The following is a 230,686-nucleotide window of genomic DNA, read 5'->3' as shown; positions in this document are numbered from 1 at the left end:
AGATAGAACTGACAGTTGCGGAATATGAATACTGTGCCGTTTCAGAAAAAGGGCGCTCCAAGCGCCAGCCGATACGACCACTCTCTCACATTTCACATAACCGCGCTCGGTGGCGACACCTTGAATGTGATTACCTGTAATGTCCAATGTACGAATGGCGCAGTTTTCGCGAATGATGATACCGTCTTCTGCGGCTGCCCGAGCCAGTGTAGGCACGGCGACAAACGGTTCAGCCATAGCATCGGACGGTGTGGTCATACCGCCAATCCAGCCCCTACCTTGGGACATCATCGCTCCAATTTCGCGTTGGGATAACATGCGCGTATCGACGCCGTATTGGCGCGCGCCATCGAGCCATTGCTCGAATTTCTCCTGCTTGGCTTTGCTGCGTGCAAGATAAGTAATACCTTTCTGGCGAAAGCCGATCCGCTCAAGGATCTTTTCGTTTAGGCTTTTCCAGAGAGGAATCGCTTCCATCATGATGGGCAGTTCTGCGTAATCGCGGCCTTGTTGACGGATCCAGCCCCAATTCCGGCTGGATTGTTCACCGGCAATGCGACCTTTCTCGCAGAGAAGGACCTTCAATCCTCGTTTCTGCAGCTCCCAAGCGGTCATAACCCCGATGATGCCGCCGCCGATGATCGTTACGTCAACAACATCCGGAAGGGGACCATCGAATTGTGGAGTGTAATCAAGATTGATAGGAAATGCAGACATCGGATTTCAGAATCTCGTGGGGCTGTAAGGTGTAGTATCGATAGTGGGCGTGCGTTCGCCGACCAGATCAGCAACAAGCTGGGCGGTTACAGCGGAGAGAGTCACCCCCAGATGCCCGTGTCCGAACGCATAGATCACATCGTGGCATTTATGGGCTCGACCGATCACCGGTAATGTGTCTGGCGTTGAGGGTCTATGTCCCATCCATTCAGTCGTGGGATTCCAGTCCTTGAGGGCTGGTACGACCATCATAGCCTCTGGTAGTAGAGCGCGAATGCGCTTGTAGTTTGGTGGTGCTTTCAGCCCCGCCAGTTCATCGCCGCTTATCAGGCGCAAACCGTCATGCATGGGAGACAAAACAAAGCCCTTACCGGGAATGACGACAGGGCCACGCAACAATGATTGAGACCCTTCACCGAAGCTGATGTGGTATCCGCGTTCGCTCTCAAGCGAAACCTTGTCTCCAAGCTGCTTTGTCAAAATGGAGGACCATGCACCCGCTGCAATGACCACACGATCAAAGTGCCGCTCTCCGGAGAAAACCCGGAGCACGACGCCGCCCCGTTCTGATGGGCGAACTGAACTGACATGCTCGCGAACGAAGGCCGCACCAAAAGTTTGTGCTGTTTCCAGATAGACGAGGGCCAGTTTCTTCGGAAAGCGGACATTTCCAGCTTTCGGCTGATAGAGGCCCTTAAAACACGAAGAGGGATTGAGTGCAGGTTCAAGATCCAGAAGCGATGACTGGCTGAGGATTTCGTGGCATACGCCGTGACGCTCCATAAGCTGACGTTCAAGTACAGAGCTTTGGAAATCCTTGGCGCTGCCATAGACCTTCAGCCAACCTTCTTGCGTGATCATATCCTCGACTGAGGCAATCGCCGCCAGCTCTTGATGCGCGATCAAAGCTTGGGAAACGAGAGGGCGCATCGCTGCCGCAATGCGATCAACTGCTCTTGTTGTGCCTGCCGCGATAAAACGCTTCATCCAAGGTAGCGCTTTTGCGGCATGATGGAGGCGCAAGACTGCCGGAGAGTTGCGGTTGAACATATAGGTTGGCAGAGACCGGACCACCGCGGGTGTCGCGGTGGGCGTAATAGAACCCGTGACAATAGCGCCCGCGTTTCCATAGGACGTTCCGGCTCCCGGTTCCTCATCACCAAAAACCGTGACGCTGTGACCTTCTTTGGCAAGAGTGAGTGCGGCGCTACATCCGACAATTCCCGCGCCGATGATGGCAACAGAAAGTCGTTCACCGTTTTGCTGACGATGCTGCATGAGGATCGATCTATCTCAATTATGCGACCAGGTCGCGTCAGTGGTGAAGGACTTTGCTCAGAAAATCACGTGTGCGCTCATTTTGAGGGTTCTTGAAGAAGCTTTCCGGTTCGCCGCTTTCAATAATCGAACCACGATCCATGAATATAACACGATCAGCAACGCTTCGAGCGAAACCCATTTCATGAGTGACAACCATCATTGTCATGCCTTCTTTGGCGAGGCTGACCATGACATCGAGCACTTCGTTGATCATTTCTGGATCAAGCGCCGACGTAGGCTCGTCGAACAACATTATCCGGGGCTGCATGCAAAGTGAGCGTGCAATGGCGACCCGCTGCTGTTGACCGCCCGACAGCTGGTTTGGATAGTTATTCATGCGATCGGCGAGGCCGACTTTGGCAAGCAGTTCCTTGCCGCGTTTCTCTGCTTCGGCTTTTGATAGTCCGCGCACATGAATGGGAGCGAGGGTCACATTCTCGAGCGCCGTCTTGTGCGGATACAAATTGAATTGCTGGAAGACAAACCCGACTTCCATTCGCAACTCACGCAAGGCAGCAGCCTTCGAACTCAGATCAATGCTATCAACAACAAGCTTTCCAGACTGAAAAGCCTCCAGTCCATTGACACATCGGATCAGAGTGCTCTTGCCGGAGCCGGAAGGCCCGCAAACCACGACGACTTCGCCCTTGCTGACTTTCAGATCGATATTGTTGAGCACATGAAGCGCGCTGCCGAACCATTTGTTCAGACCTTGAAATTCAATCATTAGACCTGTCCAATTACAAAATAGGAGATTGCGTGCCGCGTTCGATACGACGTGAAAGATAGATCATCGGATAGCAGACGATAAAGTAACCGATGCCAACGACGCCAAAGACCAACAGACCATTAGGAATATTTTGTACGATCATCCAGCCGGAGCGTGTGAGGTCCATGATGCCGATAGCGGAAACGACAGAGGAATCTTTAACCAGCAGGATGAATTGCCCAACCAGAGAAGGACGAACAATACGCAATGCCTGCGGCATCACGATCAACCGAAGCTGTTGCGCATAGGTGAAGCCCGACGCAATTGCCGCTTCGGTCTGTCCCCGCGGAACCGCCTGGATACCGGAGGCAACAATTTCACCGATAAAGCACGCTGACAGATTGGAAAGCGCTATCACGCCTGCATTGAATGCAGATAGTTCAATCCCGATCGCGGGCAGAATGAAGAAGCAAATGAAAACCTGCACCAGAAAGGGCGTGCCGCGAAACAGATCGATATAGAACCCGGTTATCGCTGACAGCCATCGGTTTCCGCTGGCGCGGAGCACTCCAAAGATCAGTCCAATCACCATCCCTATGATGAGGGAAAGGAGTGACAGCGCAACGGTCATTCCAAGGCCCTTCAGCAGAACGGGCCAGAAATTCAATAAGCGTTCGACTTGAAACCAAAACATACGCGCCTCCCGTTAGCGTTCCGGCATGCGATTGAAACGCGACCAGGTGCCTGCCATAGCCTTGAGCAGATAGTAGATCAGCAGGAAGCCCGCAGCTGTTGCTGCAAGCCCTTCAACGGGCATGAAGCGGTCAAGCGCGATCTGTTGCCCGACGCGTGTAAGCTCAACGACGGAAATCAGAGAAAGGAGGGACGAATCCTTCACAAGCACGATTGCTTGTCCGATCATCGGCGAAATTGTCGGTCGCACCGCCTGCGGCAGAACAATAAGGCGCATGCGCTGCATATAGGTGAAGCCAGAGCTTAAGGCCGCTTCGAACTGGCCGCGCGGAATGGAGAGAATGCCCGAACGGATAATCTCAGCAACATAAGCACTGGAATTGATTGACAGTGCTATGACGCCGATGACCATTTCCGGCAGGATGACGCCAAGACGCGGCAAGCCGAAATAGAGAAAATAGAGTTGCGCAAGCAGCGGAGTTGCCCGGATAAGATCGATATAGGCTATGCCGATTGTACGCAGCCAGCGGGTGGGCTGGATGCTGAGCGCACAAGCAACAATACCTATGATCATTGCGCCGGTGAAACCGGCTGCCGACAACATCAATGTATTCAGAAAGCCCTGCCAGAGATCTGGCAGGTATTCCGAAATGACCCGTATGTTCAGATTGCCAAACATGTCTCACCGATTGGATTCAATTTCTGATCAAAGGTGCGGAACGGAATGGCTCCGCACCTTTGTCGGCATCAGTGGTCAGCCTGCCACTTGTTTGAATTGACCCAATAATCCATATTTTCCTTCAGTCGACCGTCAAGCGTCACATTATCCAGAAAGAGGTTCGTCCAGATCATCAGGTCCTGAGAGTCGTAGCGAACCGCATAGGCAAGCGGTTCTGCACTAAGCATCTCCGGGAAGACTTCGAATGTGCCTTCAGGGTAGTTCTGAACTTGGGCCGCGACCGCAGTGTTGTCGTTTACACCGCATTGGGCTTGACCGGATGCAACTGCGTCAAGAACAACCGTACCACCACCCTTGAATGCCTTTACGGTCGCTTCAGGGAAGTATTTCGGCATGTTCTTTTCTGCAGTCGATCCGAGAATGACAGCGACTGTCGTTCCAGGCTTTTTGCAGTCTTCCACGCTCTTGAAATCGCCACCTGCAGCGGTGAAAGCGACAGTGCCGACGTGGATCCATGGCTTGGTGAAGGCAACCTTGGTCGCACGGCTCATGGTTGCGGTCATGTCTGCTGCCAATATGTCAGCCTTACCGGAAAGAAGCGCCGGGATCAGGCCATCCCAGTCGAAATCGAGGTATGTTACCTTGACGCCCATTTCCTTGGCCATCAGTTCAGTCAATTCAATGGCGCTACCTGTGCGCTTGCCGTTCCGGTCCATGAAGGAATAGGGTGGACCTTGCGTTTGGACCGCCACGCGCAGTTCGCCTCGGGCGAGGATATCGTCAAGTGTTCCTGCGCGCGCTGTCGTGGTCTGCGCAGCAGTTCCCATGAGCGCAAGAAACATTGCAGATGCCATGAGTGCATTGATTTTCTTCAACATTTTGTTTGAGTTCTCCCTCGTTAGGCAATAGTCGGCCGTGTCCGCGCAAGGCGGCCAAATAGAACGGTCATTTTGTTGGTGGATTATTGAGCCTGCTTGTCGCTCTCTTCGTCTTCCCATACACCGCGTGGCAGGCTCAGCCACTTATTATGGGATTTCATGACAACGAAGGTCTCGCTGCCTTGAATTGTTCCTGGCTCTGCCAGTCCGGGCAGCAACTCACTCGTCACCCGGTATAATTCTTCCATATCTCCTTCAAACATCACTTCGCAAAGAATGTCGTATCTGCCGGTGACGATACTGACGGAAGTGACGAAAGGCAGCTCGGACATCTTTCTCGCGATTTCGTCAAGGCGACCCTGTCCGTTAGCGTGAATGCCCATCATCGCGACGACAAGCTCGGGGCGCTCCGAAACGTTCACCACGCCAGAAATCTTGAAAAGCTTATTCTCGATAAGGTTTTTCAATCGCGCCCGGATTGTTGGTGGGCTGAGTTCAAGCCGTTCGGCGATCTGATTGGCACCATCGCGTGCGTCGTCTGACAGAAGCTTAACAAGCTTCCGGTCGATTTTGTCTAACAGTGCACGCATTTATCTGATGCCCCTCTTATCTTTCTTGAGGCATAGATATTTCAATACGAGGCGGAACGTCAACAGAAATTTTCTAATTGGAAAAAATATAGGTCAATAGTTTTGTTTTGAGAAATCTGGGTTCTGTCTGCTCGACGCTTCAACCCTCACCCGCTTCATGCTCTAAGGTTCAGTGGGAGTGAGAGTCTGCGCATTCCGACCGGCAATCAGACGATTGTGTTGGCGGCCAATAATGTCCGCTTTTCTACATTTTTCGGTTGGGCTGGACTGTCTGCTTCCGGCCCCATCGCGGCCATTCAAAATGATCAGTCATTGCATTTTCAGATAATAGAATCTGCTTCACTTCTGACTAGTGTTTTCTCTCTTTTGAAAATCAATAAAAGCTAATAGATCGCCATATTTATAACGAATAGCTTTGCCCACTTTTCGATAAGGCAAGTTCTCAATGCCCAGGAGCCGCCAGTTAGCAAGGGTCTTTGGACTTAAACCTAAAACACCAGCGGCTTGCTCAGACGTCAGCAGATGGTCAAGCTCATAGTTTGTTGAGGGCAGGGGATGTTCTCGAGCACTGTCAGTCTGCGTCGTGAGAAAGCTTAATGACATATTATATTTTCGAACGAGGTGCTCGGTGAGGCTGAGATAAAGCTGCACAAGTCTAGGCTGCTCATTTTTGTTATCAGGCTTTTTCGCCATTTATAAAAGCTCACCTGACATGGATGGCGTCCGATCACGAAACGCGACGAAAGTTGTTGTTAACATAACAACAAGAATAGTCGAGTTCGACAATGCAGAAATTGAGAAACATTAAATGTAACGACGTGCGGCTCAGGCGGATTCAGTATGTCCCCGAACGTTTTTCCATAGGAACTTTATGCTGCTTCATAAGGCAGTTTTGTAGAGCAAATTGCGAGTAGCTAAGGTGATTGCTAGCATCAATATGGTGAAAACGAAAACTAGCTAAGTCATTGATTTTATGGTGCCGCTTACGTGACTCGAACACGTGACCCCATCATTACGAATGATGTGCTCTACCAACTGAGCTAAAGCGGCCCGGGAACCTTCGTTCCAGCTCCCAAAGGAGATTCCATTCGTTTCCGTCCGGACGGTGCGCTGATAACCAAAAGCAGAACGGAAAGCAAGGCCGAAATCGAACAAAGCGTCAGATTGTTTTGAACCTTGTGAAAACAGGGCCTTCCATCGGAGAGGCCCTGTTCGAAATTCGCTGGCAATGCGTCTTAAGCGCCTGCGCAGATCCGGCTACGCGCTTCCTTATATTCACGTTCAAGACGGTCGATCAGTACTCCCGCCGGTGCTACCTCATGAATTGCGCCGATACCCTGTCCGCAGCCCCAGATATCTTTCCAGGCCTTTGCACCTTCCTTCTGAGCCTGATCAAAATCCATTTTAGACGGATCGGCCTCAGGCAGATTGTCCGGGTCCAGGCCAGACTGGGTGATGGAAGGCTTGAGGTAATTGCCTGCAATGCCGGTAAAATAGTTCGAATATACGATATCGGCCGCAGTCGAATCGACGATCATCTGCTTGTAGGCGTCGACCGCGCGCGCTTCTGTCGTCGCGATGAACGGCGAACCTATATAGGCGAGGTCAGCGCCCATGGCCTGTGCCGCGAGAATGGAACGGCCATTGGCGATGGCGCCAGAAAGAAGCAGCGGCCCGTCAAACCATGCCCGGATTTCCTGCACCAGCGCGAAGGGCGATAGTGGTCCCGCGTGGCCGCCTGCACCGGCAGCTACGGCGATCAGGCCGTCCGCGCCTTTGCGAATGGCGGAATTGGCGTGGCGATTGTTGATGACATCATGCAGCACAATGCCACCATAGGAATGGATCGCGGCATTCACCTCTGGCACCGCACCAAGCGAGGAAATGACAATCGGCACTTTGTATTTCACGCAAAGGCCGAGATCATGTTCCAACCGCTTGTTGGAACGGTGGACAATCTGATTGACTGCGAAAGGTGCTGCCGGGCGGTCCGGGCTGGCCTTGTCGTGGGCGGCGAGACCCTCAGTGATTTCAGCCAGCCACTCATCCAGCTGCGCCTCCGGGCGCGCATTGAGGGCAGGGAAGGAACCAACGATGCCAGCTTTACACTGGGCCATCACAAGTGCCGGATGTGAAATGATGAATAGGGGCGCGCCGACAACAGGAATGCGCAATCTGTTCTTCAAACTATCCGGCAAGGCCATATCATTCTCCTCAAAAATTGACGTTTCCGTAAACGTAATATCTGTATCACGCCTGCATGGAACGGCAATACGAAAGATTAAGAGAGATTCGCCTGAAGAGCCAAGCGAAAGCGTCTCCGGTATCAATGCGAAACCGTCCGGGCAGAGAAGTCAGTCTACGGCGGTGATGCAAACATCATTGATGCGTTTGCGGATGATTCTTTCGCTGCAAATCCAGTTTTCGGTCTGATTCCATTTTGCAGGGTCTGATGCGGACGGCGAAACAGTCGTATGATGTGTTCAAGAAACTGCCGTTGAGACGATGAAATAGTCCGATTTGCCGTGCTTTGGGCCAGTCTTGTTTTGGGCAAAAGAAGGAATTCCAGCATGAGATTCAATTGACTAGAGTGCGGCCAGCGAACAAAAGGTTCGGGGAAAATAACGTTGAAAGCAGATATTTGACGGCAGGGTGGGTCTTATCCGGTAGCCAAATCGGGTATTGAACGGCTAAATGCCTTGATTCAGACGTTAAATTCGCTGAGGCTTGTGAAAAGCCGCTTTCTGAAAGTTGGTTTGGATCTTTTGGAATGCGCATAAGGCGGGAAACGCGAACACGGGGACGAGCGGCCTTTGGATAGTATAGAACGCGCCATCAGAAACGCATTTGCCAAAGCAGATGCCTATAATCCAGCGACCCGTCAGCGTATCTACGAATCTGCATGGGGTGCCCATGAGCGCGCGCTCGCGGCCAACACCGCGCTGAACGATACCCAAAAAGAACAGCGCCGTCAGAAGCTGAAAGACGCCATCTCCGACATCGAGCAGGAGTTCTCTGCACCGCGCCAGAGCGAAGACAAGGCAGAACCGTCGCTTGATGCGCCCCATCGCAATGATCCTGTCCTTGGCGGGACCGAAGCTGCAGGCAGCGCTCCGGCTCTTGATACGGGCGATATCCGGTCACGCTCCGCGAAGAAAAAGAGCGGCAGCGCTGACCTCGGCTATGAAGGCGGCGTATCGCGGAAGGATAAGCGCGGCAAGAAGAAGCGTCATTCGCCATTCTACAGCTATGGTATTCCGGCGCTGGTGCTGTTTGTCGCCGTCATGATTGGCTATTCGCTCTATAGCAGCTTCACGGATCTGAGCCGTGGCCCATCCAACAGCCCCTTGCTTGGTGAGGGAGGCGGAGCGCCACTGAAGGATGGTGAAGAACCGGGCGGAGCCAAGTGGATCACCATCTTCCAGCCGTCTGAGGCGACGCGCATGTCGGTGCAGGGCCGCGCCACGGCAGAAATCGTGCGCGATGGCCCAACCAGCTTTGCGCGCGTGAAATCCTCAGGTGAAGGCGATACGGTTACCTTTGATGTCGGCGAGGGTATTCTGGACCAGCTTGCTGGCAAGACGGCCACGTTCAACATCATTGCCAAAGCCGATGGCGGCAAGATAACCCAGATGTCGGTCAGCTGCGATTTCGCAGGTTTTGGCGATTGTGGACGCCGACGCTATGATGTGGGTGAATCCCGCAACGACTTTCTGTTCGATTTGAATTTCGCAGGCGGCAAGAAGGCGGGTCGCGCAGGCGTGATCACAATTAATTCCGATCTGACGGGATCGGGCAAGCCGGTTGATATTTACGAGATTCGCGTTTCGGCAAACGCACAATAATCGCGGTAAAACAAAAGGCTGCTGGCTTTTCTTGTTCTCTCTACGAGTTGAGTTAGCTCAGCAGCTTTTCCAGCGTTTCGAGCCGGTCCGCTTCACGGGGCGGCTTATCCCAGCGCAGGCGCGAGAAGCGCGGAAAACGCATGGCGACACCGGATTTATGACGGGTTGACCGGTTCAATCCTTCGAAAGCCACTTCCACGACCAGCCCGTGATCGGGTTCTGCGCGGACCGAACGCACCGGACCGAAACGCTCGATGGTGTTTTCCCGGACAAATTTATCCAGCAGTTTCAGCTCTTCGTCGGTGAAGCCGAAATAGGCCTTGCCGACTGGTACCAGAACGGGCTCATCCTCCGGTCCTGTCCAGACCGCGAAGGTAAAGTCTGAATAGTAGCTAGAACGTTTGCCATGGCCACGCTGCGCATAGACGACCACCGCATCGACGGTGAAAGGATCGCGCTTCCACTTGAACCATGGTCCCTTGGGGCGTCCGGGAAGATAGGCACTGTCATGCCGTTTCAGCATCACGCCTTCGATGACCGGGTGCGGAGGGTTGACGCGTAAGGCGGCCAGTTCGCTGAAATCGGCAAATGGCAGCACTGGCGACAGATCAAAACGACGCGGGTTGAGTTGGCTGACGAAGGCCTCAAGCCGCCTGCGGCGCTCGGCAAAGGGCAGGGCGCGCAAATCCTCGCCGGATTGCTGGTTGCCCTCTTGCAGAAGATCATAGGCGCGGATGAAGGCCGGATAGTCGCGCAATTGTTTGGCGCTGACGGTCTTGCGGTTCAATCGCTGTTGCAGGTCCGAGAAAGTGGCGGTCTCGATGCCTGTTTCACCGTGATGACCGACGAGAAGTTCGCCGTCGATGGCGCCTTCAAAGTCCATTGCCTCCAGCACATCTGGAAAAGTGCCGGAAATGTCATCGCCGGTACGTGAGTAGAGCTTACGGGTTCCGTTTTCCGAAACGGCTTGCACACGGATGCCGTCCCATTTCCATTCCGCGCTGAATGCGGTGGGGTCGAGCGAAGGTAGCTCCGCTTCATCCAGTGCAGTGGCCAGCATTACGGGGCGGAAAGGCGCATCGGCTGTCGCTGCGGGTTTAGGGGCAAGCCCTTCAAGCCAGGCAAACAGCGCCGTATAGGGCGGTGACTGGCCATGCCAAAGTTCTTCGATCTCCGTCACGTCCACGCCGCCGAAATCGGCGAGTGCCTGTTTTGCAAGGCGTGCTGAAACCCCGATGCGCAGGCCACCGGTTACAAGTTTCAGCAGGGCATAACGTTCCGATATGCCGAGAAGATCAAGCCAGCCTGATACCAGCATCGGACCTTCCCGGCGCGAGGCATGTTGCAATTCATGCACTACCACGCCGAGCGACAGATTGGTGCCCGGCGAGGTCTCGCTGGGGCCGGGCCAGATCAGCGAAATGGTTTCAGCCAGATCGCCGACATAATCATAGGAATAGGCGAAAAGCGTCGGGTCCGTCCGCTCGGCGATCAGGGCGCGCAGCATGGCGGGTTTCACACTTTGCAGTTCCAGATCGCGTGTGATGGCGGCCAGCGCCAATCCACGGTCGGGATCGGGCGTGATGCGGAAATAATCGGCAAGCAGGCGCAGCTTGCCGTTACGCTGCGGTGTCAGAACCAGACGGTCGAGAAGTTCGGCGAAAGCACGCATCAATCGCCCTCATCTTCATAGCCGATAAGATGCAGCGGCTTTGCCGGGATGTTCTGCAATTCGCACCAGCGAACCAGAGCCTCCTCCCGCCCATGCGTGACCCAGACCTCCGCCGGTGCGATCTCTGCAATCGTCTCCGTCAGTTCGTCCCAATCACAATGGTCGGAGATGATCAGCGGCAGTTCGATACCCTGTTGCTTGGCGCGTTGGCGGATGCGCATCCAGCCGGAGGCAAAAGCCGGAACCGGATCGGGAAACCGCCGCGCCCAGCGATCGGAAAAGGCGGTTGGCGGGCCGACGATAATCTTGCCAGCAAAATCAGGCTGTTTCTCGCCTCGCTCCAATGTTGCGGGTTCAAGAGGGCCGAGATCGATACCGCGCATCTGGTAATAGTCGCACAATGTTTCCAAAGCGCCGTGAATATAGATCGGCTCGCTATAGCCTGCATTGCGAATGAGCTTGATCACGCGTTGCGCTTTGCCGAGCGAGTAAGCGCCGACAAGATGCGCGCGCTCGGGAAAGAGGGTGAGTGATTTCAGAAGCTTTGCGATTTCATGCGATGCGTCGGGGTGGCGGAACACCGGCAGCGCGAATGTCGCTTCAGTGATGAAGACATCGCATTTAACGGGCTCGAATGGCACGCAGGTCGGATCGGCAGCGCGCTTGTAGTCGCCGGATGCTACGATCCGCGTTGCATCTTTTTCAACGGCGATCTGTGCCGAACCGAGCACATGGCCAGCGCCGTGAAAACTGACGCGAACGCCATTGATCGTCAGCGGCTCACCCAACGCCATTGCCTGCATGGTCTCGGCAAAGCCCTCGCCATAGCGAAGCCGCATGATGTCGAGCGTTTCCTGCGTGGCCAGAACATGGGTGTGTCCTGCGCGGGCATGGTCTGAGTGGCCGTGGGTGATCAGCGCGCGCTCCACCGGACGCACCGGATCGATATAAAAATCGCCGGGCGGGCAATAAAGACCTTTCGGAGAAGAACATAAGAGCTGGTTGAAGCGCATAAAGCCAAGATAGGTCAGCAGCTTCGTGCTGAAAAGAGAAGCGCGGCGTCATTGCTGACAAAATGAGAACAAAAGTGAACAAACATCTTGGCGTGGTGCTGCGCGGCTATTAGATTGGGGGCGTGACACTGAATTTGAAGCCCGCCGCCGCATCTGCCGCTTTTGCCCTGCCGGACCGTTTTGTCGAATGGTTCGGTTCCAAGGGCTGGTCGCCGCGCGCGCATCAGCTTGAATTGCTGGCGCGTGCCGAAGAGGGGCAATCAACCTTGCTGATCGCGCCAACTGGTGCGGGCAAGACGCTTGCCGGATTTTTGCCCGCGCTGGTGGATCTTGATCGAAATGGCCGTAAAAAACCGGGCATGGCGAAGCGCGGCGTTCATACGCTTTATATCTCGCCGCTGAAGGCGCTCGCTGTCGATATCCATCGCAACCTGACAGTGCCGGTCGAGGAAATGGGGCTTGATATCACCATCGAGACCCGCACTGGCGATACGCCTGCGCATAAGCGCCAGCGGCAGAAACTGGCGCCGCCCGATATTCTGCTGACGACACCGGAACAGCTTGCGTTGCTGATTGCTTCCAAGGGGGCGGAGCAGTTCTTCAGAGGGTTGCGCTATGTGGTGCTGGACGAGTTGCATTCGCTGGTGATTTCCAAGCGCGGCCATTTGCTGGCTTTGGGGCTGGCGCGACTGCGCCGTCTGCAACCGCAAGTGCAGACCATTGGCCTGTCCGCGACGGTGGCTGAGCCGGACCAATTGCGCCGCTGGCTTGTGGCACAGGACGGCACTGGTCCCAAAGCCGGTCTCGTGACGGTGGATGGTGGTGCGAAGCCGGAAATATCCATTCTCGATTCCGAGGAGCGGGTGCCCTGGGCCGGACATTCCGCACGCTATGCCATTGCCGATGTCTATCAGGCGATCCGGGCGCATCGGACCACGCTGCTTTTCGTCAATACGCGCAGTCAGGCGGAAATGCTGTTTCAGGAGCTGTGGCGCATCAATGAAGATACGCTGCCGATTGCCTTGCATCACGGCTCGCTTGATGCCAGCCAGCGCCGCAAGGTCGAGCAGGCCATGGCCGCCAATACGTTGCGGGCTGTTGTCGCGACGTCCACGCTTGATCTGGGTATCGACTGGGGCGATGTCGATCTGGTTATCCATGTCGGTGCGCCCAAGGGGGCGAGCCGTTTGGCACAGCGTATCGGTCGTGCCAATCACCGTATGGACGAACCGAGCCGCGCCATTCTTGTACCCGCCAACCGTTTCGAGGTGATGGAGTGCCGCGCCGCACTCGACGCCAATTATCTGGGCGCGCAGGATACGCCGCCACTGATCGACGGTGCGCTTGATGTGCTGGCACAGCACGTACTGGGCATGGCTTGCGCTGAGCCGTTCAATGCCGATCAGCTTTTTGCCGAAGTGCGCAGTGCTGCACCCTACATGAACCTTTCGCGCCAAAGCTTTGATCGTATTCTGGATTTTGTCGCAACGGGTGGTTATGCGCTGAAAACCTATGAGCGCTTTGCCAAAATCCGCAAGACGGTGGATGGGACGTGGCGGGTGTCCAATCCGCGGATCGCGCAGCAATATCGCCTGAACATCGGCACGATTGTCGAAGCGCCGGAACTGAATGTTCGGCTCACACGTGGTGGCAAAAGGGCCAGCGCCTATGGTGGCCGGGTTCTGGGCAGGATCGAAGAGTATTTTCTGGAAACGATGACACCTGGCGATACTTTCCTTTTCGCCGGAAAGGTGCTGCGCTTCGAAGGCATTCGCGAAAACGAATGCATCACGACCAACGCCGCCGGACAGGATGCGAAGATACCTGTCTATGCAGGCGGTAAGTTTCCGCTTTCGACCTATCTCGCCTCTCAGGTGCGCGCCATGCTGGCTGACCGTGCGCGCTGGCAGTTTTTGCCCGAGCAGGTGCGCGAGTGGCTGGAGGTGCAGGAATTCAAATCCGTGCTGCCGCGTACCGATGAATTGCTGATCGAGACTTTTCCGCGTGGTGGACGGTTCTACATGGTGGCTTATCCGTTTGAGGGCAGGCTTGCTCATCAGACGCTTGGCATGTTGCTGACGCGCCGTCTGGAGCGTATGGGCGCACATCCGCTGGGCTTTGTCGCCACCGATTATTCGCTGGGCCTGTGGGGGCTGAAGGATATGGGCGCGATGATCCGCTCCGGATCGCTCAATCTCACGCGCCTGTTCGATGAAGACATGCTGGGCGACGATCTCGAAGCATGGCTCGACGAAAGCTATCTTTTAAAGCGTACTTTCCGTAATTGCGCCGTCATTTCCGGCTTGATCGAGCGGCGTCATCCGGGACTGGAAAAGACGGGGCGGCAGGTGACTGTTTCCACCGATCTGATCTATGACGTTCTGCGTGGCCACGAGCCTGACCATATATTGTTGCAGGCAACGCGAGCGGATGCCGCGACAGGACTACTCGATATCAAGCGCCTCGGCGACATGCTGGCGCGCGTGAAAGGACATCTCTTGCACAAGCCGCTTGAGCGTATTTCGCCACTCGCCCTGCCGGTGATGCTGGAAATCGGGCGCGAGCGTGTGGCAGGCGAGGGCGATGAAATGCTGCTAGAAGAAACGGCTGACGATCTCATCCGCGAGGCAATGGAATGAGAAGAACGGCTGTCTGGAGCAATGGCGAGGCCTATAGTCTCGCGCATATGGACGTGCGCGGCATTGCTGCCGTTTGCGATCCTTCAGGCGCGCTTTTCCTGCCGGATATGAATATGCTGGTCGTGTCCGATCTGCATCTGGAAAAGGGTTCATCCTTTGCGCGGCGCGGGCAACTCATTCCGCCTTACGACACGGCAGCAACGCTCGATATGCTGGCTGCGGCAATCGCCCGTTACCAGCCAAAAACGATCATCAGCCTCGGCGACAGTTTTCATGATCCGAAAGCCAGCGAACGCCTGCCGTCGCTCTACGCCATCCGACTAAAATCGCTGATGGAACATCGCGACTGGTTCTGGATCACTGGAAATCACGATCCCGAACGCCCGGTTGATCTTCCGGGCGATTGTGTGGAGGAACTGGCGGTCGGACCGCTGGTGTTTCGGCACGAGCCTTCGCGCAAGCTTGGGCAGGGCGAGATTGCGGGCCATCTGCATCCGGCGGCTCGCATCGTACGGCGCGGGCGCTCGGTGCGCCGCCCCTGTTTCGTCAGCGATGGCGAGAGGCTGATCATGCCCGCCTTTGGCGCCTATACCGGCGCGCTCAATGTGCTGGATCGGGCCTTTCGCGGCCTTTTCGTGGATGAAACGCTACGCGCCTATATGCTGGGGCAAGGCAAGGTCTATCCGATTGCCCGCGGTGCGCTGCATGGCGGTTGATTAATCTTTACGGAACAGGATACGTCCGAACCAGCCGGTGAAGACCGCGAGGAAAACCGCGAACAGACCATAGAGCAGGCTATATTGGTGGGCGGCGTTATAAACGCTCTGCTCCAGACCGGCCTTGACGATTTCGAGACCGGCATTGGCTTCGCGCAGAAACACACCGTTGCGAAACAGGAGCGCGCGCGCCTTGTGTCGCCCAACCGGAACATTGGCGGGCAGGTTGAGCGTTGCGCGAAACAAGGTGCGAGACACGAATTCCACACCGCCAATACGCTGACTGTAAAGTCCCTGCCGGATCTTCATCTCGCGAAGCTCTGTGCCGAATTTCGGAATGTTGCCTGAAAGGCTCGAAGGGTCTTCCGGGTTCAGATAGAAATTGCGGACGCCGACCGAAAGCTGGCGGTAAATCTTCTCATCCGCAATATCTTGCAGATTGCGCGTCGAGGCGAGCGAATAGGATAGCGGAACGCCGAGAAAAGTCTCTGAATCAGCATTGATCCAGACGCCCAGATAACGCTCCTTCTTGCGCACCACCAGATTGCGCTCCGGCCCCTGCAGAACCACGATAATATCGTAGCGTCCCTGCCGCTGGATCATCGGATCGGCATTGTCCAGCGCGCCGAAAATCGTCAGATCCGTGCCGCCGAAATTGGAGGTAATGGCAATGGTTTCGGTCGAAAGGCCGATATCGATGGTTTCTTCCGCAGGGGTCTGCAATTGAGGGACCGTATTGCCGTCGCCGCTTGCGTTGACCTGCGCAAAAGCCGCACCCGCCATCAGCGATAACGCCATTGCCGAAGTGAGAGCAGCGGCCCGCATCTCAAAAATCCGCTATCGTTATTGAGAACAGATTGTCTGGTCGCACGAACAGGCCAAAGGCGAGGCGCAGTGCAACGGCCAGCACCAGCAGGGCAAGCAAGAGCCGCAACTGCTCGCCGCGCAACTTTTGTCCGGCGCGCGCACCATATTGCGCGCCGATAACGCCGCCCACCATCAGCAGGAAGGCCAGCACAATATCGATGGACTGGTTTGTCGTCGCCTGCATGACCGTTGTGAAGGCCGTCACGAATGTAATCTGAAAGAGCGACGTGCCGACGACCACATTGGTGGGCACATGCAAAAGATAGATCAGCGCGGGCACCATGATGAAGCCGCCGCCAACGCCCATGATCGATGACAAAAGGCCGATGAAGAAGCCGATACCGAGAACCGGGATGATGCTGACATAGATGGTCGAGGCGCGGAACCGCATCTTGAACGGCAGTTTGTGTATCCATGTGTGCTGGCCGGGTCGGCGCACCGCGCCGCCTTTCTTGACCCGCCGCAAAGCACGCAGGCTTTCCACCAGCATCAGTCCGCCGACGCTGCCGAGGAAAAACACATAGAGGATCGAAACAATCAGATCGAGCTGACCGAGTTCACGCAGCCACGAGAAGACGAAAATACCAAGCAACGAGCCGACGATACCGCCAGCCACGAGAAACAGGCCGAGCTTGATGTCCAGCGTTCGCCGTTTGAAATGAACGAGCGCACCGGAAACGGATGAAGCGATAACCTGATTGGCGCCAGTCGCAACGGCGATGGCCGGTGGAATATTATAGAAGATCAGGAGTGGCGTGATCAGAAATCCGCCACCAACACCGAACAATCCGGAAAGAAAGCCAACCGCAGCGCCCATGCTGAGCAGAACCAGCATGTTGACCGATAATTCTGCAATGGGAAGATAAATACCCAATTCCGAACCCGGCTTTGACGGACGCATACGCTCTACGGCCCGCTGCGGTCGCGCAATTCCGCGAGGCCTGTTCACCTACCGTCTTGCGCTGCCGGGACCGTGAAGTCAAACGCCGATTGTCATTACGGTTACCTTGCGCCGGACGTGTTACTTTCCTGCAATGGTATGCCGCCTTTAGCGGCATTTTCTGGACTCTCTGCGACGGATATTACGTGTTCTTCTGCAACAGCAGCTGAACCAGCTTCTGATCGACATTACCGGTCGGCTGCAGACCATTGGCTTTCTGGAAGGAGGCAATGGCCGTGCGGGTCTTGCCGCCCATCACGCCGTCAGCTGTGCCGACATCATAGCCGTTCTTCTGAAGGATGAGCTGGATGTTGCGAACTGCCTTCTTCATGTCGACCGAGCCGGTGGTGGTTGGCTTGGCTTCCGTCCATGCATCCGGCACGTCAATGGAATTGGTGGCTTCGTTCAGCGTCTTTGGCTTCCACGACTGGACGGTGGCCTTGGCCTGTTCCAGCTGTTCGGGCTTCAGTGCTTCGGCAATCTGGTCGCGCTTCTGGGCTGCGTCCTTGTCGCCAGCATTGGCGGCAAGCGCGAACCACTTGTAGCTCTCTTCCAGATTAACCGGAATGCCAAGACCCTTGGCTGCTAGAATGCCGAGATTGAACTGGCTGTCCTTCACGCCGAGATCGGCAGCTTCAGTAAACCAGCGTGCAGCCGACGTATTGTCCGGCGCGCCATTTGCGCCGGTTGCAAACAGAACGGCAAGATTGTGCATCGCGCTTGCATTGCCCTGCTGCGCCGAGAGCTGATACCAGGTCTTGGCCTTGTCCAGATCGCGGGGCATGCCAAGGCCTTTTTCATTGAAATTGCCAAGACGATATTGTGCCGGGGCAAAACCCTGACCGGCGGAAATATCATACCATTGCGCGGCTTTGTTGAAGTCGGCGGTAACACCGCGACCTTCCATGTAGCGATTGCCGATTTCGAACAGGGCGCGTGCATCGCCCTTGGCGGCTGCTTCGCGCAAAGCTGCCGGACCTGCTTCTTCCGGAATGGCCGGGATAGCGACCTGAGCCGGTGCCGAAGGCGAAGCAGCCTGTTCAGGGGCAGAGACTTCGACCGGCGTGGTCGGTGCGCTGGCTATTACCGTTTCAATGCTGGGCGGCTGGTCCGATGCAGCAGGCGCTTCGGCCTTTTCCTGACGCGGCTCGGTAACTTGTGGTGTCTCGGTCTGGACCGGTGCTTCAGCCTGTACCGGAGCCTGCGGTGCTGCTGGCGTTTCGACGGCAGGCGTCTCCGGCTGAGGAGCCAGATCGACAGTCGCGTCGGTCGGCTCATCGCGGGTGAGGAAAGCACTGCCGACTTGCAGACCTGCCATGGCGATCATGACAGCGCCAATTGCCATCAGGATCGGCTTGCGCTGACGCTGCATAATGTCGCCGACGGACTTTTTCTTCTTGCCTGCGCCCTTTGCGGAACCCTTCTGGAGATGTTCGGATTCAGCGGCGGCAAGCTGTGCGGCGCGGCGAGCGGCGGTGATGAAATCAACCTTGCCATTGGCTGCAAGAGCGGCGTCGGCCGCATCTTCGCGCTGGCGGCGTTCTTCACGCACGCGCTTCATGATGGAGTTGAGGTCGGGCATGTGATCGCCGCCGAACCGGGCATCCGGTTCGTTTTCGACGATTGGCTCAACCGCGGCCATTTCGCTTTCGAAAGCCGGGGCGTCAGTTTTGTCGAAGCTCTCGGCCTTGAGGTCGTTGTCGGTATTGACGTCGTTCTTCTCGGCGCGGCGCCCGCGCATGGCCTTGGCAAGGCCACCGAACAGCGACGACTTGGCCGAAGCTTCGCCGGTCGGCGCGGTCACGACAGCAGTTTCGCCCTGAATGGTTGCGAAGGCGGCCTCAGCAGCCGCCGCCGCTGGCGAGCGTGGAGTGTTGAGGCGCGGAGCGCTTGCTTCCGGCGCGGTAAAACGGGGTGCTGGTTCTTCGGCCAAAGCCATTGCCGGGCGTGCATCGTCTTCACGCTTATCCACGCCGCGATTGGCGAAGCTATCAGCATTTACGCTCTGGCTGCCCATGTCCTGTTCGAGCCGGGACAGGCGATCCACGATTTTGACCAGCGTGTCGTGCACGGCTTCAAAGGTCTTGCTGTTGCGCTCGTCCGTGTTGCGGGCCAGCATTTCCAGCGACTTCATATCGTCGGCCAGCTGACGGGCAATAGCGGTGTCGCCCTGATTGCCGTGCTGGAGAACCCGCGCTACAGCGCTTTCTGCAGCTTCGCGAGCCGCATCCAGAACCGTTTCGCGGTTCGTCGTAATAGAGCGCTCGATGGAGTCGAGGCGCGGCTTGATCTGGGCGAGTTCGGCAACCGGCTGGGCGAGGTGGTGGGCGATATTGGCAATCTGGTCTTCCAGATTGCGGATCGCTTCACTGTCAGCCAGATTCGGCATTTCATATTGCGGCGCTTGCAGTAATCCGAGCGAAATCTGCTGCGAAATATCGTCAAGACGACCTTCGAGCGTATGGATGGCGTCGCTGTCGATGGAGCGGCTGCCATATTGAGAGTCCAGACGTTCCGTCAGTTCTGCGAAGCGACGGTCAATGGTGTCGAGAACAGCAGGGTCCGGCTCGTGGCTGCGGCGATCGGCATTTTCCAGCTTCTGGCCAATGGCTTCGAGGCGTGCTTCAACGCTGCGATAATCGGACTGGCTCAGATTTTCCGTAACCTTGGCAACCTGATTGGCCAGAAGGCTGATCTGATGCGCGAGCTGCTCGGCAATCCGGTCTGGCAGCGCCTGTCCGCCAGAGAGCACGTCTATGCGCTGCGAAAGCTCGCTGAGCTTCTGGAACAAAACATCGGAGTTCTGGCGGGAAGCGGAACCGTCGATCTGGTCTGCAAGCTCGGCGAGACGTTTCTCGATGCGTTCCAGACGGCGCGCATCTTCCTGATCAGGGCGCTGTGCGCGGCTGGTTGCAATGATTGCACGGCTGATCTCATCCAGTCGGGTGTCGATCTGGTTCAGCATATCCTGTTCGAAAGGCGCAGCGTTCTGCGGGTTCAGCGCATCTTCGATGGAATGCGTCAGCCGACCGATCCGCTCTTCAATAGCGCTGAAAGCGTGGGACTGCGGCAGAGTACCGATGGCTTCGCGCATTTGCTCCAGACGCGAGCCGATGGCGTTCAAAGCCGGATTGACGGCATCGTGACGCTTTTCGAAAGCCTGCATCTGTTCGTCGAAGCGGTCCCAGCGGTTGTCGAGACGGCGCAGGGTTTCTTCGCGGGCAAGTGTATGAACAGTGCGGTTCAGTTCATCGAACTGACGGCGCAGAGCCTGCGCATTGGCCTCGCTGCTGCGCTCGGCCAGCAGGTGGACGCTTTCGCTGAGACGATCGAAATCGTCGCTCATGCGCTGCGAAAACCCTTCTTCGCTGGCGGCGCGCTGCATACGCGACATTTCGCGGCTGGCATCGCTGATTTCGGTGCTCGATGCAAAACGCGGCTGCGCCTGTTCCTGCTGCTGGCTGTCACGGCGACGGCGCAGATTATCGGCGATCTCTGCGAGACCGGCTGCGGTCTCGTCCGTATAACGCGCGGCGGCAGGCTGATGAGCGGCAAAGGAAGGGGCGTTGGGATGCGGCGCTACGGGTGCGTCCTGTTCCAGCTCCATCAGGCGGCGCTCAAGACCGGCAAGGGTGCGGTCGAGCTCCTGCATGGCTGCGGACGCGGGACGGCGCTCGCGATGCGCGTTCAAATCATCAATTCTGGAACGCGAACCGGAAGCTAGCTCTGGATTTGCCATGAGAAATTCACTTTTCCAAATGATAAGGGTCGCCGGACGCAAATTCAGGAACGCAGAACCGCAGAAACTTGCTGCACCTACATTTGTACAAACGTAGTAAACAAGTCGTTAATATGCGGGTTTTCAGCTTGTTTTTGAACGCAATTTGTCCGGTCTGATGGCCTGAGCAGGTGTGGTAGGCACCAAATTGCCCGGGTTCGGAAGTGACCGGGTCTGTCATGACAGTATGGACAACCAGAATCGACGGGCTGGCCCGGTCATTTTGTGACCGAAGCTTTGTCCTGAGTCGGTTCTCAACGAGGTTCCATCGCGCTCCGGTGCGGTGGACGGGCGTTTCCGGGGGCGGAAACAGGGATGAATATGAGTGAAACGGCCATTGAGCCTGTAACGATAGCGGAGCTCCTGACCGGGAGCAGCTTGAAGGTCAGAGAAGAAAACCAGCAACGCAGCCAATTGTTCAGAATTGGCGATCTTGCGCACGAATTCGGGCTTTCGTTGCGCGCGTTACGTTTCTACGAGGATAAGGGACTGTTGAGCCCAAGGCGGGCCGGGGTCACGCGTCTGTATGACCGTGAGGACCACACACGCCTGCGTCTCATTTTGTTCGGTCGTCAGATCGGCTTTACGCTCGCAGAGACGAAACAGCTTATCGATCTCTGGAAAGAAGGCGCAAGCGATCTGAGCCAGCTCGACGACTTGCGTGCGACGCTTTCTGGAAAGCTCGGCGAACTTGAGAAAAAGAAACTCGAAATCGACCGTTCGATAGAAGAGCTGAAAGCGCTTTTGAGACGGCTGTTGGCGTCATCAACGTAAGTAATAAATGACAAGCCGCCCTTTCGCGGGGGCGAAAAGGCGGCCTTTGTCTTTTATGCGACGTCTTCGACCTGGTCGAGATAATCGCCATAGCCTGCGGCTTCCATCTCAGCTTTTGGAACGAAGCGCAGCGAGGCGGAATTGATGCAATAGCGCAGACCGCCACGGTCCACCGGGCCGTCCGGGAAGACATGACCGAGATGGCTGTCGCCATGGGCTGAACGCACTTCGGTGCGAACCATGCCGTGCGACACATCATTCAATTCGCTGACATTCGCGGGTTCAATCGGCTTGGTGAAGCTTGGCCAGCCGCAATGGGATTCGTATTTGTCGCTGGAAGCAAATAACGGCTCGCCGGAAACGATATCGACGTAAATGCCGGCTTCCTTATTATAGAGATATTCGCCCGTTCCCGGGCGTTCCGTTCCGCTTTCCTGCGTAACGCGATACTGTTCCGGTGACAGCTTGGCGATGGCCTCCGGATTCTTGCTGTAGCTCATGGGTATACTCCCTGTCATTCGGCTTGAATCTAGGCCGTCCGGCACAACTATTCCAGAGGGCGGCACAGGAATTTGATCTGTTTCAGTTGTCCTGCGGGACCAGCGCGGTTTCAGCCGTGCGCGTGACTTCCTGCAGCACGAAAAGCGCATTTTCCAGCGACTGACGGTCGATCTTTTCGAGCAGCTCGGCGCGAATATGATGGGTCACATCCTGAAGTTCGCGAACCTGCTCCTGCCCTTCAGCGGTCAGCTCGATGCGCTTGGCGCGACGGTCGCCTTCGACGGGAACACGGCGGATAAGCTCTTGCTTTTCAAGCCCATCCAGCAGACGGACAACGGATGGATGTTCAATTTCCAATGCATCGGCCAATTCGCGCTGGTTCCAGTCGCGATCCTGCGCAAGCAACAGCATCACTCGCGCGCGTGACAGCGTTAGTCCAAGCGCGCGGACGCGGGAATCAAAAAGGTTGCGCATTTTTCGGGCCGCAGTGGATAGGCCCATGGTGAACGCAGCGTGCAGTTCCTGTTTTGGGTCGTACATTACTTAGCAATCTAAAATATGGGTGTGCTATACATATAGCGATCGCTCGCGTGATCGCAAGGGCGCGGCTGGTTCATTGCAGGTTTCGGTAAATCTGAAATGACAACGTTTGTACAATTTTGCTTTACGTACCTCAAAACGAAAGTTAAGCTCCCAATTGTGAGGCTTTGGGAGGAGTTCACGTGCGATCTGATTATCAGGATCAATGGCTGGGAGGCTTTGGCTGCAAGCGTGGCGTATCGAACGGTGTGCGCTTATGATTTCGGCTGCAAAAACCGATAAAGCGGCGCTTCTGGAAGCCCGGTCCTTGTCGAAATCTTTCGGCCCTGTGCAGGTGCTGAAGAATATCAATTTGCAGATTTACGGCGGTGAAGTTTACGCGATCATCGGCGAAAATGGCGCCGGAAAATCGACGCTGATGAAGCTTCTTGCGGGCAATGAACGCCCGACGGCGGGTGAAATCCACATTGATGGCAAACCAATTGCGTTTGCCAATCCTGTTGAGGCGGAAGCACAGGGCATCGTTCTTGTGCATCAGGAAATATTGCTCGCGCCCGATCTGACAGTTGCGCAGAACATTTATCTCGGCCGCGAGCTGACGAACGGCATTACCGTCAACGACCGCGCTATGCGTGAGGGTGCGCGCAAGGCAATCCGGGATCTCGGTGCGGATATCGATCCTGATGCGGTGGTCGGCAGCCTGTCGATAGCACAGCGTCAGCTGGTGCAGATTGCGCGTGTTCTGCTGGTGCCGCACCGCGTGGTGATCTTCGACGAGCCGACAGCATCGCTGACGCCGGTTGAAACGGAAGCCTTGTTGAAGGTTATTCACGATATACGCGCCAAGGGCGTTGCCATCCTCTACATTTCGCATCGTTTGCCGGAAGTGAAGGAAATTTCCGACCGGGTAACGGTGTTGCGTGACGGTACGCTTGTTGCTGCGCATCTGGCGTCGGAGCTTCAACCCGCCGATATGGCGCGGCTGATGGTCGGGCGCGATGTGGCGAAGCTTTATCCCGACCGCGCAACGCAGCATGGCGGTGAGGCCGTTCTGGAAGTCAGCGGCTTTTCCGTGCCCGGCCATGTGAAGGAAGCGAGCTTCCGCCTTAACAGAGGCGAGATACTCGGTTTTGCAGGGCTGGTCGGTGCAGGGCGTACTGAGTTGATGGAAGGTGTCGTGGGGCTGCGTCCCGGTAAGGGCGATGTGCGCCACAACGGTAGCCCCGCGCATTTCCGCGATGCCCATGACAGTCTGACGGCAGGCATCGCTTATCTGAGCGAAGACCGTAAGGGTAAGGGTCTGTTGCTGACCAAGGATCTCGGCATCAACCTGACGTTGGCCTCGCTGAAAAAGTTTGTTAGCCGCTTCCAGATCGACCGCAACAAGGAGCGGGTGGCGCTGGACGATGCGATCCGCGAGTTCGACATTCGCACCGGGAGCAAGGATATTCTGGCCGGGCAATTGTCTGGCGGTAACCAGCAGAAGCTGCTTCTGGCCAAGATGATGATGCTCGACCCCTCCATCGTTATCATTGACGAGCCGACCCGCGGCATCGATGTCGGGACCAAGGAACAGATTTATCAGTTCATCGCCAATCTGGCGGATGAGGGCCGTTCGATCATTGTTGTGTCATCGGAAATGCCGGAACTGATCGGTATCTGCGACCGTATCGTCGTGATGCGTGAAGGACGTATCGCCGGGGAGGTCACAGGCGAGCGGATGACAGAACACAATATCGTCGTTCTGGCGACCGGTGTTGATGCGGCAGAAGCGGCCTGAACGGCAATAAACAGAAAAAGACATGAGTGGGAATTCAATGACACAGGTTGCGACTGACAAAAGCCGGGCACCGAAAACGTCCAAGGACTGGGACCTGAGAGCCATTGCGCCGTTCATCGCGCTCGCTCTTCTGCTCGTTCTGGGAACAGTCGCCAATCCCAATTTCATTAGCATCGACAATCTGCTGAATGTCGCCACGCGCAGCGCTTTCATTGCCATCATCGCGCTTGGCGCGACCTATGTGATCTCGTCCGGCGGGCTTGATCTTTCCGTCGGCGCGATGGTCGCCTTTGTGGCCAGCATCATGATCCTGTTCATGAATAGCGGCGTCATTGCCGATCCGGTGCTGATGCTGATCGCCGCCGTCATGCTAGCGGTCGTTGTCGGCGCGGCTTGCGGCCTTCTGAACGGGCTCATCACGACGGTTGGCGGGATTGAACCCTTTATCGCGACGCTTGGCACGATGGGCATCTATCGTGGTCTCACGACGTGGTTGTCGCAAGGCGGCGCAATTACGCTCCGAAACCCGGAGATACAGTCGCTCTATCGCCCGGCCTATTTCGGCACGGTTCTGGGCGTTCCAGTGCCGGTGATCGCCATTTTCGTCACGGCGGCGATTGCTGCCTTCGTCCTCTATCGCACGCGTTATGGACGTCATGTGATTGCGGTCGGCTCCAGCGAGGATGTTGCCCGTTATTCCGGCATTTCGGTCAAGCGCGTGCGCACGATAGCTTATGTTGTTCAGGGCCTTTGCGTGGCGGTTGCCGTGCTGCTTTACGTGCCACGTCTGGGATCTACATCGGCCACGACCGGTATCCTTTGGGAATTGCAGGCCATCACGGCTGTTGTGGTTGGCGGAACGGCGTTGCGCGGCGGTGTTGCCCGGGTATGGGGGACGATCTGCGGCGCGTTCATTCTGGAGATCGTTGGCAACATCATGCTGTTGTCGAACTTCGTCAGCGAATATCTGATCGGGGCTATTCAAGGCGCGATCATCATCATCGCCATGCTGGTGCAGCGGTCACTGTCACGACGATGACATGCAGGAATTGGCGGGATTGCAGGGGCGATTCCGGCAAAAGGGGTATGTCTCCCGAAACCGGATACGGTGCTGGGAACAAGGCATGCGTCCATTGAAAGAGACAAGCCCCGCTTTTTGGGAGGAAAACATGCGAAGGAAATTTTTGGGCGTTGCTTTCGCCGCTTTGGCTGCAAGCGCCATGGCATTTACCAGTGTCGCAAGTGCACAAGATAAGAAAGTCACCATCGGCGTTTCGATTCCGGCTGCCGACCATGGCTGGACAGCGGGTGTCGTCTATCACGCCGAGCGCGTTGCCAAGCTTTTGATGCAGGAGCATCCGGGCCTGAACGTTATCGTCAAGACCTCGCCGGATGCGGCCAATCAGGCCAATGCGCTGCAGGATCTGGCGGTACAGGGCCTTGATGCGCTGGTTGTGCTGCCGTCTGATCCGGATCCTCTGGTCAACGCGATCAAGGAAATCAAGGACAAGGGCACATTCGTTGCGCTGGTCGACCGTGCACCAAGCAGCAATGACAACTCGATCCGCGATCTTTATGTCGCCGGTAACAATCCGGCGCTTGGTCAGGTCGCAGGCGAATATATCAAGAAGACCACGCCGGATGCGCAGGTCGTCGTTATTCGCGGCATGCCGATCCCGATTGATCAGCAGCGTCAGGACGGTTTCGACAAGGGCATTGAAGGCTCCAACGTCAAGATTCTCGACCGCCAGTATGGCAACTGGAACCGCGACGACGCTTTTCGCGTGATGCAGGACTTCCTGACCAAGTATCCGAAGATCGATGTGGTCTGGTGTCAGGATGACGACATGGCTGTCGGCGTACTCGAAGCCATCAAGCAGGCCAACCGCAGCGACATTCAGTACATCGTTGCCGGTGCCGGTTCCAAGGACATGATCAAGAAGGTCATGGACGGCGACAAGCTTGTGCCGGTTGACGTGCTCTATCCGCCAGCAATGGTGGGCACCGCCATGCAGCTCACGGCTGGTCATTTCTATGACCTGACCCCGGTCAGCGGCACTTACATCCTCGATGCTACGCTCGTCACGAAAGACAATGCCGAGCAATTCTACTTCCCGGATTCGCCGTTCTGATCCGTTGCGTGCGCCCGTCTTTTTGACGGGCGCATTTTCATTTTATTCTGGAGGAGTTTCGATGAAGACGATCAAGGGGCCGGGGATTTTCCTCGGACAGTTCGCGGGCAATGCAGCGCCGTTTAACACATGGGACGGCATCACCAAATGGGCCGCCGAAAAAGGTTATCTCGGCGTACAGGTGCCCACCTGGGCCAGCCAGCTGATCGATCTTAAGAAGGCTTCCGAATCGAAGGACTATTGCGACGAATTCGCTGGTGTGGCGAAGGAAAACGGCGTGGTTGTCACCGAGCTTTCCACCCATCTGCAGGGTCAGCTTGTTGCTGTTCATCCGGCCTATGATGAAGCCTTTGACGGCTTTGCCGTGCCGGAAGTGCGCGGCAATCCCAAGGCTCGACAGGCCTGGGCCGTCGAGCAAGTCAAGATGGCGATCAAGGCATCGCGCAATCTCGGTATTGGCGCACATGCGACCTTTTCCGGCGCACTCGCATGGCCGTTTGTTTATCCTTGGCCGCAGCGGCCAGCCGGTTTGGTCGAAACGGCGTTTGATGAACTCGCGCGCTGCTGGACACCGATCCTCGACCATGCCGAAGAGCATGGCGTCGACATCTGCTATGAAATTCACCCGGGCGAAGACCTGCATGACGGCGTGACATTCGAGATGTTTCTGGAGCGTGTGAAGAACCATCCGCGCGCCAACATGCTCTACGATCCGTCGCATTATGTGCTGCAATGTCTCGATTATCTCGACAATATTGACATCTACAAAGACCGGATCAGGATGTTCCACGTCAAGGATGCGGAATTCAATCCGACCGGGCGGCAGGGCGTCTATGGCGGTTATCAGGGCTGGGTCAATCGCGCCGGCCGTTTCCGTTCGCTGGGCGATGGGCAGGTTGATTTCGGCGCTGTCTTCTCCAAAATGGCCGCGAACGATTTCGACGGCTGGGCCGTTGTTGAATGGGAATGCGCATTGAAGCACCCGGAAGACGGCGCGCGTGAAGGCGCGGAATTCGTGAAGGCGCATATCATACGCGTCACCGACAAGGCATTTGATGATTTTGCATCGGGCGGCACCGATGACGCTGCCAATCGCCGTATGCTGGGTCTTTGAGACGAAATGAGGAATCCATGACGATTGAAGCCAAAACCAAGGAAACAGCAACGCCGCGCATTCGTCTCGGCATGGTTGGCGGCGGAGCAGGGGCCTTCATTGGCGGCGTGCACCGTATGGCGTCGCGGCTCGACAACCGTTTCGAGCTGGTTGCGGGCGCGCTGTCCTCCTCGCCGGAAAAGGCGCAAGCTTCCGGACGTGAATTAGGGCTCGCTGCAGACCGTATTTATTCGGATTTCCGGGAGATGGCGATCCGCGAAGCGCGGTTGAAAAATGGCGTTGAAGCCGTTTCCATCGTGACACCAAACCATGTTCATTACGAAGCCGCGAAAGAGTTTCTGAAGCGCGGCATTCATGTCATTTGCGACAAGCCCCTGACTTCCACGTTGGCCGATGCCAAAAAGCTGAAAAAGGCTGCGGATGAGAGTGGCGCGCTGTTTGTGCTGACCCACAACTATACGGGTTATCCGATGGTGCGGCAGGCCCGCGCCATGGTGGCCAGCGGTGAACTGGGCGATCTGCGCGTCGTGCAGGTGGAATATGCGCAGGACTGGCTGACGGAAGCCGTCGAAGCCACCGGCGCGAAGGGCGCTGTCTGGCGCACCGATCCGGCCCAATCCGGCCTTGGTGGCGCCACAGGCGACATTGGCACCCATGCCTTCAATCTGGCCTCCTTCGTGACGGGATTGACACTCGATAGTCTGGCCGCCGATCTCGACAGTTTTGTCGCGGGGCGTCGTCTTGATGACAATGCGCATGTGATGCTGCGTTTTGCGGGCGGCGCGAAAGGTATGCTCTGGTGCAGTCAGGTTGCGCCCGGCAACGAAAATGCGCTTCGCCTTCGTGTTTATGGTACCAAGGGCGGCATTGAATGGGCGCAGGAAGATCCGAACCGGCTGTGGTTTACGCCATTCGGCGGAGAGAAGCGGCTCATTACGCGCGGCGGAGCCGGTGCCGGGCCGGAGGCGGCACGGGTAACGCGTGTGCCTGCCGGTCATCCGGAAGGCTATCTCGAAGCTTTTGCAACGATCTATACCGAGGCGGCCAATGCTATTGAGGCGCATCGCGAAGGCAAAAAGCCGGACAGCGCAGTGATTTATCCAACGGTTGACGACGGGTTGCTGGGCGTGAGCTTTATCGACGCCTGCGTGCGATCGTCAAAGAAAAACGGCGCCTGGGTCAATCTCTGATCTGACGCGAATAATTAAGTTGAGCGGCCACGTTGTGGCCGCTCCGCCGTTAAAAAACCATTTTAATTGCATGTTTCTAAGTAAACGCTTGCGAAGGCGTGTTGGTCATATTGATCTGCCCGCTTTGCGGCAGGTCTCGCACAGAGCCGCTTGAGACATACGCCATGCAAAAATTCCGTCCCACAATCGCCAGCGGCCCATTGTGCCTTCTGACGGTGCTCTACGTTTTCATCTTCACCAATGCTTCATTCTGGCACGCAATTGGTGCTTATTACGCCGATGCGCCATGGAAACTGGCTGGCATAGCGGTCGCACTTCTGCTGCTGCATACCGCGCTGCTTCTGATCTTTTCGGCGAAATATGTCATCAAGCCGATCCTGATCCTGTTTGTCCTGATCGCTGCCGGCGGCTCCTATTTCACCGATACATTCGGGACGATCATTGACAAATATGTGGTCGAGGCCGCGCTGACGACCACGCAAGCCGAGTCCGGCGCGCTGCTGACGCCGAGCTTCGTTTGGCACATGTTGCTGTTCGGCGTTGTGCCGTCCTTGCTGATTATCTGGGTGCGGATCAGACATCGGCCCTTGCTGGGCAAGGTGGCGGTGAATACCGGTATAATTTTCGCCTGCCTCGCGGCGTCGATTGCCATATTGGGCGCGAACTATGCAGCCTATTCGTCGATGTTTCGCGAGCATGATGCCGACATCATGCAGAAGCTGATGCCGGGAACGCCGATCACCAGCACGGTTCAATATGTGGCGCATACGATCAAGAACCGGGACATACCGATGGAGCCGCTTGGACTGGACGCCAAGCAAGAGGTTACGCAGCTTCCAGCCGGCAAAAAGCTGCTGACGGTTGTGGTCGTCGGCGAAACTGCGCGCGCTCAGAATTTCAGCCTCAACGGTTATTCGCGGGAAACCAATCCGGAGTTGAAGCAGCGCGATGTCGTTGCGTTCACCGACACGACGAGCTGTGGGACGGAAACATCGGTTTCGGTGCCCTGCATGTTCTCGCCTTTTACGCGCGAGGAGTTTTCCAATACGAAGTTCCGTGGGTCGGAAAATCTGATGGACGTGCTGCAACATGCGGGCGTGCAGGTGTCATGGTATGAAAACAATACCGGCAGCAAAGGCGTTGCCGAACGTATCAAGCTGATAGATCTGCAAAATGCCAAAGACACCCGCTATTGCGATGGCGGCGAATGTATCGACCAGATTCTGGTCGATAGTCTGGGCAAGGAATTGAACGACCTTACCGGCAACGCCACCATTGTCCTGCATATGACGGGCAGCCATGGACCGGCCTATTACCGCCGCTACCCGGAAGAATTTGCGAAGTTCAAACCCGATTGCCGCTCAAACGACTTTGCCAAGTGCTCGCATGAAGCGATCGTCAATGCCTATGACAATTCGATCCTGTATACGGATCACATCCTGTCCGAAGTCATCGATCTGCTGAAAGCGCATGAAGACAAGTTCGCTTCGTCGATGATCTACATGTCCGACCATGGTGAGTCTCTTGGAGAAGATGGCCTCTATCTCCATGCCGCGCCCTACTTCATTGCGCCATCGCAGCAGACCCATGTGCCATTCATCACGTGGTTTGCGCCGGAATATGCGTCGGATACGGGGGTCGACCTCGATTGCTTGAAGAAGACGATTGCTGAACCATCGTCGCATGACAATCTGTTTCATACCGTGCTTGGTATGATGCAAATAAAGACAACGGTTTACGATCAGAAGCTCGACCGCTTTGCTGCCTGTCGCACGCCGCATAGCGTGGCGTTGAACTAGATCCAATACCCCGCCGGAGGGCGGGGTATTGTTTGGTTCTATCGGGTCAGACGTACCGATTGACCACGTTCTCCAGATATTCCTGACGACCGGATTTCGGACGCGGATTGATATCCTGCCCTTCAACGGCGGCTGTTATCTGTTCCAGAGACATGTCGCTCAACAGCTTCTTGCCGAAGTCGCCGTTCCAACCGGCGTAGCGTTCTTCCAGCGGCGTTGAGAGCGCGCCGTCCTCAAGCATGTGCGCAGCTGCCTTCAGTCCGCGCGCGCAACAATCCATGCCGCCAATATGTCCGATCAGCAAGTCTTGCGGGTCCAGCGACTGACGGCGTAGCTTGGCGTCGAAATTGGTGCCGCCCGTTTTGAAACCACCACCCAGCAGCACCTGATAATAGGCGAGCGCCATTTCCGGCACATTGTTGGGAAACTGGTCGGTGTCCCAGCCGGATTGGTAATCATTGCGGTTCATGTCGATGGAGCCGAGAATACCGAGCGTGCGCGCCAGCGCCAGCTCATGCTCGAACGAGTGTCCGGCAAGAATGGCATGGCCCTGTTCGATGTTCAGCTTCACTTCGTTTTCGAGACCATAGCGTTTCAGAAAACCGTAAACAGTCGCGACATCGTAATCATACTGATGCTTGGTTGGTTCCTGCGGCTTCGGCTCGATCAGGATCGTACCCTTGAAACCGATCTTGTGCTTGTACTCGACAACCAGATTGAGGAAACGTCCCATATGGTCGAGTTCGCGCGACAGATCGGTATTGAGCAGGGTTTCGTACCCTTCACGACCGCCCCAGAGCACATAGTTCTGGCCGCCAAGTCTCATTGTGGCGTCGATGCACGTCTTGACCGTAGCTGCAGCAAAGGCAAAAGCTTCCGGGTCGGGATTGGTCGCCGCGCCGGCCATATAGCGGCGATGCGAAAAGAGATTGGCAGTTCCCCAGAGCAGATTTATTCCGGTCTCGGCCTGCTTTTTCTCAAAAATATCAACTATTTCATTGAGATTTCTGGTGTTCTCCGCGAAGTTCTTGCCTTCAGGGCGCACATCGGCATCGTGAAAGCAGTAGAATGGTGCGCCAAGCAGGGAAAAGAACTCGAAGGCGACATCAGCCTTGAGTTTTGCCGCTTCCATATCGTTCGAATACCAGGGCCGTTCAAAGGTGCGCCCGCCAAACGGATCGCCACCTTCCCAGGCGAATGTGTGCCAATAGGCAACCGCGAAACGCAGGTGATCTTCCATGCGTTTTCCAAGCACAATTTCGTCAGGATTATAGTGACGAAATGCCAGCGGATTGTCGCTGTCTGGACCTTCAAAACGCACTTTCTCAATGTCACCGAAAAATCCGGTTCCCATAGTCATCCTCCCATTTTGTCTCGATATAGAGTTCTAGCCAGCCAACGAATGCAGGGCCGGGTAGAGCGCGCGATAGCGCTGATAGGCTTCGTCATAAGCGGAGAGAAGCGCCTGTTCGGGCTCGACAGTGCGCGCTGTGCGCGGCGGCGTGCAAACCGCAAACGGATCGGCCCCGCTGGCCGCGATCAGCCCCAGACGCGCCGCGCCGAAGGCCGCGCCAAAGTCGCCTTCTTCCGGCAGCGAAATTGGCGTGTTCAGCGCCGTTGCAATGGATTTCAGCCAATAGGCGGAGCGGGAGCCGCCGCCGACCGCGATCAGCGAATGGATTTCGGTGCCTGCCGATTGGAGCGCGACGAGACTGTCGCGAATGGCGAAGGTTACACCTTCCAGAACGGCCTGTGTCATGGCATTTCGGTCTGTTTCATGTTCCAGCCCGTTAAAGCTGCCGCGAATTTTCGCATCATTGTAAGGCGTGCGCTCGCCCGACAGATAGGGCAGGAAGGTCACGCTACCGGGTGCCTTGACTGTGTCGCCCAGTTCCTGATCAAGAACATGTGGCGTCGCGCCGACAACGCGCGCGAACCAGTCAAGCGCACTTGCTGCCGAGAGGATGACGCCCATCTGGTGCCATGTGCTCGGCAGCGCGTGGCAAAAGGCATGGACAGCGCTTTCCGGCTTTGGCTGATAAGCGCCATTGGCGGCAAACAAAACGCCGGATGTGCCAAGCGACACGAAAGCATGACCGGGCTTTACCGTTCCCATGCCGCAAGCCGAAGCGGCGTTATCTCCCGCACCGCCAGCAACGACGGGGCGACCTTCGACACCCCAGCGCGCCGCCAGTTCGGCACGCAGCTGCCCGGTTGCGTCGCTGCCTTCCGCAAGCCGCGGCATGTGGCTTTCGGTCAGTCCGGTCTTTGCAAGCAATTCGGACGACCAGTGACGGCCACCGGTGTCTAGCCAGCTTGTTCCGGCTGAATCCGACATGTCCGATACATGTTCGCCAGTTAGCCAGAGGCGCAAATAATCTTTTGGCAACAGGATCTTGCGCGTCTTGGCGAAAGTTTCTGGTTCGTTGCGGGCAACCCAGACCAGTTTTGGCGCGGTAAAGCCCGGAAAGACGATATTGCCAGTGATCGCGCGGAAGGCCGGATCGGCATCAAGCTCGGCGGCCTCGCGATAGCTGCGCGTGTCGTTCCAGAGTATGCAGGGGCGCAGCACCCGATCCGCCTCGTCCAGCAATGTTGCCCCATGCATCTGGCCAGAAAGGCCGATGCCTTTGACTGCTGCGAATTCTTTCGGATATGCGCGTCGCAGGGCGTCGATTGCGGTTTCAGTGGCGCTGATCCATTGGGCGGGATTCTGTTCGCTCCAGCCTGCATGCGGGCGAGACACGTCCAGTTCGCCATGCGCCGAGCCGACAACCCGCTGACTGTCGTCGATCAGAAGCGCTTTTACGCCGGATGTTCCAAGATCGAGGCCGAGATACATGGGAGCTCCTGTCGGGAATTCATAATGGCCGGCGGTTCAGCAGAACTGCGGCAGGTTATCTTTGAGAAAGATTTCGATACGAATATGTTCCTGCCCCGCAATGATCGGCAGCCGGTCTGCTGAGGCTTTCAGGATACGAATGGCGCTGCGGATTTCATGTCCGGCATCCTGTGCCAGAACACCATGCACCAACCCTTGTTCAAGCGCCTGAGAGGTCGCGTCATCGCGCTCATGGGCGATCACCAGAGGGCGCTTCCCGTCGTGGTTGGCGAGTGCGCGAAGCAGGCCGCCATTGCCTGCGCCGAGGCTGTAAATGCCCGCAATATCGTTGCGTTCGCGCAGTAGGGTACGCACTAGATTCTCCACCCGCGCATCTTCATCGAGGCCTTCAAGCGCGGGGAGGATGGCACGCCCGGGAAAGTCGCCTCGCATGGCGGAGGTGAAACCATCGAAACGTTCGAGGTGATCGCGCACTTTCAACGAGCCGGTCAAGATGGCAATCACGCCCTCGGTACCATTTGCAAAAAGACCGAGAAGACGGGCCGCAGTGCGCCCCGCGGCTGCATTGTCCACGCCGATATAATGTTCACGCGTTGAGTGGCCGAGATCGGAAACCAGCGTCACAGCATGCACACCGCTTGTGCGCAGCCGGTCGCAGGCAGCCCGAACCGGGTCGGTGTCGAGCGCGACGAAAGCCACGCCATCCGGCTTGCGAAGGGCGCTGGCATCAAGAGCGGCGACCAGCGCAATCTCATCAAATGCGGGAACCAGTATGAGATTGATCGAGACACGCTCAGCCATCGCGCGTTCGGTCGCAATGACGATCTCGTCGCGGAGGCTCAGCATGAAAGTGTTGTCATTGTCGGGCACAATGAAGTCGAACTGATAAAGTCGGCTGCGCGCCAGATTGGCAGCGCCCACGTCGCGGACATAGCCAAGCGTATTCATGGCATCCGTCACCCGCTCGCGGGTTTTGGACCGGACGCCGGGACGGTCGTTCAAAACGCGATCAACCGTGGCAAGGCTGACGCCCGCAGTGCGCGCTATGTCATGAACGGTGGGTTTCATTCCTGCTCCTCTACACAAACCATAGGAGCAAAAATGAGGTACGTAAATCAAAAAATTTCAGTCACGATTTTCGCTGCGATATCAATGGGGTTTGGCGGTGAACTCATACGGCGTGCAGAAGAATCGACGAAGCGTTGACAAAGGAAAGGGCGGCCTTGGCCGCCCGATCCAATAGCTTGAAATCAGTCCCAGTAAGGGCGCGGTCTGTGACGCGGTGGACGGTCCCGATATTCGTCGCGCCAATGATGACGACGCCAGTCTCTTGGCGGCGGACCCCAGCCCCAGCGTGGTGGAGGCGGCGGTCCCCAACCCCAACCCGGAGGAGGTGGTGGTGGGCGGCGATAACCGGGAACGCAAACGCCGTCATAGGTCATGCGCCAGCCTCGGCCGCAGCGGTAATCGGCCTTTTGCACCAGTCCTGATTGCACTGTTGCTTGCAGATTGCCAACGGGGTTGGCTTCGGCATTAAAGGCGAACGCGGCCAGTGCCGCAGCTAAAGAAAGTACCGACACTCTCATGCCGTTTCTCCATATCGTTTAACGGCCTCAGTCTGATCTTGCATTTGGGACTATTCGCGGCAGCTGAAATCAATTTGCCTGTACGGCGGATATAATCGCGCTACCAGTCAACCATATCACTATTGGCCGCCCAATCGTTTCATCGTCTTTTTCAGAGTGGAAACGCTCTGATAACCCGCTTCAACGCTGGCAATGGCAAGCGGCATGCCTTCTGCGCGTTTGCGCATCACATGGGATACACGCAGACGCTGCCGCCATTCGACAAAGCTCATGCCCGTCTGGAGACGGAATTTGCGTGTCATGGTGCGACGGCTCATGCCGACTTCATCCGCCCAATCGTCGATGGTGAGGTCGAGACCCGGATTGTCGAGAAGGCTGCGGCAAAGCTTGCGCAATTGCTTGTCGGTCGGGAGCGAGACGACATAGGGCTGCTCCTGCGCGGAGCGAACCTCATCCAGAATAAGTGCTGTGAGATGCTGGCCGCGTCCGTTTTCATCATAAAGCACCGGTTCCTCGGCCAGAGCCTGCACGCTGGCGTCCAACAGGGGAGAAACTTTCAGAACGCGCGTCGGCTCCCAGTGCTCTCGCAATACCGATTCTTCGATAAAGACGGCGTGCATTTCCACTTCGCCATAAATGTCGACAGTGTGCGGCACATCGGGCGGCAGAAGCACGGCATAGCCGCTGGGCAGCATGAAAGCGCCATCTTCTGTCTGCGCCGTCATATAGCCACTATTGCTATAGAGAAGTTCGCCGCGCCGGTGACTATGCCAGCCGGACGAAGCGCTCTTCTTATAGTCGCGCCGCATCACCGCCAAAGGGCGTGCAATGTCCTGATAGTCGATGGCGTGTTTCGGTCGCGTGCGAATTTCCATTTTGGCCCAATTTGACTGAAATTGTCATATTTAAATGGAATTGCAAAATTTTGACCCGAATGCAACTCAGATTGGCCTGACTCACCAAACGGTCCCGAATATATTCGCTCGCGCAACGCATTGATATGTGTGAGTAAATTAGAATTATTCTGAATTCTGGACTTGCGCAACAATAAAAAATAATCGCTATAGCCGCTGCTTTGACGGGCCGCGGGCAGTAGCCGTTTTGCAGAAAACGGCAGGAGAACAGGGTTGAAGACGAGCAGGGACACCGTGCGCAACACAGATCGCATTCACAACAGCGGGCACGCCGGATCGCTGCTCAAAACCGTGCTTCTTGGAAGCGTGGCGCTTGGCGCCGTCGCTGTTCCGGCGATGGCGCAGGATACGGGCGTCATTCAGCTTAACACCATCGAAGTGCAAACTTCCGGTGACAAAGGGCCTCGCGTCCCGGTCAAGGGCTACATTGCCGAATATAGCCGCGCAGCCACAAAGAGCGATACGCCAATCCGTGAAACACCGCAGTCGATCTCCGTTGTCACGCGCGACAACATGAATGATCGCGCTGTTTCGTCGGTGAGTGAAGCGCTGCTTTACAGCGCTAATGTGAACGGTCAGCGTTATGGCGCGGATGTGCGCTCGGATTACTATACCATTCGCGGCTTTCCGGCCGATCTCTATCTCGACGGCATCCGCATCCCACAGATCGCCAACCAGACCGGCGGCTATTCGGGCTTTGTGGTCGAACCTTATTCGCTCGAAAGCGTGGAAGTTCTGCGTGGTCCAAGTTCAGCGTTGTTCGGTCAGAGCAATGTCGGCGGCATCGTCAACATGGTCAGCAAGCAGCCACAGGCCGAAGCGTCCAATGAAGCCTATCTGCGCGGAGGCAGTTTTCAGCGCAAGGAGTTCGGCTTCGATCTGACCGGCCCGATCAACAACGATCCGCGTTTCACCTATCGCCTGAACGGCATGATCCGCGATGCCGATACGTCCTACGATCTGGGCAAGAACAACCGTATTGCTATCAATCCAAGCTTCGCCTGGCGTCCGGATGCCGATACCAGCCTGATTGTTTCCGGTGGCTATCTCAAGGATGATCTGGGGCAGGCTGGTGTGATCGTTCCGGCTTATGGCAGCGTGCTGCCGAACCCGACCGGCCAGAGCATTCCGCGCGATTTCACCGATGGTGATCCGCGCAGCGCGACTTATAAAAAGGAAATCGGCTATGTCGGTTATCAGTTCGAGCATCGTTTCAACAATACGTTCACGCTGCGCCAGAACTTCCGCTATTCACATCTGAAGACCGATTACCGCAATCTGTTTGCAGGCGTGCTGCCAACCAGTGGCTGGGACGGTAGAACGCTGCCGCGCACCAATTATCTGGCACAGCCGGAACTTGATGCCATCGCCTTCGACACGCAGCTTGAATCGCGCTTCGATACAGGTCCGCTGGAGCACACTTTGCTGGTCGGCGTCGATCAGCAATGGCAGCGTCTCGACAATTATACCGGTTCGGCGACCGGTCCGTCGCAGGACCTGTTCAACCCGACCTTCAATCAGCCGCTGACGCCCGTTAAGGCCACGACGCGCCTTCTTCAAAACCAGTATCAGACCGGCATTTATGTGCAGGATCAGATCGAGGCTGGCAATCTGCGCGTGACGCTTGGCGGTCGCAAAGACTTTGTGAAGGTTGATTCCGAGCAGACGACACTCTCGTCGGGCCGCACCGTCGACTACGAGCAGGATCCGGAAAAGTTCACGGGCCGTGCGGGCGTAGCCTATGTGTTCGACAGTGGCTTTGTGCCTTACGCGCTTTATTCGACGTCCTTCCTGCCGACGCTGACGCTGGCGGATACGCCGCTCAAGCCGACCACTGGCACGTTGAAAGAAGTAGGCATCAAATACGCCCCGGAAGGCGCGAATTACAGCGTAACGCTTTCGGCTTTCGAGGCTGAGCAGCAGAATGTCGTCAATCGTATTTCCGGCGTCTATTATCAGACGGACGAAGTGCGGGTGCGCGGCGTCGAGCTGGAAGGCACGGCCCAATTGTGGGATCGCCTGAACCTGACGGCTGCCATGAGCTTCCAGGACCCGGAAGTCAGCGAAAGCCAGACCCCGGCCCAGGTTGGCAAACAGCCTTACACGGTACCGAAGGATCAGCAGTCGCTGTTCGTCAGCTATAACGTGCCGTTGCCGGACAGCCTCAAGGGCGATCTCGTCCTCGGCGGCGGTGTGCGCCGCATCGGCAAGACCGCTGGCGATACGCTGAATACGTTCTTCGTGCCGTCCTACACGCTGGTTGATGCCTTCCTGCGCTATGATCTTGGCAACTATCGCCTTCAGGTGAATGCCTATAATCTCGGCGACAAGAAATATGTGGCGGGCTGTAATTCGACCAGCCAGTGCTATTACGGGCAGGGTCGCTCCATCGTGGCGACAACGAGTGTGAAATGGTAGTGAGTTTCTCACGACGTGAATTTCTTGTGGGGGCGGCTTTGGCCGCCCTTACGTCTTCTGTTCGGGCTGAAGCGCCGCGCAAGATCGTAACCCTTGAATGGGCGGAAACGGAAATTGCGCTTTCACTCGGCATTCGCCCGCTGGGCGTCGCCGATCTGGCGGGGTATCGCCAGTGGGTCAATATCGAGAATGATGGGCTTGCCGATGCGACCGATGTCGGTGGGCGGCAACAGCCGAGCCTCGAAGCGCTGACGCGTCTGAAGCCGGACCTTATCCTGACATCCGCGCTGCGCCACAAGGCGATTGCTGAGCGCCTCAAGGCCATTGCGCCAACGGTGCTGCTTGACGGCGCGTCCGATAGCGCCGATCTGTTTCAGGATATGAAATCAAATCTCACCGCTGCCGCAACCGCTCTGGGGCGCGAGGCGGAAGGCAAGGCCGAATGGCAGTCTTTCGAAGACGGTCTGTCAGCGGCGCGGGCCAAACTATCCAGCCCGCTACCTGTGGTGATTGCACAGCCTTTGCCCGGGGTCGCGCGCCTGAGAATATTCACGACTAACTCCGTGGTAATGAAGACGCTGGTGCAGGCTGGTTTCTCGGAAGCAGTTGACCGCGGCGTGCAGCCCTTTGGCTTTACAACGTTTGGGCTGGAAGAGCTTGCCGCCCTCGGTCCAGAAACGCGGCTTTGCCTGTTGGATGAAGCGACGCCGAAGGAATTGACGGAAAGCGCTATCTGGTCGGTCCTGCCGGTAGTCAGCGCCGGCCATATTTATCATCTCGGAGGCGATATCTGGCCTTTCGGCTCGACGCGCTCCATGGCGCGGCTGGTCGAGCGGACCTTATCTGCCCTGACGGCCTAAAGCGTAAAAAGCCCCGGTTAAACCGGGGCTTTGTTGTGTCACGCGACGGCGCGGGCGCATTCAGCGAGAATGCGCAACACTTCGGTACGCTCCTCGATTTGCGGCATATGTCCGCAACGCTGGAAGATATGCACCCCAACTTTTCCGGGCAGGCCATGGGCATGGCTGACGGGAATGACCCGATCTTCCGCACCGAAGATGAGCCGCACAGGGATCGGCAACTCGGCGATAGCCGACCGGACGTTGAAGGTCTGGGTGCTGTCAGTGAAGAACCGTTCTGCAATGGCGCTTTGCGCGGCACGCAGTTCAGTATCTGCGGCTTGAGCAACCGTGGCATTGATGAAAGGCCGCGTAAGCAGGCTTTCGTCGCTGACAAGGAGCTTCAGCCATGGCGTAATGCTCGCCTCGCTTTTGGCGGCGATCAGACCCTTGGTGAAGGCGCCATTGATTTCGGGGCCGAGACCGGCGGACGAAATCAGCACCAGCGAGCGCACATCGACGATGCTGCGTGCGGCAACAGTTGCGGCAACGCCGCCACCGAAGGAATGGCCGCCAAGCAGGCAGGCATTCACGCCAAAGGCGGCAAGTGTGGCTTCAACAGCTTCAGCAATCGCATCAATGCTGTCCGGCACGCTGCGCGTGGACGCCCCATGACCGGGAAGGTCAAGCGCCAGAACCGGATGGCCGAGCGTCGCCCCTGCAAGCAGACCGCGCCACGAATTGAGGTCGGCGGCGAAGCCATGGATCAGGACAATCGGCAGTTTTCCAGCTTCACCCTCACGCAACCAGACGGCATTAAGCGGTGTTGCGGAACCTGCGGAGAAAGTCGCAACGGGTTTGGACAACGGAGCCGATACAGGGGCCGAAGGCTGTGCCGGTGCGGCAGAGCCTATCTTCGCCTCGACGTCCTTTTTCTGCACGCGTCCCTTGGGGCCGGAACCCGCAATCGCGTCCAGATCAATGCCGGCCTCGCGGGCCAGCCGGCGTGCAAGCGGCGTTGCACGCACGGCTGTTTCCTGAGCGGTAGCGCCTTGGGAGGCAGAAACGACCGGTTCGACAGGTTGGGGTGCAGCCTCCCGAACCGGCACAGGCGCGCTCTGCGAGAGAGCAGGCTGCGCATCGGCGGAGAGCCCAACGGATGGTGGTGCTTTGCGCTCTTCGCCTTCTTCGTAAATCCAGGCAACGGCCTGACCGACTGGCACGACAGTGCCTTCGGCGGCGGCCACATCACCGAGAATGCCGCTGGCCGGGGCGTCCACTTCCATGGCCGCCTTGTCCGTTTCGATCTCGAACAGGAGCTGGCCCTTCGTGACGGTATCGCCATCCTTGGCGTACCAGCGCGAAATCTGGCCGGTCTCCATATCCATGTCGACTTTCGGCAGGATGACTTCCACTGCCATGGTCAGCGCACTCCCTTGGCAAGGTCGCGGGCGCTCTTGAGGATGTCAGGCACCTGCGGCACGGTCGCGCGTTCCAGATCCGGGTTGTACGGGATTGGTGTTTCGGCGCCGCCAAGACGCACGATGGGGGCGTCGAGATAATCGAAAGCATCGCTTTCAGCCACGATGGCCGAGATTTCTGCACCGATGCCGAGCGTTTTCACGGCTTCATAGACGCAAAGCAGCTTCGAGGTTTTCTTGACGCTCTTGATGATCGTGTCGCGGTCAATCGGGCGCACGGTGCGCAGATCGATGACTTCGACGTCGATACCTTCCTTGGTCAGTTCTGCTGCCGCATCCAGCGCCTTGTGCACCATGATGGCGGTCGCGACGATGGTTAGATCGCGGCCTTCGCGCACCACTTCGGCCTTGCCGATCGGCACAGTATAGTAGCCTTCAGGAACCGGGCCCTTCATCTTGTAGAGCAACTTGTGCTCGAAGATCATGACCGGATCTGGATCTTCAACGGCTGCCAGCAGCATGCCCTTGACGTCATGCGGCGTGGATGGCTGCAAGACTTTCAGACCCGGCACATGGCCAAGCCAGGCTTCGAGGCTCTGGCTATGCTGTGCAGCGGCACCCGTGCCGGAACCGGCAGGAAAGCGCATGACCAGCGGCACGGAAACCGCGCCACCCAGCATGTAGCGGATTTTTGCGGCCTGATTGACGATCTGTTCCATGGCCAGCGCGGCAAAGTCGGAGAACTGGAATTCGAAGATCGGGCGCATGCCGGTCAGCGCTGCGCCAACGGCGACGCCAGCGCCGCCCAGTTCGGAAATAGGCGTGTCCATGACGCGGTCTTCACCGAAGCGATGCACGAGATCGCCGGTTACCTGAAACGCGCCGCCATAGACGCCGATGTCCTCGCCCATCAGGAAAACGCGGTCGTCGCGCTCCATGGCAATCGCCATGGCTTCCTGAATGGCTTGCGAATAGCTCAACTCGCGGATTGTGGTGTCCATGATCAGATTTCGTCCGTATATACGTCGCGGGTCAGGTTGGTGAGGTCCGGAGAAGGGCTGTTCTTGGCGAATTCAATCGCGTCGGCGATTTCCTTCTCGACATTGGCCCGAATGGCTTCGATCTCCTTGTCGTCAATCATGCCATAAGCCTTCAGATCAGCCTCGAAATGCGCGATAGGATCGCGATTATTCGCCCAATCCTCGATCTCTTCCTTGGTGCGATAGCGGTTGCGGTCGCTCTTCGAATGTCCGCGCAGTCGATAGGTTTTGTTCTCGATCAGCGAAGGGCCTTCACCGCGCCGCGCACGTTCCACCGCCTCGTTGATGGCCTCAGCCACGTCCGAGAGATTGTTGCCATCCACGACCTTGCCCGGCATGTTGTAGGCCGATGCACGGTCCGCGACATTGGCCACCGCCGTTGAACGCTTGGTTGAAGTGGACATGCCATAGCCATTGTTTTCGCAGACGAAAACGACCGGCAGCTTCCAGACGGAAGCCATGTTGAGCGCTTCATGGAAAGCGCCTTCATTGTTGGCGCCATCACCGAAGAACGACACGACAACCTTGTTGTTCTTCTGCTTCTTGGCGGAAAGGGCAGCACCGACTGCAATCGGAATACCGCCGCCGACGATGCCATTGGCGCCGAGATTGCCCTTGGAAACGTCAGCAATATGCATGGAGCCGCCGCGGCCCTTGCAATAGCCGGTTTCCTTGCCGAAAAACTCGGCAAACATGCGCTTCACATCTGCGCCCTTGGCGATGCAATGACCATGTCCGCGATGGGTCGAGGTGATCATGTCATCTTCGGTCAGCGGCAGGCAGGAACCCATGGCGCTTGCTTCCTGTCCAATCGACAGGTGCATCGTCCCGTGAATAAACCCCCGCGTGTAACTTTCTTCCGCGCCTTCTTCAAAGCGGCGGATGAGATACATTTTGTGCAGCGCTTCCTTCAGCTGTTCCGGAGAATAGGTGCGGAAAGCGAAGGGCAGGTTGTGGCGATCTGCGGCCTGCGCATCAATCTTTCTGGCTTGAACCATGGTGCGGCTCCTTATGCTCCGTAAACGAGCTTGTCCTGGCGGGCGCGCAGTTCGGCAATCTTCGAACCCGGCGCGACGGCTGCATTATCATAGGTGATGAGTTCGCCCTTTTTGATCGGCTTCGTCACGCTGCCGCCCTGAAGGAGGCCGCAGGGGATGGCATGCGCAGTACGCGCTTCGCCAGACGTCATGATCCAGGCGCGGTAGCAATATTCGCCGATGGCATCGAGCTTTTCGCCCGGCTGCATGTCCTTCTTGGCGACTGCGCAAACTTCGGCAACGGGCTTGGCCAGCGGCACCATATCCGGCTTGCCGTAAAGAACGACGCGGGCGCAGGTCAGTGGAACTTCAAGCGATGTCAGGTGATATGGGCGGTGGAAGGTGAAATATGGACCCTTGCCCATTTTCAGGTCTTCCATGCGTTCGGAAACGCGCGGATGCGACATGTCGGCGACAACGAAGACGCCGGGTGCAACACCCTTGCCGATGGAATAATCCACCACACCGACCTTCGACAGCACGCCGCCATCCTTTTCAGGAATCAGCGTTTTGTTGAGCTGGTCAAGCGTTGCGGCAGGGCCATGCATGCCCGGCTTATCGGGCACGAGACCGGTAGCATTGGCGATGGCAGCCATTTCAACCATGGTCTTGGAGCCATCGACGAACTCAACCAGCATACGCACATTCATGTTGCGGCGCTTGGCTTCTTCCAGATAGTCATCGGGAATGGCGTCGATATTGAGCGGATTGTTCTTGCCCTTGCCGGCGGCAACGATGGGGTGACCCATGGCGGAAACGAATTCGATCAGTTCCATGCAGGAAGACGGCTCGTCGCCAGCGCCGAGCGAATAGGTAACGCCCAGACGGTCGGCCTCAGCCTTGAGGTAAGCGCCGATGGTGACGTCGGCTTCGACATTCATCATGACAAGATGCTTGCCATGTTCCATGGCGCGTAAACCGATTTCCGCGCCGACAGCGGGAACGCCGGTGGCGTCGATCACGACATCGATCAGGTCATTTTCGAGGATCAGATTGGCATTGTCTGTAACGGCAACTTTGCCGCCTTCCATCGCCGAGGTCAGTTCGGAGGCGTTCGAAACTTGCCTGCCGTGACCTTCTTCCTGATAGGCGATGTCGACTGCCTTTAAAGCGTTTGGAACGCGCAGTTCGGAAATGGCGCCGATTTCGATGCCGGGCATATGAGCTACGCGCGTCACAATATCGGTGCCCATTTCGCCGGAGCCGATCAGCCCGATACGGATCGGCCGCCCGCTGTCCGCACGCGCCTGCATATCACGTGCCAAGCCCGTCAACGCCACATTCGTCGCCATCTTTTCCTCCTGATGTTCCTCCAGGCGCCTTCGCGCCCCTCTTCCTATACCCGATAATGAACATTTGTTTCCAAGTCAATACGAGTGTACATTCAACACACTCGTCGGACCTGTTATTCCTTACCGTGCTTTAGCGCTTGTGAACAAACATTGGTCTGATATAAAAAACAAATGTTCTGCCTGGTGTTTCAAAATGCAACACAACAAAATCATTGTGGGGGCATGCGGTGCGGAACTTGATACAAGCGTTCGAACGGCCTGGCATTCGTTGGGAATGACTGGGGGGAGGAGAAAACTATGGACGCATTTCTAAGCGGCCTGAAATCTGCCATCGATACGTTGGGAGCGACGGTCCTGCTCCCCATCGTCATTTTCATTATTGCCGTGGTTCTTGGCGCAAAGGTGGGCAAAGCCTTCCGTGCGGCCGTCACCATCGGCGTCGCCTTTATCGGTATCAACCTCGTGCTGGGGCTGATGTTCACTTCCATCGGCGAGGTGGCTCAGGCCATCGTTACCAATACGGGCATCAAGCGCGACATCGTTGATGTGGGCTGGCCTTCGGCTGCCGCCATCGCGTTCGGTTCGTCCGTGGGCCTCTGGGTGATTCCGGTCGGCATACTGGTCAATATCGTGCTGCTTTTGATGCGCTGGACCCGCACGCTCAATGTCGACGTGTGGAACTTCTGGCACTTTGCCTTTGTCGGTTCGCTCGTCGTCGCCGCAACGGACAATCTGGCCTATGGCATTATCGTTGCCGCTCTTGTTGCCGCTCTGTCGCTTCTGTTCGCTGACTGGTCGGCACGCGCCGTGCAGCAGTTCTACGGCGTTCCGGGCGTTTCGGTACCACATCTGGCATCGGCGCAGATTCTGCCGATCGCTATTGTGCTCAACTGGATCATGGATCGCATTCCTGGCATCAACAAGATCCACATCAGCACCGAAACCATCGAGCGCCGCTTCGGTGTCTTCGGTGAGCCTGTGGTTCTGGGCCTGATCATCGGTCTCGTGCTCGGTCTGATCGCTTTCTACAATGCAGGCGATTTTGGCCATGTGCTGGCCAAGGTGCTCGGCACCGGCATGACGCTTGCCGCGGTGATGCTGCTTCTGCCGCGCATGGTCAAAATCCTGATGGAAGGCCTGCTGCCGGTTTCTGACGCCGCACAGGAATTTGTGCGCAAGCGCACCGGCGACCGCGAACTGCTGGTTGGTCTCGATTCGGCAATCCTGATCGGCCACCCGGCTGCAATCTCGTCGTCGCTGATCCTCGTGCCGATTGCGATCATCCTGTCGGTGATTCTGCCGGGCAACCGCGTCATCCTGTTCGCCGATCTCGCGGTTATCCCGTTCATCGTCGCCATGACTGCGCCGCTGTTGAAGGGCAATGTGTTCCGCATGGTTGTCGTCGGTACGGTAACGCTCGCCATCGGCTTCTATGTGGCCAATGCGCTGGCTCCGCTCTTCACGAGCGCTGCCGTCGCGTCCGGCTTCAAACTGCCGGAAAACGCGCTGCAGATCACTTCTGTTGTCGACGGCTTCCTGTGGGTGCCTTATGTCATCATCGCCGCAATCCAGTGGTTGGGCGTGGTCGGCATTGCGGCTCTCGCAGTCGTCATCGCAGTGCTGTTCATTCTCTATCGTCGCAACACCGATGGTTGGGAACGGGCAGCCGGTGCAGAAGACGAGCCAGCCGAGCAGAACAACTGGTAAGGCGTAAAAGCAATACTGGCCGCATACCGCAAAAGGTATGCGGCTATCTGAAATGGAGGATGGAATGGCGAACGGCCTGATGGCTTTTCTTGACCCCGAAGCAATAGAGCTGCAGAGCGAGGCCAAAACCAATGAGGAGATCATCCGTGTTCTGGCAGCAAAGCTGGAACGGCTCGGCTATGTAAAGCCAAGCTATGCGGATGCGGTCGTGAAGCGGGAACAGACCATGCCAACCGGTCTGCCGCTGGAGCGCGAAGAAAACGTCGCCGTTCCGCATACCGATCCTGAGCATGTCCTGAAAGCGGGCATCGCTTTCGCTACGCTGAAATCTCCCGTCATCTTTTCCAATATGGAAGATCCGGAAGAGGAAGTGCCTGTCGGGTTTGTTTTCCTGCTCGCCATCAATGACAAGGACAAGCAGATCGAGACCTTGCAACAGGTTATGGCGACGATTCAAAATGAAGACGCGCTCGAGAATTTGAAGAAAGCGCGCACGTTGGGCGACGTGGAAGCCGCGCTCGGTTAACCGGAGGAAACACAATGGCCAAAATGAAAACGATTCTCTTTGCCTGCGGCACCGGCGTGGCAACATCCACCGCTGTGAATGCTGCCGTCACCGAAGAAATGAAAAAGCGCGGGCTGACCTTCAACGCTCAGCAGGCAAAGGCTACCGAAGTGCCGTCTCTGGCTGACAATGTCGATTTTATCGTCTCGACGACGCCGATTTCCGCCTCAGTTGAAAAGCGGGTGATCAAGGGTCTCGCTTTCCTGACCGGTATCGGCAAGGATAAGGTTCTGGACGAAATCGAGGCCGAACTGCGCAAGTAATTTCGCCGCAGAGGCCTTAGCTGAATTGGATAGAGCGCTTTCGTGTAAGATCACGAAAGCGCTCCATCTGTTTAAATTATCTGTATTTCGCGCTTCAGTTCTGAACGGAATGACCGATGCGACGAAGCATTTCGGCAGCACTTTCCTCGTCGGTGATGAACACTGTTGGGCGCAGAAGCTTCATCGCGCCGAGTAGCGCTTCAATCTTTTCTTTGCCGCCGGATGTCAGGATGCGTTGCTGTGCATTCTGCAAGCTTTCGATACTGGCGGACATGACGCGTTCGTGGACAGGATCGTCGACGATACGGCCATCGGCATCGTAGAAGTGGAACAGAACGTCACCGACAGCGCCATTGGCGAGCAGTGACAGCTTTTGCTGGTCATCCACGAGTCCCACGCGGTAGGACGTGCTGCTGGCTGTTTCGATGCCGCCGATGCTGAGAAGCACCATGTCGAGATCTTCGGCCATGTCCAGAACCGTATCGAGGCCACAGCGTTCGATAAGCGCGGTGCGGGTCTCTTTGCTGTCCACAAGGGCAGGCGCGGGGATAAGGTAGCCTTCGCCCTGGAACATCTGCGCGAACTGCCAGGCAAACTCCGGAGGGTTGGAGCGTCGTGGCTGCACAATGCCGCCCAGCAGGGAAATGACCTTCAAATCATTGACCGGGCGCGAGCCGATATGCTGCAAGGTGCTGGACAAGGTGCGGCCCCAGCCGACGCCAATGCGCATGCCATGCTGGATTTTTTCCGACAGATAGGCGCCTGTCGCAGCGCTGATCGGGGGAATCGGGTCGGTCTCGGCAGAAGACAGGGGCGCGACAATGGCCTGTTCCAGTCCGAATGCCTTTTCAAGCGCGGCTTCCAGCGCAGTCAATGCGGAGAGCTTGCCTTCGATGGTGATCTTCACCTCGTTGCGGGCCCGGGCATCGGCGAGAAGACGCACGATGGTTACGCGACCGACACCCAGCGCATCGGCAATATCGCTCTGGGTCATCTGCTCGACGTAATACATCCACGCCGCACGGGTTCTCAGGCGGCTGGTGCGGTTTTCCGCTGCAACGCCTTCGGATCCTACCAGAAGGTCGTTGGTTTCAGCTGCGCTGCGTTTCCCCTTGGCGGTCTTTTTCAAATCGATTCCCCAAAATTCTTACAGTTTGCGTCTTTGTGATATGGAACCTATTGCTTTTCCGGGACGAGGAAAACAATACTTCTTTTGTATCGGTTAAGATACGATTGTTGACCTCGCAAGGAGGGACGGATCAGCATGCTGCGCACACTTTCCGATGAAATCGCTGTCAATCTGAAAGACCGTCTGCGCGACGTGCGCTATGTGATAAGGCGTGCCCGGCAAACTGCGCGTGCGCCCGAAAACAACCTGCCTGCACCGGAAGCGCTTCTGGGCCATGCCGCAGGCGTGATGGATACGGCGCTGACCGCCGCCGAAGCGATCTCGATTTCGTTCATCTCGTCCGAACCGGCCAAACATCATGGCGCGCCGCAGATGCGCAGCCTTTCCTTCTATTTTGGCACCGGCGCGGAAGGCGCACGCGGTTTCCGTAGCGATATGTATTATTTCCTCAAGGGAACGATGCGCCGTTACGGACTCGAAAACGCACTCATCCACGAAGCGGCTTTTTCCGTGATCCACGGGCGTCTGCTGCGCAAACATGCGGACGTTCTGCGCGATACAGAAACGGTTGCCCAGGCGCTGACCGCGCTGTTTCTGGAGTCTCTGGACGAAAAGCCTGTTCGCTCGATGTCGTCGGAAGCCTCGTGCGATCCTGAAAATCTGCGCAAGGCGGAAGTGATCGGTCTTGCCGCCGCTTGTCTGTCCTGCGGGTTGGCGACTGTAAAGCCTGCGGACCTCGCCGATATCGATCCGCTGGACAGCGTGTTCATGGTGTTGGAAGCACGGTATGAGCGGCTGGTGATTGCGGCGGAGACCCGCGACGCGAAGAAGCTCGAAACCCTCTTCGCGACGCTGATTGCTCATCTACCTTAAGTCGCCAAATAGGTCGGCGATGATCTTCTTGGCGCGGGGAATGGAAGCCGGGCTCATGCTGAGCTCGGTCAATCCCATGCGGATAAATTCCGGAATCAGATCCGGCTTGCCTGCCGCTTCACCACACATGCCCACCATGATGCCCGCCGAGGTGGCTGCTTTTGCGGTCATTTCGATGGCCGCCATCACGGCTGGATGATGCACGTCATTGAGTTTTGCAACTGTCGGGTTTAGCCGGTCTGCCGCCATCACATATTGCGTCAGATCGTTGGTGCCGATGGAGAAGAAAGCAGATTCCTTGGCCAGCTGATCGGCGGCAAAAACCGCTGCCGGTGTTTCGATCATCACGCCCAGTTCAAACATGCCATACGACTTGCCTTCCGCCGCCAACTCGCGCTCGCATTCGGCAATCAACACCTTTGTCGCCCGGATTTCCTCAATATCGGACACCATCGGCAACATGACTTTCAGATTGCCATGCACGGCAGCGCGAAGCAGGGCGCGTAATTGCGGCTTGAACACTTCCGGGCGGTCAAGGCACATGCGGATACCGCGCCAGCCGAGAAACGGGTTTTCCTCTTCGGGAAACTCGATGCCAGCGACAGGCTTGTCGCCGCCGATATCGAGCGTGCGGACAATCACGGACTGCGGTGCGAAAGCCCGCAGAAGTGCCGCATAGGTTTCCATTTGCATGTCTTCAGACGGCAAATGGATATGCTTCATGAACAGAAGTTCGGTGCGGAAAAGGCCGACGCCCATCGCGCCCGCCGTCTGGGCAGCTTCGATTTCCTCCAAAGCGCCAAGATTGGCCGCAACCTCAATCGTCACGCCATCGGCGCGGCGTGGGGTGTAATCACGATACTTGTCCAGCGCACGCTGTTCTTCCGTGGCCTTTGCAATGCGGCTTTCGATATCAGCCAGTACGGTGGTATCCGGGTCGTGATGAACAATACCGGCGCTGCCATCGACCGCGACCTTGCGTGCCGTCTTCAACGTATGAACGGCGTCTCCCAATCCCAGCACTGCCGGGATTCCGTGCGTGCGCGCGATGATCGCGACATGCGAGGTCGCACCGCCATGGCCGCAAACCACGCCGCGAATGCGCTTCAGCGGTGCGCGCGCCAGATCCCACGCGCCAATGTCTTCGGCAATCAGAATCGCACCATCCGGCAGTCCGTCGAGGTTGAGGTCTTCCTGACCGAGCAAGGCGAGGCAAATCTGGCGGCTGATCGCATGCACGTCATCAGCGCGTGCATTCAGATAGGGATCGTCGAGGCTTGCAAACTGCTGGGCGACCGTCGAGGCGGCACCGAGCGTCGCGGAGACGGCATCCATACCGCCGCGAATGAGTGCAATTGCTTCGTCCCGCAGGCTGTCGTCGGAGGCAATGTCCTTCAAAGCGGCAACGATGCCGCGATCACTTTCGGCGAGATCACCGCGCGCGAGCGAATGTTCCATCCGCGCCTGAACGGTCGCGACAGCGGCCTCATAGCGGCTGATTTCCGGTCCGATTTCGTCTGCTGCCAACTTGCCGGTTCCCGGCGTGATTTCGGCAGGGAAAAATGGAAATGCCTCACCAAGCGAAAGACCTTCGCTGGCGGCAACGCCCTTGATCTGCCCTTCCGGCAACGATGTAATCGCAACACTTGCAACCGGCGCGACAATGACGGGAGCAGCTTCTGTTGCCGCGTCAACAGCCGCGCCATCGCTTTCCTCAAGCCCGGCACGCGGGTTTTCGAGATAGCCGATCAGCGCTTCAAGCGCCTCGATAGCGTCGGCACCTTCGGCGCGTACGGTAACTTCGTCATTTTCCTTTACGCCGAGCAGCATGAGTTTGACGGAGCTTTTCGCGCTCACACTTTTGCCGCTCTTTGCGATCTCGATATTACACTCGAACCCCTTGGCGAGCTTGACGAAACGGGTTGCGGGGCGCGCATGCAGCCCTTCATGCACCCGGACGATGGTGGAGCGTTCCATTTGAGAGCCTTGGATCATGAATGCTTCTTGAGATCAGTCGCTGATGACGATCGTATGTCCTTCGCGCAGCACGGCAACCAGAGCGGCGCCATCAACTTCGCTGGCACAGATTTCGCCCGGGCGATCGGTCGAGTCGGCACCGGTAAACGATATGACCACGTGACCGATGTCACGCACTTTCTGCCAGGCGCTTGTTCCGACGGCCGTGATGCGCGCCGTCAGATCGCCAATGGCGATAAGCGCGCCAACCGGCGGTGCGGATTCCTGCGGGCCGTCTTCGACAGCGTGCATCACCGAAACTTCCGCCAGCTCGGGCGGGGAGCCCTCGGCAAACAGGATCAGAACGCCGCCTTCGGCGAGATCAGCCACTTCGGGTCCGATTGCGGTGATCCGTGTCTTGAGATGTATCGCCATGGCGGCAGTCCTTTTCAATTTCACTCAACCGACATCCTCCAATAAATGGGGAGATGAGGATGTCGAATAATAAAAGGTAGGTATTGGGAGGAACGGCTCGCCGCTTTGATGCGACGAGCCAGTTTGCGTCAAAGCACGGCGAGGCTGACGAGCCAGGCGATGAGCACCGAAACAGGGCCCATGATCTGGCGGCTGATCAGGATCGCAGGCACGCCGATTTCAATCGTCTTCGGCTTGGCTTCACCGAGCGCCAGACCCACCGGCACGAAGTCGCAACCGACTTGCGTGTTGTAGGCGAAGAGCGCGGGCAGGGCCATTGCCGGAGCGATGGTGCCATTGGCAATTTGCGGGCCGATGATTGCCACACCCACCACCTGCGCGATGACTGCGCCCGGTCCGAGAATCGGAGACAGGAATGGCAGGCCGCAGATGGCCGACAGAACGAGCAGGCCGACGATATTGTTGGCGAGCGGTCCCATTGGCTGGGCAAGAATATCGCCGATGCCTGTGTAAAGGATGAGACCGATTAGCATCGTCACGAACGCCATGAATGGCAGAACGTTGCGGATCACCTGATCGATGGTGCGGCGACCAGCATTGAAGAAAATGCCGACCACGCGACCCATGGCGCGCCCGATGCGGCTGATAAAGCCGACAAGGCCACCATCGTTCGACGTATCAACAGGCGCTGCCGGCTTTTCTTCGGCCTTGGCGGCGGCAGCTCCAACGGAGGCAGCGGCGGCCGGAGCCACGGAGCCATCGGCAGGAACAACATTTTCCGGTTTCACGCCGGAGACATAAATGTCTTCGGTGATGAACTGCGCCAGTGGGCCGGATTGGCCGACGGGCGTCAGATTGACGGTCGGGATGCGCTTGCGCGGATAGACGCCGCAACGTGCGGTGCCGCCGCAATCGACCACCACAACGGCCATTTCGCTTTCAATGGGCGGCGCGCGGAAACCGTCTACGGCTTCGCCACCGGTCATTTCGGCGATCTGCTTGGCGAGTGGATGAATGCCGCCGCCGGTCACGGATACGATTTTGTTGCGCTGCTCGGTCGGCTGAATGACGAGCGGGCCGCCCCAACCACCGGAGCCGTGAGAAATTTTGACTGACTTATAGGTCTTGGCCATGATGTCCTCCCGCGCGCCTTAGAGCTCGACGCCCTGACGGCGCGCCATGATGGCGGTGATGCGTTCGGTGAGCATGCCCTTGAGCAGGATCACGACGAGGCCGACGAGGGCGTACCAGATGGCCACATTGATGTGATATCCATTGGGCACGGCACCCTTCTTTTCCAGCTCAAGCAGAGCCACGAGCACGCCGCCCCAGACGAAATATTCGCCGGGATTGATATGCGGGAACAGGCCAAGCGGCGGATGCACATAGGACACTGCCGCATCGTAGAAGGCAGGCTTATGCTTTTCCTCAAGGAACGAACCGAAGGTATAGGCCATCGGGTTGGTCAGGAAGAACACCGACAGAACCGGCAGAACCGTATAGCGGGTCAGCGCGATACGGCCTGCGCCCTGTGCAAGACCATGCACGCGCTTTTCGCCAACCAGTTCGGTGATTGCGTAGAAGGCGGTCATCAGAACCACCAGCGTCGGAATGATACCGGTCACGAAACCGGAAAACACTTCGCCGCCCTTCTGGAAGATGCCGATGAAGTGCTTGCCGATAGAGGCAAGCCAGCCCAGCTGTTCTTCCTGCGTGACGTGTTGCAGACGCTCCTTGAACTGATCGACAGTCAGATTGTCCGCGCCGGTCGCCTGTGCAAGCTGCACAAGGTTATGGCTGCCATGTTCGACGGCAACCTTGCCGTGAAACACCGCGTCCGTTGCCATATTGGCTGCCATCTGGCTGGCCACATGCAAGGATTGTAAGGTCGTATCGGCGCCTTGCGCCAGCATTGCAGCTATAGACATTTCTCCTCCTCGACGCCCGTCCTCGTCGGGCGATACCCCTTAAGCATTTCCACCCGCCAGGACATTGGAAGTGCTCTATGTGTTTGTTTTTAATCACTTCCAGATTGGTCACGCTCTCAGGCGTGAGCCAGTTTCAGTCCTTCGAGAGACGCGCCGTCGGATTGTTCCCTGATGCGGTCGATCTGGTCCATCGCCTGCTTTGCAGCAGCGTTGACGGGCGATTTTTCGAGCGCTTCCTGTTCGCGCCGCAAGGCGTTGAGCGACATGCCCTCATACGCTTCCTGCCGCTTGAATTTCGCAAACACGGTTCGCCCGCTCATTTCCAGGAAACGGCGGATTTTCAGGTCGCGGTCGACCACAATCATGACAATGACGCCTTTGCCGAAGCGCCCGCGCACATGGCCGGCACCGACGAATCCGTCAGAGTAGCGAGATGTGACGCCTTTCAGCACGTCGGAGTAATGGCGCATCTGAAACCAGACGCCCAGCGACTGGATTCCCCATAAAAGAGCCAAAGCCAGTAAAGCCCATTGCCAGATAGCCATTTTCTCCTCCTCCACCGGAGGCTTGATGCGTCTTCGGGCGCCTCCAGTCTCCGTCTCTTCACAGAACATTTGTTTTCTTAAATGTCAATATGTATAATTATGAGGTGAATATCGATGGAAGGATAAGCTGACAACAGTAGTGGTTTCGCATATGGTCTGTCGGCGTTGGAGGCGTGGAATATGGATTTGCTTTTGAAGAACCAGATGGCATCGATGCCGGACTTGCGACGTCGCTTGCGGCAGTTGCGCTGGTTCAGGGCGACGTTTCGTAAACACGCCAGCCTTCTCCATGATGTTTATGGCGTTGATTACGACATCGACGAGCAGAAACTGACGGAAGCTTTTCTGAACTGGGTTGAGCTGGTCGAGCAAAACAAACGTTATGCCAAGGTGGACCGCAAGGATTTCATCACCTTTGCCGCCGGTCTTGTTCTGCGTGAGCTGATCCGCCTGTCGCCTGCCAGAGCGCTATCGATCCCGAAGGCAACCGAGGGTGAGAGCACGCCGCAACACGATATTATCGCCTTCTGGCCAGAAGGGTTTCTCTATACCAACTACTGTATCTGCGCGATTGCCGCTGTGCAGGAGCAGGAATTTGGCGTGGCGCAGGATATCGACGCCTGCGCGGATGATCTGCGGACCTGGTGGTCTTATCGGGAAAACGTGGCCGACATGCCGGGCTATGCAATAGCATTCCTCGACAAGTTTCTGGGCGGCGAGCCAAACTGGGTCATGCCCGATCTGGCATCGGCCCGCGTTGCGGTTCAGCGCGCGCTTGGCGCACAAAATCCGTCAGGCGCGATAAAGGGTTAGCACTTTTGACGATCCGGCCCGTCAGCTTGACGGGCGCGGAGGCAAACCGGCGCGAGCGCGCATCTTGTCGAGCAGGGCTGCTGCAATCGGCTCGTAATTTTCGTCGAAGTGGTGACCGCCAGCCAGTTTCATGACTTCCATGCCCTTCAGCTCTTTTGCCGTGCAGGCGGTGTCCTCTTCTTCTTCGCCATAGACGCAGACGACGCGGTCGAGCGGAATGCTGGAAATCGCTGGAACGACATCCTTGTCACCATCCATGCCAAGCCAGCCTTCGATGGAAACCTGGAAGGTCGTCGTGGTTTCGACGCCGAGCAGGCCGATCATTCTGGTGCGGTCCTGAATGGACGGATCGAGATATTTCCACGCGAAGGGGAATGTGTCGGCTCCGAAGGAATAGCCAAGCACGGCAACCGGCAATTTGCCGGTCGGGTCGGCCTTTTTGATCATGGCCGTCGTGTCCTTGGCGATTTCTTCCGGTGTGCGTTCGGACCAGAAATAGCGTAGCGAATCGACGCCGATGACATGCACGCCATGGGCCTGCAGCCATTCGCCGATAGATTTGTCGAGATCGCGCCAGCCCCCGTCACCGGAATAGAACACCGCGACCATATCGGCATTGGCGCCCTTGGCGGGAAGATCGACGATAGGCAGAGCTTCGTTCTTGGCGTCCTGATCGGCCATGGCGACGATATTATCCACCGCCATTTTCATGCGTGTCGGGAAATCCTTCCCGCTCTGGAGAACGGCAATGTTCTTTTGCCGGGCGTCGACCGGGTTGTTGGTTTCGCCACCGGGAGGGCTCATCACCAGCGCAGGCGCAGGTATCTGGGCATCATAGGCGTAAGTGAAACCGCCATCCGGTGCCTTCGTCGAGGCTGCCTTTTCTGTGCAGGAGGGCAGGCGCGTCTTGGCGGGAGCCGGGTCGAGCGAGACGGCACCCGCAATGGTTGCATCGGGTGAATCAGAGGCGGCGGCATAGGCGATGGTTGCGCCCTGGCCGATGCCGGTCAGCACCGGATGGAAATAGACATCGAGATCAAGTCCGCGCAGCGCTTCCTTGGCAATGGCCTCGAAATCGGAGTCGAGATAGTTGCACTCTCCATCTTCCTTATCGAGCGAAGCGCGCCATGGGCCGAGTTCAACCGGCAGAACGATCATGTTCCTGGCCAGCAGCGCATCCGTATAGGCACGCTCCTTCTCGCCGATGCCTGCCTCGTCGCTGAGCAGGATCGTAAGCCCGACCGGGTCGCCGTTCGGCATATAGACCGGGATGTTCGACAGCCGTTCGGCGCTTGCATGAATGACCGGTTCTTCAGAACCCGTGAGTTTGGTCCACATGCGGGCGATCTTGCCGGTGTGCAGCGATCCGTAAACGCCCGCCGCTCCAAGCAGCACGAGCCCGACCACGGTAAAGAGAACGCGTTCTTTCTTCATTTACGGATGAACTCCAATGGGCTGCCATTAATCAGGGTTGTCGCATCGAGTAGGGCGCGTGGTGTTTCCAGTCCGCCGGGGCAGACCATATAATGCGGAGTCCAGACAGGATCGAATTTTTCCTTGAAGGCTTTCAACCCGTCGAAATGATAGAGATCGGCACCGCGCTTGTAGATGAAAGAGCCGAGCCGGTTCCAGCGCGAGGCGAGCCTGCTTCCGCTCAAGCCGGAAAGCGGGGCCGCACCGAGATTGAACCATTTGTAGCCTTCGGCCTTGCTGGTCATCAAAAGCTTGGCGAACAGCGCGTCCATCAGCAGTTTATGCACATTGGGCATATAACGCATCAGGTCCACGGTGATTTCATGCTTGTCAGCGCCACGCCACAAATTGGCGAAAGCAACGATTTCGCCTTCATGTTTCAGCACGGCGACGTCGAAGCGCTTCATATAGTCGTCGTCGAAGTAACCGAGCGAAAATCCTTTTTCGCTGCCGGACTTGAAGTCGAGCCAGACATCGGAAATTTCACGCAGACGCGGAATAAGCGGTGCAACTTCGGCAGCCGGGATGATTTCGAAGGTGAAACCGTCCTTGTCGATCTTGCGATCGGCATAGCGGAATGGCTGGCGGCGTGGCCCGTCGAGCGAAAAGTCCGTGAGGTTGACGCGGGCGACTTCGCCGAGTTTCAGCGCGACCAGTCCCATATCCAGAAATAGTGGCAGGCTTTGCGGGCCAACGCCGTAGAAAACCGTGCGAACGGCCAATTTGTCGGCAAGTGCGTGAAACGACCATGCCGCTTCCTTGCCGGTTTCAGGATTGCCGATTGGCTCGCCGAGCGCGATCAGGCTGCCGCCGGACTGCGCATACATGATAAATGCGCTGTTATCCGGTGCCATCAGGAACTGCTTGTCGCCCAGCATGGCCAGTGCGGCATCTGTGTGCGGGCATTCCGCAACCAGATTTGGCACGGCTTCCGGAATGGAATAATCAACTTTACGCCTGCGGTGGCTGTTGCGGTTGATGATCGAATGCAGGCCGACAGCTGCGACCAGTGCAAAGACCAACACGGTTGCACGCAGGAAGCGGGGCGCATTGCCGCTCCACGCAAAATCCCACCACAGATCGCTTGAATATTCGACATGGCGATAGACGAAGAAGCCCAGCCATGTGGAAACGAGCACGGTCGTGCCGACCGTGGTGATCCAGTTCCAGCTTAGCTCGAACGGTCCGGATATGGGGCGGCGATAGAAGGAATCACGGAAGCTCCAGAGAGTCGCGGCGAAGATGCAGAGAATGACGGCTTCTTCCCAATCGAGGCCCTTGGCGAGCGAAAATACAGCGCCGCTGAGCAGAAGCGCCATGGCAGCCACCCATGCCCGCTCCAGCCGCTTGGAAAGGCCGCGCGCAACGATAAGCAGCGCGACGCCGACAAGGCTTGCCGCCAGATGCGACATTTCCATCAGGAATTCCGGCACGATGTCGGACAAAAGTTCGACGCGATAGCGCAAATTGGGTGTTGCACCCGAAATGAGCAGGATGATGCCGCCCAGAAAGATGATACCGGCGGAGAGGCTCGGCACCAGCGGCTCGAACAGCCGTTTGGCGAAGGCCGCCTGTTTACCGAGCATATGCCGCCGCCGCATGGCTTCCCAGACGAGAATGCCAGCCGTTGCAACGACCAGCGGCATGACCGTGTAGATGATACGATAAGCGAGCAGGGCGGCAATGGCATCCGGTTTTCCGCCAAGGCCAAGCCCCGCGATGATGGTTGCCTCAAAGGCTCCGAGACCACCGGGCGCATGGCTGGCGATGCCGAGAACAATTGCGATGACATAGACAAGCGCGAATACGGCGAAGCTTGGCACAGCGCCGGATGGCATCAAGACATATAGGGTTGCGGCGGCGGCACCCACATCGACCAGCCCAGCAAAGATCTGGATCAGCGCGCCTTTGGAATTGGGAAGGCGCAGGCTGAAAGACCCGATTCTGACGCTGCGCTCACCATGCGACAGCCAGTAGATGAGCCAGCCAATACCTCCGAGGATAACGATACCGGCCACGATATCGATGCGCGAATCGATGGTGGATAGCCACGGCACGTCCTGCGGATCGATGAGGAGTGCAGCCCCGACCATGATAATCAGGGCAAACCAGATCGCAAACCATGATGTGCCGACGATCTTGCCGATATCCGCAAGGCTGACGCCTTCGGCGGCATAGATGCGATATCGCAGCGCACCGCCGGTCAGAAGCGAAAAGCCGAGCGCATTGGAAATCGCATAGCCCGCAGCACCGGCGACGGCAGCAATGCGACGCGGTATCTGGTTTGGCGCGATGGTATCGACCGCGACGACGTCGTAAAGGGCGACAGCCGCATAGCTCAGCACCGTAAAGAAAATCGCGAGCGCGAGTGTCGTCCAGGAAATGCTATGCAGCGCCGCAAGCGTTTCCGACCGCGACGTGTGCTGGAGCATTGTCTCCAGAACATAAATCGCCAGCAGCGCGATGGCGATGCCCGCTACCGGAAACAGAAAATGCTGGTATCGTCTCAGCCAGCCAAAAGGTCTGGGCGATACTGTTGTCTGGATGGAAGGTGCATCATCATCAATCAAGCTCATCGGTGCATTGTTCCGTTGGAGCAATTAAATAATTTATATTAAGGCGCGGAATGATCCTGATTTAGGGCAAACTTGTGATCTAACGAGATGTTCCATTGAAAATATTCAATGGTAATCACAACTTGGTCTATATAAGCCTTCGGATAGCCGGGGCAGCAAGCAATTTGACGAACGAATGAGGTTATCGTGCTCGATGTTTCCTATATGACGGCGGCTGGTGCGGGTGCCCTGTCCTTTTTATCGCCCTGCGTTCTTCCGCTGGTGCCCCCTTATCTTTGTTACATGGCTGGCGTGAGCGTCGAGGATTTTCGCGCCGACAAGGCCGCGCGTGTCGCCGCCGAGCCTTCCGCGCGCCGCTCGCTCGCCTTTGCTGCAATCTGCTTCGTGCTCGGTTTTACCACTGTTTTTGTAGCGCTTGGCGCTGGTGCATCGTCCATCGGCGCATTCCTGCGCGCATGGCAGCAGGAGATCGCCATTGTCGCCGGTCTCGTGATTATACTGATGGGCCTCAATTTTCTGGGGCTGCTGCGCCTGTCGTTCCTGTCACGCGAGGCGCGCTTTCAGGCGCGCAATGCCCCGGCGTCGCCGCTTGGCGCCTATGTCATGGGGCTGGCCTTCGCCTTTGGCTGGACACCGTGTATCGGCCCGGTTCTCGGCCCAATCCTGACACTGGCTGGCGGCAGCAGCACCGTTGGCGAGGGCGCGCTTCTGCTTGCAGTCTATTCGCTGGGGCTTGGCATTCCGTTCTTGATCGCAGCACTCTTTTCCGGCGCCTTCATGCGCTTCCTGTCTCGCTTCCGCGTGCATCTCGGCAAGGTGGAAAAGGCAATGGGCGCGCTGCTGGTTGTTGCAGGCGTTCTGTTTTTGACAGGCGGTATGCAATCCTTCTCATTCTGGCTACTGGAGACGTTCCCGGTCCTCGGGCGGCTTGGCTAAATCCGTAAGCTTCCTTATACGCTTTCGTGATAAAGCGGATGAACACCACGTATTTCTGGATAATGTCATGACAGATCGTACTTGCCTTTCCATCGTGCTTGCTGCCGGCGAAGGCACGCGCATGAAATCCAGCTTGCCGAAAGTATTGCATGCGGTCGCGGGGTTGCCGTTGGTCTGTCATGTTGTCAAAGCGGTGCAGGGGACAGGCAAAAGCGATGTCGCGCTGGTCGTCGGACGCGGTGCGGAAGATGTGCGCGGCGCGGTCGAGAAAATCGCAGGCCCGGTTTCGGCATTCGAACAGACGGAACGTCTCGGTACGGCCCATGCCGTGCTTGCCGCGCGTGAAGCGATTGCCAATGGCTATGACGATCTGCTGATCGTGTTTGGCGATACGCCGCTGATTGAAGCGCAGTCCCTGCAAGCGGCGCGTGCGCGTCTGGCCGATGGTGCGGATATTGTGGTGATCGGCTTCCGCCCGGCAAGCCCGCATGGCTATGGCCGCCTGATCGAAGAAGGCGACCAGCTGATCGCCATTGTTGAGGAAAAAGAAGCGACTGACACCCAGAAGCACATCGGCTTCTGCAATGGCGGCTTGATGGCGGTGCGCGGAAGCGAGGCATTGGCCCTGCTGGATGCAGTCGGCAATGACAATGCCAAGGGCGAATATTACCTCACTGATATCGTGGCCATTGCACATGACAAGGGCTTGAACGTAACGGCGATCGAAGTGCCGGTTGATAATGTCATCGGCATCAACAATCGTGCAGAACTCGCCGAAGCCGAAGCCATCTGGCAGAACCGCAAGCGCCGCGAGATGATGCTGGCCGGCGTAACGCTGATTGCGCCCGAAACGGTGTTCTTCAGCCATGACACGCTGGTGGAAGCCGATGTGATTATTGAGCCCAACGTGTTCTTTGGTCCTGGCGTGCATATTGCGTCGGGTGCGCTCATTCACTCCTTCTCGCATATGGAAGGCGCGAATGTTGGTCCCAATGCCGAAATCGGGCCTTTCGCGCGTCTGCGTCCGGGTGCCAAGCTCGGCGAGAAAACCAAGGTCGGCAATTTCTGCGAAGTGAAGAATGCCGATGTGCGAAAGGGCGCCAAGATCAATCACCTGACCTATATCGGTGATGCGACAGTCGGCGCATCCAGCAATATCGGGGCTGGGACGATCACCTGCAATTACGACGGCTACAATAAATATAAGACGATCATTGGCGAAAACGCCTTTATCGGCTCCAATTCTTCTTTGGTGGCCCCGGTGGAAATCGGCGACAACGCCTATATCGCATCCGGCAGCACAATCACCGACAATGTTCCCGCTGACGCACTGGCATTCGGTCGCGCACGGCAGGAAACCAAGGAAGGTCGGGGAAAGATCCTGCGGGAGAAGTATGCCGCCATCAAAGCGGCTAAAACCTCATCGAAGTAAATCAACTATCTGACGACCCGAGCGAGGATGGCGTGACTTGCCGTTCCGCTCTAGACTCTTTAAACCGGCTGGCAAAAGCAAGCGACCCAGATCTGGAGCAGATGCATGTGTGGAATTATCGGTATTATCGGCAAGGATGAAGTCGCGCCGCTTCTGGTCGATGCTCTGAAACGACTGGAATATCGGGGTTACGATTCCGCCGGTATCGCCACTTTGCGAGGCGGCAGGCTCGACCGTCGCCGTGCCGAAGGCAAGCTGGTCAATCTGGAAAAGCGTCTGGCCGGTGAACCGCTTCCCGGTGTGATCGGCATCGGTCATACACGCTGGGCAACGCATGGCAAGCCGGTGGAGCGTAATGCGCACCCGCATATCACCGAGCGCCTTGCAGTAGTTCATAACGGCATTATCGAGAATTTTGCCGAATTGCGCGCCATGCTCGAAGCTGAAGGCCGCAAATTCCAGACCGAAACCGATACGGAAGCCGTTGCACATCTTGTGACGCGTGAGCTGGATAAGGGCAAATCGCCGGTTGAGGCCGTCCGCGATTGCCTGCCGTTGCTTCATGGTGCTTTCGCACTCGCATTCCTGTTTGAAGGCGAGGAAGAACTGCTCATCGGCGCCCGTCAGGGACCGCCGCTCGCCGTCGGCTATGGCGATGGTGAAATGTTCCTCGGTTCAGACGCGATTGCGCTGTCGCCCTTCACCGACACAATTGCCTATCTGGAAGATGGTGACTGGGCTGTGCTTACCCGCAAGGGCGTCACCATCTATGACGAAAGCAACAATCAGGTCGAGCGCACGATCCAGAAGACGCAGACTGCCAATATGCTGGTTTCCAAGGGCAATCATCGTCACTTCATGCAGAAGGAGATGTTTGAACAGCCGGAAGTGATCTCGCACACGCTTGCCAATTATCTGGATTTCACCACCGGCAAGGTGCGCCAGGAAGCTGTTGGCGTTGATTTCAGCAAGGTGGATCGTCTGACGATCTCGGCTTGCGGTACGGCATTCTATGCCGCATCGGTTGGCAAATACTGGTTCGAACAGATTGCCCGTCTGCCTGTCGATAGCGATATCGCATCGGAATTCCGCTATCGCGAAATGCCGCTGTCGAAGGATTCGCTGGCGATGTTTGTTTCGCAGTCCGGCGAAACGGCGGATACGCTGGCATCGCTACGTTATTGCAAGTCGCAAGGCTTGAAGATTGCTGCCGTCGTCAATGTCACCGGCTCGACCATCGCGCGTGAATCCGACGCCGTGTTCCCGACGCTTGCAGGTCCGGAAATTGGCGTTGCCTCTACCAAAGCCTTCACCTGCCAGCTTTCGGCCATGGCATCGCTCGCCATTGCTGCTGCCAAGGCGCGTGGCGCGATTGACGATGCGCGCGAACAGGAACTGGTGCGCCAGCTTTCCGAAGCGCCGCGTTTCCTCAATCAGGTGCTGAAACTTGAAGACGAGATCGCTGCAGTTTGTACAGAGCTCGCCAAGGTCAATCACGTCCTCTATCTCGGTCGTGGCACATCCTTCCCGCTTGCCATGGAAGGCGCGCTGAAGCTCAAGGAAATCTCCTATATTCACGCCGAAGGCTATGCCGCTGGCGAGTTGAAGCATGGACCTATCGCGCTGATCGACGAAGCCATGCCGGTCATCGTCATTGCACCGTCCGACCGTCTTTATGAAAAGACAGTCTCCAACATGCAGGAAGTGGCCGCTCGTGGCGGTCGTATCATCCTGATCACCGACAAGAAGGGCGCGGAAAGCGCCAGTGTTGATACGATGGCGACCATTGTTCTGCCGGACGTGCCGGAATTCATCACGCCGCTGGTCTATGCGCTGCCAATCCAGATGCTGGCCTACCACACCGCTGTCCTGATGGGCACCGACGTGGATCAGCCGCGCAATCTGGCGAAGTCGGTCACGGTTGAATGAAATCAGTCTATTATAGGGCTATCTTTATAAAATGATTGAAGTGGCCGCGCGAGCGGCCATTTTGCTATCCAGCTCTCAGCAGCCTTATCGCCTCATCGCGTCCGAAGAGATAGAGAAGCACGCGCAGTGCCTGTCCGCGGTCGGATTCCAGATCGGGATCGCTGGTCAAAACATACCGGGCGTCCTTGCGGGCGATTTCCAGCAGATCGCCATGCGCTTCGATGGATGCCAGACGGAAACCCGGCGTGCCGGACTGGCGGGTGCCAAGCAACTCACCTTCGCCGCGCAGTTTCAGATCTTCTTCGGCAATGCGGAAACCGTCTTCTGTCTCGCGCATGACCTTCAGTCGCGCCTGACCGATTTCGCCCAGCGGTCCCTTGTAGAGCAGGAGGCAGGTCGACGGTTTGTCGCCGCGCCCCACGCGCCCGCGCAACTGGTGCAACTGCGACAGGCCAAACCGTTCGGCGTGTTCGATCACGATGATGGTTGCGTCGGGCACGTCCACACCAACTTCAATGACGGTGGTGGCAACCAAAAGCCGCGTTTCGCCCTGCTTAAAGGCGCGCATGGCTTCGTCTTTTTCGGTGCCATTCATGCGGCCATGAATAAGGCCAATCCGGTCGCCAAAGACGGATTTGAGGCTTTCGAAACGCTCTTCCGCGGAAGTTAGTTCAACGACCTCGGATTCCTCCACCAGCGGGCAGATCCAGTAGATTTTCTGCCCTTCCTGCACCGCTTTGCGGATACGCTCCACCAGTTCGCCCATGCGCTCCATCGGCAGGATTGCCGTGGTGATGGGTTGACGTCCGGCGGGCTTTTCGGTCAGCTTGGATACGTCCATATCGCCGAAAGCGGTCAGAACCAGCGTGCGCGGGATCGGCGTTGCCGTCATCACCAGCATATCGGGGGCTGAGCCCTTTGCCGTCAGCATCAGACGCTGATGCACACCGAAACGGTGCTGCTCGTCGATGATGACCAAAACGAGGTCGTGATACTCGACCTTCTCCTGAAACAGCGCATGCGTGCCGATGACGATATTGACCTCGCCGCTCTTCAAGCCTTCCAGCACGGCGTTCCGGTCGCGGCCCTTCTCGCGGCCCGTCAGCAGGGCAGCTTTCAGCCCGGCTTTTTCGGCGAGCGGCGCAATGGTCGCAAAATGCTGGCGGGCGAGCACCTCGGTCGGGGCCATCAGGGCGGATTGACCGCCGGATTCCGCAGCATGCGCCATGGACAGCAGACCCACCACCGTTTTGCCGGAGCCAACATCACCCTGCAAAAGCCGCAACATGCGCTCGGGTGATTTGAGGTCCGCGATGATTTCGCGAACGGCCTGATCCTGTCCCTTGGTCAAGCTATAGGGCAGGTGGTGCATGATCTCGGTTACGATACGGCCCGTGCCTTCCAGCGGACGGCCCGACAATCGGCGTGTCTTGGCACGCACGAGGGCAAGGGCAAGCTGACCGGCCAGAAATTCATCATAAGCCAGCCTGCGCCGCGTGATGCCTTCAAGCGCAATGTCGGAAGGGTCTTCCGGCTGGTGCAAAGTGTTGAGTGCATCCTGGAAGCCCGGAAAACGCTCGCGCGCCAGCAAGGGGCCGTCTATCCATTCGGGCAGCAGTGGAACACGCGTCAGCGCTTCCTTGACGGCTCGCCCCAGTGTTTTCGGCGAAAGCCCAGCTGTCAGCGGATAGACCGGCTCGACCATCGGCAGATTGGCGGCGTCTTCGAGGCTCGCAATATAATCCGGATGCACCATGGAGGCGCGCCCGTTGAACCATTCCACCTTGCCGGACACGATGACGGTTTCGCCTTCGGGCAGCATCTTGTGCAGCCATGGCAATTGCGCATGGAAGAAAGTCAGCGCAATCTCGCCGGTGTCGTCGTGGGCGAAGACGCGATGCGGGACATTTCCTCTGCCGGGCGGCGCTGGCTGGTGCTGATCGACCACCACTTCCAGCGTGACAATTGCGCCTTCCTGCGCAAGCGCAATGCCGGGACGGTTGCGCCGGTCTATGACGCTGTTTGGCGGCAGGAAAAGGAGTTGGCCGACTTTCGGTTCCGCGCCGGGCACATCTGTGCCCAGAAGTTTACCAAGCAAAACCGCAACTTTCGGGCCAATGCCGGAAAGCGAACGGACGGAAGCGAAAAACGGATCGAGCATGGATGGACGCATGGCGGCGAGCATTAACTGCTTCGCTGTCAGGTGCAAGCCTGTGCCATCATCTTTTCGTGCTCTTTTTGTTCTTGTCTCATAAACAGGTTCCCTGTTCGGTCCCAGATGCTATATACCGGCAGCGATTTTGATAAATGGAGCAGTTCCGACATGACTGGCAGCACACTTGCGGCGGGAAATCTGGATGTACGGCGTCGCAAGCTTTTGTTTCGCGCCTGGCATCGCGGCATGCGCGAGATGGATTTGATTCTGGGCCAATATGCGGATGAGTATATGGTTGGCTTTACCGATCCCCAGCTTGATGAGTTCGAACAGATTCTTGAAGTGCTGGACCGTGATCTTCTTAAATGGGTGACGGGTGAAAGCCCAATTCCGGCAGAACATGACACACCGCTTTTCCGCGATATCGTCGCTTTCCGTGACCGCATAGAGTTTTAAAAAATCCATGCCCGTTTTCAGCAAATTTGGTCTCAAGCCCAATACGGATACGAAAGCTGGACGCCACATCGTCATTGATGGTGTTGCCGATGGCTTCGAGGCGTTCTGTCTCGCGCGTCTGGTGGATGAGATCGGCGAACGCGGGCCCATCATGTATATCGTGCGCGACGGCCAGCGCATTGCCGATCTGGAGCAGGTGTTGGGCTTTGTTGCGCCGGATCTGCCGGTGCTGCATCTGCCAGCGTGGGACTGCTTGCCCTATGATCGCGTATCGCCCGGGGCCGACGCATCGGCGCGCAGGCTGACCGCGCTTGGCGCGCTGGCGGCGCTCAAGAAGACACCGCATCCGGCCATCGTGCTGACTACGGCCAATGCCGTGCTGCAAAAACTGCCTCCACAGGCGGCAATTGCCGAGCAGGTAATTTCAGCTCGCCCCGGTAATCAGCTCGACATGAACGATCTGGCTTCACGGCTGGAGCGCAATGGCTTCGAGCGTGTGTCGACCGTGCGCGACATCGGCGAATTTGCCGTGCGCGGCGGTATCCTCGATCTTTATGCGCCGGGTGCAGAAGAACCTCTGCGCCTCGATTTCTTCGGCGATACACTGGAAACGATCCGCGCTTTCGATCCTGCTTCGCAGCGCACGACGGGCACGCGCAAGGAATTCGTGCTGCAGCCGATGAGCGAAATCACGCTCTCAGCCGACATGATCAGCCGTTTCCGCAAGAACTACGTGGCGATGTTCGGCGCACCGCAGCGCGACGATGCGCTCTATCAGGCGATCAGCGAAGGCCGCCGTTTTGCCGGTATGGAACACTGGCTGCCACTGTTCTACGATCATCTGGAAACAGTTTTCGATCATGCGGGCGGCATGCCGGTGGTGTTCGACCATCTCGTGCATGAAGCGCTGACCGAGCGCCACACCATGGTGGTGGATCATTACGAGGCCCGGCTGCGTCAGGCTGAAGGCAAGGAAGCCGGTAGTGATGCCGTGCCCTATAAGCCGGTCAAGCCGGAAACGCTCTATCTCACACCGCAGGCGGTCGAGGATGCGGTGCAGGCGAGCGGGTTGCGCATCGACCTTACGCCTTTTGGCGCGCCGGACGTATCGAACCGCACCATTGTCCATGCCGATGCGCATAAGGGCCGCAACTTTGCCGAGGAGCGCGCTGCAACTGATGTGAACCTGTTTGAGGCGGCGGTTAAGCACATTGCGGATCTGCGCGCATCGGGCAAGAAGGTTCTGGTTGCCGCCTGGACCGAAGGCTCGCTCGACCGACTGTTGCAGGTTCTCGACGAGCACGGGCTGGAAAAGATCGAGACGGTTGACCGGCTCTCAACGGTCAAGGCGCTGTCTCGTGATAAGATCACCGCAGCGGTTCTTGCCGTCGAAAGCGGCTTCGATGCCGGTGATCTCGCCGTCGTTGCCGAACAGGATATTCTGGGCGACCGCCTCATCCGCCGGTCCAAGCGCCGCAAGCGCGATCAGGATTTCATCTCGGAAGTGGCTTCGCTGACGGCTGGCGATATTGTCGTCCATGTCGATCACGGTATCGGTCGGTTCATTGGCCTTAAGACGATCACGGCTGCGGGCGCGCCGCATGATTGCCTTGAACTTCACTATGCAGGCGATGACCGGCTATTTCTGCCGGTCGAAAATATCGAACTTCTCTCGCGCTACGGGTCGGAAGGGTCCGATGCGGTTCTCGACAAGCTTGGCGGTGGCGCATGGCAGATGCGCAAGGCCAAGCTCAAGAAACGACTGCTTGAGATTGCGGGCCATCTGATCCAGATCGCAGCCGAGCGCCAGATGCGCGGCGCGCCGGTGATGACGCCGCCGGATGGGCTTTATGCGGAATTCTCTGCCCGCTTCCCCTATGACGAGACCGAAGACCAGATGACCGCCATCGAGGCGGTGGCTGACGATCTTGCCGCGGGCAAGCCGATGGATCGACTGATCTGCGGCGATGTCGGTTTTGGCAAGACGGAAGTTGCACTGCGCGCTGCCTTCATCGCGGCGCTCAACGGCGTTCAGGTCGCGGTCGTGGTACCGACGACGCTGTTGTCACGCCAGCATTTCAAAACCTTCTCCAAGCGCTTTCATGGCCTGCCGATTACCGTCGCTCATGCCTCGCGGCTGGTTGGCGCGAAGGAGCTGGCTGCGACCAAAAAAGGTCTGGAAGAGGGCACGGTTGATATCGTCGTCGGCACCCACGCGCTGCTCGGCAACTCGATCAAGTTCAAGAATCTCGGCCTGCTCATCATCGATGAGGAGCAGCATTTCGGCGTCAAGCACAAGGAAAGGCTCAAGGATCTGAAATCCGATGTGCATGTGCTGACCCTGTCGGCAACGCCAATCCCGCGTACCTTGCAGCTTGCGCTCACGGGCGTGCGCGAACTCTCGCTTATTACCACGCCGCCGGTGGATCGCATGGCGGTGCGCACCTTCGTTTCGCCATTCGACCCGCTCGTCATTCGAGAAACGCTGCTGCGCGAACGCTATCGCGGTGGTCAGAGCTTCTATGTCTGCCCACGTATTTCCGATCTGGGTGACATCGAAGAATTCCTGAAAGAGCATGTGCCGGAACTTAAAGTCGCCGTCGCGCATGGTCAGATGGCGCCGGGCGTGCTCGACGACATCATGAACGCCTTCTATGACGGTCAGTACGATGTGTTGCTTTCCACGACCATTGTGGAATCCGGCCTCGATATTCCGACCGCGAATACGATGATCGTGCATCGTGCGGATATGTTTGGTCTGGCGCAGCTCTATCAGTTGCGGGGTCGTGTCGGGCGCTCCAAGCAGCGCGCATTCGCGCTCTTCACGCTCCCAGCGGGCAAGATGCTGACGCAGATGGCGGAACGTCGCCTGAAAGTGCTGCAATCGCTGGATACGCTTGGCGCTGGCTTCCAGCTTGCCAGCCACGATATGGATATTCGCGGCGCGGGCAACCTGTTGGGCGAGGAACAGTCTGGCCATATCAAGGAAGTCGGTTTCGAGCTTTACCAGCAGATGCTGGAAGAAGCCGTTGCGACGCTCAAGGGTTCCGGCGAAGTGGAAGATAGCCAGTGGTCGCCGCAGATCGCCATTGGCACGGCGGTTATGATCCCCGAAGCCTATGTGCCGGACCTGCAATTGCGCCTCGGCCTTTATCGCCGCCTTGCCGATCTGGAAGAACCACAGGATATCGATGCATTTGGCGCAGAACTTATCGATCGATTCGGCCCGATGCCGGAGGAAGTGCAGCACCTGCTCAAGATCGTTTATATCAAGGCGCTCTGCCGTCGCGCCAATGTCGAAAAGCTGGATGCCGGCCCGAAGGGCGTCGTCATCCAGTTCCGTCATGCGACGTTCAACAACCCGGTCGGTCTGGTGAAGATGATTGGCGAGCAGGGTTCTATGGCCAAGATCAGGCCGGATCAGAGCATCGTGTTCATCCGCGACTGGGCGACGCCGGAAAAACGCCTCAACGGCTCGGCTGTCATCATGACACAGCTGGCAAAAATCGCGGCGGGTTAACCCGCCGCGATAATCAGATTAACGATCTTCGGCAATCCCCGGCTCGAAGCCTTCCGCTGTCTGGCGGATGGCGTCAGCAAGAACATCGGCTGTCTGTGCGCCCATGACGGCATATTTCTGATCGATGATGAAGCAGGGAACGCCGCGTACGCCGATGCGGTTGGCGGTGTCGATTTCCTCGCGAATTGTCGCCTTGTCGGCGTCGCTTTCCAGCAGACGGGCGACAACGGCTGCATCCATGCCGACGCTTGCCGCAGCATCGACCAGCACTTCATGGTCGCCAATGTCCTGTCCCTGCTCGAAATAGAGCGAGAACAGTGAGCCGACGAGCTTGTTCTGCGTGTCTGGCGCGGCCTGGGCCGCCCAGTGGATAACACGATGCGCATCGAGCGTGTTGGGTGCACGGGTGATAGCTTCGAAATCGAACACAATTCCGTTTTCGTCGCCCAACTCGGTCAGTTGCTTGTGAATATCGTCGATCTTCGAACCGTTGCCGAATTTCTCACGCATATAGACGCCACGGTCCTTGCCTTGTGGCGGCAGCGTCGGGTCGAGCTGAAACGGACGCCAGCGAATTTCCGCTTCCACTTCGGGTAGCATGGCGAGTGCATTTTCAAGCCGCTTGCGCCCGAGAAAGCACCATGGGCAGACAACATCGGACACAACGTCGATGGTGATTTTCTTTTCACTCGTGTTTTCGCTCATGGGGATGCTCCGTGTGGTTGCGGGAGGCTGTGCCTCCCGCATCGATATCGCATAATATTGGAAGTGGATTTAGGGCGAATTACGGTCTTATCAAAGAGAAGTTAAGGCTGGGCACGCCACCAGGTCGGCAGCTGATAGCCGTAAAGCGAAGTTTTCTCCGGATGGCCGATCCGGTCCCACCGCGCCACCCACTGGTAAGGCAGATGGTAGAGAGGAATGTAATAATCGCCCGATAGCAGTATCCGGTCGAGTGCACGGACCGCGCTGACAAAATCGGCACGGGTGCGCGCCGCCAGCAGCGCATCGATCATCGCATCGACTGCGGGATCAGCCACGCCGGGATAGTTGAAGCTGCCCTGCGCATCGCGTGACGCGGCACCCCAGCGCATCCATTGCTCGTTGCCGGGCGACAACGAGCTGGAAAGAGCGCCGAGGATCATGTCATAATCGAAGGTTTGTAGCCGCTGCTGATACTGAGCATCGTCGGCGGTGCGGATTTCCACGGTGATACCAAGACGGGCGAGATTACGCTTGTAGGCTAGGCCGATCTTTTCTTCATCCGCAGAGCGCGTCATGATTTCGAATTGCAGCGGTTTCCCTGTGGAATCGACGGCCAGACCGTTGTGAAACTGAAAGCCAGCTTCCATCAGAAGATCATAAGCCTGTTTGGCGGGCGCACGGTCATGGCCGCTACCGTCGGTGACGGGCACATGCCACGTGCCGTTCATTACGTCTTCACGCACCGCATCCGGATAAGGGGCCAGAAGCTCCTTTTCCCGCGCATCGGCGGGCTTGCCAACGGAGGATAGTTCCGAACCTTCCCAGAAGCTCTGGGTACGTTTGTACTGGCTGGCGAAAAGATTGCGGTTCGCCCATTCGAAGTCGAAAAGCAAACCGAGCGCCTGACGCACACGGCGATCGGCGAAGATCGGACGACGCGTGTTGAACACGAAACCCAGCATGTTTGCTGGTGTGCCCTTTTCGAAACTCTCCTTGATGACACGTCCTTGCTGTACAGCCGGAAAATCATAGGACCGTTCCCAGCGCGTCGGATTACCCTCGATGAAAACGTCGAGCAGCCCCTTTTTGAAGGATTCGAACAGCGAGGTTTCGTTGCGATAATATTCGATGGTCAGCGTGTCGACATTGTCGGTACCGCGCTTCGATGGAATATCCTTGCCCCAATAGTCCGGATTGCGCTTGTAGATAATGCGCTGGCCGGGTTGTACGCCGGAAACCAGATAGGGTCCGCTGCCGACCGGCGGCTTGAGTGTGGAATTGCCGAATGTCGCAGGGTCGATTGCGTGTTTTGGAAGAACCGGCATCAGCGATGCGATCAGCATCGGAAACTCGCGATCCGACTTGTCGTTGAAGTTGAAGCGTACCGAACGTTCACCAGTCTTCTCGATTTTGTCGATCCGACTCATGCGGTTGTTGAAAGGAGGGCGGCCCTTTTCGGTGAGAATCTCGTAGGTGAAGATAATATCATCCACCGTTACCGGTTGTCCGTCCGACCATTTCGCCCGGGGATCAAGGGTGAACTCCACCCATGTTCGCGCCGGATCAATCGCGACTTTCTCCGCAAGCAGGGGATAAAGCGTAAACGGTTCATCACGCGAACGCTGCATCAGGGGCTCGTAGACCAGGCTGCCGAAGTCTCCATCGATGAACAGCCCGCGCGCAGTGGTGCGCATGCTTTTGAGCACAAAGGGATTGAGGCTGTCGAAAGTGCCGACAACGCCCATGGTGAGCTTGCCACCCTTCGGCGCATCGGGATTGGTATAGGGAAAATGCGTAAAGTCGGCAGGAAGCGCCACGTCCCCGTGCATGGAAAGTGCATAATCTGGCGTCGTTGCTGTTTCGGCCTGTGCCGTGCGCAGGGCGATTCCCGTCGTCGAGACGGCGAGAGCCGCCAGGAGCCCCAATTTGAGCCCCTGAGAAATTGTCGGCAGGAATTTTCTGCGCAAATGAGCGATCAATCCGTTCAACTTCATTCGTCCGTTGTAAGTAAGCGTGATGCGCTTGTTTTTAAGGAAATACGAAATAGCATTGATTCGTTGGGCGAAATTACCATGATCGTACAATATATGGGCATTTTGGGCGTGTTCCCAACGTGACAGTACCAATGAAAATGGTGATTTTGCGAGATTCGGAGCCTTCCGAATGGAAACTGGTCTGGATTCGTGTTCGTAGTCGTTGTAACACCGCCCCGGAATAGGATGGAGAGTCCTTAAGGTCACGCTGTTGCCGCATTTTCAAACCAGTGACGGTCTATCGCTGACTAAGCCAGAATACGGGAACTAAAGATCAGAGCGTTGAAAGGAACCTGTTGATCATGTCCAGCACGAAGACAATCGCTGCCACATCGGCCATCGCTGGCGCGTTCGCCTTGCTTGCCTCCGCAACGATGCCTGCATCGGCCCAGCAGCCGCCGCAGGGTTGGTTCAAGGTCTGCTCGAAGCAGGAAGACAACGACATCTGCAACACGCAGAACATTGTCACTGCGGATTCCGGCCAGTTGCTGACCGCCGTTAACCTCATCGAAATCAAGGGCAAGATCAATCGCAAGATCTTCCAGGTCACCGTGCCGATTGGCCGCCTCATTCCGGCTGGCGTTGGCATGCAGATCGACAACAACAAAGCGGTCAAGCTTGACTACGGCATCTGCTTCCCGGATCGCTGCATTGCGGAAGCGCCGCTGAACGACGATCTGATCAAGGCTCTTCAGAAGGGCGGTAAGCTGACACTGACCTCGGTCAACTATCAGAACAAGCCGAACCCGATCCCGGTCGCTCTCACGGGCTTCTCGCAGGCTCTTACCGGCCCGGCCTTGAAGCAGTCGGAACTGGAAGACCGCCAGAAGGAACTTCAGGACGCAGTCCAGAAGAAGCAAAAAGATTTCGAAGCCAAGATGAAGGCTGAGCAGGACAAGGCCAAGGGCGCTGCCAACTAATTGGTAGAACCGTGGTAATGACAAAAAGGGCGCTTTCAGCGCCCTTTTTCTTTGAACCATCACTTTAAGAAGCGAAGCGAGTTCAATTGGAATGCTGCGATTTCACGCGGTAGGTGCCATTGTCTAGCCTGTCGAAAATCTCGTCGATCTGCGGATGACGCAAAGGTTCGCCGCTGATATCGGGCAGCAGATTCTGCTCTGACACATAGGCTACATATTCCGATTCCGCGTTTTCCGCGAAGAGATGATAGAAGGGCTGGTCGCGCTGAGGACGTGCATCTTCAGGTATCGACTCATACCATTCTTCCGTATTTGCAAATTCAGGATCCACGTCGAAGATAACGCCCCTGAACGGGAACAGCCGGTGTTTCACAACCTGACCGATTTGGAACTTCGCGTGTTTTATCTGTGTCATACCCATGAGACGTTATGTAGTTCACCGCCCGCCAAATTAAAGCGGGTGTGAAACATGAAGTTTTTGAAAGAAAGCTGTTATTTGCGGGCCGTGTCGCTTTGACGGTCTGCCAGCTTGGGGAGTTTTGGGAGAAAATGGGTGAAACCACTGCCCGGACGCAGGCCTTCCCGCATGAAGAACGAGCGCAATGGCGCAAAGGAGCGCAGCATTTCCAGCCCGACGCCGCGCGCAATCTGCGCGGGCAGCATGGGCGAAAGTAGCGAGCGGTTGAGCGCGTCAACTGATCCGGTGCGCGCGAGAATGTCTGGACGGCGCGCCCGGTCGTAGGCACGGATCACGCGATCCGAACCCGGATCGACGGGATCACTCTCAATCGCTTTGACCAGTGTTTCGACGTCCCGCGTACCGAGATTAAGCCCCTGAGCCCCGATGGGTGGGAAAACATGGGCCGCTTCACCGATCAGGATGGTCCGCTTCGCTGCAAATGCATGTGGCACCAGACCGGACAGCGGCCAAGCCTGCGGGCGCACATCGATTTCGATCTGGCCGAGCATCGACTGCATCATTTCTTCGACCTGCGCGGCAAGAGCCTGATCGTCCAGCGCGAGGAGGGTTTCGGCGCGTTCCGGGTTCACCACCCAGACAAGGCTCGAACGCTTGCCTTTCAGCGGAACCTGCGTGAACGGGCCATGCTCGGTATGGAATTCTGTAGAAATGTTTTCGTGGCCGATCGTATGGGCGAAGGACAAGACAACGGCTGTCTGCGGGTAGTTCCAGCGCCGTGCACGAATGCCTGCGGCTTCCCGTGCGCCGGAATTGCGTCCGTCTGCGGCAACCAGCAGGCGGACATGAAGCGTATCGCCGCCTGTCAATGTCACCGTTACATGATCGCCATTGGGACGATATTCGATAGCCGAAGCCGTATTGCGCTCGATATTGGCGCTTCCGGCAACGGCTTCCGCCAGCTTCGCGTTCAGCACAGCGTTTGGAATATTATGGCCGAAGGCGTCCTCGTCGATTTCACCGGCACGGAATGTGACAGTGGGGCTGCGGACAAGGCGCTGCGTCGCATCGACAATGCGCATGGAGGCAAGGGGGGCTGCTTCAGGCTCGATGGACGGCCAGACGCCAATCTGTTCAAGAAAACGGATGGCGGGCATCATCAGCGCGGTGGTGCGGCGGTCGCCCTTGTCTGTTTCTGGGCCGAGAAGAACGGTGCGATAGCCTTTCGCGCCAAGCGCCAGCGCCGCCATCATGCCGGCAGGGCCGCCGCCGCTGATCACGATGTCAGTCATCGGCTTGTTCGCAACCAGATCGTTCATTTCGCTTCATCCTTCGTCGGGACGTGTCGACCAGAAGTGCAGGCCGGAAATGCAGCTATGAAGATGATTCTTCCGTGCCGTTCTTAAGCAGCACTTAGACCGAAATGCCGGCAAAGGCCATTCTTCCGTGGAATTAAGGCTGATTTGCCTCATGCCTTACTTGCTCTTTGGCGCTTATTCGGGGAAAGCTTCCAGCAAGAACACGGCTTTTCTGGGATAGATCGCTTTGCGATCCAACAGAACGGTTGGGGTGTCAGTTTGTTTGGTGTACACGCCCCGGATGAGATTGAAATAATATCGCTGTATCTTCTGCGGAAATTGCGCGGCGACAAAACGGAATGGCGGACAGCGTGAAAACCAGACTGACCGGAAAACTCAAAGCCAAGAAAGTCACCGCGCCGCAAGCCAAGGCGTTTTCCGTCCATTTGTTGACGGCATCCGGGTCTTTTCTGGCATTTCTGTCGATCGTCGCCGCAAGTGACGGCCGATATACCGCGATGTGGTGGTGGCTTGGCCTGGCGCTGTTCGTGGATGGTATCGATGGTCCCATCGCGCGCAAGCTCGAAGTCAAATATGTTCTGCCCAACTGGTCGGGTGAACTGCTCGACAATATCATCGACTACGTCACCTATGTTCTGATCCCCGCCTTTGCGCTTTATCAAAGCGGTTTCATGGGAACGAACCTCTCATTCATATCCGGCGCGATCATCGTCGTATCGAGCGCGATCTATTACGCCGATACAGGCATGAAGACGAAGGAGAACTTCTTCAAGGGCTTCCCGGTGGTGTGGAACATGGTGGTCTTCACCTTGTTCATCGTCAGGCCGGGTGAGTGGGTGGCGTTTGGCACAGTGGTCGCATCGGCAATCCTGTCCTTCCTGCCGATCAACTTCCTGCATCCGGTGCGCGTTGTGCGGTTGCGTCCCATCAATCTGACGGTGTTTCTGCTCTGGTGCGCCTTCGGTGCTATCGCGCTTTATTACACGCTGGATGCGCCGCTGTGGGTCCGCGTGGGCATTTCCGTCACCGGGCTCTATATCTATTTCATAGGCGCAATCATGCAGTTCTTCCCGGGTCTTGGGCGCACAGCCGCCATTATTGAGGCCGAGAAAGCTGCAGCTGCAAAAAAGAGCGGAGACGTATGATGATCAATGCCATTCGCGTTCATCAGACCGGCGGGCCTGAAGTTCTGAACTATGAGCAGATTGAAATTGGTGAGCCGGGGCCTGGCGAAGCGAAGGTTCGTCACGAGGCTGTTGGGCTTAATTTCATCGACGTTTATTTCCGCACTGGTCTCTACAAGGCGGCACAAATGCCGTTTACGCCCGGCAATGAAGGCGCAGGCACGGTTATTGCCATTGGTGCCGGTGTTGAAAATGTGAAAATCGGCGACCGCGTTGCCTATGTGGCGACGCCTGGCTCCTATGCCGACGAGCGCATTCTGCCTGCCGACCGTCTGGTGGTCGTGCCGGACAGTATCGATCTCAAGACTGCCGCTTCCATGATGCTGAAGGGCATGACCGCGCAATATTTGCTGCGCCGCACCTTCCGCGTTGAAACCGGGCAGACGATCCTTTTCCATGCTGCAGCTGGCGGTGTTGGCCTGATCGCAGGGCAGTGGGCCAAGCATCTTGGCGCAACGGTTATTGGCACTGCCGGATCGGCAGAAAAGATCGCGCTCGCGAAAAAGCATGGCTATGACCATGTCATCAATTACCGCACGGAAAACTTTGCCGAAAAGGTGCGCGAACTGACCAATGGCGAAGGCGTGGACGTCGTCTACGACTCCGTCGGCCGCGATACTTATATGGGCTCGCTGGATGTCCTGAAACCGCTTGGTATGTTTGCCTGCTTTGGCCAGTCGTCGGGTGTTATTCCGCCGTTCGATCTCGGACTTCTGGCGCAGAAGGGTTCGCTTTTTGCAACCCGCCCAACGCTGTTCAATTATGTCGCGAAGCGTTCCGATCTTGAAAAGACCGCCGCCGAGCTTTTCGACGTTGTGGGCAGCGGTGCAGTGAAGATCGAAATCAACCAGACTTATGCCCTGAAGGATGCCCGCAAGGCGCATGAGGAACTGGAAGCGCGCAAGACCACAGGAACCAGCATTTTACTCCCGTAATGACCTCCGATTGACCTTGGTTTTGCAATGTGACTGAACGGTAAACTATCGCCGGTGTGCATATGTTAGGCAGAGCCTGCTTTTGCTCTTTTCAAGTGCAAAATTGCTGGATAAGGTCGATCAAAAATACATTTGGGGAATAATGTCAGCCACTTTATCCGACCGGCCTCTTCTGGATGTCCGCCGGCTCACGAAAGTATTTGGGCAGCTCAGAGCTTGCGATGGGGTTGATCTCACCATTGCCAAGGGTGAAATTCACGCGCTGCTGGGCGAAAACGGCGCCGGAAAATCCACTTTCGTCAAGATGCTGTTCGGTGCTTTGCAGCCGCTCGAAGGCGAAATCGTCTGGAAGGGCGAGAGCGTTGTCATTGGTGAACCTGCCGCCGCAAGAAAACTCGGCATCGGCATGGTTTTTCAACATTTTTCGCTGTTCGACTCGCTGACTGCCGCAGAAAATATCGCCCTGTCGCTGGATCATTCGCTATCCTTGTCGGATGTGGCGAAGCGCGCCGGCCAAGTCGGCAAGACCTATGGTCTGCCGGTCGATCCGCAGGCCCATGTCGGCGACCTTTCGGTCGGTGAGCGCCAGCGCATCGAAATCGTACGTTGTCTGCTGCAGGAACCGGACCTGATCATTCTGGATGAACCGACCTCGGTTCTGACACCGCAGGAAGCCGACCGCCTGTTTGAAACGCTGGAGCGGCTGAAGGCTGAAGGCAAATCCATTCTCTATATCAGCCACCGTCTGGAAGAGGTGAAGCGCCTCTGCGACCGCGCAACTGTGTTGCGCCACGGCAAGGTGGTCGGTCATTGCGATCCGCGCAAGGAAACGGCGGCATCGCTTGCCCGCATGATGGTTGGCAATGACATCAAAGTCGTGGCGCGCAGCCCGATGGATGCTCCTGCGACACGGGCCGAGGCGCTGTTTGAAATCAAATCACTGTCGCAGCCGCCACGCGGACCGTTTTCCACGGCGCTGAAGAATATCTCGCTTTCGGTGGCGGCAGGCGAGGTCGTCGGCATTGCTGGCGTTGCAGGCAACGGGCAGGGTGAATTCTTCGAAGCCATCTCTGGAGAGGTGCTGCAATCGGCGGCGTCGATCGTGCGCATTCGCGGCAAGGATGCGGGCAGGCTCGGCATCAGCGAACGCCGCATGATGGGTGCCGCCTTCGTGCCGGAAGAGCGGCTCGGCCATGGTGCAGTGCCTTCACTGCCGCTGACCGATAATCTGTTCCTGTCGCGATACAAGACCGATGCGAAAGCCTTCTTGCGCGGCGGTGCGCTGAAATTGATAGCTGAAAGCGCGCTGCATTCCGCCGCCCGGCGTATCATTGAGCGCATGGATGTGCGCAAAAGCGCAGAAAATCCGCCAGCTTCAGCGCTATCCGGCGGCAATTTGCAGAAATTTATCATCGGTCGTGAACTCGACCGGTCTCCATCGGTCATGGTGGTCAACCAGCCGACATGGGGCGTCGATGCGGGCGCCGCAGCTCACATAAGACAGGCTCTTGTGGATCTGGCGCGTTCCGGTTCCGCCGTTCTCGTCATCAGCCAGGATCTCGATGAACTCTTTGAAATCAGTGACCGGATCGCGGTTATGAATCACGGTCAGCTTTCCGAGCCTATGCCTGTTGCTGAGGTGACCCTTGAAAAGATTGGCCTGTTGATGGGCGGTATTTCCGGTGAAGCAGAGGCGGGGGCAGCCTGATGCGGATCGAACTCGTCAAACGCCCCCAGCCGTCGAGACTTTTCAGTGCCTTGTCGCCCTTGCTGGCTTTGGCGCTTACTTTCATTTTCGGCGGGCTCGCCTTCGCCCTGATGGGCAAAGACCCTTTCAACGCGCTGTATGTGTTCTTCGTCGAGCCTTTGTTCGATATCTGGTCGTGGCATGAATTGCTGGTCAAGGCCGCGCCGTTGATCCTGATCGCGGTGGGCCTGTGTGTCTGCTTCCTGTCGAACAACTGGAATATCGGTGCTGAAGGCCAGTTCATCATGGGCGCCGTCGCCGGTTCCATTTTGCCAGTGCTGTTTCCCGACTTCCAGTCATGGATTGTTCTACCGCTGATGATGTTGATGGGCATGGTGGGCGGCGCGGCCTATGCGTCGGTTCCGGCCTTCCTCAAAGTGCGCTTCAACACGAACGAGATTCTCACCAGCCTGATGCTGGTCTATGTGGCGCAGCTCTTTCTCGACTGGCTGGTGCGCGGACCATGGCGTAACCCGGAAGGTTACAACTTCCCGGAAACGCGCCAGTTCAACGAAAGCGCCATCCTGCCGGAAATCTGGAGTGAATCGGGCCGTGCACATTGGGGTTTCGTTCTGGCGTTGATTGCAGCGGTGCTGGTCTGGTTTATGCTCAAGCACACGCTGAAAGGCTTCGAGGTCAAGGTTATTGGCCAGAGCCCACGCGCCGGGCGCTTTGCGGGTTTCAGCTCGGGCAAGTTGGTCTTCTTTGTCTTTGCGGTTTCGGGCGCGCTGGCCGGGCTTGCCGGTATTGCGGAAACATCCGGTGCTATCGGGCAGCTTCGTCCGGTCATTTCACCGGGTTATGGTTTCACCGCGATCATCGTCGCGTTTCTGGGGCGTCTCAATCCACTCGGTGCCATCGCGGCGGGGCTTGTGCTGGCGCTGTCCTATCTCGGCGGCGAGGCGGCGCAGGTCGCCATTGGCATTTCAGAAAAATCGGCGCGCGTGTTTCAGGGGATGATCCTGTTCTTCGTGCTCGCCTGTGATACGCTCATTCTCTACCGCATTCGCTTTGTCAGCACGCGCAAAGCAGGAAAGGCCTGATCCGATGGAACTGACCCAGGCCATTCTTCTGACAATTGCCACCGCCGCAACGCCGTTGCTCATCGCAGCCATAGGCGAACTGGTGGTGGAGCGTTCCGGCGTACTCAATCTCGGCGTTGAAGGCATGATGCTGATGGGTGCTGTTTCCGGCTTTGCCGCAGCGCAGCTTACCGGCTCGGCATGGCTCGGCCTCCTGGCGGGTATTGCCGTTGGAACCTTGTTTTCGGCCATTTTCGGCTTCCTGACACTCACACTTGTCACCAATCAGGTGGCGACCGGTCTTGCACTGACCATTCTGGGTATTGGTGCTTCGGCCATGCTGGGCGAGAGTTTTGTCGGCATTCCGGGTGTGCGGCTCGACGCTATCTATATTCCATATCTCACGGAAATTCCTCTGGTCGGACGGTTCCTGTTCGGGCAGGACCCGATCTTCTATTTCTCGCTTCTTCTGGTTGCTGGCGTGACATGGTTCTTGTTCCGCACACGCGCGGGTCTCACCTTGCGCGCGATAGGCGATAGCCACGGCTCCGCCCATGCGCTTGGCGTGCATGTGGTGCGCACACGCTATCTGGCGGTTCTGTTTGGCGGGGCCTGCGCTGGCCTCGCAGGCGCGCAGCTCTCGCTCGTCTATGTGCCGCAATGGGTGGAAAACATGACGGCCGGTCGCGGCTGGATCGCACTTGCGCTCGTGGTTTTCGCCTCGTGGCGGCCATGGCGGGTGCTGATCGGGGCTTATCTTTTTGGAGCGGTCACAATCGGCCAGCTGCATGCGCAAGCGCTTGGATTTGGCATGCCGTCGCAGTTGCTGTCGGCCTTGCCTTATATCGCGACCATCGTGGTGCTGGTGATCATCTCGCGCAACAAGCGCCTGACAATGATGAATACGCCCGCGTCGCTCGGCAAGCCGTTCGTACCGGACAGGTAGGGGATAAACGAAAACTGCTCCCAACAGTTTTTGTTTTGGTTATTGGGTGTTAACAAGGAGTGCAGGGAACATGAAAAAGACGCTTATGGCCTTCGCTACAGCTGCGAGCTTTATGCTCGGCGGCGCGGCGCATGCGGAAGAAAAACTGAAAATCGGCTTTGTCTATATCGGACCTCCGGGCGATTTCGGCTGGACCTATCAGCACGATCAGGCGCGCAAGGAACTGATTGAGGCACTGGGCGACAAGGTTGAAACCACCTATCTCGAAAACGTGCCGGAAGGTGCTGACGCTGAGCGCTCCATTGAACGTCTGGCACGCGCTGGCAACACGCTGATCTTCACGACCTCGTTCGGTTACATGGACCCGACGATCAAGGTTGCCAAGAAGTTCCCCAAGGTGAAGTTCGAGCACGCCACCGGTTATAAGACCGCCGACAACGTCTCGGTCTATAATGCGCGTTTCTATGAAGGCCGGTATGTTCAGGGGCAGATCGCTGCAAAGCTCTCCACGAAGGGCGTAGCAGGCTATATCGCCTCCGTCCCGGTGCCGGAAGTGGTGCAGGGCATCAACGCTTTCATGCTGGGTGCGCAGTCGATCAATCCGGATTTCAAGGTCAAGGTCATCTGGGCGAACTCGTGGTTCGATCCGGGTAAGGAAGCCGATGCCGCCAAGGCCCTGATCGATCAGGGCGTCGATATTCTGACCCAGCACACCGATTCCACTGCCGCCATTCAGGTTGCAGCCGAACGCGGTATCAAGGCTTTTGGTCAGGCTTCGGACATGATCAAGTTTGCGCCAAAGACGCAGCTGAGCGCCACCATTGACGAATGGGGTCCATATTATATCGACCGCGCCAAGGCTGTTCTCGACGGTAGCTGGAAGAGCCAGGATATCTGGTGGGGCATGCATGAAGGCCTCGTCAAGATGGCTCCGTTCACCAACATGCCGGACGACGTGAAGAAAATGGCCGAGGAAACCGTGGCCAAGATCAAGTCCGGTGAGTTGAAGCCGTTCACGGGACCGATCAAGAAGCAAGACGGTTCGGAATGGCTCAAGGCTGGCGAACATGCTGACGACAAGACCTTGCTCGGCATGAACTTCTATGTCGCAGGCGTGGACGACAAGCTACCGCAATAAGACTTGTAAACAGGCAAAAAAGAAGGGCGCGTTGGGCGCCCTTTTTCTTTTAAATAATTATGACTGTGCAGCTTTCTTAAAGCGACAGTTTAAGGCCTTCATGGCTGTCGGTGAAACCGAGCGACTGATAAAAACGCAGGGCATCGGAGCGGGATTTGTCAGTCGTAAGCTGGACCAGCCCGCAGCCCCGTTCGCGGCATTTCGCGATGGCCAATTCGATCATCTGACGACCGATACCGCCGCCGCGAATATCGCTGGCGATGCGCACGCTTTCAATCTGGCCGCGCCATTGGCCCATGCGTGAGAGGCCCGGAATAAAGCTCAGTTGCATGCAGCCGATAATGCGCCCGTCATGCTCAACGACTGCCAGAAACTGGTTAGGGTCCGCATCGATGGCAGCAAAGGCGTTCGTGTATTCGTCGCGCAGTGGCAGGCTGGCGTCTTCGCGCTTTGCGCCAAGCGCATCATCGGCAAGCATGGCGACGATAGCCGCCACATCTGCCGATGTTGCTTTTCTGATGGCAATGACTGCCGATGCAGCCATCAGACCGCGATGCCGTGCAGATCGTAGGCGTCGCTTGCCTCGACTTTCACGGTAACAATGTCGCCGACGCGCAGCGGACGACGTGACTGGATATGCACGCTGCCGTCGATTTCCGGCGCGTCATAGCGGGTGCGGCCCTTGGCGATAGTGCCGTTCGCCTCGTCGATAATGACGGGCAGGCGCTTGCCGACCTTTTTCTTGAGAAGATTGGTGGAAATCTGCTGCTGCTTGGCCATGAAACGGTGCCAGCGCGATTCCTTGATTTCTTCCGGCACCTGTTCGAGGCCGAGATCATTGGCCTTTGCGCCCTTGACTGGCTCATATTTGAAGCAGCCAGCGCGTTCAATCTTGGCTTCATCGAGCCAGTCGAGCAGCAGCTGGAAATCCTCTTCGGTTTCACCGGGATAGCCGACGATGAAAGTCGAACGGACGGCCAGATCCGGGCAGGTTTCGCGCCAGGCCTGAATGCGGCGCGAGGTCTTTTCCTGATGGGCCGGGCGACGCATGTTTTTCAGAACGGCAGGCGAAGCATGCTGGAACGGAATATCGAGGTAAGGCAGGATTTTGCCTTCCGCCATCAACGGAATGACTTCATCGACATGCGGGTAGGGATAGACATAATGCATGCGCACCCAGACGCCCATGTCGCCCAGTTCGCGTGACAGATCGAGGAACTTGGTGCGGACCGTGCGATCCTGCCACATGGCTTCCTGATATTTGATATCGAGGCCGTAAGCGCTTGTATCCTGCGAAATGACGAGGATTTCCTTGACACCGGCTGTTACCAGCTTTTCGGCTTCGCGCAGCACCTGATCGATCGGGCGCGAGACGAGATCGCCACGCAGCGCCGGAATGATGCAGAAAGAGCAGCGGTTGGAGCAGCCCTCGGAAATTTTCAGATAGGCGTAGTGGCGCGGCGTGAGCTTCACGCCCTGCGGCGGCACCAGATCCACGAACGGATCATGGGCTGGCGGGGCGGCTTCGTGCACGGCGCTCATCACGCTTTCATAGGCCTGAGGGCCGGTGATGGCGAGCACGTTCGGGTGACGTTCGCGAATGACGTCCGGTTCCGCGCCGAGGCAACCGGTGACGATCACCTTGCCATTTTCGTTGAGTGCGAGGCCGATGGCATCAAGCGACTCGTCGCGTGCGGAATCGAGAAAGCCGCATGTATTGACGATCACCAGATCGGCGCCGTCATGCTTGCGGGAGATTTCATAGCCTTCCGAGCGGAGGCTGGTGATGATGCGTTCGGAATCGACCAGCGCCTTCGGGCAGCCAAGTGAAACGAAACTGACGCGCGGTGCGCTCATTGGGGGAACCTTGCAAATTTCGGAAATTGCGCGCGCAATACCACGAGAAAGGGGCCAAGGTAAAGCTTGGATGCCGGGCGTGGTTGCCGCATGGCGGCAATAAAAAAGCCGGGACTGGAGGTCCCGGCTTCGGAGTACCTGGAAAAACAGGCTTATTCGGCTGCGTCCGCAGGAGCTGCGTTCAGCTGGCCGTAGCGCTCTTCACCGATTTTCGCCAGCAGGTCGAGCTGGGTTTCGAGGAAGTCGATGTGGCCTTCTTCGTCTGCCAGAAGCTCGTCAAAAAGCTGCTTGGAAACGTAATCGCCGAGCTCGTCGCAGATTTCGCGCGACTTCTTGTAGGAAGCGCGGGCGTCATACTCGCCAGCAAGATCGGCTTCCAGAACTTCCTTGACGTTCTGGCCGATGCGCAGTGGTGCGAGAGTCTGCAGGTTTGGGTGACCTTCGAGGAAGATGATGCGGTCGATGATCTTGTCAGCGTGATGCATCTCTTCGATGGATTCTTCACGCTCTTTCTTGGCAAGACGCGTGAAACCCCAGTCGTTCAGCAGGCGGTAGTGCAGCCAATACTGGTTGACGGCACCGAGCTCAAGAAACAGAGCCTCGTTAAGCCGCTCGATGACCTTTGGTTCGCCTTTCATTCCATGAACTCCCGAATTTGTCGCGTAGAGAACGTACACGATCCATGAACTGGATGACGTTTTCGTCCATTTGGTTGTGACGAAGATGATACTCTTCAGTCACCCTTATGATCGTTTCTACGACGTTTGGGAAGCAGCCGCAGCAGCGGCCGCGCTTGGACATGGCATTATAGACGGTGCCGGGAACGATAAGCTGCCAGCAGTCCTGATCAAGAAGTTCGATCACAACTGCTTCGATATCCTTATCTGTAATGACGTTACAGCTGCAAACTAGCATGAGACGGATACTCCCATGCCGTTACAGCAGTAAAAACCTGACGCGGAATGCGAAAAATGGAGGAAGTCTACCTGATTGCCCGGTACTTCTACTTCGAGATGGCTGCTGGAAACGCGCAGCGTTATTTTACTGGTGGCGCAAGGCCAAGATGAACCGGACAATGGTTCCTCCAATTGCAAGGGTTAAAGGCCCGAACATTAAAGGTCTATTTAGGTGGTCTATTAAACTCACCAAACTAGGTCAGGTTATGGCTGGGAAGCAGGGTATCTGTCAATTTCTATGTTTTTGAAATGTTCTAAAAAACAATAACTTAGAATTATTCTAAATATGAGTTAACTACCCATGTTTAAACATGAATTGGCTAATTAAATGCTCTGTCGGCAACGATGTGAAAGCGTCACCGACAGAAGATGTGCCATTTCGCCGCACCTTGTGGAAAAGGTGGGCGAGACAGTGACTTATGCGCCTTCGACGGCGTTGAAGCCTTCAAACTGCGGCGGTCCGAGATAAAGCGGCTTGTTGGTTCCGGCATTGCGATGCGCATCACGGAACTGTTCAGACTTGGTCCAGAAGGTGAAATCGTCACGGCTGCGCCAGACCGTATGGGAAGCATACAGCGTATAACCTTCCTCTTCATTGGTCGTGCCGCGCAGCAGGTGGAACGTTTCGAAGCCCGGAAGCTCGGAAAGCGTGGAATCGCGGTTTTTCCAGACGGCTTCGAAATCGGCTTCGCTGCCGACGCGTACCTTGAAGCGATTCATGGCTATGAACATGGCTCATCCTTTTCCATTGGGTTTGGACTGGCTTTCGATCGACTATAGCGGTTTTTCTGGTTTGCATGGCCAGAAACCTGAATTCGAATTTCCGGCGCGTGCGGTGGTAGGGCCGCACGCGCCGCGTCACATCTCGGGATCAGAAGGCCGCAGCCGCGGTCAGAGGTTGGCCAGCCTTCAAAGATGCGACGGTTAGATCATGTCCCGGGCACACGAGAAGGGTGCGTCCGGGCGATTGTCTCGGATCAGAACTGGAACTGTGTCGCCACGAGGAACGTACGTCCCTGACCAGAACCCGACGTGCTCAGGAATGGCGTGTAGCTCTTGTCAAACAGGTTGTTGACCTTCAGCGTCAGATCCACGTTGTCGGTGAACTTGTAATTGGCGAACACGTCCACGAGACCATAGCTGTCGGACTGGGTAACGCCGGTGTAACCGACCGTATCGCCGCCCGAAACATAGGAGTAGCGACCGCCAACCGTCAGCTTGCGCTCAAGGAAGCGCGCACCGCCGCTAACCGAAAATACGTCGTCGGGCATATACTGCCCGGCACCGAGACCCGGGGTCTGCGCTGGCAGATCCGACTTGGAGTGGGTGTAGGCGATGCCGCCGAAGGCCATGCCCGCATCATACATTGCTTCCAGTTCGAAGCCGCGTACCTGCGAGGTGCCGTCGACATTGACGAACTGGTACTTGCGATAAGTCGGGTTGAACGTGGACGTGATGTAGTCTTCGACGTCCATGTCGTAATAATCGGCCTTCAGGCGCAGCGAATCTCCGGCAAGGAACAGATCGTCCTTCTTGACGTTAACGCCGATTTCCCAACCCTTCTGGGTTTCAGGCGAAAGGGTAGGGTTCGGCAGGAAGCTGACGCTTGTCGAGCCGGGATGGTTGCCGCCCAGCATGGTTTCCTGCAGCGTTGGCGAACGCATGCTCTGGGAATAGGTCACATATGGCTGCAACCAGTCGGTCGCGTTGATCGCCAGCGTGATTTTCGGATCAAGACGTTGCTTGGAAATATCGACGTCATAGACGCCATTTTCGCCAAAGCCAGCCAGTCCGGTGTCGGCGCTGCCCGACGTTTTGAAGAAGTCGTAGCGCAGGCCGGCGATCAGGTCGACAATGCCATAGCTGAAGGTGGTTTCAGAGAAGACTGCGCCGTTGCTGCTGCGTCCATCGACTGGATTGACGCCGGAATTGTCGCCCGAAATATTGTCGCGGAAATATTCGACACCGTAGTTCCACTTGACGCCGACTTCGCCGACATTGAAGCGCGATGTGTTCGAAATGTCGAAACCATAGCCCTTGTCGGTGATGCTACGGCCTGTCGCGCTGCCCGGAAGGCCCGTGGACAGGCTGTTGTAATAGGTCATGTCGAGGCGGTTGTAGTAAGCGTTGACATGCAGGTCGATCAGGTCGTTATCCGACGGATTATAGCTGTAATTCGCCGTGAACGTCTTGTTCTTGACGTTCTGATCGTAGGAATTGGCGCCAAAGTCGTTGTTGTAGAAAACACCGCCAAGCGACAGCTTGTGATCTTCGCCGAAACCAAACTCGGTCTTGACGAGACCGGAGGTCAGTTCCTGTCCGGTGTCCGGCTGCTCGACACCATCGCCATCCTTGTAGTTCTTGGAATCGCGGCGGCTGATGGCTGCGGCAACGCCCATAGAATTGACGCGTGCACCGGCAGCCAGCATTTCAGAGAAACCGACGCCATTGCTGCCCCAGGAAGCGCGCCCGAGCACACCATATTGCTGGCCCTGACGGACGATGTCATCCACGCCGAGCGTGCGGAAATTGACGCTGCCCGCAAGCGCGCCGCCACCCGTGCCGGTTACTGCGCCGCGCGAAATGTCGATATCGGCGAGAAGGTTCGGATCGACATAGGTGAAGCCCTGCGCTTCATGGCCGGTGAAGCGGAAGTTCTGGCGAACACCGTCGACCATCATGTTGACGCGTCCGGAACCTTCAAAGCCACGAATATTGACGGCAACACCCGGCTGGGAGCCATTCATGCGAGTGAAGACGCCCGGCTTGTCGCGCAGCACATCGTCCAGCTTCACATCGCCGTTGCGGCGAAGCTCTTCGCTGGAAACGGTGCTGACTGCGGCGGGCGTATTGTAGGTCGCATCGCCTTTTGCACCATCGCTCTTGATGGTGATCGTCTTCAGCTTGACGTCGTTTTCGCTCTCGGCTGCTTTCTGCTCCTGCGCGAGTGACTGCGATGCCATCGCGACAAGAATGACGGCGAGCCCGCTGCTCGCCAGGAATGAACGCTTGTGTACCCCACCAGTCGCCCGCATTGCTGTATTTCCTCTGCGCAAGTGTGCCCCCACCGGCCTGAGTCCCGGCAGGAAAGCCTAAGAATTCAATTGTTTAGAATGCTTCCAACATGGAAGCGGCTGGGCTGGCTGGCGAAGACAAATTCTTCGTGGCTTGCGCTGGAAGGGCGAGATTTAAACTTGACTCGATTAATCCAGTAATGCAGTGATTAGTAAACATGACTAACGATGTCAACAAATCAATTTCGTCACTAACAGACGGATATCGTTTTGTGAAAAACGTGGCTTCCCAGCGAAGCTTTTAAGTCAAAGGCAGGCAGGAAAATGAACAGGCGTATTCATATAGACATGCAAGTGCGTTTGCCCCGCGGGCACGCCGCCGACCGTTCTGCCAACCGCATGATCGACGGTCCGGCGATCGAAAACACCGGTGAGCGCACCGCGCCCACGATTCGCGCAACCCTGAAAGAAGCGCAGATCAAGACTTATGGCAGCCGCGAACTTTTCGACGGCTCCCGCGAGGTAGGGATAGAGCATGGCGGATCGCTTTATCGCCTCAAGATTACCCGCCAAGGCAAGCTCATTTTGAACAAGTAGGCACGACTCTCATGACGCAACATTCCAAGCCCTCCCCAGAGCAGATTCTCCAGGCACGGGCGGACAACCCGAAGGCGCGCGAACGCGATTTCGCACAAAGCCTCGGTATTTCTGAAGCTGATTTCGTTGCTGCCCATTGTGGCCTCGGCGACGATGCCGCCATTTCGGCCCGCCGCATTCGCGCGGACGTCGAGACCTTGCTCAGCCGCGCTTCGACCCTAGGCGAAGTTATGGCGCTGACGCGCAATGAAAGCGTCGTGCACGAAAAGATCGGACCATTTGAAAAGGCCGTTTGGGGTCCTCATGCTTCGATCGTGCTTGGAAAGCAGATCGACCTGCGTATTTTCCCAAAGCATTGGGTGCACGGTTTCGCCGTTCGCAAGAAGGATGGCGAAGAAGTGCGTCGCAGCCTTCAGTTCTTCGATGCATCCGGTGAAGCGGTGCATAAGATTCACCTGCGTCCGGCATCCGATGTTGAGGCATATGAAGCGCTCGTCACCGAACTTCTGCTCGATGATCAGTCGGGTTCTATCGAAACGACTGCGATTGCGCCGAAAGGTGCAAAGGCCAATGTCGCGCTTGTCGATACCGATGCTTTCCGCGAGCGCTGGAGCGCCTTGACCGATGTGCACCAGTTCATGGGGTTGTTGAAGGATTTTGGCGTGGACCGCCATCAGGCCGTGCATCTTGCCGGACAGGATTTCGCGTGGCGCGTTGATCTTTCATCCGTGGAAGCAATGATGAATCACGCCGTACAGCAGCAGTTGCCGATCATGTGCTTTGTCGGCAATCGCGGTTGTATCCAGATCCACACCGGGCCGATCCATGAGATCAAGATGATGGGCCCATGGCTCAATGTTCTCGATCCGACGTTCCACATGCATCTTCGTATCGATCATATTGCCGATGCGTGGGTTGTGCGCAAGCCGACCAAGGACGGTCACGTCACCTCGCTGGAAGCTTATGACGCCAATGGCGAACTGATCGTTCAGTTCTTCGGTGAGCGCCATGAAGGCGAGGCAGAACTGGCCGACTGGCGCATGATTGCCGAAAATCTGCCGCGTCTTCCCCGGTCGACCGCTGCATAGGACGCGCATCATGTCTGTCATTTCAGCACGTTTCACGCGCGTTGTCGCTGTCGCCGCTATGGCTTGGTCACTGGGTGCCGGCATTGCCGGTGCCGATACCGTTGAACGGTTTGCCGATACGTCACGCATCGTCTCTGTCGGCGGACCGTTGACGGAGATCGTCTATGCGCTCGGCGCGGAAAAGATGCTCGTTGCTCGCGACCAGACCAGCACCTATCCGGCGGCTGCGGAAGCCTTGCCGGATGTCGGTTACATGCGCCAGCTTGCACCGGAGGGAGTGCTGTCGGTCAATCCGACGGGCATTCTGCTCATTCAGGGCAGCGGTCCGCAGGACACGCTGGAGGTTTTGAAGAAAGCCTCCGTGCCGATGGTTATCGTGCCGGAAAACTACACCGGTGAAAGCGTCATCGCGAAGATCGAGGCTGTCGGCAAGGCGCTCGGTCTTGAAGACAAAGCCAAGGTGCTGGCGGATAGCATCGCCAGTGATCTTCAGGCTGCCGAAAAGGCTGCTGCTGCGCACGAACAGCGCAAGCGCGTGTTGTTTGTGTTGAATGGGGCTGGCGGACGCCTGATGGCGTCTGGAACCGGCACGGCGGCTGACGGCATGATCAAGCTTGCTGGCGGTGTGAACGTCATCACCGAATATCCGGGTTACAAGCAGCTCACCGATGAAGCCATCGGCAAAGCCGCTCCGGATATGATTTTGATGATGAACACCGGCGGCGACGGCATCGGCCCGGCTGACCTTCTGAAGAATCCAGCGATTGCCAGTACGCCTGCCGGACGCTCCAAAAATGTTGTCGCCATGGACGCGCTTTATCTGCTGGGCTTTGGCCCGCGTACCGGCGCTGCCATTCGTGAACTGTCGGCGAAACTCTACGATACGCCAGCAGGACAATAATCGGATCAGGCATCCGAATGAGGAATAAGCAAATGACCAGCCAAGGTCGTATGGCAGGCGGAGAGCCCTTCACCATGCGTCATCGAGCCGGAGACAGTCGGAAAAACACGGGCGCAACCGAGAAGGCCGGAGATCGCACGCAACGCGCCCGCATCGTTCTGGCCGCACTCGGCGTCGCGCTGTGCCTAACAGCTCTGTTCAGCCTCACGGCTGGTGCTTCGGATGCATCCATTCTCACGCTGCTGCGTGGATTTGTGAGCGGCGAGGGGGCGGAGACGTTCCAGCGGGATCACCTGATCATCATGGAAATCCGCCTGCCGCGTATCATCCTCGGTATGCTGATCGGTGCGGGGCTTGCCGTGTCCGGTGCCGTCATGCAGGGGTTGTTCCGCAATCCGCTGGCCGATCCCGGTCTTGTGGGCGTCGCGTCGGGTGCAAGTCTTGGTGCCGTGTCGATGATTGTGCTGGGTGGCACCGTTCTGGCGCCGGTTATCGCAGTTCTGGGCATCTATGCGCTACCTTTGGCGGCCTTCTTCGGCGGCCTTGCCACGACCTTGTTGCTCTACCGGGTCGCAACCCGGCGCGGGCGCACCTCAGTTGCCACCATGCTTTTGGCAGGTATAGCACTTGGCGCGCTGGCGGGAGCTGCAACCGGCGTTCTTGTCTATATGGCCGATGACCGCCAGTTGCGGGATCTCACTTTCTGGGGGCTTGGCTCGCTTGCAGGTGCGACCTGGAGCAAGATCGTGGCAGCCGGGCCGATCATCGCCGTGGTGCTGATTGCAGCGCCGATTCTGGCGCGTGGTCTCAACGCGCTTGCATTGGGCGAAGCCGCCGCCGGGCATCTCGGCATTCAGGTGCAGCGCATCAAGAATGTCGCCATCGTGACCGTAGCTGCGGCCACCGGTGCGACGGTGGCTGTCGCAGGCGGTATTGGCTTTATCGGTATCGTGGTGCCGCATATGCTGCGTCTCAGCATCGGCCCGGATCATCGCTATCTTCTGCCCGCGTCAGCACTGCTGGGCGCTGTTCTGCTTCTGCTCGCCGATGCGGTCAGCCGCACCATCGTTGCACCGGCGGAACTGCCCATCGGCATTATCACCGCCATCTGCGGCGCGCCATTCTTCCTCTGGATATTGCTGCGTCAGCGCGGCCTTCTTGATCTGTGAGGGCGTCATGATTGAAACCAAGTCACTCAGCGTTCGTCTTTCAGGCAAGTCGATCATCGAGAATATCGATTTCACGGCGCGCGCCGGTGAAATCACCGCAATCGTCGGCCCGAACGGATCGGGCAAGACGACGCTCTTACGGGCATTGTCGGGTGATGTACCTTTTACGGGTGAGGCACTTCTGGACGGGCGGTCGTTCGCGGATTTCAAGCCATGGGAAATGGCCGCCCGCCGCGCGGTGCTTCCGCAGGCCAGCGCTTTGTCCTTTCCTTTCACTGTGCGTGAGATCGTCGGTATCGGTTTGACCGGCGGTTACAGCGGTTTGCCACGCGATTTTGAGGGCGGCTTGCCCGATCTCGCCTTGCAGCGGGTGGACCTTGGCGGCTTCGGCGGCAGGCTTTATCAGGAGCTTTCCGGCGGCGAACAGCAACGGGTGCAACTTGCCCGCGTGCTGTGCCAGGTCTGGAAGCCGGTCGTTGACGGCTCCGCGCGCTATCTCTTTCTCGATGAGCCGATTTCAAGCCTCGATATCAGACACCAGATTGTCGTGATGGAAATCGCGCGGGATTTTGCCGCCGAAGGCGGCGGCGTGATCGCCATTCTGCATGATCTCAATCTGACTGCCATGTTTGCCGACCGGATTGCGGTCATGTGTCAGGGCAGGCTCGATACTATCGGCACGCCGCAAGAAGCGCTGACCGATGAACGGCTGGAGCGGGTGTATGAATGCGCATTGCGGGTAGGGGTGCCTCCCGCTCGCGGCGTGCCCTTCGTGTTGCCGCAATCGGCTTATCGCGCCGCTGCCGAATAAAAGCAGACACACTAAAAAAGGTCCGGTTTTCACCGGACCTTTTGATTTGCGCTATCTGATGAGCTTAGCTCGCGACGCGCTGTTCTTCCATTTCATCTAGACCCAGCAGTGCGCGCACATTCGGACGGGCCTTTACGAGGTCTGAAATGCTGTACTTCATCAACACACCGAAGAACGCGTTCAGCGCTTCACGCAGGGCTGAGTTCAGGGCGCAACTGTCAACCAGCGGGCACTCGGTTGCATCGTTTTCGAAGCATTCCGCCATGGCGAAGTTTTCTTCAGTGACGCGCACGACATCGAACAGGCTGATATCGTTGGCTGCACGGCCGAGACGCACACCGCCATTGCGGCCACGCACGGTTTCAACCAGCCCGTTTTCCACGAGCGGCTGCAAAATCTTGAAAAGAAACAGCTCCGAAACGCTATAAGCGCGTGCGATTTCCGGAATGCGGCTCAGCTTGCCTTCATTCGCGGCACAATACATGAGTATCCGAACGGCATAATTCGTCTGGCGAGTAAGGCGCATGAGAGTTCCTTTCAGCACGTCCCAGAGCATTTTCAAACCCGACCAAGTCAGGTCGGAAAATGCCCTCGCTCTTATATTCCGGCTCTATGATCTGGTCTGAAGTTCCGGTTTCAGTTCCAAATCGGCCATGTTGAGAAAACTCTCCGCTCATGGCGTTTTGATGGAAGCCGGATTTCCGTGATGATCCAGTTTAGAATCGTTCTTAATATATAGAAAGTCTTTTCCCATATTTAAAGTGGAAAAAACGAGTCGTATTTTTTCCCATAGCGAGCCCTCCCGTGCCCGGTTTGAGTTTTACTGGCAGACATCGATCCATTCCGCAGTGACCAAAGTTGCCATTCTGTCTGGCGCGATACGAACCGCGCTGTTGGTTGCACCGGCTGCTGGAACCACTTCCTCGTAAGCCTTCAGCGAGACATCGCAATAGACTGGAAGCGCGCTCGGCAAGCCGAAGGGGCATACACCGCCAACCGGGTGGCTGGTCTCGGCGAGAACGGTTTCGGCATCCAGCATGCGCGGCTTGGTGCCGAAGCGATCCTTGAATTTCCGATTGTCGATGCGCGCGTCACCGCGTGTGACAATGAGAATTGTCTGGTCTTTGGTCGAGAAAGAAAGCGTCTTCGCGATCTGGCCCGGCTCCACACCATGCGCTTCTGCAGCCAGGGCTACAGTGGCGGTGCTGGTTGGCAATTCGATGACTTCGACTTCGGGTGCCTTGTCAGCGAAAAACGCCTTTACGGATTCCAGACTCATAGCTTCCCTTTTAGGTGACAACTTAACTCAAGTTTACGTCTCATTAACGATGAGAGCAACCCTAGAACAGTTATAATTTTGATGGAATTGGCCAAATGCCGTGAAAATGCAGTTGTCACGCATTTCTGATGGCTGCAGGGGTGAGTTTTGAGCCGACTTACGCGGGGCCTTAGACATAACAGGCAGGTTGAAAGGGACTGAATTGCTTTCAGCCGGCGATTTGTCGCCGGCCGCTGTTTTATTGAGTGCGCCGAGTGTTATCCACTCTGGCGGAGGTAGGAAATTGTGCAGGGCTGCGACAATCCTTGTAAATCCTGATTGCGCTTGCCCTATGCGCGCGATTATTTGTGCGGAACGTTCTTTTTGTCAGTGCCCTTGTTCTGGGCCTTGGGGGCGGCCTTCTTGGTTGCTGCGGGCTTCTTGTCCTTTCCCTTCTGTTCCTGCTTCAGCGGCAGGACGCCCTGCGCGGCAAAAGCTGCCGGTGAGCCGAGAAAAGAAAAGGCGATGGCTGCTGCAATGAATTGCTTCATATCTGATATCCTCGTTGATCTTAGCGGGGTTTGGATAGAGCAATAGAAAGGCCAGTTTTGGACCATAATGTAACGGAATGTTTCTGTAATGGTGAAATAAAAGAAAATAATATGATCTAAGAAATCAGGCGAATGTTCTGATTAAGGAAATATGTGTAAATGAATCCGGCATATATCGCCAATTTATTTTGTCGATATCTTCATAGAAAAGCGATGGGATGGGGAATTGCATTTCAGATTTTCACTTGGTGCGCTCATCGCGGCGTTCATTATTTTTATATCGTTGTCTGCGTTGGCAACGCTTGGCGCTGGACTGGGCTGGATAAGAAGCTTCGCGGGGGATCTGGTCGCTGTCATTTTCGTCTATGCGGTTCTTCGCATTGGTATTGACGGCAACCGGTTCATGTTGGCTACCGTAGCATTTCTCGTTGGCGCCTTCGTTGAGTTCGGGCAATTTCTGGCCAAGCTCTACAATGTTCAAATTGCAAACCGCGCTTTGCGCATAATTCTTGGTGCTACACCTGACTGGCTCGATGTTCTTGCTTATGGGATTGGCGCTCTTATCGTTGTGGCCTATCTGGAATTGCGCCGCTTCTACGGTGCGGGGACCGAGCCGTGATGGTGTTCAGTGCTGGCATCGGCATAATTTTACACTGTGGACTTGTTTTGAACACATTGGCCACCTATATCGCACTCAACGGCATAGCTTAAGAGCGCTGGACGCGTCTGTTGCTCGCTATTGCCGCCATCGTTTGATGCTTTTGACCACGGATGTACTGGCACTGGTAGGAAAGCGATGGATCAGGAAGGTCGGTGCGTTTTCGCCCCGGCCTTTTTTGTTATCCGGGTGCAGAACTGTCCTCCTGAGAGTTCATACAGAACCGCTTCGATCAAGTTGACGCGGCGATAAAAACTGCTAAGAAGTCACCCATTGAGTGACTGCTGGGCAAATCACTGATTTGCGGCTTTTCCTGTCTCAGGGAAAAGAAATCATAACAATCACTTGGAGGGGTGGCCGAGCGGTTTAAGGCACCGGTCTTGAAAACCGGCGTGCAGGAGACTGTACCGTGGGTTCGAATCCCACCCCCTCCGCCATAACTTACTAAAATCATTATGCAAATTTAGTTGACAGAAAACGAGCTTATCAGGATCGACCTGCAACAAATTTGTTTACATCTGCAACAATGACGCAACAATTTTTTTGTTGCATGAGTGGGTTTTGGGGTGGCGATCACCTTAACGTAATGAGCCCAGCAAAATTTCATTCAAATGAAGACATCGCGCTAAATTAATTAAAGTGTTTATCCCACCGTGCTCTGGGCCTGAGCAGTAGTGCGTCGATCTTTGTATAACTGCAACTGCAAACCCAAACCGACTATGGCCATGATGAGTTCAATCGCCTGATTTCCAGAATAACTGCGAACTTCGGGTGGGTTAAGGCACAGCAGACATGAATCTTGCTCAAATTTGAGGGGTTTCTGTGCGTTAGAATGTTGACGAACTAGACATTTCGACGCCGAAAGCCCGGTTGCGGGTTGATATTGGTACGTTGCCCTAGACTGGGTCAGGCCTGTCCAGGGGACATGGCCGTGCGCGTAGCGCAACACAGGGGACGTCATCAATGTCACGAAGCTCCAAGGTTCCAATTTCTATTTTTGATCCAGTTTTGTGCAACAGAATCGACTAGAGACAAGAGGCTCTGGTCGAAGGGTAATGAAAAATCGAATTGGAAAGGGGCTAGTCTACCCGAACCGCATAGGCTGGTATGTCGGATCAGGAACCTCATTCCAGACGTCAGAATGACTGACGTCTATTCGTTTCAACGGTTTTGAGGCGGTTCTGGGTGATAGCTGCACATCGACGCCAAAAAGGTATTGCCGAGTTTCTCTGATTTTTTCCAACAGGTCGTTCCGGAATTCTTCGATCCAGCTCCAGCCTGATTTGTGTGCTTCAATCTTACGAATAGCGTCGTTTATCTGGTGGCGTATCGTAAGTAGCTTATGCGTCCTGACACTCTGAGCCGCGAAAACAGTGCTGTTTGTCAGGCGACTCTGATCAAGTGACGTCAGCGCCTGCTGCGCTTTAATTCGCTGACGTCCTTTTGCAGATCTTCCATCATCATAAGAAGATGGCGCTGCCCCACCAGTACCGACTCCAGTGATTGCAGTAGCTGATCGATTGGTCCGCCTTCCGCTGGCTCGGGCTCGTTCAACAGGTCCAGCAGAGGATGAAGCTCCACGACTTGATCGTAGATTGCTTTTGCCTGCCCCATCGTTGCTGGTGATTCTGGTTTTCGTGGCTGGTTTTGGTTCATGATTTTTACCCTTCATATCGCTCGCTTCCGTCATTCGGTCGGAAACTTCCCGACGTTTGATTTTTAATAGTCGATCAAGGGAGCCAAGAACGATCCCATCTTTCAAGACGACATAGACGCCAGCCTTTTCTCCCGGTGCGACGTCAAAATCAGATTCAGAAAGTGCTGCGGTAAACGACTGGACGTCGTCCGACCTTTCCCAAGCGCTGCGAACAGTCCTTGTGACAATAGCCAGGTCGGTGCTGATCTTCCTCTGGATCATCTGGCGCTTGGCAGGTGAGACGGGTGATTGAGGCTTTTCCAGATTCGGGTGGTGGGCTGTGTCGAGCCATTGAGCAACATCTTCTCTGCCGTTGGCACGGAGCCACTTCACCGCACTTTTATGGTGACGACCAAGTGTAGCAGTCTCGCCCATTTCAAATTCAGCTATCCTCATGGCCGTTTCCAATTTGATTTTCTCAAATCCAGAGGGAATGACCTGGCCGTCGAAGCCGATCCGACCGAGCACCAGATGACCATGGGTGTTACCCCTGTCGTTGGAACGTTTCTTGTCGTGAAGCACGAATGCGGCCGGGTGTTCCTCCGCCGAAAAATGTTTCATTACGATCTGCGCAACCTGCCGCAGTTCGCCATCGGTCATATCGCGGCTTGGTGACAATGACAGATGAAGAAATGCGGCGTCGGCCTTTGAGGCGTCGCATGCAAGCAGCATGTCATCCATAGCGGATTGCAGATTGGGTGCAGCGCTATTGATAATCTCGACACGCACGCGCCGATCATTCATCAAATGAGCATGCAAATTCTCTGCATCCTTTGCGCTTCGACCATGTCTGACAGCTTGCCCGATCATGTTTCCAGTGCTTTCAGAATATCGATACGAAGAGCGCGGACCTCGGCAAAAAGCACTTTTACCTCTTTCGAGGATGGAGCCCGTTTGGTGAGGTTGGTGATCTTCGCGATCTGGTTGAGGTTCGAGCCGATCCGATTAATCTCACCGATCAACCGGGCTTTGTCGATCTTGTCAGGATCAGGTGCTTTTGCCTCGTACCCCGGCAAAGGGAGGCTGGCCGCTTTGAACGCAGCGCGACGGGCAAAGGTGGCGGGACCAATGCCGTTTGCCTTGGCCGCTGCACGCAAGGCGTCGCCCTCATCCGGCGTCATCCTGAATGTAAGAACCTGAGTAGCTTTGCGAGAATTAGAGGCGGACATTCAATCGTGCCTCCCGCTTTTCACGTTTCACGCGTTCGAACTCTTCGCGTCCTGCGTTCCGCTCGCGCAGGGCTTTTTCATAGTCGGCACGGCGGGAAGGATCATGCTCAAGCGCATTGATCTCATGCTGCCAAGCTACGAAATTTGCCTCGATCAAATCTTCATAAAAACTGTCCATCACGATCTCCAATCTTTGGCCCCGACAGGGGCTGGGAGGGGTTCCACAGGGGAGGGCTAGTCCCAACCCTTGGCCAGTCAGTCGGGCGGAGTACCGCCCGCTGCTGGCTCCTCTTCGATATCAATGATTGGGTGTAACACCGCAGAAATCAAACGGACCACTTTCGCCGGTGGCGAAGGGGGGCGTAGTCGTTGTCGATTTGTCAGGACGAACGCCATATCCCGTGACCCAAACAACCGAAGACCGAGTGCCGATCAAGCGGTGCTAAGGCTTCCTGTTCTAACTGACGAGAGAGGTACAGCCGCTGCGCTCGGTGCTTTTTATCTATACACCGTTTTTTACATGATGCATGGTCGTCCCTCACTTCGCCAATGTCTGCCAGTATTTATTGATGGTGGGGCGGCTGATGCCGCTTTCACGTGCAACATTGCCCTTGGTGATGGCAGTGCCATTGCCAGACAGGCGTTTTATCGCGCTCTCAATGGCATTTTGTGCGCGTTCTGCGTTTTTATGAGCCGCATATCGTCCGCCGACAGATTGACGTTCTTTCAGGCTTTCTAGCCCTTGCACCATGTGGATGGCTGCGCCACGGTTCTTTCTCGACTGTTGCGCCTTCTCCGGCGACCAGGCTGCCACGGCATATGCGGCAACCTTCGCAATCAGGAGGGGAAGCTTGTCGCGCTGCTTCTTTTTCAGCTTCAACTCGCTGGGTGCAACGAAATGTTCCAGTTGAACATGCAGCCTGTCGACAATTGCTCCCAGGCGTCCGTTTTTCTGCGCAGCTATGAATTCAGCTTCACCAGAAAAATGCCAGTTTGTCAGAACGGCATAGGCCCACTTCTGGAGTGCGTTGAAAATCTCGTTGCTCTGGACAACTCCCATGCCGGACTGCACCGAAGCAGCACGGCGTAGAAGCGTTTCTCGCGTGTGATTGAGTTCGAGATATTCGGCATGTTCCGATAGGTCTGGAAAGCTGGTTTCTTGCGGGCAAATGGTATGCCACTCCGGCGAAAGCGGGCATTTGACCTGTTGCGACGTCGCAGGTGCACCGCTGTCTGCCCCGGCTTCAAGCAGGGCATGGCACAAACCGAAATAGACCGCACGGAACAGATCGACAGGGCCACGCCTCCAACCTGTCTTGCCGGGTTCGTTCCAGATAGCGGAACCATGGGGTAACAGCCATATTGCATGGGGGCGGATGAAACGTCCGTCGCGCAGTTTCAGGCCGACGAGGAAATGCGGTTCACAGGCTATCTTTCCATCGCGGGCAAGCAGCCGATAAAACGAACGGCATTCTTCAACCGAATTCCAGACCCGATCTGTGTCTATGCGAATGAAACCAAGGAACTTTCGATTTCCTTCTACATACGGCTCATCCAATGCCAACAGCTTTTGGTGAAGCTTTTCAAGCGTGGCTTTGCCCCAGTTGCTTCGCAAATCTCGTGCTCGCGGGACGGACGCGACGAATATCTGGCCTGCTTTGGATTTCAATGTTTCGGAACGCAGACCATCTTCACGGACCGGGCCTACCTGATGGCCGGACAATTCCTTATAGCCATTGCGACGATAGCCGATTTCAAGACGCTCTTTCACCAGTGCCTTCTGGTCTTTGTGACGCTGGATGAAGAATTCTGCGTCGTGATCCTTTGACGTCTGCTTTTTGCCGCCGCGCGCCTCAAGCGCTGCTTCGGTCTTCGCATCTCGGGGAGCACCGGAGCGTAGCGCATCCTCTCCGAAACGGGTCATGAACGCCGGGGCAAAATCCTTATATGCTGCTGGCGATCTTGTTCCGAACTTGGAACTGCGCGGGAAGGCAAATTTTGTTGACGGGAGCAGGCGTGTGAGGCTGTCTTTTGGGCTGGGTTATATCCCAGCCGCTCACTCAACGCTTAAGCGCCTTTCGGCTCTTGACTGTATACGGGAGTGATTTCACTCTATTTCCATTCACCTTGAAAAACCGCCGAGGCCTGCCAGCCGTTGAGGCGGTTTTTTATTATCCTTTATCAAGGATTGTCGTCGGCGCTGATCGGGTCAAGCAGGCGGTTATGTCATTCCGCATCCGAAATAATAATCTGCTGGTGAAATCAGCTTGCGCCGACGCCTATTTGAAATGAATATCTAAGGGTGGCATCCATCTCCACTCCCCACCCAACAGGATGCCGCAAGCGGCCTACTGTTTCAGTGCGCCGCTTTTTTTCTGTCACTCATCTCCGAATGCAACATATTCGCCTGCCATATTGAAGCGTCCACAAGGTGCATTCTCGATGTAGAAATGTATGCTGCCGTCATCGAAGGCTAGCAACCAGATAAGTGGATCAGACTTGTATGTGCCCGATAAAGCATCGTCGTAATTTTCGTTTACTGTGAATTCCAGTCTGTCGCGCCTCATCGGAATATCAGCGCGACATAGCACTTTATCTGCATCCATTGTGTCGGCTGCGGTGAAACGTAGATTGTAGGTTTTGTCCTTTTCCTTTGTGATTTCAATTGTGCATTGCGCTTTGGGGCAAGCCTTGACGTAATCGCCTACATAAGGGTCGGGGGCGGCGCTGGCCGTTGTGAAGGACGCGCCAAAAGCTGCAGCAGTCAGGGCTTTTAGAAACAGACTTTTGCTAATGCGCTGCCTTTGTCGCACGCTGTTCATCACCAACGCAGCATTCTGATTTATCATTTTCATTGCTCAATGCTGGCTGCTCTTATTCACCGATGCAGCGATGAAGTCCCCAACTGATTTCCCGAGCAGCGCAACAGCGAAGAACAATCCCGAAAACGCCATCAGCGCGAACGGAAGATTCCCGCTGCTACTTGGGTTGCGACTTGTCAGAAAAACCGAGTATGGGATCGCGTTCCAGATCAATACAAAAATAAAACGCCATAAGAGATTTCGAGTAGCAGTTTTGTAATTCATGATAACTAACCAATACTAATTACAGTTGGCGTTATTATTGTAATGTATTTAGAATCTGCTTTTTCTGTTTCCATAAAATCCCCCGACAATTCGGCAGGCATGATGGTTTATGCCCTGACGGTTGTAACTGATGAGATGATAAAGGGAACGGTTTCAGAGGATTTCGGCGAAAGATTATCAGCTTGAAGATATTCTTGTGAAGTGAGAGTGAAACCGCCGACCAAAAGTATTTTTGGATAAAATTACCAGAAAAATCGTTGACCAGCCTTGAGTTTTCAAACCGTTCCCTTTCGTCAACAGAATTGGGACTTGAAATTCATGGATAACGGTAAAATTATTAGGAAAAGACCAAGAGAAAATACATTGAAAATCGGTTACGCAAGGGTATCCACTGACGGGCAAAAGCTGGATCTGCAACTTGACGCCCTGAAGAAAGCGGGTTGCGATCCGATCTTTATTGATCAAGGCGTTTCTGGCGCTTCGACCGAGCGACCAGGCCTCCAGAAAGTACTGAAAAGGCTCAAAAAGGGCGATACCTTGGTTGTATGGCGGTTGGACAGACTGGGTAGGTCGCTCATTCATCTGGTCGATCTGGTCAATTCATTGGGAAGGGACGGCGTCGAATTCAAATCTATGACAGAGAACATAGATACTTCTTCATCTGGAGGGAGGCTGGTTTTCCATCTATTGGCTGCATTGTCAGAATTTGAGCGATCTTTGATAAGTGAGCGCACAAAAGCGGGTATGGAAGCCGCGCGCCGCAAAGGCAAGCATATCGGGCGTCCAAGACGCAGCGCGGCAGCCGAAAATCGGGGAGCCAAGCTGTAAGCTCCTGTGAGAAACGTTTTATGCGCGCTTTCGGCGATCCTTATTGATTGCCGCAAGCGGTTCGGTAACATATGATCGTATACGTGTTGGGAATCGCTTAACGAAAGCTGCTGTATCGAGCGTAAATAATAACCTTTCTGGAGCTTCAATAAAGCACGTTAAAAGATAAATAAAAATGAATATAGGTGTGTTTGATTTCTTTTCAGGGTGTGGGGGGACCAGTAAAGGTTTTCAAGCAGCAGGACTGGTTCCTGCGTTTGCACTTGACTTTGATAAAGATGCTGGAGCTACTTTTCAAAAAAATTTTCCGCAAACTGTATTTAGTTCAACCGATATAACGCGGTTTAATCCAGAAGAAATCGAAGATTTGGTTAAGTCATACGACATCAAACTCTTCTGTGGTTGCGCGCCGTGCCAACCCTTCACAAGGCAAAATACACAAAAGCCGGATAAAAAAACTGACCTTCGAAGATCCTTGCTTTCATATTTCGGGTTGCAGGTAGAGCGATTTCTTCCAGATTACATATTCGTTGAAAATGTTCCAGGCATACAGAAGGTGGCAGGCAATAGCACACTTACCCGTTTCATTAAGCGTTTAGAAGCCTTGGGCTATAAGACTGCTGTTGGAATTATTGAAGCTCAAAGATATGGCGTTCCTCAGCGACGAAGGCGGCTAGTGTTGCTCGCGTCTAAACATGGTGAAATTAATCTGCCAGATGAAACGCACGGTCCTCAGGCTGGAACGGGGTATAGCACAGTGAGGGATTGGATTGCTCATCTTCCGGCCATTAGAGCCGGAGAAACACATCCAGTAATTCTAAATCACCGAGCGGCGAGTCTATCCGAAATCAACCTAAAGAGAATAAGAGCTACTCCTATAGAAGGAACGCGTGCAGATTGGCCAACCGAATTGCGGCTACATTGCCACACCAAGACGGGTTATTCAGGGCATACTGATGTCTATGGACGTATGAGGTGGGATGGTCCAGCTACTGGATTGACGACACGATGCATAAGCCTTTCTAACGGACGTTATGGACATCCTGAGCAAGATCGCGCAATCAGCGTGCGAGAGGCTGCATCGCTTCAAACCTTTCCAGATACGTTCGAGTTTTTGGGTTCTCTGAATTCTCAGGCTAAGCAAATTGGTAATGCCGTGCCGGTTGTGTTGGCGCAGGCTTTTGGTGCTCATATTGTCTCCCATGCAAAGCATTGCGCAGGTTAGATATGGCGAAATTTCGTACTAGAGCACGAACTGTCGATATGCTGGGTCGCCAGCAGATTGCCAATATATCAACTGCTATCAGTGAATTGTTTAAGAACGCTCACGATGCCTATGCTGATCATGCTGAAGTCGACTATTTTCGTTCGGATAATCTTCTAGTTATACGTGACAACGGCGTCGGTATGACACCAGAAGAGTTCGAGAACCGTTGGCTCGTTTTGGGGACGGAGAGTAAATATGCCGCTCCCGGTCAGAAACCGGATGCTTATCGGCCCGCCGATAAGCCAGAGCGCGCGATCATGGGAGAGAAGGGTATTGGGCGTCTCGCAATAGCGTTGCTTGGGCGACAGGTACTTATTCTCACGCGCGCTATACGCAACGGAGAAGCACAAGATCTTGTTATGTGTTTCATTCATTGGGGTTTATTTGAAATTTCGGGAATCAATTTAGAAGATATTGAGATTCCGATTAAGCACATTACAGGAGGGCGGCTCCCTACATCGGATGATGTCGAAGAATTGCTTGGAGGAATGACTGACTGCATTAAGGGGCTGTCAGGAAACGCGGATGACGTCTCATATAAGAGAATATTGAACGATATATCCGATTTTCAAGTAGACCCTCAGAACTTGGACGAATTCTTGGGCGGGATTAGCCTCAAGGACGGTGAGTCAGGAACACATTTTTACATTGCACCAGCTGACGATGGTATTGCGCACGAAATTGACCGAGAGCGCCGGGATAATACTAAAGATTTTACTAAGTTTCTTCTCGGATTTTCAAATTCCGTATTCAGAGAATCCCCACCATCGCCAATAGAGACTGCATTTCGTTACTGGCCCACGGACTCAGCAAGTGAGGATTTGATAGGCGAGGGCGAATTCTTTACTCAGCAAGAATTGGAAGCCGCCGATCACAGAATTAGCGGCCGATTTGACGAATTCGGCCAATTCCTCGGTGACATTAAGATATATGGTGAAGATGTACGCAATCATGCGGTTGCATGGCTGGACGGACAGGGACAGCCCACCAAGTGTGGCCCGTTTGAGATCGAGTTTGGCTACGTAAACGGTGCGCAAAGAGAATCTACTCTACCTCCAGATGAGTGGAAACGCATTAGCGAGAAGCTAAACCAAATTGGGGGTATTTACGTTTATCGGGATAGGATTAGAGTTTTACCTTATGGAAATTCGGATGTTGATTGGCTCAATATCGAGGAACGGCGAACTAAATCTGCTTCGTATTATTTCTTCTCTCATCGGCGAGTTTTTGGTGCTGTCAAGCTGACGCGGCAGGACAACGGCTTTTTGCATGAAAAAGCGGGGAGAGAAGGGTTTCAGCAAGATAAAGCTTATCGGCAACTTAGAAACATCCTTGAGAATCTTTTTCTGCAACTTGCTGCTGACTTCTTCAGAGATTCTGGCGACTATTCAGAAATCTATACCGAACAACGCTCGGAGTTGGAACGCCTCGAGCTGGCCCGGCGTCGCAGAGAAAAGCAAGTTTCGACTAAGCGGAGAAGTATAGCGGCGTCACTTGAAGGTTTTTTTGACCGAGTAAGCTCAGGTCTTCCTGAGACGGAACTAAGTAATCTCCGTGCCAACATTTCAGCTCGTATGGAAACAGCGGCAAGGCTGAAAGACCCGGACGAAGCTTCATCTGCTTTGCTAGACGCTGAAAGGGAAGCAGGTCGCCGACTTGACGAAATCCGTGAGAGCTATCGCTTGTCAAAGCCGCGAGGTGTTGGCTTGTCTAAACCCCTTCAACGCGATTGGAACGCTTATACAGCAGAGATTGAGCGATTGGATAAAGAACTCTTTGATCCCTTCGTTACAGAGGTGGCTACGACACTTGGCGCGGTTGCTAAGGAAGCAAAGCTCTATGTCGATCAAAGGAAGCGCTTGGGTGAACTTATCCGTCAAAGTGCGGATAGTCGAAGGAAGGCTGTTACCCAAGAAGCAGGGCAAGTCAGAAGTTTAGCTAACGAGACAAGGTCTTCTGCACTTAAGTTCGCGCGTGACGCAATTCGGGAAATGCAGGAAACAATTTCTGCAGTCGAAGTGGAGTTTGCACAAAAAGATCTTGTCGACCTTTCTGAAGATCAGATCGAACGGTTACGCGACACATACGAAGGACGAATTGAATCAGTAGGTAAGAAGAACCGAGAAACTCTTTCCAAAGTCAGAGATATGCTGACGGCAATATCTGCCAATATCGACCAAGGCTTCGATATATCGGACTCCGATATCGTTGAAGCTTTAGATCAGGAACTTCAGGATCTCAGAGAGCAAGCTGATACCGATGCCGAGATGGTGCAGCTGGGATTAGCGGTTGCAGTTATCAATCATGAATTTGAGGCTGCGATAAAGGGCGTCCGAAGATCTCTTCGAGAACTTCGGCCATGGGCAAGTTCAAATGACGAACTTTCTATTTTGTATAGGGATATTCGTAATAACTTTGACCATCTCGATGGTCATCTTAATCTTTTTACACCGCTGCAACGAAGGCTTTATCGAAAAGCGATCCCGATCAAAGGATCAGAGATAAATCATTACCTTCATACGCTATTTGAAGTTCGTATGAAACGGCATAACGTCGTTCTTTCAGCAAGTGATGCCTTCCTTCAATCGCAAATTACAGTATTTCCATCTACAATTTATCCCGTTTTTGTAAACATAATCGATAATGCCGTATTTTGGCTTGAGAATATTGACGGTAAGAAGGAAATTATTCTTGATGCGGACGAGAAAAGTTTTCGTATCTCAAACAACGGGCCTTCTATTAATCAAAGGGATTCATCCGCAATATTCGATCAGGGATTTACTAGAAAACCGGGCGGCAGAGGACTCGGACTTTATATTTCGAGAAAAGCTCTTCAAAAGGAGGGCATGGAAATTGATATTTTGCCCAACTCTGAAAAACGTGGCGTAACGATGGTAATTAGCTGGCCGGGGAACGATGGTGCTGACTGAAACTGTACAAGACTATTCGACGCAAGCAGCGCAGTCTTTTATTCAGACTGCAGTTTTTGTAGATGATAGAATTTACCAGAGTGCTCCAGCTAGCGGTGGCGCACCGAAACAGGTTTTGGCTCCGAAATTGCGAAAAATGGCGTCGAGACGACTCTCTACAGAGGGCGATCAGAGCCAAGTGGCCCCCGAAGCCGTTCCAGAAGAAGACCCGGCTCCAGATTCGTATGATATCGTTAATAGCTTTGCGAAGAAACAAATTGTCTGTTCGTTGTACCAGCCAAAGAAACCAGCAAGTTTTGGTCCCGCGTCAGACATATTTCCTCTTTGTAGGGCGGCAGACGTAGTGATCGTTGATTGGGATCTTTTCGGAGACAAGGGTCAGCGTGCGCTCGAATTGATTGATGGTTTAATAGTTCAGGCACTGAAGGATGTTCCTGAACAGTTACGTTTGATCCTAGTCTACACCCAAGAGCCAAATTTGTTTGGGGTGGCAAATGAAATATATCAAAAGGTTCACCCTTCAATTGGCGATAGTTTTCGACCACTACAAGAAGAGGAAGGCCTTGCGTTTCATACAGACAACAGTCGGGTCGCGGTTCTTGGAAAGCCGGGGCGGGAAAGGGTCGATATTGATCCTCGTCATGTAGTGAATGAGATACATCTCGCCGACGTCGCGGTACGTGAGTTTGCGAAACTAGCGTCGGGCATAATGCATGCCACAGCGCTTCTTGGCCTTGCAGAAATCCGGAAGAACAGCCGCAAAATCCTTTCTAAATTTAATAGGGATCTTGATCCTGCATTTTTGACCCATTTGGCAATGTCATTGCCTGGAGAAGACGCTTCCTCGCACGTTATTCCGCTTCTAGTCTCCGAGATTGAAGCCGTTCTAGAAGATGCTTTACCTAAGCCTTTGATACGTGAAAATATCTTCAGAGATTGGTGCCAGAACGTATGGACGCCAGGGGAGCATCTTGGTTCTGTTCTAAACCAAGAGGGTCTAAATTATAGGGAAATTGCCGAGGATATTTGCACCTTAGGTTTTAAGAAAGCTAGAGAGAAGAACAGTGTTATACCAAAACTTAGTGAAGTAAAGAATACGAGGAAGGCTGCGAAAGTTCTACTGCCTACTGAGGGTTCAGATGCCAATCATCGCTTCTCACATTTGATGGCGAGCCGAACGTTCTACGGCGCTACTCAACGGTCTTTGAAGCTTGGTAGTATTGTATATGACGTTAATCTTAATCAATATTTAGTTTGCATTCAACCAGTTTGTGACAGTGTACGACTGGAAGAACCACGAGCTTTTGTCTTCGTTCGATTGGTCGAGAGCGAACAGAATGGCGGAAATTATATGTCTCATGTGATATTCAAGCCTGACGGTTCTCCAGTTGAGTTAATCTATCAACCGAAGTCATATTTGTGTTTTGCGGCGTCTTTCTCTCCAGATAAAGCAACACAGGAGGTGATTGCACAGACGGGCGAAGATGGAGAAATTTATTTCATTGATTCAGCCAAGAAGAGGTATGTGTGGGTTGATCAACTTCGGACGTCACATGCTCAACGTGTAGTAGAACGCTTTGCAAGTGATTTATCGCGAGTCGGGCTTACAGAATCAGAGTGGTTGCGCCGCCTTCAAAAATCTTAATACGCGACGACTGGAGTCGTTTAGTATCGGGAGCAACTCACAATAAATCGGTTTATTCTGGGGGCCAGAGAATTTTACTCTGTCGTCGGAAATAATTTTTGCCGTTGTTCTTTTGGAGTAGGATTGAGGTACCGCATCAAAACGGCAACGGTCTTATGGCCACTCTGGCGCATAAGAGTTTTAAGGTCCGCTCCCCGTAACGCCATTAATGAAAGCGCTTCATGACGCAGGTCGTGAATTCGTAAATCGGGGCACTTAGCAATTATACGAATTTCACTCCGCCAGACGTTTTTTGCTGTCCATTTGCTGAACCTGAAAACGAGGCTGTCATCCGGTTCTTTCTCAATGTGCTCAAGCAATAGTCTATAACACCGGTCGGAAAGAGCAACATAGCGGCGGGTACCATTCTTTGAGTTCGGGATCACGACGAAACCTTCTTCGTTTCTAAGCCACCCGCATTTGATCGACATTGCCTCACCAAGACGCATGCCTGTATCTAACAATAGGGGAAATAAAAGTTTCCATTGACGGCCTTTGGGTCCTTCGAGTGCCTCAATTGCTGCAGAGATTGCTTCCTCCTCCCCCTTGTGTAATCGACGCTCACGATGCTCATCTGGTTGAGGAACCCCTCTACCTTTTCTGAGGCTTGTGATCGGATTGCTTATGGTGGCTTGTTTTTCATGGATCAGCCATTCAAACACTGCAGATATTGTGTTGAGGTTGTTCCTTATGGTGGATGCGCTTAGACCTTTTTCCTCGCGTTCATCACGGAAGTCAGCAAAATCGGCGACCAGCAATTCGCGCAGCTTCTTTTTCGCAAAAGCCTGCCTTCCCAACATGTTGAGCATTGCTGTTTCCTGTGGTGCACCCTTCTTCTTCGACGTCACGGTGTCTCGGTAGGATTCGATGGCGTCTTTGAATGATTTGTCGGGCCACCCGAGAGGGCCATATTTTTTAGGCTCTAGTCGGGGATCCTTCCATGTGCCTAACTTCATGGCGGACTCTGTTGACTCTAGCCACAGTCTTGCATCAGTCTTTTTTGCAAAGGTCTGGTTTATCGATTTGGCTTTTGATGGCCCCTGAAAAGTGTCAGGAAGGCGGGCTGTTGCGGTCCATCGTCCGTTACGTTTTACAAGGCTCGCCATTGCACTTTTCGTCCATGTTTGCAACAATCACGCAACAATATGGATTAAAAAGATAAAAAAGTCAAGATAATCAATGTTTTCACACCGGTCTTGAAAACCGGCGTGCAGGAGACTGTACCGTGGGTTCGAATCCCACCCCCTCCGCCATTGTTCTCGTATGTGTGTTTCTGCTGCGCCGTTAAAAACGGTTGAGATTTTGTGCGCGCGAGGCCTTTGTTTGATATTATTGGTAATCGTGCAAACGATGATCGAATAGCTTTTCTTATATTTTCATTTCGCAATTATTTTATTATTGAAAATAAAATTATGTTTTAAATAAAGATTTATTCTATTGTGTATAGTAATTATCTTATTAAGATAAAGTATCTCCAAAATTCATCAATGATAACATTGATTTTATTTAATGTTTATTGTGCATTCCATTCATTTATTGTTCATCGCGGGTTGGGTAGCGTGAGTTCATCACGAAAGGAGAATTTTATGTTCAAGAAGATCCTACTCGCAACTATTGCTCTGTCGTTCATTGGCGCGCCACTGGCGCAGGCTCGTGATAACCAGCCGCAGCGCAAGCCAGCTGTTCATCAGGCGCAAGCGAAGAAGCAGCCAGCCAAGAAAGGCTGGTCAAAGGGACAGCGTTTAAGCGGGTCGCGCCATAGCGAAGTCAAGGACTACAAGCGTTATGGCCTTCGTGCGCCAGGTAGAGGACAGCAGTGGGTCAAAGTCGATAATCAGTATCTTCTGATTACCGCAGCAACCGGTCTTATTGCTGGTGTGATGGCCGCTCGGTAATTCTGGCAGTGAAATTGGACGGTTAGCGCCGTCCGAACTCGCTGAGAAGCGTTCGGGCGTTCCCTCGCGCCCGGCGCTTCTCGTCGAGGCTCTTATACCGAATTGGCAATTAGCGCGATTGTCTGCGCATGAGCATGATGAAGAGCGGTGTGCCGATAAACGCTGTTACGATGCCTGCCGGAATTTCCTGCGGCGCGACGATCGCCCTGCCCAACATATCGGCCAGAACTGTTAGCCCTGCGCCGATCAGCGCTGTCACCGGCAATAGACGCCGGTAGCGTGCGCCGCAACAAAGGCGCGCTGCATGTGGCGCAATCAGCCCCACAAAGCCAATGGCGCCCACGGCGGAAACCGCGCCCGCCACAGAGAGTGCTGCGAGCAGCAGCATCCACAGACGGGTGATTGCGGTATTCACGCCGAGCGATTCAGCCGCATCGCGACCAAGCGCCAGAATATCGAGGCGTTTGGCGAATGCCATGGAAATGGCGATCAGCAGAAGCCAGGGGGTAAGTGCTGCCACGTCCTGCCAATCGCGCCCATGCGTGGAGCCCGCGAGCCAGGTAAGCGCTTCAGCAACCTGAAGCTTTGCTTCAATCACCACGATTGTGCTCAATGCTGAAAGGCTGGCTGCGACGGCAAGCCCGGTCAGCGCTGTGCGTGTCGGCGACAGGTTTTTACCGAGAAGGCTCAACAGTACGACCACGAGGCAGGCGCCGCCTGCCGAGAAGAGAGCAAAAAGTGCGCTTCCGGGAATGATGCCGCCGAGCAGCGCGACGAGACTTGCGAGTGCCGCACCTTGCGCAAGACCCAATGTCTCGGGGCCGGAAAGCGGATTGCGGGTCACGGCCTGCAACAACAATCCCGCCACTGCGAGCAAAGCGCCTGCGCCCATGGCAATCAATACGCGCGGCGCGCGCAACGCCTCTATCGCCTGCCAGTCAATGTCGCGTCCGGCGATGCCATCGCCGAAAAGAAGCCCGGCAACAAGAGCAGCGATCAGAAGCGCGCCGAGGCTCGCATAAAGAGCGGTCGCCCGCTTGAATATGGTTTTCCCAAGTATCTGTGTGGCGTTGGCCGTTGCTTCAGTCTTCATGCGGTGCAATACGAAGATCAGCGCCGGTGCTGCAAAGCAGGCAGCCAGAATGCCTGTCGGGATGATTGAGCCCGCGCTGCTCAGCCATTGTGCGGCAAGGTCGGCTGAAAGCAGCGCGACGGCTCCCCACAGGCACGCCGCAGGCAGGAGCACATTGTGCCGAACCATGCCGGTGGCGCGCAGCAAATTGGGTACTGCCAGACCAATGAAGCCTATTGGCCCGGCGATGGTGACAGCAGCGCCGGATAGCACGATCGTTGCCAGAAGGCCGATCAGGGCCGTCGCCTTGCCAAGGCCGAGGCTCGCCGCCATATCACTGCCGAGCGCCATAACGTCGAACTGGCGGGCGAGGACGACAAGCAGCAGGATCGCACCAAGGATAAAGGGTGCGAGTGTTGCGACCTTGTTCCAGCCAGTCTGCTCCAGCATGCCGGACGACCAGAGAATGATGCCGGATGCGCGATCATCGGCAATCAGGATGATGGCGGAAGAGAGCGCCGAAAAGGAGAGCGACACCGCCACACCGGCCAGTGCGAGCCGAACCGCTTGTGCCCGCAAGCCGCCGCCGACCAGCAGGCATAATGTTCCGCCAAACGCACCGCCGATGATCGTGGCGAGAAAGCCCGGAAAGGCAAAAGGCAGCAGCAGGCTGGAAACAACCAGCGCCAGTTGTGCGCCGCTGGTGACTGCGAGAATGTCCGGTGCTGCAAGTGGATTGCGCAAAATAGTCTGCATCACCGTGCCTGCGGCAGCAAGTGCTGCACCGACCAGTATGGCTGCGATTGCGCGGGGCAGGCGAATGGTCTCAATGATGATCTGCGCCAGCGTTTGAGGGCGCGATGGCGCCTGCAAGGCATCCTGCAAAGTGACATTACCGCTACCAATGACAAGTTCGGCAGCTGTCAGCGCGACCAGCAGCAGGATTGCCAGAAAAACAATGCCTACAGTGAAGCTCTTCTGTTTTGTCTGGTTCGACGCCAGAGACTGCGCGGTCATTCCGCGCTCCGCTCTTTTTCGGCAGAGTGCGGAACCAATGGATCATTGACCCAGCGGGGCATGCAGAACGGAATCGGTAAAACCGGGTGCGCCGTCACTTCAATGTCGAAATCGAAAGCTTCTCTGAGGCGCTCCGTTGTGAAAACACCTTCGGGACTGCCTGCGGCCATCAACCGGCCCTTGCGCATCAAGATGACGTCATCGGCCAGTTCCAGCACCTGATTGAGATCGTGCAGAACGGCGATGATGGTCAGGCCGTGATTGCGGTTCAACTGCTTGAGTAACGTCAGCAATTCAGCCTGATGGCGGATGTCGAGAAAATTTGTCGGCTCATCGAGAAACAGGACGGACGGTTCCTGTGCAAGAGCTAGCGCCACCCATGCGCGTTGGCGCTCGCCGCCAGACAGGGAAGCCACCTGACGATGACGCAAAGCGTGCAGGCCGGTTTGCGTGATGGCGCGTTCAATTGCCTGCCGGTCGTAATCGCCGAGGCGGGAAAACAGGCCGCGATGCGGATGACGTCCGTTTTCGACCAACTCTTCTACAGTCAGGCCAGCGGGAACCTCTGGCATTTGCCCCAGCACGGCAATCTTGCGGGCGAGATCAATACGCCTCAGACGGTTGATGTCTTCACCTTCGAACAAAACCTGACCGCTTGTTGGTATCTGAAGGCGCGCCATACTGCGCAACAGCGTGCTTTTGCCCGAACCATTGGCCCCGCAAATGACGGTTATGCGCCCGGCCTCAACCGAGGCATCGACCGAATTCAAAGCCATCGCGCCGTCAAAACTGACGGAGACGCCAACCGTCCTGATGATTGCTTTGTCCTGCGTGGCCATAGGCTTCCAAACGACACGTTCTTCGATGCCGTGTGATAGCCAAGAGGATAGGGCTTCGCAAGTTTTCTAGAGCGTTCCAGTTAAGATTGAATCGTGGGAAAAATTTCACTGTCCAATGGACGCTCTGCCAGCAGGTGCTCGATCAGCGCGCGCGCCGAAGAGGTCAGCTCATCCAGTGAGCGTATGCAAAGCGACAAATGCCGCGTGGCCCATGCATCCGTCAGCGGGATTGGCACGATGCCGGTTGTTGTCATCATGCGATGCGCGACCAGTTCCGGAATGATTGCCAGACCGACGCCTGCGGCGACCATCGGGCAGATGCTCTCGAAAGTGCGCAAACGTGTGCGCGTCTTCAACTTGACGCCAAGGCGTGCGGCGTGGGCTTCGATGTGATCGTAAAGTGCACCTGAATAGAGCCCGATGAATGGTTCATGGAGGACATCAGCAAGGCATGCCGATTTTCTGGCGGCAAGTGGGTGCTGCTGCCCGGTAACAAGAACCAGCTTGTCTGTGGTGAAGGGAAGGAGAACCAATCTGGCGGTATCGACAGCATCCGACAATATGCCGATCTCGACAAAGCCGCTCGCAACGGACCTTGCGATTTCCGCGCTCTGTCGTTCTTTCAGCTCAACGTCGATCTGCGGATTATCCGCCATGAACCGGGCAAGTCGTGCAGGGAGGTATTCGGTCACGGATGCCGTGTTGGCCGCCACGCGCACAGTGGAGCGCATGCCCTTGGCATGGGTGATGAGATCGGCATGCATGTCAGTCATCTGGCGCAGCACGAGGCGCGCATGATGCGCAAGCGCTTCGCCTGCTGCAGTGAGCGTGACACCACGTCTGCCGCGTTCGAGAAGCTTGACCTCGCCAATGGTTTCCATGTCACGCAAGCGCTCGCTTGCCGAGGGCAGGGCGAGCCCCACTTCCGCAGCGCCGTTCGTAATGCTTCCGGCGTCGGCAACGGCGATGAAAAGGCGAAGGTCTGTGAGATCGAAACGCATGCATATTTATGGCCGATATTCTGCCTTCGGTAAAGCCGAAGGCAGAATATGGAACTTCCGCATTTCGCAAAATGAGGATTTCTTTATAGCGAAAGCATGACCCAATCAGCCGCACTTATCGTCACGATTACCCTCACTTTCCTCGGCGCTGGCTTCGTCAAAGGCCTGACCGGCATGGGATTGCCAACCGTTGCCATGGGCGTGTTGGGGGCGCTGATCTCACCGCTAACAGCGGCAAGCCTGCTTATTGTTCCGTCATTCATCACGAATGTTTGGCAGCTTCTGGCCGGGCCAAGTTTTCGTGCGCTGGCTCTGCGCCTTTGGGCCATGATGGTGGCAATCGTCGCCGGAACGTGGATCGGCACCTTCATGCTGGTCGACGGCGAGACGAGCCTGACTACCGCGCTGCTCGGCGCATGTCTGGTCGTTTATGCGGGATATACCCTGCTCGCCCGGCAATGGCACGTAGCGGCTCGGCACGAAGTCTGGCTCTCGCCGCTGATCGGTCTTCTGACCGGCTTGATCGCCGGTGCGACCGGCGTGTTCGTCATCCCCGCCGTTCCCTATCTTCAGGCGCTGGGGCTGAGGAAAGACGATCTGGTGCAGGCATTGGGATTGTCGTTTACAGTATCGACCATTGCACTCGCCATCGGGCTTTCGTCCCGTCAGGCCTATAGCGGCGATATTCTTCTCATTTCGCTCGCTGCTGTCCTGCCTGCGCTGGCAGGCATGGGGCTTGGGCAGTTTTTTCGCCAGAAAATCAGCCCGGAACGGTTTCGCCTCTGGTTTCTCGTCGGGCTTATGCTATTGGGAACGGAAATGCTGGTGAGACCGATATTCTTGTTAAGCTTTCAATAGCGGAAGAATTTTCTTTTCCCCTCCGATACATACGGATTTGCTTTCTTGTTCGCATATGCCGGAGACAGGATACTCACGCTCATGGAAGCGGGATCTGTTGCAGTTCCCGGGAAAGCTCGGAATAGACAGGCCGCCTCTGGCTGTAGTGTGACATGACCCGACATAAATCTCCTGACCATAACGGGTCGCCTGCGTCGCGATTCCGGCTGTTTAACCCGATGCTTGCCGGCGCAACGCTGCGTGAGCGCGCCATTGCCTGCATTGGTGCGCTGGTTGGCATCGCTCTCACCGGTTTCGTCTCGGGTTTTCTGCTGGGCAACGGCCCGCATCTTCCGTTGATCGTTGCACCTATCGGCGCATCGGCTGTGCTGCTGTTTGCGGTGCCGAACAGTCCGCTGGCGCAACCATGGTCGATCATCGGCGGTAATACGATTTCTGCGCTGGTGGGCGTGATCGTCGCTCGCTATGTCAGCGACCCGGCTCTTGCTATCGGGCTTGGCGTTTCACTTGCAATCGCCGCCATGTCTGTAACCCGCAGCCTGCACCCGCCGGGCGGCGCTGCTGCGCTGACGGCTGTGCTGGGTGGTCAGGCGGTCGCAAGCTGGGGGCTGTGGTTTCCGCTCGTGCCGGTCGGCTTCAATTCCTGTCTGCTGGTGGGAGTGGGCATTCTGTTCCATAAGCTTGCCCGGCGTAAGTATCCGCATAACGTGGCCGCCGCACCGGTGAGCATGCACGCAACGAAGGACTTGCCGCCTTCCGTTCGGGCAGGCATCCGCGAAGAGGATATCGACGAGGCGCTGAACACGCTGGATGAGAGCTTCGACATCGACCGCAACGACCTTGGCCGGTTGTTGCGGCAGGTTGAGCTACAGGCATCGATCCGCGCCCATGGTGATCTCACCTGCGCCGACATCATGTCGCGCGATGTTATCAGCATTGGTGAAGACGATTCCGCCGATCAGGCCCGCAATCTGCTGTTGCGCCATCGTATCCTGACCTTGCCCGTGACGGGTTCTGATGGACGGCTCACCGGTATGGTGGGCTTGCGCGAATTGATTCAGCCGGGCGAAAGCCTGAAAGATCATGTGATCCCGGCCATTACGGCCGGGCCGGATGATGCCGCATTAAGCCTGCTTCCGGTCCTGACTGATGGTCTTACCCATGTGGCCGTGATCGTGGACGAGAACAGATTTGTGGTTGGCGTCGTGTCGAAAAGCGATCTTCTCAGCGCAATTGCGCGTGTTTTGCCGCAAGCGGCTCCATCTTCCATCCGGGCCGCAGCCTGACATCTCAATAGGGCTGCATGTTCCTGTTCTTACCTGTTTTCGTCATGGCTTCTCATGGCCCTGCCGGAAATACGCTATTGAATAAAAAGCAGATTTTGGGCAGGGTCGACTCCCAAGACAATGTCGGTGAGTGAATATGTCCGTCCAGCGCGCAAGTTTCTATATTCTTCTGGCGCTCGTCACGATCGCCTTCGCCTGGCTGCTTATCCCTTATTACACAGCGGTCCTTTGGGCGATCATTCTCGCCGTCATCTTCTATCCCGTTCAGCAATATCTCGTGCGGCTTTTGCGCGGACGGCGTAATTTTGCAGCCTTTCTGTCGGTGCTGATGTGTATTTGTCTGGTCATCATTCCGGTGCTGATCATTTTCAGCTCGCTGGTTCAGGAAGGAAACTCTCTGTACCAACGGCTGAGCAGTCGCGAATTCGACCTCAACAGCTACATCACCAGCATCCTATCCGTTCTGCCAGATTCGCTGGAAGACTGGCTCAAACGTTTCGAGCTTGGCAGTTTCGCCGAATGGCGTTCGCGGATTTCAGCGACAATCCTGCAAGGCAGTCAGCTTTTCGCCGGTCGTCTCGTCAGCTTTGGCCAGAACACGCTGCAATTTTTCATCGGCTTCGGCATCATGCTCTATCTGCTGTTCTTCTTGTTCCGCGACGGTGCGGATCTTGGACGCAGAATCCGGCAGGCCATTCCGCTGAGCGACGACTATACGCGCCAGTTTCTGGAAAAATTTACCGCTGTCATCCGCGCGACCGTCAAGGGCAACATTATCATCGCGATCATTCAGGGTTTGATCGGCGGTATTGCCTTCTGGCTATTGGGCATCGAAGCCGCCCTGCTGTGGGGCGTGATGATGACCTTCTTCTCCATGCTGCCAGCGGTCGGTGCCGCTCTCGTCTGGGTGCCTGCCGCCGTGTGGTTCTTTGTCAGCGGGGACTGGGGCAAGGGCGTCATTCTCGTGCTGATCGGAACGCTGGTTATCGGCCTCGTGGATAATTTGCTGCGCCCGCCGCTGGTCGGCAAGGGCACGCGCATGCCGGATTATGTGGTGCTGATCTCGACGGTTGGCGGCATTTCGCTGGTCGGCATCAATGGCTTTGTTATCGGACCGTTGATTGCCGCCATGTTCATTGCCGCATGGTCGCTACTTGCCGAAGAGCAGAAGGACAAGCCCATCGCCGCCGACGGTCCCAAACCGTCGGCAGTGAAGGCGAGACGCTCGAAATAATCAAGGATCAGGCGACTTTGAGCGTTTCCACTGGCAGGCCGGTATCGGTCATCTTGTTGTCGATGCCGTTTTCATCAAGGAACTGCTTCATCTCCGCATAGGTTTCAAACCATGCACGGTTGTATTTATCGAATAGCGACTGATCCCAGTAATCCTCCAAACGGAACGGCTTGTCGCTGAAAACGTCATAGCTTGGAATTTTATAAGTCTCGGCAAATTCAGCCGTGCGGCTGTCATAGGTGAAATAGATCGACGGCACGCCATTGGCGAGCGCCATCAGATTGCCGTGCAGGCGATAGCCAAGCACGAGTTGTTGCTGGCGTACTAGGTTTTCATAATCGGCAACAACATCGGAATAGAACATCTTGTTGCGGTAGAGGTTTTCGATTTCATCGTCGAAATACCAATCGGCGGTCCAGCGATGGCCTTTCAGTGCGGCGATGGCCTCTTCCTTCTGGTCGGGCGTGCCGAACACCATCTTTTTCTCGTCGATCTCGCCTTGGGCCATCAGCGTGACATCGAAGCGCCGTGCCATTGTCTTGATGAGATCGCGGTGACGGGTGAGGTATTGTTCAATGTCCTGCGCATAGGCGGGCGAAACCTCACGGCGCACAGTGACGCCAACCTTCTGGACACTGTCGAGTGGGGGCAGCTTGATGCGCAAATGCTGGTTGTTGCGGCGGAAAGCCGTCGGGCAGCCGATAATGCGCACATTGCGAATGCCGATATCGTTCAGCACCTGCGCCGTATATGCGCCGCGCACACCGATGGAGACGGTCGAATCCGCGATGATGCGCAGCACTGCCTTGGTTTCTTCGGAGAGTTCCAGCGCGCCCTTGGAGGGGGCCTGCGCGCCGATGCCAAACGCGATGACCGGCAGTTTCAGCCGTTGCAACACGGCAATGCTCTCGCGCCAGTTCATGTCCTTGTTCACATAGTTCGACCCGCGCAGAATGACATAGTCATAATCCTCGCGCAGCTGGTCGATCTTTTCCGGCGAATAAGCGGTTATGGGAAGCTCGGACGCCTTTTCATAGTTCATCAGCTTGAGCGATGACTCGAATACGAAGGCATCGCCAATATTGTGATAGTGATTGATGCTGCCCTGCACGTCGGTGTGACGATACCAGCGCACATTGTCGTGGTCATACACTTCTCCAGCGGGAATCATCACGAGGGCGCGGGGGGCACGGGCCATTCGGTTTTCCTTTAGTAAGAGCATTTCCAGCAAAAGTGTGAAACGGTTTTGCGTTCGGAAATGCGTAAGACAATGATTCCAGGTAAGCCAGGCTCAGCTTGCCTGAGAGAGGACAGTTTCACTCACTGCCGGTTTCGGCTTGCGAGGCTTCGCCTCACGCAATCGGTTATAAAGGTCGAGATGCTCTTTGGCGCAATCAACATAGTGTACAGGACGACGGATGGAATTGTGAAGACGATCCCAGATGCTCGGTGCGCTTAGAACTTCTGTGAAACGGTCGGCGAGATCTTCCGCGCTGCGGACGCGGAAATGCAGCCCGTCTTCACCATCGCGGATTTTCTCGGCCATGCCGCCAATATTGGAGCAAATGACCGGGCGGCGGTGATGCAAGGCTTCCTGAATGACGATGGGCGAGTTTTCCCACCAGATCGACGGCATCACCACCCAGTCGACCGACTGCATGAGACGCGGCATTTCCGCATTCTGGTAAGCGCCATAAAAACGCACGCGAGGGCCAGCTTCTTCGATCAGCTTCTGCATCCGCTCCTGAAAGGCAGGCGGCTGCTTTTCCAGATTGCCGCCAAAAATCATCAGGCGGGAATCTTCACCCCACACCTGTTCTGGAACACGCGATACCGCGTCCACCAGCACATCGATGCCCTTGAACGGGTTGATCTGGCCAAAAAAGGCGAAGCGACTGCGGCGCGGGTTCGGGCCGGTCAATTCGCGTGGTGGCGTGACCTCTCGAATGGCGATGCCGTTCTCGATCACAGCCATCTTGTCGGGGCTCAGGCCCCATTCGTGATAGCGGTTTGCCAGAAACTGGCTTGGCGAGATGAAGGCGTCGGCCAGTTCCAGCATTCCGCGCACAAAGCGCTCACGCTTGAGAAACCGCGCTGGCGGAACCTGCGGAAAGCAGGCGTGGCAATCAATGGGCGAGGCCTCGTTGCAAAGCTTCGACGTCCCGGCTTTCACCATCTGGCCGTCATTGTTGCAGATCGACAGGAATTCGTGGAACGTGACCAGAATGATGCGATCTGGCAGGGCCTCGCGGATTGCGTAAAGCGTTTCCAGTCCGAGCCCCATCACATGATGGAAATGCACGATATCCGGATCGAAATCGCGCACGAAACGCAATAGATCGCGACGGATTTCGTCTGTGTTCTTGTTCGACAGATAGAAGTGATCATACTCGTCGGCGTGAAACAGGATTTCATCGCTAGCGCGGCGCATGCTCATCAATGCCGTGGTGCCGTGGCGCGGGATCGGGTGTCCGGCGCGGGCCAGATAGACCGACTGCACGCCGGGAATGGCATTCAAACCCTTGTGCAGGTTATAGGATGCGATTTCACCCCCGCCCAGCGAGATCGACGGGTGGGCGTGCGAGATGACCAGAACGCGGAGTTTGTCGCTCATGCGGGTTCCTCAATCGGTGCGCTGCGCCTGCCAGCAAGAATATTCGACCAGCGTGCATCAAAGACCTGACGGTCGATCCGCTCGATCAATGCGATAGTTGATGCCCTGTCGGTGACCGATACATCGTCGGAGCCGAGCATCTGCGCCGATGGCAGCCAGTAGGAGCGCAGGCCGGACTGTTTGAGTTTCAATCCAAGGTCGAGGCCTTTTTCATGCGTGCCGAGATAGCCGCGTGTGAAGCCGCCGACCGAAAACAGCGCATCACGCGGCAGGATGCAGCATTCGAAGGTCGCCGTGGCGACTTCGGTGAGTGACATGCCGGAAACCGAATCCATCGGGTATCCGGCATAACGGCTGATAAGCGCCCGATCCGATTGCGGCCCGGCAACCCAGGTTCCGGCCCAGCGAATGGAATCGTCTTCGTAAACGAGCGTTGGCGAAAGAACGCAGTCGTGATGCGCATCATAAGCCGTGACGAGCTTGTTCAGCCAGCCTGCACGCCGCGGCAAAAGCGAGCCTGCCAGAAAGACCACCTTGTCGGTTGTGACGGCGCGCGCGCCTACTTCCAGCGCATCATAAAGATCTTCCGAACCGCTGGCCGAGACGAGCCGGATACGCAGGCGATAGAAGTCCGCAAGCCTTCGAACCTGTACCCCGATGCGGTCGATGATTTCCGTCGCGGCTGCAACGACAATCGGTGCGATGCGGGTTTCCGGATCAAGTGCGAGCAGCGCCAGCAGAGGCTCGATCTCTTCCACGCGTTCATCGACACCGATGATGATCGCCAGATTGGCGGCGTGGTTTACCGCATCTTCGAACGGGCCAAGATCGACGACGCCGAACACTTCCGGCGCCGGACGGCTGACCCCGCTCAGCAGCGGAACCAGCTGCTGATCGACAATGTGGCGCAGCGCCCAGGCATTGGGGTCGGTTGCGCGTATCTGCCGGACAATTGCATCGCGTGACGTGACACGGGTCGGCGTCAATGGATGAAAGGCGCGGCGTCCATCGCTGATGGCAAGCTCGATATAAAACGGTGATGTGCTATCGCCAGCAAGCTCGGGCGCAAAGGCCACGAAACCATGCGCGTGACGATTGGGGTCGAGACCGGCATTGAAGGGCGGTTGATTGTCGAACTCGCGAGTGACATCTGGACGGTCGTAACGGGTCCAGGTGCCGTCGACCTGTATCTCGCCGCGATGGCGGCGCAGCTTGACGCTTTCCACATGGCTGTCGGGGTCGAGCAGCCAACCAGAAACCAGAATGCCGCTGCCCTCGACGCGGAACACGTTGTCGATGCCAAGCCGCACCGGGAAGGGCAGGCCAGAGACAGTCTCGCCGCCGTCGAAACGATTGGCCGCCGAGCGTAGCCGGAGCAGAATATCTGTCGAACTGCGCACGCGCGGCAGGATGGCGCGAATGTGTCCCGGCGTCTCACGCGATCCGGCCAGCAGCCTGCGATCATAGACTTCCGTGAAGCGCCAGCCGCGTCGTCCGCGAAACAGAAGCCGCTCAATATCGTTCGGTTCCACCAGCTCATTGGCGAGCAGCAAACCGGCAAAACCCGACGCCTGATCGTTGAGATCGGGGCGCGCGAAAACGCTGATCGAACATTCTGCCAGCGAAGAGTTTTTACCGCTGATGAGAAGTCGCGTGACGGCGGGCGTCAAATCCTGCGCCCAGCCCTGAACGAAAATTTCGCCTTCGTCGCTACCGCCAATCAATTCGATACAGCCATCGGAGCGCGCTCCGACCTGCAGCAGAACAGTGATTGCGGCAAGCTTCTTGCGCCCGATAGGACCGGAGATCAGCCCTTCTACCAGTTCATCGATGACGGTTGGCAGACTTGGCCCGGCAAGGTCGCCGATCATGGCGACGAAATCGGCGACAGGTGCGGCGCGCGAGGCGAAATTGTAACGCGCGACTTTGGCCTTATGCTGGAACATCACCGTCTTGAGGATGCCCCGGCGCAAGATGCCGGTTGGCACAATGGCCACGAAGCCATGGGTTCCGGCAGGCGAAGGCTCTTTCAGTGGCCAGGTGACGAGGTTTACCTTGACGCTGAGCGCCGGATCGCCATTCAGAAAGGCTGTGACCTGATCGCCGCTCGCATTGCCGATACCAAGCACGAGCAGAAGCGTTTCCTCGATCACGCAGCCGACAACCATCTCGCCTTCCATCATCATGGGCGGGCGTTCCGATGGTCGGGCAGGTTTTGCTGCCGGTTGCTGCGTGGCGGGTCTTTCGTCTTGCGTCATGGGTTTCCCCTCAGCGCATCACGAAAAGGGTCAGGATGGCGCCTGCGACAAAACCCGCCATAACGTACATCAGCATGAACAGCAGCTTCACATCGCCACCGGCGCGTTTGCGCACGTCGTCCATGCGTTTTTCAAGCCCTGCGACCACACCATCCATACGCATGATATGCACGTCGAGTTCGGTCATGCGCTGATGCAAATCGGTACGCAGGCCATCGACCGAGGCGGCGATGTCTCCCATTTCGGCGGGCGCAGCATTGCCTGAACTGTCGAGCACCGGAGCCACGCGCTGCAGCGAACGCTGATTAACCTGCAACTGGCGTTGCGCGGCCATCAACATGTCGAGCTTATCCAGAATGCGGGTCATCGGCGCTGCAATCAGCGCTTCGGCGGCCTGTTCGTCTGGCTTCGGTACGCGCAGTTTCTGCTCATTACCTGCCGCATTGGCTGCGACGACAACAAGCTCACCGGCGCGGGCGGCTGCAAATTGTGGCAGCATCACTTCGAAAGCATGCAGGCCGTCGCCAATGCCGTTGCGCTTCAGGTCGGGACGTTCCTTGTCCGCCGGTGCTTCGGCAATTGGCTTGTCATCGAGCAGAACGCGGATCAAAAGTCGTTCTGTGGGCGCTCCGGGATCGAACGCCCAGCCGTAAAGGCGGCCTTCCTCGATGGCGTCAACGCGTCCTTTCATGGCTTCGGTCCTCTGAGGTGCGGCGGATGCAGCCTGTGCTGCTGCCGGTTTTGCTGCCCCTTCGGTTGGAACTTTGGTCGCGATGTTCATGATCTACCTCTTATGCTGCCTCGACACGGGCCGTTCGTATTGTCCCGATCAGATCGAGATAATGCGAAGCCGTCGTGTCGATGGTGTCCGGATGGCGTGCATTTTCGCTGAGCGACTGACGCAGTTCCGGGTTTTCCGCCATACGGCGCATGGCTTCCGCCAGCGCCTGCGGATCATTGGGCGGAACGGTCAGGCCGTTTACGCCGTCTGTAATCATTTCGGCCATGCCACCAATATTGGAGCAGATGACCGGGCAATCCTGTCCCTGCGCTTCCTGAATGACGAGGGGCGCATTTTCCCACCAGATCGATGGCATGATGGCGCAATCGACGGTGCGGATCAGTTGCGCGATATCTTCACGCCGATAAGCGCCACGCCGTTGCACGAAAGGGGCCGTTTCAGCGAAAAGCTGGTCGATTTCGCTGACAAAACTCTCGCTTTGAAACGGTGCCGCGCCATGCACGCGCAATTCGAAGTCGAAGCCTTCATTGATCAGTTGCTGTGCCGCCCGGAGCAGAACAGTCGCGCCCTTCCATGGGTTCAGATTGCCGAAATAACCGAAGACAGGTTTGGTTCGTTCGCGACGTGGGCTGTCGATCGCAGGGCGTTCCGGCTGACCGTTTGGAATGACGCTGATCAAATCTTCCGACAGACCCCAGTCAACATAACGTTGCTTCAGGAATTCACTCGGAGACACGAAAGCGTCAACGGCGGTCAACAGCGACTTGATGTGGCGTTCGCGCAGCACGAATTTGTCGAGCGCGATGTCCTTGAAACAGGCATGGCAGCGATCCGGGCTGGCACCGTAGCAAAGTTCCTTGCCCGTCGTGCGCACCATCAGGCCGTCGTGGTGACAGATCGGGTAATAGTCGTGCAATGTCAGGACGATACGGCAATTCGGTAATGTGCGTCGAACAATATGCGGAAATTCTGCGCCGAGCAGCAGAAGGTGGTGAAGATGCACCACATCCGGTCGAAAATCCTTCAGCAGTTCCACAATGTCCGGCACTATGCCGTAGAGATCGACCTGGCTCATGTTGAAACGGTCGAAATGACCAGACCAGAGCAGGATTTCATCGCCGCCATTGCCGATGCTTTGAAAGCTTGTTCCCGGGCGCTCCTGACGGTGAACCTTGTTGGTGGCTCCCAAAAACAACGCTTCGCAACCGGCGCGCTGATAGGCGCGAAACAGATCATGCGCGAATATTTCCGTCCCGCCGGGATGCAACGACGGATGATTATGGGCAGCGACGAGCACGCGTTGGGCCATCAGGCAGCGCCTCCGCGTGTCGCGATGAACAGATCCTGATAATGGTCGGATGCTATCCCGCGCCAGTGGCCGAATGACTTCAATTCCAGTGTCAGGCCGGCACCCGCCAGCGCGCGATCCAGAAAGCCATTCTCAAAGCCGACGGCGGCGAGAGGTGGAAGTTCCGGCACATACCAGCACGGGCCTGCACCGCTGCGTTCGAAACTGAGGCGTGGGTCTCGCTTGCCATGGCGGTCGCGCGCAGCAATGTCGTCGACAACAAAAGCCGTCATGAACAGTTTGCCGCCGGGCGCCAGCACACGGGCGATCTCCCGCAGATAGACTTTGACTTCGTCAGCGGCGAGATGCGTCACCACCGACGTCATGATAACGAAATCGACGCTTTTGTCCGGAAACGGCAGGACGAGGTGATGTCCATCGACAGCGCCACGCGGATTATAGAGCGCATGGGCAATGTCGATGTGCTGAAACTGGAAGTTGGGATAAAGCGCGCTGATGTGCTGACGGCACCAGTTCGTGCCGCCCGCCACCGGATCGATACCCGCATAACGCCCTTTGGCTGGGTCGAGATATTGCGTCAGCGGCACGGCCATGCGTCCGATGCCTGATCCGATATCGAGAACGCGCGCATCGGGCTTGAGGCCGCCTTTGCGGATGAAGTGGCCGAGAAACTCTGCACCCACAGCCCGGAAATCGCCGTCACCCACAAACACGCTGTTGGGGTCAGGCGAGGGCAGGAAGCGGTTCTTCAAGACGGCGCGTGTCAGCCAGCCGATCTGTTCTTCGGGAATTGGAAGTTTGGTTTCAGGCTGTTTCAGCGCTACCACGTCGGTCAAGCGACGCTCCTTTCATATTTGGCAACGATCACATTGGACGACGGCGCGGTCTGCGTGTCGTCTTCTGGCGGAGCCATCAGGTCGGTGATGTCTTCATCCCAGCGCTGGGTGTGCATCCAGGAATTATATTGGCTGGCAAGGCCGCGCATATAATCAGCGCTGCGGCGGATCGAGCGGCGCTCGAAATGATAGAGCGCGACGGCAGGATCGTAATAAACCTGAAAGCCAAGCTGGCGGATTTTCAGGCAAAGATCACTGTCTTCATAGTCACCTATGATATAGTCTTCAGTATATCCACCGACCAGATCGAAGATATCCTTGCGCGTTATAAGGCAGGCACCAGTAATGCCCGGAACATCGCGTCCGACAAGGGCGGGCGCATAGCTACCGGGCATGCCCTTGTAGTAATGATGGTTGAGCCAGACGCCGTGGCGATCACGGGCAAAATAGAGGCCTGCGTGCTGAAGCGAACCGTCTTCAAACAGAAGTCGGGGACCGATTGCGCCCAGCCGTTTGTTATCGAAGAGCGGTTGCAGCAGGTCTTGCAGCCAGCCGTGCTTTTCCGGCACGACATCGGAGTTCAACATCACAATGGCAGTACCCGTTGCCACGCTCGCACCCGCATTGCAGGCGCGGGCATAACCGCCATTGCGATTCATGATGACAAGGCGAAACGGCAGGTCGTGCAATATATGCAGGCCGCCCAGCATGTGCTCGGTATCGTCGTGTATTTCCGGCGAATCGAGAACGAAAATGAGTTCTGCATTGGCGACGATCCAGGGATCGGTTGCCAGTGACGAAAACTGGAAGCGCAGGAAATCCAGATTGCGATAAAGCGGGATGACGATGGACGCGACCGGGTTGGCGGGCGTGGTGCCAAAATCCTTGGTTTCCGCAATGCGCACGGTCGCGCCCAGCTTCTTTTCCACTTCGGTCAAAGCCGGAGCGAGAATGGTCTCGAACACTTTCGGGCGTGCGTGTTGCGGCGGCACGGCACGCAAGATGCGCTTGCGCTGCTCCGCCGGCTCGAACGGCTGCGTGGCAGGGACCAAAGGCGCGGTTGCGCCGGATGTGAGCCGCATCTGGAAACGCGGTTGCAAAAGCGGACCAAGATTTTTGGCAGCAGGCAGCCAGGCGACGAAACCCGTCACATCGGCCTGTGGGGCATCTTCCCGTTTGGCGATCTTTCCGGGGAATTTATGGAAATGGGCTTTCAGTGAAATGGCACTGCCATTGGCAGGCAGATATTCGATGTCGCCCAGCATAGCCGACGGATCGTGATACCACCCGCCCACGATCAGACCATTATCCAGCGCAAGTGCAAGATCGATTTCCGCTGCCGGATTATGGCTGGCGGATTGCGTGATCTGGCGTACAGGAAGCGGCGAACGGCTTTGCAGGTCGATGGCTACAGCCGGGCCGCTTTGGCCAAGTTTTGCGAGTTCGCTGACCAGAAATTCGCGCAGATCGGCATTGCCTTGCCATTTGGTCCACCATTTGCCGAAATCCATCGGCTCTGACGGACCGTCGGAGAGTTTGCGGATTGCAACCCCTTTTTGTCCGGTCAGGACGAACAGAAAGGATGAAGGCAAGTTCTGTGGGGATTCAACCAGAAGATGGCAGGGCTGCCATGCCTTGTGCGACTGCTGGCCGACCGTGAAGCGCGGAGGGATAACGATAACGCTTCCATTGCTGACGCCATAGATGGCGGAGATTTCGCCGAGCATCGGATCGACAGCAGTCTCCAGCAGATGATGTCCGGCAACGGGCTGGCCGCAATTCTGGATTTCGCGCGGTTCCGGCGTCAGCGCCAGCGTGAGGTTGCGAACGAGGGCTGCAAAAGTCTGATTGCGCGACAGGCGAAACGCGCTGCGCCATGTCGTGAGAATGGTCGAAAGCAGCTTGATGTGCCCCTGCAGGGTCAGGTCTGACAGGATGCGTTCGCTATCAAAGGATGCAAGCTCGTTGGCCGGGTAGAGAATGGACTGAACCGTGGGGCCAAGGGAACCGGCGGACAGAGCGAATTCAACAGGCTCGCTGCCGGTGCGCATGGCCCAGAACATGCGCGTGCCGCCGCTTTCCAGCGGAATGCCGACGCTCAGCAGTGGCACCGGTTGGACAGGCATTTCAAGCGCGCATTTAGTCGACTGGCGTGCCGGGCTTGGAATGTCCCAGGCGATCACGGCAACGTCGGCACAAAGGCGGCAAATGGAGAGATTCTCGGGTTTGCTTTCCCCGATATCGGCGGTTCTGCCGATATCATTTGCCCCGGTGCCAATTGCAATCTCCGCCGAATGGTCGAGGTTCAATGCGAATACCCTTTCATTCTTATCGGATGCAGGAAAATCAACGAGGAGCCCGCATTCTGATCCGAAAACTGGCAATCATTTTTCGGAATAGGCTTCAAAATCAAAACGTGCCCGGCGGGAGGCTGCCGGGCACGCCATTATTGGATCAATCAGTGAACAGTGAAGTACTGGTCAGGATGCGACTGGATGTCGTCAGCATTGGTGTTCACGAGGGTAACGGTGTCGCCATTGCCGAGATCGACAACGACATTGCCGCCAACCTGCGTGACGCGATCGGCAAGATCGTCCGCGGACGAAATGTCGAGGCCATTGATGCCCTTCTGGATCTGAAGGATGTCCTCGCCCGGATTGAAGTCGAGAATGACGTCGTTTCCGCCGCCACCGTTGAACAGGAACGTGTCGCTCCCGTTACCACCAATGAGCACGTCGTCGCCGGCGCCGCCATCGAGGATGTCGTTGCCATTGCCGCCATACAGAATGTCATTGTGAGCGCCGCCATAAAGCAGGTCATCGCCGTTGCCGCCCTGGAGAATGTCATCTCCATTGCCGCCATACAGCACGTCGCTGCCATTGCCGCCGCTCAGAATGTCGTTTCCTTCATTGCCGTAAAGAATGTCATCGCCATTCTCGCCGAACAGGACGTCATTGCCTGTGCCGCCAAAAAGAATGTCGCTGCCATTCCCGCCGAAGATGGTGTCATTGCCATCCCCTCCGAAGACGAGATCATCGCCGCCATGGGCACGGATGAAATCGTCAAAGCGGGAGCCGAACAACACGTCGTCGTAGGCGCCGCCTTCTAGAGTGGCCATCTGCTTCTCCTTGTGTTCCGTTGGGTTTCACAAGCCGGAATGCTCCGACCATTATGCTCGTAGTAGTCTGATACTTATCTTTGATAAATACAACATCGGAAAATGGTATAATTACAATAATGCCGTGTAACAATTTATTACGAAAAATTTATATTCCGGAATTGTGAACTTCTTTTAAAATTACTTTTGTATCAATAATAATTTGTATTTGGATTATATTTTAGAGCAAATTGCTTCAAAATTTGAAACGTCACGGAATTGTCAAGAAAATGTCTATTTTTCAAAGCGATGACGCCGCACATTGTTTCGAATGCGCGGCGTCGCAAAAAACAGAAAATCTGAAATGTATATAAGGAATACTGTGGAATACAGTTCTCCGGGGGACGGCGACCTGGCTTCGAAACGTTCCCAGTCAAAGATCGGCCACGGATAAATGCAATCCATTCCATTTTGGCACATCTTGCTTGGAGGGATTTGAAACTTGGGACGCGTAAGTTTTAATCTTCACGGAAGGCGCGGTTTAGACTGTCAGTGATCGGCGACACGATATAGTCGATTGCGCGACGTTCCTTATGCACGATGATGACTTCCGCAGGCATGCCCGGATACATGCGGGCTGTCGGATTGGCAGCCAGTGAATCCGGATTGATCTCTGCACGTGCCACGAAATAGGCCGAGTTGGTCTTGTCATCGATGGTTTGATCAGCGGCAATATAGGTCAGTTTGCCGTCAAATGGTGCCATAGAACGTTGATTATAAGCGGTAAGTTTGATCTGTGCTTTTGAACCAACTGCAACGCTGTCGATATCGTTAGGGCTGACTTTCATTTCCACCAGAAGAGGCTCGTTCTCGGGGACGATATCCATAATCGCTTCGGCAGGCGAGATGACGCCGCCCGGGGTGCGCAGGCGAATATTGGCGATGATGCCTTCCTGTGGAGCAAGCACTTCAACGCGACGCATTACATCTTTCGCAGCGATGATCTGCTCTTCTGCGTCAGAAAGTTCGACCTGGCTGGTCGTGATTTCCCCCGCGATTTCCGATTGCAGGTCGCTTTCAATGCCGGACAAGGCGAATTCGGCGCCAGCCTTGGCTTGTTCGGCCTTTGCCTTTTCACCCGTATATTCGCCACGGTCGCCCGCAAGTTGGCTCAACCGCGTTTCGATTTCGGTTAGTGTCGATTTCTGCGCGAACCCCTTTTTCACAAGCCCGGCGATAGCGTTGCGCTGTTCTTCAATCAAAGTGATCTGGCGATCGGTCGCTGCAATCTGTGCCGTCGATGCCTTGGCCTGTTCGGTATATTGCTCGATGGTTTTCTGCTGAATGTCGATCTTGCTTCGCTTTTGCGTTAGCCGCTTTTCGAAAAAGATCTGTTCGGCGCGAATGGCATTTTTCGCGTTCTCGCCGCCTTCCTCGAATCTCTCCGGGAAGGTGATTTCGTGCTCGCCCGCTTGTTCTGCTCTCAGGCGCGCCAGCTTGGCGATGAGACCAATCCGGCGGCTTTCCAGCGATTGCAGTTGTGAGCGCGCTTTGGTGGCATCAAGACGCAAGAGCGGCTGGCCGACCTTGACCAGATCACCTTCCTGCACCAGCAACCGGTCGAGAATGCCGCCTTCCAGATGGCTGATGGTCTTGCGCTTCGAATCGACGATGACGGTTCCGTTGGCAACAGCGGCACTGCCGAGCTCGGCGGAATAGGCCCAGGCGAAGAACCCCCCAAAGGCGACACCAATCGTAGCCATACCGGCGATGATGAGACCGCGCAGCGGAGACTGGTTGTCTTCGCGTTCGAGATCATAAGCCCATTCGGGTTTGACGCTGCCGAAGCGGGTGAGCGCCTTGTGGTCGGATGATTCTGCACGCGGCGCGAGTAGATTCGAAACGCGGCGAGGAATGACAGATTTTCCGGTCATGAGTTCACGGCTCCTGCCTGCGGATTATTGTTGCCGGGCGTCAGCGACGCCACGACGTCGGTGCGAGGGCCGAATTGTGTAATGCGGCCGTTTTCAAGCACGAGCAGTTTGTCGGCGACCTGCATGATAGTCGGACGATGTGCGATCATGATGACGATAGCGCCATCATCGCGCGCGTGTTCGATGGCGCGCATCAGGGCGCGTTCGCCGATGGCGTCGAGGTTGGAGTTGGGTTCATCGAGCACGATGAGGCGCGGGCGATTATAGAGGCAGCGCGCAAGGCCGATGCGCTGGCGCTGGCCGCCCGAAAGCGTCAGTCGTCCGTCGCCAACCGGCGTGTCGTAACCGAGCGGCATGCGTCCGATCATTTCATGGACATCGGCAAGGCGAGCTGCTTCCAGTACGCGGTGCGGGTCGCTGTCGCCCATGCGCGCAATGTTGTCCTTGATGGTGCCGTCGAGAAGCGAGACCGACTGCGGGAGATAGCCCGCGATCTCGCCGAATGAGCCACGCTCCCAGAGGTAGACATTGTTGCCGTCAAGGAAGACGCCGCCCGCGGAGGGTTTGACGATACCGATGAGCAGGCGCGCCAGCGTGGATTTACCAGCCGCTGAAGGGCCGACCACCCCCAGCACTTCACCGGGCGAAATCGAAAACGAAATGCCCTTGATGATCGGAACTTCGACACCGGGCGCGGCGTAAATCAGCTTGTCGATCACCAGGTCGCCATTGGGGCGTGGCGTTGGCATGGTCTGGCGCACAGCGAGGTTTTCCGACAGCAGCGACTGAACGCGCTTCCAACTGGCTATGGCGCTGACCCATTGACGCCAGTTCTCGACAATGCGGTCGAAAGGCATCAGCAGGCGACCGATGATGATGCTGGTGGCAATCATGGCGCCGGGGGTGATTTCCTGCTGCATGGCGAGCAGCGTACCGATGCCGAGTGAAGCGATCTGGATGATGAAACGTGCCGTGCGTGCAATCGACGACAGAGCTTTGACGCGGGTACCGCCGAGGTCGAGAACTTCGAGCGCCTGCATCTGCATGGTGCGCCAGCGACGGGCGAGAGCGGGCAACATGCCCATGGCTTCGATGACTTCCGCATGACGCAGGCTGCTGCCGATTTTCGCCACCGCTTCAACATTGGCCTGATTGGCCTCCTGAATGAGATTGCGCGTCAGGAGATCGGTGAGCAGGCCGCAGGCGACCAGAATAACGACGGCTATGACGCCGATGACGCCGAGCATCGGATGCAGCAAAAACAGCACGCCGAGGAAGATTGGCGACCACGCCGCATCAAGAGGTGCATTGATGGCGGGGGAGGTCAGAAAATTGCGCAACTCTGTGAGGTCGCGGAGGGTTTGCGTCGCTTTCGGGAGACCTTGATCGACCGAAGCCTGGATGGCGGCCGTCAACACGGCCAGGTTGAGACGACGCACCAGAGCGGTGCCCATGGCTTGAAACGACAGCGCCCGGATGAACTCCAGAACGCCGAAAACGATCATCGCACCGATGGCGAGAATCGTCAGCATGGTCAACGTGTCGAGACTGCGGCTGTTCAGGACGCGGTCATGAACCTGCAACATGTAGAGCGGTACGGTGAGTTGTAGCAAATTGATACAGGCACTCAAAAGCACGGCGTAAAGCAGCCCCGAGAGGAAGACGCGCCGAGCCCTGTAAATGAGGCTTTTCGGCGAAACTCCCACTTCGTCGGTGGCTTTTTTGCCGACGGAGCTCTTGCCATTTAGGTTCTTTTGGCCAGTATCGTTCATGCGCGGTCTGCCTTGGTATGGTCACAGGTCGTGGATATCCCTAAAGAGAGTCACCCATCTATCAGTATTATTCAAGTAATACCGCTTATAATGTGACGGAAAAAAGTTATTACGGCGGGGAAATGCGAAAGGAGACAAGAAAATCTAATTGAAAATTTCTTCAAAATTTGAAGTAAAATTGAAAATGGAGAGTAAAAGATGCAAAAACTTCTGCACGAGGGAGTGGAAGTCGAAACATCAATTGACGGATATTCATCCGTTGATTTTCCTGAAGTAACCGCCGAGAAACAGGAACGCAGAAACCCGGTGCATACAGTCGTAATTACTCATTTCGAACTGGCCCGGATGATTGAAAGAGTGAACCGCCGCTTTGTGAGCCTCCTGAAGACGGAGCTTACCAAGTTGGGGGTAGAGGACATTGGCCCGGCACAGACGCTTGTTCTGATGGCGATTGGCGATGTCGAGCTCACTGTGGGTGAACTACTGGATCGCGGGCACTATGTCGGGTCCAACATTTCCTATTATTTAAAGCAGCTTACCGATGGCGGTTATGTTGATCGCGTTGCCTCGCAGCGAGACAAGCGGTCTGCACGCATTCGTCTGACAGACAAGGGCGAACGCCTTTGCCTGAACCTGAAAAACGCCAGCAGGGACTATCATCATATCCTTGCTCGTGATGACGATGATCTTAGAAATCTCGAAATCGCATACCAGACTTTACACAGACTGGAATTGCTGTGGGGCAACGCCGCACGGTATGGCATTTGATGTTGATCGACGAATATCGACCAAAAAACCTACACGTTTTGTGACATGCATATAGCTTTTGTGCACAGACGTGGATTTGGTCAGTTCGCTGCTCTGGCCGGGCATCTGGCTGAAAGCGGACATGATGTAAGCCTGATTTGCGAGACGGTGGACCGTCGCCTCCCTGCGGTCCGCGTCATTCGCCACAGAGTTGAATCTGGTCCTCGCACCGATGGTGCGATGGCCAGATATCTCGAGGTTCCGGATCATCATACCCGGATCGGTTACCGTGTCGCCGAAACGCTTGAATCGATGGCGCGGCACGGTCAACCGCCGGACATAGTCATAGGTCATATCGGCTGGGGCAGCATGATGTTCGTCAAGGACGTGCTGCCCTCGACGCCGTCGCTTGGCTACTGCGAATTTTTCTATCGGGCGCATGGTGCGGATGTCGGCTTTGCGCCCGATGACAAGCCTGACGTGGAGATGCGTAAGCGGCTGCGGCTTAGAAATATGGCGCAGCTCGTGACGCTCGAAAGCATGGATGGCGGTTTCAGCCCCACGCACTGGCAGAAGAGCCTTTATCCGAAAGCGGCACAGAATCGCATCGCCGTCGTGCATGAGGGTGTCGACACCAAGGTTTTCTATCCTGATCGTCACGCATCTTTACAGCTGCCGGACGGTCGTGTTTTGAAGGCTGGAGAATCGCGCGTGATCACCTTTGTGTCGCGTGATCTCGAACCCTATCGGGGTTTCCCGCAAGCGCTGGAAGCGGCGGCGAAAGTCATCCGCCAGAACAAGGATGCCATATTCGTCTTCGTCGGCGGAGACGGGGTCAGCTATGGTACGCCACCTCCCGGTGGAGGGTCCTGGCGAGAACATCTTTTGCGCAATCATGATCTGCCGCCCGACAGGGTGGTGTTTCTGGGCTCCATCCCGCATGCCGACCTGCGCAAGCTCTACCAGATATCGACAGGGCATATCTATCTGACCTATCCGTTCGTGTTGTCGTGGTCGGTGATCGAGGCAATGGCGTGCGGCGCGCTGATCATCGGGTCCGACACGCCGCCGGTGCGCGAGGTGATCCGCGCCGGTCAGAACGGCCTGCTTGTTCCATTTTATGACACAGATGTGCTGGCTCAAACGGTGCTGGACGTTCTTGCCGACCCGGATGCCTGCCTCCAGATGCGGGCGGCAGCGCGCCGAACCATCGAAAATCGCTTTCGGTTGTCGGAATGTTTACGTCAGCAAAAAACGTTGATCGATGCAGTATTGAATGTCCGATGAGCAGTATGTGGCGACAATCGGGCATTCAAGTACCTGTATTATAATATAATAGCCCGCAATTCTGCGTGTTTACGAGGTATAGTGAATATATCTGCATATTGTTTCAAATTTTGAATTAAACCATTTCCAATTATACGCAATATTATCATATAGTTGACGCTATATCACTGTTGACAATACATGGTCTGTATTTTCTCATTGTACTTGTAGGCCGAACCTCCCAATCGGCCATCAGACAATGGACGATTATGTTGAGCACACCACTTCCTGCGATCTCGGGGCGGAAGAACCGCCGCTATGCCATTGCTTCGATGCGTGATCGTGAAGCGCTGGAAGCGACTTCTCTGGGCGACGTGACTGCTTTCGTTGAAGGCGACGGCAAGCGTCTGCGTCTGGCGAATACATTTCCGCTCATTGCGGTTGCCGCTTCCGATGAAGGCGCACACGAACTAAACACGATCCTGCAGCAGCTTTATCGCATGCGCACCATACCGGAAGTGCCGGTCGTGCGCGTCGATGAGACCGGGCCGGAAACCGTGCCCATGCTCGTGACCCAGTTGCTGGAAAGCAGTCTGGACCGCCTTGTCGGGCATGTCAGCAAGGTGCATGCGGAACTTGCGATGCTGCGCCGCGAACGCGAAACGATGTTCGAGAATTACCGCGCCATCGAAGACGCCTTTCATGCGCGCAACTGGGATTCGTCGACTGAGATATTCAGTCACGCGCCTTTGGTGGATCCAAAGGATGAAGGTTTTGCGCGCCTGCTGCGCGAATCTGAAATCGAGCAGCTTTTTCCGGTTTCAAGCTATGCCGTGTCCGGTTTCGCGCTGCATTTCCGCGATCTGCCCGCCAACCGCAACGGTCAGCTGATCGTCACGCTGGATTATCTCGAAAACGGCGAGGGCATTGCCGAATGGCTGGTACCTTATGGCACGCTGCATTCGGAGTGGAACTTCTTCTCGCTCCCGAAAGCCTGTGACGGCAGCCATCGCACCTTGCGTCTGCGCATATCTGCGACGGGCGGCGTGCCGCCGGAATTGTCTTTGGGCAATGTGATCGCCAATGAGCGCTATGCCGCGCGTGCGCGCATTCCGCATGCCGATCTCGACATGCGCCCGCTGGCGTTGAGAATCTTCACCGGCCTGCCGGGTGTGCGTCCGGCATCGCTGCCAAATGCCATTGTGCCGACCTCGATGATCAATGGTCGCAAGGTGGACGATTATCGCTTGCCGATCGAGCTGTTGCGCAATGTCTCCAATGTGTCGGTGACGCCGCTCACACCGGATTTCCCGACGGTGCGTTTTCTGGAACATGAAGACGCCATCGGTTGCCACCCGCTTGAAGAGGGTATCACCGCTGCTGCTATCCGACGTGTGGTTGCGCCGGGAACCGTGCGGATTTCCGCCCGTGCTGTGATAGACCATCCGGAAGGCCAGCCCTGCGCCGTCGGTCTGCTGCTCGTCAATCTGGCGTCCGATGCGCAGGAAGAAATCGGTGCGCTTGCTTCCATGGATCGACGGCGTTCGCAGGTCCTGTTCAGCGGCTGGTCGGAAGTGGCGCCCAATCGCCCCATCGACATCAACTTCATGCTCGAAGAGCCAATCGACCGCACGATGGATCTGGTCGTTTTGAGCAGGGCCGCTGGTGGGTCTGTCGATTTCTCCTGGCTGAAGGTTTTCAACTTCCGTCTGGTCAAGCACGTTGAAGCCAGTCCCGCCCAAGAGGTGCTGAAAGAGGCCGCGAATGTACGATAGATCGAAGGATTTGATCGTCGTCGCGATGCCCCTCTATGGGCATGCGGCGCTGGCGCTTGAGGCGCTGGAATCGATCCTCACATCACAAACTGTGTTCCGCACGCAGATCGTTGTGTCGGTCGACGGCGATCCGCGTCGCGAAGTGTTTGACAGTCTGGCGCTCTATTCCGCAGCCCATCCGAATATCCATGTGATCTTCGGTGAAAATGCAGGGCCCGGTGGCGCGCGTAACCGCGCTGTCGATTATATTCTCGAAGAGATGCCGGACGTTAAGGCGGTCTATTTTGTCGATGCCGACAACCGTGTTCAGCCGCATACCATTGATACACTTTACCGTAAGCTGCTCGCTTCCAATGCGGGCTGGGTCTACACGAATATCGACACGTTTTCGGTTAACTGGCGCGCCCATTATGGCGACAGCTATTCGCGGCTCATCCACTGTATCACAGACAATATCTGCGATACCGGCTCGATGATCTCTGCTGAGGTATTCCACAGCGGTGTTCGCTTCGACGATGATCGCCAGAACGGTTTTGAAGACTGGGAATTCTGGCTTTCGGCCATTGAAGCAGGCTTTGTTGGTACTCCGTGCCATGACACCGGCTTCGAATACCGTCTGCGTGCCGAAAGTCGCTTCAAGGAAGCCAATCGTGACCGTTCCGGTTCGATCAACTTTCTGCGCAAGCGGCACAAGGCGCTGTTCCGTCGCCCGACATTGGTCGGCTTCGAGCATGAGGAATGCCCCCGTTACGGCGTCATACGCGCAGGCGAGGGAACGGTCAGTTTCTTTACCGATCCGAGCCTTGGCGCGACCGATCTCAAGTTTGACGATGCGATCCGGGCCTTCTGGGGCAGTGTGTCGGAACCCGACAATTTCCATTTCCCGCCCTTCCTCGCTTCATCCAACACCGAGACTCTAAAACTGCTGGCGCGCTCGCGTCTGTTCCCGAACATTCTATCGCGACTGGAAAAGCTCTCCGAGCAGGCCAACATCGTTTTCGTAGAACTGACGAATGTTGAAAACGAGCGGCGGATCGATACCGAAATCATGCCGTCCGGCACACGGCAGCCCCATGCCGATCTGATTTTCGTATCGACCCGGCTGATCCGCGAGATCATCGAAAACGATGCGCTCAATTGGTTCGCGTCGCTGGGTACGCAGCAGTTGTGGCCCACATCGGCGCGTATGAAAGTGCGCTTTCCTTTTCCCCGCGTGCGCCAGCGTCGCGCCCTGTCACGACCGGAGCAATCCATGCTCAATCTGGTCACGTCGATTGCCACAAGCCCGCTCAAGCAGAGTGCGGCCATGCGCTGGACGTGGCGTCCGCGCCGTTTGCCCGCTTTGTCGGAAATGTATCAAGTGCTGCGTGATGAGCTTGGTGGTGGGCCTGTCCTGCCGCTCGCACACAATACCGCGAAGAAAAAGACGGCTGCCGTTCTGGTGCCGAATGCATCGTTTGGCGGTGCCGAAAAGGTGGCCTATGCCGCTGGTCGTGAACTGAAGAATCAGGGCTTTGAAACCCACCTCTTTGTTCTCGGCAATGAACGTATGGACGTGCTGGACGAGTTCGACCAATCCTTCGATTATCTCCATTTTTGGAAAGACGGTATTCCGGCCTGGGGCGATACAAATCGCTTCCTCGGGCAGGATTTCATCACGGAGGATCATCCGCTCGACTGGAGCATCCTGCGCGGTCAGCTTTCGGGCTTCGATCTGGTCGTGAACAACCACGTCATGGCGGCGCATCCGCTGATGGGCAAGCTGCGATCCGAGGGAACGCGCACGGCCTGCTATCTCCATGTGGTGGACGAAACGGTCTTCCGCCGTCAGGCTGGACAGCCCTATGCGGCTATCGCTTTCGAACACGCCTATGATGCGTTTCTCACCTGTTCGGATCAGTTGAAAATCTATCTGCACAGTTTTGGCGTGCCGTTCGAGAAAGTCTTCTCTGTGCCAAATGGCGCGAGCTTCTCCATCGATGCGAAGCAGCGCGCGCAGGTGGCAGCAGCGCGCAAGGAAGGACGCAAGGGCCGACCCATGCGCATTCTCTATATGGGCCGCCTCGACCGCCAGAAAGGCATCGACCGGCTGCATGATGCGATCATGAAGCTGAGAGAGCAGGGCATTTCCTTCGACGCGCAGGCGATTGGTGGAGAAATCCTCTCCGATGATCCGAGCGCATCCTGGATGACAAAACTGCAAGAGGCGGGTGTCCGTGTGTCGCCCCCGGTCTTCGACGGCAAGGATATCGCGAACCATCTTGCATGGGCCGATGTGCTTCTGATGCCTTCTCGTTGGGAAGGCGCGCCATTGATGATTGCCGAAGCGCAGCAGCTTGGCTGTGTGCCGGTGGCGACAGCGGTTGGTGCGGTCGATGAACTCATCAATCATGGCCGCGACGGCATCCTGATCCGGAATGGCAATGATGCGCAGATCGTCGCCGACATGACGCGCATCCTGACCATTCTTGCGCAGGACAATGACGCCCTGATGCGCACCGCCGAAGGCGCTCTTGCCTCCGCAGCGCACCGCACATGGAGTGCAGCATTTTCCGACTTCACGGATTGGGCCAATGAAATCAGCCCTGTCTATCCGAAATCCCGGCCTTCCCAGCCGAACGTTGCAGATGATGCCAGCGCGATTGCCGTTCTCCCCGGCCGCGCAGTTGCCTGATTATACCAGAAAGGTCGACCTATGAGCCGCCCAGCCAACCCACGAATTCTCGTCACTGGCATCCCGAGCCATTTGACCCGCCTTATCCAGCGCGCGGAAAAATCGCAGGTTTATTATTCGGAAAAGCAACGCGTACCGGAATCCAAGGAAAACTTTATCCAGGAACTGAAGAACATCAGTAATACGGGTAATTATCTGATCGGAGAGGGTGCCATGACTGCCCTTCTTCCATCAGCAAAGCATATTCCGTTCTGGCATCTCTATAATTGCGTCAATAACGGTGCAGGTCTGGAAGAGATCAACAAGGAATTCGACATCTGCGTTTTCACTTGTGCCAATCTGTTGCGCAAGGGCTTGTCTGCAGATGCGGAAGCTCTGGTCTTGTCCAAGCTGGACATGCCGGTGGTGATGCTCGGCATCGGTATTCAAAACCGCCCGGACATCGAAGGTGAAGACGGTCTGCCGGCGGGCACCAAGAAGCTTCTGGACGTGCTCAAATCCCGCGAGCATTATTTCCTTACGCGTGGTGAAAACGCTGCCGGTTACCTGCGTGATCAGGGCTTTTCCTATGTCCGCCCGGTTGGCTGCCCCTCGCTCTATTTCCGCCCCGATAATATGCGTAAGGCGATCAGCCGCCTGCCGGATGTGAAGGTGGGAGAGGGCCGCACCGTCTTCACCGGCTATATGGGTGCGGAACTGGAAACCATCGGCGACATGAATGCGCTCAGCTCCGATGACGGACGCTCGGCCTATGTCGTACAGGATGAGCTTTTGCATTTCGACATGCAGCTTGAGCCGGACGCCAATGGCCGCGCCTACGATTCGACTACGGGCGAGCTGGTTGGTCCGCTTACCTATAAAGGCTCTGGCGATCTCAAGAAGAAGATCAGCGTTCACGCTTTTCTCGACACCAATCAGTGGCGCGCCTGGTGCTCGACCATGGATTTCTCCTTCGGTCGCCGCTTCCACGGCAATGTCATTTCCATGCAAGCCGGTGTGCCGAGCCTGATGGTGGCCGTCGACGACCGCATGCGTGAAATGCTGAATTTCTCCGGTCTGCCGAAGATCGACGCCCGCGATCTCAACGCCGCCAACGACCGGCGCGCATTCGTGAGCGATCATATTGCGGCGATGAACATCCCCGACGTGATCGAAAAATATTCGGACCGCGAACGCAACTTCCGAAGCGCTCTTTCAGAAATCGGCATTGGATAACTCCCGATCCAAGCAGCCGTCTCATAACTCCAGCGAAGATGGATCATCATGCGCATAATGATTACCGGCATCCCGTCATATTTGATGCGGACCGTCGAAAGCGTTTCCGGGGCGAGCGTGAAGCATCGTCCCTATTTCGAACCCATCCGCACGAAGAAGGATGTGATCGATCAGGTGAAGAAGATTGCCAATACGGGCAATTATCTCATCGGCGAGGGCGCTGCCAACGCCGTGCGCGGTCACGACGTGACCTATGTTCCGTTCTGGCATCTGGCCAACAGTCTCAATTCGCCGGACACCTATGCGAAGCTCAATGAGAGCTTCGATCTGTGCCTGTTCGCCTCGGCCAATCTTTTGCGCCCGGGCTATGCGGCAACGACTGAATCCTTCGTCTTCGAAAAGCTGAACATGCCGATCGTCGTCATGGGTATAGGCATTCAGAAGAAGGAAAATCTGAAGGAAGAACTGCCGGAAGGCACACGCCGTTTCCTTGAAATTCTGCGTCGCAAGGAAAGCTTCTTTCTGACGCGCGGGCATTTCACGGCGGAATTCCTCAAGGACGCGGGCATGAAATATGTCCGCCCGACTGGCTGTCCGTCGCTCTATTACGCGCCGGATCAGATGAAACGTTCGCTGAGCCGCCTTGCCGATCCAAGCCTGGCCGACGCGCAGAAGATCTCCTTCGGCGGCTATCTGGGCAGTGTTGCCGATACGATTGTGGACGCGCATGCACTGCTCGAAAAGGACAGTGTCGCAAGCTATGTCCTTCAGGACGAAGTGATCGTTTACAATATGAACATGGCCGGTGAAGACCACTCCGAAGCCTATGATCAGGCGGCAAGCCGCATCACTGCTCCTGTCGAGTACAAGCATATGGAAAAATGGCAGCGCAAGAACGAGCTGCTGGTGTTCTTCGATACGCACAAATGGCGCAGCTGGATTTCCAGTCAGGATTTCGGCCTGAGCCGTCGTTTCCACGGCACGATTATCGGCATGCAGTCCGGCATTCCGGGGCTGATGATCGCCGTTGATGACCGTATGCGCGAAATGCTGGGCTTTGTAGGCTTTCCACATATCGATGCCAGCGTCTGGAACCGCGAACCGCAGAAGAAGGCCTTTCTGCGCGACTTCCTTTCGAAGATCGATGTGCCCGCCGCCATCAATCGCTATTCGGAATGCGAAGCCAATTTCAACGGCGCGCTAAAGGATATCGGCATACGATGAAACGGAGGGTCAGGAGCACCGGGGGCAGGAAACGGGCAATCGCAGCGCTTTTGGGTATTGTCCTTCTCGGCATCATGCCCAACGGCGCTCTGGCCGATACGCGCTTTGGCGTCAACCGGGTCAATATGGCCTGGTTGCCCGCCGCAGAGCGCGAACAGATTTTCGACCAGATGGTGAAGAACGGCGTCGTGGCTGTGCGGCTTTCGCTGACGCGACCCATCGACCAGAGCATCGATGCGGTGCGGCTTGCGCATGAAAAGAAGCTGGCCGTACTGCTCGAAGTCTCGCTGAACAATGTCGATTTTTATCCAGAAGGCACCAAGCCCCGTTCGGGGCGAGGCCGGATCTGGAACATGTACCGGCTGTCGGACATTGATCCGAAACGTTTCCAGACAGCGATTGGCGACGCGCTTCAAAAAATCGACGCGCTTGGCGTGAAGCTGATCGGTGTAGAGACCGGCAATGAAATCAACTGGGGTGCCTATAATGGCGATCTCGCTATTTTGCCGAGTGAAAAGTCAAAGACCGCTCGCTCGTTGAGTGAAATGGAAGAGCTGCCGCTCGTGGAAAAGGGCGCGGAGAAATATGTCGAACTGCTGCGCGCCGTTCGCGCCGAACTGGCGAAAACCAAGCTCAATGCAAACGCCAAGGTGGTTTCAGCGGGCCTTTCGGATATTCCCTTTGCGGATGCGGATCGGCGTGGGATCGATACGGTCGATCCGGAAGCCTTCACTGATCTTCTAAAAAGACACGGCCTCGATACGGTGGCCGATGGCTATGGAATTCACATCTATCCGGGCAGCAGTGGGACGCGTGCCGCGCGCGCAAAGCACGTCGAGAAGGCGCTTTCCTTCTGCGGCGGTGCCGATGGAAAGCCATGCTGGATCACGGAATGGGGCTTTGCCAACAAGTCCAAGGCCTGTCCGGCAGATGACAATAATCGGCAGCAACTGGTGGAGAAGGCGCGGGAGCGCTTCCGCCAGATGATGGACAGCGGCCAGATCGCAGCCGCTTATTATTTTGATTGGGATGAGGGAACTTACGGCGTCTGGCGTTGCGGGGCTCTGACCCCGGCAGGTCAGGCCGCAACGGTGACGAAATGAAACTCAAGACTGTAATCATTGGCGGTTCCAACACCGTCATGCTGCCCGGCTATCTGCCGACCCTGCTTTCGACCATGGCGCGTCGCGGGGTAGAGCTGGATATTATGGCCGACCTCGCGGTTGGCGGTACGACGAGTGCCTTCGGGCTTTACCAGCTAAAGATTTTCGAGCAGCTTGAAGACTGCGAATTGCTGCTGATCGAATATGCGATCAACGACGCATTCGTATATGGCGACGAGCGCAGGCCCTTCCGCCACTGGGCGCGTTTCTATGAAGGCATCATTCGTTACGCGCTGGAGCGCAATCCAAATCTGCGTATTGCGACGCTCGTCTTCGGCGCACGCAACGGGTCTTTCCTGAACTCGGTTCCGTCCATCGATGCGGGCATCAATTACATCTCGCAATGGTATGGCACGATCTGCGCCGATGTCTCGCGCATGCTGATGCAGCAATATGGCCGCGATGCCGTGACCAATCCGTCTTTCTATCTGGATCAGGGGCATTATTCGCGTCCCATCAGTACAACCATCGTTGCCAATCTGATTGCCGATGTGCTGGAATCAGCGCTTTCTGCGCCCCATCGGCCCAAAGCGCTGCCCTTTGCCATTGATCCTGATCACTTCGCCAATGCGCGCGCCTTGAGCGGCGTGCAGCTATGCAAGCGGCTGGGACGGACACCGGTGGAATATAGCAATCGTCGCTTTTCGATTTCGGCGATTGACCTTGGCACTGACCGAATGCGCTTTGAAGTCGATAACGGCCAGTTGCTGGCGGTTGGCTATGTCTGCGATCCACGCACGTCGCCGCTTGATATTCGGATTGGTGATGAGTTGCACCGCGCTGCGATGATGAAGGGCGGCGTGCGCGACGGTACGTACAAGTTCCTCGCCTCAATGCTCAGCTTCGAGTTTCTCTACGGCGCCAATTTGCTCGATGCGCGGGGCAATGTGGCGCTTACGCTTTCTGGTGCGGATAGCGATGTGGAGCATAAGCTGCATGTTCCAAAGGACAGTGTCCGTCAGGATAATTTGCCTGCCGACCCGGTTCTGCCGATCACCGGCATATTGTTTTCTGGCAATCTGAAAGTCATGTCGCTGGAGAAGAAAGCCGTGACGAGCGAGCCCATCTCGGAAGCGGCGCAATAGAAGTTACTCTACGAAAATCTTGACACTTGCAGCACGGCCTGCGGCGTCGATGACGGTCAGGGTCGAATAGCCGGTGCCGTCCGGTTGCCATGTGGCAGTGCGGCGGCGCTCCGGTTCTGCAACGGGCTTGCCGTTGGCGAGCCAGCGGAATGGTGCGCGGCCACCCTGTAGCTTGAGCACAAGCGGCGAAGCGGTTTCAGTCAGCGCTTTCAAATCCACATGTACGCCATCCGGCGGGAAGATGATGCGCGGCGCGGGTTCCGTGGCCACCTTCAAAACCGGCAGCGGATCGCTTGCCGATGAAAAACGTGTCTGCGTTACCGGCAGGTCGGCACGTGCTGTTCGGAATGCTCCGGCTGGTGCGCGCGGCAATGGCACTGAGACCACGCCCGACTTGACGAATGCATCGAACAGGATCGGCGCGGCAGATGCATAACCCGCAAGCCCCGGCACGGAGCCGCCATCGGCGCGTCCAACCCAAACGCCGAGAACGTAACGTCCGTCATAGCCGACCGACCACGCGTCGCGATAACCATAGGATGTCCCGGTTTTGTAGGCGAGGCCACGGCGCGGTGCACCTTGCGGCGGCACGACGCCAGCCAGAATATCGCCGATCTGCCATGACGCCTGTTCGGTGAGAATGGGGCCGGACGGTTGCGTCGGCTCAGCTGTTTCTGTTCCGTCGCGCAGGGCTGCACCGCGTCCACCATTGGCAAGCCCGGTATAAAGCTGCACCAGATCGCGCAGGCTGATCCCGGCACCACCAAGCCCGATGGCGAGACCGGGCGGTTCGTTCTTCGGCAGTTGCAGATTGATGCCTGCCTGCCGGAACCGGGTGGTTAGCCGGGCAGGGCCTATAGCGTCCAGCAGGCTGACAGTGGGGACATTCAGCGACATTTGCAGCGCTTGTCGGATACTGACATCGCCTTGATAGCTCATGTCGAAATTGCGCGGACGATAACCGGCAAAGTCCTGCGGGCGGTCTTCGATAATGGTTTCCTGCGCGATCATGCCCTGTTCGAAGGCAAGCCCGTAGATAAATGGCTTGAGCGTCGATCCCGGTGAGCGGACGGCGCGGGTCATGTCGATCCAGCCCAGTCGTCTGCCATCGAAATAATTCGCCGATCCGACTTCGCCGAGAATATTGCCGTTGCGGCTATCGGCCAGCACCATGGCCACCGACACTTTCGGTCCCAGTTTTGATGCTGCTTCTCGGGCAGAAGCTTCAAGCCCGCGCTGGACGGATTTCTTCAGCGTCAGTGTGTGACGAGCTTCCGTCGGCGCTTTCTTCAGCGCCAGATCAGCAAAGTGAGCGGCAAGCGCTGGTAAGGCATGACGGGTTGCGGATATGGCCTCGCGCTTGCCGCGTTCGGCTTCGTCGATGGTCAGGACATCGGCCTGAACCATCCGTGTCAAAACGCGGTCTCGCGCTGCGCGTGCTGTGCTGGCGGCACGGTCCGGGCGTCGCCGTTCGGGCAATTGCGGCAGGGCGACCAGCATTGCGGCTTCCGATGTGCTGAGCCGCAGTGGCTCCTTGCCGAAATAGGCGAGCGATGCCGAGCGCACGCCTTCCAGATTGCCGCCATAGGGGGCGAGTGTGAGATAGCGCTCCAATATCTGGTCCTTGCTCAGACGGCGCTCGATCTGCACCGCACGGGCGAGCTGGCGGAATTTGGAGCCGAAGCTGCGGCTTTCGCGTGGTTCAATCAGCCGGGCAAGCTGCATGGAGAGGGTTGAGCCGCCGGACACGATACGCTGATTACCGGCAAGCTGCACCGCCGCGCGCGCCAAGGCCCATAGATCGATACCGCTGTGATCGTAGAACCGCTTATCCTCATAGGCGATCAGCATTTTCACGAATTTCGGATCGACATCTTCAATGCGCGTGTTGAGACGCCAATAGCCGTCCGGTGTCGCATAGGCGCGCAACAATTCGCCATCGCGATCCATCACTTCCGTGGATATCGTCAGACGTTCAGGCAAGGGAGGAGGAAAAGCGCGGTCTAGCCAGTCAAGGCTGACCGTCGCAAGAGCGGCGATGCCGAGAATTGCGGCACCGCCAATCGCTATTTTCCATCGCCGTTTCATGTGTTGATCGTGGCCTCACCGAAAAGGTTAGGGCGCAGCAACCTCCATCATTCCGGTCGAAGTGCGGGCAGAATATTGCGGACGATACATGTCTTCGACAGTGGCTGCCGGATGGGTGTAAAGCCCCGGCGTCACCGCACGCACCACATAAGCAAGCACGATCTGCTTTTTCTCGCCTGCCGAACGGTCGAATGCTGCGACAAAGCGATCATCGCGGAATTCGAGATGCGCGGCTTCGGTGCTTTCAAGCCACGGGAAATTGCCGAGATCGGCACTCGAAACCAAACCCGGATTGTCGATTTCGAGACCGGCTGGCAGAAGATCGGTGACTAGCAGGCGCGATTGCCATTGCTGCAGATCGTCGATCTTCAGCACCACGACAAAACGCTCGTTCTGGCTGATGCCCGTAATGTTGGCTTCCTGCCCATCGAGCGTGTAATAGGCGCGCTCGATGTTGAAGCCTTCGCCACCGGCAGGCAGCGATTGTGCAGGCGGCGCAACGGCTGTCACCACGGCATCCACGGAATCGCTGCCCCGGTTCGTCACGACAAGCGGCTGGGCTTCGAGCGCATTGCCGTTGACCCGTTCAGAGAAAGCGCCCTCATGGGCGGTGCCGTTGATGTCGAGATTGATCCCGGCATTGTTCTCCTTGAGACCACGGGCTGCGAGCAGCATCCAAGCCTGATCCTGCGTGCTGAGATACTTCGCACGGTCGCGTTCATAACCGACAAGCGTGACGAGCGAAGGCAGCACTTTCGGTGCAGGTTTGCTTTCTGCCGCAAGCGCCAGCATGGCCGCACCATCACGCAACCGCGAACCATAATCGGAGCGATTATAGTCGAATGCCGTGTTGGTGCTCGCGCGGTCGAGCGCGACATTAAACACTCGGTCCGAACGCTGCTGGTCGCCGTAAAGCGCCAGCCCTGCGGCCAGCTGGGCGATTGCCATCGGGCTTGTAAAGTTATCGAGCTGCGTATCCGCGTAATAACGCAGGTCGCCGACCGAAGCCTTCTTGTTGCGCGCCAGCACATAGAGCGAATAGGCGATTTCGCTGCTACGATCCTTGGCGTCGGTGGTATAGCCGAGCGCGTTTTGCAGGTTCGACAGCGCCGAGAGCAGGGCCTCCTGCGGAACCGCATAGCCCTTTTCGCGGGCACGGGTGAGGAAGTCGGTGACATAGGCGTCGAGCCACAGATCGCCGGAACCGGGTCCCCACAGGCCGAACGAGCCGGACGAGGACTGATAGCTCAGCACGCGATAGATTGCGTCCTGCACGCGCTTCTTCAGTTCATCCTGATCGCCAAGACCAGCACTTGCTTCGGAGCCTGCCGCCATTTCGCTCAAGTAAAGCAAGGGCAGGGCGCGGCTCGTCGTCTGCTCGGCGCAACCATATGGATAGCGGTCGAGTGCCATCAAAAGTGACGGCACATCAAATGCCGCGCTGCGGGTGATGCCGACGCTGACAAAAGCACCGTCGAGCAGGCTTTCCGACAGCAGACCGCCATCGATTTTGAGGCTGCCGCCATTGGCGGGGAGACTGACCACTTGACGTGTCGTCACGGGCAGATCAACCGGGCGGACCGGTAATGACAGGTTCTGTTCGATGGATAGCCCAGCGTCGTTGGCGAGCCGGATCGTAATATTGCCCTGTCCCGTCTTCTGTGCGCTGAGCGGCACGGCGACAGACTGGCGTTTGCCACCGACCAGCGCGAGCGTGTCGGGATAAGAGCCGATCTGTGTGCCGAGATTGTCGCTCGTTTCGACGCTCAGACGATAATTTCCGTCAGGCGCGTCCGTGTTGGCGATATCGAGGCGCAGTGTCGCCTGATCTCCCGGTGCCATGAAGCGCGGCAGGCCAGCTGTAATGACAACCGGATCGCGCACGATCACATCGCTGGATGCGTGACCAACAGCCTTGCTTGTCCATGCCACGGCCATGACCCGGGCGGTTCCGTTGAACTGCGGAATATCGAAATCAACGGTTGCCTTGCCATCGCTATCGAGTTCGACAGGGCCGGAGAAGAGCGCGACCAGCTTTTCGGTTGGCGGACTGCCTTCCGCAGCCATGTTGCCGCCGTCACCGCCTGTGCGAAGCTTGCCGGTGGTGCCCAGCGAACCATCGATAAGGCGTCCATACATGTCGCGCAGTTCAAGGCCGAGCTGGCGTTGGCCGAAGAACCAGTTTTCCGGGTTCGGGGCCTGATAACGTGTCAGATTCAGAATGCCGACATCGACGGCGGCAACCATGACATAGGCCTGCTCGCCGCCTGCATTTTCCACCGAAACGGGAACCGAGAGCGTGCCGCGCGGGGTGATTTTCTTCGGCGGTGTCAGCTGGACGGCCAATTGTTTGTCGGCGGGATCGACCTTCAGCCATTTGAGGCCGATGGCGCGGGCGGGCATGCGGCTTTCCTGCGCGCTGCCCGGGCGGAAAAGCGTTGCAGTGACGTAAGCGCCAGCGCCCCAGTTTTCGCCGACTGGAATGTCGATGGTCGCGCCGTCAGCCGATACGCTCTCGCTGATGGTTGTCAGCAGTTTTTCCGCGCCGATGGTGATCAGCAGCTCACCTGCAAAACGCGGGCTGATCTTCAGCTTCGCGGTTTCACCGGCTGCATAATGATCTTTATCGAGCGCGATTTCGAGACCGTCGGGCGTTTCCGTCGAGGTCGCGGCCACATACCAGCCCGCGTCGAATTCGTAGCTTGAAGCCGGACCGGAAGCGTCGCCCGTCTCGATTTCAAGGCGATAGCGACCCCAGTCGACCGGCTGGGTGATGCTGGCTTCCGCATCGGCCTTTAGGTCGATCTTGCCGGTTGCAACCGACTTGGTGAACGTGACCGGCTCGTAGTTCCAGCTATTGCCGCTGCGATACCATTGATAATTGCGCTCGACCTTAACAAGCGACCAGACGGCACCGTCAAGGTTCGTGCGGTTGCCGTTGGCATCCGAAGCGATGAAACTGAATTTTGCGGTGCCGCCTTGCGGAACTTCGTCACCGGAGAAATCCGGCCTGATGCCGATCATCGATCCTTGCGGACGAACGGCAAGGTCAAGCTTGCGTTCCACGGCACGACCGCCGCTTTCGCGCATGCGAACGGTGACAGCTGCATTGATAAGTCGAGTGGTGGATGGAAGATCATCAATCACGACCGGGAAGGTCGCCTTGCCATCGTCGCCAACCTTGGGCAACTGATCCAGCGGCAGGCGGGTGGCTTCGCCCTGACCTTCATCGGCCAGACCAAAATAATAGCCCTTGAACCGGTCCCAGTCTCGCTTGGTCGAAAGCGTGACTTCGCCTTCGAGCGCCAATCCGGCGGCGGGCGCGCCATAGAGGAAGCGGCCATCGACGGTTACATTGGCGGTTTCGCCGCTGGCGATCTCCGGCTTGTCCGATGTCAGGTCGAACTCAATACGATCCGGCACGAAATCTTCAACCAGGAACATCTGCGAGGCGACCGCCGGTTGCTTGGGGTCGGTATAGATATTGAGGTTCCATGTGCCACGCATGGCATTGGCGGCCAAAGTCAGGTCGACAGAATGTCCGCCAGCCTTGCTGCTATCCGATACGAGGCGACGATCTTCCACGCCGTCCGGGCGCGTGAAGATGAAAGTCAGCGGCAGGTTGTCGACGGCCAGCGACGCATCGTCCCGGGCAAGTGCTGCGGCATGAACCACTTCGCCTGCGCGATAGATGCCGCGTTCGGTCCAGGCATAAACATCGAGCGCCTTGGGTGCTGCGCGCCCGGTGACACCGCGATCGGAAAGATCGAAGCCTGCACGCGCCATATCGAGGAAGACAAAATCATCTTCACCCTGATTGGCCATCAGCACAGCAGGAACCATGCCGTCGGAGCCGCGGGTGAGACCTGCGGTAAAGGTGGCGCGACCGTCGCTATCGGTTGTCGCTTCGCCCAACACTTCGTTGTTGCGAGCCAGCAATGTCAGCTTGACGCCGGAAAGTGGCTCCGCCGTTTCGAGCGAACGCGCGAAGACATTGATGCCGTCCTGACCGGTATAGGTCGAAAGCCCGATATCCGACACAACGAACCACTGGGTCGCCTTGGTGTCATAGCTTTCGCCGCTCGCCTTGATCGGCTCTGCGGTCAGCACGTAGACGCCGGGCTTTCGCTGCGGCAGTGCTTCATCGATGGGGAAACTGGTGGTAACTTCCTTATTCAGCTCGGCAGCAGCGGTGTCGATTTCGCCTTCCCAGACGGGCGCGCCCATCTGGTCGGAAATCGTGCTGACGTCATAGCCGTCGAGCTGACGCAGAAACTGGTAGCCGGACAAAAGCTGCGCCAGCGAACGGTCGCCGATGCGATAGAGCTTCACCTTGGCTGCGCTCATATTGACGCTGACCAGTGGAATGCCGCGACGCGCCTTGGCAGGCAGCACAAAGCTGTCGCCGGTAAAGCGCACCGATGGCGCGCGGTCCTGCACATAGACGGAGAGCGTTACCGGTGCTGGTAATGTCTCACCGATGGCGGCGGGCAAACCGGCGCGGAATGTCACGCTATAGGTGCGGCCATGTTCCAGACCTTCGACGCAGATCTGGCGATCCTTGGCTTCAATAGCCTTGGGTGCGGCGCTGTCCAATGTCACGAAGCTGGAATAGTCGGTGCCGCTCTTGACCAGTTCTTCGGAAAACTGCGCGCAGATGCGTGGCGATGCATTGTCGTTATCGACACTGTGGTCGACGATGCGGAAACCTTTGCGCGCCTTGAGGTCTTCATAGGCGGCGCGGACGGAAGCTGAATTGACGAGATTGAGGCTCGCATCATAGGCCTGAAGGGCAGGTCGGGACAATTCGCGACGGTCAAGCGCCTGTGCCATCGCATTCAGTGCGTCGGCTCGCGCGGCTTTACTGCGCGAGGTCTGATAGCCGTTCCAGGCTGCGGATGTCGCGTCGCGCTTGAACTTCGTGGTTTCTTCGCTGTTGGAAGGTTCGGTTGCCAAAGTGGCGAGAGCCAGACCGGTCCAGAGCGTGCTGTCGTCGGGCGAGGCACCGGCTGCGGCTGCAAACTTTTCCATCGCCGTGCGCGGATCGCTATTGGCGAGCGCGGAGGCTGCTTCCGCCTTCAGCGTGCTGAGGCCTTCGCTGCTGTCCGCAGCCAGAACAGCTGTACGGAAACGACGTGCTTCATCGACAAGATTGTCAGCGAAGAAAGTAACAGCTGGCGGCGCGCCGATGTCGGCCTTGGCTGTGTCCTTGGTTGTGCCCAATACAACCTTACCGGCTATGGAGCCAACCGAAGGATTGAGCTTGTTGAAATCCGTCTTGAGGAAGCACCACTTGACCTTCGGATTATAGGTGAAGGCGCGGCAGGCATTGTCACCGAGGCAGGTGCTCTTGCACTGGTCCAGCGTGACGTTCTTTTGGGTGCGCAGGTCGAAGCCGAAATAATCGCTGTCTTCGGTGATTTCGATACGACGCGTTTCAGCGGCGTTCGAAGGAGCGGGCGCAATGGCAAGCCCTGCGGTCAAACCGGTGATTGCAGCCAGCGTCAGGAAAACCTGCGCCAAGAACGCGCGCGCGTGCCGCAGTTTGAAACCGTTAAGCATTTGCCTCTCCTTGCGATTTCGGTGCCCGGCCAATGTCCCCTGGCAGAGCGGAAAGAATCTGCGCCATGTGAAGCTTGCGCACAACCCAGAGTCAAGTTGCTTTGCTAATATATACAGTGTTCAATCATCATCACCCGCAATTATGGCGGCTGTTTCAGCTCCATCTGCCAAGCGTGCTTTCGGCGTGCAAATTGAATGAGACGTGTCGCGATTGAGACTGAGCCTTGCTCCCTTCGCCGTTACGTTTTCACTTTCTGACATCTTCGTTTGTTGTCCAACCTGGAGGAGGTAGACATGAGCAGGAACCGTGGCGTCGTCTATATGCGACCCGGAAAAGTCGAAGTACGTGACATCGAAGATCCGGTGCTGTCTGCACCCGATGGGAGGAAGCTGGGTCACGGTGTCATTCTGAAAGTCATCTCAACCAATATATGCGGGTCGGACCAGCATATGGTGCGCGGACGCACGACCGCGATGCCGGGGCTTGTGCTTGGCCATGAAATTACTGGCGAGATCATTGAGAAGGGTTCCGATGTCGAGATGCTCGAGGTCGGCGACATCGTATCGGTGCCGTTCAATGTCGCCTGCGGCCGTTGCCGCTGCTGCAAGGAGCAGGACACAGGCGTCTGCCTGACCGTCAATCCGTCGCGTGCTGGCGGCGCCTATGGCTATGTCGATATGGGTGGCTGGATCGGCGGGCAGGCCCGCTACGTCATGGTGCCTTACGCCGATTTCAATCTGCTGAAATTCCCCGATCGTGACCGGGCTATGGAGAAGATCCGCGATCTGACCATGCTGTCGGATATTCTGCCGACCGGCTTTCACGGCGCGGTCAAGGCGGGTGTTGGTGTTGGCTCGGTGGTCTATGTGGCGGGGGCCGGACCAGTCGGGCTGGCCGCCGCAGCCTCGGCGCGAATTCTTGGCGCAGCTGTCGTGATGGTTGGAGATTTCAACAAAGAACGTCTGGACCATGCACGCAAGGTGGGTTTCGAGCCGATTGACCTTTCCGCCAGCGACCGTCTCGGCGACATGATCGCAGAAGTTACCGGCAGTAACGAGGTGGACAGCGCCATCGATGCCGTGGGCTTTGAGGCCAGAGGCCATAGCGGCGGTGAACAGCCCGCAATCGTGCTGAACCAGATGATGGAAATCACCCGCCCTGCTGGCTCCGTTGGTATTCCGGGGCTCTACGTGACGGAGGATCCGGGCGCGGTGGACGGTGCGGCCAAGCAGGGCAGCCTGTCGCTTCGCTTCGGGCTTGGCTGGGCCAAGGCGCAGTCATTCCATACCGGCCAAACACCGGTTCTGAAATATAACCGGCAGTTGATGCAGGCGATCCTGCATGGGCGTCTGAATATTGCTGAAATCGTCAATGCGGAAGTCATTTCGCTTGAAGACGCAGCGGCTGGTTATGAGAGCTTTGATCAGGGCGTAGCGAAGAAGTTCGTTCTCGATCCGCATGGTATTCTCGGTAAAGCCGCGTAATCTTGCGAAAGACCGAAGCGCTGCGCCCTCGCGCGGCGCTTCAGTTGTCGCCAATTCCGCGCAGCTACGCTAAAACAGCAGGTGGTAGCGACGATGCGGAGATTTCAACATGACCGACATTCGCCTCAAACGGATTTATGAAGCGCCATCAAGCGATGATGGCTATCGGGTTCTGGTTGATCGCGTTTGGCCGCGGGGCATGACCAAGGAGAAGGCCGCCATCGATCTCTGGGCAAAAGATGTTGCCCCGTCTACAGACCTTCGCAAATGGTTCGATCATGATCCCGCGAAGTGGGGCGAGTTTCAAAAACGCTATCTTGCCGAACTGAAAGATAGGTTGCCGGATCTCAAAGCACTGGTTGCCAAAGCCGGTGATGCGCCGCTGACATTGCTTTATGGTGCGAAGGACGAAGAACACAATCAGGCCGTCGTTCTGCATGAATTCATGCAGCACATCTGATTAGACAAGATTGTTGGGCTCTAGAGCGAGAGCGCCATCAGGTCGTGCCGGATTTGATCTCCATTGCCGTGCGAGAGGTTCTTTTCGATTTCCGCATGTGTGGAGGTCCAGATGGGAACAGCGGCGGCTAGAGCCGCCTTGCCATCTGGCGTCAGCTGCAGCAAGCGCTCACGGCGATCAGCGGGATTGACTAATATTTCCACCCAACCCTGTCTTTGCAGTGGCTTCAGAGCCGCGGTGAGGGTCGTCTGATCCATTGCCAGCAATTCAGCCACCGGTTTCATCGGCGGTGGCGCAGGCCGGTTGAGCGACATCATCAGGGAGAACTGCCCATTAGTCATGCCAACCGGACGAAGAGCCTCGTCGAAACGCCGCGCAAGCGCGCGAGCTGCGCGCTGGACATGCAGGCAGAGGCAGGTATCTCTGACCAAAAGGGTTGTTTCAAAAGGGACATCGGCAGCGTTTGACATGATCCATTAATATTGATATCAATGTAAATCGTCAAGCAAATATCCCGATATAAACTGGGCGTTTTACCATCCGGGGGGCGGAGGAGGACTTGCATCATGAATGAAGTCGTATCCCGCGAAGTCTGGCTTGAGGCGCGTCGCGCGCTTTTGGCCAGAGAAAAGGAAGCGACGCATCTTCGCGATCGCGTCAATCAGGAAAGACAGGCATTGCCCTGGGTCAAGGTGGAGAAAGACTATGTCTTCGACACCCCGGCTGGGCGTCGAACGCTGGCAGAGCTTTTTGACGGACGCAGCCAGCTGGTCGTTTACCACTTCATGTTCGGGCCGGATTGGGAGCAGGGTTGTGTCGGCTGTTCTTTCCTGGCCGATAATCTAGACGGCGCGCTGGCGCATCTCAACAATCACGATGTCACGCTTGTTGCTGTCTCGCGTGGGCCTCTTGCAAAGCTGGAAGACTATAAGCGGCGCATGGGCTGGCATTTTCCATGGGTGTCGTCCTATGGCGGCGATTTCAACTTCGATTTCCATGTGTCGTTCGACAGGGCCGAGATCGAAGAAGGACGCGTTTTCTACAATTTTGACAGGCTGGCGCCAGAGCAGGCACATGACGAACTGCCTGGCATGAGCGCCTTCCTCAAGGCCGATGACGGCACGATTTACCACACATATTCCAGCTATGCGCGCGGCATCGAGGAGTGGATTAGCACGCTGATGATCCTCGACCGGGCACCGAAGGGGCGTAACGAAGACAGCACAATGCACTTCGTGAAACGCCACGATGAATATGCCGCGTCAACGGCAAAGCACAGCTGCTGTAGCTGAACGCTGAATTTAAATTCTGGGAGGAATGACAATGAAAGACGGAGCATCACCGTTCGTCTGGTACGAACTCATGACTGAAGATGCCGCCGAGGCCGCGAAGTTTTACGGCAACGTCATCGGCTGGAATACGAAAGACTCGGGCGTACCCGGTGTGAATTATACTCTTCTTGAAGCGCCGGGCTGCGCCGTTGCCGGTATGATGGCGCTTTCCGATATGCCCAGTGGAGATTGTGGCGCAAAACCCGGCTGGCTTGGCTATATCGGCGTGGCCGATGTGGATGCTATGTCCGAGAAGGTTGCCGCCGCAGGCGGCAAGATCCTGCAACCGGGCTATGACATTCCAACCGTCGGGCGGTTTGCCATTGTGTCAGACCCGCAGGGTTCTGTCTTTGCGCTCTTCGAGCCGAAAGACCCGCCAGAACCGCCAGCTGACTTTGGTTCGCGCAAGGTGGGCCACCCCGGTTGGCATGAGCTTTATGCCAAGAACGGCGAAGAAGTCTTTGGTTTTTATGAGAAAGTGTTTGGTTGGAAGCTCTCTCGTGACTTCGATATGGGAGCCATGGGCAAATACAAGATATTCAGCATAAACGGCGCAGACGCGGGCGGCATCATGACGGCCCCGCCAAATGTGCCCAATGGCTGGGGCTTTTACTTCATGGTGGATGGAACGAACGCCGCTGCTGAACGCGTCAAATTGTATGGCGGTACAGTGACTTTCGGACCGACCGAAGTGCCGAATGGCGAGTGGATCATCCAGTGTCTTGATCCGAAAGGCGTGGCCTTCTCGCTGGTTTCAGCGACACAATAAGAGGCGTGCGCGAAAGCGCACGAAACAGTCAGAGCGTCAGGCGGCTTCTGGTTTTAAATCAGAAGTCGTCTTCGTGATGATAATGGCGCAGATAGGCGAATGCTGTTCCCACCAGGACCGGCAGAAGCAAGATTCCCGTCCAGAATATAATGTTGCTCATTTTCTCCCTCCCTGTTGCCCTTTAACCGAAACGATAGCCTGAGACAGTATGCGGGCACTTCGAAAAACGCGGAAAGCGGACATTTGTTCCAGCCAGCATCGCTTGCGCGTAAAGCTATTGCCATAACGTCCGGCTTTGAGTAGAAGTGCGAATACATCAAGAGTTGGGGAGACGCCCAACGCCAACCTGCCGCTCCGGGCAAGGTGGTACTCCCTGACAAGGGAGGATGTGGCCAAACCGGCAATTATGCGGATAAAGCCACTCGCGTCTACCTGACAGAACTAGGGACCGACGCGATCATGCCGATAAAAATTCCTGACGATCTGCCAGCAACCAGTGTTCTCCAGGCCGAGGGCGTTATGGTCATGCGCGAGGCGGATGCCGTGCGTCAGGACATACGGCCCCTGCGCATCGGCCTGCTCAATCTCATGCCCAACAAGGCGACCACTGAAACGCAGATTGCCCGCCTGCTGGGCGCAACTCCGCTTCAGGTGGAACTGACGCTCGTGCGCATCACCAATCATGTCGCGCGCCATACCTCCGCCGATCACATGCTGTCTTTCTACCGCCCATGGGAAGATGTGCGTGATGAGCGCTTCGATGGCTTTGTGATCACCGGCGCGCCGGTGGAACGGTTGAATTTCGAAGACGTAACCTATTGGGATGAGTTGCAGCGCGTTTTCGACTGGACACTGACCCACGTACATCGCTCGCTGAACATCTGCTGGTCGGCGCAGGCCGCCGTTCATCATTTCCATGGCATGGGCAAGTATGAACTGCCGGCCAAGGCTTCGGGCGTTTACAGCCAGCAGAATCTTGCGCCAGCATCGCCCTATCTGCGTGGCTTCTCGGATGATTTTACCATTCCGGTTTCACGCTGGACGGAAGTGCGCAAGGAAGACATTCCGCAGAATAGCGGCCTGAATGTCCTCGTCGATAGCGCTGAATCCGGCCTTTGTCTGCTGGAAGATCCAAACCATCGCGCGCTGCATATGTTCAACCATGTCGAATATGACACTACGTCGCTGGCTGATGAATATTTCCGCGATATCCAAGGCGAGCCTGAAACGAAGGTGCCTGCGAATTATTTCCCGGAAGACGATGCCACGCGTCCGCCGCAAAACCGTTGGCGCGGCCATGCCCATCTTCTGTTCGGCAACTGGATCAATGAAATCTACCAGTCAACGCCGTATGATCTGGAAAATATCGGCAAGAAGTGATCGCCGCTGAATAAAGAAAACCCCGGAATGGAAGTTCCGGGGTTTTTGTTTGGGTGAAGCAAAATCAGCTGCCGACGCGATCGAGCCAACGATGCCATTCGGCTTCCGAACCATGGAACACGTTCAGGTCGATCTTGTTGCTCACGCCCTGAGACAGACCCGATCCCGAATATTGCCAGAACAGCCATGGGCGGCCCGGATAGACCTTGGATGGGTGCTGGGCGACAGCGCGCAGCCAGAACGGGTAGTTGGTGAAAGCGCCTTTCAGATTGTCGTCATAAAAATCCGGAGCGGTGTAGATGACCGGGCGCTTGCCGTAATGGCGCTCCAGCTTGTCCATGAAAACCTGCATCTTCTCGCGCACCTGTTGCGGCGACGGGCGACGGCGGCAGGCGGAATCGCCGTTCCATTCCACATCGATCACCGGCGGCAGTGCATCGGGATCTTTCGGCACATTGCGGATGAACCAATCGGCCTGCTCGCTGGCAACGCGGCACCAGTAGAAGAAGTGATAAGCCCCGCGCTTGATCCCGGCTTCCTTGGCCTCACGCCAGTTCTTGCGGAACATCGGGTCGAGATGATCGCCGCCATCGGTCGCCTTGATATAGGCGAAGTTCGCGCCTTGCGTGCGCAGTTTCGGCCAGTCGATATCGCCCTGCCAGCGCGAGACATCAACGCCGTGAACGGCGAGCTTGCGCGGCGACGCCCGGCCAAAATTGATCGGCTTGGCATCACGGAAGCGATGGCTGTAAATTCTGGAGCGGTCCTGTGCCGAGCGGGCTTGTGGTTCGAGACGCACTGCCGGATAGGCCGCAACCTGTGGTGCAGGCATGCGCGGCGCTGCTGCCTGCGGTGTGGGCACTTGGGGAACGGGGGCTGGTATCTGTGCGACTGGCCGTTCCTGCAAAGGTGCGCGCGGTTGCGGCGCAACGGGTGCAGGCGGCTGTACCTTGAACGGTCCGCCATCGGGAACAGGTCCGGCCCAGGCGAGCACTTCTTCTTGCGGCGGGAGTGGCTGCGCGCGCGGCGCGCTTGCTGTCTCGGTTACGGCTGCGGGCGGAACCGGCCTCACAACAGAACTGGTCATCTCCGCCGAGGGTTTCGGCTGGAGCATGATGCTGTCGATGCCGGAACTCGATGTGCAGCCCGACAGGGCGGCGCAAGCGAGCGCAATGGCAGACACGACCAAAGAACGCGAAGGCGAAGAACGCATGGGCACCCGTACTCAAAACAAATGGGCTGCAACGCTCTTCCGAGTCATTGCTTTGTTTAGAGTAGCGGCAAAAACTGAATCCAAAGTTTACGAAAGTGCTAACGCACGCGGTTCAAATTGAGCTTTCGAGGATTTTTATCAATGCTGTTGCAGATTTCTCCAAGTGGGCTTCATCAAAACCTGAGAAACCGAGGATAAGCCCTTGTCGGGGTTGGAAAAACCTGTAGAGCGGTGAGAGCGGTTGAACGTTAATCCCGGCATCTGCGAGTTTTTCTGCAAGCGCCACATCATTTTGGTTGTCGGAAAGCGCCAGCAGCAGGGTCAGGCCCGCAGGCGGCGCTTCGATCCTGAAAAGTGCCGGTTCACCGGGAGACAATGCCGCGATGAGCTTGTTGCGACGTGAGGCGTAGAGGCGGCGCATCCTCCGGATATGTTGGGCGAAGGCGCCGGTTTCGATGAACTGAGCCAGCGCGGGTTGCGCGAGAAGCGACGGCGGCGGTAAAAGCTCTTGTCGAAGTGTGTGAAACTTGTCCGTCAGTTGTGGCGGCACAATCAGGAAGCCAAGCCGCAAGACGGGCGAAAACACTTTCGAGAAACTGCCGATATAGAGAATGCGGTCGCGATCAAGTGACATCAGGGCCGGAAGCGGCTGGCCGATATAGCGGTGCTCGCTGTCATAATCGTCTTCGATGATGACAGCGTCGCTCTCGCGTGCCCAGGCGATGAGATCGAGCCGCCGGGCCAGCGGCATGGTTACACCTGTTGGGTGATGGCGGGCAGGCGTTACAAATGCCGCTCGCGCCTGCATGGCGGCTTGCCGCCCTGCTGCCACATCGAGACCGTTGTCATCGACAGGCACCGAAACAGCGTCAATTCCCTGACCGCCGAGAATATTCCGGGCGGGAGAATAGCCCGGTTCTTCCATCCAGATTTTGTCGCCGGGCGTGAATATGGCTTCGCGGAGCAGGGAAAAAGCGTCAGTGCTGCCGCCGGTAATCAGAATCTGCTCGGGATCAACAGCCATGCCACGCCATTCGTGCAGATGGCGGGCGAGGGCGATGCGCAGCGGTAAATGGCCGAAAGGATCGTGGCCGTTCAGTAGGCTGGCGTTAGGGTTGCGCCAGATGCGTCCCAGCAGTTTGCCCCATTCCACATGGGGGAAATGATCGCTGTCGAACACACCTTGCTGAAAAGGCTGCGGCTCCCGCGCTGGCTCGGCTGTCGTCCTGGCGGTGCAAAATGTACTGATTTTTGTGCCTGCGGGCCCGGTTTTCAATGTCACTTCCGGCAATTGTGCAGCAATACGCGTGCCTGATCCGTGCCTGCCTTCGAGATACCCCTCGGCGATCAGTTGGTCGTAGGCTGCCAGTGCCGTGGCGCGAGAGACGCCCAATTCTTCCGCAAAGGCGCGTGTTGATGGAAGGCGGCTTTCAGGCTTCAGCCTTCCGGTCAAAACAGCCTGCCTTATCTGTTCCGCCAGCTGCACCGCGAGCGGGGTATCGCTCGTCCGGTCAATGCCGAACTCCGGTATCGATGCGATAAGTGGCATGGTTCTATATCTTTTAAGTGGTTATTCTCAACATACCACTATGGCGGCATTTTGCATGTATTGAAAGTCCAAATGCAGACGGGAACGACCAGCATGACGAATGCCCCCACAGACAGAACCAGAATGAAACGCCTGCATGATCGCGGCCATTATGATGCGGACAGCGTGCATGCGATCATCGATGCGCAGCCGCTTGCCCATGTGGCCTATGTTTTCAACGGAACGCCCTATGTGTCGCCAACGCTCGTATGGCGTGAAGGCAGTTTCATCTACTGGCACGGTTCATCCGCGAGCCGCATGCTGGAAGCCTGCGAGGAAGCAGAGGTCTGCGTCAGCTTCGCCACATTGGACGGGCTGGTACTGGCGCGTTCTGCCTTCCACCATTCCTGCAACTATCGTTCCGTGATGGCTTTTGGCACTGCGAGGAAGATTACGGATGTCGCGGCGAAGGAACGGCATTTGCGTAGTTTCGTGAATGGACTGTTTCCAGATCGCTGGGAAGGGCTGCGCCCGATGATGGCGAAGGAACTGAAAGCGACCATGCTGTTGGAGCTGGAGCTGAACGAGGCGTCGGCCAAGGTTCGTTCTGGTCCGCCGAAGGATGACGAGGCGGATTATGTGTTGCCGATCTGGGCGGGGGTCATCCCGGTGACGACGCAGCTTGGCGACCCGATTGACGACGAACGTCTTTTGCCGGGCGTAACGGCTCCGCAAAACGTGCTGCAATTCGGCTATCTGGCGGATGCGGCGGAATAGGCAGCCAAAGTATCAGGCCGCCGGGGCGTAAACGGAGCCTAGGCGGTCTTGGACCGTATGACGGCAAATTGATCGAGCGTCGGGGCAGCATCCGCACGATGCTTGACGCTTTCGATCTGCTTCATGAGTTCGGCGATCTTTTCCGGTTGAAAGACACCGCACTCGTAAATCTGGATGATTTCACGAACCAGTTCGTCCTTCAGGGGCGAGGTAACCGGACAACAGCCAATGGCCGTGCAAGTCTGGATATAGGCTTGCTGCAGCCTTGCCAGCTCATCGGCCTTGAACCGTCCGAAGTAATAGTCCCTCGAAAAAGGCATTCCATGCATTCCGCTATGCGACCCGTGGGAGCGGCCCACCTAGGTCAGTGTTCGGAAACTTCCCAATCTGCTATGGCTAACGATAGCATATAACCGGAAACCCTAGCTGCCAATCGTTTACGTCTTGTAAAATATTTGTGTTTTTTGGAATATTTATTGCTAAAATAAGTATTGTTTCAATAAATTATCCATCGCTTACTCAAGCCTGCTGTCACAGGAAGGTGATCAGCGCAGGAAGACGGTATTTGCCTCGGTCGTCATGGCCATGGCTTGCATGAGTGCCGCCGCGTGCAACAACCGGTCTTTCTCTGCGCTGCTTGCGGTCTCTGATACGGCCAGAATGCGCGTTGCACCGGCCTTGGTGGTTTCGATCAGCGTTGCAGGGTCGAAAACAGCCAATGTCCGCAGCATGTCCTGTACCGCCATGCGCACATCCGGCACCGGATGGTCGGTCAACTGCGCAAGTTCTAACGCTGCCGAGCCGAGGTTCAACACGGCCAGCATGCCGCGTAAATCCTGATGTGCCTCGGTTGAAGCAGCCGAAGTCTCCGTCACCAGCAGACGCGAGATACGGTCCGCGCTTTGGCTGATCCATGCTTCGATGGTGATTGAGCGCGGTGCGGAACCGATCTTCTTCAGGCTGTCGCGCATGGCGCGTTTCATGCGGCGCTGTGCGGCATGGGTGTTTGGCGGGAAGAGCAGCGAGAAAACAAGCGTTCCAATGCCGATGCCGAGAAGGAGTGCGATCACACCATTCAGAAAGGAGGTGGCGTCGACCCGCGTGAAATTATCAGGTCCGATCAAGTCCCAGAAGAAGATTGCGAATGCCGATCCTTTGGCAATTGTCGATGGATTGCGCATGGCGAGCCCGGCGCAGATCAGCACGGGCGCAATGACGATCGTGAAGGGCAGAAACCCCCATATGACCGGCAAAACGCCGAAATTCATGATCGCCGCTACCACTACGGCGATGGCGGAACCTTTCAGAAATTCCGTGCCGCTGGCAACCGGGTTTGGTCTGGTTGCGAAAAGGGCGTTGACCACACCAACGACAATGACAAAACCGGCCCCTGACGGCCACGCGGTGAAGATCCAGATCGCAGAAGCGGCGGTGAGAGCTACGAATGCGCGAATGCCGTTGATCACCGCTGCCGTGTGATCAACGTGATAAGAAAGGCGAACACGGTTGGCTTTTGGGTGGGTTGTGTCGAGTTCGGCCTCTATACCCAAAGCCTGCTCCTGAAAGCCGAGCATACTTCGCAACCGATACAAGAACATCAGCCGCCCGGATGCGAGATCGGCATTGCTGGCGGTTTCTTCTTCCGCCGTGCGGATGATCTTATCGCGTAAAGATTCCAGATCGACGTTTTCGTCACCATCGGCGATCCGCGCCATGGCGTCTCGTGCTTCCAGCAGCAATGGGTCGTCGCGTGTGGTCTGCGAGGGCATTTCCAATATGGCGCGGACGGCCGATGCCTGCTGCAGCGTGACGACCATGGCCTGACGGAGATAGCCGACGCTGCGTCGGACAGTAACGGAACTCGCGGCCTTGTATTCAATGGCGGTATCGAAGGCTATGGCGTTGCGATAGGCGGTTTGGAGCGCGCCGGTTCCGGCTTCTCCGCCGAGCATTTCAGCGCAGAGTTTTGTCGTCTGTCGCATGAATTTTCCAAGCTGCGCGCGCGCTTCCTCAAAAGGATTGTCGGTGCTGAAAAGCCAGGTGATGATTGCTTCGGTGACGATGCCCAGCGCGATGTAGATCAATCGCGATACGGCGATTTCAAACACGTTGTCCGGATCGGACAGCGAGTCGATGGCGACGATGGCTGCCGTATAGCCCGCGAGCACCGCGCCATAGGAGCGGAAGTTACGCAATCCCGTCGAAAGAGCCGTGCAAAGGCCGATCCAGCTTGCAAGAACCAGCAGAAACAAGGTTGGCGTCTGGATGAAGATTGCCGTGAGCAATACGGCGACAACAACACCAATTGCCGTGCCCATTAGACGATAAATGCTCTTGGAAACGCTCATTGCGCGGCTGCTTTGAGCGACGATCCATACTGTCATGGCGGCCCATTTCGGGTCGTCCATATTCATCAGGAAGGCGATATAAAGCGCGATCAGCGATGCGGCGGTAGTGCGTACCGCAAAAATGAGATCGTTCCGCTTGATGATCATGATTTCAATAGGTTGCCGCAAGAGACCGAAAGAATGGCGATAATAAAAATGACGATGATAGTGGTTTGGCTGCTGCGTCAAGCAACTATTGTTTCAAAACAGCGTGTGTGGGCGCCTGTAGAGGTTGTCGCTTTATTCCAGAGCCATAAAATAGGCTGCAAGTTTATTGAAAGCTGATTGAAAGCTTGGCTGCTGTAACCATTCTCCACCGATTAGAGGAATCGGCTGCATATCAGGAGGAGGGTTCGGCTTTTGTCGGACTGAAGCATTCCTTGGAGGAGCCTATATGAAAATTTCAACGAATTCGCTTCGGCTTGTTTGGCGCTCTGCGCTGTTGAGCAGTGTCATGGCGCTGGGCGCCGGTGCTGCGCATGCCGAAAAACTGACGGTTATTGTCGGTGGCATGGAAAAGCAGATCTATCTGCCCGCTGTACTGACCGAAAAGCTTGGTTACTTCAAGGATGAAGGCCTCGACGTCGAGCTGATCAACAGCCGCGCAGGCGTGGACGCCGAGAACGAACTGCTTGCCGGAGCCGCACAGGCCGTTGTCGGTTTCTATGACCACACCATCGACCTTCAGTCGAAGGGCAAGTTCATTCAATCCATCGTACAGTTCAGTCAGGCGCCGGGTGAAGTGGAACTGGTTTCGACCAAATATGCCGATCAGATCAAGTCACCTGCCGATTTCAAGGGCCACACGCTGGGCGTGACGGGCCTTGGCTCTTCCACAGACTTCCTGACGCAGTATCTGGCAGTGCGCAACGGGCTGAAGCAGGGCGATTACACGCTGCTGCCGGTCGGCGCGGGCAATACCTTCATCGCAGCGATCAAGCAGGACGCCATCCAGGCCGGTATGACTACCGAGCCGACGATTGCCACCATGCTCAAGACCGGCGAAGCGAAGGTTCTGGTCGATATGCGTACGCCGGAAAAGACGGCCGAAGCGCTTGGCGGACCTTACCCGGCTGCGTCCTTCTACGTGCAGTCGGCCTGGCTTGAAACCCATAAGGAAGATGCGCAGAAGCTGACCAATGCTCTGGTCAAGACCATGCGTTACATCGCTTCGCACAGCGCCGAAGAAATCGCCGAGCAAATGCCGAAGGACTATTATGTCGGTGACAAGGACCTTTATGTGAAAGGTCTGGCTGAAGGCAAGGCGCAGTATACGCCGGATGGCCGTATGCCGAAGGATGGTCCGGAAACGGTTCTGAAGGTGCTCGCAACCTTCAAGAAGCCGTTGCAGGAAAAGCAGATCGACCTGTCGAAGACCTACACGACGGAATTCGTCGACAAGGCCAACGCGACGCTCGACGCCGCGAAGTAAGCGGGCCCCGGCTGGCGTTCGCAAATGAACGTCAGTCCCGCCGACCCAACCACATTCAACAGCATTGCAGGCGCGCAATAATTAGCATTGCGCGCGAGCGGTGCCGCACATCCGCGAGGAACCTATGCTGATGGAAGCCCCGAAAACCATTGCGCGCGACGAAGCCGGTAATGGCGCGCCCGCAATCGAACTCAACAATGTTACCCGTCGCTTTGTCACGCCCGACGGCAAGATGATGACGGCGCTGCGCGATTTCACCATGCATGTCGGCAAGGGCGAATTTGCCTGCGTCGTCGGCCCTACCGGCTGCGGCAAGTCCACGACGCTCAATCTCGTGACCGGTCTCGCCAAGCCAAGCGCCGGTGAAGTGCGCCTGATGGGGCAGCCGATCGAAGGCATCAGCCCCGATATCGGCTTTGTCTTTCAGGCGGATGCGCTGTTTCCCTGGCTCAATGTCATCGACAATGTGAGCGCGGGTCCACGCTATCGCGGCTTGGGCAAGGAAGAAGCCTATGAAAAGGCGCGCAGTTGGATTGCCCGCGTTGGCCTTGCACGCTTTGAAAAGCACTACCCGCACCAGCTTTCTGGCGGTATGCGCAAGCGCGTGGCGCTGGCCCAGACCTTCATCAATGAGCCGAAAATCCTGCTCATGGACGAGCCGTTCAGCGCGCTCGACATCCAGACCCGTACGCTGATGCAGGGCGAATTGCTCGACCTTTGGCAGCAATCCGGCGCTTCGGTGATTTTTGTCACCCACGACCTCGAAGAAGCCATTGCTCTTGCCGACAAGGTTTACGTGCTGACCGCCGGACCGGCTACGGTCAAGAGCGTTTACAACATCGACATTCCCCGCCCGCGCGTCATGGAAGACATTCGTTACGACGACAAATTCGTCGAAATCGCAAAAGTGATCTGGGACGACCTGCGTGAAGAAGTGCAGATCGGCCAGCAGCGCGCGCTGGCAAGCGGCAAATAAAACCGGGAGGAACCGACATGACTGCACAAACTCTTGCTTCTCCCGCGGGCGCTCAGGCCAATGGCAGCGCTGCGGAACTCGCCCGCACGGAAGCGACCTTTCGCGCCAAGTCGCGCCAGCGTCGCGCCGTCGTTATTCTCGTTCGCCTCGCCATTCTTTTCGCAGTCCTTGGCGGCTGGGAACTGGGCGCACGCACGGGCTTTATCGACCCGTTCTTCTTTGCCAGCCCGTCGGGCATCGCCGACCAGATCTGGATCTGGATCACGGAAGGCACATCGCAGGGTCCGCTTTCCGAGCAGATCATCGTAACGCTTGAAGAAACCGTGCTTGGCTTCCTCATCGGTGCTGTGGGCGGCGTCATCTGTGGCATCATTCTCGGCCGTAACAAGTTTCTGGCCGATGTGTTCTCGATTTATATCAAGATCGCCAACTCGATCCCCCGTGTTGTTCTCGGCTCGATCTTCATCATTGCGCTTGGTCTCGGTATGGCTTCCAAGGTCGCGCTTGCCGTGGTCATGGTGTTCTTCGTGGTCTTCGCCAATGCGTTCCAGGGTGTCCGTGAAGCCGACCGCGCCTTGATCGCCAATGCACAGATTCTGGGTGCTTCACCCTCGCAGATTACTCGCTCGGTCATCATCCCATCGGCCATGAGCTGGATTCTGGCCAGCTTGCATGTCAGCTTCGGCTTCGCGCTTGTCGGTGCGGTGGTGGGTGAGTTTCTGGGCGCCAAGAAGGGCGTTGGCCTGATGATCTCGACGGCTCAGGGCTCGTTCAATGCCAATGGCGTTTTCTCCGCCATGGTCATTCTGGCCGTGCTGGCTCTGGTGGTTGAATACATCATCACGCTGATCGAAAATCATCTCGTCAAGTGGCGTCCGCAGGCTTTGTCCGAACAGGGCAGCTGATAACGAAAGCTGAGAATTGATAGAGCGGTTCCGTCGGAACCTCTCTATCCGTTTGTTTTCACGCATTATCCTACGCAAAACCGCTTCGCACTTTTGCTGGAAATGCTCTTAAATCAGGCGGCGGGCAAGGTCACAATGACCGTTAGCCCGCCGCCTTTTGTTTCGAGAAGCTGGACGTCGCCATCCGCCGCATCGGCAACTTCCCGCACGATGGCAAGGCCGAGACCGCTTCCTTCGGCAAGCGTTCCCGGCACACGGTAGAAGCGTTCGAAAACATGTTCGCGTTCTGCAACGGCAATTCCGGGACCGTTATCTTCAACCGTGATACGAACCCGGCTATCCTGACTATCGATGCTCAAGGTCACCATGCCGCCTTGCGGTGTGTAGCTGAGGGCATTGTCCACCAGATTGACGATCATTTCGCGCAGCATCGTACCATCGCCAGAGACGGCGGCATTTGCCGTTTTCAGATCGAAGCCGAGATCGATGTTGCGGTCGAAGGCCTTTCCAGCAAGGCTTTCCAGCACCTGTTTTCCAGCTTCGGCCAGATCGATACGGTCAGCGCGGGGTCGCCTGCTTCCGGGTTCGGCACGTGACAGTGTCAGCAATTGCGCGGCGAGGCGGGAGAGCTGCATGGCCGTATTTTTGAGACTGGTGAGGACTTCGTTTCGCTCATTCTCACTGGTCGTGCGCACGGCAAAACTCGCCTGTGTGGTCAGCGTTGCAATCGGCGTGCGAAGCTGGTGCGCGGCATTCTGGATAAACCGGCGCTGTGCCGACATCTGCTTGCGCACCCGCTCCATATATTGGTTGAGCGCGGTGACCAGCGGTCGCAATTCTGTCTGGACCGTCTCGGGATCAAACGCTTCGAGTTCCGATTTTCGATTGCGCACTTCGTTGCGCAGCCGGATGAGCGGGCGTAACACAAAGCGCAGTCCCAGCAGCGACAGGGCGCCCGCCGCGATGATGAGCAGGGATTGCTGCCATACCGAATGCAACCAGAGATCGCGCTGCATGGCATCATAACCGGCCATGGTCACACCGACGATAACGTCGATTGATTGCGGTAAGTTCGCGGAAGCGGCAACAGGATGGCGCAGAACCACGAGCCGCAACTCGCGGTCACGATAGGTTCCCAGATAATGCTGCGGATCGAAATTGGCCGTTGTCGCAGGCTGCGGCAGATCGGGATAACCGGCCAGCAGGCGGCCATCCGAAGTTTCGACACGATAATAGACGCGATCGCCGTAGCCGGTTGAAAACATTTCCAAGGCGACCGGCGGTATGACTGCATCGATGGCGTCGTGTGACGCTGCTGTCGCTTCGCCAATTGCGCGGGCAGAGGCTGTCAGCATCCGGTCGGAGACGATGCCTGCGATATTTTCCGAGGAGCGCCACGCCGTCCAGAGATTGAGGGCCGCGACAACGATCAGCGGCACGACAATCCACGAGACGAGCTGGGCGCGAAGACTTTGGGACAGTCGGGAGAAAAGCCGGGCCATGTCAGCCCGCGTCGCGCAGAAGATAGCCGAGGCCGCGTAACGTCACGATCTCCGCCTTGCTGCCTTCGAGTTTCTTCCGCAGACGATGAATGTAGATTTCGATGGCGTTCTCGTCCGTCTCGCTGTCAAAATCATAGATGCCCTGAACCAGTGTCGCCTTGCTGACGGTGGTTCCAATCCGGCGCAGAAGCTGCTCCAACACCGCATGTTCCTTGGGGGCAAGCGGCAATGCATCATCCCCGACTGAAAACAGCCGCGTATTGGTGTCGAAGCGCAGAAAACCACAGGTGACGACGGGCGCAGTGCGCTGGCTTGCCCGCCGCAGATGCGCGCGGATACGTGCTTCCAGCTCGCTTAATTCAAAAGGCTTTGCCAGATAATCGTCCGCTCCGGCGTCCAGCCCGCGAATGCGTCCATCGAGGCTCGCATTGGCGGTCAGGATGATGACCGGCACTTCATTACCGCGACTGCGTATCTGCTCCAGCACGTCCAGCCCGGTCTTGTCCGGCAGGCCCAGATCGAGGATGACGAGATTATACTCGGTGAAGGCCAAAGCCTGTTCAGCGTCGGCGGCATCGTGCACCGTATCGACGTTGTAATTCGACTGTTGCAGGCTTTTGGCAAGCCAGCTCGCGAGGGTCAGATTGTCTTCGACAAGCAATATACGCATAAGCGGCGATGATAGAGCACAAGCTGAGAAGTGTGAAACGGTTTTGCGAGAAGATGCGCGTAAAAACAAAATGTTAGAGCACTAACTTGATTCAACCGCGATGAACCTGAACTGATAGGTGGCCTTCACATTATCAAGATCGGGGGCTATAAGCGTTCCGGCTTACCGGATATGAGGATAAGACCTTGAAAATCGGCGTTGTTACCGTTTCTGACCGTGCAAGTCGCGGCGAATATGAGGATCTGAGCGGCCCTGCCATCGAAGCATGGCTGAAGAGCGCAATCGTGACGCCTTATGAAACGGTGAAGCGCGTCATTCCCGACGGAATGGCGTCGGTACGCGATACGCTGATTGCGCTTTGCGATGATGAGGCTTGCGATCTGATCCTGACCACTGGCGGCACAGGACCAAGCCCACGTGATGAAACAACGGAAGCCATGCAGGTTGTGCTGCATAAGGAATTGCCGGGTTTTGGCGAGTTGATGCGCCGCGTCAGTCTGGAACAGACGCCGACGGCCATTCTTTCGCGTCAGACGGCTGGTAGTCGCGGCAAGAGTTTCATTTTGAACCTACCGGGCAAGCCCGCATCCATCGCAATGACCTTGCAGGCGGTCTTTCCCGCTATCCCGTATTGTTTGGATTTGATTGGCGCGGACCGCATTGAAACGGACCCTGCTGTCGTTAAAGCGCACCGTCCCAGCTAAGAAAAACGGTACAGCGATTCCCAATTTGGTCGGGATTCTACATCGCCTTTCGTCCGTTGTCATCACGACGAATTGCGCAACCCTGCTTTGCACTTTTATATGATTTCAACGCTTGCTTTTCCCCGAAACCGCGCTGAATAATAGCGGAAAAAGGGGTATTAAGTGAAGCCATTTGACGAAATGCTCAACCATGGCGGGAATGTCCGGCCACCTTACGAATTTCTTAAACAGTGGCTCGACGGCCAGGATTCTGGCAAGCTTTTGCAGAAATCTCAGGACGCAGAAAGCGTCTTTCGCAAGACGGGCATCACCTTCGCCGTCTATGGCGATCAGGAAGCCGCCGAGCGGCTCATTCCCTTCGATATCATCCCGCGCATTATTTCCGGTCAGGAATGGCGTCGTCTTTCGCAAGGCATCGAACAGCGCGTTATGGCGCTCAACGCCTTCCTCGACGATATTTATCATCGGCAGGAAATCATCAGGGCAGGGCGTATTCCCAAGGAGCTGATCACCAAGAACGAGGCATTCCTGCCCGAGATGATCGGTTTTCGTCCACCCGGCAATGTCTATACGCACATCATCGGCGTCGATATCGTGCGCACGGCGGAAAACCAGTTCTACGTGCTGGAGGATAATGCCCGCACGCCGTCTGGCGTTTCCTACATGCTGGAAAATCGCGAGACGATGATGCAGCTTTTCCCGGAGCTGTTTCAGAATGTGAAGGTGCGTCCGGTTGAGAATTATCCGCAATTGCTGCGCCAGTCCTTGGCCAGTGTCGCGCCTCCCGGTACGCAGGGCGTGCCGACCGTCGCGGTGCTGACGCCCGGCATTTATAATTCCGCCTATTTCGAACATGCGTTTCTTGCTGACCAGATGGGTGTCGAGCTGGTGGAAGGAAGCGATCTGCGAGTGGTCGATGGTCGTGTCGCCATGCGCACGACGCAGGGCTATCGTGCCATCGACGTGCTCTACCGTCGCGTGGACGACGCCTATCTCGACCCGCTGACTTTCCGTCCGGATTCGACACTCGGCGTTGCAGGCATCATGGATGTTTACCGCGCAGGCAATATCACCATTGCCAACGCGCCGGGCACCGGCATTGCGGATGACAAGGCGATCTACTCCTACATGCCGGAAATCATCGAGTTCTATACCGGTCGCAAGGCGATCCTCGAAAACGTGCCGACATGGCGCTGTTCGGAACCGGACAGTCTGGCCTATGTGCTCGACAATCTTGCTGATCTCGTTGTCAAGGAAGTGCATGGTTCCGGCGGCTACGGCATGCTGGTCGGGCCTGCTTCCACCAAGGCGGAACGCGAAGCCTTTGCGAAAAAGCTCAAGGCTCGCCCGCGCAACTATATTGCACAGCCGACGCTGGCGCTTTCCACGACCCCGATCTTTACCGAAAAGGGTCTGGCGCCACGCCATGTCGATCTGCGCCCGTTCGTGCTGGTTTCCGATCGTATCCGCATCACGCCCGGCGGCTTAACCCGTGTGGCGCTGAAGGAAGGATCGCTGGTGGTGAACTCCAGTCAGGGCGGCGGCACCAAGGATACCTGGGTTCTGGACGACTAGAACTTGGTCCATCGTGATTTTGTACGCGCTGAAACCGGCATCAAGACCGGAGCGCGAGGACGGAGCCCAAAAGGCTCAACAAGGGGAATGATTTCATGCTTTTAGGCCGCACGGCAAACGGGCTTTTCTGGATGTTCCGCTACATTGAGCGGGCGGAAAACATGGCTCGCCTGGTGGATGCCGGATTGCGCATGGCGCTGACCAAAACGTCCGATGCCCCGGAGGAATGGTCTTCCGTGGTGGTGTCGGCGGGCGCGAGTCAGGCCTTTTCCGCCAAATATGATGCTTACAATGCTGCGAATGTTGCCGACTTCCTGCTGCGGGACACCAGTAATCCATCAAGCGTGATGTCGTGTTTTGAGACGGCGCGTTCCAATGGGCGTATGGTGCGCACCGCGCTGACGCGCGAAGCGTGGGAAAGCGTCAACGAAGCGTGGATGCTTTTGAAAAAGTCGCTGAGCAAGCCTTTGAAGGAAAGCGACCTGCCGCCACTACTCGACCAGATCAAGCGCGAGACGGCACTGATCCGCGGGGCTTTTCACGGCACTATGTTGCGCAACGAGATTTTCGATTTTGCAGGCCTTGGCACCTTTATAGAGCGCGCCGACAATACGGCGCGCATTCTCGACGTAAAATATTATGTACTTCTGCCGGCCATTTCCTATGTCGGTACGACACTTGATAATTATCAGTGGGAGTCGATCCTGCGCTCTGTTTCGGCGCATCGTTCCTATCGCTGGGTTTATGACGGCGATTATCGCCCCGCACATGTCGCGGATTACCTGATCCTGAACGGGCGCATGCCGCGGTCGCTGAATTATTGCTATCGTAGCATCAACGAGCATCTGGATTTTCTGTCCAAGGACTATGGCAATGATGCCACCTGTCATGAAACAGGGGAGAAAATCTTTTCGACACTGCAAAATCAGGACATAAGTGCAATCTTCGATGTGGGGCTGCACGAATTCCTGACGGACTTCATCAAGTGCAACAACCGGCTCGGCAACGAGATCGCTGAAACCTATAATTTCTATTGAGGTCCTCGCTTGCATCTTAATATCCGGCACGTTTCGCATTACGCTTATGAACATCCGGTGCCCTATGCGGTGCAGCGTTTGCGTTTGCGACCGCCAACCGTGCCGGGACAGGTGGTGAAGCACTGGGAGCTGAAGATCGAGGGCGGCGAGCCGGAAGTCTCTTATGTCGATGGTTTTGGTAACAAGACAGATCTGGTGCAGCACCATCGCAATATCAGCGAGATCATCATTACCGCCAGTGGCAGTATCGAAGTGGAAGATCGCGTCGGCGTGCTCGGGCCTGTCTATGGCTATGCACCATTGTGGCTGTTTGAGCGCGAAACCGAACTGACACTGCCGGGTGAGGGCATTCGCGCGCTGGCAGGCGAACTTTCAACTGGGCATGAGCGGCTTGCGCTGCTTCACGATCTGATGAACCGCGTCCATGGTTCTGTCGCCTATGTGCCCGGCACGACCAGCGTTTTCACCGATGCGGAAACGGCGCTCGGCGCGGGCAAAGGGGTTTGTCAGGACCACAGCCACATCTTCCTGTCAGCTGCACGGCTTCTCGGCATTCCGGCGCGTTATGTCTCCGGCTATCTCATGATGGAGGGCGTGGAAGACCAGACTGCAAGTCATGCCTGGGCGGAAGCGCATGTTGATGGGCTGGGTTGGGTCGGCTTCGATGCCGCCAACAATATTTGCCCGAATGATCGCTATGTGCGTCTGGCTACGGGGCTCGATTATCGCGATGCAGCTCCAATTTCGGGCGTTCGGCTTGGTGGAACGGCTGAAACCCTTGCGGTTCACATCAATGTAGGGCAGTGATCGGACAAGAACGATGATAATGCCTGCCGGATACTGCCGATGACCTATTGCGTTGGAATGAAAACTGATCGTGGCCTTGTGTTCATGTCCGATACCCGGACGAATGCGGGGCTCGATAATATATCCACATTTTCCAAGATGCGGAGCTGGTCGAAGCCCGGCGACCGCGTCATCGTCCTGCTCTCGGCTGGTAATCTTGCCACGACCCAATCCGTCGCCAGCCTTCTCGAAGAGCGGATGAAGGCGCCTGCCGACCGCCACCCGTCGGTATTCGATGCGCCCTCCATGTTTCAGGTCGCGCGGCTGATCGGTGATACGGTCAAGGAAGTGATCCAGAATTCTGCAACGGGTGGCCAGAAGGCGGCAGATGCGTTCGGTGCATCTTTCATTCTGGGTGGGCAAATCAAGGGCGGCCAGCCGCGCCTGTTCTATATCTATCCGGAAGGCAATTTCATCGAAAGCTCGGTCGATACGCCATTCTTCCAGATTGGCGAGAACAAATATGGCAAGCCCATTCTGGTGCGCGCCTATCAGCAGGATATGAGCTTCGAGGAAGCAGTGAAGCTGCTGCTCGTTTCTTTCGATTCCACGCTGAAGGCCAATCTCTCTGTCGGGCTTCCGCTGGACATGCAGATTTACGAAACCGACAGCCTCAAGACGGGCATGCAGCGGCGCTTTGAGGCAACGGATCCCTATTACCAGACGGTATCGGAAAGCTGGTCCGAAGCACTGAAGTCAGCGCTTGTGCAATTGCCGCCATTCAGTTTCGACGATCAGAAATAAGAAATCGCAGTGGTTTAAAAGAGAAGACCGGGCATCGCTGGATGCCCGGTCTTTTTGATTAGTCCTTGGTCACCGTCTGAACGTAGTTGGCGTCGGCGACCATGTTGAAACCATGCACATTCGCGCCGGTCACAGCTGTTTCGATCTGCTGATAAAGGATTGCGAACGGGCTGGTCTCCTGAAACTTCTTCTGAAGATCGTGATACATGGCCTCACGCTTGGCCGTGTCGCGCTCTTCGGCAGCCGCCATGGTTTCAGCCGTCAGTTCCGGAATCTCCCAATGCGCCTGCCAGGCATTGGTGCGCATGGATACGTCTTCACCATTGTTCGGATTGTTGGTGAAGGTCACGGCATTGGTATGCGGGTCCCAATAATCCGGGCCCCAGATACCCAGCGCGAGCTGATGCTTGCGCGCACGCACCTTGGTCGTGGTCAGCTTGCCGTCGCCTTGCAGGATTTCCACGTCAATGCCAGCCTTGCGCATGGTCTGCTGGATGTTTTCCGCAATACCGACGCCGGGTTGCGTGTTGCGGACGTCGAGTGTCACCTTGAAGCCGTCTTTCAGACCGGCTTTGGCCAGTAGTTCCTTGGCCTTGTTGACATCATAGGTGAAAGGCTTGTCGTCCACCGCGCCGAACATGCCAGTTGGCAGGAAGGATTGATGCGCGCGGCCAATACCCTTGATGAGCTGGGCTTCGATGGTGTTGTAATCGATGAGATATTTGATTGCCTGGCGCACTTCCGGCTTGGCCAGTTCAGGCACATTCTGGTTTGCAACGAGATAATAGACGCGTCCCTTCGGAGCCGCGAGTACGTGATATTTGTCGTCCTTGCTCAGCGTTTCCAGATCGCCGGGTTCAAGGTTACGCGCAATATCGATATCGCCTGCCTGCAAGAGCAGACGCTGCGAACTGCCTTCTTTGACGTGACGATAGATGACCCGCTTCATAGCGGGCTTGGCGTCGGCATAATTTTCGTTGCGTTCGAGAAGCAGCACTTCATTGGCGCGCCACTGCTTCAACGCAAATGGGCCAGATCCGGCATAACCCGTCTTCAGCCATTCATAGCCGAAGTCGGTATCGTAAGGATAAGCATCGGTCTTTTCCGCTTTCTGCTCGTGCTCTTTGACCAGCTTGCTGTCCACGATGGATGCAACGCTGGAGGTCAGGCAGTTCAAAACGAAGCTCGGCGCAAACGCTTTTCCAGTCGTAAAGATCAGCGTTTCGTCATCAGGAGCCACGATGTTCTGATCCGCATTGTCGCGCGTCAGGCCGAACTGGCTCAGAATGAACGCCGGGCTCTTGTCGAGCTTGATTGCGCGTTGCAGCGAATAGGCTGCGTCCTGTGCCGTCAACAGGTTGCCGGAGGCGAATTTCAGGCCTTTGCGAATCCTGAAAGTGATCGAGCGGCCATCGTCCGAGAAGGTCCAGCTTTCGGCGATCTGTGGAATGATCTTGGTCGGATCCTTGGTGTCTGTCGTGACCAGGCGCTCATAGGTGCTGGTGAGCACTTCAGAGGTGGTGATTTCGAAAATTTCTGCCGGGTCGAGCGAAATAACGTCATCAATACCCATGGCGATGACCAGTGTATCGGCTGGCGTGGCGGCTTGCACTGCTTTCGGCGCTGCCGACAGCAACAGGCCAAAGGCCAACGCGGCAGGAATTGTGCTGCGCAAAAGACGCTGCGCAAAGCCAGACTGGAGGCTCGTTCTGGAGACGATATCGCCATGGCGACGGTGATTGATGGACAGGATTCCGGTGGTCATGCAATTTCCCCTTCGGTCTCGGCCATCGTTTGGGCCGGACCATGCATAGAAAATGCGCCTCATCTTCCGAGCAGCCGGATGTTCACGACTCGCTCTGGCGCTGCACCATTAGATTCCTATTTGGGGAAGGTTCACAATATAGAGTGCGTCGATCCGGCACTATTGTGCCCGCAAAAAAGAAAAGGCCGGAGAAAATCTCCGGCCCTGTCTCATATTCTGAAATCCGGGATCAGCCGAATACCTTGAAGCGATCGCTATCATCCATGAAGGCTTTTTCGCCGAAAGGCTGTTCGTTGGAGCCGAACGGCATCTGGGCGCGAAGCTTCCACGACGACGGAATATCCCAGGTCTTGGCGACTTCTGCGTCGATCAGCGGGTTGTAGTGCTGCAGGCTCGCGCCGATACCAGCGTCGGAGAGGGCGGTCCAGACCGAATGCTGAGCCATACCACCAGACTGTTCCGACCAGACCGGGAAGTTGTCGGCATAAAGAGCGAACTTTTCCTGAAGGCCCTTCACGACGTTCTGGTCTTCGAAGAACAGAACCGTGCCTGCACCGGCTGCAAAGCTGTCGAGCTTGGCTTCCGACTGTGCGAAGGCATCGGCAGGAACGATCTTACGCAGTTCTTCCTTAGCGATGTTCCACAGCTTGTCGCTTTCAGCGCCAAACAGGATGACTGCACGCGAGCTCTGGGAGTTGAACGACGAAGGCGTATGCTTGACGGCTTCACGGACCAGTTCCGCAACCTGTTCCTTGGCGAGCGGGAGGTTCTTGCCGAGAGCATACTGGGTGCGACGCTTCTTGATGGATGCGAGATGACTATTGTTCATTCGTTCTAATCCTGATGTTGCAGTAGATTGTGAACTTCCTGACGCATCTATTGATGCAGAATGTCCAGAAGTTACATTCATGTCGTGCCCCAAGATATTGGGGTAAAACCCTTCAACGCCAGCCCGTTTTTCAGCGACACACTGTCAACAAATAGGGATTGTGAAGCCGTCATTGTTTCCATATTGGCCAGATAAAGCGGGTGGGAGCCTGTGCGTTTCGGCAAATTTCCCTGCGAAAGCAGGGTTTACATCTTGGGTACGATGTTGGAATCTTATTAAATTAGTGTGATTTTGGGAAGGACGATGGGAGCCGTTCAAAGGGCAAAACCATCGCAAACAGGGATAGGTCACGATAGTTTGAAGTCTTTTGTCATTATCGGCGGCGGCGCGAGCGGCGTCATTCTTGCGGCGCAGTTGCTGGAGCGCTCCCGCGACACGACGGTTCGCATTTTCGAACTGTCGGGCCAGATTGGCAGGGGAATCGCTTATTCCACGGAAAACCCCAGCCATCTTCTCAATGTTCGCGCGAACAATATGAGCGCGTTTCCGAGCAATTCCGATCATTTCCTGAACTGGCTCCAAGCCCGGCAAACAGCAGCAAGCGCGCCAATCGCCAATGAATGGCAGCCGCAGTCTTTTGCGCCACGCAGGCTCTATCGCGATTATCTGAATGAGCTTGTTGGAGACTATCGCACTGGGGACACACCGAGACTGGCTGTCGACCCACGCGAGGTTGTCGATGTCCGTCTGGAAGGCGGCAGGCCTGCCATTGTCGCGGATTCGGGCGAAGTTGTTTCGGCAGATGCGGTTATTGTCGCGACGGGCAATGAAACAGCAATCGCCGTTTCTGGCGCTAATGTCGCCGAATACTGGTCCAGCAAAGGCTATTTCGACATTCCAGCGGATGCGCCGGTCGCGATCTTCGGGACCGGACTGTCCATGGTCGATAGCGTATTGTCGTTGCTCGATCGTGGCCATCGGGGACCGATACACGCAATATCGAGACGTGGACTCGTGCCTGCGCGTCACGTTCCTGTGGAGCCTTTCAAGGTCGATACCGATTCACTGTTTGTCGCTTCCGGCGTTGTCGGCCTGCTGCGTCGCGTTCGTTCGCTGATGCAGGAAGCGGAAAGCTCGGGTTCGAATTGGCGCGCGGTCATGGATGCGTTGCGGCCACATACCCAGCAGATATGGACGCGGCTGCCGGTGGCGCAACGCGAGAGTTTTCTCCGCCATTTGCGTCCCTGGTGGGACACACATCGCCACCGTATGGCACCTGCCGTCGCTGATCGCATCGATGCTGCGCGTGCGTCTGGACAGCTTGAGATTGCTGCCGGGCGGCTTCTTTCAGTGCAGGAAAACGAGGTGGATATGACGATCCGCTATCCCGAACGTCATACCGGTTTGTTTCACAAGCTGAAAATCGCAACAATTATTGATTGCCGTGGCGGCAATGCGCGGTTCTCGACAACCCGCAATCCGGCATTGCTCGGCTTGATGGAGCATGGGCTGGGCAAGCCAGATGCGCTCGATCTCGGTCTGGATGTGACCAAGGATTTCCAGTTGATCAACGCGCGCGGCGAGCCGTCAGGCTCCTTCTTCGCAATTGGTCCGGTCACAAAAGGCGTTTTCTGGGAGTCGACCGCTGTTCCGGATATCCGCGTTCAGGTTGCCAAGCTCGTGGACGCGCTGCTCGAAGGTTGAACCTAAAAAGAATCTTTCAGACGGCACACCTTCGTTTGGTCATTCGCCTGTAAGATAATCGTGGCAAGTTGCCCTTCAAGGTAAGGTTGTAGGGGCAGGCTGGCGGCGAAAGAAAGAGATTCGCATCGCCTTCAACGGTAAAAAAGTCAGAAAATTGCGATAAGCCTCTGATTTGTCCCATATAAACAATCGAAAGCTATTGCCAATATATTGGCGGCCCGGTCATAATAACGACATTGGAATATATGATTCCTCACAACATCTGACCGGAGCATTTCAGTTGCTGCTTGCCTGAGCTGCGCATGCGCTGGATCAGTTGACCCTATGTTTCCAGCAAATGCCTGACGGTTTTGCGCCCGGAAATTAAGACAAAATGGAGCGCATCCCGAAAAGTGTGAACAGCTTTCGGACGAGATGTGTGTGATTATAAAACGTAAGAGCGGATTGGAGGCCTTGGGCGCATGACGATGGACGGCAGAATGCTTTTCCTGCTTGTCCTTCTTCCTTTTATTGGCAGCGTCATCACGGGTCTTTTCAGGGGCGCCGACCGAAGCGGTTCCGCTTGGTTCACGGCAGCTATCGCTCTCGTCGCCTTCATTCTTACAGCCAGCCTTTATCCGATTGTCTCGGACGGGAAGGTCTTGCGCGGTACAGTTGAATGGCTGCCCGCCTATGGTCTCAATGTAACGCTGCGCATGGATGGTTTTGCCTGGCTGTTCGCCATGCTGATTACCGGCATCGGCCTGCTGGTCGTGATTTATGCGCGCTATTACATGTCGCCGGATGATCCGGTGCCGCGCTTCTTCTCTTTCCTATTGTCGTTTATGGGTTCGATGCTCGGCGTCGTTCTGTCCGGCAATATAATCCTGCTCGCCGTCTTCTGGGAACTGACGAGCATCTTCTCGTTCCTGCTCATCGGCTACTGGTATCACAATGCCAGTGCACGCGATGGCGCGCGTATGGCGCTGACGGTTACGGGTATTGGCGGCTTCTGTCTGCTCGCCGGTATGCTGCTGCTCGGCCATATCGTCGGCAGTTATGATCTCGATGTGGTGCTGGCAGCGGGCAACGAGGTTCGCACGCATCCGCTTTATACGGTTGCGCTTGTTTTGATCCTGCTTGCCGCTTTCACCAAAAGCGCGCAGTTTCCGTTCCATTTCTGGCTGCCGAACGCGATGGCAGCGCCGACACCTGTTTCGGCCTATCTCCATTCGGCAACCATGGTGAAGGCAGGTGTGTTTCTGCTCGCCCGTCTGTGGCCGGTGTTGGCCGGAACCGAGGAATGGTTCTGGATACTGGGCTCGGCGGGCCTGATAACCCTTTTGCTGGCAAGCTTCTTTGCCGTGTTCCAGCAGGATCTCAAAGGGCTGCTCGCTTATTCCACGATCAGCAATCTTGGCCTTATTACCGCACTTTTGAGCCTTGGAAGTCCGCTTGCCGCGGTGGCTGCGATCTTCCACATGGTCAACCATGCCATCTTCAAGGCGTCGCTTTTCATGGCGGCGGGCATTATTGACCACGAAACGGGCACGCGCGATATGCGCCGCCTGAGCGGTTTGTTCCGATTAATGCCCTATACGGCGACACTTGCCATGGTGGCGAGCGCCGCCATGGCTGGCGTTCCGCTGTTGAACGGCTTCATTTCCAAGGAAATGTTCTTTGCCGAGGCGGTCGAAACGCATCTGGCATCCTGGCTCGATACGATCACGCCCTATGTGGCGACGCTCGCCAGCATTTTCACGGTGGCCTATTCGATCCGCTTCATCTACTCAACGTTCTTCGGGCCGCCGCCGCACGATTTGCCGCGCGAGCCACATGAGCCGCCGCACTGGATGCGTCGTCCCATCGAGCTTCTGGTGATGCTCTGCCTTTTGATCGGTATCGTTCCCGGCTTGTCGATCGGTCCGTTCCTGCATTCGGCAGTGCGTTCCGTACTGGGTGATGCGACACCGGAATACAGCCTCTCGGTCTGGCATGGTTTCAATCTGCCGCTGACGATGAGTATCATCGCGATGATCGGCGGCGTGTTGCTGCATTGGCTCCTGAAAAACTATCTGGCCACCAGCGAGGACGGTCCCCCACTCTTCCGTCATCTGCAAGGCCAGCGTATTTTCGAGCGTGTTCTGGTGACACTGTCGTGGAACTGGGCGCGTAAGGCGGAAAATTTCCTGAGCACGCGTCGCTTGCAGCCGCAGTTGCGCATCATTGTTGCAGTGGCCGTTGTGGTTGCCGGGTGGCCGTTGATTGAGGGCAGCTTGCGCTCCGGCACTTTGGGCGCGCAGCCGGTCGATCCGATTTTCGCAGGTCTCTGGGCGCTCGGTTGCGCCTGTGCGGTTGGTGCAGCCTATCAGGCCAAGTATCACCGTCTGGCCGCGCTGATACTGCTTGGAGGGGCAGGGCTCATCACCTGCATCACCTTCGTCTGGCTGTCTGCACCCGACCTTGCGGTGACGCAGCTTCTGGTGGAAATCGTCACCACAGTTCTGTTGTTGCTTGGCCTGCGCTGGCTGCCCAAGCGTTGGGAAGACCCAGATCCGATTCCGGTGAAGATCGGCCCGCGTATCCGTCGTTATCGCGATCTTTTGCTGGCTGTTGCCAGTGGCGTCGGCGTTTCGGTTATTGCCTATGCGATGATGACGCGCCCGTCGCCCAACAGCATTGGCGACTATTTCCTGCAGAACGCCTATTCGGGCGGCGGCGGCAAGAATGTCGTGAATGTCATTCTGGTTGATTTCCGCGCTTTCGATACGTTCGGTGAAATTGCCGTTCTCGGCATTGTTGGCCTGACTGTCTTCGCGCTGCTGCGTCGTTTCCGTCCGGCACCGGATTCCACCGGCTCGACTGCGCAGCAGAAGATTCAGGACGCCTATGATGAAGCCATGCCTGATCGCAAGGCAGGTGAAACGCTGAACGATTATCTGGCCGTGCCGTCGGTTATCATGCAGTGGCTGTTCCCGGTGATCATTGTTCTGGCCGTGCATCTGTTCCTGCGTGGGCACGATCTGCCGGGCGGCGGTTTTGCGGCCGGTGTTGCGCTGGCGATTGCCTTCATCCTGCAATATCTGGCTGCCGGAACGCGTTGGGTTGAAGACAGGCTGCGCATTCTGCCGCTGCGCTGGATCGGCATCGGCTTGCTGAGCGCTGCGGCAACCGGCTCCGGCGCGTGGTTGTTCGGCTATCCCTTCCTGACCACATTCTTCCAATATGTGGAGATACCACATGTCGGAAAAATGCCGATGGCAAGCGCCTTGCTGTTCGATTTCGGCGTTTTCACGCTTGTCGTGGGTGCAACCGTCATCGTCCTGATTGCACTGGCGCACCAATCGATCCGTAAACATCGCGTCGAGAAACTCGCCGCAGCGACTGCGAAGGAGGAGAACTGATGGAGCTGGTTCTTGCTCTCGCAATTGGTGTGCTGATGGCGTCCGGCGTCTGGCTGGTGCTGCGCCCGCGCACGTTTCAGGTGGCGATCGGCCTGTCGCTGATCTCTTATGCTGTGAATCTGTTCATCTTTTCGATGGGACGGCTGCGTTCCAACGCGCCGCCGGTTCTGGGTTCCGGCGTTGACGTGCAGGCGGCTCAATATACCGATCCGGTGCCGCAGGCGCTCGTGCTGACGGCAATCGTTATCGGCTTCGCCATGACGGCGCTTTTCCTTGTCGTGCTGCTCGCCTCGCGCGGCCTGACACGCACCGACCATGTCGACGGCAAGGAGAATTGATGATGGATTGGAAATCACACCTCATCGTTGCTCCGATCCTTCTGCCACTGGTAACGGCGGCGGTTCTGCTGTTGATCGACGAGCGCAGCCGCAAGCTGAAGATGACGATCAATTCGCTGTCCACGCTCGGCCTGATCGGCATTGCCTGCACGCTTGTGGGCATGGCGAGCGAAAAAGCGCCGGAAGCAATCGTCTATCTCATCGGCAACTGGCCTGCGCCGTTTGGCATTGTGCTGGTGCTCGACAGGCTGGCGGCGATGATGCTGCTTCTAGCAAGCCTGCTCGGCATGGCCGCGCTCAGCTTCGCGCTGGCGCATTGGCACAAGGCAAGCCCGCATTTCCATACGATCTTCCAGCTCTTGCTGATGGGGCTGAACGGTGCATTCCTGACCGGCGATCTGTTCAACCTGTTCGTCTTCTTCGAGGTCATGCTCGCCGCATCCTACGGTCTGGCGCTGTACGGTTCCGGTCCGGCGCGCGTTAAAGCAGGTCTTCATTACATCGCGGTCAATCTGGTAGCGTCGTCGCTGTTCCTGATCGGCGTGAGCCTGATCTATGGTGTCACCGGCACGCTGAATATGGCTGACCTTGCGCAGAGGATCACGCAGGTTGCGCCAGAAGACCGTATGCTGCTTGAAGCTGGCGCTGCGGTTCTGGGCGTCGCCTTCCTGATCAAAGCGGGCATGTGGCCGCTCAATTTCTGGCTTGCACCGACCTATACTGCAGCCGCAGCGCCTGTTGCCGCGATCTTCGCGATCATGAGCAAGGTCGGCATTTATGTGCTGTTGCGCCTGTCGCCGCTGATGTTCGGCATCGGTGCTGGCTCGTCCTACGGCTTCGGCAATGACTGGCTTTATTTCGGCGGCATGATCACGCTCGCCTTCGGCCTGATTGGCGTGGTCGCGTCGCAGGCCATGGGCAGGCTTGCAAGCTACAGCATTCTTGTTTCCTCGGGCACGCTCTTGGCTGCCATCGGCAGTGGTAATACGGCGATGGCCGGAGCAGCATTGTTCTACATGGTGAGTTCCACGCTGACGATTGCCGCGTTCTTTCTGTTGATCGAGCTCGTCGAGCGCGGACAGGATGCTGCCGCCAACGTTCTCGCGGTGACGATGGAAGCCTATGGCGACGACGAGGAGGAAGAAGAGGAAGAGGAGGTTGGCGCGGTGCTGCCTGCCACTCTTGCCATCCTCGGCACTTTCTTCGCGATCTGCGCCATTCTGCTGATCGGCTTGCCGCCGTTCTCGGGCTTCATTGCCAAGTTTCTGATCCTTGCAGCGGTATTCAACGGGGATGGAACGGCGCCGCAACTGGCCATGCCGGTCAGCCCGGCAAGCTGGGCGCTGATTGCGCTGATCCTGCTGTCCGGACTTTCGGCACTCATCGCCATGACACGTACGGGCATCCGCACCTTCTGGGCGTCGCTCGAAGGCAATGTGCCGCGTGTTCTGGTGCGGGAAGTGGTGCCGATTGCCGGGCTGCTGGCGCTGTGCCTTGCGCTGACAATCGCTGCCGGTCCCGCCATGCGCTATATGGACGAAACGGCGCGTTCGCTGCACCATCCGTCCGATTATATCGACAGTGTTCTCAAAGCTCCCAAGGTTGAGCACGAAGCGGCCAGGGTAACGGGCGTGCAAGCGGCGGAGGTAGAATGAGAAAAATCCTGCCATATCCGCTTCTGTTCGCGTCACTGCTTCTGTTCTGGCTGCTGCTGAATGGCTTTACCCCCGCGCAACTCATTCTTGGCCTGGTCATCGCGCTGTTCGCTTGCCAGATCATGACGGCGCTTCAACCACAGAAAAATCATATTCGGTCGATCCCGACGATGCTCCGGCTTTTCGTCACTTTCAGCCTTGATATTCTGAGTTCGAACATCACAGTGGCGCGTATCATTCTGTCTGGAAGAAAGCGCCGCCCCGGTTTTGTGGTTATCCCGCTGGAGCTGGAAAATCGCACGGCGCTGGCGGTTCTCGCCTGCGTGGTGACGGCGACTCCCGGCACAGCCTGGGTGGATCATCACAGCGCGCGCCGCGAACTGACTATTCATGTGCTGGACCTTGAAGAAGCGCAGGTCTGGCGCGATCTGATCAAGCAGAAATACGAGAAGCCGCTGATTACGATTTTCGGGGCCGGAGACGTCGTCGAGAAGGAGAAATCCGCATGAGTGCCGTTATTATCTTCTGGTCTCTGCTCGCCGCGCAACTGATGCTGATCGCCGCCATGGGATGCGCTGTATATCGCCTGCTTATTGGCCCAAGGGCGCAGGACCGCGTGCTCGCCACCGACGCCCTTTATCTAAATGCCTTGCTGCTGTTGATCACCTTCGGCATTCGCACCGGCAGCGACATCTATTTCGAAGCGGCGCTGATCATTGCGTTGCTTGGTTTCGTTGCTACCGTCGCGCTCGCCAAATTCCTGATGCGCGGGGAGGTGATCGAATGATCCATGCAGCCGAAATCCCGCTTTGGGCCGCCATCCTCATTTCGTTTTTTCTCGTCGCCGGTGCTTTCCTGACTCTCGTCGGATGCATTGGCCTTGTGCGTTTCAAAACCTTTTATGAACGCATCCACGCGCCGACAATCGGCTCTTCTTTCGGGGCTGGCGGAATCTTGATCGCTTCGATCATATTTTTCTCCATCTTGCAATCGAAGCCGATTCTGCATGAAGTATTGATTACCGTCTTTGTGGTCATCACAACGCCGGTGACGCTCATGCTGCTCAGCCGCGCCGTGATCCATCGCGACACGACGCAGGACAGCAAGGAGTTGCCTTCATCTTCCGACCCCGATTGAGGCCGGCAGACATCATGCTTGAGGGTGCGGAAGGGGCGTTATAGGCTTTTCCGCAGTGCAGAACGGGGAAAATCAGCGGCTTCTTTCAGAAGGGGCCGTCATCGTTTTTCGGACGAACGGACTGAGCTTTTTCGGATTCACTTAAAGACTCATATCCTCTTGTTCGGCCACGATATTCGCTCTTTCCCGAATCTGAAGCGTATTGCCTGCGGCCTGTTGGGTCCGGAAGGAGCGGCCGATGGCATTTGGAGGAGTGCTGTGGGCTGCGGCCAATTGTCCGGATGCGACGCATAGACGGTCAGGCGGATTGAAGGTTTTCATCATTTAGATTATCTGGATTTCAGTAATTTCTGAAAGTTCAGAAAATACGGGAGAGAGAATTTTGGAATTGTCGCCAATCGTTCAGTCGTTCGTGCTCCACTTTGGAGAGATGGGCAGCCGTTGGGGCATCAACCGCACAGTGGGGCAGATATACGCGCTGCTTTATCTGTCGCCTCAACCCATGTGCGCCGACGAGATCGTCGACGCGCTTGGCGTGTCACGCTCGAATGTCTCCATGGGCATACGCGAACTGCAGGGCTGGAACCTTGTGCTTCTGAAGCACATTCCCGGCGACCGTCGCGATTTCTTCACGACGCCGGATGATGTCTGGCAGATCCTGCGCACGCTCGCTGAAGAGCGCAAGAAGCGCGAGATTGATCCGACCTTGTCCGTTCTGCGCGAAGTGCTGATGGAAGCGCCGCAGGACGACGGTGACCGTTATGCGCAGGAGCGCATGAAAGACATGTACAGCCTGATCGAGCGGCTGACCAACTGGTACGACGACGTGAAGAAGCTCGATACTGACCGTCTGACTAGCCTGCTGGCGCTCGGCGCCAAGGTTACCCGCTTCCTCGAAACCACTGACAGGATCGTTGCTTTGGGGCGCGGGCGAACATCGGCCAAGAAGGAGCCTAAGCGAGATTGACATCTGATGTCCCCCAAACGGAGCAACTGGCGGAAGATCTGACGCCAGACGACGGAAAGGCGACAGGCGGCAAATACCGCTCCAGTCCTTCCAGGCGTCGTTCTGAGCGTCGGCCAGTTCCGGCCATGCTCCGGCGGGGGGCAAATCTTCAGGCACTGGCAGCGCTTCTGTGGCTGCCGCAGGCAGGACTGATTGCCTATGCCATCGGATGTCTCGCCGATACGGGTTTCGACAACAGAATTTATTATGCGGCGCTTGGCATATTCTTGCTGGGTTGCCTGCGCAGTCTGATCGACGGTGCTGGTGCAGCCAAGGCATTCGACGCCGCTCGCGCCGAACTGACAGCATTGCGCGAACGGGCTTTCGCAGCACTTTCCAACCGTTCTCCGCTCGATACAGCCCGGCCATCGTCGGGCGAGGCAGCGAGCATTCTCGCCGAACAGGCGGAAATGGTTGTGCCCTATCTTTCTCGTTTCGTGCCGGTGCGCATCCGGGTCATGCTGGTGCCGCTGGCGATCCTGCTGGCCGTCTTCTGGTTTTCGTGGGCGGCAGCACTGGTGTTGCTGGTTGCAGCACCTCTGATCCCGATTTTCATGGCGCTGATTGGCTGGCGCGCGAAAGCCGCGAGTGAGAAGCAGCTTGTAGCGCTTGGCGGGATGAATGGTTTTCTGTTGGACCGCCTGCGCGGTTTGACCACCATCCGCAGTTTTCACGCCGTGGATGCGACCGCCACGCGGCTGCGTGATAATGCTGAGACCCTTCGCACAAAGACAATGAAAGTTCTGCGGATTGCATTCCTGTCTTCCGCCGTACTGGAGCTTTTTGCAGCACTTGGCGTAGCCATGGTGGCCGTTTATATCGGCTTTCACCTGCTCGGCACCTTGCAGTTTGGCGCATGGGGACACCAGCTGACGCTCGGCGAAGGCTTGTTTATCCTGCTTCTGTCGCCGGCCTTCTTTGAACCGCTGCGCGACCTTTCCTCCGTCTGGCATGACCGTGCATCTGGCGAAGCCGCCATTGATGCGTTGGAAAAGCTCAGCCGTCATTCCATGCCGGTTGTCGGCAGCAGCAGCGTCACTGCGGGCGAACCGGAGGAAACGGGCCCCTCCGTTCAATTGCACGATATCGGTTTTCAATATCCGGCTGGGCCTTCGGTTTTGACGGATTTCAACCTGACAATCGAGGCTGGCGAACATGTCGCTCTGCTTGCACCGAGCGGTTACGGCAAGTCCACTATTCTGGCGCTGATTGCCGGATTGGCTGCACCACAGAATGGCGCGATACGGATTGGCGGCACGAACATGACGCCGGAAAATGCGACGGTCTTGCGCCAGCGTATGAGCTGGGTCGGGCAAAGGCCCCATATTTTTGCAGGCTCGGCACGGCACAATATCACGCTCGGGCGAGAAGCCGCTGCCAGACCGACTGCCGCGATCATCGATGATATGGCGCTGGCACATGTCACTGGTGTCACCGGCAATGGCGTTATCGGTGAAAACGGGGCCGGGCTTTCGGGCGGTGAAGCCTTGCGGCTTGCGCTGGCTCGCATCGCGGTTGATCCCAAAGCCGATATTATTCTTGCCGATGAGCCGACGGCCCATCTCGACCAAGAGACGGCAACGCATATTGCCGACAGTCTGTTGCGGCTGGCCAAAGGCAAGACCCTGATTGTCGCCACCCATGATGAGGGACTGGCGCGCCGGATGGATCGCATCATACGCTTGGATTCGTGTCAGGATACGGATCCCTTGTGGCAAAGGAGGGCAGCCGAATGAACGGTCTGCAAGCGCTCCGCCCAATCCTGCGCCTGTTCTTCAGAACAAAGGCCTCGGCTCTTTACGCTGGTATAGCAGCCGCGACGGTGACTGTTCTGGCCGGTATCGCGCTGCTTGGCCTCTCTGGCTGGTTCATTACGGCAACGGCAATTGCAGGCCTGAGTGTTGCAACCGCCATTGTGTTCGATGTTTTTGCACCGGCTGCCGGTATTCGGTTTCTGGCAATCGTGCGTACGGGTGCCCGTTATCTTGAACGTCTGGTGACCCACGATGCGACGCTCGCCATTCTGGCCGCGTTGCGCGAAAAGCTGTTTCGCAGCTGGGCGAAACCCGCTGCAGCCAATGCACTTTTGCAGCGCCCTGCGCGACTTCTGTTCCGGCTGACTGCCGATATCGACGCGCTGGATTCGCTTTATCTGCGTGTTGTCGTGCCGATTGGTGCGGCACTTGCAACCGCATTGGTTGCAGGGCTAGCGCTTGCGCTGATGCATCCGCTATTCGGGCTCGCTGTTGCACTTGTGCTTTTGATCGTCGGCTTGAGCCTGCCGCTATTGGCTGCGCGGCGTTCGGAAAAACCGATGCGCAGACGCGCCAAGGGCACCGAGGCGTTGCGCGCCCGCACGATCGATCTGGTTGCGGGCCAGACGGAATTGCTCATGGCTGGGCGGATGCAGGCGCAAAACGATGCGCTTATCCGGGCAGATCGTTATGTGGCTGCGGCTGACCGTACGCTCAACCGGGTCGAGATCAGAACCGGTGCGGGTCTCGGTGTGGCGCATGCTGCACTTTTGGCTGGCGGCCTGATCGGCGCTGGCTGGCTTGTTCAGTCCGGGACGATCGGCGCTCCGGTCGCCGCCTTGGCGATGCTGGTTATTCTCGGCGCAATGGAACCATTTGCAGCGCTGCGGCGCGGCGCGATGGAACTGGGGCGCACCATTCTGGCTGCACGACGCGTTGGGCCGCAATTGCGCGACGATGCAGTGATAGCCGGTCTACCCACACCGCCGGATGGCATGGCTGTGGAGCTTCGTAATCTCTCTGTCCGCCATGAAGACGCAGCCGTCGATGCCTTGAAGGCGATCAACCTCACCGTCGAAGCGGGCGAGCGCGTCGCCATTGTCGGAACCAGCGGCGCGGGCAAGTCGACCCTGTTCAACCTGCTCGCAGGCGAAATCGCGCCGACAGACGGCAGCGCAGAAGCGTTGGCCAGCAGTTTGCTGACCCAGCGCACGGAACTGTTTCAGGATAGCCTTCGCGATAATCTGCGGCTGGCCAAGCCGGATGCAGACGACACAACGCTGATGCAGGCTTTGCGCACAGCCGGTCTTGCAGACTTCGTCGAGACGCTGCCAGCAGCCCTCGACACGATGCTGGGCGAGGGCGGCCTGGGATTGTCCGGCGGGCAGGCGCGACGTCTGGCTCTGGCCCGCCTTTTCCTGAGCGAATCGTCCTTGTGGCTTCTCGATGAACCGACCGAAGGGCTGGATGCGAATACCGCTGAAGACGTGCTGAATCGGCTGCGGGCGCAGGCGGGCGGGCACACGCTGCTGGTTGCAACACATATCCAGCGCGAAGCGCGGATTTGCGACCGGATCATTGTTTTAAATCAAGGCGCTCTCGTTGAGTCTGTGTGCATGAGTGACCAGCGCTTCGGTGAGATACTCAATACCATGAGGTAAGTCGGGCGGGCGAAGGTCCATCTATCAGGGGCTTTGCCAACACTAGAGAATGGAAACGACGGGCGGTTTTATGCCGTCTTCGTTTCAAACGGACCATGTCATGACGGTCCGTTACATGAAGGCGCGTCGCGTCTGCCAATTTATGCGGCGTGCAATACTAACTCGTTTTGGTCGCATTCTGCGATGCCGGGGATTTTTCCGGTCGCGAATGCTCTAGGAGGGCCGGGGATTTCCGGCTGAAAAAGATGGAACTCGATATTGTCTCCCTGTCGCGATTGCAATTTGCAATCACGGCACTTTATCACTTCCTCTTCGTACCTCTGACGTTGGGTCTTTCCGTGCTGCTGGCCATCATGGAAACCGTTTATGTGATGACGGGGCGACTCATCTGGCGACAGATGACGAAATTCTGGGGTACTCTGTTTGGCATCAACTTCGCGATTGGTGTCGCGACGGGTATTGTGATGGAATTCCAGTTCGGTATGAACTGGAGCTATTACAGCCATTATGTGGGCGATATTTTCGGCGCCCCGCTCGCCATTGAGGGCCTGATGGCCTTTTTCCTTGAGGCGACCTTCGTTGGTCTGTTCTTCTTCGGTTGGGACCGTCTTTCCAAGGTCGGCCACCTGATCGCGACCTATGCGGTTGCGGCAGGTTCGAACTTTTCGGCTCTGTGGATTCTCATCGCCAATGGCTGGATGCAGAACCCGGTCGGATCGGCGTTCAATCCCGAAACCATGCGCATGGAAATCACCGATTTCTTCGCGGTTCTGATGAACCCGGTGGCGCAGGCCAAATTCGTGCATACGGTTTCGGCAGGTTACGCAACCGCCTCGATCTTCGTTCTGGGCGTTTCCGCCTGGTATCTGCTGAAGGGGCGCTCGGTCGAACTCGCCAAGCGTTCGATGACGGTTGCTGCTTCCTTCGGTCTGGCCGCTTCGCTTTCGGTCGTCGTTCTTGGCGATGAAAGCGGCTATCTGGCCAATGAACACCAGAAGATGAAGATCGCTGCTATCGAAGCAATGTGGGAAACAGAGCCTGCACCAGCCTCGTTTACAGTCTTCGGCTTCCCAAACCAGGAAGCACGCGAAACCCACTTCGCCGTGCACATTCCGTGGGTCATGGGTCTGATCGGCACACGTTCGCTGACCACGCCGATCCAGGGAATCAACGATCTGGTCGAAAATGCAGAGAATCATATCCGCAACGGTATCGTCGCCTATGATGCGTTGCAGAAAATTCGCGCCGCTGGCGATACGGGCGCTGTACCGCAGGATGTGAAGGACGTTTTCGCCGATAACAGCCAATGGCTGGGCTACGCGCTCCTTCTGAAGCGCTATGTGGACGATCCGCGCAATGCTACCGACGAACAGATTGCCAAAGCCGCGAATGACACCGTTCCGGGGGTTCTTCCGTTGTTCTGGGCATTCCGCATCATGGTGGCCATCGGGTTCTTCCTGATCCTGCTGACCGGAACGTTCTTTGTCCTGTCGGCGCGGCGCAAGCTGGATCAGCATCGCTTCCTGCTCAAAATTGCGGTCTTTGCAATTCCGCTGCCATGGATTGCCGCAGAAATGGGCTGGATTGTCGCTGAATTCGGACGTCAGCCCTGGATTATCGAGGGTATTTTGCCAACTGCGGTTGGTGTCTCCAATCTCGGTGCATCGACGGTTCTGCTCACCATCATTGGCTTTGTCGCGATCTATACGGTCCTGTTCATCATCGAAATGGGCCTGATGATACGCGCTATCAAAGCCGGACCGGAACCCGACAGCAAACCTGAAGCCATGCTTGCACCTGCCAGCATTGCGCCAGCGGAGTAAGGACCATGATACTCAGCGAATTGTTGGACTATGAAACCCTTCGCATCATCTGGTGGGTACTGCTCGGCGTGTTGCTGATCGGCTTTGCCGCGATGGACGGGTTTGATCTGGGCGTAGATATCCTGATGCCGCTTGTTGGCAAAACAGATGTGGAACGCCGCGTTATCATCAACACGATCGGCCCGGTCTGGGAAGGCAATCAGGTTTGGCTGGTTCTTGGCGGCGGCGCGATTTTCGCCGCCTGGCCACCGCTTTATGCCGTGTCCTTCTCCGGTTTCTATCTGGCGATGTTCGTCATTCTCTTTGCCCTCATTCTGCGCCCGGTCGGTTTCAAATACCGCTCGAAGCGTGAGGGCAGGGCTTGGCGTCGGGGTTGGGATATTGCCTTGTTCATCGGCGGCTTTGTACCGGCGCTAATCTTCGGCGTTGCCGTTGGTAACGTGTTGCAGGGCGTTCCTTTCCGGCTCGCCGATGATCTGCAGATCTTCTATGAAGGTACGTTCTTCGGCCTGCTCAACCCGTTTGCTCTTATTTGTGGCGTGTTGTCGGTCACCATGCTTTCCATGCATGGGGCCTCCTGGCTGGTCCTGAAGACATCGGGAGAAATTCAGCAGAGAGCACGGCGTTATGGCAGCATTGCTGCACTTCTGACGCTCGTTCTCTATGCTCTGGCGGGCGTTGCCAGCTGGTTCTGGGTGTCCGGTTACAGGATTACGAGCGCTGTCGTCACCGATGGGCCGTCCAATCCGCTGCGCAAGACTGTGGAACTGGATCACAGCGCATGGTTCAGCAATTATGCTAACTATCCGATCCTGCTGATTGCTCCGGCACTTGGCATTCTGGGCGCGATTGCAGTGTTTCTGACACTGCGTGGCGGTCGTGAAGTCGCCCCGCTTCTGCTGGGCAAGCTTACGATCTTCGGTATCATCTCATCGGTCGGTGTCTCGATGTTCCCGTTCATTCTGCCGTCTTCGCTCGATCCCCGGGCAAGCCTGACGGTTTGGGATTCGTCTTCCAGTCATATGACGCTGTTCATCATGCTGGTGGTGACCCTGATCTTCCTGCCGATCATCGTTGCCTACACCTCCTGGGTCTACAGAGTGCTGTGGGGCAAGGTGGAAAAGGAAATGATCGAGGACGAGAGCAACCACGCTTATTGATTTGGCTGCGAGCGGCTTTGTCCGTCCGCGCCTTTCAATCCAAGAAAGGAAAGCAATATGTGGTATTTTTCCTGGCTTCTGGGCCTGCCGCTCGCCGCAGCTTTCGCTGTGCTCAACGCTATGTGGTATGAATTGATGGATGACCGCGCCCGCAAGCGTCTTGCGGCTGATCCGACTGCAGATCTGGCGCGGCAAGGCACGAAGCATCATTAGACAAAAGAAAACGGCCCGGAAACGGGCCGTTTTCTTTATGGGCTGATGCTGGTCTTAGGCCGATGGTATCGAGAGTTCTGCCACGAAATCATAGGCGTCGCCACGATAAAGCGATTTGGTGAACTCCACCGCCCGGCCAGATGCGAGGTAGGAAATACGCTCGATGGACAATCCCGCATCGCCGGTCGTGACACCGAGAATACGCGCATCGGGATCCTTGATGTTGCAGGCGGATATGCGCTGCACAGCGCGCACCGGGCGAAAGCCGGTCCGACCGAGTTCAGCATAGAGCGAACCTTGCACAGCATTCGGGTCCGGCAGAACTTCGCTCGACAAGGTGGCGCGTTCGATAGCCAGCGGCAGATCGCTTGCCATACGCAAGCGGCCAAGCCGGGCAACACGGGTTTCGGATGAAACGCCAAGCTTCATCATTTCCTCAGGCGAGGGATAATAGAGACCGCGCTCCAGCCATTTGGATTGGGTTGCAATGCCGCGCCGCGCCATGTCTTCGGTAAAAGACGTCAGCATGGAAAGCGATTGCTGCACGCGCTCGCTGGGGCGAACGACAAAGGTGCCGGAGCCATGGCGGCGCACCAGAAGTCCCGATTTAACGAGATCGTCCACTGCCTTGCGCACGGTCACCCGGCTGATATTGGCATATTCTGCAATGTCGCGTTCAGGTGGTAGGGCCTCTCCGTCAGCCAGATGACCGGCACGAATCGCGGCTTCCAACGATTGGCGCAACTGCATATAGAGCGGTCCCGCGCCTGAAGAGGGCGCGGTGCCCTGAAGATTTTTGGGTAAGAAGGCGCCGAAATTACCGCTCATGCACGCGCCTCATCCATCTTGTGGCCATAGCGCTTGAGCGCGAGCTGCAAAGCTCCGGTCAAGGCGTCGGCAGCGGGTTGGACAATGAGCTTCTGATGGCTTGCGGGAAGCCATTCCACATAAAGTGGCGCCATGCCGCCCAACAGACTGATCCGCTCTGCGCCCTGTCCAACCAACATATCCAGCGTTTCACTGACATAGCCTGCTGAACGCTCCAGAAGCATGCGCGCGATTTCATCGCCATTGGCAGCATACTGGAAAATACGGGGTGCATATTTGCCGAAATCACCGGGCTTCGCCGTCCAGGCGAATTCAACCAGATTGTCGGGATTGTTGCCGAACTCGTCGAGCACATCCGTTGTCAGGCGGCTGCGGGGGTGGATACCATCATGCACCAACAGGCATTCCTGCAGCAGGCTTTGGCCAAGCCGCGCGCCGCTGCCAAGATCGCTGAGCGGAAATCCCCAGCCGCCGACCGAATGAATCCGTTCCTGCTGGCGGACGATATAGGCCGTTCCGGTACCAAGAATGGCGACGATGCCGTCCTGATCGCCAAGCGCACCCTGCAATGCAATGAGGCCGTCGAACTCGACATTGGCATGGGCAAAGGGGAGGCCTTGCTCAATTGGCAGCCCTGCACCCTGGACATTGCCGCCAGCAAGCCCGAGCACCGCATGGCTTTCGCCGTAATGGCTCTGGTCCAGTCCTGCATCGGCGAAGGCATTGTCGATGGCTGCGCGTACATTGACGAGCGAAGTCTGCGGATCGGTGACAATATTGGCCGACCCGCTGCGTCCCGTTCCGAGAATCGCACCGCTGCTGTCTGCCACCACAGCGCGGCATCCGGTGCCACCGCCGTCCACGCCAATGAAATACTCTGCCATGAAGATACCTCCAACTTGAAGATACCAAAAAAATACCATTAACCAAGCAGATTCATCGAAGACGAGAAAAATTGATTAATGTGTTGATAAAATAAGGTAAATTATCTTGCCTCCAATTTTTATGCGAGAATTTCGTAAACTTCGCTGGACAATTGGTACGTTTTTGGCATTAAATTCAATCAAAGGGGAGCGCAATGCCGCCAGGGGTCGCCAAAGGTTGTTAACAGGCGAGGGTCGCGCGGAAATGGGATGGAACGAAGACCGGCGGAGCCGGCATTTATCCCGTACCGTGATGAGCCATCGTCATTAACGTGGTGTATCAAAATGGACAGGCGTATCTCGCCTCTTTTGTGCGTCTGCGTTCAAAAAAACGGGAGAAGGTCAAATGGTTCGCAATACCTTGAAATTCATGCTGCTGGGTTCGACGTTGCTGGCGTCGGGTTCTGCCGCATTTGCTCAGGACGTCACGCTGACGGTTGAAAGCTGGCGTAACGACGATCTGCAGATCTGGCAGGAAAAGATCATTCCAGCCTTTGAAGCCAAGAATCCGGGCATCAAGATCAATTTTGCGCCAAGTGCGCCGACGGAATATAACGCCGCTCTCAATGCAAAGCTGGATGCTGGTTCGGGCGGCGATCTCATTTCTTGCCGTCCGTTCGACACCTCGCTGGAGCTGTTCAACAAGGGCAAGCTTGCCGATCTTACCGATCTCGAAGGCATGAAGAACTTCTCCGACGTCGCCAAGTCCGCCTGGACCACCGACGACGGCAAGAAGGCTTTCTGCGTGCCAATGGCTTCGGTTATTCACGGCTTCATCTATAATCAGGAAGCCTTTGACAAGCTTGGCCTGAAGGCACCGGCGACCGAAGCCGAGTTCTTCGCGATGCTCGACAAGATCAAGGCTGACGGCACCTATATCCCGATGGCCATGGGCACCAAGGATATGTGGGAAGCCGCAACCATGGGCTACCAGAATATCGGCCCGACCTATTGGAAGGGTGAGGAAGGCCGCAAGGCGCTCATCGCTGGCCAGCAGAAGCTGACGGACGAACCGTGGGTTGAGCCGTTCAAGGTTCTCGCCAAGTGGAAGGATTATCTAGGCGACGGCTTCGAAGCACAGACCTATCCCGACAGCCAGAATCTCTTCACGCTGGGCCGTGCTGCGATTTATCCGGCAGGTTCGTGGGAAATCGGCCTGTTCAACACGCAGGCACAGTTCAAGATGGGTGCATTCCCGCCGCCGGTGAAGAATGCAGGCGACAGCTGCTACATCTCGGACCACAACGATATCGGTCTCGGCCTCAATGCTTCGAGCAAGAATGCCGAACAGGCCAAGGTGTTCCTCAACTGGGTCGCTTCACCAGAATTTGCGGAAATCTACGCCAATGCGCTGCCGGGCTTCTTCAGCCTGAATTCGACAGCTGTGAAGATGTCCGATCCGCTGGCGCAGGAATTCGTGTCCTGGCGCGAAAAGTGCAAGCCGACCATTCGCTCGACCTACCAGATCCTGTCGCGCGGCACGCCGAACCTGGAAAACGAAACCTGGGTTCAGTCGGCTAACGTCATCAACGGCACTGTAACGCCGGAAGATGCCGCCAAGAAGCTGCAGGAAGGCCTCGACAGCTGGTACAAGCCAGCCAAGTAAATATGATTATTCACGGGCGGCTTTGCGCATAGCAGGGCCGCCCGTGTGCATTTTCGATGCCGAACAGACCTACCGGATAGTCTTGCGGGCAGTTTTTCTTTCGCGCGATGCGCGATCCGTGTCAGTCTCACGGCGATAGAAAGTTCGTAAGAACCGCATAAGCCGAAGAACAGCGAGTGTTGATGAGCCAGTCTGCCGACCTGCCAATCATTGAGCAAAAACGCCCGAAGCGGTGGCACATTCTTGTGTTTCTGCTGCCTTGCGTGCTGATTTATACCGCCGTCATGGTGCTGCCGCTGATCGAGACATTGCGGCAAGCGTTTTTCAATGTCGTTGACGGGCAGCGCGTCTTTGTCGGCTTCGCCAATTTCCAGACGCTTTTCGGCGATGTAAACTGGTCGCGCGATTTCTGGAATGCGTTGAAAAACAACGTTATATTCTTCTGCATTCACATGCTGGTTCAAAACCCGATCGGAATTTTGCTGGCGGCCATGCTGTCGCTGCCGAGACTGCGTTTTGCCGCCTTCTACCGTACCGCAATCTTCCTGCCGACGCTTTTGTCCTTCGTGATTGTCGGCTTTATCTGGAAGCTCATCCTGTCACCGATCTGGGGCGTTGCGCCATGGATGATGGATCTGGTGGGCATGAAATGGGCCTTTGGACCGTGGCTGGGCAAAGCCGAAACCGCACTTGTAACCGTATCACTCGTCTCGGTCTGGCAGTTTATCGGTATTCCCATGATGCTGATCTATGCGGCGCTGCTCAACATTCCCGATGAGATTATTGAAGCTGCCGAATGTGACGGCATTACCGGCTGGAGCCAGTTCTGGAAGATCAAGCTACCGCTCATCCTGCCGTCAATTGGCCTGATCTCGGTCATGACCTTCGTTGCCAACTTCAACGCGTTCGACCTTGTCTATTCGATGCAGGGTGCGCTCGCGGGACCGGACAAGGCGACTGATATTCTGGGCACCTTCCTGTACCGCACCTTCTTCGGCTTCCAGCTTCAGCTTGGCAATCCGTCCATGGGCGCGACCATCGCGGCCGTGATGTTCCTCATCATCCTCGCCGGTGTGTCGCTCTATCTGTTCGGCATCCAGCGTCGCATGCGCCGCTATCAGTTCTGAGGAGCGAGAAATCATGTCGAAAGCACGCACTTCGCCCCTTCGCACAACATTCGTTCATGCGGCACTGATCATCTATATGCTTGTCGCCGTGTTTCCGGTGGCGCTGACGCTGATCAATTCCTTCAAGGACCGCAATGCGATTTTCCGCACGCCGCTGCAGTTCCCGACACCGGAGAGCTTCAGCCTCATCGGCTATGAAACGGTGCTGAAGCAGGGCTCGTTCCTGACCTACTTCCAGAACAGCGCCATCGTTACAGTGGCGAGCATCTTCTTCGTCATCCTGTTTGGCGCCATGGCAGCCTTTGCCCTGTCGGAATACCGCTTCAAGGGCAACACGCTGATGGGGCTTTATCTGGCCATCGGCATCATGATCCCGATCCGTCTTGGCACGGTTGCATTGTTGCAGGGCATGGTCGCGGTGGGGCTGGTCAATAGTCTGACGTCGCTGATCCTCGTCTATACGGCTCAAGGCTTGCCGCTTGCGATCTTCATCCTGTCCGAATTCATGCGAACCGTGTCAGACGATTTGAAAAATGCCGGGCGAATAGACGGCATGTCGGAATATGCGATCTTCTTCAAGCTGGTGCTGCCGCTGATCCGTCCCGCCATGGCAACGGTCGCCGTCTTCACCATGATCCCGATCTGGAACGATCTCTGGTTCCCGCTGATCCTCGCGCCGAGCGAAGCCACCAAGACGGTGACACTGGGTTCGCAGCTGTTCATCGGCCAGTTCGTCACCAACTGGAATGCGGTCCTGTCGGCGCTTTCGCTGGCAATGTTCCCGATCCTCGTCCTCTACGTCATTTTCTCGCGGCAACTGATCCGCGGCATCACAGCCGGAGCTGTCAAATGAGTTCAGATACAACAAGCGCCCCGGCCCCAATCGCCCCGATACGTGTGCTCTCGGCAGGTCTCGGCAATATGGGCCGCAGTCATGCACTGGCTTATCATCGCAATCCGGGTTTTGAAGTCGTCGGTCTGGTCAACCGGACCAAGGTTGCCGTGCCGGATGAACTCGCCGGTTATGAAATTCATCCATCCTTTCACGACGCCTTGGCCGAGCTGAAACCGGATATGGCGTGCATCGCCACCTATTCGGAAAGCCATGCTGATTATGCCGTGGCCGCGATGGAGCAGGGCGCGCATGTTTTTGTTGAAAAGCCGCTTGCAACGACCGTGGAAGATGCGCGGCGCGTCATTGATTGCGCGCGGGCCAACGGGCGCAAGCTCGTTATTGGCTATATCCTGCGCCATCATCCGTCCTGGATGCGGCTGATCTCGGAAGCACGCCAGCTTGGCGGTCCTTACGTTTTCCGTATGAACCTCAATCAGCAGTCCAGCGGCGCGACCTGGGAGACGCATAAGAACCTGATGAACACCACATCGCCGATTGTCGACTGCGGTGTGCATTATGTGGATGTGATGTGCCAGATCACCGACGCCAAGCCGGTGGAAGTGCGCGGCATGGGCCTGCGTCTTTCCAATGAAATCAAGCCGGATATGTATAATTACGGCCATTTGCAGGTGTTGTTCGATGACGGCACGATTGGCTGGTACGAAGCCGGTTGGGGCCCGATGATGTCCGAAACGGCCTTCTTCGTGAAGGATGTCATCTCACCAAATGGCTGCGTTTCCATCGTCATGAACGAGGCTGTCACCAAGTCCGACGATGTGGACGCGCACACCAAAACCTCGACCATCCGCATCCATCGCGCTGAACGCGGGGCTGACGGGAAATTCCTGAAGCCGGATACAGATCTGTCCATGTCCGACGAGCCGGGCCATCAGGAATTGTGCGAACGCGAACAAGCTTACATGCTGAAAGCCATTCGCGAGGATATCGATCTCAACCGCCATATGGACGATGCGCTGCAATCGCTGCGTATCTGCCTCGCCGCTGACGAAAGCGTGCGTCTTGGCCAGCCGATAAAACTGTAAGGGATTTTTGACTGTGGGATCGCTGTTACTCAAGTCTATTAATAAGAGCTATGGTTCGCAGGCTGTTCTGAAGGATATCAATCTGGAAGTTCGCGACGGCGAGTTCATCATTTTCGTGGGGCCTTCCGGTTGCGGTAAGTCCACGCTGCTGCGTTCAATTGCCGGTCTGGAGGATGTGTCTTCGGGGCAGGTGCTGATCAACGACAAGGATGTGACCGTTACGCCGCCGTCAAAGCGCGGCATTGCGATGGTGTTCCAGTCTTATGCGCTTTATCCGCATCTGACGGTGAAGGACAATATGGGGCTTGGTCTCAAACAGACCGGCGCGCCGAAGGAGCAGATTGAAAGCCGCGTTACGCGCGCGTCATCCATGCTGTCGCTTGATCCATATCTGGCAAGGCGTCCGGCGGAATTGTCTGGCGGTCAGCGGCAGCGCGTCGCCATCGGTCGCGCGCTTGTGCGTGATCCGGAACTTTTCCTGTTCGACGAGCCCTTGTCCAACCTCGATGCCGCGCTTCGCGTGCAGACGCGCTTGGAAATTGCCAAGCTGCATCGCGAGCTGAAGGCAACGATGATCTATGTTACCCACGATCAGGTTGAGGCAATGACGCTCGCCGACCGCATCGTGGTGCTGAATGCAGGCCGTATCGAACAGATTGGTTCGCCGATGGAGCTTTATAACAAGCCTGACAATCTGTTCGTGGCAGGCTTTATCGGTTCGCCGCAGATGAATTTCGTCGATGCCGACCGTATCGGCGAAACGGGTGCGACGATCATCGGCATTCGCCCGGAACATCTCGGCGTTAGCCGTGAAAGCGGCAAATGGAAGGGCAAGGTCATCCACGCCGAACATCTCGGTGCCGATACCATCCTCTATGTGGAAACCGAAGGAGCAGGTCTCATCACTGTTCGCCTGTTCGGCGAGCACTACTATACGGAAGACGACATTATCTTCGTGACGCCAGAAGCGGACAAGACGCATCGTTTTGACGATGACGGCAAGGCCATCCGCTAAGCCAGTCGACAATTCGACAAAATTGAACCGCGCTTGTTTCAAGCGCGGTTTTTTGTGTTCGCCAGAATCAGGGTGTCATCCGGCGGCCTTTCTGCTGGTTTGGTCATGACAGCGCAGTGGACAAAGTGCCTCATGCATCTTTTCATAATGCGCAATTCACTTGAAATAGTACCAAGTGGTACTGACGTTATCGTCAACGATGCGTAAGAATATTGCGTCTATGGCAGGATAAACATTCCATATCAAATCCCATATAAAACATGGAAATACACTTATTTCACCGGCCTCTTTAAGCGACGTATTTTCGAGCGGGAGAACTGAACTTCAGGTTCACCGCTTGAGACCATGAAAAATAATCTTGCTTTATTTTGAGAGCCGTATCACCCTGAATGGCAGTGAAATCGGAGGAGGAAAACCGGCTTCACGTCGCATGGGAGGAATGCGGTCAATCTGTGTTTGAAAGGCTATCCGGAAACCGGATTTCAATAAGGCCTGTTCGCCGGAACCAATCAGAATTCCACCCGTTCGACACTCAATGCCAGTTTTGCCAGGCCAGTTGCTTGGCCCATTGCGAGGTATGCCCGCATGAGCGACGATGTCGTACTATCCCTGCATGTTCCTGAACCGGAATGGCGGCCCGGCGATGCGCCGGATTTCTCCCATGTCAAAATCCCTCGTGCTGGCAGTGTCAGAAGACCGGAAATAGACGAAAAGCCTGAAGCGATGCGCGATCTAGCTTTCAGCATCATTCGCGTGTTGAACCGCGAAGGCGAGGCGGTCGGCCCTTGGGCCGGTACACTCAGCGACGACGAGCTGAAAGATGGCCTGCGGCACATGATGATCCTGCGCGCCTATGATGCGCGCATGATGATGGCGCAACGGCAGGGCAAGACATCGTTCTACATGCAGCATCTGGGCGAAGAGGCTGTGAGTTGTGCCTTCAGAAAGGCGTTGCGCAAGGGCGATATGAATTTCCCGACTTATCGGCAAGCGGGGCTTCTGATCGCTGATGATTATCCACTTGTCACCATGATGAACCAGATTTTCTCTAACGAGCAGGACCCGCTGAAAGGCCGTCAGCTCCCGGTGATGTATTCCTCGAAAGAGCACGGCTTTTTCACGATTTCCGGGAACCTTGCGACGCAATATACGCAGGCTGTGGGCTGGGCGATGGCCTCGGCAATCAGCCACGACACCAAGATCGCGGCTGCGTGGATTGGCGACGGCTCGACAGCCGAAAGTGATTTTCACGCCGCGCTCGTGTTCGCCTCGACCTACAAGGCGCCTGTGGTGATGAACATCGTCAACAACCAATGGGCGATCTCGACCTTTCAGGGCATTGCGCGCGGCGGCTCCGGCACTTTCGCGGCACGCGGGCACGGTTTCGGTATTCCGTCGCTGCGGGTTGACGGCAATGATTATCTGGCTGTTCACGCCGTGGCCAAATGGGCGGTCGAGCGCGCACGGCGCAATCTCGGTCCAACGATCATCGAATATGTGACCTATCGCGCAGGCGGGCATTCCACTTCGGATGATCCTTCTGCCTATCGCCCCAAGGCGGAAAGCGATGCATGGCCGCTTGGCGATCCGATTCTGCGGTTGAAGAACTATCTGATCCTGCGTGGGGTCTGGTCGGATGAACGTCACAAGCAGGCGGAAGCGGAAGTGATGGACCTTGTCGTCAGCGCGCAGCGCGAGGCGGAAGCCATCGGCACCCTGCATGACGGGCGCAAGCCTTCCATGCGCGACATGTTCGAGGATGTTTACGCAGAAACGCCGCCGCATCTTGTTCGCCAGCGTCAGGAAGCGGGGTTCTGATCCATGACCAAGATGACTATGCCCAGAATGACAATGATTGAGGCGATCCAGAACGCCCACGACATTGCCATGGAACGCGATAAGAATGTGGTCGTGTTCGGTGAGGATGTCGGCTATTTCGGTGGCGTGTTTCGGTGCACCGCCGGCTTGCAGAAGAAGTACGGCAAAGAGCGCTGCTTCGATGCGCCAATCAGCGAGCTTGGTATTGTCGGCACGGCAATCGGTATGGCCGCTTACGGCTTGCGCCCCTGCATTGAAGTGCAGTTCGCTGATTATGTCTATCCGGCATATGACCAGATTGTCTCCGAAGCTGCTCGTCTGCGCTATCGCTCGGCGGGCGAGTTCACATGCCCCATCGTGATCCGCATGCCATCCGGCGGCGGCATCTATGGCGGGCAAACGCACAGTCAAAGCCCGGAAGCGCTTTTCACCCATGTGTCCGGCTTGAAAACGGTGATGCCGTCTACGCCTGCGGATGCCAAGGGTCTGCTGCTTGCAGCGATTGAAGATCCCGATCCGGTGATCATGTTCGAGCCGAAGCGGCTTTATAACGGCCCGTTCGACGGCCATCATGATAAGCCGGTCACATCGTGGAAGAAGCACGATCTGGGCGAAGTGCCGGAAGGCTATTACACAGTACCGCTCGGCAAAGCCGCTATCCGCCGCGAAGGCAGCGCGGTCACGGTTCTGGCCTATGGCACCATGGTGCATGTCGCGCTGGCCGCAGCCGAAGAAACCGGTGTCGATGCCGAGATTATCGATCTGCGCACGCTTTTGCCGCTCGATACCGAAACCATCATGGCTTCGGTGCGCAAGACTGGCCGTTGCGTCATCGTGCATGAAGCAACGCTGACCTGCGGCTATGGTGCGGAACTTGCCGCGCTCGTGCAGCGCGATTGCTTCTATCACCTCGAAGCGCCAGTCATTCGCGTGACGGGTTGGGACACGCCTTATCCACATGCGCAGGAATGGGCCTATTTCCCCGGTCCTGATCGTGTCGGGCGCGCACTCGTGTCAATCATGGAAGCGTGAGGGGAGACAACATGGCTCATTTTACAATCAAACTCCCCGATGTCGGTGAAGGTGTTGCCGAGGCCGAACTTGTCGAATGGCATGTGAAGGTTGGCGATATCATTCGCGAGGATGATCTTCTGGCCGCTGTCATGACCGACAAGGCGACGGTGGAAATCCCGTCGTCGCGCGCGGGCAAAGTCATCGCGATCAATGGCGAAGTGGGTGAAAAAATCGCTGTCGGTTCCGAACTGGTGCGGCTTGAAATTGAAGGCGCTTCCGGTGCGAGCGAGGAAGTGAAGGCAGAAGAGCCTGCGCATACTCCGATAGCGGCCGAAGCGCCAAAGTCGCAGACTCCGGAAGTGCCGGTCTTGTTGCAGACGCCTGTTCCGCCAAAGCCGACAGCACCCGAGCGTGAAGCTTCCGCTCGCGCTTTTGCGGGCGCTGGCCCCGTGCGGGCGGAAGGTGAAAAGCCTCTGGCCACGCCATCGGTTCGGCTGCGGGCGCGTGATGCGGGTGTTGATCTCAGGCGTGTTCGCGGAACCGGACCTGCCGGGCGTATCACCCATGAAGATCTGGATGCGTTCTTCGAGACCGAAAGCGGCGGCGCAACGGCGTTGGCCGGATATGCTGCCGATACATCCGTTAACGAGATCAAGGTGATAGGACTTCGGCGCAAGATCGCCGAGCGCATGGCGGAAGCAAAACGCCATATTCCGCATATCACCATTGTTGAGGAAGTCGACGTCACGCAGCTTGAAGAGCTGCGCAGCGGCCTCAACAATGAGAAAAAGGAAGGGCGTCCGCGCCTGACGCTGCTGCCATTCGTTATCCGCGCCATCGTCAAGGCGGTGAAAAAGCAGCCGGGGCTGAATGCCCATTTCGACGATGAAGCTGATATCATCCGTCAATTCGGCGGCGTGCATGTGGGCATTGCCACGCAGACACCGAACGGCTTGATCGTCCCCGTGGTGCGTCACGCTGAGAGCATGACCGTCTTTGCGACGGCTTCCGAGCTGTCGCGTGTGACGGATGCCGCCCGCAACGGTACGGCAAAACGCGAGGAACTGAGCGGTTCCACCATCACGATCACGTCGCTTGGACCGCTTGGCGCGATAGCCACGACACCGATCATCAATCGGCCGGAAGTTGCGATCGTTGGCATCAACAAGATTGCCGTGCGCCCGATGTGGGACGGAACCCAATTCGTGCCACGCAAGATGATGAACCTTTCATGCAGCTTCGATCATCGGGTGATCGACGGATGGGACGCGGCTGTCTTTGTGCAGAAGCTGAAAAGCCTCATCGAAACGCCTGCGATGATCTTTGTGGAAGGCTGAACTTATGAGTGAGATTAACTGCAAACTTCTGATCATCGGCGGCGGCCCCGGCGGCTATGTCTGCGGCATCCGGGCAGGGCAGCTCGGCATCGACACGGTACTTGTCGAGCGAAAGCGTCTCGGCGGCACCTGCCTCAATGTCGGCTGTATTCCGTCCAAGGCGCTGATCCATGCAGCAGATGAATTCCATCGCCTGACGCATTTTGCATCGAAAGGTGCGCTTGGCATCACGGCGCAAAATCCTGCTATCGATTTTGCCCGCACGCTTGAATGGAAAGACGGTATCGTCAATCGACTGAACAGCGGTGTGGCCGGACTGTTGAAACGGTCGCGCGTGCGCATGTTTCAGGGGCAGGCGCGGTTCATGGATGGCAAGACCGTGCTGGTCGATACAGATACAGGCCGACAGACCATTCATGCGGAGAACATCGTGATCGCCACCGGCTCCGTGCCGGTTGAAATCGAGGCGCTGCCCTTCGGCGGCAATATCATTTCGTCCACGGAAGCTTTATCGCTGGGTACCATACCGGAGAAACTGGCTGTCGTGGGCGGTGGATATATCGGGCTCGAAATCGGCACGGCCTATGCGAAACTCGGTTCCAAGGTCACTGTGGTCGAAGCCACCGACCGTATTCTGCCACAATATGATTCCGAACTGACGCGGCCCGTCATGGAGCGCCTGAAGGCGCTTGGCGTCGAGGTGCTAACCAGCACATCGGCCAAGGGGCTAACCGGAGACGGCAAGGCACTGGAAGTGCTGGCGGCTGATGGCGACACCAAACGCATCGAAGCCGACAAGGTGCTGGTGACAGTCGGGCGCAAGCCGCAGACCGATGGTTGGGGATTGAGCGAAATCCGGCTCGATATGGATGGGCGTTTCATCCGCATCGATGATCGCTGCCGCACATCAATGCGTGGTGTCTATGCAATTGGCGATGTCACGGGAGAACCGATGCTGGCGCATCGCGCCATGGCGCAGGGTGAGATGGTTGCCGAGATCATCGCAGGCGGCAAGCAGGCCTGGGACAAGCGCTGCATTCCGGCGGTCTGCTTCACCGACCCGGAAATTGTGACAGTGGGACTGCTGCCCGACGAGGCACGCAAGGCAGGCCATAACACGCAGATTGGCATTTTCCCATTTCAGGCCAATGGCCGTGCCATGACGGTTGAACGGGAAGACGGCTTTATTCGTGTGGTGGCCCGCGCGGACAATCATGTCGTTCTGGGCATTCAGGCGGTTGGTGTTGGTATTTCCGAACTGTCGTCAGCCTTTGCACAAGCCGTTGAGATGGGCGCGCGCCTTGAGGATATTGCGGGAACAATCCACGCGCATCCGACCTTGGGCGAGGGCTTTGCCGAGGCCAGCATGAAGGCGCTCGGCCACGCCTTGCACGTTTAAGATCTGGACTTGCGCTCGTAGCGCCATACGAACACAGCAGCCCCGGCAACCATGGCTGCGAGCGCAAACCAGGTGATTGCATAGGACAGGTGGCTGTTGCGGAAGGAAACGACCGTCAGCCCACCGACGGGCTGATTACCGGGATTGGACTTGGCATCCGCATCGATGAAATAGGGTGCGACGGTGCCAAGGTTCTCCTTCGCGGCAAAAGCCGCGACATCGCGAGAGTTCCAGCTGTTTTTTTCTGGATCGTTGGGCCGCAGAAAAAAGCCATCCGGCTCAGGCATACGCAGAAGACCGGTCACGGTGGTTTCACCAGCGATCTGGGTTTCCGGACGGGTTGACAGGTCCCGCTTATTGCTCGGCACAAAACCGCGATTGATATAGGTCAGCGAACCATCTGCAGTGCGTAGCGGCGTCAGAACCCAGTAACCGGCGCCGCGTTCGGTCAGCGCATGTACCAGCACTTCCTTATCGTTCAGATAGGTGCCGGTGATGGTGACATGACGATATTCGTCGTCCTTCTGGTTGACATTGGCCCAGTCATCCTTGCCCGGAGCCGCAACGGGTTCGGCGTGAACGCGAGCATCCACACGCGCGATCAGGTCAAGCTTCCATTGCAGGCGCTCGATCTGCCAAATACCAAGGCCAATAAAAACCAGAAAAAACAGGCTGGCCAGCGCCGCCATGAAACCGAGAAACAAACCGGACTTCTTCTTCACATCGTTTCCGTCGGCTTCGGTGGTCATCGCACATTCCTGAATTTATTGATGTTAGTGGATTGAATTTGACGTTTGAATCCCGCCTGACATATATGCTGTTTCAAACGCCAAATTCGAAAAATCCACTAGATACATATACTTGCTAGTGGTCTTTATGATTCCAACATTTGCTCAGCGCTTGAAGCGAGGGATGCAAATGTTGGAAGCAGACCACTAGAGCAATGCTCTCTCATAAACCAGTCATGCGAATTTAGAAAGTTTGGGCTGGATAAAATAACAGCGCCAGCAGGCCGGAGAATGGCGAGTGGCGCTGAGAACGAACCGACATATTCAATTCATGTCGCAAATCAGGCTAGCTTGTGAACCTTGTGCCGACGATGTGAATAGCCGCCCTTCGAACGGCGCAAAACATTGCACACCTGTGTCTTGTCTTCCGAGGGCTGCGGCATTTGCTCATGAATGCGATGCAGTATCTGCTGCGTGACTGTACGATCCTTGTCGGTAGGCCCGATGATAATGCTCTTCATCAACCATTCTCCCTGTTTTTTTGGCACAGAGTAACATCCGGGGCTACCCCGGCCGGTCATCAAGAATGTACGAATATCCAAAGTATTAATCATAATTAACATATTGACAAGGACATTCTTGCAACAGCACTCAAGCACTTGAGATTGGTCGCAAAAAAGCCGAGTCGCATTCGCAGCTCGGCTCTTTTAAGTAATTATATCGATTAAATCAGTCGCGATTCCCGGTCAGGATTTCACGCTTGCCGACATGGTTCGCCGGACCGACAAGCCCTTCCTTTTCCATGCGCTCGACGAGCGAGGCAGCGCGGTTGTAGCCAATGCCGAGACGGCGCTGGATGTAGGAGGTGGAGCACTTCTTGTCGCGCAGTACCACCTTGACCGCCTGATCGTAGACGTCGTCACCGTCTTCGGAACCCATCGACGTCGCATCGAAGACGGCGGCGTCAGCGGTTTCTTCTTCGGCGTCTTCATCTTCCGTCACGGTTGCCAGATAATCCGGGCGACCCTGTTCCTTCAGATGATTGACGACCTGTTCCACTTCTTCATCGGAGACGAATGGTCCATGGACGCGTACGATACGTCCGCCACCGGCCATATGCAGCATATCGCCCTGGCCGAGAAGCTGTTCGGCACCCATCTCACCAAGAATGGTGCGGCTGTCGATCTTCGACGTGACCTGGAAGGAAATGCGGGTCGGGAAGTTGGCCTTGATCGTGCCGGTAATAACATCGACGCTTGGACGCTGGGTTGCCATGATCAGGTGAATACCAGCCGCACGGGCCATCTGTGCCAGACGCTGCACGGCACCTTCGATATCCTTGCCCGCAACCATCATCAGGTCGGCCATCTCGTCGATGATGACCACGATGTATGGCATTGGCGTCAGGTCGAGTTCTTCCTGAATATAGGTTGGCTCACCTGTTTCCTTGTCGAAGCCAGCCTGCACGGTGCACATGACGGTTTCGCCCTTGCCCTTGGCGGAAGCCGCGCGGGCATTGAAACCTTCGATATTCCGCACACCGAGGCGGGCCATCTTGCGATAGCGCTCTTCCATTTCGCGCACGGCCCATTTCAGGGCAACGACAGCCTTTTTCGGGTCGGTCACGACCGGGGTGAGCAGGTGCGGAATGCCGTCATAGATCGACAGTTCCAGCATCTTCGGATCGACCATGATCAGGCGGCATTCTTCCGGCTTGAACCGATAGAGCAGCGACAGGATCATGGTGTTGATCGCAACCGACTTGCCGGAGCCAGTGGTGCCAGCCACCAGCAGGTGGGGCATCTTTGCCAGTTCAGCAATGATCGGCTCGCCACCGATGCCCTTGCCCAAGCAAAGCGGCAGGCGATAATTCGATGCTTCGAAAGTGCGGGAGTCGATCATCTCACGCAGATAAACAGTCTCACGATTGGCATTCGGCAGCTCGATACCGATCACATTACGACCCGGCACAACGGCAACGCGAGCAGAGAGCGCTGACATGGAGCGAGCGATATCGTCGGCTAGGCCAATGACGCGCGAGGACTTAACACCTGGAGCAGGCTCGAACTCATAGAGCGTGACGACCGGACCGGGACGCACATGGATGATTTCGCCGCGCACGCCAAAATCTTCCAACACGCTTTCCAGCAGACCTGCGCTGCGCTCCAGCATTTCCTGCGTGATGACATTGCCATCCAGCGCAGGCGGCATCTGCAGCAGATCGCGCGGCGGGAATTCATACTCGCCTTGGATTACAGGAGTTTCAGCACGGGGGAGGGGCTGAGGCTGATAGAGAGCAATCGACGGCGCAGCCTTTGCCGGAGCAGGCGCTGCTGCAGCGGGGGCGGGTACTACGACTTCTTCAATGCTGTGCTCTTCGGCTTCTGCAACGGCAAGCACGACATCGTCTTCGGTCGCTTCACCTGAAGCTTCGGCAACCTCAGCGATCTGGGGCGCAGCCTCTACCTTCTTCGGAGCGATTGCCTTCGCCTTTGCCACGAGAGCAATGACTGGAGCTACGGGCGCTGCGGCGACAGGTTCTGGCGCTACAACAGGCTGAGGAGCAGGAACTTCTGCCACTGGCTGCGGTGCTACCGCTGCAACTGGGGTTTCTTCCGGCTGGCTGTTCCATTCGCGAATGCGGAACTGCGCCAGAATGGATTCAACGGTCGGTGCAGGTTTTTTGGGCGCAGCAGGCGCAGCAGCAATAACCGGCACCGTCGGCGCAAGACTTGCCTCAACATCGCAACCTTCCCAGAAGGCAAAGTCGGAAATATAGGCAAGCGCAGACGTCGCAACCTCTGCCACCGGTGCAACAACTGTCTGCACGACCACTGGCTCTGGAGCGACATAAACCGCAGGCGCGGCTACTGCAACCGGCATAACCGGCAGGGCAGGGGGTACTGGAACTACTGGCGGCTGCACCATGCCGAGCGAAACGCTCTGCTGCAATGCGGCTACCGCCATTGGCTGAACTTCTGCCACCTTCTCCGCGGTAACTTCCAAAGCTTCCGCGACAGGCTGAACTTGCGGACGTGGTGCATTAACGTCCGGCAAATCTTCGCCGCGACGACGCATCAGTTCCACTTCCGGCGTGCGGGTGAAACGGACATTCTCGCCCAGAGAAAAGTGGATTTTCCAGGCACCGTCATCTGTCGGATTATGCGCATCCGACGGGCTGCGCTGGGGCTTTGGGTCCGAAGCGTTCTCTGTACGATTTCCGTTCGAATGGGGGAAATTTTCTCTCAAATTACGCATGATACCTGAACCATAGATACTGTCGCCTGAATGAGCCCAAGTAATAAAAAATGAAGGTTAACAACCCCCTTCATAAATTCACCATTGGCCAGAAAATTCTGACAGGTGTCGTCATCGCGCTCGCAGGTTCATGCTCCATATATCCATGTATGTAATCTAATTTATATTAGATATTACATATGCTTATGTATATTTAATAATCTAGTTTATTAGAATAAACGCAACCCGTATGGGTTGTTGAATTTTATTCCTCCCTTAATGAGTGTTGCCCGTGAATCCGGTGCAACAGGTTAGATCAATCGCGGGCAAGCGCCACCACGGGATCGAGTCGCGAAGCGTTGCGGGCGGGTATAAAACCGAAGCCGATGCCGATAAGGCTTGAGCAAAGCAGCGCTATCACAATGGATGTCGGCGAATAGATGAGCTGGAACATCGTGCTGAACTGCGCGAACAGCAGGCCGAATCCTCCAGCGATCAGCACGCCCGCCACACCTCCGATGAGGCATACCAATATGGATTCGATCAGGAACTGTTGCAGGATATCGCTTTGCCGCGCGCCAACGGCCATGCGCACGCCGATCTCGTTGATTCTTTCCGAGACCGCGACCAGCATGATGTTCATCACGCCGATTCCACCAACGAAAAGCGAGATACCCGCAATGCTTGCGATGAGCAGGGCCAGCATCGCCGTCGTTGCCTGAATGGTCTTTTGCAATGTGTCTGTGTTGAAGATGAAGAAATCTTTCTTGCCATGACGCCTTTCCAGGAACGCAGTCACCATTTCTTCCGCCACAGCCGGGTCCATCGTATCGCGGATACGAACGGCAATCGATTGCAGGGCGCGTGAGCCGGTCATACGGGTCTGGACCGTTGTATAGGGCAGAAAAAGCTCAAGCTTACTCGATCCCCCCATGCCTTGTTCGTCGGCCTTAGTCACACCAACGATGCGCACGGGAATCTGCTTCAGAAAGACTATTCTGCCGACGACGGATCCCTGTACATTCGGAAAAAGTCCCTTCTTGGTGTTTGTATCAATCACCGCATCCTGTGCGAGATTGTCGAGGCCTTTTCTGTCGAAGAATCGCCCCTCGATCAGCTTGCTTTTGCGCGCCCTGAAATATTGCTCGCTCACGCCGTTGACGGTGATGCTGACTTCCTTGTTGCCGACGCGAACCGTTCCAGCTGTTGTGCTTTCCGGCGTTGCGGCAACAACATAGGGCAGCTTGGCCAGTTCGGTTGCATCATCGACACTCAGTGTGGTGACAAGAGCTGCCTTCAGATCACCGTAGCCGGTTCCCGGTCCGACATAGAGCGTGTTCGTGCCCAGGCTGCTGATCTTCTCGAGAATGCGCTGTTGCGAGCCTTGCCCAAGCGCTGTCACACAGACAACGGATGCCGTACCGATCACGATTCCCAGCATTGTGAGGAATGTGCGCATCCGATGAGCATTCATAGACCGCAGCGCCATCGCAAAAGCTTCTTTAAAGCGATCACGTATACCGCTGAATGATTTAAGTTTTTGCCCGGTTGTGTTTACGGTTTTTGGGTTCTGCTGAGTGCCACAACGGTCCTCACGAGAGGTGTCGGCAATGATCTCTCCGTCCCGGATCTCAATGATGCGGTTTGCCCGCGTCGCCACGGCGCGGTCATGCGTAACAATGATGATTGTACGGCCTTCGCGGTTCAGTTCCTGAAGAATGTCTAGCACTTCCTCGCCGCTGTGACTGTCGAGCGCGCCAGTCGGCTCGTCAGCAAGAATGACACCGGCATCGTTGATGAGTGCGCGCGCTATCGATACGCGCTGCTGTTGACCTCCGGAAAGCTGGTTGGGACGATGGTGGGTCCGGTCGCCCATGCCAAGGCGGCGTAAGATTTCATGCGCTCGCTCGCGCCGCGCGTCACGTGTCTGACCGGCATAAATAGCGGGTATTTCCACATTGCCGACAGCGTCCAGTTCGTTCAACAGATGATAGCGCTGGAAGATGAAGCCGAAATGTTCGCGCCGAAGCTGTGCCAGTTCGTCCGCACCAAGTTCCGCAGTGACGCGCCCGGAAATCAGATATTGCCCCTCGGAAGGGCGATCCAGACAGCCGAGGATATTCATCAGCGTGGATTTTCCCGAACCGGACGCACCGACAATCGCCACCATCTCACCGCGCTGAATGGTGAGGTTGATATTGCGCAGAACCGTGGTGAAGGTGTCGCCAGACGGATAGTGACGTGAAACACCTCTCAACAGGATCAAGGGCATATCGCTCATATCAATCACCGTCATCCGTCTCTTTAGTCTCTTGATTATCGGTGACGATCTTGTCACCCTCCTGCAAGCCTGAGCGGATTTCCGTGTTGATCTTGTCGGTTATGCCTGTTTCCACGGTGCGCTCTTCAAGCGTTCCGTTTTCGGTCAGGATGAGAACGGTGGCTTTGCCCGAAATATCGAAGTCGGAATCGCTTTGTGATTTCAGCGCCGAGACAGGAACCAGTAAGACGTTTTTCACCTTCGCCAGAACGATATGAATCTCCGTAGTCATATAGGTGCGAAGCAGACCATCCGGATTGGGAATACTGAACTTGCCTTTGTAATAGACGGCGGAAGCTGTCACGCCGGTCGCGCTGGACAAACTGCTGTTTGAGCCAAAGCTCTTATCGCTAACAACTGAATCCGGCGCGGGTTCGATTGCTTCGAGCTTTGCGTCGTAACGCTTTGCGTTTCTTCCGGAAATGGTGAAGTAGATCGGCAGGCCGCTATGAACCTCGGTAATATCGGCTTCAGAAATGTCCGCTTCCACCGTCATCGTGTCCACTTGACCAAGGATTGCGATCGTCGGGACCGTTTGCTGCGCGTTGACGTTTTGACCTTCCTGCGCCACGGTCGAAAGAATGGTGCCATCAATCGGGGCTGTAATGCGCGTATAAGCCAGATTGGTTTCCGCGATGCGCACGCCCACTTTAGATGCGGCTATGGTTGCTTCCGTATTGGCCAGCTGCGCCCGTTGCTTTTTCATCTCCGCAACGGCTTTGTCATATTCAGAACGCGCAACCGCATTTTTACCGATCATCATCTGATTGCGAGCGAGATTCAATTTTGCCAGTTCCAGATCAGCGAGGTTCTGCTCGCGGGTCGCTTCGTTCTGGCGCAGCGTCGCTTCGGCCTTGTCGAGTTCGTTTTGCTGATTGGTGGCATCAATAAGAGCGACTACGTCACCCTCTTTGACGTGCTGATCGGGCTTCACCTTGAGTGAGAGTATGCGTCCAGTGGCCTGAGCGCCGATGGCAACCAGATTTTTAGGTCGCAATGTGCCCGATGCCAGCACGGAACTTTCAATGTCGCCGCGTTGCACGGTCGTCATTTCAGGAAGTGGCTTTTGCGCAGACCATTGCTGGAGTAACAAGCCGCCAGTCAGCACCGATACAACGAAAAGTGTTAGCCAGCGTTTGCGAAGACGCCGCTTTGATAATGGTTTAGGTGAGTTCATTGTTGCCTCTTGAGACGGCCCGGTGGAGAGAGCCTTACGAGGTGAGGGCCGGTATTGAGGTCCACGACTTCCGGTCTGTCGACATCAATCCGACCGTTCCAGCCGCCGCCGAGCGTCTTTTGCAAGGAAACGTAATCGACGATGATGTCTGTTCGCGCTTGTGCGAGAGTGTTCTCCTGATTCAGCAACTCACGTTGCGCAGTCAGAACATCGAGGAAATTCTTCGACCCTGATTTGAACTGTTCGAGCGTCAACTCATTGATCTTGCGACTATTACCGACGATTTTTTGCAGCTGCACAATGCGCAACCGGTTTTGGTTGAATGCGACGCTTGCATTTTCGACCTCGCTCAAGGCCGCCAGAACTTTGCTTCGATAGGTGATGAACGCCACGTCGCGTTCGGCCCGTGCAGCATCGACATCAGCAAGGAGCTTGCCGCCATGAAAAATAGGTATCTGGAGGCTGGGGCCAAATGACCAGCCTATAGTGGACAGTTTGGCAAGATCACCGAAATTCGCGCCACCCGTATTAATGTTGCCAGTAAGGGAAATGCTTGGATAAAGGGCTGCCTGTCTTTGACCTATCGTGGCTGTCGCCTTGGCATAGTACCGTTCAGCTGCCCGTATATCGGGACGGCTCAACAAGAGACTTGCGGGCAAGCCAGCTGTTATTTTGCGAGGTGCTGCGGGCAGAGCGCGCCGGTTATCCAGTATAGAAGCCAGTGCTATCGATGATCGTCCAGTGAGAGTGGATAGTTTGTTCAGCTTCCCGGCATAGTTGATCTGTAGTTCGGGAGTTGTGGCCTCCGTAGTTGCGACCTGAGTTTCCGCGCTGAGGAGATCGACTTGCGATATATTCCCGGCTTCCAGCTGCGCACGTGTCAAGGCCACGGTTCGGCGTTGCGAAGCCACGTTGCGCTCCGCGATAGCGATCTGAGCCTGAATGCCGCGTAACTGCACGTAGTTGGTGGCAATCTCACCGATCAGGATAACAAGCGCTGCCCGTAATTGTTCATGGGCGGATTCTGTCGCGTAATATGCGGCCTCGACGCCACGCCCGTTTGCACCGAATAAGTCCAGATCCCATGTCGGAGATAAACCTGCACTCAACGAGTTGCTGGCGTCTTTTGAATTGCGGTCAGAACGCTCGAATTTAACCGTGCCGTTAACGCTCGGATAAAGCCCGCCGCCCGCTGATGCGTAAGCTGCTCGAGCCTGACGCACCTTCGCTTTTGCTGTCGCGACGTCAGGACTACCATCAATGCCATCAGCAATCAGTTGATCCAATATCGGATCGCCGAGATTTTTCCACCAGTCTGCGAGATGCGGGGCAGCGGTATCAGCTTTACTATTCCACGCATGAGGCGTGTTGATAAGTGGAGGATGATAATCCGGCCCGACAGCAACACATCCAGCGCTAAAAGGAAAAAATAACAAAACCGCACAGAGTCGAATTTTGATAATTTGGATACTTCCTCAAAAATCAATTATAAATAATAAAAAATGAAAATGGATAATTATTATAGATTGGCACCGGTGTAAATCGGCGCCAAAATATTTAAATTTGCTAGCTAAAAAATTTGGCTATACTAGAAATGATGCTTGGAAGAGTTGTAATCAGAGTGCCGATAACAGTTGCGAGTGCAGGAATAAGGATAGGTAAAATAGGGTCCAAAACAATTCTCAATAATTGGCGTTAAATATTATTTTTAAAGTAACATATTAGAAATATGAAATTTTAATCCGTTTGACAACGCCAACTATGTGCCCCTCTTTCATTCGGTCAGACTGTTCTGATATGTCGGAAGCTATTGTTATTATGCGGCGTTTGCGGCAAGCCAATCAGCCAATGAACGACGGCGGGCAGCGCGACCGCGCATGGCTTCGGCTGCGCACATGGAATTCAGCACAGCTTCCTGTGTTGCTTCTGTTGCCGCGCGAAACAGGGTGTCGATCCGGTCTTCATTGAGGGCCATGAACTGAACGAAGTCGCGCGGCTCGTCATGATCGAATGTTACTGCCGTAGAAAAGCCGACGGTCATATCGCCGCTGCCATGGCCCCAGAACGCGCCAAGCCGCGCCAGACCTGCACCGCAACGCCGCGTGACGCGCTTCAGCTGCCGGTGTTCCAAAGGCACATTGGTTGCAAGAACGAGAATGACCGAGCCTTTCTCGGGCTGAGCTTCGGCCTTGGGCGAGGGGCGGCGTCCATCGGGCAAAACGAGATCGCCTGCACGACCAAAATTGGTCAATGCCAGAATGCCGAGGTGATAGGTTTTGCCGTCCAGTTCGAATTGCCGGGACGACGTGCCGATACCGCCCTTGAAACCAAAGCAGCTCATGCCGGTTCCGGCACCCACATTGCCCTGGACAACATCTTCACCAGCCGCGCCCAATGCAAGGCGTGCGTGATCTTCGGTCACAGCCATGGCCTGAATGTCGTTCAACGGCCCGTCATTACATTCCAGAACCACTGGATTAACGGTTGCCGTTGTCCGGCCAATATCCGGATTGCATGCAATCGCCTCACGAATGAGAGTGTTGGCACAGGTGCCAACGCCAAACGTGTTGGTCAGCAGGATCGGCGTTTCCAGCGTGCCGAGTTCCTCGATCTGAACGAGACCTGTGCTTTTGCCAAACCCGTTGATGACATCGCAGGCAGCCAGCACCTTGCGCCGATAGAGATTGCCGTCATGGGGGAGAATGGCGGTCACACCTGTATTAATGTCACCATCGCGCAGAGTGTGATGACCGACCCGCACGCCCGGCACATCGGTAATGGCATTTTTGTTGCCGGTTGGCATGATGCCACAGATGATGCCGAAGTCGCGCGCAGTTGCAGTCATTTTCACGTTCCGTGTTCAAAAGATTCGAGGGTCAGAGCCGACCGGCTTCGATAATGCGCTTGAGAAAGGCTTGCGTGCGTTCACCCTGCGGATTGCCGAATATTTGCGAAGGCGGACCTTCTTCATAGACCTTGCCGTTTTGCAGGAAACAGACCTTGTCTGCAACCTCGCGTGCAAAGCCCATTTCGTGGGTGGCCAGCACCATGGTCATGCCTTTGGTCGCCAGATCGCGCACGATATCGAGCACTTCCGACACCAGTTCCGGATCGAGCGCCGAGGTGATTTCATCCAACAGCAGCAATGTTGGATCCATCATCAACGCACGCACAATGGCGACGCGCTGCTGCTGTCCGCCGGAAAGCCGGTCCGGATATTCCTTCGCCTTATGGTCGAGCCCGATGCGGGCCAGAAGTGCGAGGCCTTTTTCCTGTGCTTCTCTGGCAGGCATGCCCAGCACTTTGGTCGGACCAAGTGTGACGTTTTCCATCACCGTCATATGCGGGAACAGATTATATCCCTGAAACACAATGCCTATTTCGCGGCGCAGGACATCAAGGTCAACGCCCGGTCCGGTCACGCGGTCGCCATGCAGGCGGATTTCACCTTCATCGATGGTTTCCAGCCGGTTGATGCAGCGCAAAAGTGTGGACTTGCCGCAGCCGGAAGGGCCGATCAGGCAGACGACCTGATGTTCTTCAATGTCGAGGCTGATGCCGGACAGAACCTCCAGCGACCCATAGCGTTTGATTGCCTTGTCGATTTCAACGAGTGCCATATCCATACTCCTCACATGCTCGAGCGCATTTTCCGACGATCCCTTTCGATCAGACGATCGACGAAACGGGCCTGCGGAATGGTGATCAGGATGAACAGGATGGCGACGGTGGTGACAGCCGACAGGTTGAAATAGTTGGCAGCGATGATCTTCGACTGGTTGAAGGCGTCGATGGTGCCAATGATCGCGACAAGCGCCGTATCTTTCTGCAAGCTGATGCAGTTGTTCATGAGTGGCGGAATAATGCCACGCACTGCAAGCGGAACCACGACATAGCGCATGGTTCGGACATAGGACAGGCCGAGCGAGCGCGCCGCTGCGATCTGGCTTGGATGCACGCTTTCAATGCCCGCACGATAGACCTCAGACGTATAGGCGCCATAAGTCAGCGTCAGTGCGATGATCGCATAGGCATTGGAGGACAGATCTTTCAGGATCGGCAGGCCGGTCAATGGCAGGCCGAAACCGATGAGATAGATCGTGATAATGGCAGGCAGGCCGCGAAACAGATCGCTGTAGAAGGTGGCGAGCAGCCGGATCGGCTTGCCAGCCTTGCCCGGAAGCGTGCGGGCAATCGCAATCACCAGCGCCCAGATCAGGATCAGAATGGCGGCGACGAAGAAGATGACGATGTTGGTGCCGAAGGCCTTGAGTACGGTGCCCGACGACTTCACAATCAGACTGACGTCGAAGAAGGTGCGGCTGACGGCAGCGTCATTGACGATCATGAACCACGCGCCGGCACAGATGATCAGCACTGCAACAGCATAGGAAATCGCCTGCCAGGACACGTCGGATGCGCGTGCGCCCAGTTCCCGGCCATTGTAGATGTCGACGCTTTTCCCGGCCTGACTGGAAAGCTGCACACTGCGCCAGGCGAACCACAGAACGGCGAGCGGAGCTAAAAGCAGCGCCCATCCGATGGTGAGAACAGGCGTCGCAAGCCAGCCCTGCGCAATCGTATAGCTGGTCACGCTATAGACGGTCTGAATTGAGGCCAGAAGGGTGATGAACGAAAAAGCGAAAGCGAACAGGGATCGACCGCTATGGGTACGGACCTTGTTACGACTACGCCATTGCCGCGCGCGCTCGACGCTGGCAGCCGGTGCCGGTTGGGACATAAATATTCTCGCTGAGGCAAGGTGGCTGCGCGCCTGCTCTGGGTGCTGTCGCCACGGTGTCAAAATCGGGAATCCGAGCTGCGGCAGCGATGGCAACCGCAGCCCGGAAAATCGTCAGATCATGGCTTCCAGACAGGAACGTCAGATGGCGAAGTACCCCACGACGGCAGCAGATAGGCTGTTTCCAGCTTCTTCAGGGTGCCATCCTTGTCCATGTCGGCGATCAACTGATCGATGACCTTCTTGCTTTCCGAACCCTTCGGGTAGATGCCTGCGGTCTGGCCGCCGGATTCATACTGACCGACAACGGCCAGCTTGCCGTTCGAGTTCTTCACCTGACCGAGAACGATCGAAAGATCGGTCATCACGGCATTGACCTTGCCAGCAGCAAGGGCCGTGAACATCGATGCGGTGTCATCGAAAACGTCGAGATGCGCGACGTTCAGCGTTTCCTGCGCGAACGGAACCAGAGTCGTACCGGCCTGCGTGCCGACCTTCACTGTCTTCATTTCGGCTTCCGTCACCGGCTTGTCGGCGCGGGCTGCCACGCCATAAGCGGAAGACATGTAAGGCGTGGAGAAATCCACCACTTTCTTGCGCGGTTCGGTGACTGAGATAAGCGCCAGCGCGATGTCGTAATCCTTGTTCTGACCCGCAACGATGGAGTCGAACGAAGCGTTGACCAGCTTCACCTTTTCAAGGCCGAGGCGGTGCGCGATGTTGACGGCCATGCAGAATTCGTAGCCGTCCTTGATGGTTTCCGGCGTGTCGCCGTTGAACTGGCCAAGGGCAGGCAGGTTGATGATGACCGTGAACTGACCCGGTACGGCCGGGGTGATCGTGGCCGATCCCTTGTCACCGATCAGCGGGCAATCGCCATAGCCTTCGGTCGCGGCAGATGCGCTGCCTGCGCCAGCCACTGCGGCGACGCTTGCGAACAATGCGCTATAGGCTGCTGTCTTTAAAAGGTTTTTTATTGTCATATTCCCCTCTTGCTTTCTTTTGGGTTAGAGAACTGCTTCTGCGCCCGTGCGGGCCAGATCCATGTAGATTTCTTGCAAACGGCGTGTATACGGACCCGGCTTGCCATCGCCGATGGTGTGATCCTGAATGCCGATGATCGGCGTCACGAAGCTTGATGCGCTTGTGAGAAAGGCCTCTTTGGCGGCCTTGGCTTCTTCCACCGTGAACAACCGCTCCTCAACCTTGAGATTCTGTTCTTCGGCGATTTTCAGCACGGCCCGGCGGGTACATCCGGGCAGGATGGCGTTTGAATTGGGACGTGCGACCAGCACATTGTCGTGCGAAATGATGAAGGCCGTGGATGATGCGCCTTCGGTGACGAAGCCGTCTTCCACCAGCCAGACTTCGTGGTAGCCCTTGCTCTTCGCCTGCTTCTTGGCCAGCACCTGCGCCAAAAGCATGACGGTCTTGATATCGCGGCGCGCCCAGCGCGTATCCGGTGTGACGTCGACGCGAACGCCATTCACCACTGACGGTGCATTGGCCAGATTTTTGACCTGTGTGAACATCACCAGATTTGGCTTGATATCGCTTGCATAGACGAAATCGCGGTCAGCCTCGCCACGCGTGACCTGCATATAGACCACGCCTTCGCGCAGAGTATTGCGGCGGATGAGTTCGATCTGAGCCTTGCGAATTTCTTCGAGCGAGACGGGCAGGGCGATATCGATCTCTTTGACCGAGCGCTCCAGTCGAGCAAGATGGAGTTCATTATCGACCAGACGACCATCAATCACGGCACTGACTTCGTAGATCCCGTCGCCAAACAAAAAGCCGCGGTCGAACACCGAAACCTTCGCTTCGCTTTCGTCGACGAAGGCTCCGTTCAAATAAATTACTCTGGCCAAAATACGTCCTCGGCATGTGCATTTCTTGATCGAGAGGACGGTAGGAAAAAAGAATTTGACTGGCCAATGCTATGTTTTGCAATCACTATGCAGAAATTGCATAAGGCTGAAGGGAGTAGGGGAATAAGGGAGTAAGGCAGTATGTTCGGCGCGCGAACATGCGATGTTATCCCCCTTTTTCACCTATTCCCTTACTCCCGTATTCCCCTACTCCCCTAGGAACACCTATGGAACTGAAATGGCTGGAAGACTTCATCGCGCTCGCTTCGACATCGAGCTTCTCAAGAGCCGCAGAGACCCGCCATGTGACACAGTCGGCGTTTTCGCGGCGTATCAAGCAGCTTGAAGTCTGGCTGGGGGTGACGCTCGTCAATCGCGCCACTTTTCCCGCGCAACTGACCCGTGAGGGGAAAACCTTTCTCCCCGTCGCCGAGGACACGGTCCGTCAGTTTTATGCCACGCGCAAAAGCCTCCAGCCAAACCGTCAGGGGCAGAACCCAGCGCTGAAATTCTCAGCCCTGCATACTTTGACCGTGACATTCTTCCCGCAATGGCTGAAGGGGATAGATGCTGCCATTGGCAATATTCATTCCCATCTCGCGCCGGATCGCGGCGGGTTTGAAGATAATATTGCCACACTGACAGAAGGCGAGGTCGATTTCTTCCTGACCTATGCGCATCCCTCGGTGCCAATCCTGATCGACCGGGAACGCTTTCCGTCTATCGTGCTGGGCACAGAACGGCTCATTCCGGTCTCATTGCCATCCGACGATGGGCCATTGCTGGATCGCGCCATCGAGACCGGCGCTCCGCTGCCCTATCTCAGCTATGGCGACTTTTCGTTTTTCGGTGCGGCTTTGGCCCAGAAATTTATGTCCGGGCCGAATTTCGCGCGCAAGGTCGTTCATGAAAACACCATGTCCATCGGGCTCAAGGCCATGGTGCAGGCCGGGTGGGGTATGGCCTGGCTGCCGGAAAGTCTGGTGCGCGAAGAAATCAGTCGTGGCGATATGGTTCCGGCATCGGTCGATCCGCATTGGGATCTGACAACGGAAATTCGCATCTACCGTCACGACGCGCCACTTTCACCGCGTGCCGAAAGCCTGTGGACCTATTTGCAGGCAAAAGACGGTGCAGTTTCAGAAAACAGCGATTGACACGCCCATATGCGCAGCGCTGTAAATGCACGCAACTTATTCGGCCGGAGAGGGACATAGACGGCATGAAGATCACCATCGAACAATCGCTCGATCAGGCGGGGACGGGCGCATTCCAGCGTGGTTTGCTGGGCGTTTTCGGCCTCGTCTGGGCCGCGGACGCCATGCAGGTTCTGGCGGTGGGCTTCACCGCCGCCTCCATCGCAAAGACCTTCGGACTGACCGTACCGCAGGCCTTGCAGACCGGTACGCTTTTCTTCTTCGGCATGTTGGTCGGCGCTGCCGTTTTCGGCAGGCTCGCCGATAGATATGGCCGCCGCCGCGTCTTGCTTGTCACAGTTGCCTGCGATGCCGTGTTCGGTCTGTTGTCGGCTTTTGCACCCGGCTTCGAAGTTTTGCTGGTCTTGCGTTTTCTGACCGGTATAGCCGTCGGCGGAACGCTACCCGTCGATTATGCCATGATGGCCGAGTTTCTTCCGTCGAAGAACCGGGGTCGCTGGCTGGTCATGCTCGAAGGCTTTTGGGCCGTCGGCACCGTTGTCATCGCGCTTGCCGCATGGGCTGCAAGTCTTGCCGGTGTCGAGGATGCCTGGCGTTATATTTTCGTCGTCACCGCAGCGCCGGCGCTCATCGGTATCTGGTTGCGCCTCTGGGTGCCGGAATCGCCGATGCATCTTTTGAAATCCGGTCGCGCGGACGAAGCAAAATCAGTCATGAACCGCGTGTTGCGTCGCAACGGCAAGCCTGAATTGCCGCCGAAGGCACGGCTCGAAGCACCGCTTCTCGTGACGAACGAACGGCTTTTATCGCCACAACTGCGTCAGCGGACACTCGCAACGCTGGCAATCTGGTTCCTCGTTTCCGTTTCCTATTACGGCATTTTCACGTGGATACCGGCCAAGCTCGCCGGAGACGGCTTTGGTTTCGTGCGCGGCTATGGCTTTCTGGTCGTGGTGGCGCTGGCGCAATTGCCGGGCTACGCGCTTGCTGCCTATGGCGTCGAAACATGGGGTCGTCGCAAGACGCTGATCAGCTTCCTGTTCATCAGCGCAGCGGCCTGCGCTCTGTTCACAATTGCCGATAGCTCGGCTGTTGTCGGCGCGTCGATCCTCATTATGAGCTTCGCGCTGCTGGGTACATGGGGTGCGCTCTATGCCTTCACGCCGGAACTTTATCCGACAGCCCTGCGCGCAAGCGGCATGGGCGCGGCGGGCGCCATGGCGCGCCTCGGTGGCCTGCTGGCCCCGTCAGCTTTGGCCATTGTCATTAGCCAAAGCTTCAACGTGGCTGTGGCAATGTTTGCAGGGCTTCTGGCGCTGGCTGGCGTCATCGCGTTTCTGATTAATGTCGAAACGCGCCAGCAGGCTTTGAATTGAGGCTCACAGCGCCTTTCGGAACGTCAGATTGAGGCGAACACGACCAACCTTGTCGTGTTCGCCATCTTTCAGCGCCAATATGCCGTGATGAAAAAGTCGCGACGGCCCACCCCAGACAACCACGTCGCCGTGGTGCAATGGGTATTTGGTGATCGGGTCGTTACGCTTCAGTCCGCCAAACTGGAAGGTCGCCGGAAGGCCAAGCGAAACGGACACGATCGGATTGGTGAAATCGCGTTCGTCCTTGTCCTGATGCAAGGACAGTTTTGCACCGGGCTCATACCGGTTTATCAGGCAGGCATCGGGCGAAAAATTATCATATCCAGCCTGTCGGGCGGCATTTTCCGCGAGATTGCGAAAGGCTTCCGGCATTGCTGGCCATGGTTTCCCGGTTTCGGGGTCTTCGGCACTGTACCGATAACCGCTTTTGTCGGTCACCCAACCTGCCTGTCCGCAATTGGTCATGGCGACCGACATGCGATAGCCGCCTGGCGTCACCATATGCCGAAAGGGTGCGGCAGTGCTGACATCCGCTACTGATTTCAGAATGGCGTCTTCATCCGCCAATGCAAAGCCATGCATAAGCACTGCGCCGGGCGCAAGAATCTCAACAGGTTCAAGCTGATCGAACAAATCTCTCATAAGGCTTTTTAGCACAATACGGTGCGGAAACGTCCCGAAATCTGCTTTCAAATTGAAGACCCCTCGCGGGGTCTTCGGATTGTTGTATCGCGAGATTACCAATTCACCTTGAAACCGAGCGAACCCTTGAGGCTGTAATTATCGCCGAAATCCGCGAAGCTGGTCTTGACCATACCTTCACCGAACAGCGCGTATTTGCCATCGGCCCAGGCATAGGTCCCGCCTGCGCCGATACCGCCCCAGGTTTTGTCATTTTCGCTTTTGAAATCAACGCCGCCAGCTCTGATCTTATAGTCGTTCATGAACTCCTGATAGAGATTGGCGGCGAGATAAAGATTGGTTTGTGTCAGCCGGTTTTGACTGTCGCGCCATGCATTGCGATATTCCGCCGCCAGCCCGATGCGGGCATTGAGGCTATCGCCATTGCGCAGATCGACAGGCACGCCAGCAAAGTCGTGGAAGCTGTCGAAATCCACCGACGACCAGACAAGTTGCGCCTGTGGCGTGATCGACCAATGCCCGTTGACTGCAATACGACGTCCGCCTTCGAGGCTGAGGCCATAGCCAAAGCCGTTATTGCCATCAGCCAGTGATTTTTCGAGCGTATCGGAAACCAGTTTGCTGTCATACCAGGTCAACTGAAGCTGGCCGTCGAGGTAATAGCCATTATTGCCATACCAGGTGAGCGCGCCACCCAATCCCCAGCCATCGGTGTCGATGGTGCCATCACCGCTGAAGGACGAAATATCACTGCTGGCTTTGCCATATTGCGCAGTGAAGCTGCCGATCAGGCGACCGGATTGGCTTTCCTGAAACAGTGCGTCGATACCGGCCTGCATGACGAAAACGCCAATGTCTTGCGTCACGCCTGTGGTGGAACCGCCCGCCGCAAATTTGCTGTGCGTCCCTTCAATACGTCCCCATACGCCATGCTTGTCGATCGCGATATCCGGCCCGGGTGTCGCATGACCGTCCTTAACATCTTCACTCGGCAGAGCATTCTCGCCCCAGTATCGATTGCCGACTCGCTGCTGCAAGCTTGGTAACTGGTTTAGGGCCTGCATATTGCGCGCATAGCCTTCATAGATCGGCATGGACGGATTGTAGCGCGTCTCACCATTGGCAGCCGTGTTGCGCAGATAGAAACCGCCATCGCCCGATAATGCGACACTATTCGCCGTTGTTGCAGAGGAACGCGCTTCAGGCTCCGAAGGCGAGGGGGCTTCAGCCGGCTGGTCAGCGGTCGCCGTAATCTCATAGGCATAGACGCCGCCAACGACAGCCGCTTCACCGTTCGCTGTCGTATAATCACCCGCGAGCGCAAATGTACCTGCGGGATTGCCTGCAACCTCGATAATCTTCGTGTCGTCGGCAATCTGGGCGCTGGACTGGCCATAAGATACGAGCCGCAGCTGGCTGTTGCCGGAACTGTCACCCCGAATGACAAGATGGCTGGTCTCGTTGTTATCAGCACCGAGCCCGGTGGCAATCTCGACAGTGCCCCCTTTGCCGATATAATCGCCTTTGACAGTCAATGTGCCAATGCCGTGTTCACCCGGCGCTACCACCCCGCCGGTTTCATTGGTCACCGAATTGACGCTGCCGACACCACTTAACCGCCCTGCATTTGCCACACGAACAGAAGTGGCATTGTCGCCATCAAAAATCAGCGTGCCTCCAACGACTGCGGAATCTCCGGTAAAACTGTTGTCGCCAGTGAGCCGCAATTCACCGACGCCGCGCTTGGTCAGTCCGCCAATGCCGGAAATGGGGTTGGACCATGTCGATGAATAGCCTTGCGTATCGACGTCAAAACCTTCCGCATAGCGGAATTTCATCGGCCCGTTGATGGCGACACCAAGATTGAGCAATCCCTGACCGTAGATTTCGGCGGGGCCGATATTGGTGGCTGTGGTCAGCAGGGTTTCAATGGTCTGCCGCGCATTCATATAGGGAAAGGCTTGCCGCACGACAGCAGCGGCGCCCGCCACATTTGGCGAGGCCATGGAGGTGCCTTGCATATATTGATAACGCCCGCCGGGATAGGTTGAGTAGATAGGGCCGCCATTATCGCCACCCGGAGCCGCCATGCACCATTCCGCTGCGATGCCACAACGATTGCTATAGCTTGCGATTTGTTTGTTTGGGCCAACGGAAACGACGGCAATAATGGAGCCTTTCATATCCGAGAAATCGAGATTGGCGACAGCCGGATCATTTGTACCCAGCAGGTGAAACGTATTGGGATTATTCATGTCGAGATCGCGTCGGCGGCCATCGACAAATTTATATTTGCCGAGCGCTGTGTTCTGCGGTGTGATCGCGGGAAACAGTGCGCTGCCGCTCGGATGCGCTGACGAAATTGGCTGAACCTTGTAGTCATTGCCGGCGGCGAAAACCATGACGATATCGGCCTTGGCGGCCACCTTCAGCGCTTCATAATCATTTTTGAGATAACCGCCATAGAGGATCGGCTGATAGTTCAGTTGCTGATAATTCGGGTTATTGTAGGGGGTGGGGAATACGTATGGTCCGTAGCTGCCGTTCAGCACCTTCACGCCGGTCGTAGACGCATAGCGCAGCGCCCTGTTGATCGCATCATATTGTCGGTCAGGCACGATGGCCCTCAACGCCAGGATTTGAGAATCATAGGCAACCCCATGCATGCCAGTGCCGTTTCGAGCTGCTGCAATGATGCCGCTGACATGGCTGCCATGCCCAAGGATAGTGCCGTTTTTCTGGATATCCCGGACATCCCGCAGCCCCATGAAAGTGCCGAAATTCTGCGACCACGGATGCACTTTTCCAGCAAATTCCTGGTGGTATGTATCAATGCCCGTGTCGAGCACCGCAACGGTGATGCCTTTGCCTGTAAAGCCGCGCTGATAGGCAGGCGCTGCGTTGATCATTGGCAGGCCCCAGTTTGCCATGTATTCGGCATCAGATCTGAAAGCCTGGGTTGGTTCTTTCTGCTGCGCAAAAGAAGCCGCTGGAAATAGAAAAATAGTCACGGATAATAATCGAACGATTGGATGGAAAGTTCGCATGAATCCCTCGCTTAATATTTGATAATTGTCCCCGCATATATTCAGGATTTAACGATGATTATTTCTAACCTAATACTTTAATTGAGAAACTAATATTGTAGTATTAGGAATAGTGCACATTGATCACTTTAGTATTTATTGTAAAATCGCTATGACTTGCTCTTAATCTATTGATCCCAACTTCTGATTTTTTGGCCGAAATATTACTTCGGCAATCGCAATGAGGATCCCGAGTACTGGAAGCGGGAAGACAATAAAAAACGGGGCCGAAGCCCCGTTCTTACTGTTTACCGCTATGGATTTAGACTTCGTCAGCCAGTCGTGCCGAAGCGTTCCTCGCTGAGTGCCGCGGCCATCAGCGCCTTGGTATAATCCTCACGAGGATGATCGAAGATCTGCTCGGTATCGCCTTGCTCGACGATTCCGCCATTGCGCATCACAATCACATAGTCCGATACGGCGCGAACCACAGCCATATCGTGGCTGATGAACAGGTAGGAGAGGCCGTGTTCCTTTTGCAGATCGCGCAGTAGTGCCACAATCTGCTTCTGCACTGAACGATCAAGCGCGCTTGTCGGTTCGTCCAGAACGATGACGCGTGGTTTCAGGATCATTGTGCGGGCAATGGCGATGCGCTGACGCTGTCCACCTGAAAACTCATGCGGATAACGATTGCGCATGGCCGGGTCCAGCCCGACCTCTTTCAACGCTTCCTGCGCACGACGGTCTCGTTCCTTGCCGGAAAGTTGCGGTTCGTGGATCAGCAAGCCTTCGGTGATGATGCGCCCAACTGTCATGCGGGGGCTAAGCGAGCCGAACGGGTCCTGAAAGACGAGTTGCAACTCTCGTCGTTTCGGGCGCATGGCTTGCGGGTCGCGCGGCAGTTCCTTGCCCAGATAGGCAATGCGGCCTTCGGAATCGAGCAGCCGCAGAATGGCACGCCCAAGCGTGGATTTACCTGAACCGGATTCGCCCACAATGCCGATTGTCTGACCTTCCTTGAGCGTCAGCGAGACATTATTCACGGCAGTCATGTAGTTGGCCGCGCCGAGCCATGGCTTATGGATCAGGAAGTTAACCTTCACATTATCGGCGCGGATCAAGACGGGCGCTTCGTCCGGTGGCGGCAGCTTTTCGCCTTCCGGTTCCGCATTGAGCAACATTCGGGTGTAGGAATGCTGAGGTGCGGTAAAAAGCACCTCCGTTTCGTTGGTCTCGACCACTTCGCCGGATCGCATCACATAAACACGGTCAGCAAAACGGCGCACAATGCCCAGATCGTGGGTGATGAACACGACCGCCATGCCGAGACGCTGTTGCAAATCGGCCAGAAGGTCGAGTATCTGCGCCTGAATAGTGACATCAAGTGCCGTGGTCGGCTCATCAGCAATCAGGACATCCGGCTCATTGGCAAGCGCCATGGCGATCATCACACGTTGGCGCTGGCCACCTGACAGCTCATAGGGGTAGCTGTCTATGCGGCGTTCGGGCTCCGGGATGCCGACGAGTTTCAGCAGTTCTAGAATACGCGGACGCGCCTGTTTCTTACTCATGCCGCGATGGTAACGCAACGGTTCAGCAAGCTGGTCGCCAATACGATAGAGCGGATCGAGCGAGGTCATCGGCTCCTGAAAGATCATGGTGATCTTGGCGCCGCGAATATTATTCAGCGCCTTGTCGGACATGCCGATTAGGTCCTGACCGCGATAGAGCGCCTGTCCCGTTGCCTTGCCGTTGCGGGCCAATAGGCCCATCAGCGCCATGGTCGTCTGGCTTTTGCCCGAGCCGGATTCCCCGACGATCGCCACAGTTTCACCGGCCTTGACGTCGAGATCGATGCCGCGAACGGCGGGAACCGGGCCATCATGGGTATCGAAGGTCACACGAAGATCGCGAACGCTCAGAATGGTTTCATTCGTCATTTCAGCGATCCTTCGGGTCAAGACTGTCGCGCAGGCCATCGCCCAGGAAGTTCAGCGCAAACAGAATGATGGTCAATGTTGCGGCGGGCCAGATCAATTGCCAGCTCGCGCCGCGCATGTTCTGGGCACCTTCCGATATGAGGAGACCAAGCGAGGTGAGGGGGTCTTGCACGCCAAGGCCGAGGAAGGAGAGGAGGCTTTCCAGCAGAATGGCTTTCGGCACAAGCAATGTGACGAAGACGATGACAGGGCCGAGCGCGTTGGGAATGATATGACGGGTAATCACCCCGCGCCGTGTTGCGCCGAGCGCTTCCGCCGCCTGCACGAATTCCTGCCGTTTGAGGCTCAATGTCTGTCCGCGTACGATGCGGGCCATATCCAGCCATTCCGTTGCACCAATGGCAATGAAGATGATGAATATCGACCGCCCGAAGAAGACGAGCATCAGGATCACGAAGAAGATGAACGGCAGTGAATAAAGGATATCCACAACACGCATCATGACATTGTCTATGCGTCCGCCAAGATAGCCAGAGACCGCGCCGAACGAGACGCCAAGCACCAGCGACATCGCCGAGGCCAGCAAGCCGATGGCCAGAGACATGCGCACGCCGATGAAGATTCGCGTCATCAGATCGCGACCGAGATTATCCGTACCGAGCAGAAAGTAATTGCGCGTCACATTGAGTGTCAGCTTGCCGCTCATGCCATCGGTAGCCAGTTCCACCTTTGGATTGCTGAACAGGTCGGAGCGCTGGAAATAACGCAGAACACGGTCGTCGGTCGGGCGCTGCGCTGTGAAATCGACAACGATAGTATTGCCGGTCAGTTCCGGCTCCGCAGAGGCCTTCAACCGCGCGCGCGCCAGTTCACGTTCAAGGCCCGGCAGGATTGTATCCGCTCGCGGATAGGCCTCGATGCTCGGCGCAACGCGCACGAACTGCGGATAGATCTTGTCATAGGGATGCGGGCTCAGCATCGGCCCGAAAATGCCTGCAAGAGCCAGAACAGTGAGCACGATGGCGCTGGCAACAGCCGCCTTGTTCTTGCGCAGGCGCAGCCAGGCGTCCTGCCACAAGGAGCGGCTCGGCATGCTCAATTCGGCGGTTTCCGTTGGTACGGTCAGATCAGTCATAGCGAACCCTCGGATCGAGCCATGCATAGAGAAGATCAACGATCAGGTTGAACACCACGACGAAGATCGAAATCACAACCACCGTGCCCATCACGAGCGTGTAGTCGCGGCTGAGGGCGCCTTGCACGAAATATCGGCCGATACCCGGAATGCCGAAGATCGTTTCGACCACGACAGAGCCAGTGAGGAGGGCGGCGGCGGTCGGGCCGAGATAGGAAACAGCGGGCAGCATAGCCGCACGCAATGCATGCACGCCAACCACGACACGTGCCGGAAGGCCATAGGCGCGGGCAGTGCGAACATGATTGGCGCGTAGCGCTTCAATGGTGGCACCGCGCACCAGACGCGCAATGACGCCGACTTGTGGTAGAGCAAGTGTCAGCACCGGCAATATCCAGTAGGTGACATTGGCTGATGACCAGCCGCCAGCGGGGACCCATCCCAGTATAACGCCGAACAGCAGACTCAAAAGCGGTGCTACGACGAAATTGGGCGTTGTGATGCCGAAAGTCGCAAGCGCGACCACGAAATAATCAACTGCCGAATTCTGCTTCAGCGCGGCCAGTGTGCCGAGAAAAGTGCCGATGATCGCCGCCAGCGTCAGGCCCAGCGTGCCAAGCATGATTGACACTGGCAGACCGGAGGCAAACAGATCATTCACAGAAAAATCGCGGCGCGTGAAGCTTGGGCCGAGATCGCCCTGCACGAGATTGCCAAGATAAATCAGATACTGCTGCCAGAGCGGCGCATCCATATTGTAGGCGCGCTTGAGGTTCGCGAGGATCAGCGGATCGAGGGGACGTTCAAGATCGAACGGGCCACCGGGTGCAAGCCGGATCAGGAAGAATGTCAGTGTGACGATAATGAAGATCGTGGGTATCGCACTACCCAATCGTCGGAGCGTGTAGCCCAGCATGTCTTTGTCCCTTCATTGCCTGACAGCGCGAAGCTGCCGGGCAAATCCCACTAAGGGCTTCTGGATTATTGTTTTTCTAATATTTTATCAGTTTTCGCCTTTTGCTGAACGAAAACGGAAGCGCGGACGGGAGAGGGGTTTTACCCCGCTTCCACATAAAAATAGGGCCGCGCCGTCAAGCGCAGCCCTGTCTGAAATTACTGTTTGAGGGAAAGCCAGCGGGTCTTGTGGCTATCCATAAGATTGTCGTTCCAGCCGGCAACATTGTCGGAAACGAGCGCACGCGACGAATAATAAAGAATCGGAATATTGCCGACTTCATTGAGCTGGATAGTTTCAGCTTCGCCCAGCACCTTGGCGCGTTCTGCCAGATCTGTGGTCTTTTCCGCCTTCGCCATCAGCGCGTCATAGTCGGCGTTCTTCCACTTGGAATAGTTGAAGCTGACATTGCCCTGGCTGATGAACAGGAAGTTCTGAGGATCGTTGTAATCGCCGATCCAGCCAGCACGTGCGATATCGAATGGGCCGTCATCACGCATGAAGTTGAAATAGGTTGCACCTTCGGTCTCGTTGAGCGAGGCCTTTACGCCAATATTGCCCAGCATGTCGGCAATGGCCGCCATAGTGTTCTTGTTGTTCTCGGACGTGTTGTAGAGCAACTCGATCGAAAGCGTATTGGGTTCAACGCCTGCTTCCTTCAGAAGCTCCTTGGCCTTGTCCTCACGCTCCAGCATGTCGTCGGAGTAATCGAACTTCGGCGCGTCTTTCAGATAATTGGCAATGCCGGGCGGCACCATGGAGTAGCCGGGCAGCATGGTTCCCTGCCAGACTTGATCTGCCAGAAATTCACGGTCGATGGCCATCGAGATCGCCTGACGCACCTTGATGTCCTTCAGCTTGCTATCCGCTGACTTGCCTTTAACAGGCAGGTAATAGACGCCGAGATAGGGCGCCATGCGGAATTCCTTGGCGAGATTTTTCTTCACATAGTCCATCTGTTCGGCGGGAACATCGGAACAGATTTGCACTTCCTTGGCCTCGAAGCGACGCATGCAGCTGGCGCGGTCTTCAAAGGGAATCCAGTTGACCGTATCGATCTTGACCTGATCAGCCTCGTAATAATACGGGTTCTTCTTCATGACGATCTTGTCGTTCGGCGTGAAGCTTTCGAGCATATAGGCGCCATTGGTCACCATCTTGCCTGGCGTGGTGAATTTGTCGCCATTGGCCTCAACGCTTTTCTGGTTCAGCGGAAAGCCGGTCTGGTGCGTCAGAAGCTCAAGAAAATAAGGCGCAGGGGAGTTGAGGCTGATCTTCAGCGTGTGATCATCAACGGCCTCGACGCCCAGCTGATCAACGGGCTTTTTACCGCCTGCAATGTCTTCCGCATTCTTGATGATGAACAGCATGCTGGCATAACCGGCGGCTGTCTTCGGGTCCATCAGACGACGGAAAGTGAACTGAAAATCGCCGGCTGTGACCGGGTCGCCATTCGACCATTTGGCGTTGTCGCGCAGATGGAACGTGTAGACTGTACCGTCTTCGGAAAGATCCCATGATTTGGCAACACCGGGAATGGCTTTGCCATCCGCATCCTGAATGGTCAGACCGTCATAGAGGTCGCGCAATACGTTCCCTTCAGCCACGCTGGATGTACGATGATGGTCGAGCGTTGCCGGATCTGTATCATTGCCGCGATTGAGTACGGTCTCGGCAGATGCCGCACCTGCGAGCGCCAAAAGACACACGCCTGTCAGTAGAAATTTCCGATACATTTATGAACCCCTCCTTTGAAATTTATGAAATGTCCTGCATCTTATGGATAAGCGCATCACATGCAAGCGAACTTAGCAACACATTGAATTAATACAAATAATCAAAAAATGGGGAGCAACTTCTACGCGCGAAAACGGGTACGCGAATGCTAATTTTCATGCAAGTTACATGGATATTTCAAAGGCGAATCTTTATCGAAAATCTCCGTAAATTCCGGGGGTTGGAAGCTCGAATTGTCAGTTTCAGGAAATGAAAATGACACTCGATTCGCCTAAATTTTCACCATGGAAATGGTTGGGGATAACGTCCTGATCACAGTCACCGAACCCGCCCGATCAACGGTGGGGACGCGCAGGCCTGAATGTAAGGTCAGCCGTATTCACCTCATCGTAGCGTTGGCGTGCATCGGCAATTACTGATTGATTTTTATCCGCCCAGACGATCAGCGCTGCAACGATGTCCAGCAAACTGAAGCCCAGTTCTGTCAATTCATAGTCGACACGCGGAGGCACGCTCGGAAAAACTGTGCGGGTGATCAAACCGTCACGCTCTAACCCGCGCAATGTGAGGGTCAGCATGCGTTGGGAAACGCCATCGATAGCGCGGCGAATTTCATTGAAACGGCAAGGGCCTTTACGCAGCGTGCCAATCACATGCAGTGACCATTTGTCTGACATGCGCTCGATCATTTCATGTGCCGAGCGGCATCTCACTGCGCTGGGGTCAGGTAAATCTGTGTAACCGAGTGTCATTCGTGTGCCTTCTTGCAGCATTGGTCATGTCTTTCTAATTTGTATTCACGAACAGAGAAGTCATTTTCGCCAATCTACAGTCAGGATTACAAATTTCATGAAGAATATTCTTCTCATCACATCAAGTCCAAACGGAGAAGGGGCGCTATCGACCAGATTTGCACGAGACCTAGCAGATAAATTGGCGCTTAAAGATGGCCACGATATTACATCTCGTGATCTAGCCGCTGAACCTTTGCCCCATATTGGACCGGCTTATGTGCACGGCAGAATGTTATCGCCGGAAGAGCGCACTGCGACGGAAGATAAGGCCATCCATCTTGCTGAAACGCTCGTCAAAGAGTTGCTGGAAGCTGATATCATCATCGTCGGTTCATCAATGATCAATTATGCGCCATCGACGCAATTGAAGGCATGGTTCGACCATGTGATCTGGCCCGGTGTGACGGTGAAGTTCAGCGAACATGGCCCACAGGGTTTGCTGAGCAACAAGAAAATCTACCTGGTGACCACGAGTGGCGGCGCATTCTCCGAAGGAAATCTTGAACAGCTCGATTTCCAATCACGCTATGTCAGGCATCTGTTCGCCGTCATTGGATTGAACGAAGTCGAGCATATTCGGATAGAAGGCACGGCCTTTGGTCCACAGGCCGCGCAGGCAGCGATGGATCGCGCCCGTGTTCAAATCGATGCGCTTGTTGAAGCGGCATGATTATGAAGGAATCAAGCGAAAAGCCGATGAACAAGCAACGCACAAGGGACGATTACGTTTGGCTGGCGCAGCAATTTCTGGACGTCAGCGACGCACGGGGCGATGTGCTGGCCTTGTTGACCGACGATATCCAATTCTCATTTCCAAAATGGGGAACTGTGCACGGTAAAGCGCAGCTCCTACAGTTTTTTCAGGACATGTCGCAACACGTAGCTGCGATGAGTCATCCTGCCGAGCATCGGCGTTTCATCGTCGACGGGCCGCTGGTATGCGTTGAAGGTTTGACACGGGGCCAGATGCAAAACGGCAAAACCTGGAATGCTGGCCGGTTCAGCACGGTCTATGAATTCGATGGTGACCTGATCAAACGGATAGATGTCTACACCGATCCCGACATGACGGATGAAACCCGAGACAATTATCCGTGGCTCCACCGCTAACTATCCGATTGAGGCATCGGTAGATACGAGATAGTTCCATAATATAAGTTATGTGACTTAACTAGAGTCTTTGGGTGAGTTCTAGCTTGAAGTGCGACTTGCAAACGATAACAATGAGTTATCCCACGCAAGGAACCCGTCATGGAACGCACCTACTCGCATATTGA

At 56.4% G+C, this 230,686-nt stretch carries 189 protein-coding genes, 2 tRNA genes, 1 pseudogene and 1 riboswitch (1 of these 193 cut by a window edge); of the genes and pseudogenes, 93 read left to right on the top strand and 99 right to left on the bottom strand.

Annotation, left to right across the window (positions count from 1 at the left end; translation table 11 throughout):
* The 10 genes from FHW03_RS10930 to FHW03_RS10885 all read right to left on the bottom strand — a co-directional run.
* On the bottom strand, window positions 1-717 hold the 5' portion of the coding sequence (locus FHW03_RS10930; RefSeq protein ID WP_182520648.1) for an FAD-dependent oxidoreductase. The gene continues 603 nt to the left of window position 1, outside the view; only the first 717 of its 1,320 coding nucleotides appear in the window; its start codon is at window positions 715-717; the stop codon falls past the left edge of the window.
* 6 nt (window positions 718-723) lie between these two features.
* Complete coding sequence (locus tag FHW03_RS10925) at window positions 724-1,995, bottom strand: FAD-binding oxidoreductase (protein ID WP_182520647.1); 1,272 nt, start codon at window positions 1,993-1,995, stop codon at window positions 724-726.
* A gap of 37 nt (window positions 1,996-2,032) precedes the next feature.
* Entirely contained in the window at window positions 2,033-2,764 is a 732-nt protein-coding gene (locus FHW03_RS10920) for an amino acid ABC transporter ATP-binding protein (protein ID WP_182520646.1), read from the bottom strand.
* A 13-nt stretch (window positions 2,765-2,777) separates the two neighbouring features.
* Window positions 2,778-3,440 (bottom strand): amino acid ABC transporter permease, encoded by a 663-nt coding sequence (locus FHW03_RS10915; RefSeq protein ID WP_182520645.1) that lies wholly within the window; start codon window positions 3,438-3,440, stop codon window positions 2,778-2,780.
* Window positions 3,441-3,452: 12 nt separating this feature from the next.
* Window positions 3,453-4,118 carry an amino acid ABC transporter permease gene (locus FHW03_RS10910; protein ID WP_182520644.1) on the bottom strand — a complete coding sequence of 222 codons (666 nt, stop codon included), beginning with the start codon at window positions 4,116-4,118 and terminating at the stop codon, window positions 3,453-3,455.
* Between the two features lie 68 nt (window positions 4,119-4,186).
* Window positions 4,187-4,996: an ABC transporter substrate-binding protein gene (locus FHW03_RS10905; RefSeq protein WP_182520643.1), complete on the bottom strand. Its 810-nt coding sequence runs from the start codon at window positions 4,994-4,996 to the stop codon at window positions 4,187-4,189.
* 83 nt (window positions 4,997-5,079) lie between these two features.
* On the bottom strand, window positions 5,080-5,586 hold the full coding sequence (locus FHW03_RS10900) for an Lrp/AsnC family transcriptional regulator (RefSeq protein ID WP_109366156.1): 507 nt from the start codon (window positions 5,584-5,586) through the stop codon (window positions 5,080-5,082).
* A 339-nt stretch (window positions 5,587-5,925) separates the two neighbouring features.
* Window positions 5,926-6,279: a helix-turn-helix domain-containing protein gene (locus tag FHW03_RS10895; protein ID WP_210277240.1), complete on the bottom strand. Its 354-nt coding sequence runs from the start codon at window positions 6,277-6,279 to the stop codon at window positions 5,926-5,928.
* A gap of 281 nt (window positions 6,280-6,560) precedes the next feature.
* Window positions 6,561-6,636, bottom strand: a tRNA-Thr gene (locus FHW03_RS10890).
* Window positions 6,637-6,821: 185 nt separating this feature from the next.
* A complete protein-coding gene (locus FHW03_RS10885) occupies window positions 6,822-7,790 on the bottom strand; it encodes a nitronate monooxygenase family protein (protein ID WP_182520642.1) in 969 nt (322 codons plus the stop codon).
* On the opposite strand from FHW03_RS10885, the gene FHW03_RS10880 reads away from it, so the two are divergent.
* Both FHW03_RS10880 and FHW03_RS10875 read left to right on the top strand, forming a co-directional pair.
* Entirely contained in the window at window positions 7,723-8,019 is a 297-nt protein-coding gene (locus FHW03_RS10880) for a hypothetical protein (RefSeq protein ID WP_182520861.1), read from the top strand. The two genes, FHW03_RS10885 and FHW03_RS10880, sit on opposite strands and share 68 nt — an antisense overlap.
* A gap of 380 nt (window positions 8,020-8,399) precedes the next feature.
* A complete protein-coding gene (locus FHW03_RS10875; protein WP_182520641.1) occupies window positions 8,400-9,431 on the top strand; it encodes a hypothetical protein in 1,032 nt (343 codons plus the stop codon).
* A gap of 52 nt (window positions 9,432-9,483) precedes the next feature.
* Here FHW03_RS10875 and FHW03_RS10870 read toward each other — a convergent pair whose 3' ends face one another.
* Together FHW03_RS10870 and FHW03_RS10865 are read right to left on the bottom strand one after the other, a co-directional pair.
* Window positions 9,484-11,103: a cisplatin damage response ATP-dependent DNA ligase gene (locus tag FHW03_RS10870; protein ID WP_182520640.1), complete on the bottom strand. Its 1,620-nt coding sequence runs from the start codon at window positions 11,101-11,103 to the stop codon at window positions 9,484-9,486.
* Complete coding sequence (locus FHW03_RS10865; RefSeq protein ID WP_182520639.1) at window positions 11,103-12,116, bottom strand: ligase-associated DNA damage response exonuclease; 1,014 nt, start codon at window positions 12,114-12,116, stop codon at window positions 11,103-11,105. The genes FHW03_RS10870 and FHW03_RS10865 overlap by 1 nt, the downstream gene beginning before the upstream one ends.
* A gap of 122 nt (window positions 12,117-12,238) precedes the next feature.
* Here FHW03_RS10865 and FHW03_RS10860 point away from each other — a divergent pair, with 122 nt between their 5' ends.
* A complete protein-coding gene (locus FHW03_RS10860) occupies window positions 12,239-14,755 on the top strand; it encodes a ligase-associated DNA damage response DEXH box helicase (RefSeq protein WP_182520638.1) in 2,517 nt (838 codons plus the stop codon).
* Window positions 14,752-15,471 carry a ligase-associated DNA damage response endonuclease PdeM gene (gene pdeM, locus FHW03_RS10855; protein ID WP_182520637.1) on the top strand — a complete coding sequence of 240 codons (720 nt, stop codon included), beginning with the start codon at window positions 14,752-14,754 and terminating at the stop codon, window positions 15,469-15,471. The genes FHW03_RS10860 and pdeM overlap by 4 nt, the downstream gene beginning before the upstream one ends.
* Here pdeM and FHW03_RS10850 read toward each other — a convergent pair whose 3' ends face one another.
* The 3 genes from FHW03_RS10850 to FHW03_RS10840 form a co-directional block, all read right to left on the bottom strand.
* A complete protein-coding gene (locus FHW03_RS10850; RefSeq protein ID WP_182520636.1) occupies window positions 15,472-16,296 on the bottom strand; it encodes a TIGR02186 family protein in 825 nt (274 codons plus the stop codon).
* Between the two features lies 1 nt (window position 16,297).
* On the bottom strand, window positions 16,298-17,173 hold the full coding sequence (locus tag FHW03_RS10845; RefSeq protein WP_377514694.1) for a sulfite exporter TauE/SafE family protein: 876 nt from the start codon (window positions 17,171-17,173) through the stop codon (window positions 16,298-16,300).
* Between the two features lie 247 nt (window positions 17,174-17,420).
* Window positions 17,421-20,663: a peptidoglycan-binding protein gene (locus tag FHW03_RS10840; RefSeq protein WP_377514692.1), complete on the bottom strand. Its 3,243-nt coding sequence runs from the start codon at window positions 20,661-20,663 to the stop codon at window positions 17,421-17,423.
* 714 nt (window positions 20,664-21,377) lie between these two features.
* On the opposite strand from FHW03_RS10840, the gene FHW03_RS10835 reads away from it, so the two are divergent.
* The gene (locus tag FHW03_RS10835) at window positions 21,378-21,830 is read left to right on the top strand and encodes a MerR family transcriptional regulator (RefSeq protein ID WP_182520841.1); all 453 of its coding nucleotides are present in this window, start codon (window positions 21,378-21,380) and stop codon (window positions 21,828-21,830) included.
* A gap of 53 nt (window positions 21,831-21,883) precedes the next feature.
* Here FHW03_RS10835 and msrB read toward each other — a convergent pair whose 3' ends face one another.
* Together msrB and FHW03_RS10825 are read right to left on the bottom strand one after the other, a co-directional pair.
* Complete coding sequence (gene msrB, locus FHW03_RS10830) at window positions 21,884-22,330, bottom strand: peptide-methionine (R)-S-oxide reductase MsrB (RefSeq protein WP_182520634.1); 447 nt, start codon at window positions 22,328-22,330, stop codon at window positions 21,884-21,886.
* Window positions 22,331-22,412: 82 nt separating this feature from the next.
* Window positions 22,413-22,871 carry a MarR family transcriptional regulator gene (locus FHW03_RS10825; protein WP_182520633.1) on the bottom strand — a complete coding sequence of 153 codons (459 nt, stop codon included), beginning with the start codon at window positions 22,869-22,871 and terminating at the stop codon, window positions 22,413-22,415.
* Between the two features lie 256 nt (window positions 22,872-23,127).
* Between FHW03_RS10825 and FHW03_RS10820 the strand changes: the two genes are divergently transcribed.
* The 6 genes from FHW03_RS10820 (at window position 23,128) to FHW03_RS10795 (ending at window position 30,886) form a co-directional block, all read left to right on the top strand.
* Window positions 23,128-24,651 carry a sugar ABC transporter ATP-binding protein gene (locus tag FHW03_RS10820; RefSeq protein ID WP_182520632.1) on the top strand — a complete coding sequence of 508 codons (1,524 nt, stop codon included), beginning with the start codon at window positions 23,128-23,130 and terminating at the stop codon, window positions 24,649-24,651.
* Between the two features lie 37 nt (window positions 24,652-24,688).
* Window positions 24,689-25,690, top strand: coding sequence for an ABC transporter permease (locus FHW03_RS10815; protein ID WP_078340317.1), 1,002 nt, complete (start codon window positions 24,689-24,691; stop codon window positions 25,688-25,690).
* Between the two features lie 130 nt (window positions 25,691-25,820).
* On the top strand, window positions 25,821-26,783 hold the full coding sequence (locus tag FHW03_RS10810; RefSeq protein ID WP_182520631.1) for a substrate-binding domain-containing protein: 963 nt from the start codon (window positions 25,821-25,823) through the stop codon (window positions 26,781-26,783).
* Between the two features lie 61 nt (window positions 26,784-26,844).
* Window positions 26,845-27,897 carry a sugar phosphate isomerase/epimerase gene (locus FHW03_RS10805; protein ID WP_182520630.1) on the top strand — a complete coding sequence of 351 codons (1,053 nt, stop codon included), beginning with the start codon at window positions 26,845-26,847 and terminating at the stop codon, window positions 27,895-27,897.
* 17 nt (window positions 27,898-27,914) lie between these two features.
* Window positions 27,915-29,087 carry a Gfo/Idh/MocA family protein gene (locus tag FHW03_RS10800; RefSeq protein WP_182520629.1) on the top strand — a complete coding sequence of 391 codons (1,173 nt, stop codon included), beginning with the start codon at window positions 27,915-27,917 and terminating at the stop codon, window positions 29,085-29,087.
* Window positions 29,088-29,251: 164 nt separating this feature from the next.
* Window positions 29,252-30,886 carry a phosphoethanolamine--lipid A transferase gene (locus FHW03_RS10795; RefSeq protein ID WP_182520628.1) on the top strand — a complete coding sequence of 545 codons (1,635 nt, stop codon included), beginning with the start codon at window positions 29,252-29,254 and terminating at the stop codon, window positions 30,884-30,886.
* A 46-nt stretch (window positions 30,887-30,932) separates the two neighbouring features.
* Here the strand turns inward: FHW03_RS10795 and xylA are convergent, their stop codons facing one another.
* From xylA to FHW03_RS10770, 5 genes are all read right to left on the bottom strand, one after another.
* Window positions 30,933-32,240 (bottom strand): xylose isomerase, encoded by a 1,308-nt coding sequence (gene xylA, locus FHW03_RS10790; RefSeq protein WP_182520627.1) that lies wholly within the window; start codon window positions 32,238-32,240, stop codon window positions 30,933-30,935.
* A gap of 33 nt (window positions 32,241-32,273) precedes the next feature.
* Entirely contained in the window at window positions 32,274-33,728 is a 1,455-nt protein-coding gene (xylB, locus tag FHW03_RS10785; RefSeq protein WP_182520626.1) for a xylulokinase, read from the bottom strand.
* A gap of 36 nt (window positions 33,729-33,764) precedes the next feature.
* The gene (locus FHW03_RS10780; RefSeq protein WP_182520625.1) at window positions 33,765-34,796 is read right to left on the bottom strand and encodes a LacI family DNA-binding transcriptional regulator; all 1,032 of its coding nucleotides are present in this window, start codon (window positions 34,794-34,796) and stop codon (window positions 33,765-33,767) included.
* Between the two features lie 182 nt (window positions 34,797-34,978).
* Window positions 34,979-35,314, bottom strand: coding sequence for a hypothetical protein (locus tag FHW03_RS10775; protein WP_182520624.1), 336 nt, complete (start codon window positions 35,312-35,314; stop codon window positions 34,979-34,981).
* Window positions 35,315-35,433: 119 nt separating this feature from the next.
* Window positions 35,434-36,189, bottom strand: coding sequence for a helix-turn-helix domain-containing protein (locus FHW03_RS10770; RefSeq protein ID WP_182520623.1), 756 nt, complete (start codon window positions 36,187-36,189; stop codon window positions 35,434-35,436).
* Window positions 36,190-36,441: 252 nt separating this feature from the next.
* On the opposite strand from FHW03_RS10770, the gene FHW03_RS10765 reads away from it, so the two are divergent.
* Window positions 36,442-38,646 carry a TonB-dependent siderophore receptor gene (locus tag FHW03_RS10765; protein ID WP_377514591.1) on the top strand — a complete coding sequence of 735 codons (2,205 nt, stop codon included), beginning with the start codon at window positions 36,442-36,444 and terminating at the stop codon, window positions 38,644-38,646.
* On the top strand, window positions 38,640-39,506 hold the full coding sequence (locus FHW03_RS10760; protein ID WP_182520622.1) for an iron-siderophore ABC transporter substrate-binding protein: 867 nt from the start codon (window positions 38,640-38,642) through the stop codon (window positions 39,504-39,506). Before FHW03_RS10765 ends, FHW03_RS10760 begins: the two co-directional genes overlap by 7 nt.
* A gap of 38 nt (window positions 39,507-39,544) precedes the next feature.
* Here the strand turns inward: FHW03_RS10760 and FHW03_RS10755 are convergent, their stop codons facing one another.
* The 4 genes from FHW03_RS10755 to FHW03_RS10740 are packed head-to-tail and all read right to left on the bottom strand — an operon-like array spanning window position 39,545 to window position 44,275.
* A complete protein-coding gene (locus FHW03_RS10755) occupies window positions 39,545-40,906 on the bottom strand; it encodes an acetoin dehydrogenase dihydrolipoyllysine-residue acetyltransferase subunit (RefSeq protein ID WP_182520621.1) in 1,362 nt (453 codons plus the stop codon).
* A 2-nt stretch (window positions 40,907-40,908) separates the two neighbouring features.
* Window positions 40,909-41,907, bottom strand: a complete 999-nt coding sequence (locus tag FHW03_RS10750) for an alpha-ketoacid dehydrogenase subunit beta (protein ID WP_182520620.1) — start codon at window positions 41,905-41,907, stop codon at window positions 40,909-40,911.
* A gap of 2 nt (window positions 41,908-41,909) precedes the next feature.
* Window positions 41,910-42,944, bottom strand: coding sequence for a thiamine pyrophosphate-dependent dehydrogenase E1 component subunit alpha (locus FHW03_RS10745; RefSeq protein ID WP_182520619.1), 1,035 nt, complete (start codon window positions 42,942-42,944; stop codon window positions 41,910-41,912).
* A gap of 11 nt (window positions 42,945-42,955) precedes the next feature.
* Complete coding sequence (locus FHW03_RS10740) at window positions 42,956-44,275, bottom strand: NAD(P)H-dependent oxidoreductase (protein ID WP_151589101.1); 1,320 nt, start codon at window positions 44,273-44,275, stop codon at window positions 42,956-42,958.
* A 297-nt stretch (window positions 44,276-44,572) separates the two neighbouring features.
* Between FHW03_RS10740 and FHW03_RS10735 the strand changes: the two genes are divergently transcribed.
* From FHW03_RS10735 to FHW03_RS10725, 3 genes are all read left to right on the top strand, one after another.
* Window positions 44,573-45,982, top strand: coding sequence for a PTS galactitol transporter subunit IIC (locus FHW03_RS10735; RefSeq protein WP_078340330.1), 1,410 nt, complete (start codon window positions 44,573-44,575; stop codon window positions 45,980-45,982).
* Window positions 45,983-46,046: 64 nt separating this feature from the next.
* Window positions 46,047-46,508 (top strand): PTS sugar transporter subunit IIA, encoded by a 462-nt coding sequence (locus FHW03_RS10730; protein ID WP_182520618.1) that lies wholly within the window; start codon window positions 46,047-46,049, stop codon window positions 46,506-46,508.
* Between the two features lie 14 nt (window positions 46,509-46,522).
* Window positions 46,523-46,810 carry a PTS sugar transporter subunit IIB gene (locus FHW03_RS10725; RefSeq protein ID WP_151589104.1) on the top strand — a complete coding sequence of 96 codons (288 nt, stop codon included), beginning with the start codon at window positions 46,523-46,525 and terminating at the stop codon, window positions 46,808-46,810.
* Between the two features lie 94 nt (window positions 46,811-46,904).
* On the opposite strand, the gene FHW03_RS10720 is transcribed toward FHW03_RS10725, so the two are convergent.
* Window positions 46,905-47,939: a sugar-binding transcriptional regulator gene (locus FHW03_RS10720; protein WP_182520617.1), complete on the bottom strand. Its 1,035-nt coding sequence runs from the start codon at window positions 47,937-47,939 to the stop codon at window positions 46,905-46,907.
* Window positions 47,940-48,074: 135 nt separating this feature from the next.
* Here FHW03_RS10720 and FHW03_RS10715 point away from each other — a divergent pair, with 135 nt between their 5' ends.
* Window positions 48,075-48,812, top strand: coding sequence for a hypothetical protein (locus tag FHW03_RS10715; protein WP_182520616.1), 738 nt, complete (start codon window positions 48,075-48,077; stop codon window positions 48,810-48,812).
* Here FHW03_RS10715 and ptsP read toward each other — a convergent pair.
* From ptsP to FHW03_RS10690, 5 genes are all read right to left on the bottom strand, one after another.
* Window positions 48,804-50,789 carry a phosphoenolpyruvate--protein phosphotransferase gene (gene ptsP / locus FHW03_RS10710; RefSeq protein ID WP_182520839.1) on the bottom strand — a complete coding sequence of 662 codons (1,986 nt, stop codon included), beginning with the start codon at window positions 50,787-50,789 and terminating at the stop codon, window positions 48,804-48,806. The genes FHW03_RS10715 and ptsP overlap by 9 nt on opposite strands.
* 33 nt (window positions 50,790-50,822) lie before the next feature.
* Window positions 50,823-51,203, bottom strand: a complete 381-nt coding sequence (locus FHW03_RS10705) for a PTS glucitol/sorbitol transporter subunit IIA (RefSeq protein ID WP_182520838.1) — start codon at window positions 51,201-51,203, stop codon at window positions 50,823-50,825.
* A gap of 128 nt (window positions 51,204-51,331) precedes the next feature.
* Window positions 51,332-52,336, bottom strand: a complete 1,005-nt coding sequence (locus tag FHW03_RS10700; protein WP_182520615.1) for a PTS glucitol/sorbitol transporter subunit IIB — start codon at window positions 52,334-52,336, stop codon at window positions 51,332-51,334.
* Between the two features lie 18 nt (window positions 52,337-52,354).
* Window positions 52,355-53,131 carry a PTS glucitol/sorbitol transporter subunit IIC gene (locus FHW03_RS10695; RefSeq protein WP_182520614.1) on the bottom strand — a complete coding sequence of 259 codons (777 nt, stop codon included), beginning with the start codon at window positions 53,129-53,131 and terminating at the stop codon, window positions 52,355-52,357.
* 116 nt (window positions 53,132-53,247) lie between these two features.
* Entirely contained in the window at window positions 53,248-53,676 is a 429-nt protein-coding gene (locus FHW03_RS10690; protein WP_182520837.1) for a transcriptional regulator GutM, read from the bottom strand.
* A gap of 180 nt (window positions 53,677-53,856) precedes the next feature.
* On the opposite strand from FHW03_RS10690, the gene FHW03_RS10685 reads away from it, so the two are divergent.
* On the top strand, window positions 53,857-54,489 hold the full coding sequence (locus FHW03_RS10685) for a hypothetical protein (protein WP_182520613.1): 633 nt from the start codon (window positions 53,857-53,859) through the stop codon (window positions 54,487-54,489).
* A gap of 21 nt (window positions 54,490-54,510) precedes the next feature.
* Here FHW03_RS10685 and FHW03_RS10680 read toward each other — a convergent pair whose 3' ends face one another.
* Window positions 54,511-55,923: a virulence factor family protein gene (locus FHW03_RS10680; protein ID WP_182520612.1), complete on the bottom strand. Its 1,413-nt coding sequence runs from the start codon at window positions 55,921-55,923 to the stop codon at window positions 54,511-54,513.
* Window positions 55,920-58,538 (bottom strand): bifunctional lysylphosphatidylglycerol flippase/synthetase MprF, encoded by a 2,619-nt coding sequence (gene mprF, locus FHW03_RS10675; protein WP_182520611.1) that lies wholly within the window; start codon window positions 58,536-58,538, stop codon window positions 55,920-55,922. The genes FHW03_RS10680 and mprF overlap by 4 nt, the downstream gene beginning before the upstream one ends.
* Before the next feature lie 186 nt (window positions 58,539-58,724).
* Here mprF and FHW03_RS10670 point away from each other — a divergent pair, with 186 nt between their 5' ends.
* The 3 genes from FHW03_RS10670 to glmS all read left to right on the top strand — a co-directional run bounded on the left by FHW03_RS10670 (window position 58,725) and on the right by glmS (window position 62,835).
* A complete protein-coding gene (locus tag FHW03_RS10670) occupies window positions 58,725-59,474 on the top strand; it encodes a cytochrome c biogenesis CcdA family protein (protein ID WP_182520610.1) in 750 nt (249 codons plus the stop codon).
* Window positions 59,475-59,541: 67 nt separating this feature from the next.
* On the top strand, window positions 59,542-60,906 hold the full coding sequence (gene glmU, locus FHW03_RS10665) for a bifunctional UDP-N-acetylglucosamine diphosphorylase/glucosamine-1-phosphate N-acetyltransferase GlmU (protein ID WP_182520609.1): 1,365 nt from the start codon (window positions 59,542-59,544) through the stop codon (window positions 60,904-60,906).
* Between the two features lie 105 nt (window positions 60,907-61,011).
* Complete coding sequence (gene glmS, locus FHW03_RS10660) at window positions 61,012-62,835, top strand: glutamine--fructose-6-phosphate transaminase (isomerizing) (RefSeq protein WP_182520608.1); 1,824 nt, start codon at window positions 61,012-61,014, stop codon at window positions 62,833-62,835.
* 64 nt (window positions 62,836-62,899) lie between these two features.
* On the opposite strand, the gene recG is transcribed toward glmS, so the two are convergent.
* Window positions 62,900-65,020, bottom strand: a complete 2,121-nt coding sequence (recG, locus tag FHW03_RS10655) for an ATP-dependent DNA helicase RecG (protein WP_182520607.1) — start codon at window positions 65,018-65,020, stop codon at window positions 62,900-62,902.
* A gap of 138 nt (window positions 65,021-65,158) precedes the next feature.
* On the opposite strand from recG, the gene FHW03_RS10650 reads away from it, so the two are divergent.
* A complete protein-coding gene (locus FHW03_RS10650; RefSeq protein WP_182520606.1) occupies window positions 65,159-65,446 on the top strand; it encodes a succinate dehydrogenase assembly factor 2 in 288 nt (95 codons plus the stop codon).
* Between the two features lie 7 nt (window positions 65,447-65,453).
* Window positions 65,454-68,966, top strand: a complete 3,513-nt coding sequence (mfd, locus tag FHW03_RS10645; protein ID WP_182520605.1) for a transcription-repair coupling factor — start codon at window positions 65,454-65,456, stop codon at window positions 68,964-68,966.
* Window positions 68,967-68,984: 18 nt separating this feature from the next.
* Here the strand turns inward: mfd and FHW03_RS10640 are convergent, their stop codons facing one another.
* Together FHW03_RS10640 and FHW03_RS10635 are read right to left on the bottom strand one after the other, a co-directional pair.
* A complete protein-coding gene (locus FHW03_RS10640; protein ID WP_182520604.1) occupies window positions 68,985-69,671 on the bottom strand; it encodes a DsbA family protein in 687 nt (228 codons plus the stop codon).
* Between the two features lie 101 nt (window positions 69,672-69,772).
* Entirely contained in the window at window positions 69,773-71,665 is a 1,893-nt protein-coding gene (locus FHW03_RS10635; RefSeq protein WP_182520603.1) for an extracellular solute-binding protein, read from the bottom strand.
* A gap of 341 nt (window positions 71,666-72,006) precedes the next feature.
* Between FHW03_RS10635 and FHW03_RS10630 the strand changes: the two genes are divergently transcribed.
* Window positions 72,007-72,624, top strand: a complete 618-nt coding sequence (locus tag FHW03_RS10630; protein WP_182520602.1) for an invasion associated locus B family protein — start codon at window positions 72,007-72,009, stop codon at window positions 72,622-72,624.
* An 82-nt stretch (window positions 72,625-72,706) separates the two neighbouring features.
* On the opposite strand, the gene hspQ is transcribed toward FHW03_RS10630, so the two are convergent.
* Window positions 72,707-73,045: a heat shock protein HspQ gene (gene hspQ / locus FHW03_RS10625; RefSeq protein ID WP_182520601.1), complete on the bottom strand. Its 339-nt coding sequence runs from the start codon at window positions 73,043-73,045 to the stop codon at window positions 72,707-72,709.
* Between the two features lie 71 nt (window positions 73,046-73,116).
* Window positions 73,117-74,361, bottom strand: coding sequence for a UbiH/UbiF family hydroxylase (locus FHW03_RS10620; protein WP_182520600.1), 1,245 nt, complete (start codon window positions 74,359-74,361; stop codon window positions 73,117-73,119).
* Between the two features lie 338 nt (window positions 74,362-74,699).
* Between FHW03_RS10620 and pcsA the strand changes: the two genes are divergently transcribed.
* The 6 genes from pcsA to FHW03_RS10590 all read left to right on the top strand — a co-directional run bounded on the left by pcsA (window position 74,700) and on the right by FHW03_RS10590 (window position 81,333).
* The gene (pcsA, locus tag FHW03_RS10615; protein WP_182520599.1) at window positions 74,700-75,506 is read left to right on the top strand and encodes a phosphatidylcholine synthase; all 807 of its coding nucleotides are present in this window, start codon (window positions 74,700-74,702) and stop codon (window positions 75,504-75,506) included.
* Window positions 75,506-76,480, top strand: a complete 975-nt coding sequence (locus FHW03_RS10610) for a quinone oxidoreductase (protein ID WP_182520836.1) — start codon at window positions 75,506-75,508, stop codon at window positions 76,478-76,480. Before pcsA ends, FHW03_RS10610 begins: the two co-directional genes overlap by 1 nt.
* 142 nt (window positions 76,481-76,622) lie before the next feature.
* Window positions 76,623-78,188 (top strand): ABC transporter ATP-binding protein, encoded by a 1,566-nt coding sequence (locus FHW03_RS10605; protein WP_182520598.1) that lies wholly within the window; start codon window positions 76,623-76,625, stop codon window positions 78,186-78,188.
* Window positions 78,188-79,270, top strand: coding sequence for an ABC transporter permease (locus tag FHW03_RS10600; protein ID WP_182520597.1), 1,083 nt, complete (start codon window positions 78,188-78,190; stop codon window positions 79,268-79,270). The genes FHW03_RS10605 and FHW03_RS10600 overlap by 1 nt, the downstream gene beginning before the upstream one ends.
* Window positions 79,271-79,274: 4 nt before the next feature.
* Window positions 79,275-80,195, top strand: coding sequence for an ABC transporter permease (locus FHW03_RS10595; RefSeq protein ID WP_182520596.1), 921 nt, complete (start codon window positions 79,275-79,277; stop codon window positions 80,193-80,195).
* Between the two features lie 70 nt (window positions 80,196-80,265).
* Window positions 80,266-81,333, top strand: a complete 1,068-nt coding sequence (locus tag FHW03_RS10590; protein WP_182520595.1) for a BMP family ABC transporter substrate-binding protein — start codon at window positions 80,266-80,268, stop codon at window positions 81,331-81,333.
* A gap of 76 nt (window positions 81,334-81,409) precedes the next feature.
* Here the strand turns inward: FHW03_RS10590 and FHW03_RS10585 are convergent, their stop codons facing one another.
* The 6 genes from FHW03_RS10585 to FHW03_RS10560 form a co-directional block, all read right to left on the bottom strand.
* A complete protein-coding gene (locus FHW03_RS10585; RefSeq protein WP_182520594.1) occupies window positions 81,410-81,877 on the bottom strand; it encodes a GNAT family N-acetyltransferase in 468 nt (155 codons plus the stop codon).
* Complete coding sequence (gene rimO, locus FHW03_RS10580) at window positions 81,877-83,190, bottom strand: 30S ribosomal protein S12 methylthiotransferase RimO (protein WP_138783781.1); 1,314 nt, start codon at window positions 83,188-83,190, stop codon at window positions 81,877-81,879. The genes FHW03_RS10585 and rimO overlap by 1 nt, the downstream gene beginning before the upstream one ends.
* Before the next feature lie 152 nt (window positions 83,191-83,342).
* Window positions 83,343-83,828 carry a bacterioferritin gene (bfr, locus tag FHW03_RS10575; protein ID WP_171317361.1) on the bottom strand — a complete coding sequence of 162 codons (486 nt, stop codon included), beginning with the start codon at window positions 83,826-83,828 and terminating at the stop codon, window positions 83,343-83,345.
* Window positions 83,794-84,105, bottom strand: a complete 312-nt coding sequence (locus tag FHW03_RS10570) for a bacterioferritin-associated ferredoxin (protein WP_109367516.1) — start codon at window positions 84,103-84,105, stop codon at window positions 83,794-83,796. The genes bfr and FHW03_RS10570 overlap by 35 nt, the downstream gene beginning before the upstream one ends.
* A 458-nt stretch (window positions 84,106-84,563) precedes the next feature.
* Window positions 84,564-84,878 (bottom strand): antibiotic biosynthesis monooxygenase, encoded by a 315-nt coding sequence (locus FHW03_RS10565; RefSeq protein ID WP_182520593.1) that lies wholly within the window; start codon window positions 84,876-84,878, stop codon window positions 84,564-84,566.
* A 245-nt stretch (window positions 84,879-85,123) separates the two neighbouring features.
* On the bottom strand, window positions 85,124-87,181 hold the full coding sequence (locus FHW03_RS10560) for a TonB-dependent receptor domain-containing protein (protein ID WP_182520592.1): 2,058 nt from the start codon (window positions 87,179-87,181) through the stop codon (window positions 85,124-85,126).
* 303 nt (window positions 87,182-87,484) lie between these two features.
* Here FHW03_RS10560 and hemP point away from each other — a divergent pair, with 303 nt between their 5' ends.
* The 5 genes from hemP (at window position 87,485) to FHW03_RS10535 (ending at window position 91,726) form a co-directional block, all read left to right on the top strand.
* A complete protein-coding gene (gene hemP, locus FHW03_RS10555) occupies window positions 87,485-87,757 on the top strand; it encodes a hemin uptake protein HemP (RefSeq protein ID WP_182520591.1) in 273 nt (90 codons plus the stop codon).
* 11 nt (window positions 87,758-87,768) lie between these two features.
* Window positions 87,769-88,845, top strand: coding sequence for a ChuX/HutX family heme-like substrate-binding protein (locus tag FHW03_RS10550; protein ID WP_182520590.1), 1,077 nt, complete (start codon window positions 87,769-87,771; stop codon window positions 88,843-88,845).
* A 10-nt stretch (window positions 88,846-88,855) separates the two neighbouring features.
* On the top strand, window positions 88,856-89,746 hold the full coding sequence (locus FHW03_RS10545; RefSeq protein WP_182520589.1) for an ABC transporter substrate-binding protein: 891 nt from the start codon (window positions 88,856-88,858) through the stop codon (window positions 89,744-89,746).
* A gap of 74 nt (window positions 89,747-89,820) precedes the next feature.
* Window positions 89,821-90,915, top strand: a complete 1,095-nt coding sequence (locus tag FHW03_RS10540) for a FecCD family ABC transporter permease (protein ID WP_377514688.1) — start codon at window positions 89,821-89,823, stop codon at window positions 90,913-90,915.
* Between the two features lie 7 nt (window positions 90,916-90,922).
* Window positions 90,923-91,726 carry a heme ABC transporter ATP-binding protein gene (locus FHW03_RS10535; protein ID WP_182520587.1) on the top strand — a complete coding sequence of 268 codons (804 nt, stop codon included), beginning with the start codon at window positions 90,923-90,925 and terminating at the stop codon, window positions 91,724-91,726.
* Window positions 91,727-91,790: 64 nt separating this feature from the next.
* Here FHW03_RS10535 and rirA read toward each other — a convergent pair whose 3' ends face one another.
* The 3 genes from rirA to FHW03_RS10520 form a co-directional block, all read right to left on the bottom strand.
* Window positions 91,791-92,252, bottom strand: a complete 462-nt coding sequence (gene rirA / locus FHW03_RS10530) for an iron-responsive transcriptional regulator RirA (protein WP_109367509.1) — start codon at window positions 92,250-92,252, stop codon at window positions 91,791-91,793.
* Between the two features lie 294 nt (window positions 92,253-92,546).
* Complete coding sequence (locus FHW03_RS10525) at window positions 92,547-93,005, bottom strand: YbaK/EbsC family protein (RefSeq protein ID WP_138783789.1); 459 nt, start codon at window positions 93,003-93,005, stop codon at window positions 92,547-92,549.
* 341 nt (window positions 93,006-93,346) lie between these two features.
* Window positions 93,347-93,535 (bottom strand): hypothetical protein, encoded by a 189-nt coding sequence (locus tag FHW03_RS10520; protein WP_182520586.1) that lies wholly within the window; start codon window positions 93,533-93,535, stop codon window positions 93,347-93,349.
* 226 nt (window positions 93,536-93,761) lie between these two features.
* Here FHW03_RS10520 and FHW03_RS10515 point away from each other — a divergent pair, with 226 nt between their 5' ends.
* Both FHW03_RS10515 and FHW03_RS10510 read left to right on the top strand, forming a co-directional pair.
* Entirely contained in the window at window positions 93,762-94,154 is a 393-nt protein-coding gene (locus FHW03_RS10515) for a DUF2809 domain-containing protein (protein WP_182520585.1), read from the top strand.
* A gap of 386 nt (window positions 94,155-94,540) precedes the next feature.
* A tRNA-Ser gene (locus FHW03_RS10510) sits at window positions 94,541-94,630 on the top strand.
* Between the two features lie 647 nt (window positions 94,631-95,277).
* Here the strand turns inward: FHW03_RS10510 and FHW03_RS10505 are convergent.
* The 6 genes from FHW03_RS10505 to FHW03_RS10480 form a co-directional block, all read right to left on the bottom strand.
* The gene (locus FHW03_RS10505; protein WP_182520584.1) at window positions 95,278-96,699 is read right to left on the bottom strand and encodes a relaxase/mobilization nuclease domain-containing protein; all 1,422 of its coding nucleotides are present in this window, start codon (window positions 96,697-96,699) and stop codon (window positions 95,278-95,280) included.
* Window positions 96,696-97,058: a plasmid mobilization protein gene (mobC, locus tag FHW03_RS10500; RefSeq protein ID WP_182520583.1), complete on the bottom strand. Its 363-nt coding sequence runs from the start codon at window positions 97,056-97,058 to the stop codon at window positions 96,696-96,698. Before mobC ends, FHW03_RS10505 begins: the two co-directional genes overlap by 4 nt.
* Complete coding sequence (locus FHW03_RS10495; RefSeq protein ID WP_182520582.1) at window positions 97,045-97,236, bottom strand: hypothetical protein; 192 nt, start codon at window positions 97,234-97,236, stop codon at window positions 97,045-97,047. Before FHW03_RS10495 ends, mobC begins: the two co-directional genes overlap by 14 nt.
* Before the next feature lie 360 nt (window positions 97,237-97,596).
* On the bottom strand, window positions 97,597-98,982 hold the full coding sequence (locus FHW03_RS10490; RefSeq protein ID WP_182520581.1) for a hypothetical protein: 1,386 nt from the start codon (window positions 98,980-98,982) through the stop codon (window positions 97,597-97,599).
* Between the two features lie 454 nt (window positions 98,983-99,436).
* Window positions 99,437-99,907, bottom strand: a complete 471-nt coding sequence (locus FHW03_RS10485; protein WP_182520580.1) for a hypothetical protein — start codon at window positions 99,905-99,907, stop codon at window positions 99,437-99,439.
* 9 nt (window positions 99,908-99,916) lie between these two features.
* Window positions 99,917-100,144 carry a hypothetical protein gene (locus FHW03_RS10480; protein WP_146097121.1) on the bottom strand — a complete coding sequence of 76 codons (228 nt, stop codon included), beginning with the start codon at window positions 100,142-100,144 and terminating at the stop codon, window positions 99,917-99,919.
* A gap of 363 nt (window positions 100,145-100,507) precedes the next feature.
* On the opposite strand from FHW03_RS10480, the pseudogene FHW03_RS10475 reads away from it, so the two are divergent.
* The 4 genes and pseudogenes from FHW03_RS10475 to FHW03_RS10460 form a co-directional block, all read left to right on the top strand.
* Window positions 100,508-100,927, top strand: a pseudogene (locus tag FHW03_RS10475) (recombinase family protein); the annotation flags it as partial.
* Between the two features lie 220 nt (window positions 100,928-101,147).
* Window positions 101,148-102,197, top strand: a complete 1,050-nt coding sequence (locus FHW03_RS10470; RefSeq protein WP_182520579.1) for a DNA cytosine methyltransferase — start codon at window positions 101,148-101,150, stop codon at window positions 102,195-102,197.
* A 2-nt stretch (window positions 102,198-102,199) separates the two neighbouring features.
* The gene (locus FHW03_RS10465) at window positions 102,200-105,169 is read left to right on the top strand and encodes an ATP-binding protein (protein ID WP_182520578.1); all 2,970 of its coding nucleotides are present in this window, start codon (window positions 102,200-102,202) and stop codon (window positions 105,167-105,169) included.
* Window positions 105,156-106,814 carry a response regulator receiver domain gene (locus FHW03_RS10460; protein WP_182520577.1) on the top strand — a complete coding sequence of 553 codons (1,659 nt, stop codon included), beginning with the start codon at window positions 105,156-105,158 and terminating at the stop codon, window positions 106,812-106,814. Before FHW03_RS10465 ends, FHW03_RS10460 begins: the two co-directional genes overlap by 14 nt.
* Window positions 106,815-106,888: 74 nt before the next feature.
* Here the strand turns inward: FHW03_RS10460 and FHW03_RS10455 are convergent, their stop codons facing one another.
* Window positions 106,889-107,959, bottom strand: a complete 1,071-nt coding sequence (locus tag FHW03_RS10455; protein ID WP_182520576.1) for a site-specific integrase — start codon at window positions 107,957-107,959, stop codon at window positions 106,889-106,891.
* A gap of 480 nt (window positions 107,960-108,439) precedes the next feature.
* Here FHW03_RS10455 and FHW03_RS10450 point away from each other — a divergent pair, with 480 nt between their 5' ends.
* The gene (locus tag FHW03_RS10450) at window positions 108,440-108,748 is read left to right on the top strand and encodes an RcnB family protein (protein WP_182520575.1); all 309 of its coding nucleotides are present in this window, start codon (window positions 108,440-108,442) and stop codon (window positions 108,746-108,748) included.
* Window positions 108,749-108,857: 109 nt separating this feature from the next.
* On the opposite strand, the gene FHW03_RS10445 is transcribed toward FHW03_RS10450, so the two are convergent.
* The 3 genes from FHW03_RS10445 to FHW03_RS10435 all read right to left on the bottom strand — a co-directional run bounded on the left by FHW03_RS10445 (window position 108,858) and on the right by FHW03_RS10435 (window position 112,677).
* Entirely contained in the window at window positions 108,858-110,837 is a 1,980-nt protein-coding gene (locus FHW03_RS10445; RefSeq protein ID WP_182520574.1) for an iron ABC transporter permease, read from the bottom strand.
* The gene (locus FHW03_RS10440) at window positions 110,834-111,676 is read right to left on the bottom strand and encodes an ABC transporter ATP-binding protein (protein WP_182520573.1); all 843 of its coding nucleotides are present in this window, start codon (window positions 111,674-111,676) and stop codon (window positions 110,834-110,836) included. Before FHW03_RS10440 ends, FHW03_RS10445 begins: the two co-directional genes overlap by 4 nt.
* Before the next feature lie 80 nt (window positions 111,677-111,756).
* Entirely contained in the window at window positions 111,757-112,677 is a 921-nt protein-coding gene (locus FHW03_RS10435) for a LysR family transcriptional regulator (protein ID WP_182520572.1), read from the bottom strand.
* Window positions 112,678-112,773: 96 nt separating this feature from the next.
* Between FHW03_RS10435 and FHW03_RS10430 the strand changes: the two genes are divergently transcribed.
* The 3 genes from FHW03_RS10430 (at window position 112,774) to FHW03_RS10420 (ending at window position 116,055) form a co-directional block, all read left to right on the top strand.
* On the top strand, window positions 112,774-113,535 hold the full coding sequence (locus FHW03_RS10430) for a sulfite exporter TauE/SafE family protein (RefSeq protein ID WP_182520571.1): 762 nt from the start codon (window positions 112,774-112,776) through the stop codon (window positions 113,533-113,535).
* 152 nt (window positions 113,536-113,687) lie between these two features.
* Window positions 113,688-114,821, top strand: coding sequence for an HPP family protein (locus FHW03_RS10425; protein ID WP_182520570.1), 1,134 nt, complete (start codon window positions 113,688-113,690; stop codon window positions 114,819-114,821).
* A 136-nt stretch (window positions 114,822-114,957) separates the two neighbouring features.
* Entirely contained in the window at window positions 114,958-116,055 is a 1,098-nt protein-coding gene (locus tag FHW03_RS10420) for an AI-2E family transporter (RefSeq protein ID WP_182520569.1), read from the top strand.
* Between the two features lie 7 nt (window positions 116,056-116,062).
* Here the strand turns inward: FHW03_RS10420 and FHW03_RS10415 are convergent, their stop codons facing one another.
* The 10 genes from FHW03_RS10415 to FHW03_RS10370 all read right to left on the bottom strand — a co-directional run bounded on the left by FHW03_RS10415 (window position 116,063) and on the right by FHW03_RS10370 (window position 130,617).
* Window positions 116,063-117,253, bottom strand: a complete 1,191-nt coding sequence (locus FHW03_RS10415) for a polysaccharide pyruvyl transferase family protein (RefSeq protein WP_182520568.1) — start codon at window positions 117,251-117,253, stop codon at window positions 116,063-116,065.
* Window positions 117,254-117,346: 93 nt separating this feature from the next.
* A complete protein-coding gene (locus FHW03_RS10410; RefSeq protein ID WP_182520567.1) occupies window positions 117,347-118,669 on the bottom strand; it encodes a glycosyltransferase family 4 protein in 1,323 nt (440 codons plus the stop codon).
* Complete coding sequence (locus tag FHW03_RS10405) at window positions 118,666-120,927, bottom strand: hypothetical protein (RefSeq protein WP_182520566.1); 2,262 nt, start codon at window positions 120,925-120,927, stop codon at window positions 118,666-118,668. The genes FHW03_RS10410 and FHW03_RS10405 overlap by 4 nt, the downstream gene beginning before the upstream one ends.
* 10 nt (window positions 120,928-120,937) lie before the next feature.
* Window positions 120,938-121,708, bottom strand: coding sequence for a hypothetical protein (locus FHW03_RS10400; protein ID WP_182520565.1), 771 nt, complete (start codon window positions 121,706-121,708; stop codon window positions 120,938-120,940).
* A gap of 10 nt (window positions 121,709-121,718) precedes the next feature.
* Window positions 121,719-122,978 carry a glycosyltransferase family 4 protein gene (locus FHW03_RS10395; RefSeq protein WP_182520564.1) on the bottom strand — a complete coding sequence of 420 codons (1,260 nt, stop codon included), beginning with the start codon at window positions 122,976-122,978 and terminating at the stop codon, window positions 121,719-121,721.
* On the bottom strand, window positions 122,978-123,814 hold the full coding sequence (locus tag FHW03_RS10390; RefSeq protein WP_182520563.1) for a class I SAM-dependent methyltransferase: 837 nt from the start codon (window positions 123,812-123,814) through the stop codon (window positions 122,978-122,980). Before FHW03_RS10390 ends, FHW03_RS10395 begins: the two co-directional genes overlap by 1 nt.
* Window positions 123,811-126,123 (bottom strand): glycosyltransferase family 2 protein, encoded by a 2,313-nt coding sequence (locus tag FHW03_RS10385; protein ID WP_210277239.1) that lies wholly within the window; start codon window positions 126,121-126,123, stop codon window positions 123,811-123,813. The genes FHW03_RS10390 and FHW03_RS10385 overlap by 4 nt, the downstream gene beginning before the upstream one ends.
* Before the next feature lie 149 nt (window positions 126,124-126,272).
* Window positions 126,273-126,932, bottom strand: a complete 660-nt coding sequence (locus FHW03_RS10380) for a calcium-binding protein (protein WP_182520562.1) — start codon at window positions 126,930-126,932, stop codon at window positions 126,273-126,275.
* Between the two features lie 497 nt (window positions 126,933-127,429).
* Window positions 127,430-128,845, bottom strand: coding sequence for an HlyD family type I secretion periplasmic adaptor subunit (locus tag FHW03_RS10375; protein WP_182520561.1), 1,416 nt, complete (start codon window positions 128,843-128,845; stop codon window positions 127,430-127,432).
* A complete protein-coding gene (locus FHW03_RS10370) occupies window positions 128,842-130,617 on the bottom strand; it encodes a type I secretion system permease/ATPase (protein WP_182520560.1) in 1,776 nt (591 codons plus the stop codon). Before FHW03_RS10370 ends, FHW03_RS10375 begins: the two co-directional genes overlap by 4 nt.
* A 198-nt stretch (window positions 130,618-130,815) precedes the next feature.
* Between FHW03_RS10370 and FHW03_RS10365 the strand changes: the two genes are divergently transcribed.
* The 8 genes from FHW03_RS10365 to FHW03_RS10330 all read left to right on the top strand — a co-directional run bounded on the left by FHW03_RS10365 (window position 130,816) and on the right by FHW03_RS10330 (window position 141,766).
* A complete protein-coding gene (locus FHW03_RS10365) occupies window positions 130,816-131,385 on the top strand; it encodes a MarR family transcriptional regulator (protein WP_182520559.1) in 570 nt (189 codons plus the stop codon).
* A 45-nt stretch (window positions 131,386-131,430) separates the two neighbouring features.
* Window positions 131,431-132,651: a glycosyltransferase family 4 protein gene (locus tag FHW03_RS10360; RefSeq protein ID WP_182520558.1), complete on the top strand. Its 1,221-nt coding sequence runs from the start codon at window positions 131,431-131,433 to the stop codon at window positions 132,649-132,651.
* A gap of 248 nt (window positions 132,652-132,899) precedes the next feature.
* On the top strand, window positions 132,900-134,405 hold the full coding sequence (locus tag FHW03_RS10355; RefSeq protein WP_182520557.1) for a DUF6212 domain-containing protein: 1,506 nt from the start codon (window positions 132,900-132,902) through the stop codon (window positions 134,403-134,405).
* Window positions 134,395-137,079, top strand: coding sequence for a glycosyltransferase (locus FHW03_RS10350; protein WP_182520556.1), 2,685 nt, complete (start codon window positions 134,395-134,397; stop codon window positions 137,077-137,079). Before FHW03_RS10355 ends, FHW03_RS10350 begins: the two co-directional genes overlap by 11 nt.
* A 21-nt stretch (window positions 137,080-137,100) precedes the next feature.
* Window positions 137,101-138,294 carry a polysaccharide pyruvyl transferase family protein gene (locus FHW03_RS10345; protein WP_182520555.1) on the top strand — a complete coding sequence of 398 codons (1,194 nt, stop codon included), beginning with the start codon at window positions 137,101-137,103 and terminating at the stop codon, window positions 138,292-138,294.
* Window positions 138,295-138,342: 48 nt separating this feature from the next.
* Complete coding sequence (locus tag FHW03_RS10340) at window positions 138,343-139,518, top strand: polysaccharide pyruvyl transferase family protein (RefSeq protein WP_182520554.1); 1,176 nt, start codon at window positions 138,343-138,345, stop codon at window positions 139,516-139,518.
* On the top strand, window positions 139,515-140,621 hold the full coding sequence (locus tag FHW03_RS10335; protein WP_377514567.1) for a glycosyl hydrolase: 1,107 nt from the start codon (window positions 139,515-139,517) through the stop codon (window positions 140,619-140,621). The genes FHW03_RS10340 and FHW03_RS10335 overlap by 4 nt, the downstream gene beginning before the upstream one ends.
* Entirely contained in the window at window positions 140,618-141,766 is a 1,149-nt protein-coding gene (locus FHW03_RS10330) for an SGNH/GDSL hydrolase family protein (RefSeq protein ID WP_182520553.1), read from the top strand. The genes FHW03_RS10335 and FHW03_RS10330 overlap by 4 nt, the downstream gene beginning before the upstream one ends.
* A 3-nt stretch (window positions 141,767-141,769) precedes the next feature.
* On the opposite strand, the gene pbpC is transcribed toward FHW03_RS10330, so the two are convergent.
* Together pbpC and FHW03_RS10320 are read right to left on the bottom strand one after the other, a co-directional pair.
* Window positions 141,770-143,854, bottom strand: coding sequence for a penicillin-binding protein 1C (gene pbpC, locus FHW03_RS10325; RefSeq protein WP_182520552.1), 2,085 nt, complete (start codon window positions 143,852-143,854; stop codon window positions 141,770-141,772).
* Window positions 143,855-143,881: 27 nt separating this feature from the next.
* Complete coding sequence (locus FHW03_RS10320; protein ID WP_182520551.1) at window positions 143,882-149,416, bottom strand: alpha-2-macroglobulin family protein; 5,535 nt, start codon at window positions 149,414-149,416, stop codon at window positions 143,882-143,884.
* Between the two features lie 294 nt (window positions 149,417-149,710).
* Here FHW03_RS10320 and fdhA point away from each other — a divergent pair, with 294 nt between their 5' ends.
* Together fdhA and FHW03_RS10310 are read left to right on the top strand one after the other, a co-directional pair.
* Window positions 149,711-150,901: a formaldehyde dehydrogenase, glutathione-independent gene (gene fdhA / locus FHW03_RS10315; protein ID WP_182520550.1), complete on the top strand. Its 1,191-nt coding sequence runs from the start codon at window positions 149,711-149,713 to the stop codon at window positions 150,899-150,901.
* Window positions 150,902-151,010: 109 nt separating this feature from the next.
* Window positions 151,011-151,361, top strand: a complete 351-nt coding sequence (locus FHW03_RS10310; protein ID WP_182520549.1) for a DUF488 domain-containing protein — start codon at window positions 151,011-151,013, stop codon at window positions 151,359-151,361.
* 20 nt (window positions 151,362-151,381) lie between these two features.
* Here the strand turns inward: FHW03_RS10310 and FHW03_RS10305 are convergent, their stop codons facing one another.
* Window positions 151,382-151,831 carry a MarR family winged helix-turn-helix transcriptional regulator gene (locus tag FHW03_RS10305; protein WP_182520548.1) on the bottom strand — a complete coding sequence of 150 codons (450 nt, stop codon included), beginning with the start codon at window positions 151,829-151,831 and terminating at the stop codon, window positions 151,382-151,384.
* 93 nt (window positions 151,832-151,924) lie between these two features.
* Here FHW03_RS10305 and FHW03_RS10300 point away from each other — a divergent pair, with 93 nt between their 5' ends.
* From FHW03_RS10300 to metA, 3 genes are all read left to right on the top strand, one after another.
* Entirely contained in the window at window positions 151,925-152,653 is a 729-nt protein-coding gene (locus tag FHW03_RS10300; RefSeq protein WP_182520832.1) for a thioredoxin family protein, read from the top strand.
* A 31-nt stretch (window positions 152,654-152,684) separates the two neighbouring features.
* Window positions 152,685-153,461, top strand: a complete 777-nt coding sequence (locus FHW03_RS10295; protein ID WP_182520547.1) for a VOC family protein — start codon at window positions 152,685-152,687, stop codon at window positions 153,459-153,461.
* Between the two features lie 308 nt (window positions 153,462-153,769).
* Window positions 153,770-153,879: riboswitch (SAM-I-IV-variant riboswitch) on the top strand.
* A gap of 41 nt (window positions 153,880-153,920) precedes the next feature.
* Window positions 153,921-154,841, top strand: a complete 921-nt coding sequence (metA, locus tag FHW03_RS10290) for a homoserine O-succinyltransferase (RefSeq protein WP_182520546.1) — start codon at window positions 153,921-153,923, stop codon at window positions 154,839-154,841.
* Between the two features lie 64 nt (window positions 154,842-154,905).
* Here the strand turns inward: metA and FHW03_RS10285 are convergent, their stop codons facing one another.
* Together FHW03_RS10285 and FHW03_RS10280 are read right to left on the bottom strand one after the other, a co-directional pair.
* Window positions 154,906-156,054: a GH25 family lysozyme gene (locus FHW03_RS10285; RefSeq protein ID WP_182520545.1), complete on the bottom strand. Its 1,149-nt coding sequence runs from the start codon at window positions 156,052-156,054 to the stop codon at window positions 154,906-154,908.
* Window positions 156,055-156,166: 112 nt separating this feature from the next.
* Window positions 156,167-157,603, bottom strand: coding sequence for a PLP-dependent aminotransferase family protein (locus tag FHW03_RS10280; RefSeq protein ID WP_182520544.1), 1,437 nt, complete (start codon window positions 157,601-157,603; stop codon window positions 156,167-156,169).
* Window positions 157,604-157,696: 93 nt separating this feature from the next.
* On the opposite strand from FHW03_RS10280, the gene FHW03_RS10275 reads away from it, so the two are divergent.
* Entirely contained in the window at window positions 157,697-158,359 is a 663-nt protein-coding gene (locus FHW03_RS10275; RefSeq protein ID WP_182520543.1) for a pyridoxamine 5'-phosphate oxidase family protein, read from the top strand.
* Between the two features lie 38 nt (window positions 158,360-158,397).
* On the opposite strand, the gene FHW03_RS10270 is transcribed toward FHW03_RS10275, so the two are convergent.
* A complete protein-coding gene (locus FHW03_RS10270; RefSeq protein ID WP_182520542.1) occupies window positions 158,398-158,679 on the bottom strand; it encodes a hypothetical protein in 282 nt (93 codons plus the stop codon).
* A gap of 225 nt (window positions 158,680-158,904) precedes the next feature.
* Window positions 158,905-160,854: an FUSC family protein gene (locus tag FHW03_RS10265; RefSeq protein WP_182520541.1), complete on the bottom strand. Its 1,950-nt coding sequence runs from the start codon at window positions 160,852-160,854 to the stop codon at window positions 158,905-158,907.
* Between the two features lie 286 nt (window positions 160,855-161,140).
* Here FHW03_RS10265 and FHW03_RS10260 point away from each other — a divergent pair, with 286 nt between their 5' ends.
* The 3 genes from FHW03_RS10260 (at window position 161,141) to FHW03_RS10250 (ending at window position 164,059) form a co-directional block, all read left to right on the top strand.
* Window positions 161,141-162,178: an ABC transporter substrate-binding protein gene (locus FHW03_RS10260; protein WP_182520540.1), complete on the top strand. Its 1,038-nt coding sequence runs from the start codon at window positions 161,141-161,143 to the stop codon at window positions 162,176-162,178.
* A 124-nt stretch (window positions 162,179-162,302) separates the two neighbouring features.
* On the top strand, window positions 162,303-163,154 hold the full coding sequence (locus FHW03_RS10255; RefSeq protein WP_182520539.1) for an ABC transporter ATP-binding protein: 852 nt from the start codon (window positions 162,303-162,305) through the stop codon (window positions 163,152-163,154).
* A gap of 17 nt (window positions 163,155-163,171) precedes the next feature.
* Window positions 163,172-164,059, top strand: coding sequence for an ABC transporter permease (locus FHW03_RS10250; protein ID WP_113533464.1), 888 nt, complete (start codon window positions 163,172-163,174; stop codon window positions 164,057-164,059).
* A gap of 113 nt (window positions 164,060-164,172) precedes the next feature.
* Here the strand turns inward: FHW03_RS10250 and FHW03_RS10245 are convergent, their stop codons facing one another.
* A complete protein-coding gene (locus FHW03_RS10245) occupies window positions 164,173-165,561 on the bottom strand; it encodes a sensor histidine kinase (RefSeq protein ID WP_182520538.1) in 1,389 nt (462 codons plus the stop codon).
* A gap of 1 nt (window position 165,562) precedes the next feature.
* The gene (locus FHW03_RS10240) at window positions 165,563-166,231 is read right to left on the bottom strand and encodes a response regulator transcription factor (protein WP_182520537.1); all 669 of its coding nucleotides are present in this window, start codon (window positions 166,229-166,231) and stop codon (window positions 165,563-165,565) included.
* A 185-nt stretch (window positions 166,232-166,416) separates the two neighbouring features.
* Between FHW03_RS10240 and mog the strand changes: the two genes are divergently transcribed.
* The 5 genes from mog to FHW03_RS10215 all read left to right on the top strand — a co-directional run bounded on the left by mog (window position 166,417) and on the right by FHW03_RS10215 (window position 171,137).
* The gene (gene mog / locus FHW03_RS10235; protein WP_182520536.1) at window positions 166,417-166,935 is read left to right on the top strand and encodes a molybdopterin adenylyltransferase; all 519 of its coding nucleotides are present in this window, start codon (window positions 166,417-166,419) and stop codon (window positions 166,933-166,935) included.
* Between the two features lie 162 nt (window positions 166,936-167,097).
* Window positions 167,098-168,510, top strand: coding sequence for a circularly permuted type 2 ATP-grasp protein (locus tag FHW03_RS10230; protein ID WP_182520535.1), 1,413 nt, complete (start codon window positions 167,098-167,100; stop codon window positions 168,508-168,510).
* 95 nt (window positions 168,511-168,605) lie between these two features.
* Complete coding sequence (locus FHW03_RS10225; protein ID WP_182520534.1) at window positions 168,606-169,547, top strand: alpha-E domain-containing protein; 942 nt, start codon at window positions 168,606-168,608, stop codon at window positions 169,545-169,547.
* Window positions 169,548-169,556: 9 nt separating this feature from the next.
* A complete protein-coding gene (locus tag FHW03_RS10220; RefSeq protein ID WP_182520533.1) occupies window positions 169,557-170,354 on the top strand; it encodes a transglutaminase family protein in 798 nt (265 codons plus the stop codon).
* Window positions 170,355-170,393: 39 nt separating this feature from the next.
* Entirely contained in the window at window positions 170,394-171,137 is a 744-nt protein-coding gene (locus FHW03_RS10215; RefSeq protein ID WP_078337019.1) for a proteasome-type protease, read from the top strand.
* Between the two features lie 58 nt (window positions 171,138-171,195).
* Here FHW03_RS10215 and FHW03_RS10210 read toward each other — a convergent pair whose 3' ends face one another.
* Entirely contained in the window at window positions 171,196-172,902 is a 1,707-nt protein-coding gene (locus FHW03_RS10210) for an ABC transporter substrate-binding protein (RefSeq protein WP_377514558.1), read from the bottom strand.
* A 229-nt stretch (window positions 172,903-173,131) separates the two neighbouring features.
* The gene (locus FHW03_RS10205; protein ID WP_182520532.1) at window positions 173,132-173,731 is read right to left on the bottom strand and encodes a nitroreductase family protein; all 600 of its coding nucleotides are present in this window, start codon (window positions 173,729-173,731) and stop codon (window positions 173,132-173,134) included.
* Between the two features lie 357 nt (window positions 173,732-174,088).
* Here FHW03_RS10205 and FHW03_RS10200 point away from each other — a divergent pair, with 357 nt between their 5' ends.
* The 13 genes from FHW03_RS10200 to cydX all read left to right on the top strand — a co-directional run bounded on the left by FHW03_RS10200 (window position 174,089) and on the right by cydX (window position 189,565).
* Window positions 174,089-175,435 (top strand): FAD/NAD(P)-binding protein, encoded by a 1,347-nt coding sequence (locus FHW03_RS10200; protein WP_182520531.1) that lies wholly within the window; start codon window positions 174,089-174,091, stop codon window positions 175,433-175,435.
* A gap of 461 nt (window positions 175,436-175,896) precedes the next feature.
* Window positions 175,897-178,818, top strand: a complete 2,922-nt coding sequence (locus FHW03_RS10195) for a monovalent cation/H+ antiporter subunit A (protein WP_182520530.1) — start codon at window positions 175,897-175,899, stop codon at window positions 178,816-178,818.
* Complete coding sequence (locus tag FHW03_RS10190; protein ID WP_182520529.1) at window positions 178,818-179,156, top strand: Na+/H+ antiporter subunit C; 339 nt, start codon at window positions 178,818-178,820, stop codon at window positions 179,154-179,156. The genes FHW03_RS10195 and FHW03_RS10190 overlap by 1 nt, the downstream gene beginning before the upstream one ends.
* Before the next feature lie 2 nt (window positions 179,157-179,158).
* Window positions 179,159-180,811 (top strand): monovalent cation/H+ antiporter subunit D, encoded by a 1,653-nt coding sequence (locus tag FHW03_RS10185; protein ID WP_182520830.1) that lies wholly within the window; start codon window positions 179,159-179,161, stop codon window positions 180,809-180,811.
* Complete coding sequence (locus FHW03_RS10180) at window positions 180,808-181,320, top strand: Na+/H+ antiporter subunit E (protein ID WP_182520528.1); 513 nt, start codon at window positions 180,808-180,810, stop codon at window positions 181,318-181,320. The genes FHW03_RS10185 and FHW03_RS10180 overlap by 4 nt, the downstream gene beginning before the upstream one ends.
* Complete coding sequence (locus FHW03_RS10175) at window positions 181,317-181,598, top strand: K+/H+ antiporter subunit F (protein WP_182520527.1); 282 nt, start codon at window positions 181,317-181,319, stop codon at window positions 181,596-181,598. The genes FHW03_RS10180 and FHW03_RS10175 overlap by 4 nt, the downstream gene beginning before the upstream one ends.
* On the top strand, window positions 181,595-181,948 hold the full coding sequence (gene mnhG, locus FHW03_RS10170; RefSeq protein WP_078337010.1) for a monovalent cation/H(+) antiporter subunit G: 354 nt from the start codon (window positions 181,595-181,597) through the stop codon (window positions 181,946-181,948). Before FHW03_RS10175 ends, mnhG begins: the two co-directional genes overlap by 4 nt.
* Window positions 181,949-182,330: 382 nt before the next feature.
* The gene (locus FHW03_RS10165) at window positions 182,331-182,915 is read left to right on the top strand and encodes a GbsR/MarR family transcriptional regulator (protein ID WP_171058827.1); all 585 of its coding nucleotides are present in this window, start codon (window positions 182,331-182,333) and stop codon (window positions 182,913-182,915) included.
* Window positions 182,912-184,690, top strand: coding sequence for a thiol reductant ABC exporter subunit CydD (cydD, locus tag FHW03_RS10160; RefSeq protein ID WP_182520526.1), 1,779 nt, complete (start codon window positions 182,912-182,914; stop codon window positions 184,688-184,690). The genes FHW03_RS10165 and cydD overlap by 4 nt, the downstream gene beginning before the upstream one ends.
* Entirely contained in the window at window positions 184,687-186,369 is a 1,683-nt protein-coding gene (gene cydC, locus FHW03_RS10155; RefSeq protein ID WP_182520525.1) for a thiol reductant ABC exporter subunit CydC, read from the top strand. Before cydD ends, cydC begins: the two co-directional genes overlap by 4 nt.
* Window positions 186,370-186,614: 245 nt before the next feature.
* Window positions 186,615-188,192, top strand: coding sequence for a cytochrome ubiquinol oxidase subunit I (locus tag FHW03_RS10150; protein WP_182520524.1), 1,578 nt, complete (start codon window positions 186,615-186,617; stop codon window positions 188,190-188,192).
* A 5-nt stretch (window positions 188,193-188,197) separates the two neighbouring features.
* The gene (gene cydB, locus FHW03_RS10145; RefSeq protein ID WP_182520523.1) at window positions 188,198-189,352 is read left to right on the top strand and encodes a cytochrome d ubiquinol oxidase subunit II; all 1,155 of its coding nucleotides are present in this window, start codon (window positions 188,198-188,200) and stop codon (window positions 189,350-189,352) included.
* Between the two features lie 57 nt (window positions 189,353-189,409).
* Window positions 189,410-189,565 carry a cytochrome bd-I oxidase subunit CydX gene (gene cydX / locus FHW03_RS10140; RefSeq protein ID WP_078337005.1) on the top strand — a complete coding sequence of 52 codons (156 nt, stop codon included), beginning with the start codon at window positions 189,410-189,412 and terminating at the stop codon, window positions 189,563-189,565.
* 54 nt (window positions 189,566-189,619) lie between these two features.
* Here the strand turns inward: cydX and FHW03_RS10135 are convergent, their stop codons facing one another.
* The gene (locus tag FHW03_RS10135; RefSeq protein ID WP_182520522.1) at window positions 189,620-190,393 is read right to left on the bottom strand and encodes a GntR family transcriptional regulator; all 774 of its coding nucleotides are present in this window, start codon (window positions 190,391-190,393) and stop codon (window positions 189,620-189,622) included.
* Window positions 190,390-191,277 carry an N-acetylglucosamine kinase gene (locus tag FHW03_RS10130; protein ID WP_182520521.1) on the bottom strand — a complete coding sequence of 296 codons (888 nt, stop codon included), beginning with the start codon at window positions 191,275-191,277 and terminating at the stop codon, window positions 190,390-190,392. The genes FHW03_RS10135 and FHW03_RS10130 overlap by 4 nt, the downstream gene beginning before the upstream one ends.
* A 385-nt stretch (window positions 191,278-191,662) precedes the next feature.
* On the opposite strand from FHW03_RS10130, the gene FHW03_RS10125 reads away from it, so the two are divergent.
* The 9 genes from FHW03_RS10125 (at window position 191,663) to lpdA (ending at window position 202,570) form a co-directional block, all read left to right on the top strand.
* Entirely contained in the window at window positions 191,663-192,922 is a 1,260-nt protein-coding gene (locus FHW03_RS10125; RefSeq protein ID WP_182520520.1) for an ABC transporter substrate-binding protein, read from the top strand.
* Between the two features lie 182 nt (window positions 192,923-193,104).
* Window positions 193,105-194,049 carry a carbohydrate ABC transporter permease gene (locus FHW03_RS10120; protein ID WP_182520519.1) on the top strand — a complete coding sequence of 315 codons (945 nt, stop codon included), beginning with the start codon at window positions 193,105-193,107 and terminating at the stop codon, window positions 194,047-194,049.
* 13 nt (window positions 194,050-194,062) lie between these two features.
* The gene (locus tag FHW03_RS10115; RefSeq protein ID WP_078337000.1) at window positions 194,063-194,902 is read left to right on the top strand and encodes a carbohydrate ABC transporter permease; all 840 of its coding nucleotides are present in this window, start codon (window positions 194,063-194,065) and stop codon (window positions 194,900-194,902) included.
* Window positions 194,899-195,987, top strand: coding sequence for a Gfo/Idh/MocA family protein (locus FHW03_RS10110; protein WP_182520518.1), 1,089 nt, complete (start codon window positions 194,899-194,901; stop codon window positions 195,985-195,987). The genes FHW03_RS10115 and FHW03_RS10110 overlap by 4 nt, the downstream gene beginning before the upstream one ends.
* A 13-nt stretch (window positions 195,988-196,000) precedes the next feature.
* Window positions 196,001-197,002, top strand: coding sequence for an ABC transporter ATP-binding protein (locus FHW03_RS10105; protein WP_182520517.1), 1,002 nt, complete (start codon window positions 196,001-196,003; stop codon window positions 197,000-197,002).
* Between the two features lie 585 nt (window positions 197,003-197,587).
* The gene (locus tag FHW03_RS10100; RefSeq protein WP_182520516.1) at window positions 197,588-198,820 is read left to right on the top strand and encodes a 3-methyl-2-oxobutanoate dehydrogenase (2-methylpropanoyl-transferring) subunit alpha; all 1,233 of its coding nucleotides are present in this window, start codon (window positions 197,588-197,590) and stop codon (window positions 198,818-198,820) included.
* 18 nt (window positions 198,821-198,838) lie between these two features.
* Complete coding sequence (locus tag FHW03_RS10095) at window positions 198,839-199,852, top strand: alpha-ketoacid dehydrogenase subunit beta (RefSeq protein WP_109367989.1); 1,014 nt, start codon at window positions 198,839-198,841, stop codon at window positions 199,850-199,852.
* Window positions 199,853-199,863: 11 nt separating this feature from the next.
* Window positions 199,864-201,171: a dihydrolipoamide acetyltransferase family protein gene (locus tag FHW03_RS10090; protein WP_182520515.1), complete on the top strand. Its 1,308-nt coding sequence runs from the start codon at window positions 199,864-199,866 to the stop codon at window positions 201,169-201,171.
* A gap of 4 nt (window positions 201,172-201,175) precedes the next feature.
* Window positions 201,176-202,570 carry a dihydrolipoyl dehydrogenase gene (lpdA, locus tag FHW03_RS10085; protein ID WP_182520514.1) on the top strand — a complete coding sequence of 465 codons (1,395 nt, stop codon included), beginning with the start codon at window positions 201,176-201,178 and terminating at the stop codon, window positions 202,568-202,570.
* On the opposite strand, the gene FHW03_RS10080 is transcribed toward lpdA, so the two are convergent.
* The 11 genes from FHW03_RS10080 to FHW03_RS10030 form a co-directional block, all read right to left on the bottom strand.
* Complete coding sequence (locus tag FHW03_RS10080) at window positions 202,567-203,319, bottom strand: SURF1 family protein (protein WP_377514549.1); 753 nt, start codon at window positions 203,317-203,319, stop codon at window positions 202,567-202,569. The two genes, lpdA and FHW03_RS10080, sit on opposite strands and share 4 nt — an antisense overlap.
* 320 nt (window positions 203,320-203,639) lie before the next feature.
* Entirely contained in the window at window positions 203,640-203,819 is a 180-nt protein-coding gene (locus FHW03_RS10075; RefSeq protein ID WP_182520513.1) for a hypothetical protein, read from the bottom strand.
* 208 nt (window positions 203,820-204,027) lie between these two features.
* Window positions 204,028-206,556 (bottom strand): DNA translocase FtsK, encoded by a 2,529-nt coding sequence (locus FHW03_RS10070; protein WP_182520512.1) that lies wholly within the window; start codon window positions 206,554-206,556, stop codon window positions 204,028-204,030.
* A 295-nt stretch (window positions 206,557-206,851) separates the two neighbouring features.
* Entirely contained in the window at window positions 206,852-208,816 is a 1,965-nt protein-coding gene (locus FHW03_RS10065; RefSeq protein WP_182520511.1) for a MacB family efflux pump subunit, read from the bottom strand.
* A gap of 1 nt (window position 208,817) precedes the next feature.
* Complete coding sequence (locus FHW03_RS10060) at window positions 208,818-210,032, bottom strand: efflux RND transporter periplasmic adaptor subunit (protein ID WP_182520510.1); 1,215 nt, start codon at window positions 210,030-210,032, stop codon at window positions 208,818-208,820.
* Complete coding sequence (locus FHW03_RS10055; protein WP_210277236.1) at window positions 210,029-211,468, bottom strand: efflux transporter outer membrane subunit; 1,440 nt, start codon at window positions 211,466-211,468, stop codon at window positions 210,029-210,031. The genes FHW03_RS10060 and FHW03_RS10055 overlap by 4 nt, the downstream gene beginning before the upstream one ends.
* A gap of 380 nt (window positions 211,469-211,848) precedes the next feature.
* Window positions 211,849-212,877 carry a P1 family peptidase gene (locus FHW03_RS10050; RefSeq protein WP_182520509.1) on the bottom strand — a complete coding sequence of 343 codons (1,029 nt, stop codon included), beginning with the start codon at window positions 212,875-212,877 and terminating at the stop codon, window positions 211,849-211,851.
* 31 nt (window positions 212,878-212,908) lie between these two features.
* Window positions 212,909-213,652 carry an amino acid ABC transporter ATP-binding protein gene (locus FHW03_RS10045; RefSeq protein ID WP_078336990.1) on the bottom strand — a complete coding sequence of 248 codons (744 nt, stop codon included), beginning with the start codon at window positions 213,650-213,652 and terminating at the stop codon, window positions 212,909-212,911.
* An 11-nt stretch (window positions 213,653-213,663) separates the two neighbouring features.
* The gene (locus FHW03_RS10040; protein WP_182520508.1) at window positions 213,664-214,773 is read right to left on the bottom strand and encodes an amino acid ABC transporter permease; all 1,110 of its coding nucleotides are present in this window, start codon (window positions 214,771-214,773) and stop codon (window positions 213,664-213,666) included.
* A gap of 119 nt (window positions 214,774-214,892) precedes the next feature.
* Window positions 214,893-215,756 carry an ABC transporter substrate-binding protein gene (locus FHW03_RS10035; RefSeq protein ID WP_182520507.1) on the bottom strand — a complete coding sequence of 288 codons (864 nt, stop codon included), beginning with the start codon at window positions 215,754-215,756 and terminating at the stop codon, window positions 214,893-214,895.
* A 24-nt stretch (window positions 215,757-215,780) separates the two neighbouring features.
* Window positions 215,781-216,644: a D-amino-acid transaminase gene (locus FHW03_RS10030; protein WP_182520506.1), complete on the bottom strand. Its 864-nt coding sequence runs from the start codon at window positions 216,642-216,644 to the stop codon at window positions 215,781-215,783.
* A gap of 227 nt (window positions 216,645-216,871) precedes the next feature.
* Here FHW03_RS10030 and FHW03_RS10025 point away from each other — a divergent pair, with 227 nt between their 5' ends.
* Together FHW03_RS10025 and FHW03_RS10020 are read left to right on the top strand one after the other, a co-directional pair.
* Window positions 216,872-217,801 carry a LysR family transcriptional regulator gene (locus FHW03_RS10025; RefSeq protein ID WP_182520505.1) on the top strand — a complete coding sequence of 310 codons (930 nt, stop codon included), beginning with the start codon at window positions 216,872-216,874 and terminating at the stop codon, window positions 217,799-217,801.
* A gap of 65 nt (window positions 217,802-217,866) precedes the next feature.
* A complete protein-coding gene (locus FHW03_RS10020) occupies window positions 217,867-219,177 on the top strand; it encodes an MFS transporter (protein WP_182520504.1) in 1,311 nt (436 codons plus the stop codon).
* A 3-nt stretch (window positions 219,178-219,180) separates the two neighbouring features.
* Here FHW03_RS10020 and alkB read toward each other — a convergent pair whose 3' ends face one another.
* From alkB to FHW03_RS09985, 7 genes are all read right to left on the bottom strand, one after another.
* On the bottom strand, window positions 219,181-219,819 hold the full coding sequence (gene alkB, locus FHW03_RS10015) for a DNA oxidative demethylase AlkB (RefSeq protein ID WP_182520503.1): 639 nt from the start codon (window positions 219,817-219,819) through the stop codon (window positions 219,181-219,183).
* 95 nt (window positions 219,820-219,914) lie between these two features.
* A complete protein-coding gene (locus FHW03_RS10010) occupies window positions 219,915-222,728 on the bottom strand; it encodes an autotransporter outer membrane beta-barrel domain-containing protein (RefSeq protein WP_182520502.1) in 2,814 nt (937 codons plus the stop codon).
* A 449-nt stretch (window positions 222,729-223,177) separates the two neighbouring features.
* Window positions 223,178-224,788, bottom strand: a complete 1,611-nt coding sequence (locus FHW03_RS10005; RefSeq protein WP_182520501.1) for an ABC transporter ATP-binding protein — start codon at window positions 224,786-224,788, stop codon at window positions 223,178-223,180.
* 1 nt (window position 224,789) lies between these two features.
* Window positions 224,790-225,923, bottom strand: a complete 1,134-nt coding sequence (locus FHW03_RS10000; protein ID WP_182520500.1) for an ABC transporter permease subunit — start codon at window positions 225,921-225,923, stop codon at window positions 224,790-224,792.
* The gene (locus FHW03_RS09995) at window positions 225,916-226,839 is read right to left on the bottom strand and encodes an ABC transporter permease subunit (protein ID WP_182520499.1); all 924 of its coding nucleotides are present in this window, start codon (window positions 226,837-226,839) and stop codon (window positions 225,916-225,918) included. Before FHW03_RS09995 ends, FHW03_RS10000 begins: the two co-directional genes overlap by 8 nt.
* Before the next feature lie 197 nt (window positions 226,840-227,036).
* On the bottom strand, window positions 227,037-228,614 hold the full coding sequence (locus tag FHW03_RS09990) for a peptide ABC transporter substrate-binding protein (protein WP_182520498.1): 1,578 nt from the start codon (window positions 228,612-228,614) through the stop codon (window positions 227,037-227,039).
* 336 nt (window positions 228,615-228,950) lie between these two features.
* Window positions 228,951-229,367 (bottom strand): helix-turn-helix domain-containing protein, encoded by a 417-nt coding sequence (locus tag FHW03_RS09985; protein ID WP_182520497.1) that lies wholly within the window; start codon window positions 229,365-229,367, stop codon window positions 228,951-228,953.
* Window positions 229,368-229,464: 97 nt separating this feature from the next.
* On the opposite strand from FHW03_RS09985, the gene FHW03_RS09980 reads away from it, so the two are divergent.
* The gene (locus tag FHW03_RS09980) at window positions 229,465-230,079 is read left to right on the top strand and encodes an NAD(P)H-dependent oxidoreductase (RefSeq protein WP_182520496.1); all 615 of its coding nucleotides are present in this window, start codon (window positions 229,465-229,467) and stop codon (window positions 230,077-230,079) included.
* Complete coding sequence (locus FHW03_RS09975; protein ID WP_182520495.1) at window positions 230,076-230,519, top strand: nuclear transport factor 2 family protein; 444 nt, start codon at window positions 230,076-230,078, stop codon at window positions 230,517-230,519. Before FHW03_RS09980 ends, FHW03_RS09975 begins: the two co-directional genes overlap by 4 nt.
* The last annotated feature ends 167 nt before the right edge of the window (window positions 230,520-230,686 follow it).

It is taken from the genome of Ochrobactrum sp. RH2CCR150 (assembly GCA_014138095.1).
In the GTDB taxonomy this organism is placed as follows: Bacteria; Pseudomonadota; Alphaproteobacteria; order Rhizobiales; family Rhizobiaceae; genus Brucella; species Brucella gambitense.
The sequence above is the reverse complement of the archived record's forward strand: the minus strand, read 5'-3'. Positions and strand labels throughout refer to the sequence as shown.

Coding starts and splice junctions, on each gene's coding strand:
- FHW03_RS10125 (WP_182520520.1), top strand. CDS start 191,663: ATGGTTCGCAATACCTTGAAATTCATGCTGCTGGGTTCGACGTTGCTG.
- FHW03_RS10100 (WP_182520516.1), top strand. CDS start 197,588: ATGAGCGACGATGTCGTACTATCCCTGCATGTTCCTGAACCGGAATGG.
- mnhG (WP_078337010.1), top strand. CDS start 181,595: ATGATCCATGCAGCCGAAATCCCGCTTTGGGCCGCCATCCTCATTTCG.
- FHW03_RS10000 (WP_182520500.1), bottom strand. CDS start 225,923: ATGACTGATCTGACCGTACCAACGGAAACCGCCGAATTGAGCATGCCG.
- FHW03_RS10380 (WP_182520562.1), bottom strand. CDS start 126,932: ATGGCCACTCTAGAAGGCGGCGCCTACGACGACGTGTTGTTCGGCTCC.
- FHW03_RS10695 (WP_182520614.1), bottom strand. CDS start 53,131: ATGTCTATAGCTGCAATGCTGGCGCAAGGCGCCGATACGACCTTACAA.
- FHW03_RS10210 (WP_377514558.1), bottom strand. CDS start 172,902: ATGACCACCGGAATCCTGTCCATCAATCACCGTCGCCATGGCGATATC.
- FHW03_RS10610 (WP_182520836.1), top strand. CDS start 75,506: ATGATCAATGCCATTCGCGTTCATCAGACCGGCGGGCCTGAAGTTCTG.
- FHW03_RS10270 (WP_182520542.1), bottom strand. CDS start 158,679: ATGCCTTTTTCGAGGGACTATTACTTCGGACGGTTCAAGGCCGATGAG.
- mprF (WP_182520611.1), bottom strand. CDS start 58,538: ATGAGCTTGATTGATGATGATGCACCTTCCATCCAGACAACAGTATCG.
- FHW03_RS10060 (WP_182520510.1), bottom strand. CDS start 210,032: ATGAACTCACCTAAACCATTATCAAAGCGGCGTCTTCGCAAACGCTGG.
- FHW03_RS10590 (WP_182520595.1), top strand. CDS start 80,266: ATGAAAAAGACGCTTATGGCCTTCGCTACAGCTGCGAGCTTTATGCTC.
- FHW03_RS10520 (WP_182520586.1), bottom strand. CDS start 93,535: ATGAAGCAATTCATTGCAGCAGCCATCGCCTTTTCTTTTCTCGGCTCA.
- FHW03_RS10715 (WP_182520616.1), top strand. CDS start 48,075: ATGCTGCGCACACTTTCCGATGAAATCGCTGTCAATCTGAAAGACCGT.
- bfr (WP_171317361.1), bottom strand. CDS start 83,828: ATGAAAGGCGAACCAAAGGTCATCGAGCGGCTTAACGAGGCTCTGTTT.
- cydB (WP_182520523.1), top strand. CDS start 188,198: ATGATACTCAGCGAATTGTTGGACTATGAAACCCTTCGCATCATCTGG.
- FHW03_RS10600 (WP_182520597.1), top strand. CDS start 78,188: ATGCGGATCGAACTCGTCAAACGCCCCCAGCCGTCGAGACTTTTCAGT.
- FHW03_RS10395 (WP_182520564.1), bottom strand. CDS start 122,978: ATGGCCCAACGCGTGCTCGTCGCTGCCCATAATCATCCGTCGTTGCAT.
- FHW03_RS10545 (WP_182520589.1), top strand. CDS start 88,856: ATGTCTGTCATTTCAGCACGTTTCACGCGCGTTGTCGCTGTCGCCGCT.
- FHW03_RS10885 (WP_182520642.1), bottom strand. CDS start 7,790: ATGGCCTTGCCGGATAGTTTGAAGAACAGATTGCGCATTCCTGTTGTC.
- FHW03_RS10620 (WP_182520600.1), bottom strand. CDS start 74,361: ATGAACGATCTGGTTGCGAACAAGCCGATGACTGACATCGTGATCAGC.
- FHW03_RS10205 (WP_182520532.1), bottom strand. CDS start 173,731: ATGAACAATAGTCATCTCGCATCCATCAAGAAGCGTCGCACCCAGTAT.
- FHW03_RS10090 (WP_182520515.1), top strand. CDS start 199,864: ATGGCTCATTTTACAATCAAACTCCCCGATGTCGGTGAAGGTGTTGCC.
- FHW03_RS10185 (WP_182520830.1), top strand. CDS start 179,159: ATGGATTGGAAATCACACCTCATCGTTGCTCCGATCCTTCTGCCACTG.
- FHW03_RS10725 (WP_151589104.1), top strand. CDS start 46,523: ATGGCCAAAATGAAAACGATTCTCTTTGCCTGCGGCACCGGCGTGGCA.
- FHW03_RS10195 (WP_182520530.1), top strand. CDS start 175,897: ATGACGATGGACGGCAGAATGCTTTTCCTGCTTGTCCTTCTTCCTTTT.
- FHW03_RS10825 (WP_182520633.1), bottom strand. CDS start 22,871: ATGTACGACCCAAAACAGGAACTGCACGCTGCGTTCACCATGGGCCTA.
- FHW03_RS10810 (WP_182520631.1), top strand. CDS start 25,821: ATGCGAAGGAAATTTTTGGGCGTTGCTTTCGCCGCTTTGGCTGCAAGC.
- FHW03_RS10275 (WP_182520543.1), top strand. CDS start 157,697: ATGACGAATGCCCCCACAGACAGAACCAGAATGAAACGCCTGCATGAT.
- FHW03_RS10190 (WP_182520529.1), top strand. CDS start 178,818: ATGGAGCTGGTTCTTGCTCTCGCAATTGGTGTGCTGATGGCGTCCGGC.
- FHW03_RS10095 (WP_109367989.1), top strand. CDS start 198,839: ATGCCCAGAATGACAATGATTGAGGCGATCCAGAACGCCCACGACATT.
- glmU (WP_182520609.1), top strand. CDS start 59,542: ATGACAGATCGTACTTGCCTTTCCATCGTGCTTGCTGCCGGCGAAGGC.
- FHW03_RS10570 (WP_109367516.1), bottom strand. CDS start 84,105: ATGCTAGTTTGCAGCTGTAACGTCATTACAGATAAGGATATCGAAGCA.
- FHW03_RS10375 (WP_182520561.1), bottom strand. CDS start 128,845: ATGACCGGAAAATCTGTCATTCCTCGCCGCGTTTCGAATCTACTCGCG.
- FHW03_RS10895 (WP_210277240.1), bottom strand. CDS start 6,279: ATGGCGAAAAAGCCTGATAACAAAAATGAGCAGCCTAGACTTGTGCAG.
- FHW03_RS10460 (WP_182520577.1), top strand. CDS start 105,156: ATGGTGCTGACTGAAACTGTACAAGACTATTCGACGCAAGCAGCGCAG.
- FHW03_RS10225 (WP_182520534.1), top strand. CDS start 168,606: ATGCTTTTAGGCCGCACGGCAAACGGGCTTTTCTGGATGTTCCGCTAC.
- FHW03_RS10020 (WP_182520504.1), top strand. CDS start 217,867: ATGAAGATCACCATCGAACAATCGCTCGATCAGGCGGGGACGGGCGCA.
- FHW03_RS10260 (WP_182520540.1), top strand. CDS start 161,141: ATGAAAATTTCAACGAATTCGCTTCGGCTTGTTTGGCGCTCTGCGCTG.
- FHW03_RS10730 (WP_182520618.1), top strand. CDS start 46,047: ATGGCGAACGGCCTGATGGCTTTTCTTGACCCCGAAGCAATAGAGCTG.
- xylB (WP_182520626.1), bottom strand. CDS start 33,728: ATGTATCTCGGCCTCGATCTTGGAACATCCGGCGTAAAAGCGCTTCTG.
- FHW03_RS10815 (WP_078340317.1), top strand. CDS start 24,689: ATGACACAGGTTGCGACTGACAAAAGCCGGGCACCGAAAACGTCCAAG.
- FHW03_RS10285 (WP_182520545.1), bottom strand. CDS start 156,054: ATGCGTTCTTCGCCTTCGCGTTCTTTGGTCGTGTCTGCCATTGCGCTC.
- FHW03_RS10255 (WP_182520539.1), top strand. CDS start 162,303: ATGCTGATGGAAGCCCCGAAAACCATTGCGCGCGACGAAGCCGGTAAT.
- FHW03_RS10535 (WP_182520587.1), top strand. CDS start 90,923: ATGATTGAAACCAAGTCACTCAGCGTTCGTCTTTCAGGCAAGTCGATC.
- FHW03_RS10400 (WP_182520565.1), bottom strand. CDS start 121,708: ATGAACATCGCGACCAAAGTTCCAACCGAAGGGGCAGCAAAACCGGCA.
- FHW03_RS10025 (WP_182520505.1), top strand. CDS start 216,872: ATGGAACTGAAATGGCTGGAAGACTTCATCGCGCTCGCTTCGACATCG.
- FHW03_RS10685 (WP_182520613.1), top strand. CDS start 53,857: ATGGATTTGCTTTTGAAGAACCAGATGGCATCGATGCCGGACTTGCGA.
- FHW03_RS10925 (WP_182520647.1), bottom strand. CDS start 1,995: ATGCAGCATCGTCAGCAAAACGGTGAACGACTTTCTGTTGCCATCATC.
- FHW03_RS10560 (WP_182520592.1), bottom strand. CDS start 87,181: ATGCGGGCGACTGGTGGGGTACACAAGCGTTCATTCCTGGCGAGCAGC.
- FHW03_RS10900 (WP_109366156.1), bottom strand. CDS start 5,586: ATGCGTGCACTGTTAGACAAAATCGACCGGAAGCTTGTTAAGCTTCTG.
- FHW03_RS10870 (WP_182520640.1), bottom strand. CDS start 11,103: ATGCGTGCTTTCGCCGAACTTCTCGACCGTCTGGTTCTGACACCGCAG.
- metA (WP_182520546.1), top strand. CDS start 153,921: ATGCCGATAAAAATTCCTGACGATCTGCCAGCAACCAGTGTTCTCCAG.
- FHW03_RS10905 (WP_182520643.1), bottom strand. CDS start 4,996: ATGTTGAAGAAAATCAATGCACTCATGGCATCTGCAATGTTTCTTGCG.
- FHW03_RS10585 (WP_182520594.1), bottom strand. CDS start 81,877: ATGGCTGCATCGGCAGTCATTGCCATCAGAAAAGCAACATCGGCAGAT.
- FHW03_RS10115 (WP_078337000.1), top strand. CDS start 194,063: ATGTCGAAAGCACGCACTTCGCCCCTTCGCACAACATTCGTTCATGCG.
- pcsA (WP_182520599.1), top strand. CDS start 74,700: ATGGCGGACAGCGTGAAAACCAGACTGACCGGAAAACTCAAAGCCAAG.
- FHW03_RS10065 (WP_182520511.1), bottom strand. CDS start 208,816: ATGAGCGATATGCCCTTGATCCTGTTGAGAGGTGTTTCACGTCACTAT.
- FHW03_RS10265 (WP_182520541.1), bottom strand. CDS start 160,854: ATGATCATCAAGCGGAACGATCTCATTTTTGCGGTACGCACTACCGCC.
- FHW03_RS10075 (WP_182520513.1), bottom strand. CDS start 203,819: ATGAAGAGCATTATCATCGGGCCTACCGACAAGGATCGTACAGTCACG.
- FHW03_RS10035 (WP_182520507.1), bottom strand. CDS start 215,756: ATGACAATAAAAAACCTTTTAAAGACAGCAGCCTATAGCGCATTGTTC.
- FHW03_RS10405 (WP_182520566.1), bottom strand. CDS start 120,927: ATGACGCAAGACGAAAGACCCGCCACGCAGCAACCGGCAGCAAAACCT.
- cydX (WP_078337005.1), top strand. CDS start 189,410: ATGTGGTATTTTTCCTGGCTTCTGGGCCTGCCGCTCGCCGCAGCTTTC.
- hspQ (WP_182520601.1), bottom strand. CDS start 73,045: ATGGGTATGACACAGATAAAACACGCGAAGTTCCAAATCGGTCAGGTT.
- FHW03_RS10425 (WP_182520570.1), top strand. CDS start 113,688: ATGACCCGACATAAATCTCCTGACCATAACGGGTCGCCTGCGTCGCGA.
- FHW03_RS10605 (WP_182520598.1), top strand. CDS start 76,623: ATGTCAGCCACTTTATCCGACCGGCCTCTTCTGGATGTCCGCCGGCTC.
- mobC (WP_182520583.1), bottom strand. CDS start 97,058: ATGTCCGCCTCTAATTCTCGCAAAGCTACTCAGGTTCTTACATTCAGG.
- FHW03_RS10135 (WP_182520522.1), bottom strand. CDS start 190,393: ATGAGCGGTAATTTCGGCGCCTTCTTACCCAAAAATCTTCAGGGCACC.
- FHW03_RS10780 (WP_182520625.1), bottom strand. CDS start 34,796: ATGAAACCCACCGTTCATGACATAGCGCGCACTGCGGGCGTCAGCCTT.
- FHW03_RS10110 (WP_182520518.1), top strand. CDS start 194,899: ATGAGTTCAGATACAACAAGCGCCCCGGCCCCAATCGCCCCGATACGT.
- FHW03_RS10595 (WP_182520596.1), top strand. CDS start 79,275: ATGGAACTGACCCAGGCCATTCTTCTGACAATTGCCACCGCCGCAACG.
- hemP (WP_182520591.1), top strand. CDS start 87,485: ATGAACAGGCGTATTCATATAGACATGCAAGTGCGTTTGCCCCGCGGG.
- FHW03_RS10755 (WP_182520621.1), bottom strand. CDS start 40,906: ATGGCAGTGGAAGTCATCCTGCCGAAAGTCGACATGGATATGGAGACC.
- recG (WP_182520607.1), bottom strand. CDS start 65,020: ATGCTCGCCGCCATGCGTCCATCCATGCTCGATCCGTTTTTCGCTTCC.
- FHW03_RS10800 (WP_182520629.1), top strand. CDS start 27,915: ATGACGATTGAAGCCAAAACCAAGGAAACAGCAACGCCGCGCATTCGT.
- FHW03_RS09990 (WP_182520498.1), bottom strand. CDS start 228,614: ATGTATCGGAAATTTCTACTGACAGGCGTGTGTCTTTTGGCGCTCGCA.
- fdhA (WP_182520550.1), top strand. CDS start 149,711: ATGAGCAGGAACCGTGGCGTCGTCTATATGCGACCCGGAAAAGTCGAA.
- FHW03_RS10735 (WP_078340330.1), top strand. CDS start 44,573: ATGGACGCATTTCTAAGCGGCCTGAAATCTGCCATCGATACGTTGGGA.
- FHW03_RS10745 (WP_182520619.1), bottom strand. CDS start 42,944: ATGGTTCAAGCCAGAAAGATTGATGCGCAGGCCGCAGATCGCCACAAC.
- FHW03_RS10150 (WP_182520524.1), top strand. CDS start 186,615: ATGGAACTCGATATTGTCTCCCTGTCGCGATTGCAATTTGCAATCACG.
- FHW03_RS10465 (WP_182520578.1), top strand. CDS start 102,200: ATGGCGAAATTTCGTACTAGAGCACGAACTGTCGATATGCTGGGTCGC.
- FHW03_RS10450 (WP_182520575.1), top strand. CDS start 108,440: ATGTTCAAGAAGATCCTACTCGCAACTATTGCTCTGTCGTTCATTGGC.
- FHW03_RS10080 (WP_377514549.1), bottom strand. CDS start 203,319: ATGACCACCGAAGCCGACGGAAACGATGTGAAGAAGAAGTCCGGTTTG.
- ptsP (WP_182520839.1), bottom strand. CDS start 50,789: ATGGAACGCTCCACCATCGTCCGGGTGCATGAAGGGCTGCATGCGCGC.
- FHW03_RS10700 (WP_182520615.1), bottom strand. CDS start 52,336: ATGGCCAAGACCTATAAGTCAGTCAAAATTTCTCACGGCTCCGGTGGT.
- FHW03_RS10050 (WP_182520509.1), bottom strand. CDS start 212,877: ATGACTGCAACTGCGCGCGACTTCGGCATCATCTGTGGCATCATGCCA.
- FHW03_RS10635 (WP_182520603.1), bottom strand. CDS start 71,665: ATGAAGTTGAACGGATTGATCGCTCATTTGCGCAGAAAATTCCTGCCG.
- FHW03_RS10750 (WP_182520620.1), bottom strand. CDS start 41,907: ATGGACACCACAATCCGCGAGTTGAGCTATTCGCAAGCCATTCAGGAA.
- FHW03_RS10410 (WP_182520567.1), bottom strand. CDS start 118,669: ATGAGCGACAAACTCCGCGTTCTGGTCATCTCGCACGCCCACCCGTCG.
- FHW03_RS10175 (WP_182520527.1), top strand. CDS start 181,317: ATGAGTGCCGTTATTATCTTCTGGTCTCTGCTCGCCGCGCAACTGATG.
- FHW03_RS10250 (WP_113533464.1), top strand. CDS start 163,172: ATGACTGCACAAACTCTTGCTTCTCCCGCGGGCGCTCAGGCCAATGGC.
- FHW03_RS10335 (WP_377514567.1), top strand. CDS start 139,515: ATGAAACGGAGGGTCAGGAGCACCGGGGGCAGGAAACGGGCAATCGCA.
- mfd (WP_182520605.1), top strand. CDS start 65,454: ATGCCCGTTTTCAGCAAATTTGGTCTCAAGCCCAATACGGATACGAAA.
- FHW03_RS10345 (WP_182520555.1), top strand. CDS start 137,101: ATGAGCCGCCCAGCCAACCCACGAATTCTCGTCACTGGCATCCCGAGC.
- FHW03_RS10650 (WP_182520606.1), top strand. CDS start 65,159: ATGACTGGCAGCACACTTGCGGCGGGAAATCTGGATGTACGGCGTCGC.
- FHW03_RS10355 (WP_182520557.1), top strand. CDS start 132,900: ATGTTGAGCACACCACTTCCTGCGATCTCGGGGCGGAAGAACCGCCGC.
- rirA (WP_109367509.1), bottom strand. CDS start 92,252: ATGCGCCTTACTCGCCAGACGAATTATGCCGTTCGGATACTCATGTAT.
- FHW03_RS10480 (WP_146097121.1), bottom strand. CDS start 100,144: ATGAATTACAAAACTGCTACTCGAAATCTCTTATGGCGTTTTATTTTT.
- FHW03_RS10915 (WP_182520645.1), bottom strand. CDS start 3,440: ATGTTTTGGTTTCAAGTCGAACGCTTATTGAATTTCTGGCCCGTTCTG.
- glmS (WP_182520608.1), top strand. CDS start 61,012: ATGTGTGGAATTATCGGTATTATCGGCAAGGATGAAGTCGCGCCGCTT.
- FHW03_RS10070 (WP_182520512.1), bottom strand. CDS start 206,556: ATGCGTAATTTGAGAGAAAATTTCCCCCATTCGAACGGAAATCGTACA.
- FHW03_RS10470 (WP_182520579.1), top strand. CDS start 101,148: ATGAATATAGGTGTGTTTGATTTCTTTTCAGGGTGTGGGGGGACCAGT.
- FHW03_RS10805 (WP_182520630.1), top strand. CDS start 26,845: ATGAAGACGATCAAGGGGCCGGGGATTTTCCTCGGACAGTTCGCGGGC.
- FHW03_RS09985 (WP_182520497.1), bottom strand. CDS start 229,367: ATGACACTCGGTTACACAGATTTACCTGACCCCAGCGCAGTGAGATGC.
- FHW03_RS10445 (WP_182520574.1), bottom strand. CDS start 110,837: ATGACCGCGCAGTCTCTGGCGTCGAACCAGACAAAACAGAAGAGCTTC.
- FHW03_RS10435 (WP_182520572.1), bottom strand. CDS start 112,677: ATGCGTTTCGATCTCACAGACCTTCGCCTTTTCATCGCCGTTGCCGAC.
- FHW03_RS10330 (WP_182520553.1), top strand. CDS start 140,618: ATGAAACTCAAGACTGTAATCATTGGCGGTTCCAACACCGTCATGCTG.
- FHW03_RS10630 (WP_182520602.1), top strand. CDS start 72,007: ATGTCCAGCACGAAGACAATCGCTGCCACATCGGCCATCGCTGGCGCG.
- FHW03_RS10840 (WP_377514692.1), bottom strand. CDS start 20,663: ATGCAGCGCGCCGCCAGCGAAGAAGGGTTTTCGCAGCGCATGAGCGAC.
- FHW03_RS10490 (WP_182520581.1), bottom strand. CDS start 98,982: ATGACCCGTTTCGGAGAGGATGCGCTACGCTCCGGTGCTCCCCGAGAT.
- FHW03_RS10245 (WP_182520538.1), bottom strand. CDS start 165,561: ATGGCCCGGCTTTTCTCCCGACTGTCCCAAAGTCTTCGCGCCCAGCTC.
- FHW03_RS10865 (WP_182520639.1), bottom strand. CDS start 12,116: ATGCGCTTCAACCAGCTCTTATGTTCTTCTCCGAAAGGTCTTTATTGC.
- FHW03_RS10010 (WP_182520502.1), bottom strand. CDS start 222,728: ATGATCAACGCAGCGCCTGCCTATCAGCGCGGCTTTACAGGCAAAGGC.
- FHW03_RS10795 (WP_182520628.1), top strand. CDS start 29,252: ATGCAAAAATTCCGTCCCACAATCGCCAGCGGCCCATTGTGCCTTCTG.
- FHW03_RS10640 (WP_182520604.1), bottom strand. CDS start 69,671: ATGAGCGAAAACACGAGTGAAAAGAAAATCACCATCGACGTTGTGTCC.
- FHW03_RS10040 (WP_182520508.1), bottom strand. CDS start 214,773: ATGTCCCAACCGGCACCGGCTGCCAGCGTCGAGCGCGCGCGGCAATGG.
- pdeM (WP_182520637.1), top strand. CDS start 14,752: ATGAGAAGAACGGCTGTCTGGAGCAATGGCGAGGCCTATAGTCTCGCG.
- FHW03_RS10565 (WP_182520593.1), bottom strand. CDS start 84,878: ATGTTCATAGCCATGAATCGCTTCAAGGTACGCGTCGGCAGCGAAGCC.
- FHW03_RS10240 (WP_182520537.1), bottom strand. CDS start 166,231: ATGCGTATATTGCTTGTCGAAGACAATCTGACCCTCGCGAGCTGGCTT.
- FHW03_RS10880 (WP_182520861.1), top strand. CDS start 7,723: ATGATGAATAGGGGCGCGCCGACAACAGGAATGCGCAATCTGTTCTTC.
- FHW03_RS10775 (WP_182520624.1), bottom strand. CDS start 35,314: ATGAGAGTGTCGGTACTTTCTTTAGCTGCGGCACTGGCCGCGTTCGCC.
- xylA (WP_182520627.1), bottom strand. CDS start 32,240: ATGGGAACCGGATTTTTCGGTGACATTGAGAAAGTGCGTTTTGAAGGT.
- FHW03_RS10820 (WP_182520632.1), top strand. CDS start 23,128: ATGATTTCGGCTGCAAAAACCGATAAAGCGGCGCTTCTGGAAGCCCGG.
- FHW03_RS10760 (WP_182520622.1), top strand. CDS start 38,640: ATGGTAGTGAGTTTCTCACGACGTGAATTTCTTGTGGGGGCGGCTTTG.
- alkB (WP_182520503.1), bottom strand. CDS start 219,819: ATGAGAGATTTGTTCGATCAGCTTGAACCTGTTGAGATTCTTGCGCCC.
- FHW03_RS10835 (WP_182520841.1), top strand. CDS start 21,378: ATGAGTGAAACGGCCATTGAGCCTGTAACGATAGCGGAGCTCCTGACC.
- FHW03_RS10360 (WP_182520558.1), top strand. CDS start 131,431: ATGCATATAGCTTTTGTGCACAGACGTGGATTTGGTCAGTTCGCTGCT.
- FHW03_RS10525 (WP_138783789.1), bottom strand. CDS start 93,005: ATGAGTCTGGAATCCGTAAAGGCGTTTTTCGCTGACAAGGCACCCGAA.
- FHW03_RS10280 (WP_182520544.1), bottom strand. CDS start 157,603: ATGCCACTTATCGCATCGATACCGGAGTTCGGCATTGACCGGACGAGC.
- FHW03_RS10120 (WP_182520519.1), top strand. CDS start 193,105: ATGAGCCAGTCTGCCGACCTGCCAATCATTGAGCAAAAACGCCCGAAG.
- FHW03_RS10365 (WP_182520559.1), top strand. CDS start 130,816: ATGCAAAAACTTCTGCACGAGGGAGTGGAAGTCGAAACATCAATTGAC.
- FHW03_RS10705 (WP_182520838.1), bottom strand. CDS start 51,203: ATGGCGATACATCTCAAGACACGGATCACCGCAATCGGACCCGAAGTG.
- FHW03_RS09995 (WP_182520499.1), bottom strand. CDS start 226,839: ATGCTGGGCTACACGCTCCGACGATTGGGTAGTGCGATACCCACGATC.
- FHW03_RS10320 (WP_182520551.1), bottom strand. CDS start 149,416: ATGCTTAACGGTTTCAAACTGCGGCACGCGCGCGCGTTCTTGGCGCAG.
- FHW03_RS09975 (WP_182520495.1), top strand. CDS start 230,076: ATGATTATGAAGGAATCAAGCGAAAAGCCGATGAACAAGCAACGCACA.
- FHW03_RS09980 (WP_182520496.1), top strand. CDS start 229,465: ATGAAGAATATTCTTCTCATCACATCAAGTCCAAACGGAGAAGGGGCG.
- FHW03_RS10130 (WP_182520521.1), bottom strand. CDS start 191,277: ATGGCAGAGTATTTCATTGGCGTGGACGGCGGTGGCACCGGATGCCGC.
- FHW03_RS10550 (WP_182520590.1), top strand. CDS start 87,769: ATGACGCAACATTCCAAGCCCTCCCCAGAGCAGATTCTCCAGGCACGG.
- lpdA (WP_182520514.1), top strand. CDS start 201,176: ATGAGTGAGATTAACTGCAAACTTCTGATCATCGGCGGCGGCCCCGGC.
- cydC (WP_182520525.1), top strand. CDS start 184,687: ATGAACGGTCTGCAAGCGCTCCGCCCAATCCTGCGCCTGTTCTTCAGA.
- msrB (WP_182520634.1), bottom strand. CDS start 22,330: ATGAGCTACAGCAAGAATCCGGAGGCCATCGCCAAGCTGTCACCGGAA.
- FHW03_RS10415 (WP_182520568.1), bottom strand. CDS start 117,253: ATGGCCCGTGCCCCCCGCGCCCTCGTGATGATTCCCGCTGGAGAAGTG.
- FHW03_RS10440 (WP_182520573.1), bottom strand. CDS start 111,676: ATGGCCACGCAGGACAAAGCAATCATCAGGACGGTTGGCGTCTCCGTC.
- FHW03_RS10370 (WP_182520560.1), bottom strand. CDS start 130,617: ATGAACGATACTGGCCAAAAGAACCTAAATGGCAAGAGCTCCGTCGGC.
- pbpC (WP_182520552.1), bottom strand. CDS start 143,854: ATGAAACGGCGATGGAAAATAGCGATTGGCGGTGCCGCAATTCTCGGC.
- FHW03_RS10295 (WP_182520547.1), top strand. CDS start 152,685: ATGAAAGACGGAGCATCACCGTTCGTCTGGTACGAACTCATGACTGAA.
- FHW03_RS10910 (WP_182520644.1), bottom strand. CDS start 4,118: ATGTTTGGCAATCTGAACATACGGGTCATTTCGGAATACCTGCCAGAT.
- FHW03_RS10505 (WP_182520584.1), bottom strand. CDS start 96,699: ATGATCGGGCAAGCTGTCAGACATGGTCGAAGCGCAAAGGATGCAGAG.
- FHW03_RS10430 (WP_182520571.1), top strand. CDS start 112,774: ATGACCCAATCAGCCGCACTTATCGTCACGATTACCCTCACTTTCCTC.
- FHW03_RS10770 (WP_182520623.1), bottom strand. CDS start 36,189: ATGGAAATTCGCACGCGACCGAAACACGCCATCGACTATCAGGACATT.
- FHW03_RS10340 (WP_182520554.1), top strand. CDS start 138,343: ATGCGCATAATGATTACCGGCATCCCGTCATATTTGATGCGGACCGTC.
- FHW03_RS10540 (WP_377514688.1), top strand. CDS start 89,821: ATGCGTCATCGAGCCGGAGACAGTCGGAAAAACACGGGCGCAACCGAG.
- FHW03_RS10845 (WP_377514694.1), bottom strand. CDS start 17,173: ATGCTGGTTCTGCTCAGCATGGGCGCTGCGGTTGGCTTTCTTTCCGGA.
- FHW03_RS10690 (WP_182520837.1), bottom strand. CDS start 53,676: ATGGCTATCTGGCAATGGGCTTTACTGGCTTTGGCTCTTTTATGGGGA.
- FHW03_RS10485 (WP_182520580.1), bottom strand. CDS start 99,907: ATGATAAATCAGAATGCTGCGTTGGTGATGAACAGCGTGCGACAAAGG.
- FHW03_RS10005 (WP_182520501.1), bottom strand. CDS start 224,788: ATGACGAATGAAACCATTCTGAGCGTTCGCGATCTTCGTGTGACCTTC.
- FHW03_RS10420 (WP_182520569.1), top strand. CDS start 114,958: ATGTCCGTCCAGCGCGCAAGTTTCTATATTCTTCTGGCGCTCGTCACG.
- FHW03_RS10215 (WP_078337019.1), top strand. CDS start 170,394: ATGACCTATTGCGTTGGAATGAAAACTGATCGTGGCCTTGTGTTCATG.
- rimO (WP_138783781.1), bottom strand. CDS start 83,190: ATGAGCGCACCGCGCGTCAGTTTCGTTTCACTTGGCTGCCCGAAGGCG.
- FHW03_RS10305 (WP_182520548.1), bottom strand. CDS start 151,831: ATGTCAAACGCTGCCGATGTCCCTTTTGAAACAACCCTTTTGGTCAGA.
- FHW03_RS10310 (WP_182520549.1), top strand. CDS start 151,011: ATGACCGACATTCGCCTCAAACGGATTTATGAAGCGCCATCAAGCGAT.
- FHW03_RS10045 (WP_078336990.1), bottom strand. CDS start 213,652: ATGGCACTCGTTGAAATCGACAAGGCAATCAAACGCTATGGGTCGCTG.
- FHW03_RS10350 (WP_182520556.1), top strand. CDS start 134,395: ATGTACGATAGATCGAAGGATTTGATCGTCGTCGCGATGCCCCTCTAT.
- FHW03_RS10455 (WP_182520576.1), bottom strand. CDS start 107,959: ATGGCGAGCCTTGTAAAACGTAACGGACGATGGACCGCAACAGCCCGC.
- FHW03_RS10680 (WP_182520612.1), bottom strand. CDS start 55,923: ATGAAGAAAGAACGCGTTCTCTTTACCGTGGTCGGGCTCGTGCTGCTT.
- FHW03_RS10495 (WP_182520582.1), bottom strand. CDS start 97,236: ATGGACAGTTTTTATGAAGATTTGATCGAGGCAAATTTCGTAGCTTGG.
- FHW03_RS10180 (WP_182520528.1), top strand. CDS start 180,808: ATGAGAAAAATCCTGCCATATCCGCTTCTGTTCGCGTCACTGCTTCTG.
- FHW03_RS10740 (WP_151589101.1), bottom strand. CDS start 44,275: ATGGCGACGAATGTGGCGTTGACGGGCTTGGCACGTGATATGCAGGCG.
- FHW03_RS10920 (WP_182520646.1), bottom strand. CDS start 2,764: ATGATTGAATTTCAAGGTCTGAACAAATGGTTCGGCAGCGCGCTTCAT.
- FHW03_RS10850 (WP_182520636.1), bottom strand. CDS start 16,296: ATGCGGGCCGCTGCTCTCACTTCGGCAATGGCGTTATCGCTGATGGCG.